This is a genomic window from Pseudomonas sp. PAMC 29040 (assembly GCF_003994535.1).
GTDB lineage: Bacteria > Pseudomonadota > Gammaproteobacteria > Pseudomonadales > Pseudomonadaceae > Aquipseudomonas > Aquipseudomonas paraversuta.
Genome location: NZ_RZAA01000001.1, coordinates 403,701 through 634,386 on the forward strand (window position 1 = coordinate 403,701; position 230,686 = coordinate 634,386).

The following is a 230,686-nucleotide window of genomic DNA, read 5'->3' on the forward strand; positions in this document are numbered from 1 at the left end:
CTGCACGCCGAGCATTTCTTCGATCTGTTTGATGTGCTGCGAGATGCCCGACTGAGTGGCGAACTCACGTGCCGCCGCCGCCGTGAACGATCGAGTCTCGTACACCGCCACGAACATTTGAATTTCCCGCAAACCGGGCAGCGAGTCATTCATGGCGCGATACCTCATTGAAGTCTGCGTTTGACGACTGCTCGCCATGGGCGATACGGATCGGTATCGCGTTGATGTCTTCGGTGGCCTTCTTCAAAAACTCGATGAAGTTCTGAGCAATCGTCGACAAGGGTTTGCGCGCCGGCTCTACCAGCAGCATTTCGTCCCAGAGAATTGGATCGGCCAGCGGGTTAAGCGTGAAGCGCTTGCGCCGCAGATCGTCGGCGATAAACAGGCCGGAAATAATCGCCGCCCAGTGGCTGGAGCGCACCAGATCCATGGCGCCCAACATGGACTCGAACCAGTTGAGGCGCTGCACGACTTGCACCTTGTGATCGATCAGGTACTGCTCCAGCAGCGGTCGTCGCCCGATCGGCAGCACCAGGTGCAAATCCTTGATGTCGCTCAGGCGCACCGGTTCGCAGTGCGGCAAGCCTGAATCAGGTGAGGACACCAGAAACGCCGGCGTTCTCGTGAACAACGATGTACTCAGCCCGACCGCCCCGCCACCGCCATCGTAAGACATGCGCTGGGTGATGGCGAAATCCAGCATGCCACGACGTACTGCGGTCGCAATCACGCTGCCTGCGCCTTCGGTAAGGTGCACTGAAACGTTGGGATAAGCGGCTTCAAAAGCCAGCAGTGCGCGGCTGAATACCGAACGCGTCATGGTCGGAATCATGCCGACGCGTAGCGAACCGTCCGATGGCTCTGCACGATGGCCGACCGCGTTGCAGGCGCTTTCGTGCTGACGCAGCAACTGCACACATTGCTGGTAATAGGCATGCCCGGCGGGCGTGGGAATAATCGTGCGGTCGCGGGCGAACAGGCGCACGCGCAATTGATTTTCCAACTGCCTAACATGGGCAGACACGCCGGACTGTCCCAGACTTTCGCGGCTGGCAGCGACAGTGAAGGAGCCTTCCTCGTACACGGCAACAAACATGCGGATGTGCATCAACTTGGGGAGCATCATGCGCGGAATCGTCTCTTATTATTGCTTGCTGAACACCGTCAGCAATTTATAGGTGGCTCGTACTCTATCCATATCGGGAATAGCTTGCCAGCCCTGATCCAACCTCGATTAACGGGCGCAAAATCACCGGTTGCGGACAGGCGAAAGAAGGGATTAACGAGGGTGACGCAGTTCAGCAGGTTTTCATCATGCCGCCATCGACAGCTAGCACCTGTCCCGTCACGAACTGTGCGTCCTCGCTGGTCAAAAACAGCATCGGCCCGACAATATCGTTGGGCACCGCCATTCTCTTGAAGGCCTGTAAATTGACAATGCTATCGCGGACGACGTCGGGTATATGACTGGTGCCCGGTGTCGCGGTCAGTGCGGGCGCGAGCGTATTGACGGTAATGAAGTCCTTGCCCAGATCATTCGCCAGTCCTCGGGTGAAGCCAATGATGCCCATCTTGCTTGCCATATAATGGCTTACGCCGACGGCGTTGGTGACGATCGATGTGGAAGAGACGTTGACGATGCGCCCCCAGCCATTAGTGCGCATCATCGGCACGAAGACTTTTGCGCTCAAAAACATACTGTCGAGATTGATCTCAAACGTGCGTCGCCAGGTTTTCAAGTCCAGCTCATCGAAGTGCACATTGGGGTAGATCCCGGCGTTGTTGACCAGAATGTCGCAGCGACCGTAGTGGTTTTTGACGACCTCGCCGGCAGCGATCCAGTCAGTTTCCTGGCTGACATCACAATGAATGGCAATGGCTTGCCCGCCCGCCTCCTCAGTCAGCTCGCAGGTTTGCGAAAGATCGGCGGTGTCCAGCAGTGCCAGCGCGGCGCCACGTTGTGCCAGTTGAATCGCCAGTTCCTGGCCAATGCCCTTGGCGGCACCGGAAACAACAGCGACGCGATTTTTATGGGTTTGCACGGCGTCTACCCCAATGGTTAAAGGTTGTCGGTGCCCCGCCGCGCGACACTGTCGAGTAGCGCGGCAAGATCAGGGTTAGCCGCCAAAGCGTGGCTCTGGCAGCCCTTGCACACCCAAACCACGAACGGCGAAAAGACTCCCGCGCATCACGTTGTCACCCGGATAGCGTGGCAACGGTGGCTTGGCCATCGAAGTGACAAACAACGTGTCCATGTCAGGCCCGCCAAAGTTGACGCTGGTGACCTTCTTCACCGGCATTTCGATAACCCGATCGAGACTGCCGTCCGGCGCAAAGCGGCACAGCTTGCCGGCGTAGACCTGAGCATTCCAAAGGTAGCCTTCGGCATCCACAGTCGAGCCGTCAGTGGTTGTTGTCTCGGTGAAGCCTGCTTTGGTGAAGGTGCGACGGTTGGCGATGGTGCCGGATTCGAGGTCGTAGTCATACGCCCAGATCTCACCGGAAAAGGTATCGGAGAAATAGAACGTCGAACCGTCTGGGCTCCAGCACGGCCCGTTGGAAATCGCAAAACCGGCGTCGAGCGTATGCACCGACAAATCCGGGTCGATGCGAAACAGCGTGCCGTCGGCAAAGCCCTCGCGGGTGTCCATGCTGCCGACGATGAAACGCCCGCGCGCGTCAACCTTGCCATCGTTCAAGCGGTTGTGCGGCTTGTCTGGTTCAGGATTGACGATCAGCTGTGTCTCGCCCGTGTCGAAGTCGAGGAAGTGAAACCCCGAGCCCAGTGCCACAATGGCGCCGCCATTACGACGCAGCGCCATCGAACCGATGGTGTCGGGCATTTCCCACGTACGCACCTCGCGTCCGTCAGCAGTACATCGATAAACGCGGCCGCCGACCACGTCGATCCAGTACAGGCGCTGCTCCTGCACATCCCATACAGGGCCCTCACCGATGGTGGTTTTTACGTCCACCAGAACATCGATCTGCATGTTACCTCCTGGATTTTCCTGAACTGGAATGAGGCGATCCGACCCAAGCTGAACCGCGATATTGAACGGAGCTGATTAGGCTTTTGGCGGTTCGGCAATAGTGATAAACACGCCGTAAGGATCTTTGAAGCTGAACCAGGTCATGGTTAGGTTTTGCCCAGGCTTGCGGATGATGATGTCTTTGGGCTCGCAAACCACTTCAACGCCTTCGTAGGCACTGATCTTTTCAAAGGCTTCGCGAGTGTTTTCAACCAGCAGTGCAAGACGGGTAATCCCGACCTGATTCATCAAGTCATACGGGCCATCGCCGATGATCGTTGCCGGTTTGGTGTACTCGATCAGGTTGATTTCGGTGGCGTGCTTGGCATCGGCGCCTGCGGTCAGAATGTGGTGCGCGTAAATGCTGATCTCATCTTCGGCGAAACCCAGCAGCGGGCCATCCGCTTCATCGGTTCTGGTTTCAAAGGTCGACACAAAACCCAGTACATCACGGTAGAACTTGAGGGCCTGATCAACGTCCGGGACGGTGATGCAAACGTGAAGCAGTTTCTTAACCAGTGCGTTCATGATTTTTACCGTCCGTTAATTAGCCATTCCAGGCGTTAGTGAGGTCGTAACGAGTTGCCCATTGGACGTCATACACCTTGTCGCCCCAGGTCTTGGTCTTGTCTTCACCGGCTTCGATGCGCGACGGGCTCTTCATCCAGTCTTCGAATTTTTCCTGGCTGTCGAATTCATAAATCGTCAGGTACGTAGGGCACGGCTGGGTGGTTACGCCGACGTGATAAGTCTCCTCGGCCAGTTTGAAACGGCTGACTTTTCTCACGCAGTCGCCCTGCATCAACATCGGTACATGCACGTCGTCGTACCAAACATTGAACTTGTCTTCGTCTTCCGCTGAGCAATTGATGCCCACTGTCCAGATAACGCTCTGGTCATTCATGGTTAAGTTTCCAATATAAAAAGTTGCTCTTCGCCAGAGCCCCACAATGGGATTTCTGGCAATAGAAACCCCAGACCACTTCCGTCAAAAAATCGGAAGTGGATCCGTCGTTGCTATTAACTGATTACTTTTTGGCGATGGCTTCGAAGAACCGAACCTTGCCTTCTTCGCGATGACTGCGCAGCGTGTGGGTGGTCATCACTGGATGCTGTTCATACGCGGGTTCAGGCACATTCGGGTTGCCTGTCCAGGAAATCAGCCGGCACACACGATTGCTGATGCGCCAGCCTTTATCGGTACGCACCAGAATATCGTCGTACCAGCCACGGCCAACCCAGTCAGGGCCACCCACTGCCGAATCACGGGACAGCAGCCAGTCGCCGTAGGTCAGCGCGTAGGCTGTGTCGCCCTCCACGTGCACGCAGGAACCGGTCATGGTGTGCATGTGATTGGTCAGCGTTTCGTGGAAGTCCTTGAAGGCGAACTTCAACGCACCGATTGACTTCCAGACCGCGCCGGCCGGCCCGAAATCAGCGTGGGCATCCTCGGTAAACACCTCGTCCAGCAAGTCCCAAGCGTGAGCATCCAACGCGACGCCATACAGGTTGATGACATCAATAATTTCGGATTTGTCTTGTGTGACACTCATTTAAATTCTCCGACTTTTTCGAGTAATAAATTCAACAATCACGGGTTACTTGCAGTACTCAATCACTTCCAGGACGTTATCGAACGGGTCTTTGAACGTCAGGATCTTGAATTTGCCGCCGGTAGGCGCGATCACCACTTGTGGCTCGCACAGGAAAACGATGTCGCCGCGCGCCTTGAGCTTCTCATGAATGGCATCGGTGTCGTCTACACCAAACGCCATACGGTTGATGCCGGCATGGTTCAGCGGCGCGGAAGCGTTTTTGTTGACCACGGTTTTTGGCTCGACGAACTCGATCAGGTCGATGACGGTGGCGTTGTCCTTGTCTTTGCCGACGAGGTGGTCGGCATGGATTTCAATGATCTGGTTCGGGAAACCAAGGATTTCACCGGGCGCCCTTTCGTGGCGCAATTTGCCGACGGACTCAAGGCCGAGCACGCCACAGTAGAACTCAAGTGCAGCATCGATATCAGCGACAGTGATGCACACGTGAAACAGGCGATTGATATAGCGATCCATGGTGTTTCCTTATTTTAGGTGGTGTGAAAAATCAGATTGATGGGTTACGGCAGGCATCTTTCGAACACCGGGTTCGCGGGTTTGCTTGCGGATAGGAGTGCAGATGTCGCTGGCGGCGGTGCTTGATCGGTGACCTCGACGACGGCGCCGACGCGTGCGCCGGGCAACAGAAACCGCGCCAGTGCCGGGATCAGTACCAGAGCGCCGAGCATATTCCACAAGAACATGAACGCCAGCAGTAGACCCATATCGGCCTGGAACTTGATGCTGGAGAAATGCCAGGTCGCGACCGCTGCCGCCAAAGTCACGCCGGTCAGCAACACCACGCGGCCAGTGAACTGCAGCGCCGTGGCGTAGGCTTGTTTCAACGTGGCGCCGACACGCATTTGCGCAAGCGTTACGCTCAATACGTACAGCGCGTAATCCACGCCGATGCCGACGCCAAGGGCGATCACCGGCAAGGTCGCCACCTTGACACCCATGCCCAGCGCGACCATCAACGCTTCCGCCAGTATCGAGGTGAGCATCAGCGGCAGCATCGCCACCAGCACCGCTCGCCATGAGCGGAACGTCACAAAGCACAGCAGCGCCACGGCCCCGTAAACCATGAACAACATCTGGTACCAGGCCTTGTGAACCACGATGTTGGTGGTCGCATCGATCCCGGCGGAACCGGCCGCCAACAGGAAGGTGGCGTCCTTGTCATTGTTTTTGGCGGCGAAGCTTTCGACCAGGTCGACCACTTGCTGCAGGGTCTCGGCGCGGTGATCACGCAGGTAGGCGTAAACCGTCAGCAGGTTGCATTCTTCGTTGTACAGCTCACGCGGTGCCCGGGCAGTGATGGTATTGAGCATGCTTTGATTGCTCGACAGGTCGTACCACAGTGGACTGCCCTCGTTCATGCCGACCATCAGGCGCCGTTGCAGACGTGCAATCGACTGCGTTGATTCGACGCCAGGCAGATCCATCAACGCCCATTCCAGTTGATCAACCCGACGCAACACGTCGTATTGGCTGCAATTGCCTTCGGATGTCTTGACCATGATCGCGAAGAGATCATTGCTCGCGCCGTAGTTGGTGGTCAGGTAGCTGACGTCGCGGTTGTAGCGAGAATCGGCTTGCAGCTCGGGAGCGCCAGGGTCGAGATCGCCCACCTTTAGTTGCGTGCCGACGGCAATACCGACCACCGCCAGCACTACCGCCGTGACGATCGCTGCCGTTGCACGTCGGCCTTCGGTAAAGCGCACCAGCCAGATAAAGAACGCACTGCTCTCCCCGGCGGCGGTTGCCGATTCCCGGCGCACGGCGCGCTCGGCGGCTTTACGGCTGACACCGACGTAGCTCAACAACACCGGCAACAGAATCAGGTTGGAAATCACCAGCACCAGCACGCCGAGGCTGGCGGCGATGGCTAGTTCGCGGATCACCGGAATGTCGATCATCAGCAGCACTGCGAAGCCAACGGCGTCCGCCAACAGAGCAGTCAGACCCGCGAGAAAAAGGCGTCGGAAGGTGAAACGTGCCGCGACATAACGATCCGTCCCGCGTCCGATGTCCTGCAGGATGCCGTTCATTTTCTGCGCTCCATGGCTGATGCCGATGGCGAAGATCAAAAACGGCACCAGCATTGAATACGGGTTCAGCGAATAACCCAGCAGCGGCAGTAGGCCCAGTTGCCACAGCACGCCGGTCAACGAGGTGATAACCACCAGCGCGGTACTGATCACGTCACGGTTGTACAGAAAAACCATTGCCGCACAGATGATCAGTGCGATGAAGAAGAAGCCGATCACCTCCTGCATGCCATCCATGAGGTCGCCGGAAAGCTTGGCAAATCCGGTGATGTGAATGGCCACCTCGTCACTGCTGTACTTGGCGCGCAACTGCTCAAGCTGCTTGGACAGCGCCGCGTAGTCCAGCGGTTTGCCGGCCGCGTCATGTTCCAGCAGCGGCACCTGAATCACCGTCGAGCCGCCGTTGACCGCGATCAACTGGCCGATTTCGCCCGAGCGCTGCACGTTCATGCGCAACTCTTCGATTTTGGCTGGCGAGCCGTCGTAGTGCGCAGGGATCACCTGACCACCGTCCAGACCGTCTTCGGTCACCGCGGTCCAGCGCACGTTCGGCGTCCAAAGCGATTTCATGAACGCGCGATCAACGCCCTGTAGAGTGAACACGTCATCGTTGATCTGACGCAGCGTCTCCAGATAGCGTGCGTTGTAGATATCGCCCTTGCGTGCCTCCACCGCGATGCGCACCGAGTTACCCAGGCCCGTCAGCTCTTTTTTGTGTTCCAGATAATTGGTGATGTACGGATGGCCGGTCGGAATGGTCTTTTCAAAGCTGGCATTGAGCTTCAGGCTCAGCGCGCTGAAGCCCAGCAGGACGCTGACCAGCACACACAAACACAGCACCAGGATGCGGTGGTTGAACACGGCGCGTTCGAGCGCATTGCCCGAGCGCGGATCAAAGTCTTCGAGCCGGCAAGCGCCGGTCTCAGCAGGTTTCACTATGGTCATGTTATTGGACTCTTATAGGGCGCGGCGAGTGAGCGTGCAGGTGGATGTCGTCAACCAAGCCGGGAGACGCCACCCATGCTGGTGGCCACCAGCCCACCGTCTGCAGCTTCAACCAGCGAGGTCAGCGGCACGCGTCGCGGTATTTGCTGTTCGGCGAAATGGACACCACCGTCGCGACTGGCAAGCACTCGCCCGCCCTGCGCCAACAGCATCACCCGACCATCGCGCAGCTCAACGCTGGACAGAATCGTCAACGGTGCCGCCAGTTCGATGGCGCTCACGGTTGTACTCCCCGAGTCGATACGGCACGCAGCCCCCAACAGCCCGGCAAAGACAAAACTCCCGCCGCGCGTGACCGTTGCGGTGAACAGAGTGCGTTCGGAAGGTGCCGCCAAGGCCGTAAAGCTCGCGCCATCGTCGTCGCTGCGCATCAGCACGCCCTGCTCGCCCGCCACCACCCAGGTCTTGGCATGATGGGCAACCGCATACAGATGCATGCTCATGGGATTGGCCAAACGCTCGCGGCAAGGTGTCCAGGTTTTACCGCCGTCATCGGTGCTGGCGGCGAGGCCGAAGGCGCCCACCACCATCCCGTGCAATGCGTCGGCAAAACAGATCGACAGCAGCGGTTTGTCTGCACCGTCATCCACCAGACGCTGAGCCTGTTGGACGCGGCTTTCGCGATCGGCATCGGTGTCGGGCAACGCCTGAGCCTGAACGAGACTGGCCTGTGCCAATGCGATTCCATCGGTCTGGATGGACCAATTCTCGCCACCGTCGGAGGTATGCAACACAACGCCACTGTGACCAGCGATCCAGCCCTGACGGGCATCGACAAAACTCGCGGATGTCAGCGTCACGCTGACGGGTACGCGGGCCTGGCGCCAATGCCGGCCGCCGTCGTCGGACAGCACGACCATGCCGCGTTCGCCCAACGCCACCAAGCGCTCACCGGCCACCACCACGCGGGTCAGCACAGTTTGTGCTGCCCGTGGGGTCATGGTCGCCGGTTGGCCCAGCAGCCCAGGCATGGCTGGCGCAGCGAACGCTACCGTGGTAGAGGCCAGAGTCGGGGCCAACAACACTTGCAAACCCAGGCCCAACCCTACCAGCAACAGCCCGCGACGGGATACGTCGACGCCTTCATTGTTATTGTTATTCATACCGGTCATCTCATCAGGTTCATCGTTCAAGCCAGATACAGTCTTTAGCGCACGCCTTCTCCAGACAGGGATTCAGGCGTGAAGATACGTTCTGGCAACGTGGCCTTCAGGTCGACTTGTTTGTCACGCGGAAAATAGGCCGAGGCGAAGTAGCCGCCGCCGATCAGGTCGTACGACATATAGCCAGCGACGATGGTGCCGGGACCTGCCGGGAACACGGTTGGCAAGTTGTACGTCACTTTCCACAGTTGCCCCTGGGCATCCCAACGTTCGCCGGCGACTGCGATCCAGGTATCTTCATCCAAATACACGCGCAGACGCGGAATTACATGGCGCTGACCAGCCTTGAGTGTGCCCTCCACGACCCATACCCGGTGCTTCTCGAAGCGCACGAAATCGGGGTTCAACGTCTGCGGAGTCATCAATTGATCAAGCGACGACGCCTGGTGGTAACTGTTGGTGTTGTAAGGCACGTACATCTCGCGCTTGCCTTCCAGCTTCCAGTCGTAACGACCAATGGAGGCCGAATACACCTCGGTCTCGTCAAAATTGAGGATGCCGCCCGCTACCGGGCTAGGCACGTCGCAGCAGGTCAGCGGCAGTCGGCGAACGCGCCGTTGACCTGTCAGATACACCCAGGTTTTTGACGCGATGTCATCGATGTTATTGCGCTGTAGCAGGATCTCACCGGCGCGGATCGGCGGCCCGAAGGTATCGACGCGACGCACGACGATGTTGGAGCCTGCTGCTTGCCATTTTTCCAGATTGCTGTTCGGGTCGTAGTACGGGAACGAGCTCTTGGCGACGTTCTGCGACACCGGAATCACTTTGCCCTCCGGGGTGACACGCGCCAGGCTTGGCGTCGTTTGATAGCTCGGAGTCGTCCACCTGAGCAAATGGTTCCAGATGGCTTCTTCACCGTTTTTCGGGATCGGGAACGGTATGCCTCCATAGGCGTCCTTGGGAAAAGGACCCAGTTCCCCCTTGGGATTCATCGTCGCGCGAGTGGCGTTCGCCAACGTGTTGTCGTAGACCCATTGCGGCGCGGCAGCAGTACGGCGGGTCTGGAATACCTCAACCTTGAAGCTGGGGAACCGCTTCAACAAGCCCATGGTGCCTTCGGTCAGTTTGTCTTTGTACTGATCGGCGTTCTGCCCCGTGATGGTCAGCAGCGCTTTGTCCTTGGAGAACAGGTCTGGAATCGCCGCCGAGGTGGCTGAGGCATCCACTGGATAACCGCCCTCCCATGGAGGAATCGAGCCGTCCTTGTTACCGGCACGTTCGGCGCCCAGCGGCGTCAGTGTGGTTTTCAGCTTGGCGGCTTCATCAGCCGACACAGCGGCCTGGACAACCGGCACCGTCAGCGCGGCGCAGGCTAAAGCCAGCAGAGTCATGCGAGTAATAATGGTCATTATTGTTTTCCCTTAGAAGGTGCGACGCAACGAGACTGAGACGAAATCACGATCTTTCAAGGTCTGCGCGAAGGTGTACGTGCCATTGACGCTCGGGTCGCTCGAGGCATATGTGGCGGTGTTTGCGCCGCCGTAGTAATGGGTGTACGCCATCGTGAAATCCCACACCGCCAGGTAGTTGCCCGCTAGCGTGAAGGTCATGTCGCCGCCATCGTCAGGCCCCATGATCGCCACCGGGGATTTGCCATTGTTGTAGCCAACGGTGAAGGAAGGCGTGAGGTCGAGACCGTCCATGACATTGCGCTGCGGTATCGCGTACAAGGCTCGCACCGCTGCGGCGCGTCGATCCAGGTCTGGGTCCATGGCCGCGCAGTTGCTGGTGCAACTGGTCATCTGGTTGTAGGCCACTTCCATGCTGAAGGACGGCTCGTCGGACATGAAGTTACGTGGCATGCTCCAGATCATCGAGACGTTGGTATGGGCCGAATTGCCGATGGCATAAAACGCATGGTTGTTGTTGTCCGCCTCTTGGGTTCCAACCTCCACCGGCAGGCTGGTCAACGGCGTGTCGCGACGTACGGAGATCTCTCCGGCGTAGTTGATCGTATCCACTGTCGTGGTGGCACTGATACCGAACGCCTTGATGTCCTCCGGATACACCCATTGGTACGTCCCTAACCCGGCGCCGGCAACCTCAGTGCGCCCTGCATGGGAATAAAGTACAGGCGTTTTAGCGTGGTAGCGGATCGCATAGGCGCCAAATTCCCAGTCGCCCAACTGCGTGCGCAAGCCAAGACCGTATTGGCCTTTGTCGCTGGCCTTGATGTCAGCACCTCGCGACAAACCAATGCCTGGCACACCTGGTGCGAATCGTATGCGCTCGCCGCCATCGCCGATAAAGTCGTTGTTCGAGAAGTAGCTGCCGGCGGCAGGCAGGCGAGTAGCTTCCCAGTCGTATTGGTAGTAACCCATCAGGGTCAGCGCTGGCGAAAACTGGATCTGTCCCGAGAACTGGCCCACCGGCCTGATGATTTCTTTGGTGGTCGATCCAGGTACCGAGGACGCCTTGACCGCATCCACCGGAGACTGGGTGCCGGCAATGGCGTTGGAGCCAAAGAACAGACTCTCGCCCCACAGCACGGTGTGTTGGCCCAACCGGCCACTGACTCGCGCGTCGCCGATATCGGTGCCACCGAAAACGAAGGCGTCGAGAATCTCGGCCTTACGACCGTGCAGGTTGCGGGTGTCGTGGGTGAAATGGTCACTCGGTACCGACAACGAGTTGTTGGTCGCTGGCGAGTTATTATCGTTTTTCTGGTTATAGACGTCGTCGTACCAAGCCGCGCCGCTCACGCGTAGGCCGTAATTGTCGTGAATCACCAGATCCATCTCGGACAGCACATCGAGACGGTTGGAAATCAGCCGGCCTTTCTTGAAGTTACGGTCGCCATCGTCAGCGTTGAGCGCCGCCGGTCCCTTGCCGCCACCCGGCGTGGCAGGAACGTTTTGGGTCAGCGTATCGTCCTGATCCTTGAGGCGCATACCGGCAGAGTATTTGAACGTGTTGTCCCAGCGCAGTTTGATGTCAGGGTTACCCACATCAATCGGTGCGGCCAACGTCGAGCCTGCCGCCATCAGGCTGGTGGCTACCAGCATGGAGCGAAGACTCTGGCGATAAAAAACGTCGTGCGGCACTGCAAGTCTTATTTTTATTATTTGCATTTTTGCTACCTAGAGGGATTGTGTGACGCATGAACTCCGGTTGCTGATCTGCCCGATTACATGAACGTTGGCCAGTCACAGCGACCCACAAGAAAAAACTCCCATGAAGTTGTGGTACCGGTTGAATTCATGCACGGACGAATCATGTGCAGGCAACACAGAGTCTTGGTTTGAGATGGTTTATTGTCCTCAACCCTGACTGTGTATCTGTGTTGGCCCGAGTATATGCGGGCCCTTTTCGGCCTGAACAATGATAAAACCCGCTACACCGCAGCCAGAAAACTGATGGTGCAATGAAGGCGCGGATTCTTTAGGGGTCGGTGCAAAGGGCACGGCTGCGAGCGCCGAAAAGATGTGCAGATATGGGGAAAGATGCAGGAAATCTGGACGGGGAAATGCAATGTGGCGAGGGAGCTTGCGCCCTCGCCACAGGGGGCGCTTCAGGTCTTATCGGTAGTCAGGTGCAGTGCAATCTTGTCGAACAGCAGCTTCACGCGCGTCAGTTCCAGTCGCGCCGTCGGCACCATGATTTTCACCCAGCGCTCCACCAGCGAGAATTGATCCAGCACCGGCACCAGCTCGCCCGCCTCCAATGCATCGGCAACGATCGGCAAGGCCAGTTGCACAATCCCCTGGCCATCGCGGGCGGCGGCGCACAAATAGCCTTCATCGTTGGTGATGAGTCCCGGACGCACGTCCACTTCTATCCGGCCTTCCGGCGAATTGAACGCCCAGATTGACCCGGCAAGGGAAAACGACAGACAGGGATGATCGACCAGGTCGCGAGGATGCAACAGCGCTTCACATCGCGCCAGGTACGCCGGCGCCGCACACATCACCCGGGGAAAGGGCCGGATGACCTGCTCGACAACATCCGAGTAGGCCATCTGATCCATGCCGACCGAGATATCGAAGCCCTCCTCCGCCGGATTTCCGCCTCGGTCGGACGCAACTATTTCAAGTTGCACCATCGGATGTTCAGCACGGTAACGGGTAAACAGATCGCCAAGGCCCTGACGGATCAGCACCGCCGGGGCTTTGATTCTAATCGGGCCTTCGATTGCGCCGGGGCTCAAGATCGCGCCACTGGCCATGTCGTTGTAAGAGCGCAGCAGCTGCCGGGCATGAGTCAGGTAGCTTTGCCCGGTGTCAGTCAGGGTCAAACGGCGGGTTGAGCGATCGAAGAAGGTGGTTTTGAAATCCCATTCGAGCTCGTCAACCCGCTTCATGATGACCGAGGGCGAGGTATACAGCGTGCGCGCAGCGGTTGAGAAGTTACCGGTGTCGGCGGTGACGACGAAAGCCTTCAGCTTCAACAGCATGTCCATGGTGGAGCGCTCAACATCAAGTAATGAGTTCGGACTCGATCGCGCGGCGGATTTCAACGTTCGCCCACAGACGATCGTGGTGCGCCTGACAGCTTTGCCCCAACTTTCCGATGCCGTTGACCACGCACCAATGCTCCAGATAGAAGAGCGCGAAATCGGCGATGGTCATTTTTTCGAAGAGCCAGTCTTTGCCGTTGATCTGTCGTTCTGCCCGGTCGAGCCCGGCCTGGAATATCTTCAGACCCTGCGCTTTCACCGCAGCATGATCTGCTTCACTCGGCGCAAACTTCTCTGGCCGACGAGCTCGAGTGTAGCCTTGCATGTGCACGGTAGATACCAAATATTCAGTCATTTCCAGCACACGAATCTCGCCTTCGATGTCCGTCGGGATCAGCTCTCGCTCGGGGTTCATCCGAGCGAGATAGAGTGCAATCACCGGGAACTCGGTGAGCAGCGAACCATCGTCGCGAATCAGCGCAGGGACTTTGCCCTTGGGGTTGATCTGCGTATACGCCTCGAACTCTGCCGTGCCCGCACGCGCTGCTTTTTCGATCTCGAACGGCTTGCCGATTTCAGCAAGCAAGGCATGGATGCCGATCTGGCAGGCACCGGGCAAAAAAAACAGTTTCATAGAATATTCCTTATTGTGAGGTCAGCATGGCAACGCGGTAATCAGACGATGAACGTTTCAAGGACGCCGATACCGTCGACGCCCGCCTCCACCCGGTCACCCGGTTTGAGGTACCACTCACGCGGATCGGGCTTGTGGTGCAAGGCCACGCCTTCAGGCGTACCGGTGCTGATCAAATCGCCGGGCACCAGACCGAAACGGGACCAGAACGCGACCATTTCGGCGAAACCGAAAATCAAATCGCGGCAGTCGGAGTGCTGGCGCAACTCGCCATTGACCTTCAGCCACAGCACCAGGGCTTTGGGATCCGGTACTTCGTCGGCGGTCAGAATGTAGGGGCCGATCGGGCCAAACCCCGGAAAGTTCTTGCCGAGCATGATCATGCCGTTCTGCATCTCGCGCAGTTGCCATTCCCGTGCCGACAGGTCATTGAAAATGGTGTAGCCGAAAATCGCGCTGGCCGGATCGATGTCGCGGCGCGCGTCGATCGCCTTGCCGATCACCAGCGCGATCTCGACTTCGTAGTCGAAATCGAGCACATCGTCGGGCCGTTTCACCTGACTCTTGTGCGGCACCAGCGTGCGTCCGAGTTTGATGAAACCGGTCGGAAAGTCGCTGTGCAGCTTGCTGGCATTGTCGACATTGCCCTTCATTGACTCGAGCTTGTGCCGGCCAAAATTGCGCCCGGCGCAGAAGATCGATTTTTCCGGCACGGGCGTTAGCCACTCGACGGTATTGGGGTCATCCATCCACAGCGGATCCTGACGATCCGCCGCCCACCGGAGCAACTCGCGGGTGGCGTTTATCGCCGCTGCGCCGCCCTCGATCAGGGCCATCACCGATGTTGGTGTGGCTGGCCCGCCTCGCACCGCCGCCGCTTTCGCGACATCTACAAGATATTCACGCCCCGACGCGGCAGTGACGATGCCGAGCCGTTCAGTCCCTGCGGCTGATTGGTAGCGTGCGATCTTCATGCGTCGAGCCTGGCCAGAAGGTGCTTGAGCAGTTGCACTTCACTCGGGTCGAGCTTGCCCTGCACATCGGCTTCGCTCGACTTGCGGATGGCGATCAGTTCCAGCACTGCGTGACGGCCATCGGCAGTCAACCTGACGGCAATACGGCCGTCACTGGCGTCAACCTCCTCCAACAGGCCTCGCGTGATGAGCTGTTGTACGATCGCAGCGGAAATGCCCTGACCGCGCACCTTCTCGCTGCGCGCAACGATTTCTGGCATGCACAAGCCGTCTTCACGACCGATGATGCTCAACACCGCATACTCCTCGGCCGTCCACTGCCGCGATTCGAGCTTTTCAATCACGCTTTGGCGCGTGCGCAAGTAAGCATTGGAAACCTGATACAGCAGATCATCAGACGATAGGTTGCTGAACTCGTCTGCCGATTCAACGGAGGCGACGGCTTGCTTTGGCAGCAACATGCCGTAGCGGCCGCCATGGAACACCAGCGGCTTGCGCGCCGAGTGGCCGAAATCGACAATCTCACCGACGAAAATGACGTGATCACCGCCCTCGTACTGATAAGCGAGTTTGCAGGTGAAGCGCGCCATGCAGTCGGGTAGCAACGGCACGCCGTCCGGGCCACGATCCAGCGTAAGCCCTTCGAAACGGTCAATGCCTTTGCTCGCAAAGCGCGACGACAACGCTTCCTGGTCCGCGGAGAGGATGTGCACGGCGAAATGCCCGTTGTTGCGGAAGGCATCCATGTTCAACGAGGTGCGCGCCAGGCTCCAAAGCACCATCGGCGGGTCCAGCGACACCGAAGAAAAACTGTTCGCGGTCAAACCGATGTCGACGCCGTCAGGCCCGGCCGTAGTGACAATCGTCACGCCTGTGGCAAACGAACCAAAAGCGTCACGCAGCGCACGGCTGTCGAAGCTCGGCCCGGCTTTGGAAGGATCTGTTTGAATTGCTGTCTGTGTCGTCATGGTGAATGCCTCCAGTCTTCTTATTATTAAAACCGCCACGCTGCGACGGGCCACCGAAGTGGCCCCTGCTGCGCTATTTGGCGGCTCTGACGCGGGCCTTGTCCGCCAGATAAGTTTCCAGGGTGACCAACGGGCCACGCTCGTGATCGAGCTGCTTGGTCGCAATGCCGCTGAACGCTGTGGTCTCGTTGAACCAGCACTCCTGCGGCGGCATGCCCCAGCGCAGCGCCAGGCCGGGCTTGCGCACGTCCCACGCAACAGGCTCGACTTCGATATCGATCAGCAGGTAGTGATCACAGAACAACTCGACCCGATGGCCATCGGGATCTCGCAAGTACACGAACAACACGCCGGCCGGGCCATGTCTACCTGGACCGCGCTCAACGACATCGCCCATGCCCAGATTGCCGGCGATATCGCAGGCGCGCAGGATGCTGTGGGAGTCAGATACGGTGTATGCAAAGTGGTGCAGACGCGGCCCCGGGTTCTCAAGAAACACGATGTCTTGGGTGCCCGGTTTGCGGAACATGAAGGTCGCAATCAACTTCTCGTCCAGCGCCATGTATTCGGAGATGCGGAAACCCATTTCTGCGTAGAAATCGGTCTGCTCCTGCACGTTCGGCACTTGAATCTGGTAGTGGTCGAAGCGCATCGCCGCGCCACCTTTGAAGTCTTGAAATTGCGTGTACACGCGCGGCGTTGTGGACATGGTGGCGCAGAGCTGCACGGGGGTGCCGGCCGGGTCGTTGACCAGCAGCGTGCGGCCCTGATGCGGCACTTCGATCCAGCGTGCCGGCAGGCCTTTGGATTTATAGAAATGCGCAGCCTTATCCAGCTCTTCTTCGGTGTAGACCCGGAAGCCGATGGCTTCGGCAGAGTGCTCGCCGTCGTGGCGCTTGATCACCAGACTGTGGTGGCAAACCTCTTCCAGACCGCGGAAATACAGGGTGTCGGCATCGCGTTCGGTCAGCACCAGGCCAATGACCTGTTCGTAAAAATCGCGACTGGCTTCCAGATCGCGCGAAGTGATGACGGCGTGACTCGAGCGGGTGATATTGAACGGCGGGTAATAGACCGGTGTTGGCAATGGCATGTTAACTCTCCTGATGTCTTTTCAGAGCCGAGTGAAATCGGCCTCGTTGTTCAACTCGAGGGGGCCAGTCAACCGACCGGTCATGTTGTACCAACCAATATTGAACAGCAGCGCCACGCCCTGCTTTTGCCCGAGGCCGTGGTAAACGTCTTCCCAGACCTTGTCGCTGACCTGCGCCGGCGCGCGAGTAGCGTCCCGGGCCAGGCGCAGCACGGCCTTCTCCAGATCGGAGAACAGCGTGCTCTTTTCAAAATCCCACAGCGCGAGCATTTGTTCCTTGGAGACGCCTTCTTTGAGGGCCCGATTCCAATGCGGATCGTGTTCGTAATGGGTGCCCATGGTCTGGCACGCCATGACGATGGCCATCTCACGCAATTTCGGATCGATGCCACAGCCGTTGCGCACCGCGTCGGCCATGGGAATGAAAACCTCGAGAATCTCCGGGCATGTCGCCAAGGTGCGAAAGATCTGCGCATTGGGTGCATGGCCACGCTTGTCGCGCAGCAGCGCGAAGGCTTCGGGTTCGTCGTCGGGGGTGGGCAGTTGGATACGAGGCATACAAAACTCCGCACATTATTTTTTTGGTGGCTTAGCGCAGCATCGTTATCGCGAGGCTACGGCAGGCTTCGCTTATTGGCCGTTGATGCGCTGATCCCATTCGCTATTGCGATCAAGGAACGCCCACACACGGTCTTGCGCCTCGCGAGCACCGGGATAGCGTTCGCCACGCATTTGCGCGTTGCGCCATGGATCACCCGAGAAAAACTTTTCGTACAGGTTCTGGCGTCCGGCAAACGACGAGCAGGACGCGTCCCAGGCCAGCCGCAACAGCTGCATTTTGCGTTCGGCGGGGATATCGGCCCCGGCGCAATAACGTTCGATGGCCGGGCCATTTTCGCTGTAGAGATCCTCGACCGTTGGCGCGACCACCACGTTTCCAGCACCCAACAATTGGAGGATTTCCAGCGCTCGCGCATGCATCGCCGGGTATTGCGCGCGCACCACATTCAGCGGTTGCTCGTACGGCACGACGGTGCCGCCGGGGCCCGGCACGCAGTCGATTTCAGCGACACGAATCATCGCGCGCAGGGTTTCGACATAAGCGACCAACTCCGACAGTTGCACCATGACGTTGGGGAAACGGCTGTGGTTCACTTCGGTCAAGTTGTAGGCGATACCCAGCAGGAACTCCATCTTCGCCAGTGACCGCGTGGCGGATTGGTGCGAACCGTGCGGGCCTGATGGCGACTTCATCGCCGATTCAACCGCTTTGATGCTGCGGTACATGAACACCCGTTCCCACGGAATAAACGCGTCTTCGAACCACAGCACGGCGTCCATTTCGTCCATGCGTCCGGTCAGCGGGTCATTGGCGAACCGGCCCTTCGCAGGCAGCGAAGGACGGCAAATCATCTTCATCCCGGGGGTGTCGATCGGCGCTGCAAAGCCCACCGCGTAGGCTTCGGCATCCGCCACCAACGGGAATTTCGCCGCCGCCGGCATGATCAAAACTTCGTTGGCCAACGGACCGAGGGTGGCCACCGAGCGAGCGCCGGACACGTAGATCCCAGCATCGGATTCTCGCACCACACGCATGACCATGTCGCCCGGCTGCTCGAACATTTGCAGGCGCTTGTCGATGTCTGGCGACACCAGCGAATGAGTCAGCGCGAGGTCGTTTTCGCGGATGAACTCATGGTATTTGAGGATGTTCTGGCCGAATTGCTCACCGCCGGCGGCGAACAGTTCATGCGCGGAGGCATGTGCGCTGACCATGACGTTGAGGAAGTCCGGCGTGCGGCCCATCATGCCGCCGACAGCGTCCATCCAGGTCTTCATCATTTCCCGGCGCAGACGCAGATCGTCAGCCGAGCGCGGTAACATGAACGAGCGACCGACGCGCGCGCCGGAAGTCGGCGATTCGAACGTCATCTTGTCCTGCAAGGCGGGATCGCACTGAATGTCATACAGATCTGCGATGGATTGAATCGCGCCACGAAAACGGCGATCCACCGTCACGTCCTTGATGCGCTCGCCATCAATCCACACGGAGCGACCGTCTTGCAGCGAGGCGATGTAATCAGCCCCGTTGCGTACTCCGTTGCGGGCTCCACTCATGGCCATCGGTTTTTTGTTTGCATTATTTTCCATGGGTCATGCTCCTGCATTTGAAACGTTTGGCCTGCGCCGGGACTGACCAGCGCAAGGCGAATTCGACTGCTGTTGCCACACCTCGATAGTAGTGAGATGGGTCGATTTTAAGAATTTGTGAATGGGCCGAAGAGTTGTTCCGAAATAGAAAAGAACAACGTTTCAGATCCCGAGACCAAACTCCGCCGCCAACGCAAGAATGTTCCGCGCCCGCGCCATCACCGGCGCGTCGATCATCCGGCCATCGAGTACCACCACCCCGCCGCCGGCAGCGTCACCCAACCGGCAAACGGCGTTCGCCCATTCGATGTCCATCGCCGAGGGCGTAAAGGCCGCTGCGGCTTCCGTGACCTGACTCGGATGAATCAACAACTGGCCGCTGAACCCGTGCCGACGTGCGCGCGCGGCGTACCGAGCCAGACCCGGTTGATCACCGATGGCGGTAAACACGCCATCGACCGGTGCCGGCAGTCTTGCCCGTTTACTCGCGAGTACGAGCATTGCGCGCCACGGCAGGAACACTAGTTCTTCAGGGTCTGATTCGTCGGGGATCAGATCGAGTTCAACGGCCAGATCCAGCTTGCCGAACATCAGGCGCGCGCAACCCGGCGCACCGGCGATAGGCGTCAAGGCATCAATGCCTTGCACGGTCTCGATGATGCATAACAACGGCTTTCCTGTGACGCTATGGGCGTGCTGCACCTGCGCAGCGTTGTCGGCTTTTGGCAGCATCACGGCAGCGATTCCGGTGTGGCGGCAGGCGGCCAAATCATGCTCATGCCACTGCGTGTCGGTGGCATTGATGCGCACCGATACACGCTCATCGGGATGCTCATCCAGCCAGGCCAGCAAGGCGAGGCGCGCCGCCGGTTTGTCAACCGGTGCCACCGCGTCTTCAAGATCGACCACAACGACGTCGGTGCCGCTGTTCAGCGCTTTACCAATGCGTTCCGGGCGGTTCGCCGGCACGAACAGAAAGGTGCGTGCCCGCGCCAGATTCAATTGTCGAATTGCCATCACACCACCTTCCTGTCGCGCAGTTCATCGGCACGGTCGGCGTAACCCAGTTCACGAAGAATCGCTGCGGTATGTTCCCCGAGTGCCGGCACCGGGCCCATGCGCGCGGGATGCTCACCGCCCATGCCCGGTGGTTGCAGCGCGGGTATCGGACCTGCTGGCGTGTTCACGGTGGTCCAGCGCTGACGCGCGGCGAGTTGCGGATGGTTCCAGATGTCGTTCATGGTGCTGACGTTGGCATTGGCAATGTCAGCGGCATCGAGGCGTGTAATCACTTCATCAGCGCTGAGACTGGCGAAGTTGTTCTCGATCAGTTTGCTCAAGACTTCGCGGTTGGCGGTGCGTAGCGCGTTGCTGGCAAACCGCGCATCCGTGGCGAGTGCCGCATCGCCCAGCAACTGGTCGCAGAACACCGCCCACTCGCGTTCGTTCTGCAGGCCGAGCATGACGGTACGGCCATCACCGGCACGGAACGGTCCGTACGGATAAATCGTCGCGTGGGAAGCACCGGTCCGGCGCGGCGGCTCCTGCCCTTCGTAGGCGTAGTACATCGGAAAGCCCATCCACTCGACCATCGCATCAATCATCGCGATCTCGATGCGCCGGCCACGGCCGGTTTTGCCGCGCTCGATCAGCGCCGCGAGGATATTGGTGTAGGCGTACATGCCCGCCGCAATGTCTGCGATGGAAATGCCGGCCTTGACCTGTTCTTCCGGTGTACCGGTGATCGACAGGAAGCCGGCCTCGCTCTGAATCAGCAAGTCGTAAGCCTTTTTCTCAGTGTACGGTCCGCCCTCGCCGTATCCCGAAATGTCACAGACGATCAACTTCGGGTTTTTCGCAGCCAGTGCTTCGTATGAAAGCCCCAATCGGGCTGCCGCGCCCGGCGCAAGGTTCTGCACCAATACATCGGCTTCGGACAGGAGCTGCAGCAAAATCTCCTGCGCTTCGGGTTGTTTCAGATCCAGGGTCAGGCTCTCTTTCGAGCGATTGACCCAGACAAAATGCGAGGCCAAACCATCGACGCGCGCGTCATAAGCGCGGGCAAAATCGCCGCTGCCCGGGCGCTCGACCTTGATCACCCGAGCGCCCTGATCAGCCAGGTGACGCGTGGCCAAAGGTGCGGCGATGGCGTGTTCGAGCGAGACCACCGTGATCCCTTCTAGCGCAAGTACCGGTTGGGTAGAAGCCATAACGGAGTCCTCAGAAAGAACGCGGCAGCCCGAGCAAGTGCTCGGCGACGTAGGAATAGATCAGGTTGGTGGAGATCGGCGCGACCTGGTACAGCCGGGTCTCGCGGAACTTGCGCTCAATATCGTATTCATTGGCGAAGCCGAAACCGCCGTGGGTTTGCAGGCAAACGTTGGCGGCTTCCCACGACGCTTTGGCGGCGAGGTACTTGGCCATGTTGGCCTGGGCGCCACAGGGTTGGTGCGCGTCGAATAGCTGGCAGGCCTTGAAGCGCATCAGGTTGGCGGCTTCGATCTCTATGAAAGAGTCGGCAATCGGGAATTGCACGCCTTGGTTCTGTCCGATCGGACGGTCGAACACCACACGTTCGTTGGCGTATTTTACCGCGCGTTCCATGAACCAGTAACCGTCGCCGATGCATTCGGCGGCGATCAACGTACGCTCGGCGTTAAGCCCGTCGAGGATGTATTTGAAGCCCTTGCCCTCCTCGCCAATCAGATTTTCCTCAGGGATCTCCAGGCTGTCGAAGAACAGCTCGTTGGTCTCGTGGTTCACCATGTTGGGGATTGGCTGCACGGTCAGGCCCTTGCCGATGGCGTCTTTGAGGTCGACGATAAAAATCGACATGCCTTCAGACTTTCGCTTTACCTCGGTCAGCGGCGTGGTGCGTGCAAGCAGGATCATCAAGTCAGAGTGCTGCACCCGCGAGATCCACACCTTTTGCCCATTCACCACGTAGCGGCCGTCCTTCTTCACCGCGTTGGTCTTAATCTTGGTGGTGTCGGTGCCAGTCGTAGGCTCAGTGACCGCCATTGACTGGATGCGCAACTCGCCAGCCGCAATCTTTGGCAGGTATTTTTCTTTCTGCGCGGTGCTGCCGTTACGCAGCAGCGTGCTCATGTTGTACATCTGGCCATGCACTGCGCCGGAGTTGCCGCCGGAACGGTTGATCTCTTCCATGATCACCGATGCCTCGGTCAACCCCAGCCCCGAGCCGCCGTATTCTTCCGGGATCATCGCCGAGAGCCAGCCCGCGCTGATCAATGCATCGACAAAGGCCTCAGGGTAGGCCCGCTGTTCGTCGATCTTGCGGTGGTATTCGTCTGGAAATTCACTGCACAAGGCACGGACGGCATCGCGGATTTCCTGGTGTTCATCGGGGGCGTAGAGCATGGTCATGTCGATTTCCTGTCTTGTCTGTGGTGATCGCTGTGCAGCAGTGCCCTTGGCGCTTCTGCACAGCGGCACCTTTTGTGAAAACGCTTGGGTGTTAGTCGAACGTGACTTCAGCTTTCATCGTCGAGCGCCTGTTGCAGTCGGTCCAAAGATCGGCGCTGCCCGGGCCGGTGAGCTGACCGCACACTGCAAAGTCCGCCGTGTCGAACAGCGGGCCAATCGCGCGGAAAGCGAAGCGTCGTATGCGCTTGTTCGGGTGCGCCGCGCGAAAGGCTTCGAGTAGCAATGTCGCGGCCAGCGGGCCCTGCACGACGAGGCCTGGATAGCCTTCTTCCCCGGTGGCGTAGGGCTTGTCGTAGTGAATGCGATGGCCGTTGAACGTCAGTGCGGAATAACGAAACAGCAACACCGGGCCGGGATGAATCAGTCGGCGGAATTCGCCTAGGCGCTCTGTCGCTTCGCCGGCAAGGGGCGCTCCTTGAGGCGCTGGCTGGCGGTAAACAATGTCCTGTTCCTCCACCACGCACACACCACGCTCACCGGAGATATTGTGTTCGACGGTGACAAACAGCAGCTCTCCATTGCGCCCGGATTTGCGTTCGCAGCGCAGGATGCGCGAAACCCGGGTGACGACTTCACCGACGCGCAGCGGCTGCTCGAAGCTCAAGCGCCCGCCGGCCCACATACGGTTGGGCAGGTTCACTGGCGGCAGGAAACCACCGCGTTGCGGATGCCCGTCGACGCCGATTTCGCTGTGTCGAGCATTTGGTGAGAAGTACACCCAGTGCCACAAGGGCGGTAACTCAGCGCCTTCCTGCAGGGTGTCGGAATCAAGGTCGAGCGTCGCTGCCAGCGCCTGCGCAGTACGTTGATCGATACGATCGCTTCGAAGTTCCTCGCGGCCCACCCAGTGGCTCAAGTCCGCGAGAGTCGCCTCATTACAGGCATTCATGGTCATCTCCTTCACGCCTCTTTACGCCGTGCTGCCGGCAAGTCGGTGCATCTGCCGTGGGCAACTTCTGCCGCCATCCCCACGGTTTCGCCCAATGTCGGATGCGGGTGGATGGTCTTGCCGATGTCCTCTGCGTTGGCGCCCATTTCGATGGCCAGGCAAACTTCACTGATCAAATCGCCCGCACCAGTGCCGACGATGCCGCCGCCGACCACGCGATGGGTGTGTGCGTCGAACAGCAGCTTGGTGAAGCCTTCATCGCGACCATTGGCAATTGCACGGCCAGATGCCGCCCAGGGGAAAATCGCCGTTTCGACCTTGATGCCTTGGTCTTTGGCTTCTTGCTGAGTCAGGCCCGCCCAAGCTACTTCCGGGTTGGTGTAGGCCACGCCGGGAATCTGCAACGCATCAAAACGGCTGCGAGCCAGTTCGGCGTTGTTCAAGGCCTCGCCTGCAGCGACTTCAGCGGCGACATGACCTTCGTGGACGGCTTTGTGAGCCAGCATCGGCTGGCCGATGATGTCGCCAATCGCGAAGATGTGCGGCACGTTGGTGCGCATTTGCTTATCGACCGGGATGAAACCGCGCTCACTGACGCTGACGCCAGCCTTGTCAGCATCGAGCTGGTCGCCATTGGGTTTACGGCCGACCGCGACCAGCACCAGGTCATAGCATTGCGGCTCTGCGGGCGCTTTTTCACCCTCGAAGGTCACCCAGATGCCCTGCTCGCTCGCCTCGGCTTTTACCGTGCGGGTGTCCAACATAAGGTGATCGAATCGATGGCTGTTGTGCTTTTCCCAGACCTTGACCAGATCGCGATCGGGGCCTTGCATCAAGCCGTCCAGCATCTCGACCACATCGATACGCGCACCCAGCGCCGAATAAACCGTGGCCATTTCCAGGCCGATAATCCCGCCGCCCACCACCAGCATGCGTTTCGGCACAGCCCTGAGTTCCAGCGCACCGGTGGAGTCAACGATGCGTGGATCCTGCGGCATAAACGGCAACTTGACGGCCTGACTGCCGGCGGCAATCACGCACTGTTTGAAGCGAATCACCTGTTTCTCTCCCGTCTGCTCCTGGCCGGAACCGGAACACAGAGCGACCTCGATACGGTTCGGATCAAGGAATCGGCCAACGCCGCGCACGACCTCGACTTTGCGCCCCTTGGCCATTCCGGCGAGGCCGCCCGTGAGCTTGTTGACCACCGACTCCTTGTGCGCGCGCAGCTTGTCGATATCGACCTGTCTGGCACCGAAGTCGATGCCCAGTGCCGCCAGATGCGGGACTTCCTCAATGACCGAAGCGATATGCAGCAGCGCTTTGGAAGGTATGCAACCGACGTTCAGGCACACGCCGCCTAACGAGGCGTAGCGCTCGACAATGATGGTTTTCCGTCCCAGATCCGCCGAGCGGAATGCAGTGGAGTAACCGCCGGGGCCGCCGCCGAGCACCAACACGTCGCACTGAAGCTCAGCGGCGCTGGCGGTTACAGCCACAGCTGGCGAAGGCTGAATTGCTGGCTCATTCGATTCCAGCGTCAACAACACCGCGCCTTCGCCGACCTTCTCGCCAACCTTGACCCTTATGTCCTTGACCACACCGGCGGCAGACGACGGCACATCCATCGTCGCCTTGTCGGATTCCAGTGTGCAGATCGCGTCATCGACTGCCACCACATCGCCAACCTTGACCAGTATTTCAATCACCGGCATGGCGGCGGCATCGCCGATACCGGGCATCTTCACTTCAATCACCTGACTCATGGGCATTCCCTCACAGCGTAATTCGACGGAAATCTGCCAACAGAGCCGCCAGATGCTGAAGGAAGCGTGCTGCCGCCGCGCCATCGACGACGCGGTGATCCCATGACAACGCCATGGGCAGAATCAGTCGCGGCGCGAAGGCTTTGCCATCCCACACCGGCCTGATTTGCGCGCGGGTCACACCGAGGATCGCCACTTCCGGGGCATTGATAATCGGTGTAAAACCGGTGCCGCCAATGCCGCCCAGGCTAGAAACGGTGAAGGTTCCGCCGCTCATGCCGGCGGGGCCCAACTTGCCGTCCCGGGCTTTGCGTGCCAGTTCGGCGCATTCCGTGGCGATTTGGCCAATGCCTTTTTGATCGGCATCGCGAATGACCGGCACCACCAATCCGTTGGGCGTGTCAGCGGCAAAACCGATGTGGAAGTACTGCTTGAGGATCAGGATCGGCTCGCCGTCTTCGTTGCCCAGTGAACTGTTGAACGACGGGAAGGCTTTCAAGGTGGCGACCGCGGCCTTGATCAAAAAAGCGAGCATGGTGTACTTGATCGCGTCCCTGCCGCCTTCCAGATTGAGCTGCACGCGAAATGCTTCCAGCTCAGTAATGTCGACTTCTTCGTTGTTGGTGACGTGGGGGATCATCACCCAGTTGCGGGCGAGATTTGCGCCGGAGATCTTTTTGATACGCGACATCGCGACCTTCTCGACCGTGCCGAATTTGGCAAAGTCGATGTCCGGCCACGGCAGCAGATTGAGCCCACCGATTTGATCGGCACGCGGCGCGGAACTGTCCAGACGCAGCAGAGCGTCCTTGACGAAACGCTCGATATCTTCACGAAGCAGTCGCCCGCCCTTGCCGGTGGCAATCGCGCGGCTGACATCCACGCCCAGTTTGCGCGCATAGCTGCGTACCGAAGGGCTGGCGTGGGGTTTCGGCCCAGAAATACTCACCACTGGCGCAGGAGCTTTGGCGACGGCTGGCTGCGGAGTAACGTTGACGATGGGTTCGGCCACGACCGGGCTAATGACGGGCGGTTGCGCAACAGGCGCTTCATCAATCGTCATCTGCAACGTGAGGATCGAACTGCCCTTGGAAACGCGATCGCCTTCCTTGATCGTCACCGCCACAACGGTGCCGGCGCCTGGGCTCGGCACGTCCATCGAGGCCTTGTCCGATTCCAGCGTCAGCAGTGGGTCATCGAACGCTACTTTATCGCCCGGTTTGACCAATACCTCGATCACCGGCAGGTCTTTGAAGTCCCCGATGTCAGGGACATGAATTTCTCTGATTTCACTCATGACGTACCGTCGCCCAGAATTAGATCCGTTGCGCGCTCACGCAACGGAGGGAGCGCTCATCGAGCGCATGCGAAAACAAAACCTGTCAGCGCGTCCACGGCGCCGGGCAATCGCCTTTCAGGCCATAGCGCTCGATGGCCTCGGCCAGCACTTGACGCGGCAAGCTGCCGTCACGGACCAAACCGTCCAGAGCAGCCAAAACCACCTGATGACGATCGACTTCAAAGAAGCTGCGCAAGGCGGCGCGGGTATCGCTGCGACCAAAACCGTCGGTGCCCAAAACAATAAAGCGAGCATCCACGTAGCTGGCGATGAGTTGCGGCCAGGCGCGAACATAGTCTGAGGCGACAATCACAGGCGCATCACCGGCAAGAGAGGCGCAAAGATGGCTGACTTGCTCAGGCTCAGAGGGGTTCAGTCGATTGCGTCGCTCCACTTCCCGCGCTTCACGAGCAAGTTCGCTGAAACTGGTGACGCTCCACACCTCGCTCGATACCTGCCAGTCAGCCGCCAGCAGCTCAGACGCCGCGATCACTTCTCGCAAAATAGTGCCGGAGCCCAACAGCCGAACAGAACCACACGATGCGGGGGCATCGGACACGGCGTAGCGATACATACCGCGAATGATTTGATCTTCAACGCCGGACGGCAAAGAGGGTTGGGCGTAGTTCTCGTTCATCACCGTGATGTAATAGAACTCATCGACATCGCGCTCCATCATCTGGCGCATGCCATGGTCGACAATCACCGCAAGCTCACCCGCGAAAGCCGGATCATAGGCTCGGCAGTTGGGCACGGTGGCAGCCACGACATGGCTACTGCCATCTTGGTGCTGCAGCCCTTCCCCACCCAAAGTCGTTCGCCCGGCAGTCGCGCCCAGCAAAAAACCGCGTGCGCGTTGGTCAGCCGCTGCCCAAATCAAATCCCCGACGCGCTGAAAACCGAACATCGAGTAGTAGATGTAGAACGGCAGCATCGGTTTGCCGTGCGCGCTGTAAGACGTCGCGGCAGCGACCCACGAAGACAATGCACCGGCTTCGGTGATGCCCTCCTCCAGCAACTGACCGTCACGGGCTTCACGGTAATAGAGCATCGAACCAGCATCTTCTGGTTCGTACAGTTGGCCGAGCGGTGAGTAGATACCGATCTGACGGAACAGGTTGGCCATGCCAAACGTACGTGCTTCATCGGCAACGATCGGCACGACGCGCGGCCCGAGTTCTTTGTCTTTAAGCAAACCGCCAAGCATGCGCACCACGGCCATGGTAGTGGACATTTCCTTGCCGTCAGCTTCAAAAGCGAAACGTGCGTAGTCAGCCAACGCCGGGATGGCGACGTGCTCGCTGCCCTTCTGCCGCGCCGGCATGTAGCCGCCCAGCGAAGTTCGGCGCTCACGCAGATAACGCATTTCCTGGCTGTCTTCGGCCGGGCGATAGAAGCGCAGTTGCGCGACGTCATCGTCCGAGAGTGGCAGCGCGAAACGGTCACGGAACGCCTTCAGCGCATCGATATCGAGTTTCTTGGCCTGGTGCGAGGTCATCCGAGATTCACCGGCACCGCCCATGCCGTAACCTTTTTTGGTTTTGGCCAGGATGACGGTCGGCCGGCCCTTGTGCGCTTTGGCCGCGGCGAACGCTGCATGCAGCTTGCGGAAATCGTGGCCGCCACGCTTCAGCGCATCGATTTCGGCATCGGACATGTGCGAGACCAATTCTTTGATCTCTGGATCCTGCTGGAAAAAGTGCAGCAAGTTGTAGGCGCCGTCCTTGGAACCAAGCGTCTGATATTGACCATCGACGGTTTGGGCAAAGCGTTGCAGCAAGGCGTTGTTGGTGTCCCGCGAAAACAACGGATCCCAGTCCGAGCCCCAAATGACTTTGACCACATTCCAGCCGGCACCGGTGAACAATGCTTCGAGTTCTTGAATGACTTGACCGTTGCCCCGCACCGGCCCGTCCAGACGCTGCAAGTTGCAGTTGACGATAAAGGTCAGGTTGTCGAGTTTTTCCCGCGCCGCGAGCGTGAGCCCGGCGATCGATTCGGGTTCGTCCATTTCACCGTCACCAAACACGCCCCAGACATGCCGGTCGTCGGTTTCGGCCAGGTTGCGGTGTTCGAGGTAGCGCATGTAGCGCGCTTGATAAACCGCACTGATCGGACCAATGCCCATCGAGCCGGTCGGGAACTGCCAGAAGTCCGGCATCAACCAAGGGTGAGGATAGGAACTCAATCCGTTGCCGCCGACTTCCTGGCGATAGTTGGCCAGTTGTTCCTCGGATAGCCTGCCCTCAAGGAACGCACGGGCGTAGACACCCGGTGCCGAGTGCGGCTGATAAAACACCAGATCGCCGCCGTGACTTTCATCGCGGGCTCGGAAGAAATGATTGAAACCGACCTCGAAGATTTCCGCGGCGGACGCATAACTTGCGATATGCCCGCCCAGATCCCCGTAAGCCTGATTGGCGCGCACCACCATGGCCAATGCATTCCAGCGAATGATCGATGTGATCCGTTCCTCGACAGCAAGGTCCCCTGGGTAGGGACCCTGCCGTTCAATCGGAATTGTGTTCCGATACGCCGAGTACGGGTGCACATGCGAGGTGATGCCAAGTGCTCTTGCGTGTTGCTCTAACTGTTTGAGCAGAAACTGGCCGCGCTCGGAGCCGCCATCGCGCACGACGGCTTCCAGCGACTCAAGCCATTCCTGCGTTTCATCCCGGTCGCTATCCAGTGAAGCCAACGACCCAGGGATCGAATTTTCATTTAGCGAACTCATATCTGCCTCCACTCTTATTGTTAGCTTAATTATGAATAGACAAAACTTTCTACCGAACTAAGCTTAATTTTCGCTACATCCCGGCATAACATTTCGATAAAAACAAATAGATCGATATAAGTGCCGCAACCAGAGATCAATTCAATATATTTGCCATTACGGTGCAACACCCGATCACGCTGGAGTGCCAGGTAGAGCGTGCATTAGAGATATTTGAAGAAGCGATACATGACCATAAGTCAGAGCTTACTTCGTATACGCGCAGCTCGGCTAATCGCCAATAATGATGGGATCCAGTTGAAATGTTAATAATCGGGGCCCCTCCTTATCAGGTACATTGAGCACAAAGTCAGTACGCGCCGAACCGGAAACCTTCTGCCGACAATCCGCCGGGCGAAGACGCCCATGACAAAGGCCACGTAGACAAAGCCCTGCCAAGTGCTGACGTAGATGAAATCCAATACCCAAAGCGCGTTTGGCCGTTCGGCACGAAACTGGAGGTTGACCTTATCCACCGCACTCTGCTCTTCGGCCGCTGCGGCGATCTGCTAACTCATCTGCTCCACTATCGACCACCGCCGCGGCGATTTCCTGCAGCGTTTGACGCCTGTGCCGCGAGCGCCACGCTCTTGCCGGTCAAAGCTTGACTATCCTGCAAGCGACTGGCCGCCTGCTCGGCTACGGTCCTGGGCAAAGAGAAACTGCGTTAAAAAGCCCCGCGAGCAAATGAGCAAACCAGCAGGCCACGAACGGCTGCGGTGGATTTCAGAACTTCCAAGTATAGGTGGTAATCAGTCGATTCTCCTGATAGTCCGCACCCGATGTACTGCCATTACCAAAGCGCGTCTTGACGTCTATTCGACGCCATTCGACCCCTACGTCCTTGAATGGACCGCTTTGCACCACGTAGCTGAAGTTGATATTGCGTTCACTCTCAACGTTCTGGTCCAGAGCGTTGTCGCCGCGGTCGATACCGCTGCCACGCAGGTAACGTGTCATCAATTTCAGCCCCGGCACACCGACGGCGGCGAAATCGTAGTCATAACGCAGTTGCCAGGACTTCTCGTTCGGCTTGAAGAACCCCACGGTCGACCAGTTGACCAAGTACGGTTGCGGAGCATAGCCATTCATCAACGGGAAGGCCAACTCACCAAGCATACGCTGGTAGCCGAGCCCGAAGGTATGCGCCCCCTTATTCAGAGAGCTCAGGATTCCGTAGGAGCGGTTGTCGACGTTACCATACAGCGCCTTGCCGTCTTCATTGTTATCGAAATAACGCAAGTCGGTCTTCAAGCGATAGCCAGCACCCAGATCATGATGGTAGGTCAAGCCCAGGTAGTGTTGTTTGTAGATATCCTCAAGTTGGCCGAAAAAATAGGTGATGGACAAGTTCGGAGTCAATACATAGGTAGCGCCACCGAAGTTCAAAGCATCACTGCGATGCTCAGGGTCACGGCCATTGCCTAAGTATATCTTCTCGGTATTGGAAGACTCCCGAGTACTGATTCTGGTAAACTGGCCACCGGTCAGGGTCAGGTTATTAACTTCCTTGGACTCCAGTTGCACGCCATGATAAGTGGTGATCAATTGACGCGAGTCATCTATGTACGCCACTGGCAATGTCGGGCGAAGTTCACCGACTTTGAGCTCGGTTTTGTTGTAACGCACCTTGCCGGTCAGCGCCGCACGTCCATAGTCGCGCACTTGTTCGCCCTTGCTAGCATCGTACGGAATGATGCTGTCTGGACCACGGCCACCACCGCCATCCAGGCGATAGGCGTACTGCGCCGACAGGTCCAAGCCAAACTGAAGCGTGCCTTCGGTGTAACCCGAGATGGCGCGAAAATCAAAACCCTGTGTCCAACTACCGACTCGCGACTGCGGCGCATCATGCTGCTTGTAGTCACGATCGATATATAAATTTCGCATCCCCAGACTGACTTGGCGGTCGTCTAAAAAACTGGCGTGCGCAACCCAAGGTGTAAAGATCCCCATCACGGCTGCGACAGCGACGCCACGGCTTATCCAGTTCTTCTGGAACATCAACGTTCCCTTCTCTTTTTTACATGCACATAAGCACGAATAGTGGAAGCAGATCAATTCAGCGAAAGTGTAAATATCGCAGTTAATCCACCGTATTATTTTTATAACTATTTACTGCAAAAAAAGTCGTAGCACAGCCACTCACCAAAACAGCGATAATTGCTTTATAATTATTTCAAAAACTTATCAATCATAGATTTCCATGATCGCTCACCATTACCAGCCTTCAGAACTTCGCAATAAAAAATCGTGTGCGAGCCCACTTCATGCGCTTGCGCAATCCGGCAATCCGGCAATCCGGCAATCCGGCAATCGAAACTTACCAGCGACTCATCCAGCATTGGAGCACCGCTTTTGAGAGTGCTCCAGGTGGCGCAGGAAAACGCTGTTCGGTATTCAGATTGCGGCTGGAGAACGCGCAAGCAAGGAGAAATGGAACACGCAAGCCAGTATTAACTCTGCAAAGCAGTTGCTGTTAGATACTCTGCAACGATATTTCTTTCACCAGCAGAAAAGCGACGAGGGCCACCAGACTAGGTGCTGCCATACAAACCAATACGATCGGCACACTGATTTCCGAGGCGAGCATAAAGCCGGCTACTGCAGAGCCAATAATCGGACCAATACGGCCAATGGCGTAAATCACGCCCATCGCGGATGAACGAAAGCTCATAGGATATAGCGACCCGACGTAGGGTAATAAAATGCTTACGGCGCCGGTTGTCGAGAATCCGGCAAAAAACATGCAGATCATGGCGACAACTGGATCCTGAACGACGCCAATCAGTGATATCGAAATAAATAGCAGGGGCATGTAAATCGCGAACACTTTCTTGTAGCCCATCCGGCCTGACATCCATCCGGCCAACGGCGTGGAGATGAAATTGCTGCTGGTGAATACGACAATGAAAGTGATACCCGTTGTTAGCGAATGCCCTCGCTGAACCATTAATTGCGCAATCCAAGTCGTCAGGGTGATTGCAATCATCGTGAGACAGAACATCCCTATGCCCAAAAGCACCGTATTGCGGGCATATTCACCTTGGAACAGGCGCTTCAGGGGCACCCTGGCAGTTGGCTTCTCTTGCAAACCGTACTCGTCGTTGATGTCGGGGACAAGCTGTGGATCTGCCTTTCTCAAGACCTTACGAATGCTTTCACTTTTGCCCTTTTTCACCAAAGTCGACATCGATTCAGGTACCCACACGAAAGCGATGGGAATCAGGAGGATGAAAACGATGGTTCCGAGCAATATCGCTCGCCATCCGACGGTGGGCAGAAAAGCAATCGATAGCAACGCAGCTAACAGAACGCCCCCCGACATGCCCGTATAGGAAACACTGGAAGCCATCGCTTTCCACTTGCCCGGCGTATATTCAAAGACCAGCGCCACAGCAATCGGAATGACGCCAGCCAGGCCGAAACCAGCGATGAAGCGGTAGATGGCGAAATCGACGACTCCCTGAGCCAGGCCGCAGGCTGCGGTGAATAGTATGAAGAGTGTCATGCCTATGAGCATTATCCGCTTGCGGCCAACTGCATCAGCCACCACGCCAAAGATGATCGCGCCGCCCACGGCCCCGACATGTCCAATGCTCGCCAGGATCCCGGCCTCGGCAGGGCCAATTTTCATATCGGCCATAATTGCGGGAAGCAACGCACCGAAGAGAGCGTTGTCGATACCGTCACACACAATTACAAGAAAACAGACTACTGCCACTCGCAAGTTGAACGAATTATATTTGCTACCGTCAATTACTTGCGTGACGTTGACTTTATTTCTACCAGATAGTGGCGCGCTTATTAAATTAGTCATGGTATGCATCTCTCGTATCCAGTTTGTCAGTATGACGGAGGGTGATGAAGGCTGATCCTTCAGTTTGGGCCGCGAGATGCAGGTTGACGACGCTGTACTGGATCATCGGATAATTACCTCCGCAACCACATAGGAACCCTCACGCACGCGACGGTAATGCCCGTTTCGGTGTCGCCGTGTTGGTCCCGCGTCTGCACGGGAAGTGCAAGATTGGTGTCGGAAAGGTCTTGAAGCTTGTCGATCTGCACAGAAGAAAACCGATTCATCCGACACACAGTGGAATTCGCCCCGCTCGTTGGTGACGTCATCCAGCGTTGGCGTGTGATAAATCAGACCGTAAATGGGTTCTGCGAGAACGCCAGGAGCGGCCTCGCTCGTTGCTGCCTTGCTAGCACCGACTGCTCGCATAGATACCTCAAAAATACTTTCTTATTATTGGAATGGAGCGTTTTCTATTGCTATCTAACGATCTGCCTCGCTTCACCTGCCACTAAGTTCAGGAGCTGACGAAGCAGAACTGACGTACTCGTCAGTTCTATTCAGCCTGACTTATAATCGATGCCCCGCGCTGCATAGGACCACCGGAATGCCGCTGAACAGGCGCGCAGGATGCCGTGGGAATCGGTAATGGTGTAGGCAAAGTGGAGCAAACCGAACCATATTTGCTGAAAAGGAATGGCAAAATTCCAAGCTTGATAATGTCAGATTATTGCCACTCTCTTGTCCCCCTTAGCCTGGCCGCTCGGGCATGCCCCCCGATAGCGATCAACACATGTGAAACTCTGTTGCCTGCACCATCCTCGACTCTCAAACGCCCAGCACCTGCTGCGTCGAAGTCTGGATTGTATTTAAGACAGATACGATTCGAGAATTCGTTAATTGAACAAGGACTTGTTCCGAAATAGAAAAGATCGCGCTGCCAGATGATGCCTGGAGTGATTGACGGTAAGCACGCGTGTCCTACGAAATTTCCATGCCTACCTTAGCCGGGTACTTGCGCGCATGACCGACCTGCCCTCTACTCCGTTTGCGAACCAGCGTCAGGTCGTCGTCCGAAAACCACCTACCACCGCGTTGAGTGCGCAGCCCACCTGTTCGAGCTCGCGCACCGACGTTTCCAGCAACCCGCTGGCAGCGGTACTTTGCTGTTCGGCCGCCGCAGCGATCTGCTGACTCATCTGCTCCACTGTCGACACAGCCGCGGCGATTTCCAGCAGCGCTTATGACGCCTGTGCAGCCAGCACCACGCTCTCGCCGGTCAGTATTTGACTGCCCTGCAAACGACTGGCGGCCTGCTCGGCCACCGTCCGCAGTTGCAGGATGATGGCGGCGATGTCATCGGTGGAGGTTTGTGTGCGCCGCGCCAGGTTGCGTACTTCGTCCGCCACCACCGCAAAGCCACGACCGTTTTCGCCGGCACGTGCTGCTTCAATTGCAGCATTCAGCGCCAGCAGATTGGTCTGTCCGGCCAGGGCACTGATCACATCGAGTACCTTACCGATGGCCGCACTCTCGTTGAGCAGCGAGCCCATCGCCTCGGAACATCCGCTCATTTCCTGCGCCAGGTGATCAATCTTGGTCGTCACCTGACATACTAACTCCTCACCGTTGCGCGCGTGACCATTGGCCTGTTCGACTGCGTTGCGGGACTGACTGGCGTTGCGCGCGACGTCTTGCGCAGTAGCGGCCATTTGTTGCATGGCGGTGGCCGCCAATTCAGTCTCCTCACGCTGCGAGTCAACGCCTTGGCGAGTCCGCTCGGTGACCTGCACCAGGCTGTCGGCAGCCTGATTCAACTGCCGACACCCTGGCCAATCCGGCCGATTAGCCCACGTAAGCTATCGAGCATGACCCCGACGCTACCGAGTAACTGGCCCACGCGCTGAGATCGCCCGAGGCCACGCGCCGGGTCAGTTCAACCGCCTGACGCAGCGGCTGCAGGATCAAGTGGCGAATCAACAGACTGGCACCGATACCAAAGGTGAGCGCCAACAACAGCATCCCCGAAAGCAACCGCGATACCCTCTGGCTCATCGCCTGTGAGGCCTGAGCCTGCGTCACGCGAACCGCGCCAAGCAGTTCACTGACCTTGTCGGCGGCGATATTCATCGCGGCCAGGCTATCGGTGGTTTGATCACGGCTCGCGGCGTAAGCGTTGAACGCGGCGCGGTATTCGTCCAGCGCTGCACGCGCCTGGGTCAGCGATTCGCGCTCCGATCCTTCGAGCTGCAACTCCAGGTTTTCCATGTAAGAGCGCAGTTCAATCACGCGCGCCTCCCAGGCGTTGCGGTCTTCCGTGCTGCCTTGCAGCGTGAAATAGAGTTCGCTGTCCCGCAGGTTCGCCAGCTTGTCGCGCAGCGTGGAGGCCTGTTCAAGCTGCAGCATGCGTGTCGCGCCAGCCGGCTGCGCACGCGAGGCCAAGAGGTTGACCGCGTCGAGTTGATCGAGCATCACCACCGTGAATCGCTCGCCAAGCACCTGAGCCAGTTGCTGCATGCTTAGGCGTGCCGCACGTGCATCGCGCTGGGCTTGCGCGTACCGCTCGAACTGAGCGAGATAATGTGTTGCTGCTTCTATGGATGCGCCCTGCCCGGTTTCCATCCGAGACTTCTCCAACAACGAGACAAGCTCAGCGGTGAGACCGGCGACCTTGTCGGCCTCATCCTCAGCCAAGTCCAGACCGAACGCCTTTACCGCGATCTGCGCTTGCAGGATCAGCGACTCAACGGAAGCGACGTCGCTCATTTTCTCGGCGCGTGTTTCGAGCACGTTGAAGGCGTAAAACGCTGTCGCCGCAACAGCTAAAGTCGACAACAGGACTAGGCCGAAACCCAGCCACCGTTTGCTGCCCACTGACAGGTTGCCCAGTACACGGGCAATCACTGGAAGGAACCTTTGCACAGTGGCGAGACAAATCTGAACCAGAGCGGATACGGCAGAGGGCAGCATGGCGAACTGAGCATATGAGAGCTTCTTGTTGTTTTTTGGTTTCAGAGACGCTGCATTTCTAACGTTTAGAGCCTATCTCGTAGGCGTGTTGCTCGGCCAATGGCCAATAAAGATGGGCGTCAGTTGAAACGCTAATAGCCTCAGGTTCCCGCCCCGAGCCGTCGCATTGCACGAGCAGCTCTCTGAGCAGGAATGCATTTACCGTCTCAATCTGAAAGTGTTTTCAGATCCTCCCTGACACTCGCGTATTCCCTGCGGACAAACTCATCGAAGGTGGTGGCGGGACGACCCAAGAGAAAGGACAACACGCTGGAGTTGCCGACAAAGTCGTGGTTGCTGTAATACGTGGCGATCGCGAGGTTCATCCGCAACATATGCTGGAGCGCCTCGGGGTCAAGATTGCCGAAGCGCTCACGGACGAACACTTCGACATCGAAGCGTTCGACTCTGATCTCGCGGCCTATCACTTTCGAAGCAACCGCCCCGATTTCGTACGCTGTGAAACGTCCGGGTCCGACCAACTCATAGGTGGCAGCGGCGTGACGCTCGCGGTCAGAGAGTACTAGCGCAACCACGTCGGTAAAGTCTTCCAGATCGACCATCGACTGCCGTCTGTCCAAAGACCATGCCAGCCGGAATACGCCCTCCTCGAAGACCGCCTTCATGCGTGAAGGCAACATGTAATTGCCTGGCTGCAGAATCGTGTACTCAAGCCCGGAGGACAGCAAATGTTCCTCAATGTCACGCTTGATCTCATGCTGGATCAAGTCGCTGGCGATGGCATGAAGCACTGAGCTGAAGACGAAGTGGCCCACGCCTTCCGCTCTGGCAGCGTCAATCATGGCGAAACCCATCGCGCGTTCGTTGTGATGCAGTGTTGGCCCGATGTGGTACACGCTTGCGACGCCCTTCATTGCCTGGGCAATAAACGCCGGATCGGCAAGATCGCCCACCAGTACCTGTTGCGCGCCGAGTGCTCGCAGCTGTTCGGCAGAGGCTTCGGTTCTTACGCAAGCCCGCACGTGATGGCCGGACGCGAGTAGCTTGGGTACGAGCCGTTTGCCCTGGTTACCATTGGCCGATGTGATAAGGATCAATGCATTTATCTCCCGAGAGGAAACCATGACTCTGTCGACGTGGGGTTTTCAGAGCCGAAGGTGACGTGCGTCTGCCCTTGAAGAGCCGGCGCACGCCAGAGGTCAGCTGATTTTGAGGGGAAGTTGCAGATAGGACGCGTGTTCACCACCGGTGTGGATCACATGTTCCCCACTGTTGGCACCGCGGTACTCTGCGATGCCAGGCATCATGTTGCCCATCAGGTTTCGCGCGCTGATGACGAAGCGCAGTTGCTCGCCGGGGTAGAACGCAATACCGAGCGGTAACAGATCGATCTCAATGTCGACGATCTCACCGGGTGCGAGCTTTTCCACACGGTCGAAGCTGTGGGCCGGCACGTCCTCGCTTGAAAGCGCTTTATCGAGGTGCCGCGCCGAGACTCGCAAACGCCCGTCAGAGCCTTTGTAGCGAAGAATGGTCGCACCATGATCGGTGAGGTCGTGAATCATCGCGCTGTGGTTAGGTGTGGTGAACTGCTGCAGTGGCGTGCCGTGGGCATCGAGTTTCTGCACCAGCACAAACACATCCATGTCGTCGGCGCCTTTCGCTTCGACCCACAGGTGTGCTTTCGGGTAACCGACCAGCTCGGTCTCCTTGTCGAAGCGGATAATGAACGAGACCGCATTGGGGTTGTTCTCGACGCCATAGGAGACCGCCACATCAGCAGCCGGTGCCTGGGTTGTCAGCGTGCGAGTACGGCCGTCGAGGTAGAACCTGGTGGATACCGCGCCTTGCGGGGGGAACTCTTGTGCAGCGACGTTAACCTGATGGCCGCCTTTGAAGTCATGCACGGCATAGCGCACACGCGGTGTGGCCTCCCAGTCATTGGCCTGACCTTTGAGATAGCGGTCGAAAAAACGACGCAGGTCGTCCACGTTCGCTTCGTCGTAGTAATCGGGCCACTCCTGGCTGTTATGAATACGCAACCATTTGTCTTGCGAGGCGATCCGCCGCCAGGCGCGGAATGTACCGGCGGTATGCAGCGTATTGGAATAGCTGGCGACGATGTACGCCGGCACATTGATGCGCTCAAACTCAGGGATTTTGTTCTCCCAGAGCTCATTCATCAGCGGATAACGCGCAGCTTCGGCAAGGATGTCTTCTTTTTTGTTCTTGCCGAAGAAACTGCCGTTCTGCAACAGTCCGGCGAAGGCGAGATCAGGCATGCCGCCACGCAGCACCAGGTCGCGGTACACGTCACTGACGCCTTCCCACGGGTTGATGGCTTTCAGCGCCGCAGGCTGCTCGGCGGCGGTAAACCACTGCGAAACGGCCAGGTACGAGGTGCCGCTCATGCCGACATTGCCGCTGCACCATGACTGCTCTGCGAGCCAGTTGATCAGGTCGTGGCAATCGCGACCGTCCTGACGATCCCAAAGCACGCTGTTGCCTTCGGAATCAACGCAGCCACGAATGTCCGGGTTGCAGATCGCGTAACCGTTGGCGCACCAATACGCAGGATCCGGCGCTTCGAACTTGGCCAGCCCGGACACGACGTTGTTGTTCAAACCGACCAGACCAAATACGCCCATCACACTGACAGAGGTGCCCTGCCCTTTGCCGTAAGGACTCCACGCAATAATCACCGGCACCTTTTCGCTGCCAGCCGGGCGGAACACGTCGACGTAAATGGTCACGCCATCGCGCAACTGCACCGCGACGTCCTTCTCGAACACGATGTCGACGGGGATCGGGCGGAACTGTGGGGCGATTTGAAAGCCTTTTTCCAGCGTCCGCGTGCCCGGCTCGAAAGCGGTCAACAAGCCGGTTCGGGCAGGTGGCAGTGGCGTGGACGGTGTGTAGATTTTTTGCGTATCGCTCATGGAGAGACTCCCTTGTCTGGCGCCCGTATTCACCGGGGGCAATTAATTCGTTGGTCAATCAAGGTTCAGAAAAACAGCGTGAAACTGGCTTGCAGGTTGAGGGCGTCTTTGACGTCCGGACTGAACGCCGGATGTTCGACGTAACTCAGCCCCGCGCGAACATAGGTGCCGGCGGCTACGCGCATGTTGTAAGCGAGCGTTGTCGATTTCGAGTCGTCGGCATTGGACACATGCAGCGTATCGAGCTTTTTGTTGGCGTCGTCGCTGTAGCTGGTGTAGCCGTACTCCAGCATCACCATGTCGAATGGACGCGAGTCCAACGGCCCTTTGGCAAACACGCGCAAGCCGTAATACAGGTCAAACAGGTTGCGATCTTCAGGTGCGGTCATCCAGGTAAACCCGGCGTACAAGCCACGGGAAGCGATGGCGCTGTCGAATTGGTAAAACTGGTAGTCGCCCAGCACATAGCCGGCGTAGTTGTCATCACTGCGTTCATTGCTGAGGAACTGCTTATATTCCGAGGTGTTATGGATGTAACCGGCTCGCAGCCACGCGTACGGTGTGCCCGGCGCAGAGGCGCGTTTGTAGCCGAGCTCATCGATGTACAGCGCGCCGGCGTGATCAACGTGCAAGTCGAGCTCACCGGCATGGCGGTCGATCTCCGGCCTCATGCCGTCAGGACTGATGGAGCGTTGAACGCCGAATTTGTTATAGAAGTTGCCGTAATTCAGCGTGACGTTGGCTGCAGGGCTGGACACCGGCGCGTGGCTCAACCCCACTTGATACGGGATCACCGCTTGTAAACCCTGAGTGCCACCCACCAACGTGCCGCCGGTAAACGGGCCAATAAATTCCAGATCGTTGGGCAGCACGCCGATTTTGAATTCGACGGTTTTATCCCACAGGCTCTGGTAGTAGGCGATGCGCGTGTAGCTGAATTTCGAGGACGGATTCACTTCATCCCAGCTGGAGTAGTAGCTGCCCACTCCGAAAATAAACTGCCCATTGTCGAGGCCGACCCGCCCCAGATCGTAAGTAAATCCGACCAGCAGATTTGACGAATACGTCGGGCGCTCACCGCCATAAGCCTGCGGTTTGTGGCGGTCGTGATCGAGATAGTTATTGGCGAAGGTGGTCATGTTCAACATGTTGAAACCAATGCCGTAATCAGCCAGATCACTGCGAAGTCCGCCGGCGTCCCCAAGGATGCTTTCCGACGGTGGCGGCAACTCGGTCAATTGTCCGTGTTCAACCAGTGCATCGATCTTCGCGAACTGCTTTTTACGTTCGATGATGTGGCCCAGCAGTTGGCTGTCGGGCAAGGCTTTTTTAGTAGCCGCCTGATCAAGGCTTTTAGCCGGTTGCTTCAATTCCGGGGCAACCTGACCCTCAACGTTCTGCGGCGTCGGCTTTGTTTCAGCACGAGCATTCAGCGAGTGAGCCGCCCAGATTGCCAACAGTGCCGCCAGCGTCACGCGGACAAATTCAGGCGCATGCTTACGGATTCGGTTCGTCCCGTTTTGATGGGGCCGCATACAATTTCCTTTTATTCTTATTTTCCGTAGTCATTAGCGTTATAGCCGGCCACGGCGCAGGCACGCACAGTGGCCGTATTGCTTGTTTTTACTAGGTGGCTTCAGGCGCGATCACACGCTGTGGTTGATCGGGTGACTTGGCAGACAGGCACAACAAACCAAACGCCGCGACCGGGAGTATCGGAAACAGCATCAGGGCCGTGCGGTATGAACCGCTTTTATCGAACACCATGCCCAACACGAACGGGCCGATAATGGCGCCCAGCAGGGTCACCGAAAAGGCGCTGCCAAGGATCCGCGCATACGCCAATTTGCCAAAGCGGCGGGAAATCAGATAACCGAGAATGTCGATCTCGGCACCCTGGGTCGCACCAATCAGGAAACTGGCCGCCAGCGCCCAGTGCAGCCCGTCCAGCAACATCAGAAAGCCAACCAACTGGCAGGTGAGGAAAATCCCCGCGACGGTTCGGGTGTGCAGATGATCAAGCAAGGCACCGCCAAACAGTCGCCCGAACAACGACCCGGCAGAACCCGCCGCAATAATGCCGGCGATCTGATTGGCGGATGCGCCCCAATCCGAGAGCATTGCCGGCAAGTGCACGCTGGCCCCCACGACGCCAAACAGCACCAGTACAAAGGCCAGCGAATACAGCCAGAAATCACGGGTGGCCATGGCCTCCCGCAACGTCATGCCGATCACCTCTAGCTGGCTTTTTTCAGCACGGCGCTCGGACTCCGGAATCGGCCCGTTGTTGTCACGGACAAACACCGCGAGATTGACCAGACCAATCGCCAGCGCAGTCGCCCCGGCCACCAGAAACGCCTCGCGCCAGCCATTCAATGCGATGTTTTGCGAAATCAGATAGGAGAATGCGCCAGTGCCGACCGCGAGGCCCGACGACGTGATTGCAAAGGCCAATCCCAAGTGTTTATCGAACCAGCGCTGGGTCAAAAACAGGAAAGCCGGATAACTCGCCAGATTGCCGAACGCCACACTCATCGCCGTGATTGCAACGAACGCAGGGAACGAGTGAATGAGCGACAGGCACATGTAGCTGCCGCATCCCAACACCGTACCGACCAGCGCGACACGGCGCGCGCCAAAGCGGTCAACGAGGAAGCCAGCCAGCGGCATTACTAGCGCGTTGCAGATCGACGCGACAGAAATGATGATCGCAAAATCGGTACGCGACCAAGCGAACTCAGCGGTCACCGCCTTCATGAACAGGCCCAGCGGAATCAGCAGAATGGCCGGCGACGCAATGCTCATTCCGAGAAAACACCCAACAAGTACTGACCAACGTTTCATCTCTTGTGTCCTTATTATTGTAATGGCACACGTGGTGGAGCTTTAGGTCGACGACGTTACGGATCCGGCTTTTCAGGAGCCTACGTCCAGTCGTGATTTATATCAACAGCAGTTGAGATAAATGGCAAGTGAAAGGATGGACGGAGTGTGGGGATGACCAGCACGCTGCATAATGCGTGTACTGATCATTCACCCGGAGGGTCGCTGCAAATGGCAATTGTTCATAAAGCTGCTCAGGCAGGTTTCTCAACAGAAGCCAAAACCTATACGCAGGGGCGTCCAGACTATCCCGGCGAAATACAGACATGGTTTAAAGACGCGCTGAACATCAACCCTGGATCGGCAGTTATCGATTTAGGCGCCGGAACCGGCAAGCTCACGCGTTTGCTGGATTCAACGGGTGCTGATGTGATTGCCGTTGAACCGGTCGAGGCCATGCGAGTCGAGTTTGCCAAGCATTTACCGAGCACCAGGATTGTGGACGGAATGGCCGAATCGATTCCCCTTGAGGACGGAACGGCGCAGGCGCTTATTTGCGCTCAGGCGTTTCACTGGTTCGCGAATGAAACGGCGCTCATTGAGATTCACCGAGTACTCACACCGGACGGCCGGCTCGGGCTGGTCTGGAACGTGCGCGATGAGTCAGTCGACTGGGTGGCCGCCATCACTGAAATCATCACGCCCTACGAAGGCGATACCCCACGCTTTCATACCGGCGACTGGCGCCGACCGTTCAACAACGGCCGTTTCTCGGAGCCCGAATTGAGCTGCTTTAATTACACCCATTCAGGCAGCGCCAAGTCTGTGATCCTTGATCGATTTCTCTCAGTCAGCTTTATCGCCGCGCTCCCTGCTGAAGAGAAAGAGACAGTGGCTGATCAACTGATGAATTTAATTCAGACCCACCCGGCGCTGCGCGGGCGCGAGACTATCGAGTTCCCCTATCAGACCCACGCTTATTCATGTCGCCGTCTGGATTGAATTGATCCGTTTAGATTTAAACCTCATCTATCCGGCCTTGTCATTTGCCAACGCTTGAGGCGGAGTCGATGCCACTGACATCTCTGCCAAAGGAATTACGCCATGTCGAAGCTCTATCCCAGTATCGATCCCTAGGGGTTGGTCGAGTACTCAGTGGTCTACACCGACCGCTCGCTGAACCACATGTCGCAGTCCTTTCAAGCGGTGATGAAGAGCATTTCCAAGACCCTGAAACAGGTCTACCACGCCGAGGCGGTTGCGGTGGTGCCGGGCAGCGGCACTTTCGGCATGGAAGCGGTGGCGCGCCAGTTGCGACCGGCCAGCAATGCCTAGTGATACCCAACGGCTGGTTCAGTTATCGCTGGAGCCAGATCCTTGAGATGGGCAACACCAGACGAAAGGGTAGCCGAGAACGTAAAGAGAAGGAGCCGTACGTCAATCTGATGATCGACCGTTTATTGACCTTAGCGAGAGGTAACAAACGGCTGATTGCAGCCAACCGTTGATCGGAAGCCACCATGCGCACTTCAGTCGAAAATACCGCCCCCCTTGGGCAGGTGCTGATCACTAGGCCGATGCCGAACCGACGTAGCACACGGACATCTTAAACACCAACTCAAGGACGCTATACGCCTATATTGATGTGATTGTCATTTCCAAGCAGTGGTAGCTGGTGGAGCAGCTGATTCGCCGTGGTGCAGAAGACGTTTAGGTAAGGTGTTTGGCGGCCGCTTAAATGCAATGCACCCGGTACGGGATGTCGGTGCACATCTCTGCAAGTTCAGACATGACCGTGGAGCCCAAGCTCAGGTCCGTGATGATATGACCCACTGCGAGCGGATACAATTGTCTGGCCAAGCGCAAACCCTGAGCAAAGAGTTCAACGCTTTCGCTACCAGCAAACGGTCCCGCGCCGACGGCGTTGATGTCCACCTCGATGGGGCCTTTCTAGGGTAGCCAGATGACCTTGTCGGGCGTATCCAGCTCGCGATGCAATTGCTTAACCTTGGCATGAAGCGCGGCCCGCACCGGCTCCATGCTCAATGAACCGTCAATGATCAACACCGGCAGGGGCTGAGCTTCTATTGGCGAAAAAGCGCTGAGAACAGCCGCCAGCGGCACTGCGAGGGACTGCCGCGTCTGTGGCCTGAACTCGCCGATCAGCATGTACGCGTGCTGGAAATCGACTTTGTCGTAATTGAGCAGTACCAACTCGCCGTCTGCGGCGACTGCATCGCCGTAGGATTCAGCCACACCATCGAAGTAGCGTTTCTTCAGCGTCTTCAACGATTCATCACCGGGCATCTTGTGCTGCTTGCATTCGATGATCGCCGCCACATCATCTGGCTGAATCAAGGCAGGTGTACCACGAACAACTACGATATCGGGGTGAACATTTTTGCCGGCGCGACGCTGATAGGACGGCTGGTAGATGATCTGGCCAATGGGAGCGCTCTTACGCTCGGCGATCACCACCTTTTGACCCAGTTCAAGTAACGACGCACCGGTCGGCGAGCGGGCCAACTCGAAGCCGCGTCGCTCAAAAAGCTGAAGTGTAGTCACCAAGTACCAGAGCTCGTAGATTTGCCAGCGGTGGCGCCTGAATGGCAAATCGAGAATGTCTTCTGGCTTGAGGCCGGGGCTGCATTGATTCAGCAGCGGATTTAGTTGTGAAAAGGAATGGATATCCCAGCGCGGAAGGTTGTGGATGGCCCATAGCGCGGGGATGGCATCGAACCGAGATAAGGCAAAAATTAGGACATTTGCTTCGCAAGCGGTTGTTCTATAAAAGGCTTGCGTGCAAACCACCTCAAGCCTTCCTAAATGGCTGGCCATCTCGGCCAATCTGCGGACGCCTATTGTGTTGTCTCCGGGAATTTTCAATCCTGACAAGTAGTTGCAGCCCAAATGAGTGAATTCCCCCCTTATCTCGGCATGACGGTAGCGGATTGCGTTGAACCCATAAGTGATGCCTTCAATCTATCGCTTGGAGAGGTAAGTCAAATACAACCCGGAATTACGACTCTCCGATCATATTTCACCACGGAGGTGTCGATATGATGACTGAACGAGCCCCATGAAAGAGCTCCCTCTGCCGTCGGTGCCCGCCGGCACGTCAGCCTGGAGACGGCTCACATGCGCGACCCGCTCAAGATCGATCAACCCACCTGTATCAGTTTCAGCGGCAGTCGCACCAGAGCCTACATGCTGTGGCGAGTGCTGCATGCCAATGCGGGCCTGCCTGCGGATACCATGGTCTGCTTCGCCAACACCGGCAAGGAAGTGGAGGCCACACTGCGTTTCGGGGCGCGAGTGCAGCGTACGGTGGTAGGTGCCAATCCAATGGCTCGAATACCGCGATGCGTTGCCCGGCTTCGCGGTGGTCGATTTCGCAAGCGCCAGCCGGCAAGGCGAACCCTTTGAGGCGCTATTCCGCAAGCGCCAGTACCTGCCCAACCCGGTAGCTCGGGGCTGCACCACCTTCCTGAAGATCCGCGCGATGCACAAGTTCGTACGCAGCCTGGGCTGGACCGATTGGGACCAGTTCATCGGCATCCGGGCTGACAAGCAGCGCCGCATGACGAAGATCAGGGCGCGAGGTGACTGCCTTTTGGCAGGCTCAGCTCTTCGACCTGGAATTGCTGACCGTGAATGGCCGCACGCTCGAAGGCAACTGCGACCTGTGCTTTCTCAAGCCACAGGGACAGCGGCTGGCACTGATCAAGGCCAAACCGGGGTCCGCCGTCTGGTGGATACGTATGGAGTCTTTGAATCTTGCCAGCAAACCCAGCGGCGCGCGCTTTCGCAACGATGGCCCGACCTATGCCGACCTGGCCCGATTCGCCGCCCACCAGCGCGACATGTTCGATTCCGACGAAGAGTCCATCGCCTGTTTTTGCTGCGACTGATCAATGGGGATGCGCGCCAGTACCGATTTCCGGTAGCAGGCACATCGCACGGGTGCCACGTTACAGCCATGTTCCGCTGACGTTGTCAGCAACATGCCCAGGTGGTCACGATCTTCAAGACTACGGCGCGGTTCCGTCCGCGTTGATCAATCCAGTTCGCACTCGGCATCCCAGATGCGAACGCCCATCGAGTCTTCGATGGTGATGCCAATCTAGTTGTACCGGATCCCAGGATCCATCAACCCACGCGGGGGTTACACACCTCCCGTCCGGGTCGGTGTGTCTCCGCACTCTTGTCCTTCAAGTCTGGAGATTCACCATGACCACTTCATCCGAAAAAACCTTTTTCGATCTTCACATCACCGGCCTCGGTTATCTCAATCGCGTTCGCGAAGTGAAACCGAAGAAAGGTGATCCGTTCCTGGCCTGCGATATCGCAGCGCTCAATGGTCCGAGCGACGACGTCTCGTACGTGCGTTTTGATACGCGCGTTTCGGGCTCGGAAGCACAACATCTGGTTCGTCGCTGCATCGAGGCTGTCGAGGCTGAGAAGAAAGTGATGATCGGGTTCCGACTCAGCGACCTGTGGGCCGACACGTTCACCTATTCCAAAGGTAAACGTGCAGGCGAACAGGGAGTGAGCCTCAAGGCCCGTCTGCTGTTCATCAGTTGGATCAAGGTCGACAGTGCTTTGGTTTACAAGGCCGAGCCGAAATCGACCAAGGCCGATGAAAGCGAATCGCAAGCCCCTGCGGCTTCCGAATCGCCTGTCAGCCAGGAAGCACCCGCTTCGGAAACCTCCGAGTCTGTTGCAGAACCTGTCGACGAAGCCACCGATGCACAAACACCGGCACTGGCCGAGTCGTTCTGATCCGTAACGCCGGGGTGGTCCTTCGATTCAACCCTCGTGCGGTTGATATCGGGCCAACATAAGCCCCGGCCTTCCTTCATTGCCTATTGGGTTATTACGCCATTGGCGTATCCATCCGCATCGGTACGACCGACATGCAGATGAGCTTCTTCCTGCCAAGTTTCGTCCAGCCCCTGCATCGCGGGGCTTTTTGTCCTATGCACTCGTGCTCGCCTGGCTCCTAGCCAGTCGTTGTCGGCTGCTCAATTTTCAAGGAGTTTGTCATGCAACTTGCCTCTCGTTTTGCATCACGTTCCCCCGTGCTACGTGCTGATCATCCGCTGTCCGATGACCAGATCCGCGCAGTCGCCCCTTCCATCTTCGCGGAAAACCCGCATGAAAGCCGTTCCGAGCGGTACAGCTACATACCGACCTGCGCTGTACTGGCGAAACTACGCGATGAAGGGTTCGAGCCCTTCATGGTGTGCCAGACCCGCGTGCGTCACGAAGACCGTCGTGAATTCACCAAGCACATGCTCCGGCTTCGTCATGCGAGCCAGATCAATGGCAAAGAGGCCAATGAAATTATCTTGCTCAATAGTCACGACGGTACGAGCAGCTATCAGATGCTGGCTGGCATGTTCCGCTTCGTCTGCCAAAACGGTCTGGTGTGCGGCAACATCGTCGGCGACGTCCGTGTGCCTCACAAGGGCAGCGTGACGGAACATGTCATCGAGGGCGCCTATGAAGTCCTGCGTGGCTTTGACCAGGTACATGACTCCCGTGAAGCCATGCGAGCTATCACGCTCGACGATGGCGAAGCAGAGGTCTTTGCACGCTCGGCACTGATGCTCAGGTACGACAGCCCGGACAAGGTGCTGCCGATCACTGAAAGCCAGGTGTTGGCGACACGCCGGTTCGATGACCAGCGCACGGATCTGTGGTCGGTGTTTAACCGAGTACAGGAAAATCTGGTCAAAGGAGGTCTGTCCGGCCGGACTGCCAACAGTCGTCATCAACGCACACGCCCGGTGCAAGGCATCGATCAAAACGTACGCCTCAATCGGGCATTGTGGTTGCTGGCAGAAGGTTTGCGACAGCTCAAAGCTTGACCGCTCGCTGACTTTGCCACTCCGGGCAGAGTCAGCGATTCTCACACATCGCTCCTGCTAGAGCGCTCTTCAATCCCCAAGGGGCTGTACTGGCCTCGCGGGCTGGTGCCGTCCCTGCTTCTTCGAAAGGACATCACCATGCCCCATGCATCCGCCATCCAACCGCTACTGCGCATCCACGGACCGATTTCTTTATCCCAAAGGAGCTTTACCATGAACCTTCGATACCTCCCACATCTGCGCTCCGCGCAGCCCTCCTCCGCCCCAGAAGCACCGTGCCATCAGTGGTGATTTAGCGTTGGTGGTTATCACTGACGAGCAACGCAGTCTCACGACCATTCAATTACTCGTCGAGGCAGTTGCACCCTGAAGGCCGAGATTGTCGGTTTATCCACCTGTTGGGGCCCATCACCCCAAGGGTGCTGTGGTTCTCAACAAGGAGACTTCCATGGCACATTCATCCAGATACCACCGCCGCCACTCCAAGCTGCTGTTTCCGGTTGGCGCGTTGATCTTCAGCAAGGGCGTCGATCGCCTGATGCGTGAAGGTCGCCTTGATCCAATGCCGTTCTTTCAACGTCATGCGCATGGGGACTGGGGCCAGGTTTCCGACGAGACCTGGTACGCCAACAACGCCGCGCTGAAGATCGACGGGCAGCTCAATTCATTCTACGTGGTCACCCGCGAAATCAGCCTTAGCATCATGTCCGAGGCCGACCGCAGTGCCACCATGATCCGGCTACCGTCGGAACGCTGAGGCCGCTCTTGCCATTATCTACCGACTTCCGCTCGCCAGTACCGGCCAGTCACTTTTTTCACCGCCCGGGGGCCTAACTCGGCCCCTGTCCCCCTTGGCCTAAGGCAGAGTTTCCGAGCGAGGCCAAAGGCATGATCAATCTGGTGACTCGGCGAATCCTATTGTTTGCTGATGCACCGGCCTTGTGAGGCGATGGTGTCGGTTCCACGCTCCAGAGAATCGACCGATGCCAGCATTCAGCCAAAATCACCCCAGCAGGGTCTTACTCTGCCTGCTGATGACAACCGCTCTGGCCGGTTGCACGACGGCATCCGCGCCTACCCCGCCCACTCCGGCAGAACCCGCAAAGAAAGGTCGCAGCGCGTCCGCGCGCGGGATGCCGGAGTTCATCCCGGTGGTGCGTTATGGCCGGTACACCCTGGTCGAGTTGGCCCCGGCATCAGCACAACAGGACCTGCTGCTTCAGGTCGTCGATGTGGCCGTTCCCGAGACACGCACAGCCACCGTTGGGGACGCCCTGCGTCATGTCCTGCTCCGTTCTGGCTACCAGTTGTGTTCCAGCAGTGATATCGCAGCGCTGAATGCGCTCCCGCTACCGGCTTCGCACTACCGACTGGGCCCGCTGTTGTTGCGTGATGCCCTGCTCACGCTGGCCGGTCCTGCCTGGGATCTGGAGGTCGACGACGGCGCACGCCGGATCTGCTTCACCCGCGCAGTGCAGCCCACCACCGGTGGTGCACTTCCCCAATCCGGACCGGTCTCCCCTGTCGACATAGCGCGGCCTCCATTGAAAACGGAGGCCAGGCCATGAGGGGATTTCAATCCACCCCAGGCGACTCCCGCAGCATGCTGTTGCGTGCGGCCGGCATCGCATGGCTGACCCTCATCAGCGCAGCCACGATCGTCAACCATGCCTCGCTGTCGAGTCTGGCCACCCAGGCCAGCGCCAACGTTCAGGCCAGCCAGGTTGTTGCCTTGGAAGCCGGACTGACTGAGCTGAACCAGAGCCTCGACACTCTGCAGAAACGGCCTGTTGCCTTAACCCAAGCCCGTTATGAGACTGATAGCAAAACACTTGAGCAACGAATGACCGCCATCGAAATCGGACTCAAGCAGCGTCTGACAGCAGCCAGCCTGTCTTCCCTGGAAACACGCATCGACCAGTTGACCACCCGTCTGGATAAACCCAACCAGACGACTCCAGTACCGGTGCGCACCCGTGTGACACACCCGACAAAGCCGACCCAAGCAGCGGGCCTACCTTTTACGGTTATGGGGATCGAGCTTCGCGGCGGCGAACGATTTCTGTCGATCCTGCCAACCGGCAATGCCGCCTTTTCCGAGATGCGCGTCCTGCGTCCCGGTGAGACCGACAGCGGCTGGCGCCTGCAAGCCATCGATGGCCAGACCGCCGTGTTCCAGCGCGAGAACGACGGTCAGACGCATCGATTGACGCTGCCATAGGGGCTCCGGATGAACAGCAATCTTGTTTTCCGCGCTTTAACGCTGAGCCTGATCGCCTTCTTTAACTCTCCGGTGATCGCACAGAACGCTCTCACGATTGCCTCCACCGTCGCGCCCAGCGAGGAACAAACAGCGACCTCACGCGTCAGCGATGAACAACAGGCTCGTGACTGGGGGTTGCGCACGGAGGAATGGGCTCGCTATCGCCAATTAATGCAGGGACCGCTGGGCATCTTTTCGCCCAACCTCGACCCATTGACCGCACTCGGCATCGAAGCGCGCTCCGAGGAAGAACGCGACCGCTATGCCGAGTTGCAGGTTCAGGTTGAAGCCCGCCGCGTCGAAAAGACGCTGGCATACCAGCGGGCCTACGACACCGCCTGGCAACGTCTACACCCGGGCATGCAACGTGTCACCCTGCCCAGCCATACTCCAGGCAATTCCTCCACCACCGCCAACAGCACCGACCGCATCGCCGTGTTCATCAAGGACGGCTGCGCGCCATGTGGCCTGGCGGTTCAGCAGTTGCAGGTATCCGATGTCGGCTTCGACCTCTACATGGTTGGCAGCCGCGCCAACGACACGCTCATTCGCGACTGGGCAAAACGCGCCAGTATCAATCCAGATCGCGTACGCAACGGTTCAATCACGCTCAACCACGATGCCGGTCGCTGGCTGTCTTTGGGCCTGCCGGGGGACCTGCCTGCCGTTGTGCGACAGGTCAGTGGCCAATGGCAACGGCAGTGACCCGCTGGCGTCATCGGCTCGTGGTACTGGGGTGGATGGCCATCATCGTCCCCGTCAGCGCGCAGGACGTACCGCCTCCGGCGTATCAGATCGCCGCTCACCGGGCTGGCATTCCCTCAACGGTGCTGTATGCAGTGGCGTTGCAGGAGAGCGGGCTGCAACGCGATGGCCGGCTGGTGCCGTGGCCCTGGACCCTGAATGTGGCGGGCGCGCCGCACCGTTTCAGTTCCCGCGCCAAAGCCTGTGCGGGTCTGCAAAAGGCGCTGCGGGAGGTTCCCCCCACACGGGTCGACGCCGGCCTCGGCCAGGTCAATCTGGGTTATCAGAAGCACCGCTACCCGCAGCCCTGCGATCTGCTCGACCCGTATCGCAACCTCGCTATCGCAGCGGAAATTCTGCGCGAACAGCACACCGACGGCGAGGACTGGCTGCTCGCCATTGGACGCTATCACCGTCCGGCAGGAGGGGTAGCGGCCGCCCGCTACCGCTCGAGTGTGCACAAGCACCTGCAGCGCGTGCTCGGCGGCGCCCTCGCTGAAAACTCCCTCAGGAGAAAACCACTATGAAGCTCCATTCTCCTCTGCGAATCGCCGCCCCATCGCTGTTCGGCCTGCTATGCCTGGCCACCGGGGGAGCGCTCGCAGACGCCGCCTCGTTGATCGTGGTCGAAGACCGTGGCGGTGTTTCGGCATGGCCCTACTACCAATCACTGAATCTACGACCACGCCAGGACCAGCCGTTAGCCCCTTCCCTCGCCGCACCTCATCCGTCACAGCAACGTTTCAGCGAAACAGACATGCTGCCGGTTCGTTCCGGACGCCTGTCGCCGGGGGAGGAGCCGCGCAGGGTCATCCAGGCCCCCGGGCTGCGGCCAATGTTTCTGGTCGGCGATGACGACCACTCGCGCCAATGGTTACGCGAGCGTGCAGCAATCCTGGGCGAATTGAAGGCGGTTGGCCTGGTCGTCAACGTGGCATCTGCCGACGCCCTTGCCACCTTGCGCGGGCTGGCCCCGGGCCTGACACTATCGCCGGTATCAGGCGACGATCTCGCAGAACGTCTGGGGTTGCGCCATTACCCCGTGCTGGTCACTGCCACCGGCATTGAGCAGTGAGCCGCTCGCCATGGCCCAGCCTCATGCGGTGGAAGTCCTGCTACGGCCAGCGGTGGAGTTGTACACGGTGGCCGTCTGCGCCGCCGCCGCGCTTCTGTGCTTGGTGGCGCCATGGTCACTCGCGTTAAATCCACTGCTGGGCCTGGGATCAGCCCTGGCGTTCCTGGTGTTTGGCATTATTCGACTCCGTGAGGCACGGTTCATCCTGCGCTATCGGCGCAACATCCGCCGTCTGCCGAAGTACGTGATGACAAGCCGCGCTGTGCCGGTCAGTCAGCAGCGCCTGTTCATCGGTCGGGGGTTTCGCTGGGATCAACGGCACACGCATCGGCTGATGCAAACGTACCGCCCCGAGTATCGTCGCTATGTGGAACCCACGGCTGCCTACCGCATCGCCCGCTGCCTGGAAGAGCGGCTGGAATTCGCACCCTTGCCACTCTCAAAGCTTGCCCGACTGACGGCCTGGGACAGCCCATTTAATCCGGCGCGGCCGCTACCTCCAGTCGGTGGCATGCCGCGCCTGCATGGCATTGAACCGCATGAGGTGGACGTCACGCTGCCGCTGGGGGAACGGGTTGGGCATTCACTCGTCCTGGGCACCACGCGGGTGGGCAAAACAAGACTCGCCGAGCTGTTCATCACCCAGGACATCCGGCGGCGTAACGCAGTTGGCGAGCACGAAGTGGTCATCGTCTTCGACCCCAAAGGCGATGCGGACCTGCTCAAGCGCATGTATGTCGAGGCCAAACGCGCCGGGCGCGAGGGCGAGTTCTATGTTTTTCATCTTGGCTGGCCGGATATCAGTGCGCGCTACAACGCCGTGGGCCGGTTTGGCCGCATCAGCGAGGTGGCCACGCGCATTGCCGGCCAACTCTCCGGCGAGGGCAACTCTGCGGCGTTTCGCGAGTTCGCCTGGCGTTTCGTCAACATCATCGCCCGTGCACTCGTCGAGCTGGGGCAGCGGCCCGACTACCTGCTGATCCAGCGGCATGTGGTGAACATCGATGCCTTGTTCATCGAGTACGCCCAGCACTACTTCGCGAGCAACGAACCGAAGGCGTGGGAAGTCATCGTGCAGATCGAGGCCAGGCTCAACGACAAGAACACTCCCCGCAACATGATCGGCCGCGAGAAGCGCGTCATTGCGCTCGAACAATACCTGTCACAGGTCAGGGTCTACGATCCGGTGCTGGACGGGCTCAGATCTGCGGTACGCTATGACCGCACCTACTTCGACAAGATCGTCGCCTCGTTGCTGCCCCTGCTGGAAAAACTCACGACCGGCAAGATTTCTCAGTTGCTGGCCCCGGACTATGCCGATCTGGCCGACCCCCGTCCCATTTTCGACTGGATGCAGATTATCCGGAAGAAGGCCGTGGTGTATGTGGGCCTTGATGCGCTCTCGGATGCCGAGGTTTCAGCCGCCGTGGGCAACAGCATGTTCAGCGACTTGGTGTCGGTCGCTGGACACATCTACAAGTTCGGTATTGACGATGGTCTACCCGGCACGGCGTCTGGGGTCAAAGTACCGATCAACGTGCACGCCGACGAGTTCAACGAACTGATGGGTGATGAGTTCATCCCCATGGTCAACAAAGGCGGCGGTGCCGGTCTCCAGGTCACCGCCTACACGCAAACGCTCAGTGACATTGAAGCGCGTATCGGCAACCGCGCCAAAGCCGGTCAGGTGGTCGGTAACTTCAACAATCTGTTTATGTTGAGGGTGCGGGAAACTGCGACCGCCGAGTTACTCACGAAACAATTGCCCAAGGTTGAGGTATACACCACCTCATTGATGAGCGGCGCCACCGACAGCTCCGACATTCACGGCAAGACCGATTTTACCAGCAACACCCAGGACCGCATCACGACGACTAGTGTGCCCCTGATCGAACCCGCCCATGTTGTCGGCCTGCCCAAGGGGCAGTGCTTTGCACTGATCGAAGGCGGCAACCTCTGGAAGATTCGCATGCCGCTACCGGCACCCGACCCTGACGAAGTGATGCCTAGGGACCTGCAGCAGCTTGCTGGGTACATGCGCCAACACTACGTCGAGGCGGGTGACTGGTGGGACAGCAAGGCATTGCCGGGCCTGCAGGATGAGCCCCTGCCTGATGACCTGCTTGACGGGTTCCGGCATATGACGACCGCCGAAATGGGTGCTGAAGAGGCGCAACCGTGAGTGACCCGGCCAACACAGCGCAGCGCCAGCAGACTCAACAGCAGGGTTTGATCACCGGCATCATCACGCTGCCATTCCGGTTTGTGGCCGTGCTGTTGGGGTCGTTGTTTCTGTCCATCGTGATCGAATGTGTGGGTATGCACCTGTTCTGGGCCGATCAAGGCTGGCGGCACGCGCAAGGCATGCTGGACTACGAACTGACGCAACTCTCACAACACTTCACACGCAGCGCCGTGGTGCAGGAACCGGGACAAACGGCGTCCTGGTTGGTAGAAACGGCTTACCAATGGGTGTTCGTCAAAAGCGGGCTCATCGACTGGATGCGCGACGCATCGGCCAAAGCCAGTTCACCCAGCCAGGGAACGGGTCGGGATTTCCGTTTTTATCTGAGTCAGGTTTATGTGTACCTGGAGAACTACCTGATCGCCAGTGCGTACACGCTACTGGTGTTCCTCGTCCGGCTGCTGGTGCTGGTACTGACCATCCCACTATTCCTGATGGCAGCTTTCGTCGGACTGGTCGATGGCCTGGTGCGGCGGGACATCAGGCGCTTTGGTGCGGGCCGTGAGTCAGGCTTTGTCTACCACCGGGCAAAGGCCAGTCTGATGCCTCTCGCCGTCATGCCTTGGGTCCTTTACCTGACCCTGCCCGTCAGCGCACACCCGCTTCTTATCTTGCTTCCCTGCGCAATTCTGTTAGGTGCCGCAACAGACCTCGCAGCAGGCAGCTTCAAAAAATACCTATAAGTACTGACCGGTATTTCAGGCCAGTAATGCCTGCGCCGCCTCCATTTGCTCGTGCTCAAACGCTGGAGCAAAATCGTCCAACTCGCTCGCTTGCAACCCCACCACTGCACTGAGCGCAATCTGCCGCCAGTCCAGCACGGCGTCATACACTTCTGCCAGCACGGCCAACGCATCTTCCCGACTCAACGAAAAATAGGTGCTCCGCGCCAGCAGCATCTCAAGATCGGTGATCGGTCCATCCTCCTCCGACAGCCAGGTCTTCGACTCTCGCTCTTTGTCCGGGAAGGGATTGACGTCGAATGCCGGTGCCAGCCGCCAGAGCCCCTTTTCCACATGAAGAAAGCCATGGTTCTGCAGGTGGTCATCCACATTGGTGATCAGTAGGTTAAAAACCAGTCGCCGCCACAGCTGCTGCACATCTGCGGTCGGTGCATGCCCCACGGAACGGATAGCATCGGCAATTTCGGTATAGCTTCGATCCTCTTCGCGCGACGCCTGCAGCAAAGACGCGGCGGACTGGTATGGAATACGCCCATCAGCACCATCGCGATCGAAACGGCGGATGATAGCGACCGGTACGCCATCCAGCTCTATGATACGGGCCGGCGCGGCATTGATACCTGCTTGTTTTGCCAAGCATAAGGCCAGTACTTCGCCGCGCGTCACGCTACGGGTGTCGCCCACGCTTGGGAATTTTCCAATGGCGAGTGCGCCATCCTCATCGACCACCGTGCTCTTGGGGCGCATCCCGCCGAGCGATGTGCCTTTGCCCTGAAGGTAACGCAAATCTTCAGTGCTTTCCTGACCTTTCTCAACTGCCCGGCTGGCCTGGTAGATGCGCTGCAATTCCAGCAGTGGCGGTGTAGCGCGCCGTCCATCTTCAATCGTCCGGCAATAATGTCCGTTCTGTTCGCGCAGTCTCAGCGCGCCGATCCGGCTGAAATCGTCAACCGCCAGCAGGTAGTCCATCTCTGTCAGCGACGCGAGCGATGGATTCCCCTTACGACGCTTGGCATGGTCACGTGCGATGACCCGGCGTCCCCAAGCGTCCGGTGTCGTATCGGCAATGGCGAAATGAAAGACCGAATCGTGAGCTGAGGGAGCTCTACGTGGCTGATAACCCGAGATCAAGCTGAGATCGGCAGAAACATTGAACCCATCCTGATTCCCCAACCATCCCTGCTCATAGGCAAAGGTGGTGTTCTCGCGGCGCCCCTGCTTGACGTAAATAAGAGTGCCAACAGGTATTCCCGCCTTACCAAGACAGACCTGGACTTGCTGGCGAACTGAAGTAACTGATTTCATAATGCCCCCGATGCCGGCGGTTTACTGCGTACACGTTTAGGCAATTGTTCATCCATCAGCGTCAGCCCGATGTCGTCGTGCGCCGTATCCAGCAGGTTGGCCAGCGCCTGTACTTCACCGAACACGTGCAAGGCGCGGGCGAAGAAATGAATAGGCACCCGCATATCCCCTTTCTCCATGCGCCGAACAGTGGATACAGAAGCCCCCATTCGCTCTGCAAGCGAGGCCTGTGAAATCCGTCGACGCCTGCGTGCAAGCTCAATGTCGCTGCCGAGCTTGCGGAGCGCCCGCTCGACGGGTAACGGCAGTGGTGTACTCATTTATCATCCTCATAGGAACGCTTAAGGCTATTATCAGTCCCCATGAGAACAATTACCTCACGCCTCGTTACTGTTGTCAATAAACATCCCATGGGAGCGCTAGTAAGCGATTAGCATTCCAATCAGAATGCTAAAGTGAAATCTGACAATATATCAGCCCTTAGCGTCCACGATTTCGATACGCAGAGACACAGATGAAGAGATAGCTGTTCTGCGATGAAACAGTCGCCCCTGCCACTCTCTTCAGGATGCACAACGCAACACCACCGAAAAAATGTATGTAAGGAAAGTGGTGAGGAGTAACTCCCCATTGTTTGCGGCTTTCCACCAGCCATCCCCGCAGCATCGAGCCATTCGAATCCATCGGAAATGGCACAATGGTAAGGTTTCACAATTCGGCTTACGCATGGCGACGTCCTGTCGTAGCGTTGCTGCTCACCAGTATCTTCATCACTCAGCTCGCCGCCGCAGCTAACGATGGGTATGAGCGTGAACACCTGGCGGCCGTCGCCCGCCAGCTCGACCTGCTTGACCGTCTGGCCAAACAATCCGCCAGCACCGCCCCCGAGTCTCGATCCCGCTATCACTTCGACTATCGGCGTCTGGACGCTGACCTGCAGCGCATGCGGTCGGGCATCAACGACTACCTGACGCCCCAGCGTGCACAGCCACGCGATCCCTCTGCACTGCTTGGCGATTACCGCCAGGACGCCGAACAGGAGGATGACCGATGAACGCCAACCAGCTTGCCGCCTTTCAGGCCAATGGAGGCTTCACCCCCTCTGCTGTCGCCGGCGTACTGCTCGGCACCGTGTTCGCAACTCTGCTGCTGTGGGGCGTATGGGCCCTGCGCACAGCCTATGTCGGCTGGTCGGAACAGCGGATTTCCCAGCGTCAGTTCGTCGGCGTTGCGGTGAGGTTTATCGCGATGTACGTGGTGCTGACTTTTTTCCTGCTCTCCTAACGCAAAGGCTCACATCATGAACCTGCTCTCGTATCGCTTGCATTCGGCACGTATGGCCGTCCTGGCTTCGGCATCCACACTCGCCATGCTGCCGACGTTTGCCCGGGCCGACCTCCCAACCCTGGAAGATCCGTCGAGGGGTACCGGCTCCGGCATCATGGAGACGCTGCGCAATTACGGTTACGACATCGTGATGCTCGTTGCCTTGCTGGTGGTCGCCTCGATGTTTGTCGGTGTCTGCTACCACGCCTACGGTACCTATGCGGAAATCCACACGGGCCGCAAAACCTGGGGGCAATTCGGCCTGACGGTGGCCGTGGGCGCCGTCCTGCTGGTCGTTGGTGTCTGGCTGCTCACTGAAGCCACCGGCGTGCTCTAGGAGTCATGCCATGAGCACGCATCTGGACATTCGGCCTGACGGGACGGTGGTGTTTCTTCCACACCGTCTCAACCGTCACCCCGTGGTCGTCCGCGGCCTTACCGCGGATGAGCTGTGGATCTGCGCCGGGCTGTCGGCGGCAGGCAGCCTGGTGGTTGGCGTGCCGCTGGCCTTCGTATTTTCGACGATCGCCATCGTGCCCACGGCCATCATGCTGGGCATCGCTGCCGGGGTGTTTGCAGGTGGAGGCATGCTACGTCGCCAGAAACGTGGCAGACCCGATACCTGGCTGTATCGCCAACTGCAGTGGCGTATTGCACAGCGTCATCCAGCCTTAGCGTCTTTTGTGGGCGCGCACGCGTTAGTGATCCGATCGGGTTACTGGAGCACGCGCAGGAGCAAGGCAGCGTGAGCCGGTTCAAGAACGAAATCACTCACCTCCAGTCGCACATCAAGACCTTGCGGCTGGGGCTTGGCGCACTACTTGTTATCGCCTTGGTGATGGGCGGCGGCTGGTGGAGCGCACCGCGTGACCTGACCGTGCACGTCCCGCCCGACCTGCGCTCCGGCAGTACGCGGAAATGGTGGGAAGTGCCACCCGAAAGCGTCTACGCCTTCTCGTTCTACATCTGGCAGCAACTCCAGCGCTGGCCCACCAACGGTGACGAAGACTATGCGCGCAACATTCATGTACTGGCGCCCTACTTCACCCCCGCCTGCCAGACCTTTCTGCGCAATGACTATGAATACCGCCGTACGGCAGGTGAGTTGCGTCAGCGAGTACGAGGCCTCTATGAGATCCCGGGGCGCGGCTACGGCGAGAACCCAACCCAGCGGGTGAAAGTCGTCTCCGACCGCGACTGGATCGTCACGCTTGATGTGACGGCGGATGAGTACTACGGCGCCGAGCAGGTCAAGCGAGCGCTGGTTCGTTACCCGCTCAAGGTCGTACGGGTGGACGTCGACCCCGAGCGCAACCCTTTCGGCCTGGTCCTGGACTGCTACAGCGGCGCACCGCAACGCATCATCAGCCCCGACCCTGTCACACCTGCCAGCACCACGCCGGGCGGGCTGGGTGGCGCTATGGGAGAGACGCCATGAAACACCTGCTCTGTGCCTTCAGCCTGCTGCTCACCGTTGTGTTGTCGCCGACAGTCCACGCCGTGGAGATCCTGCGCTGGGAGCGCCTGCCCCTGGCGGTTTCCCTGGTCGTGGATCAGGAGCGGATCGTGTTCATCGACCGCAACGTCCGCGTGGGGGTGCCTACCTCGCTCGCCGGACGCCTGCGGGTACAAAGTGCCGGTGGTGCACTCTATCTGCGCGCCAGTGAGCCCATCGAACCGACACGCCTGCAACTGCAGGATGCTGACAACGGGACACTGATCCTGCTGGACATCGCGGCCGAGCCCGCTGTGACAGGCCAGGCGGCGATGGAGCCAGTGCGTATTGTTGAGGCTGAGGGCCCTGCTCAACGCTACGGCCAGACGCAGACATCTCAGGGCAGTCATGGCAGTGTCGACACAACCGCCCCGCCTCGCGCCGCCCATGAAACGCCTGTGCCCGTGGTGCTGACCCGCTACGCCGCGCAGAACCTGTACGCCCCACTGCGCACGGTCGACTCCGTTCCTGGCGTGACGCGCGTGAACCTGCGCCGCCATCTGCCCCTAGATACGCTGCTGCCCACCCTGCCCGTTCAGGCCAGAGCCATCGCCGCCTGGCGGCTGGATGATCTGTGGGTGACCGCCGTCAGGTTGGCCAACAGGTCGACCCGCTGGCTCGCCCTGGATCCGCGCGAACTGCAGGGTAATTTCACGAACGCAACGTTTCAGCATTCAGCCCTGGGCCCTGTCGGTACCCCGGAAGACACCTCGGTGGTTTACCTGGTGACCCGAGGGCATGGCGTGGCCGAATCTCTGTTGCCGGCAGTCAGCCCGATCAATGCGGTGCTGAACCTGCCGTCCCCCTCAACGCCAACCCCGAAGGACGGAGCGCGTCATGAAAGGTAACGGTCTGCTGAAGTGGCTGATGGTGCCCATGGCGCTCTTGCTGGTGTTCGTCGGGATCAAGCTGTTTTCCGGCGGTAACGGCCAACCGGTCAATGACGGCACTCCCCGACTGACGTCACAAGAGGCAAAAGCATTGGGTATCGAAGGCGATACGCCTCGCGACACCGTGGCGACGCTGGTAGGTCAGGTCAAACAACTGCGTACCGAATTGCAGGGTGCGATGGCGGACAACAAAACGCAGAAGTCTGAAAACGAGCGGTTGCGTCAGCGTGAAGGCTCAATTGACCGGCGCATCCAAAGTGCGCTGGAGACTGAACGCAACCAGTTGCGCAACGACCGTGAACAGGTCTCCAGTGAGCGGCAGCAAGCTCAGGGCTTGCTGCAAGACCTGCAGCGTCAAATCGAAGGGCTGTCCAGTCAGCGTGGCGATGCCGACCTTCCCATCGGTCTGGGCCTGAAGCCCGGGGACGGCGATGGACTCGGCAGTGACGGTATTCACTGGATTGAACCGGACGATGCCAGGCGCGATGGCAAAAGTAGCGCCTCCGGCAAGCGCGACAGCTTCAGCTTCCCCACCCGTTTCGGGCCCGCGCAGAAGACGCTGGAAGCGACCCGGGAGACCGTCGTGGAAGCTGGCAGCAAGGCGGCGGGTGTATCCACCGCAACGCCAGTTTACACCGTACCAACCAACGCGACGCTGATGGGCTCGATTGCGATGACTGCGTTGATCGGGCGCGTGCCAGTGGACGGTACGGTGAATGACCCCTACCCGTTCAAGGTCCTCATTGGTCCCGACAACCTCACCGCCAACGGCATCGACCTCCCCGAGGTGTCCGGCGCGGTGGTCAGCGGTACCGCATCAGGCGACTGGACGCTGTCCTGCGTGCGCGGCCAGGTCCGCAGTGTGACGTTCGTGTTCCATGACGGCACCATCCGCACCGTGCCCGAAGAGGGCGAGCGCGGTGGCAACCAGCAGCAAGACAACAGGGGCAGCAACGCTACCCAGGAGGGCCTGGGCTGGATCAGCGATCCCTATGGCATCCCGTGCGTTTCAGGTGAACGCCGCAGCAACGCCCAGCAGTACCTCAGCAGTCAGGCGCTGATTACGGCGGCGGGTGCCGGGGCCGCATCGCTGATCAAATCGGACAATGACAGCGTCGCCGTGGTGGCCAACAACAACGGTTCGATGGGCACCGTGGGTATTACCGGCAACGAAGCGGTGGGCCGCATCCTCGCGGGCGGTGTGCAGGACATGTCGCAGTGGGTGAACAAGCTCTACGGGCAGGCCTTCGCAGCCGTCTACGTCAAGCCCGGCGCCCAAGTCGCCGTCCATCTCGAACAACCCCTCACCATCGACTACGACCCCAAAGGTCGTCGCGTCGATCACCGTCTCGGAGGAGCTCCCCATGCACAGGATCTGGACTAACGGCCTGACGGTCCTCATGGTGGCCGCGGTCCTGGCCGGCTGTTCGACCAGCAAGGAAAAGATGCTGCCACATGACGGCAACACCATGCTCGATATCTGGAACGAGGAGACCGGCGGTGCCGCGCGTAGCGGACAGAGCGCGCAGCAACTGCTGGACGCCCGGCAGTCGCTGCGCCGGCCACTCACGCAAGACGATATAAACGCGGCGCCGACTGTCAACGCAAGCTATACCCGCACCGCACAGAACGAGATCTACCGGCAGTTTCACCGCCTGCCCAATCCGGACCTTGTGATGTACGTCTTTCCCCATCTGGCAGGCACTGATCCCGCTCCCATTCCCGGATACACAACCGTCTTTCCCCTGTACCAGCGGGTCCAGTACGCCATGCCCAGTGAGCGGGTCGAGGATTACTGATGCGCTGGCCATTTTCCCGCGTACCTGAGACAACTCAGACGGACAGGCCAACCCCGGATGCCTGGGAGCGCCATGTTGCCGAACTGCAGGCTCACGGCATTCCGGCGCCGGGCAAGCCTGGTGCCGCGCGGCGGCGTCCTGCAACACAGGCCGACGAGCAGGCGCTTTATGACGTCGTACCCTCATTCGCTGATCTGTTGCCCTGGGTCGAATACCTGCCCGATTCAAAATGCATGCTGCTCGAAGACGGCGTCTCCGTCGCGGCATTTTTTGAATTGATGCCCGTGGGTACGGAGGGCCGTGAGGCGGCCTGGCTTGCGCAGGCGCGCGACGCCCTGGAAAACGCACTACAGGACAGTTTCGATGAACTGGATGAATCGCCCTGGGTGATGCAGCTCTACGCTCAGGACGAGACCGACTGGAACCCGTACCTTGCCTCCCTGCGCAGTTATCTCCAGCCACGGGCACAGGGCAGCGCCTTCAGCGAGTTCTACCTGCGCTTTTTCGGTCACCATCTGCGGGCCGTTGCCAAACAGGGTGGCCTGTTCGAGGACCGCACAGTCACCAAGCTACCCTGGCGCGGCCAAACGCGCCGCGTCCGCCTGGTGGTGTATCGGCGTGCAGGGAGTGCGCCCGCCCGACGCGGGCAATCCCCCGAGCAGGCATTGAATGTCATTTGCGACCGGCTGCTCGGCGGCCTGTCCAATGCGGGCATACGCGCCCGTCGCCTGCAGGCGGCAGATATTCATGCCTGGCTGGTGCTTTGGTTCAACCCGCGGCCAACGATGCTCGGCCCCACGTTAGAAGACCGCGAACGCTTCTACCGCCTCACGGCCTATCCGACGGAGTCCGAACCCGGCGAGCTGGAACTGGCCAGTGGTACGGATTTCGCACAGCGCCTGTTTTTCGGCCAGCCCCGCTCTGACGTCGAAAACGGCCTGTGGTACTTCGACGACCTGCCCCACCGAACCGTTGTTGTCGACCGGTTGCGCACGCCGCCCAACACCGGGCACATCACCGGGGAAACCCCCAAGGGCGGTGATGCGATCAATGCTCTGATGGATCAGATGCCCGAAGACACCGTGATGTGCCTGACGATGGTCGTCACGCCGCAGGACATCCTCGAGGCGCACCTGAATCACCTGGCGAAAAAGGCAGTTGGTGAAACCCTGGCCTCGGAACAGGCATTGAAGGACGTCCAGCAGGCGCGCGGCCTGATTGGCAGTGCACACAAGCTGTATCGCGCCTCGCTGGCGTTCTACCTGCGGGGTCAGGACATGGCAGACCTCAAGACCCGCGGTCTGCAACTGGGCAACGTCCTGCTCAACGCAGGCCTGCAACCGGTACGCGAAGAAAATGAAGTCGCGCCGCTCAACAGCTATCTGCGCTGGTTGCCCTGTGTCTATGACCCGGGCAAAGACAAACGTCAGTGGTACACCCAGCTGATATTCGTGCAGCATGTAGCCAACCTGGCACCGACCTGGGGCCGCAGTGCCGGCACCGGCCGCCCCGGGATCACCTTCTTCAACCGTGGCGGCGGCACCATCACCTTTGATCCGTTGAACCGACTCGACCGCCAGATGAATGCACACCTGTTCCTGTTCGGCCCCACCGGTTCAGGCAAGTCGGCCACGCTCAACAACATCCTCAACCAGATCACCGCCATCTACCGGCCACGCCTGTTCATCGTGGAAGCCGGTAACAGCTTTGGCCTCTACGGTGAGTTCGCCGCGCGCCTGGGGCTGACGGTGCATCGCGTCAGGCTTTCGCCCGGTGCAGGCGTGAGCCTTGCGCCCTTCGCCGACGCCTGGCGCCTGGTCGACACGCCCAGCCAGGTCCAGACACTCGATGCCGACGCGCTCGATGAAGAATCCGCCGAGGGCGATGCCAGTGCTGACGAGCAACGCGACGTGCTGGGTGAACTGGAAATCACCGCGCGATTGATGATCACCGGCGGGGAGGACAAAGAGGAAGCCAGGATGACCCGCGCCGATCGCAGCCTGATCCGCCAGTGCATCCTCGAGGCCGCCCATCGCTGCGTGACAGAAAAGCGCACGGTACTGACCCGTGATGTACGCAATGCGCTGCGCGAACGTGGTCGCGATTCGACGTTGCCCGAGACACGTCGTACCCGCCTGCTGGAAATGGCCGATGCGATGGACATGTTCTGCCAGGGCGTCGATGGCGAGATGTTCGACAGGCCGGGTACGCACTGGCCGGAGGCCGATATCACAATTGTCGACCTGGCGACGTTCGCGCGCGAGGGCTACAACGCGCAGCTGTCGATTGCCTATATCTCGCTGATCAACACCGTCAACAACATCGCCGAGCGCGACCAGTTCCTCGGCCGCCCGATCATCAATGTCACCGATGAAGGCCACATCATCACCAAGAACCCGCTGCTCGCGCCCTACGTGGTCAAGATCACCAAGATGTGGCGAAAACTGGGCGCCTGGTACTGGCTGGCAACGCAGAACCTGGACGATTTGCCGAAAGCCGCCGAACCCATGCTCAACATGATCGAGTGGTGGATTTGCCTGAGCATGCCCCCGGACGAGGTGGAGAAGATTGCCCGGTTCCGCGAACTGAACGCCTCGCAGAGGGCCCTGATGCTGTCTGCGCGCAAGGAAGCCGGAAAATTCACCGAGGGGGTGATTTTGTCAAAATCAATGGAATTGCTGTTCCGTGCGGTACCGCCCAGCCTGTACCTGGCGCTGGCAATGACGGAACCCGAAGAGAAAGCCGAACGTTTTCAGTTGATGCAGCAGCACGGCATCAGTGAACTGGAAGCCGCGCTACGGGTTGCCGACCAGATCGACCGGGCGCGGGGCATCGAGCCGCTGCGCTACGATCTGTTTGATTGACGTCGAGGATTCCGCCATGCCTTCGCCCACTTTCCTCCTCTACCGTCAGTGGCCGTGCGGAGTCTGGCTGCTGGGGTGGGTGATTGCTGGCCTGCTCGTGCTCTGGCTTTGGTCGTGGGCCGACGAGTCGCATGAGTCAACCCACACGTCGGACGCCACCGCTGCCCAGCACCCGGCCGGCCCACCTTGGCGCTATGGACGTATGAATGCGCGCTTCACCATTGTCGAATACGCCGACCTCGAATGCCCCTACTGCAAGGCCTATGATCCCATCCTGCGGCATTGGATCGACCAGCACCCTGAGGTGAATCTGCAATGGCACCACCTGCCGCTAGCCATGCACGAGCCGGCAGCGACTCGACAGGCGCGTCTGGCCGAATGCATCGGCGAGTCCCACGGCCATGATGCGTTCTGGCAAGCCATCACCTGGATCTACCAGCACACCCGCAGCGACGGCCAGGGCCTGCCGCCCGACACCGAGTACCCCGGCCAGGACCCAACCGTGCAAGCCTGCCTCGCCAGTGAGCGGCCCGACACCATCATCCAGGGGCAGGCCAACGAAGCACGCCATGGCGGCGTGAGCGCCACCCCGACCCTGCGTCTGATCGACCACCACAGCGGCCAGTCACTGACCCTGGCCGGCCCGGCCGAAGGCGACGCGTTGCTGTCGGCATTGGACCTACTGGTGTCCAACGGTACAGCGCCAAACGCAGCACAACTTCATCACCAAATGCCTGCCGACGTTGTCGGCGACATGCCCAGATAGCCCGCGGTCTTCAAGGCTATGCCGCGGTTTCGACCGCGTTGACTGCACGCCAGTTCGCCACGCATCCCCCGAGCGAACGGTCATCCGCGCAAGCGGTGGCGGATGCCTATCGTCACTGTCTCCGGAGGGTCCGCCCTCCAGGGACGGCTGCCTCCAATTCCTAAAGGAGGTTCCCATGTCCACATCCCTCGCCATGATCAGTGGTAATGCTTCACTCAATCCCGTCGGCACACCGGACGACGACCAAATCATCGAACAGGCGTTGCTCATCCTTGAGCAGCGAGTGTTCACTCGTGGCCCCTCGCTGCAAAGCCCGGAGGATGTGCGCAATTTCCTGCAGCTGAAAATCGCAGCACAGCCGCATGAAGTCTTTGGCGCCGTGTTCCTCGATTCGAAGCATCAGGTGCTGGCCTACGAGCCTTTGTTCCAAGGCACTATCGACAGCGCCAGCGTCTATCCACGGGTGGTGCTCAAGCGCTGCCTGGACCATAACGCCGCCGCTCTGGTGCTCTGCCACCATCACCCTTCCGGCTGTACTGAACCCAGTACGGCGGACGAAACGTTGACCCAGCGATTGAAGGAGATATTGGGACAGGTCGATATCCGTCTGCTGGATCACTTCATCATCGGGAAAGGCGATCCTTATTCGTTCGCCGAACACGGATTGATCTGATCCTCTTCGCGCCAGCTTGCTGACGCTCCAACACCCCATCGGAAGCGATGCTTTCGATGGGGTATCTGCTGTCCACGAAATACCGCGATTCATAGGCGCATGGAAACCGGGCACCTCCCATTTCCGATTGTTTGTTGTCGCGTTAAGCGCGATGCGTTGCACTACCGAGGTCATGAACCACTGGATGCTGCGCCATGTTGTGTTCTCTTTCCCCCGGCCCGATCAGGTGCCTGGCCTTGGCCATTGCGCTGTGTGCCTCTGCGGCTAGTGCAATGGATATCTGGGTCATCACCGACCGCCAACATCCCGTGCAAGGTACACCTGACCGACTGATCGAGCTGGATGCACCCGCGCGTATTGAAGCCGAACTGTCGACCGATCTTCCAAGTGATGTCCAGCAAGCGTCACTCTTGGTACAGCAGCGCCTCAAGCACGGCGGCCCCGCGCTGCAACAACGTCTGGCGAGGGCCTACCAGGGCGTGACCGATGCCTGGAGCCTGGGCATCACGACCCTTCCCGCCATCGTCGTGGATCAACGCTACGTAGTTTATGGCGAGCCGGGCGTCGCCAAAGTGATCGCACGCATCGAGGCCTACCGGAGGACTCAACCATGAAGTGTGCCCGTCTTCGGCGTACCGGCATCGCCACCATTTTGTTGACGGCCGCCTCGTCATCATTCGCGCTCAACACCGCGACCATCGTGTCTTCCACTTTGTCCCCATCGTGCCTGGAATACCGGATCGTAGGGATCTGCTACTGGCTGCTCTGCACGCCGTTTGGCTGCTCGGTGCGGACGTCCACCAAGGTGCGCCACTACATTCCGGATGCCGTGGTTTCGAATTACTCCAACACCGGTGAGAACCCGTGGATCGAAGTGCGGGCCATGAGCGCCCCCAACGTGACGGCCCAGGCAGGCGGCGACGGCACGACGAACCATGACAATGAAAGCAACATGGCGAAGTTCAAGAACGCCGACGTGATCGGCCATCCCGGCGGCCATGTGTTCGGCCAATTCGCCAGCACCTCAGGTTACGCCTGCAAAGGTGCCGGCACCGCGTTTATGCCATACCTGCTGAGCACGCTCGACACTATCGCGTGGCGCTACAACATCCCCGAAATGGTGTACCCCGAAGCACTGACGCCCGGCGAGCGCGAGATCGGCACACGCAGCACGTTCAACCTGTGGGGCGCCGTCTATCCGCGCGGCGGATTTCTGCATCAGGTCGACGATTACAAGGCCGGCGCCGTGGTCGCCCAACGCGCCGGGGACATCGTCACCCGGCGGGGGCAATTGCATGTCTATCAGCCATTGCTCGCGAACTCGCAGCCCGGTTACTGGCCGGCCGGAGCGCTGGAGGAAAGCAATGCCTCGACCGGCAAGTGGCAGGAGCTGACGCCGCGTCTTTCCAACCGCTGCGTGGTGTTCCCCCACAGCGAACCGCTGGCCCAGGCCCAGCAAGGTGATTATGCCTGGGCGCTTTGGCGCCCATACAGCTGTTGCGAACGCCGCGGGCAGACGTTCCTCGGCAGTACAGACTTCAACTGAGGGGAAAACAATGAAGCGTCCTGTCACCCTCTTCCAATTGCCGTTGCGGTGGCAGGTAACCCTTCTGGCCAGCGCGCTGGTGCTGGTCAGCAACCTGGTATCGGCCCAACCCGACGGTTTCCAGAACAGCGGCAGCGTGATTGGCGACGACCTCATGTATTCGATTGGTGGCGGCAGCGCGGTGTCCATGAGCCGCGCGGCCGGCATGCATTCTCTCGGTGTGGGCGCGGGCTGGAACAGCAACCTGATGTGCGGTGACATGAACATCAGCACCACAATCCAGAACCAGCTCAACGGCCTCACCAATGGTTTTCAGAACATCATGAGCAGCGTGATCCAGAACGCGACGAGCGCGGTCGCATCGTTGCCGGCGCTGATCATTCAGCGGGCAGACCCCGGCCTCTACAACCTGTTGACCAACGGTATTCTTCAGGCCAGGCTCGATTTCGATCGTTCCAAACTGACCTGCCGCGCGATGGCCGAGAATATGGCCGACACAGCAGGCGGCCAGATGGGCTGGAATCAACTCGCCGAGGGCATGGCGTTGCGCCAGGCGGTGGCGAGCACTGACGCGGTGTTGGCCATCGAACAGGCGGAGACCAGCCGGGGCAAGGATGGCGTGCCTTGGGTGGGCGGCGGCAATGCTGGCGGTGCCGGCCAGCCGTCGATCAAAGTGATCAGCGACGTAACGCGTGCCGGCTACAACCTGGTCAATGGCCGCAGTGCAACCGACCCAACATCCATCGACCCGGCGAGCTGCAATAGCCTGGCCTGCCAGACCTGGTCGTCGCCGCAAGCGGCCACCGACTGGGCCACACGCGTGCTCGGCGAACAAGAGCAGCGCACCTGCGAGACCTGTACCAAGACCCAAACCGTGCCAGGCGTCGGGTTGACGCCGCTGATTCAGGAAGAGTACGAGACCAAGCTGGAAACGCTGCAGGAATTGATCAGCGGCGCCCGCCATACCACCTCTGAGAACTTGCGTGCAGCCGGCAGTACATCCTTGCCGGTTACCCGCGGCGTTATCGAAGCCCTACGTGACGAGCCCGACCAAGATGTCCTCGCCCACCGCCTAGCGTCCGAGGTAGCGCTGGCGTCGGTACTGGAAAAGGCTCTGCTGCTGCAGCGCACACTATTGACCGGCAAGAAAGAACCCAACGTAGCGGCTAACCAATTGGCCGTCGAAGCGGTCAATCATGAAAACGACACACTCGACCGCGAGATCCTTAACCTCAAAACCGAACTGGAGATCAGGCGCGAGCTGGCAAACAACTCGCCGATGACGATCATTCAGCGCCATGGCACGCGCGCGTCAGGCTCGCGTGGTATCTACGAGGGCGACCCGGTGCCGGATCGCCTCGACCAGTTACAGCGCTCCCATCCAGGAGGCACGCCATGAACGAAGCATGGCTACGGCCGCGCTGGCTCCTCAACAGCCGTGTCGCCAGGGCATTGCTATGGACGCTGCTGCTCGTTGCGCTGGCAGTGGCGGCCAACATCGCCGGCCTCTATCTGGTCGGCAGCATTGTCGGCTGGGAACGCTGGCTGGCGGACTCGGCTGGCTACTTCCTGTTGTGGCGGCTCTGTCTCTACGGGGCAACCGTCTATGGCTGGGTGTGGATGCGCCGTCGGCTGCTGACACGCGAGTCGGATGCCTCGGCACGGCGCCGGCTGCTACGTACCGAGATCGCCGGCCTCATCGCGATCGTCGCACTGGAGGCCGGCCTGCTGATGCAGGCGGTCTAACGGGAGACCTCGAACATGACGCTTTTCACCACTGACTATCTGGAGTATTACCTGACCCTCGTGGGCTGGATCGTCCACAACGGCATCTGGTCGGTGCTGGTCTCCAGCGGCGTGTTTGCCATTCCCTTCATAGCCATTATTATCCAGGAATGGCTCAAAGCACGTACTGAAGGGGCCGACGAAGGCAACAAGGGCGTACTGTCCTCGATGCGCATCGAGAACCGCATCTGGGTGGCCATCGTCGTGCTGATGTTCGCCGGCATCCCGTTTATCGATATTGACCTCGGCACGATCAAGTACGACCAGGCGCGATCGGCACAGTGCCAGGTTAATGCTCCGCAACCTACGGATACCGGCTGGTCGCAGTCATTCAGCACGCTCAACAACCAGAGCGCCAAGGTGCCGGTGTGGTGGGCCTTCATGCATGCACTCTCGCGTGCGGTAACGGGGGCCTCGGTGGCAGCGATCCCGTGCGGAACAGATCTGCGGCAAATGAGGATGGAGATCAACGCCACGCGCATTGACGACCCCCTCCTCGCACAGGACGTGGCGGACTTCACCCACGACTGCTATGGACCCGCCAGGGCGAAATTGTTCATGAGCCGGCCGGAGCTGGATGAAGCGCAGATGCATGACGTGACCTGGATCGGCTCGGCCTACTTCGTCAACACTGGTGGCTACTATGACACCTACCACTCACGCACGCCGCGCGATGCCTGGCCCTATGATACCGACCGCGACGCGGGCCTTGCGCAGGTGCCCGGCGGGGGCGGCTACCCGACCTGCCAGCAATGGTGGAGCGACAATAGCAATGGTCTGCGGGCACGTCTGCTGGGCCAGGTCGATCCCAGCTTGCTTACACGCCTGGCCGGCTGGGCAGGCTTTCTGAGCCGCAGCGAGGTCGACGGCTCGGTCATCCGCGCAATCGCCTCCCCGCGCCAACAGAAGCTCAACCAGGGAACGGTTTACACCGATTATGGTGGCCAGATCGACAAGACCTTGCCGAACATCGTTACCCGCACGGCGGGCGACGTAGGTCTTGCGGTGGGAGCCATTCCTGCATTTCCGGCGATGGACGTGGTGCGCCAGGCCCTGCCGATGGTCTTGTCGCTGCTGAAAATGGCCTTGGTGATCTGCATCCCGCTGGTGCTGTTGATGGGCACCTACGAGCTGAAGACCGTGGTCACCATCAGCGTGGTCCAGTTCGCGCTGTTCTTCGTCGACTTCTGGTTCCAGCTCGCTCGCTGGATCGACAGCACCATCCTCGACGCGCTCTACGGCTCGGGCTGGGGTTGGAACCGGCCCGTCACTAATTTCGATCCAGTGATGGGGTTGAACAACTCCTTTGGCGATCTGTTGCTGAACTTCGTCATGGGGACGATGTTCATTGTGCTGCCAACCTTCTGGGTGATGGCGCTATCTTGGGCGGGTATCCAAGCAGGGAACATTCTTCAGGGGCTTGTTGGCGCTACAGGAGATGCAAAAGCCGCCGGTGGAAAGGGACCCGATGCATTGATGAAGGCCGTTTCAAAGAAATGAGCGGGTAGTCAATTGTCATCATGAACGTGCGGATCAATGCGATAGCCATCATACGTGTAAAGTCCGAAGCCGGCTGGTCCGTTTTTCCACTCAGGCTCAGACGTTTCATCTACTTCTGCGTTATTTGCTACCCGGGAGATGACCACGCCGAATATCAGCAGCAGGACCAGCCAGAACGCGGTATAGAGCAGCACAGCCAGTACCGCGAGCTTGACGCCCCAGATCAACACAGCCGCCGCTGGCGTAGGCACGCCTTGCCCAATCAGCCATCCCGATACCCGCCGCTCTCTGCACACATAAGCACGCCATCTGCGGCCGAGCCAGCGGCCAAAGCGTTCTGCATTGCTGATGCGAGTTCTTGTGCTCATAGTCATCACCTGCTAAGCGCGTTGAACAATTACTCCAGTTTGCTCCAATTCTGCCGGCTGGCTGTCACCAACGCGTTCCAGTCGTCTGGCGGATTTCCACGACCCAGCATCTTCTCAAACACCGCATACGGATCGGATTTGCTCCCCGAGGCACGCAGCGTTTGCTCATCGTTGACCCAAGCGTAGACAATCACTTTCGCCCTCGAGTCATAACGGAAGAACAGCCGAAACCGTCTCCCAATCTTGGCCCTTCGCCAGTGGCGGTATTCCGGCCCCAGTGTATTTCCTTGACGGTACTCATCGCGCGCCGGCTCACCGGGAACGATTTCAAGCACCAGTTGGCTCAGGGCTCGGAACAGCTTGACGTTGGCATTGGATGCAAATCCTATCGGGTCATTCTGCTCCGCACGCTGCGCGGCGGTATACAACCTCTGCAACTGCTCGATCACACAGTCGTGGAAGAGTAGCGTCCATCCGTGCCGCTGCATCAGAGCGCCACTTCGCCGTCAATCTCGTTGGTCAGATTCACGTCATGCCCAGCCTGCATCAGCATGGCGTGAGCCAGTTCGTCCGGCAACCCGCGAACATGCCGGCCAGCCTCGATATCGCGGGCCAACAGACTCAGAAACGCGCCGATGGCCGGATCTTCGTGCTCGGCATTCGCGCGGGTGACGACAATCTGCCCATCCTCGCCCAGGTCGAAGGCTACCTTGCCGCCGGTATCGACGCCCAACGCCTGACGGATCGGCTTGGGCAGCGTGATCTGGCCCTTCGATGTGAGCGTGGCTAGTTCATGAATGGCTGGCATGGCGTGGCGTGCTCCTTGGATGACAGTTTTTCCGATGGTAAGGAATATTCCTTTCCTCGTCAAGGCAGATTGGCGAGATCTTCAGACGCCGGTAGGCGGATCGCGCTCACCTCAAAAAAGGAGTGACCCCGTGTCGGATAGCTTGTAGAGCGACTCCCCGAGCCGAGCTACATGTAAAGGCTTCGATAAAGGTCAAAGGGCTGGGAAGGGTCAATGGAATGGGGGCAAGGGGAAAGGCTCTAACCGGAAAAGGAAAAGGCTCTCCCATCCACCGCAACTTCAGGTGACATCATGTTCGCGTTGTTCCAACGAAAACGCTCGGGGTCGGTACCGATGGCTCCCACGGAAGCGGCTGTAAAAGGTAAGGGGCTGACGCGGCCTGAGTCGGCCGCATCGCTGCTGGCCACGCCACGCCGGCAGAAGCTGCTGGAACACATCTGGCAACGTACTTCGCTCTCACGCAAGCAGTTCGCAACCCTGTACCTCTCGCCCCTGGAACGTTACGCCGAGTTGGTCCAGCAATTCCCCGCGTCGGAAAGCCATCATCATGCCTATCCAGGCGGCATGCTCGATCACGGGCTGGAAATCGTCGCCTACGCGCTCAAGCTGCGGCAATCGCACCTTCTTCCAGCAGGCACAACACCAGAGGACCAAGTGGCACAAGCCGAAGCCTGGACAGCCGCCGTTGCCTACGCAGCGCTCCTGCACGATATTGGCAAGATCGCCGTCGACCTTCATGTCGAATACGCCGACGGCAACACCTGGCACCCCTGGCACGGACCATTATTGCATCCGTACCGCTTCCGCTATCGCAAGGAGCGTGAGTACCGGCTGCACAGTGCTGCGACTGGGCTACTCTACAACCGCCTGCTTGATTGTCACATCCTGGACTGGCTCAGCGACTATCCCGCTCTGTGGTCGTCGTTACTGTATGTACTGGCAGGCCAATATGAACATGCCGGCGTGCTCGGTGAGCTCGTAACCCAGGCCGACCGTGCCTCTGTCGCTCAGGAGTTGGGGGGCGATCCGGCCAGGGCGATGGCGGCGCCGAAACATGCACTGCAACGTAAACTGCTGGAAGGCCTGCGCTTCCTGATCAAGGAAGAATTGAAGCTGAACCAGCCCCAAGCATCAGATGGCTGGCTGACACAGGACGCCTTGTGGCTCGTCAGTAAGACAGTCTCAGACAAGCTGCGCGCACACCTGCTTTCGCAAGGCATCGAAGGGATCCCGTCGAGTAACACCGCAGTATTCAACGTTCTGCAAGATCACGGCATGCTTCAGCCAACAGCCGATGACAAGGCCATCTGGAAGGCAGTCATCACGAGCGAGGGAGGATGGTCGCACACATTCACCTTGCTGCGATTGGCCCCAGCCTTGATCTGGGACACTGGGGAGCGGCCCCCGCCGTTTAGCGGCACCGTGAAGGTCGTACCGGAAGAGGCTGCGTCAATAGAGTCTGCCACCCGCATACCGCCCAATGGCGAAGCCGCTACGATGACGGTGAACGGAAGGCCTTCATCCGCACCAGTGATACCAGCCGCAACCGCGGCCCCTGCGGATGGCTTAGACGACCTACTGGAATTGTTCGTCACACCGAATACCGCGCCAACTCTGTCGCCACCACCAGACGCCTTCCCTGAACAAGAGCCAACTCAACAAAAAACTGATGCGCCTGCTACTTCATCAACATCTGTTATACAGGAGCAAACCCCATGGACGCGGCCCTCAGGCGAACACTTCATGATTTGGCTGCGCCAGCACATTGATACCCGCAAACTGATCATCAATGACGCGAGGGCTCTGGTGCATACCGTGGCCAATACCGTGTACCTGGTGAGTCCTGGGCTGTTTCAACGTTACGCACAGGAACACCCACAGGCAGCTGTCTTCGCCAAAGAAGAAAAGACGACAGACTGGCAGTGGGTGCAAAAACGCTTTGAGAAGCTGGACTTGCACCGAAAGCAGGAGAACGGCCTGAACATCTGGACCTGTGAAGTCATTGGCCCGCGTAAAACACGCAGACTGCATGGTTACCTTCTGAATGACCCTCTTCGGCTGTTCAATGACGTTCCTTTGAACAACCCCTACCTCACTGTGTTGCCGACGATAAACTCTGCAGCGCAGCACACGAGCTGAATATGAAAAGTTGGTTCTCGCAGGCTACACAGAGACCGCGCGACAGGCATACAAGGATGGGTGGAGGTTTGCGCCCATCCTTCAGTGAAACCTAAGTGGTTTACGCGGAAACCTTTATAGATAAACAGCTTGCGACGCAAATATCTTAGTTTTCTCCTTATCTCGGCATGACCCCATTTACGAGTGGTTGCTCAATCAGGCCGAAATTGAAGTCAAGCAGATTCCAACGACCGTCGAATCATTGATCCGACCTCTGGTCGAGAGAACGTCAAAACTAGCCTAATAATGCGTGCTTGAGCACCGAATCGGTAGTGGTCTGATAGTGGCATGAGAGCAATTCGCACGCCATGTCGATGTCCTTGGCAAGTGCCGCCTCCATCAGCTGTCGATGTTCATTTTGGACATCACGTCCATGGCTTTGCGGGTAGTGCATTGACAGAAAACGGTATCGCGCCGTCTGGTCACGCAACGATACGCAGAGACGCAGCAATGTCGCCGAATTGCAGCTTGATATCAGCGCTTGATGGAACACGTCGTGTGCGTTTTCCCATTCGAGTTTCAGCAGTCGCTCCGGGCCTTCGACTATGGTCAGGCGATCCATTCGGTGGTGGGCGGCCAGGACTCGGCTCTCCCACTCCACATCGCCCTGACGAATCGAATCCGCCAACACCTTGCATTCGATGTGCAAGCGCGCGGCGGTGATGTCTGCGATTTCTGCGGCCGAGATCCGGCCGACACTAAAGCCTTTCTGATCGGCCGCTGAGACGAAACCGCTGCTGGCCAGGCGCGACAACGCCTCGCGTAAAGGAATGACTCCCACGTCGTAGGCATCCGCCAGCTCTTTGAGGCGCAGGCGACTACCCGGTGCTAGATGTCCGTTGATGATGTCCTGGCGAATTCTGGCTTCAAGCTGTGAGGCCATGGTGCGTTTTTCCGCAGGGTCCGTGGGTTGCCAGTGGAGCAGTGGAGCAGTGGAGCAGTGGAGAATTCACGTCCGACTCCTTTAAGTGTCATGCAGATGAATCATACACAGTCAGGAAAATTTCTCACATTAGATGAAATATATATTTATCTTGACGATATATTTTATCGGATCTAGTTTATTGAGCACGCGGTCGGCTACCCATTTCACCGGCCCTTTTCAATTCAGCAAGAGAAACCGTCATGCGCTACGTTCGCTTCCTCAATCAAGGTCAACCTGTCCTGGGTGTCGTCACTACCGAAGGTGTTCGCGTTTTGGGCGCCGAATCCCTCGAGTCCCTCTTGGCCCGCGGCGTGGATCTGACCTCCCATGGTCAGGATGCCAATGGCGCGTTGGTCGAGGTGGCAGAAGATGCCTACCTGCCATTGATGCAGCGTCCGACCAAAATTATTTGCGTCGGTTTGAACTACGCCGACCACACCAAAGAATCCCCTTACGCCCAGCCGACCTACCCGACTCTGTTCCCGCGCTGGAACTCCAGTCTGACTGCTCACAACAAGCCCTTGGTGCGTCCGCGCGTCTCGGACACCCTCGACTACGAAGGTGAAATGGCTGTTGTGTTGAAAAGCGGCGGCCGCCATATCCGCAAGGAAGATGCCCTCGACCACGTTGCCGGCTACGCGCTGTTCAATGAGGGATCGGTCCGTGACTACCAGTTCATTTCGCCACAATGGACGGTCGGCAAAAACTTCGATAACACCGGTGCGTTTGGACCGACCCTGGTGACAGCCGACGAGTTGCCGGCAGGTGGCAAGGGCTTGCTGCTGGAAACCCGAGTCAACGGCAAGGTCGTGCAATCAGCCAACACCAACGACATGCTATTCGACGTGGCCACCATCATCTCGACCCTCAGCGAAGCGGTGACGTTAGAAGCCGGCGACGTGATTGTCAGCGGTACCCCGGCCGGCGTTGGTTTTGGCATGAATCCCAAGGTCTATCTGAAAGCCGGTGATGTGGTCGAAGTATCGATCGAAGGCATTGGCAAGCTGGTCAACCCGGTTGTAGACGAAGCCTGATTACCAATACGGCATCGAATTCAGCGCAGGGCCGCCCTCGCCCCTGCGCTCCACAACAAGAATAATTAAACGGAGGCAATCATGAGCGTGTCCCATGGTGTGCATTCAATCGATCATTACGCGCTGCACGTTCCGTCCCTGAACGAAGCCTGCCAATTCTTTGAAAGCTTCGGTCTAGATGTAGAACGCCAGCCGGACCAACTCCTGCTTCGCGCCGCCGACGGCCATGTTTGGGCGAAAATCCTGCCTTCCTCATCCAAATCTCTGGCCTACCTGAGTTTCAATTGCTATGAACAGGACTTCGTTGTCCTGCGTCAGCAGATCGAAGCTGCTGGCGGGCGCTTAGAGGATCGCCCCGAAGACGGCATCTGGTTCCGTGATCCCGACGGCAACCTATTGCAGGTGAAGGTCGGCGACAAAACCATGCCTGATCAGAAAACCGCCCGCCCTATCTGCAGCACACCTGCCGACAATCGTGGCGCAACGACGCGTGATGGTATGGCAAAGGTTCGTCCTCGCCGCTTGTCCCACGTCCTGTTGTTCACACCGGATGTCCTCGGTGCCCTTCACTTCTATGAACAAGCTCTGGGTCTGAAACTCTCCGATAAGTCGATGGACATCATCGCCTTCAGTCACGCCCCGTACGGCTGTGATCATCACCTAGTGGCGTTCGCCAAGAGCAGCGCCAAGGGCTGGCACCACGCGGCTTGGGAAGTCGACAATATCGATGAAGTCGGCGCCGGCGCTTCACAGATGGCCGCCGCCGGACATGCAAAAGGCTGGGGTACCGGCCGGCATTGCCTGGGCTCGAACTATTTCCATTACGTGCAGGATCCATGGGGTTCGTTCTGCGAGTACTCGGCAGACATGGATTACATCTCCCAAGGAAGCGTATGGCCAGCCGGTGATTACCCACCGGAAAACTCCCTCTACCTGTGGGGGCCGGACGTACCGGACAACTTCATTTTCAATACTGAAGCGGACACCTCGGCCTCGGCCTGAGTCTCCCTGCCCCTCTCCAAAAATCTGACAGGCCTGAATGGTGCGAGTCCTCCCGATCGCGCGCCGGGCCCGGGCGTATCCGGAATTCATGCGCAGTACATGAGGCACAGTTATGAATCAGCACACCACAGTCGACGTCGCCATTGCCGGCTACGGACCCGTAGGCCAGACCCTCGCCATTCTGTTGGGTCAGATGGGTTACTCGGTCGCCGTATTCGAACGCTGGCCAGCGCTTTATCCTTTGCCGCGCGCGGTGTTTTACGACCATGAAATCCGCCGTATTTTCCTGTCCATGGGCCTGGGTGAAGAGCTTGAAAAAATCTCTCAACCCTCGGCACGCTACCAGTGGTTCAACGCGGAATGGAAAGTCCTGGTGGAGATAGACTGGTCAGCCGAATCCATCAGTGACGGGCCGTTCGGTTATCTGTTCAACCAGCCATCGCTGGAAGCCGCGCTGGACCGCAAAGCCAAAAGCATCAGCAATGTGCAGGTCCACCAAGGATGGGAAGCAACGGCGTTGAAGCAGGATGCCAATGGCTGCGACATGCTGCTGACTCGGGTCATTCGCGAAGACGGCAAATTTACCCTCGGTGAGGAGCAGCAACGGGTTCGTGCCCGCTACGTGATTGGCGCCGACGGGGCCAACAGTTTTGTGCGCCAGTCGCTCGGTATCGAGTGGCAGGACCTAGGTTTCGAGGAAGACTGGCTGGTCGTCGATCTAAAGCCCAAACCTGGCGTGCAGCTGGATGTACCAGACATCGGCCAGTGGTGCAATCCCGAGCGTCCAACGACCATGGTGCCCGGCGGACCCGGTTATCGCCGCTGGGAATTCATGCGCCTGCCGCACGAATCCATCGAAGACCTGCAAGATACCGACAAGGTCTGGTCGCTGCTGTCGCGCTGGGTGACGCCGGACACTGCAGACCTGGTGCGCCACGCGGTCTATCAGTTCCGCTCACGCATTGCCTCGAACTGGCACAGCGGTCGGGTGCTGCTGGCCGGCGATGCTGCCCACGTGATGCCGCCGTTCATGGGCCAGGGCATGTGCTCTGGCATTCGCGATGCGTGGAACCTGTCTTGGCGCCTGGATCTGCTGCTACGCGGTCTGGCTGACAACGCCCTGCTGGACAGCTACACCCTGGAGCGCAAACCGCAGATCCGTGCAGTGATCGAAGCGTCGATGGCCATGGGCAAAGTCGTGTGCGTATCGGATCCGGTGAAAGCCGCAGAGCGCGACGCGGCGTATCTAAGCGGCAACGTCGCACCACTGCCGCCATTCCCGGGTTTAACCGAGGGTCTACTGCAGAAGGATGGCCCATTACGCGGCATTCTTGGGGTACACGGTTCGATCGAAATCGGTGGCAAGGTCAGCCGCTACGACGATGTCATCGGACGCAGCTTCCACTTGCTGGTGAGAGGTGACGAGAATCCTTTGGCGGTGCTCGACCCGGAACAGTCGAGATTCATTAGTGACTACAACGTAAAAGTCATTCGGCTCGCGGAAACGGCTGACAGTAGCAAAGGCATCTATCGCGATGTCTCTGGAAAATACCTGCAATTCATGGCCGAGGCCGGACTCAAAGCCCTCATCGTGCGCCCGGACTATTACTGCTACGGCGGTGTCGGGGATCTAAGCGAATTGCCCAAATTACTCAATTCTCTATACGTAACCATACCGAAGGTGCCGCATGATTGATCGTCGAACTCTGTTGGGTGCGGCCATTGCTGCAATTCCTGTGGTGGCGGCCGTCGCTGCGGCCAAGCCTGGCCGCTCGACTTATCGCAAGATCGCGACCGAAGAAGCATTCGCCGTACCGGAGTGGTTTGCCGCGATGGCCGCGATTCCTGCATCCAGCCCTGACAAGTTCGAGGCCGAACTACTGGGAGGCATCCATGCCATTCCCGCGATTCACCAGGGGCTCGCGGATATCGATTACCGGTTGAAAGGAATGGACCAAGCGGGCGTTGACATGCACCTGCTAAGTCTCACCTCTCCTGGTGTTCAATCATTCGACTCAGCCAACGCGGCAAGCATGGCTCGGCTGACTAACGACTACATGGCGGCCGTCATCGCGCGCCACCCCAAACGTTTCGCGGGACTTGCGACAGTTGCACCGCAGGATGTGCCGTCAGCTGTCGCCGAGATCCATCGATCACTTGGAGAGCTCAAGCTCAACGGAATTCTACTCAACAGCTATACCAACGGCGCGTATTTGGACGAACCACAGTTTGAACCTTTGCTGGCTGCAATTGCAGAGCGCGGTGCGCCTCTTTATCTTCATCCCCGAATCCCCGCGCCTGCGATGGTTCAACCCTACAAGGCGCATGGTATGACCAATGCGATTTGGGGGTTTGCCGCCGATACCGGACTGCATGCAATGCGGATGATCATGGGTGGTGTATTCGACCGGCATCCTAATCTGACTGTGGTTCTCGGTCATATGGGAGAGGCCATTCCCTATTGGTTCTGGCGGATCGACAATATGTATAAAAAGGCACGGTCGGCCCCGGGCTCACCCAAGCTTAAAAAACTGCCAAGCGAGTATTTCCGGGACAATTTTTACATCACGACCAGCGGCGTCAACTCTCATGCAAACTTAAAGTTCGCGATTGAGCTTCTAGGCGCAGACAGGATTATGTTCGCCATCGATTATCCTTTCGAATCGTCACTGGAGTCGGTGGATTTTCTGGACACTGCACCTATCACGGACTCGGATCGAGAAAAAATTGCCTACCGTAATGCCGAACGCGTTTTCGGGATAACTCAACGTTAGGCTCGCTTCACGATTTATTGAGACTGCGACTCGTGAATTAAAAGATCGAGTAAAAAAGCCGGGCTAATCACCCGGCTTTGTTTTACGCGGAGATGTATGACGGCACGGGGAATGGCTTAGATCTGAAACCGATTCACCAAATGATTAAGGTTGACCGCCAATCTTGACATGTCACTACACGCACTGGCCGTCTGGCTGACGCCCCCAGAACTCTGTACTGCGAGCTCTCGAATACTGAAGAGATTACGATCCACCTCACGGGCAACGTGTGATTGTTCATCAGAGGCTGTAGCAATCAGAAGATTGCGCTCATTGATCTGAGTAATAGCGGTAGCGAGTGTGTCGGATGCCCGCCATCCATTTAGTTTCGACATTCCTTTCGGCGTCCCGCGGCGTACCCATCTGCAACACCGCGACAATGCCGTTTACAAAAACCAGGAAAATAATCAACGAAAAAAAACAAGCTTGCACGAGGAGCTAAATTGATATTTCTGCTGCGCATACAGTTTTTCCTAGCTTCCAATGTGGATTCAGGTGTCCAGAGCATTCCACTCGAAACAGGCAAGGTTGAGTCATTGCATCCGTCAACCCGGCTGTCGACCAACAGACGAGTTCAATCGACCAGTTGCTGCCACATCAGTGGCAGCACAGGGCGTGATGAACAAAGCGTATGACCGAGCGGCGCTACCCCCTTTAAGTCCTGGGAATGGCACACGACTCTATTTAAAGGGCATCCAACCCTTCTTCATGCGTCGCCTTAAGTTTGATTCTTCTTGGGGCCGTTTCCTTTAGCATTGATGCGACTGACAAACCTGCAATGACTCCCCCCATCGCCAGATACAGCGTGTTCTGAATGCCGTAGTTCTGGGCGATGAAACCTGCCAGCGCCGGGGCGATTCCTCCACCGAATACCTCGCCGATCCCCACGACCAATCCCGTCGCCGTCGACACCAAATGGGCAGGTACAGCCTCACTGGTAATCGGTCCAATGTTCATGCAGATCAGGCTGAAGTTAAAAAAGGTAATGGCGAACAACAGTAAGAACAGCTTTAACGGCTCAGGGCCGGTGTGTATCAACAACCACAACGCGACACCGGTGGCGATGAAGGATCCGATAACCGCAGGTTTTCGCCCAATGTGATCAGATATAGCGGGCACGATTAACTGACCAAAGAACCCGCCTAAACCAATGGCCGACATGATAAAGCCCATCTGTTGCGTGCTTAGCTGAAGATAGTCAATCAAGTAGTTAGGCATCATTACGCTGAGAACAAGCAGACTTGTCAGCATGCAAAACATACCGATGATGCTCAAAACCAGATTTCGATAGCGCAGCGCTTCCACCCAACTGCCCTTAGCCTTGATTGACTCTGCTGCCTCCACTTTTGCCGCATCACCCGGCTCACGCAGGTAACGGTACATCACAAAAGCCATGAGAAAGCCTGGAATTGAGACAATCACAAACACCCAACGCCAGGACGGCACTACGAGCAACAACTGAGTTGCGATGATGGGTGCCAGGCCTAATCCGAGGATTGAAAACAGCGCCTGTTGAATGCCGCAGTTAAGCCCCCGGCGTGTTGGGTGCGAAGCATCCATCGTTGCGGCAATGGAGATTGGCGAGAACGCCCCTTCGGAGATCCCCATTACCCCACGGATGATCAGCAGCGAGACGACTCCCGTTGCCAGACCAGAAAGCCCGGCGAGTAACGAAAACATCAATAGTGAGCCAATCAATACGCCACGGTGCCCGATACGGATAGCCAATGCACCGATAAATACCGAGGTGACTCCCCACGCTATGGACAGGACCGCGGATATATTCCCCTGGTCTTGGTAGTTGAGATTCAGGTCATGCATGATCGTGGGGAAAAGCGGCAAAATAATAAAGCGATCCAACCCCAGCAGTCCAAACCCTAACGCTAGCATTGCAACAGCACAATATTCGTAACGAGCGTCCCAGTTTTTATTATTGATACTCATCGTATGGCTCCTGTTTTTCGCGTGAGTTAGAAGTAGACGAGCGTTTCGACCATGACGCCGAGACGGTCGCGGTCACGACCATTGCCGTAAGGACGATCATGTTCTTTGGGGTCGAACCAGTCGTAACGAAGCTCCGGCCGCAATGACACGTTCTTGTTCACGTCATAACGAAACCCGGTGGTAAGCGCGTTGAAATTGCCCCGTGCTGCGGTCGTTGGAAAAAGGATGAAACCATCTGGATCGCTGAAGTGCTCTCCACGCAGTGACCATGAAATATCCGGCCGGAACTGATAGGTCACGACTGCGTTGGCCCCCCACCAGGTTGCGCCATCAAAACCCGGACCATTGACGACATCGACAGTGGAGGCCTTGCCGTCACCACTCTGATGGCCATAAACAACTTCGGCCCCCATCGACCAGCGCTGATCAAACTGGTGCCAACCGTTCAGCGAGTGCTGCTGTTTGAACTGTCCCGACGGAGAAACAATTCGCGAAGGTGGTGCCTGTACGTCTGAGAAGCTGTCGTTTTGCTCATTGCCGACAATGAACTCGTAGTCGATCCACGTGTTCATGTCAGGCGTACGCCAGCGCAAAGCGCCCATGACCGACTTGTCGTCGTTGTTGTCACGCAAGTTGTTCCAGCCTTGCACCACGCCTGCTTCCACTCCAAAAATGCCAGCATCACCGTTGTACAACCGACTGCTCACGAGCACGCCGGCAACGTCTCCGGGCTCGCTGACAAATGCATAGGTTTTGCTTGCAAAAGGGTTGCGTGCGGCGCGGATATTGGGTGGGATTTCATAACCGAGCGCGGGTCCTAAGACTCCAGCCATAACGCTGAAACCGGGACCGTAAGGAACATAGGCAGTGGCAGCAAAGTTAGGGAATGACAGGAAATAATCCTTGTCGCGCTGCGCCTTGGCGCCATCCAGTTCGTTGACCCCGAGCGTTCGGTCCCAACCATACGTTGCGGCGAACTGGGCGTTGCGCCCGTAGTTGACTTCCGCTGTGAAACCGAATGAGAAATCGTCCGCTTTCGGACCGGGTAATGGAGTAATACGTGAAATGAACGGGCCCTTGATTTGTTTGTCGACGAACAGATGAAGGCTGCCCAACTCCAATCCCTCGTCCGACATACCCGTGATCGGGAAGTTACTGAGGCCATCTTGGCGCTCGCTGTGGTTGGAGCGGTTGTTTCGTGAGTAAGCAATATCCAACAGACTGGATACCGTGATGCCATAGTCCCGCTCCAGTGTTTCACCAAACACACTGCGAAACAGGGTGCCCTCGCCCGGGGCAATATTTTCTTCGGCGTGACAGTCCACAATCGCCAGGGCGGCCAAAACCGCACCAAGCGCTTTCACCTTGACGTTATTCATTTTTCTGTCTCTTGTTCTTATTGTCAGAAACCCACCTTAAAAGGTGGGCTGGAATGCGCTCGCGTTAAAGGTTGGTTGCCTGAAAACTGATCTGGCGCCACACGTCTGCCTGGCGCAACCAAATCTGGGTCGTGATGACGTCCATCTCCCGTCGCTCTCCGGTGGCGCGAAGCTTGATGCTCTGCAAGAGCCGGCCTGTGGCAATTGCAACATCCGCATAAACGCGAACGTCGAGGTTCTTTCTGTCAACGCGAAGAAATTCGATGGCGTCCTGAACCAGCTGCAAGTAGCCAGCCTTATCGTCAATCGTTCCAGTGGCGTGAATGTGCACCAGCCCCTCATCAACCAGTTCGGCCAAAGCCTTCAGGTCGCCAGTTTCCAACGCACGGCAGCGAGCAGTTTCCAGCTCGGTAATGGTATTTATGATGATTTGCTCATCCATGGTTCTCTCCTTATTGGAAATCCGGCGGGCCACCCATCGAATGTGGACGGCCCTGATCGGCGAACATTAGACTTCGGTGCGTACCACGTTTTCGATAAAGCCGAGACCGTCGATTTCGACCCGTACCCGATCCCCTTCGCGCAGCCAGCGGGGCGGTTTGAAGCCCCCGCCGATACCACCGGGCGTGCCGGTAAAAATCACGTCGCCCGGCTCCAGGGTCATGACCTTCGATAGGTACTCGATTTGTTGATAGCAGTCGAAGATGAGCTGATCAGTACCCGAATCCTGGCGTTTTTCATCGTTGACGAAGCAGCGAATACCCAGTTGATGAGGATCATCGATCTCATCGGCGGTTACGATCCAGGGCCCGAATGGCGCATGGGTATCGAATGACTTGCCGAGGATGAATTGCGATGTACGCAACTGCCAGTCACGCACACTCACATCATTGCCAACGCAATAACCGAAGATGGCGTTTTTTGCAGTCTGCGGGGAAAGGTGGCGAGAGCGCTTGCCAACGATGAAGACCATTTCGGCTTCGTAATCGAGGGTTTCTGACACCTTCGGCAAATCCACAGGCGCGTAGGGTCCGTTTGCCGCGGTGTTCATCATGGCGAACCACAACTGATCTGCCGGCATGTCCATACCGGACTCCTCGACGTGATCGGCATAGTTGAGGCCAATGCCCAGAATCTTGCCGGGACGCGGCACGGGTGCCAGCAGCGTAACCGCCTCTATCGGCGTACCGCTAACGGCGCTCGCAGCCAATTCGCCCAGAGGTTTTTGCCAGTTATCCCAATCGGCGATCAAGTCGATCATGGTGCCGGGCGCGGCTTCAAAATGGTCTGCGATAGCGACCACCTGATCTCTGATAACCAGGCCGACAGTAGCGGTGCCAGCCTGGGTCTTGAAGGTACATAATTTCATGGGGCTTACCTGAATTGAGGGCCAAGGCTTTCGCCGGTCGCGCATGTTCCCAGTGCGCACAGTTCGTCATCACTGGCACCTGTATGCCATTTCGCAACCAGCGCGTCGGCATCGAATTCGACGCCGATCGGGTTCTGTTTGAAAATTTCGGACTTGAAGACCGCTGCGGCGTCTGCGGGGTCGGCAAAATTGTCGACCTGCAGTTCGATGTCGTTACCTTCGGGGTCGCGGTAGTAAAGGGACGTGGTGGGGCCGTGGTTGATCGCCCAGGATGGCAGGATGTCGACGCCCTTCAGCCGCTCGTAAGTGCCCAGCAGCTCGGCAATGGTTTGATAGCTGTAGGCAATGTGGTGCACACCCACCATGTTGTCGTTTTTCTTCGGTAATTCCGGCATGTTGAAAAACGCGAGGCGGTGGTGCTCGTCGTCATAGGTGATAAAAGCCAGGACGTCGTCTTCAAACACCAATCGGGCCTGGAACATTTTGCAGTACCACTCGACCATGGACTTGCGGTCGGCACAGCGATAGACCACGTGAGCCATCTTGAACGGCGCGATGCGTTGGGTGTTTGCGTCAAGAGTGGTTGATTGCAGAGCAGTCATGTTCGTTCTCCTTTTTATTGTTGGTCGAGTCAGATCGAAACACGGCGGAAGTCCGCCAACAGCGATACCAGATAAGCGAGAAAACGCCCCGCTTCTGCACCGTCAACGGCACGGTGATCCCACGACAGCGACAAGGGCAGTTGCAGACGCGGTAGAAACGCAGAGCCGTCCCACGACGGCTCGATTGCAGCCTTGCCGACGCCCAGGATCGCCACCTCCGGTGCATTGATGATCGGGGTGAAATGCCCACCGCCAATGCCTCCCAATGACGAGACGGAAAAACACCCGCCGCGCATCTGCTCCGCCCCAAGCTTGCCGCTGCGCGCCAGTTGCGACAGTTCGGCCATCTCGGCGGCGATCGCCGCGATGCCCTTGCGATCGGCATCACGGATCACTGGTACGACGAGACCATTGGGCGTGTCGACGGCGAAACCAATATGGAAATACTGTTTCTGCACGATCTCTTCGCCTTGCAGGCTGACGTTGAACTGCGGGAAGCGTTGCAATGCCGCGACGCTCGCCTTGATCAGAAACGCCAATAAGGTGATCTTCGCGTCACCTTCGCGGGCTTCACGATTGAGCTGAACGCGCAACGCTTCCAGATCGGTGATGTCCGCCTGACTGTGGTTGGTGACGTGGGGGATGGTTACCCAGTTGCGATGCAGATTGGCGCCAGACAGACGCTTGATGCGCGACATCGAGCGACGCTCTGTCGGGCCGAACTTGGAGAAGTCGATCTCCGGCCACGGCAGTACATCAAGCAGGCCACCCTTGCCGGCCGACGACGCCATTTGCTCGCGCTGGGCCTTGACGAACGCCTTGACGTCCTCGCGTTGAATCCGCCCGCGTGGGTCACTGGACTTGACCTGGCTAAGGTCGACACCCAGTTCACGTGCCAGCTTGCGCACCGTGGGACCTGCCAGGGCCATCGAAGCTGGTGATGGCGCAGCAACGGATGGTGCCTCGGCCCGAGCAGGTGCGGATGCAGCAACGGTGATCGTGGACGCGACAACCGCTTCAACGATAGGCACCTCGATAGCGACCGGAGCAGCAGTTACCACGCCTACCGACGCAGATGTTGCGCTTATCGCTGCCTCGGCGTATTCCACGTGAGCAATCAGGCTGCCCTTGGAAACGATGTCGCCTGGCTTGATCAGTACCTCGCGAATCGTGCACTCGATGGTGCTGGGTACATCCATTACCGCCTTGTCGGACTCCAGAGTGATCAGCGATTGCTCGACGGATACGGTATCGCCCGCCTTGATAAATACTTCTATGACCGGCAAATCCTGGAAGTCGCCGATATCAGGAACCATGAGTTGTTGCATTGATCAGTCTCCTTGTTCTCGGATCAGCGATTCCACGGGGCGTCGAGTGCGACGTCGATGGCGTAACGCTCACGGGCTTGCACAGCTTTCTGTGGATCGATGGCTACCAGGGCTGCGACCACAATGTGCTGGCGATCCATTTCGAAGAACCGACGCAGCGCATGACGGGTATCGCTGCGGCCAAACCCATCGGTACCCAAAGCGATGTAAGGGGCCTGTATGTACGGAGCGATCAGGTCGGCGTAGCTGCGCACATAGTCGGTGGCGGCCACGATCGGGCGGTCGCCAGCCAAGCACTGTTGCACATAGCTCTGCTCCTGGTTTTCGCCACCAAACAGCGCTGTGCGCTGCACCTCGCGGGCGTTACGAGCCAACTCAGAGAAACTGGTGACACTCCAGATTTCGCTAGCGATACCCCAGTCCTCGGCAAGCAGATCGGCAGCGGCGATGACCTCGCGCAGGATCGAGCCCGAACCAAGCAGGCGCACTGCAGGTGCAGTGCCCTCTTCACCCCGCTTACCGAAAAGACGCATGCCTTTAATCACTGCGTCGTGGTCGGCGTCGTCCAGTGGGGCTTGGGCGTAGTTTTCGTTGGTCACTGTCAGGTAGTAAAACTCGTCGTGCTGTTCTTCGAGCATGCGCCGGCTGCCGTGGTCGATAATGACGGCCACTTCGCTGGCAAACGCGGGGTCATAGGAGCGACAGTTCGGAACAGTCGAGGCAATCAATTGGCTGGTGCCGTCTTGATGCTGTAGCCCTTCACCGGCCAAGGTAGTGCGGCCTGCCGTGGCGCCGATTAGAAAGCCACGTGCGCGCTGGTCGGCAGCTGCCCAGATAAGATCGCCGATACGCTGAAAACCGAACATCGAGTAATAGATATAGAACGGAAGCATGGCTACGCCGCTGACGCTGTACGAAGTTGCCGCAGCGACCCAGGAAGAAATAGCCCCGGCTTCCGTAATACCTTCCTCAAGAAGCTGGCCGTCGCGGGACTCCTTGTAATAAAGCATCGCGCCCGCATCTTCCGGCTCGTATAACTGGCCCACGGGCGAGTAGATACCGATCTGGCGAAACAGGTTCGCCATGCCAAAGGTCCGGGCTTCGTCTGCCACGATCGGCACGATACGCGGCCCCAGTTCTTTATCCTTGAGCAGGTTGGTAAACAACCTCACCACGGCCGTCGTGGTGGACGTCTCGCGGTCATCAGGCTTGAGCGCGAACTGTGCATAGCTGTCCAGCGCTGGAACCGGCAACGACTCGGCTCGGGTTTGCCGGCGTGGCAAGTAGCCGCCAAGCGCGTTGCGACGTTCATGCAGGTAACGCATTTCCGCGCTGTCATCAGCGGGCTTGTAGAAGCGCATTTCTTCAAGCGCTGCGTCGTCCAGTGGAATCGCGAAACGATCGCGGAACGCTTTCAATGCGTCGATATCAAGTTTCTTTTGCAGATGCGTGGTGTTGCGTGACTCACCCGCAAGGCCCATTCCGTAACCCTTTTTGGTCTTGGCAAGGATGACGGTGGGCTGACCGTTATGCTGCCGGGCTGCGGCAAAAGCGGCATAAAGCTTGCGGAAGTCATGACCGCCGCGGCGTAGGCCATCGATCTCCTGAGGTGTCATGTGCGATACAAGCGCCTGAAGCTCAGGATCCTGATCGAAAAAGTGCTCGAGGTTGTAGGCGCCGTCATTGGCTCCCAGCGTCTGATACTGACCGTCGACGGTAAATGCGAAGCGGCGCAGCAACACATGGTTGTGATCGCGGGCGAACAGGGCATCCCAGTCCGAACCCCAGACCACCTTAATTACGTTCCAGCCTGCCCCACTGAATAGTGATTCGAGTTCCTGAATAATCTGGCCGTTACCCCGCACCGGTCCATCGAGACGCTGCAAATTGCAGTTGACGATGAATGTCAGGTTATCGAGGTTTTCACGTGCAGCGAGCGACAGCGCGGCGATGGATTCCGGCTCATCCATCTCGCCATCGCCGAACACGCCCCAGACATGGCGTTTGGAGGTATCGGAGATACCGCGGTGCTCCAGATATCGCAGGAAACGCGCTTGGTAAATAGAACTGATGGGGCCAATGCCCATGGAGCCCGTCGGGAATTGCCAGAAGTCAGGCATTAGCCATGGATGCGGATAAGAGCACAATCCGCCGCCATCCACTTCCTGACGGTAACGCGCCAACTGTGCTTCATCCAGATGCCCTTCGAGATACGCACGGGCGTAAACACCCGGAGCAGAATGCGGCTGGAAATAAACCAGATCGCCCTTGGACTCCTCATTATCCGCGCGGAAAAAATGGTTGAATCCTATCTCGAAAATCTCCGCTGCCGAGGCATAGCTGGAGATGTGCCCACCCAATTCGCCATACGCTTTATTGGCCCTGGCAACCATCGCCAGGGCGTTCCAGCGAATGATCGACGTCAGACGTTCTTCCATGGCCAGATCGCCTGGGAACGCTGGCTGTTTTTCCAATGCGATGGTGTTCTGGTATTGCGAGTAAGGATGTGCGTTGCGGCGCACCCCCAAATGGCTGGCATGTTCTTCCAGACGGCGGAGCAGGAATTCAACCCGCGAACTACCATCGCTGCGAACCACGCTTTCCAGCGCTTCAAGCCAGTCTTGGGTTTCCTGTTTATCGATATCGCTGTCTGCTGTCACAGACACATCGCGGATATTGGCGGTCATGGCAAAACACTCGATTCACATTCATTAGGCATGAGCGTTCCCGAACACTCCTGATCGAGGAGTAACTCCGTGAGCGATACATGCGCCAGTTTCAGTCTTGGATGGGTTGTTACCAACCGTCGATGCAACCGCTCCATTCCATGCCCGGAGAACGGGCGTGCATCTGGTGGTAGCGGCCGCTGAAGAACAGCAATGGCTTGCGCTGGGCGCCGATGCGCATGTGCTCGATTTCACCGATGTACAACAGGTGATCACCGGCCGGATGTACGTCGACGGTACGCGCAACGAGCTGCACAAGGCTGCCGTCCAGCAGCGGCGTTTCTCCGTGATACATGAATGGCAATTCAGCGCCCTCTTCCGGCCGACCACCGAAGTGACCACTGAGCCAACGCTGGCTCTCGGCAAGGAAGTTGACCCCGTAACGATTACCCTCTTTAACGAACTGGTTGAAGCTGGAGGCATTACGGATTGAGATCAGAATCAACGGCGGGTCCAGCGATACGGACATGAAAGCATTAGCGGTCATGCCGGCCGGTTTGCCATCGGCGGAGAACGTCACCACGGTGACACCGGTGGCGAACTGTCCCATCACTGAGCGCAGGAGTTTGGCGTCCATTGGACAATCCTCAGTAGTGTTCGCGGTTACACCAGCGGGGTGACGGTGTTTTCGACACCGAGCAGTGCCTTGCCGTACAACTCATTACCGACCGCCGGCAGCGCGACGGCGTGGCGAGCAGCGGTATTTGCGTCGCGCCACCAGCGCTGCATCGGGCTGGTTTCGGCGAAACTGCCAGCACCGTGGGCCGACAGCAGGATGTTCAGCGCATCGGTGATCAGTGTGTTGACCAGCCCAACATCTGCCCGTACCCGCGCTCTTGTAACGGCGTCCAACTTGATGCCTAAACGCGAGGCTTCATCTATCTCGTCGGCCGAGCGAAATGCCCGCAAATGCGCGGTATCGATTTTTAGCGCCGCCTCGGCAATCTGCAGCTGGAAGGCGACGGAGTCGGTTTGTTTCTCGTAAGAGGTGTACGTAACCGCTCGCCGCGGTGCATTTTCGATCACGTATTTCAGAGCAGCACGCCCCATACCCAGCATCGGACCATTTAGAATCAGTGATGCGAAAGGAACGAACTGAGCCCGATAAGCCGTTTCATCCTTGAATTCGGTTGCGTATTCGCCTTCGATCGCCGCCCCCATATCGAGCAATCGGTGATTTGGAATAAACACATCATTGGCGACGATGCAGTTACTGCCCGAGGCGCGCATGCCTGCAGTAAACCAAGTGTCTTCAATGGTGAATTCGCTTCTAGGCATTAGCCCAAGAAACTTACCGATGACCACACCGTGAGCGTCACGCTCCTCTACTCCCACCGATGCCCAATCTGCATGCAGGCTGCCCGAAGACGAATACCACTTGCCCGAAATTCGCAGCCCGCCTTCTACACGCTGCGAAGTTGGAGAGGTGGTAAAGACACCGGCTACGCGGGCATCCGGGTTAGCACCAAAAACATCGTTCTGCGCTTGTTCAGTACCCAAGCTCGTGAACCAGGCGCAGACATTGCTCAGGGCCATGACCCAAGCCGTCCCGCCGCATCCTTCGGCAAGCATGGCGGACACTTCCAGATGAGAACGCAACGTGCCCTCATGACCACCCAGACGTTTGGGAACCATCAACCGGAACAGCCCTGCTTCGCGCATGGCCTCAATGTTTTCCTCGGCGGCGCGACGGTTCTGTTCGCTCGCCACGGCATTCTTGCGCAGTAGCGGCTGCAACTCCTCGGCGCGTTTGACCAGCGCTTCCAGGGTAGGTCCTTGAGTATCAATTCTGGCTACGGTTGCTTCTTTCATGACGTTTACCTGCTTTTGTTAATAATGACACTTGTGTCATTAATTTTTTATTGGCGAACGGATTCCCGGCACGAGCTACTTAAGACGCGTTTAAGGAATCTATGGAATGGAGATCAAGCCTGCGCTAGCCGCCCTGGTGCGCTCACGGAGTAGTGGGTGAACGCCGACGGAGAAAAGATAGGGGGGGAAATGGCGCTGCCAATTTGGGGGCGTACGCATAAAGCGGAAACGGGCGAGGCAATTCGGTAGGGAGGATCATAGTCGTCTCCTAATTATTTTTATTGTTCTTGTCATCTGACATTCAATTTACAGACTGAACATGAATGTCATTTCGACAATGGAGTGCAATCTAGATCACTTTGCCCAGCATATGCAAGGGCTACTGAAATATTTTATCTCTCGACAACCGCCAATAAGCGCTGTTAATAATGACACTTTGACACTCTAATGCAGGCGCAATGATGCAACTTACTGACACGCCAGAAAAAATTGATCACCGGATGAAAACAGCGGAGAAGAAACGGCTGCTGATGCGCATGAAATTGCTGGACGCCGCGATGCGCGTATTTGGCCAGACGCCTCGAGTATCACCGGTGATTGATGACGTCATACGGGAGGCGGGCGTTTCGCGCGGTACGTTTTATCGCTACTTCGATACGTTGGATCAGGTGTTGGTTGCTCTCGGCCAAGAGCTCAATAACCAGATGCTCACGGACATCCTCCCGGTCTACGACGTGCTCACGGTGCCGTGGCAGCGATTCGTCGTCGGATTTCGGGTGTATCTGCTTCGCGCTCTGCTGGACCGAAAATGGGCGGGATTCGTATCCCGAGCCGACGCCTGGCCGCATCACGCGATGGTCGCGGACGGCATGACTCGTGACATGGAGAACGGTAAATTGGCCTGCCAGTTCGAATACGGCCGCGCAGATGCGACGACTGATTTTCTGATGGGGGCTTCAGCTCACGGCATTCACGCGCTGATGATGGGCGTCGATCGGCCGCATGAATACATGGACAACCTGGTGAGAATGGCGATCTCCAGCGTGGGTTACGACCATCAAAAAGTTGAAGAAGCGGTCGAGTTTTCGGTGACTTACCTGCAGTCCTGGATGACTGGGAAGCTTGGAATCGCCAGGCCGGTTTGGGCTCTCAATGTCAATTCGAAGGAAGCAAAGGAGTTTTTGGCGCACAGTCGTACGCCGTTCTGAGTGTTTATACGCCCTCTGCCGTGATCCAGACAGCAGAGCTCTGGATCAGTCAATTCGAGAGAGAAAACCTGCCTGACCGCCAACGGATTAATCTCTGAAAACGATTAATTCGTCACATTAATTCATTGGATATTGTCCTGAGGATATTAGAGGCTGATTTCACACCAACAAGAACCACCTCAGGAAACAACATGCAGAACTATCTGGAAGACCGCCTCCAAATCACCGACTTGATGACTGCCTGGATTCATCGCGACCTTGGCCAGTGGGATCAGTTACTCAACGTGGCGCACCCGGACGGAACCATCGAGATCACTTGGTTCAAGGGGTTGTTCAGCGATTTCGTCAAAGGCTCCCAACGCATGGGTACCTCTGATTTCCGAACCAAGCACCTGATCGGCAATCCGGTCGTGACCTTCAACGGCGACAGGGCAATCGTTGAAACTAACGCCGTCATCATCGGCGAAAATCAAAAACTGGATTTGGGATGCGCAGTCCACAACCGTTTCTACGACATGGTCGAGAAGCGCGACGGCAAGTGGAAGATTTTCAAGCGTCAGACCATCTATGACATGGGCACTTTCACCTTCCCTCAAGGGCCGGTAGACGTCGACCGCGATGCAGTTGCGAGCTACCCGAGAGAATATGCGCCATTGGCTTATATGTTGGAAAAAAGTGGTTTCCCTCTGCAAGGGAAGTTCGCCACACGCGGCGACGCGCTTGAACAAAAAATGCGCGCTGATGCCGCTACCTGGCTAGCGCAATAACGGCTGAGTAAAGCGCTATTAGTTTGCTGTAGAGAGGAAACGTTTACCCCCTATTCGCGTGACGAACACCAGTATTACCTAAAAAAAATATAATAAAGGTATCAAAAGTGAACATTAAAATTGACATCTCTGCGATTGTCGAAGGAACGCCCTTGGGTGTTTTTCAGGCCCTCGTATTAGCTCAGTGTTTTCTTTGTATGGTCGTAGATGGCTTTGACATTCAAGCAATGTCATATGCCGCCCCAAGTATCATCGCGCAATGGGGGATCACAGGCGCCAGCCTCGGCCCGGTATTCAGTGCCAGCCTGCTGGGCATGTTGATCGGCTCACTGGCCTTCGGCTCGGTCGCAGATCGAATCGGTCGCAGACCGGTACTGCTAATGGCAACAACGGCGCTGTCGATCCTGATGTTCTTCACCGCAAGGAGCACCGGCGTAACGGAACTGCTCGTACTTCGGCTCCTGACCGGTATCGCGATGGGCGCAATTGTGCCGAACGTCACAGCTTTATCCACCGAATACGCCCCCCGCTACAATCGTGTCATGCTGTTGATGCTTGTTGCCTCGGGGATGCTCGTGGGCGGAATCGCAGGCGGCGCCATCGCCGCCGCCCTGATCCCGCATTACGGTTGGCAGGCCGTGTTCTATGTGGGAAGCATTGCGCCTCTTTGCCTGACCATCCTGATGTACTTCGCGCTGCCGGAATCGTTGCAATGGTGTGTATTGCGTAACCGTCACCTTGATCGGGTACGCCGCACCCTGACTCAAATTCTGCCTGGCTTCAACCCGGACATTCCGAGCACTCTGGTCGTTGCCGAGCCAGCTCGGACAGGGCGTCGTCTGCCACAGTTGTTTACCGAAGGCAAGCTTATCGGCACGCTGCTGCTGTGGCTGATCAACTTCATGAACATGCTCTGCGTATATTTCCTGGCGTCATGGACTCCCGTTCTCATGAGCGGCGCGGGACATAGCCCTGCCCAGTCGGTGCTCGCGGGTACCTCGATGTGGGTAGGTGGCCTGGCAGGCAGTTGGTTGCTCGGTTGGTTCGTAGACCGACGCGGATTCGCTGCTGTGCTGGTCCCGTCATTTACTTTGGCTGCGTTGGCCATTGTCTTGTTTAGCCGATGCTACGGCTCGATCGATCTGGCTTACCTTGCGCTCGCGTTGATTGGCTTTGGGATACTCGGTGGTCAATCCGCCGTCAATGCCATGGCCGCGACGTTCTATCCAACCACGTTGCGCGGAACCGGTACGGGATGGGCGATGGGACTTGGCCGACTGGGAGGGATTTGCGGCCCTTTCATAGGCGCGACACTGATGCAGCTGCAATGGTCGACAACCGACCTGCTGGTTATCACCGTCGTACCAGCAAGCATCACCGTATTTGCACTTTTGGGGTTCTGGAAGTTGCACAAAATGCCGGCGCAGCCAGCAATCATCTGACCAGCGTTATCAACTCACTTACCAAGTGTTATCGCCGCGCTGCAGCCGCCGCACGGCTGCCTCCCCACAAAAATAAGAGAAACGATTCATGCCCTCCATCAACGTCAAAGCGTCTGGTGCGCTGATTGCTGCATTGATTTCGAGTAACTGCGTGGCCGCGGGCACAACCGAGCCCCTTGCCGAAGGTACGGCATTCCGAAGCGTCTTTGGAGACTCGCTTGAACGCGACTATGGAATTACCATCTCCGGCTTGTTGGACGTCGGACTTTCACTGAATAACAATTCATCCAGCAAGGATCGTGAATCTGGGCTGACGAACTCGCCGTTGACGGGAATTTCCGATGAAGGATTCGAGCTCGAAGGCTTGCACCTGTTTGTCGACAAGTCCATCAAGACCACTGAGTTTCTCCGGGTTACACCGTTGCCAGGCCCGGCTCCCACCGAGGCGTCTTTCGGTTTCACCATGGAAACCTTTTATGGTCGAAACGCACAGAATAGCCGTCTCTATGGCTGGGACACGCATTGGGGCATCAACTCCCCTGGGGACGACGATGCAGATAAGGCTCGTCGAGATAAACAAAACTTCCTGTCTACCCCGAACCTCGCTGCCACGGCTTATCTCCCGTATGCGGGTGGGTTCACCTTGATGGCGGGTATTTTTGGTTCAGGGATAGGGTACGAAATTCCGGCGAACGTCAAAGTGGCTCGTAATCCATTCGCCACTCATTCCTATGCCATGATTGCAGAAGCAGGGTCTATGGCAGGGGTCATGGCCGGTACGCGGCTGATCGCCAATAAAGACATGCTGCTAGGGGTCGAGTTCGGCGTGGTCCAGGGACAAGGTAACCTGCGTGACAACAACGACGAAAAATCAGTGATCGGTGCCGTACGCTGGCGCACGGCCGACATGAATACCTGGATTGATTACGAGTTCATGCTCGGTGACTCACAAAATGACAGTTTCAAGGATGTGCAAACGCCAAAGGGGCGCATCACCTCCCCAGATGGTCAGTTCAAGCAATTCCATTCGTTGAATGGCTGGCACAAATTCGATCAAAACTGGTCCATGGGTGCGGAGGTACTTTACGGGCGTCAAGATGGCGACGGCAAACCAACGACCATCGACGTGATTACAGGACCAGGCTTCAACGGCGCAAGTTGGTGGGGTGCTAACGCAGTGGTGACCTATCAGATCCGCAAAGACTTGTCGTTTTCGAACCGCGTGGAGCACTTTGACGATAAAGACGGCTACATCCAGTTTCCCGCCTCTACCGCTCGAGGCTCCTACAATGCAGTCACCACAGGATTTCGCTATGACGTCAATAAATACCTGGTGCTGCGTCCTGAGTTACGCTACGACTGGTTCGATGCCCGCGAGCATGATCGTCCATACGGCTCGGGTGATTCACGTAACCAATTGACAGGAACCGTTGAGGCGCTGTTTTACTTCTAGGTACTGAAAACAAAGGGGCCGGCTTGATCAACCCCACGACCGTTTGCAAATGATGAGGTTCTGCTATGGAGTTGCGCCACCTTCGTTACTTTCTTGCCGTTGCGCAAGAAGGCCACTTCGGTCGCGCCGCCGAACGCCTGAATATCGTCCAGTCCGCATTGAGCGTACAAATCAAAGCGTTGGAAGACGAACTTGGCGGACCTTTGTTTATCCGGACTACGCGCAAAGTCACCCTAACCCAGGCGGGTGAGGTACTCAAGCGCGAGGCTCAGCACACTGTCGATCAGGCCGAACACGCGCGCCGGGCGGTAAAGCGCTCACTCAGTGGAGGCTCCGGCATTGTTCGGGTTGGATTCGCCGGCAACGCGGTGTTCAGCGGAAGATTGATGGAGGATGTCCGCGCCTTCCATGCCGAGCACAGCGACGTCGAAATTCAATTGCAGGAAATGGCACCGCTGCTGCAGGGAGAGGCAATCCTCTCGGGCCGCCTGGATGTGGGGTATACATCGGGACACAGCATCAATAATACCAATGACTCGATTTTACAAAAGACATGCGTCGGAGAGTACCCGGTGATCGCAGCGATGAGCAGCGACCACATGCTTGTTCCTCACGGGCATCTGACCCCCACCTTGCTGATCAACCACCCCTTGATTCTCTACACCGCCGATGATCGCTATAAAACCCTTGAGCCTGCCTTGGAAAGGGCAATGGGGTGTGAGCCGTTCATTGCTTATCGAGTGGCCAGCACCCTAACGGTATTGGCGCTCGCGGCCTCAGGTCTTGGCGTGGCGTTAGTTCCTGCCCCGCTGATGCAGGTGCAAATTCCCGGACTCGTTTATAGACCCTTCGTTTCCAATGAGCTGAATGCCAATTTGTTTGTGCTGAGCCGCAATGCAGAAACTACCGGGGCAGTAAAAGCCTTTCTGGATATCACTCTGCGCGCAAAAATCTGATTTCCAGGCCTTCCGAGAGGCAGGCTAAGGCTCGATCACTTCCAGCCGCTCGTAGATATCTATCAATATCTCCTTGAGCATGTCCCGCTTCTCTTGGGACAAATGCGCGATCGCCACATCTTCGAAATGCTTGGCCATCGGCATGAGCTCCTCAATCATCGTCTCGCCCCTGCTCGTCAGTTTGATCTCAACGCTGCGCGCGTTATTTTCCATGCGACTGCGCGATAGCAATTCCAGCTTTTCCATTGAGCCAACCAGACGCGACAGCGTCGAAATTTCGATGCTCGTCATACCCGCCAAATCATTGAGACGTTGATTCCCCGCCTCTCTCAAAGCCGTCATGACACGGTACATCGGCACCGTAACGCCATAACTCGCGATGCGTCGGGCGAACAAATCACCGAGTCGTACGCCGACACGGTTGAGCAAAAAGGGATACGAATCGGTGAGTTTGAACACTGCATAGGCCTCATGGTAGACCCGTCGCACTATACCAAAAATCCCACAAATATTTCTTTGACAACATTTGCGTTTGCAAATATTGTTGTTGCAACAGAGCTCTCCAAAAAGAATAAAGGAGTCATCATGGAAGCCACCGTTGCCCCAAGCCCCGTCGAACTATCGTTCCGTAGCGCAATGCGTCGCTACGCCTCCAGCGTAACCATCGTGACCGCCTCCGATCATGACCGTCGACACGGCATGACGATGACCGCCGTCAGCTCGCTGTCGATGTCCCCTCCTTCGATGATCATTTGCGTCAACCAGTCGACGCTCCTGAACGACATCCTGCACGCTGGCCGAGAATTCTGCGTCAACGTGCTACGCCACGATCAGGCTGATCTGTGCAGCGCCTTCAGTGGTGGCGTCCCGGCTCACGAACGTTTCACCGATCAGCATTGGCAGAACTGCAAGGACGGGCTCCCCTACTTGCGCGATGCCCAGTCCGTCATCGTCTGCAAAAAAGCAGCGGCCATTCCTTACGCCACTCACACGATTTTCATTGGCACTGTCGTGGACGTTTTCCTCGAAAACGACGTAAAGCCTCTGCTTTACCGCAATGCCGCGTTCTGTTGAGCCCTAATTCAAAGCAGCCAGACGAGACGGTTTGAAAAACCGACGACGCGTTGTTTCTCCAGCCCACCCCGGGAGCCGCCCATGGACACTATCGAATATCCAACTCAACCCACATCCCTTTGTCACCCGCACCGTCCCAAGCTCAGCGAGCTGCAGGCTCGCGTCGCCGAATTGTCCCCCGTCTTCGCTGCGAGAGCAGGCCAGATCGAAACTGATCGACGCGTCTCGATGGACAATATCGAAGCCTTGCGTGCTATCGGCTACTTCGATGTCGTAAAGCCAAAAGCCTTTGGCGGTTACGAGTTCGACTTTTCCGCACTGGTCGAGTTGAACATCGGTTTGGCGAAAAGCTGTGCATCCACGGCTTGGGTTGCAGGACTACTCGCCGCGCACCAGTGGCTGCTGGCAACCTTTCCTGAACAAGCACAAAAGGATGTTTGGGACGACAATCCGGACGCCCTCGTTTGCGGTTCCTATGCGCCGGTTTGCAAGGCAGAGGCCGCTGAAGGTGGCTATCGAATCAGCGGGCGCTGGAGTTTCGCCAGTGGCAGCGACTGCGCCCAATGGGCCATTTGCGCGGCCATTCTGCCGGAGGAGGAAAGCCGCCCTGCAGGGCCCGCGTTTTTGCTGGTACCGGCCCATGAATACATCATCGAAGACACGTGGAATGTAGTAGGACTCGGCGGTACCGGCAGTAAGACGCTAGTCATGGAAAACGTCCTGGTACCGGCCCATCGTGTGCTGACCTTTGCCGATATGAGCAACGGACAAGGGCCTGGCGCCAGCCTGTATGCGGCAAATCACACCTTCAAGATGCCCATGCTTTGCAACATTCCTTCCTGCCTCGCTTCCGTCGCGATCGGGGCTGCCAAAGGCGCCCTCGAGGATTATCTGGAACGCACCGCCACTCGCGTTACGCGGGGGGCTGTCGCCGGTGGTCAAAACCGCATGGCGGAATTCCCCACCGTTCAGTTGCGGGTAGCCGACGCCCAGGCAAGTTGCACCGCAGCACACCGCACATTGATCGCCGACCTCAAAGCACGCGAAGCAACGATCAAAAGCGGTGAAACCATTTCCACCAAGGAACGCATCGAGAGCCGGCTCGGACAGGCATTTTCCGTAGCGCTGGCAGTCCGTGCCACTGAAGCCCTGAATGCTTCCACAGGTGGCCAGGGGCTGGATATCTCACATCCTGTTCAACGCGCATGGCGCGACGTAAACGCAGTGTCTCGTCACATCAGCATGAACTGGGACGCGGTCGGAACCATGTATGGACAACTGGCGCTGGGCCTGGAGCCCAAAGGTCAATATTGATTGCTTGCACGCTTGCGCTCACACATCGAACAACAACCAAGAGAGCCCACCATGTTTAAAGTCACCGGTAAAATCGCCCTCGAAGAGCATTTCGCAACTGAAGAAACGTTGCAGGACTCGTTGGGGCAGATGCCAGATTCCGTCGGGCCTGAACTCAAAGCCCGGCTGCTGGATATTCAGAAACGCCGCATCGAAGAAATGGATCGTCACGGCATCGACCTGATGATTCTCTCCCTCAACGCCCCCGCTGTTCAGGCCGTTCCGAATATCAAAGAAGCCAACGAGTTGGCGCGGCGCTCCAACGATTATCTCGCCGAGCAAATTGCGCTGAACCCTAAGCGCTTTAAGGGCTTCGCTGCGCTTCCGATGCAAGACCCGGAGCTGGCCACTTTAGAACTGCAGCGTTGCGTCAATGAGCTGGGCTTTGTCGGCGCGCTGGTCAACGGCTTCTCGCAGGTGGGCGACGCCAACACCGTGCGTTACTACGACCTTCCCCAATACCGTTCTTTCTGGGAACAGGTACAAGCGTTGGATGTGCCGTTCTACCTGCACCCGCGCAACCCCCTGCCTGCCCACGCTCCAATCTACGACGGTCATCCCTGGTTGCTGGGACCGACCTGGGCGTTTGGCCAGGAAACAGCTGTCCACGCACTGCGCCTGATGGGATCGGGGCTGTTCGATGATTTCCCGAAACTGAAAATCATCCTGGGCCACATGGGCGAAGGCCTTCCGTACAGCATGTGGCGCGTCGACAACCGTAATGGCTGGATGAATATCCCCGCTAACTATCCAGCCAAACGCAAGATCGCCGAATATTTCCACGAGAACTTCTACCTGACCACGTCTGGCAACTTCAACGACCAGACGCTGATCGACGCAATGCTGGAAATCGGTTCTGACCGTTTGCTCTTTTCCGCCGACTGGCCTTTCGAAAATATCGATCACGCATCCGATTGGCTGGATAGCGCCTCCATCAGCGACAACGACCGCGTAAAAATCGGTCGAACCAACGCTGCCCGCCTTTTCAAACTGGATAACTGAAACGGTACAGGCCTCTCGCTGCCGGGAGGCCCGCAATGCCCGTACTCAAGGTAACGCACCTACCCAAGCTCTAAACGCTATCGCCAAAACCAGGAGAACAATAATGACCGTGCAACTGGCAAGACACTGGATCAACGGTGAGTGGGTCGAATCGCAGACCATCGGCGAGTCGATCGATCCAGCGACCGGTAATGTCATCGGGCGTTTCGCAGATGGCGGCGCCGCTGAAGCAGACATGTCCATTCAAGCCGCAAGGACAGCGTTCACCAACAGCCGGTGGCGCGAGGATAAAAACTTTCGCGCCGATGTGATCGAGAAGCTGGCCGCCTGTTTCGAGCGTCATACCGAGGAACTGGTCGCAGCCCTTTGCCTTGAAAATGGCAAGATTCGCGGCGAAGCGCTGTTCGAAATCACCATGCTGGCTCCCAAGCTGCGTTACAACGGCGCACTGGCTCGATCGCACAAAGGTGAAAGCGGCAGCGCACGTCCGGGTTCTGTGTCGATGATCGTTCATGAGCCGGTGGGTGTCGTCGGCGTCATCGTGCCGTGGAACTCACCGGTAGTATTGATGATTCGCTCGGTCGCACCTGCGCTGGCAGCGGGCAATGCCGTTGTAGTGAAAATGCCCGCCCAGACGGCAATCCTCAACGCCTTGGTGGCGAGCATCTTTGCACAGGTCCCCGAGCTGCCAACCGGGATCGTCAACTTCTTCACCGAGTCCGGTGGCGAGGGAGCGAAACGACTGGTGTCATCCCCTGACGTACCCGTCATCAGCTACACCGGTTCGACTCAGGTCGGCGCGGTGATCGCCGCCGAAGCCGGGCGTCATCTCAAACGCTGCAGCCTGGAACTGGGCGGCAAGACGCCACACCTGATTTTCGCCGACGCTGATCTGGATCAGATGGTGCCGACCCTGGCGGCATCTGTCACCGTGTTCGCCGGTCAATTCTGCATGGCCGGTTCTCGCGTCCTTGTGCACAAAGACATCGCCGACAAAGTCATCGACGGGATCAAGCAACGCTTCAACAGCCTGCGCCTGGGTGCCGCCGCCGACACCCAGAGTCAGATGGGTCCGATGATCGACAAGGGCAACGTCTCACGCGTCGACCAGGTGGTCGAACAAGCCATTCGAGACGGTGCTGAAGTGCTGGTTCGCGGAGGCCCGGTAACCGAAGGATCTTTGGTCAATGGAGCGTTCTATCGCCCCACTCTGCTGAAAGTCAGTGATCCAGACATGAGTATCGTTCAGCAGGAAACCTTCGGCCCGGTCATGACGGTGCAGACTTTCGAAACCGAAGAGGAAGGTATTGCGTTAGCCAACGACAGCCAGTTCGGCCTGGCGGCCGCCATTTGGACACGTGACATGGCAAGGGCTTTCAGAGTGGCCGGGCGCCTGGAGGCAGGAACCGTCTGGCTGAATGACTGGGCGCAGGTTCACGATGAATTTGAAGAAGGTGGCTACAAGAAATCGGGCATGGGTCGCCTCAATGGCACCTCCGGTATCGACGACTTCCTCGAAATCAAACACATCACGTTCAGTACCTCGAGCGGCCACTCAGCCCATTGATGAACCCAGCCTTAGAACACATGAGTACAAGGAGAACAACAATGACTCAAGATCGCCAAGTAGCAGTCGTAACGGGAGCGGCCCAGGGCTTCGGTCAGGCCATCAGCATCGGCCTCGCCAAGCGCGGGATTGATGTGGTGGCTGTTGATCTTTCTGACTGCACAGAAACTCTGACTCAGGTTCAGGCACTGGGCGTGCGCGGCGTCGGGATTGTGGCTGATGTCTCGGATCCGGGTGTCAGTGAACGCATTGAGAAACTGCTGAACGATGAGTTCGGTCGCTGTGACATCCTGGTGAATAACGCTGGCATTTTCCCGACCAAATCGATCACCGAACTGGATTACGCACTGTGGCAGAAGGTCCACCGGATCAACCTTGATTCGCAGTTCCTGATGGTCAAGGGCGTGCTGCCGTTCATGACCAAAAGCGGCTACGGGCGAATCGTCAACCTGACTTCGAATTCGCTGGGGCTTACGGCAACAGGCTTGTCGCATTACATGTCGAGCAAGGCCGGTGTCATCGGTTTCACCCGTGGTCTGGCGACTGACTTGGCCGAATTTGGCATCACGGTCAACGCGGTCGGCCCAACCGCCTCGCTGACTGCCGGCGGCAAATCCCACATTGATATCAAGCTGATTGAAGAAGTGGCGAAAATGCAGGCCATCAAACGTCCCGGAACGTCTGAAGACATCGTAGGTACGGTGATGTTTTTGTCCAGTGAGCAATGCGCCTGGGTCACAGGACAAACCATCATGGCGGACGGCGGTCTGGTTCGTTTGTAAGACCTGCGAGGCAGCGGTGTTTCCTCACCGCTGCTGCGCCTCATTAATACTGAGTGCGGCCTCCCCGCGCTCACGCTGCACCCGGTTTGTGTTGCTCGATAATAAACCTAATAAAAAGAGACGATACCCATGACCACTCAGATCGATGTCACGCAAGTGGTAGCAAATAGTCGCTTGGGCCCCTACCAGATCATGGTTCTACTCATGTGCTTCGCGTGCATGATGATCGACGGTTTCGATATCCAGTCCATGGCGTACGTCGCGCCTGAAATCATCCGCCAGTGGGGGATCGCCAAAGCCAGTCTTGGGCCGGTTTTTGGTATCAGCCTCGTGGGCATGCTGCTGGGTTCGTTTATTTTTGGTTCAGTCGCAGATGCAATCGGGCGGCGTCCGGTGCTGATCGGCGCTCATATCGTTCTTGCGTTGACTATGTTTGCGGCCTCATACTCCGAGTCGATTACCAGTCTGATGATCATGCGGTTGCTCAGCGGCCTGGCCATGGGTGCGATCGTGCCAAACGCCATAGCGATGTCGACCGAGTACACCCCGAATCACAACAAAGTCACCTTGCTGATGCTAGTGTCTTCTGGAATGGTGTGCGGCGGAATTACCGGTGGCGTGATCGCCGCCTGGCTCATTCCCCTGTTTGGCTGGCACAGCGTTTTTTACGCCGGCGCAATCGCGCCATTGATCCTCGCCATAATCATGCTGGCGCTCATGCCAGAGTCCATGCAGTGGCTGACCGTGCGGGGAAAATCCGCTTCGCGGGTCGCCAGGACATTATCGCGGATAAACCCCGATCTGATCATCAATGACGCTAGCGCGATCACCACCACTGCACCCAAAAAATCCGGACTTTCGGTGAGGGGACTGCTCGGTGCCGAGCACGGCCGTGGGACGATTCTTCTGTGGCTCATGAATTTTATGAACATGCTGTGCGTGTACTTCCTCGCTTCCTGGATTCCGGTACTGATGAGTGACGCCGGGCATTCCGCCTCACAGTCCGTTCTGGCGGGCGCCGCGTTGTGGCTGGGCGGACTGGGCGGCACGTGGCTGCTCGGATGGTGCGTTGATCGTCGGGGTTATGTCGCCGTGCTGATGCCCACCTTTATCCTTGCCGGGGCAGCCATCGTGTTTTTCAGCTGGTACTACATCGCAATTCACTGGGCGTACCTGTTTATCGCCGCAGCAGGTTTTGGTGTGATGGGTGGTCAAGCCATTCTGAATGCGATGGCATCAACCTATTACCCGACGGCATTGCGCTCCACCGGCCTGGGCTGGGCACTTGGATTCGGTCGTTTGGGTGGAATCATGGGGCCGATTCTCGGTGGCGGCTTGCTGACGCTGCATTGGAGCACCGCGAACCTTCTGCTGCTTTCAGCACTGCCTATCGGCGTCACGGTTTTGGCAATCGTTGTATTTTCCAGAGCACAAAACAACAGCTGGTCTGCCGCGACCTGATCGTCACACCGAGAATCAAGGGACTATCCAATAAGTACCCTCTTCACTTTCTACCAACCCAACGCGGGGACGACGCGCACTCTGCCTGACGATCAGTCTGCCCGGCAGCACTTCCTGTATCGAAGGCTTTCGCGTTTCTTCCAGTTGAGCGGCGATGATCTGCACGGCCTTTTCTATCATCAGCGCCAATGGTTGCTCGTAGGTAGTGAGGGCAATCAATGGCCAGCGGGCAGGCGCGATGTCATCGAAACCGACAATCGAGATTGTGCTGGCGGGCACCAGTCCAAATTCTGTGGTGGCAACGTTAAGCGCGGCAATTGCCATCAGATCGTTCGCGCAGAAAATGGCATCGGGTGGCTGTGCGCGGGATAAGAGGCGGCGCGCAGCTTCCATTGCACCTTGAAAGGTGTAGTGCCCGGCATCCCGCAGGGGCGCAGGCAAACCAAGACTACCCAGGGTTGCAGAAAAACTCAGCTCCCGGTCCCTGCTAGTGGAAGAACTTTCACTGCCAGCGATAAATGCCATGCGCGTATGTCCGCCGGCCTGCAGGAAGGAAGCAATGAGTTCACCGCCTCGAAGGTTGTCACTGGTAACGCTGGAAATGGTGTCGTTATCGTTTTTGCGATTGAGCAGTACGACGGGCAAACCCGTTTGCTGGCACTCCTCGGCAAAGCGCGATGACAGGCTCGAGGAAACCATGACAACTGCGTCCACTCGATGACGCAGCACCTCATCAAGAACCGGGTCCGAATTTTCGTTAGTGACCGTCGAAAACAGTAGGACTCGATAACTGATTGCCTCGAAAGCCTTGGAAAGCGCTTCGACGGCGGCACCATAAAAAGGATTCTCCAGGCTGGGAACGACCACCGCGATTTGACCCGTACGGTTGGTAATCAAAGAACGTGCAACAAAGTTCGGACGATAGCCCAGTACTGCTGCGGCAGCCTCTACCTTCTCGCGGGTTTTCTGCGAAACGCTGGCGCCCTTGGTGAACGTCCGCGAAACCGCAGACTGGGACACCTCTGCGAGCTTGGCAACATCATGCGCAGTCACCGGTCGTCGAAAGTTATCAACCATGGCGCAGGGGGTCCTGTTTAAAAGTGAACATCCTATCATCTGCCTCTTTTCAAACCATCAAAGGCTCATTTACAATCAAAATGCATACGTATGCAAACCACTAAATACAAGTATAGGTAATTGCACATGGCTCACTGGCTGAAACACAGCATCACGGCGCAAGCAATCAAATCCGCCGACCTCAAAGTTCGCGATACAGTCGAATCGACACTCGCTGACATCGAAGCACGAGGCGACGCCGCAATTCGCGATCTGGCGATCAAGTTCGACAAGATGGATCGCGACAGCTATCGCCTTTCCTCAGCCGAGATCGATGCGTGCTACTCGCAGTTGACCAAGCGGGACATTGCAGATATCGAGTTCGCCCAGACCCAAGTGCGCAACTTTGCCAAGCACCAGCGAGCCAGCATCCAGGATATCGAAGTCGAGACCCTTCCAGGTGTCATCCTTGGCCATAAGAACGTTCCGATGAACGCGGCCGGTTGCTACGTGCCAGGTGGTAAGTATCCTCTCCTGGCCTCGGCTCACATGTCGGTGATCACCGCCAAAGTGGCGGGTGTGCCAAGAATCATCACCTGCGCACCGCCGTTCAACGGCAAGCCCGCGCATGCGATCGTCGCAGCGCAACACATGGCAGGCGCCGACGAAATCTACTGCTTGGGGGGCATTCAGGCGATTGGTGCAATGGCTATTGGTACCGAGACCATCACACCGGTCGATATCATTGTTGGGCCAGGCAACGCCTTCGTTGCCGAAGCCAAACGACAACTATACGGGCGTGTGGGTATCGACCTTTTCGCGGGTCCGACCGAGACGCTCGTCATTGCAGACGAGAGCGTCGATGGCGAACTTTGTGCTACCGACCTTCTTGGCCAGGCAGAACACGGTCCTGACTCCCCGGCAATCCTGCTAACCACGTCCGAGAGTCTTGCTCGCGACACCATGGCGCAGATCGAGCGACTTTTAAAAATTCTTCCTACCGCCGATATCGCGCGCCAAGCCTGGGAGAACTATGGTCAGGTCATCGTTGCCGACAGCGATGAAGAAATGCTGCAGATCGCTAACGACCTCGCCTACGAACACGTACAGGTCATGACCAAAGATCCGGACTGGTTCCTGCAGCACATGCGCAATTACGGCGCGCTGTTTTTGGGTCCTCGAACCAACGTTGCTTTCGGCGACAAAGCGATTGGCACCAACCATACCCTCCCTACCAAAAAAGCTGCTCGATACACCGGCGGGCTGTGGGTCGGCAAGTTCCTGAAGACCTGCACCTACCAGAAAGTCACAACCGACGAAGCATCGGCGCTGATCGGATCCTACTGCTCCAGACTCTGTGCCCTTGAAGGGTTTGCGGGCCATGGTGAACAGGCGAATATCCGTGTTCGTCGCTATGGCAAAAAGCACGTGCCCTACGCTGGCATTGTCGAATAACTCTCTGCCCGCTGCCGTTTGAACAGTGAGCCAATTGCACTACGAGGGAAGTTGTATGAGTCACGAACTTGAGTCCATGACGCTGCCGTCATTTCGTATGGACAGTAAAGTCGCACTGATCACCGGCGCCGGTGGCGGTATCGGGGCAGGCATTGCGCTGGCATTGGCTTCGGCCGGAGCGCATGTGGTCCTGCTTGCAAGGTCGGAAAACAGCTTGAGCGAAGTTGCCCAGATAATTCGTAAGCGCGGCGGCGTCGCAGACGTACAAGTGTGCGATGTGACAGACAGTGCTGCGATCAGAGCCGCGATTCAGAAACTGCCGAAGCTGGATATTCTGGTGAACAACGCAGGCACCAATTTTCCTGAACCCATGCTTGAAGTCAGCGACGAGCACCTGGACGCAATGCTTGATTTGAACGTCAGGGCATCGTTCATCACGGCGCAAGCGGCTGCAGCCAAAATGCTGAAAAACGGCTCGGCATCCGGAGGAGTGATCATCAATATTTCCTCGCAGATGGGCCATGTAGGATCACCTAACCGCACTGTGTACTGCATGACCAAACACGCTATTGAAGGCCTGACCAAAGCCATGGCCATTGAGTTCGCTAGCGAGGGCATCCGGGTCAACACGCTCTCACCAACGTTCGTCGATACGCCCCTGGTTCGCAAAATTGTCGATACACCAGAGAAGGAGTCATTCCTGGTATCGAAAATACCTCTTGGCCGGATGGCAAAAATTGAAGACATCGTCGGGGCCGCCCTTTATCTCGCCAGCCCCGCGGCACGAATGGTTACGGGTACGTCTCTCAAGGTCGACGGCGGCTGGACCGCACAGTGACCTGATTGATCGAACGCCTGTGTCTGTTTTCGCAGTTCCATTTGAAGGAAAACGTTATGTTCCAACAAGGAAAACCTATTTTTAACCTTGGATTGAGCGTGCTTATGAGCATTACCCTAGGGTCTGGAATGAGTGCTACTGCCAATGCCGCATCGACGGATACCGCCGATGTCTCGCTGAGTCCACAGCTGACGTTATCGCAAGGCACGCTGCGCGGGACGCCCGCAGATGCTGGCGGCGTACTCAGTTTCAAAGGCATACCGTATGCCCAGCCTCCCGTTGGCAATTTGCGTTGGAAAGAGCCGCAGCCAGCACCGCCGTGGAATGGCGAACTGGATGCTACTCAATATCGCGCTTCCTGCTGGTCTGCCAGCGGTTTCGGCTTGCCCGACACTTCTGCTGTGGCGAGCGAAGACTGCCTGTATCTGAACGTCTGGAGCGGCGCTAAATCGGCTAAAGCCAAACTACCGGTCATGGTGTGGATTCACGGCGGTGGATTTCAGTTCGGTTCGGGTGGCAGTCCGGACACCCGTGGCGAAGTATTGGCAAAGAAAGGCGTGATCGTGGTCACGCTGAACTACCGTTTGGGCGTCTTTGGTTACCTGTCGCGCCCCGATCTTGATGCCGAGTCCAACGGGCACAAGTCAGGTATGTACGGCATCCTCGACCAGATCGAGGCACTTAAATGGGTCAAAACAAACATTGCAGCCTTCGGTGGTGACCCGGATAACGTCACAATTTTCGGCGAATCCGCAGGTGCGCATGCCGTCGGCTTCCTGATGGCCTCTGCGCAAGCCAAAGGCCTGTTTCACAAGGCGATCGGTGAAAGTGGTGCGTTCTGGGAAAGTGAGATGAAATCGCGCAAGGACGCTTTAGCGTTCGGCGCCGAGCTGGGTGACAAGCTGTCTGCTCCGACAATCGAAAAGCTGCGGGCAATCTCTGCACGGGACCTCCATGACGCGACCAACTGGAACCTGACACTGCCGACCAAGTTCTCTCCTCTGGTCGACGGCTATGTGTTAACAGAACTGCCGTATGCCACGTTCGCACACGGACGTCAGAATGATGTTCCATTGCTGGTGGGCTGGAACTTGAACGAAGGCGGGCCCTTCATGAGTTACAGCTTCCCCCACGCGACAGCAGAGGAGTTCACACAGGCCGCCGCCAAGGCTTTTGGTGCGAAACACATGGCTGAATTCAACAAGCTGTACCCATCCTCGACAGCAGAGCAGCTCAAGCAATCGGCACAGACCCTCGTTGGCGATCTGACCATCAAGAACGAAACCTGGACTTGGGCCAAACTGCAACAGAAAACCGGCCATGCGCCTGTGTTCGTTTATAACTTTACCTTCACCTCGGCGTTTACTCCGTCACCGATCCATACCGCTGAAATCGCCTACGTATTCAAACAATGGGTACCGGGCCCCTTCCATAAGCCAGTGCAACCATCGGAAGAGGACTTGAAGTTGGCAGACACTGTTCAATCGTATTGGGCCAACTTCGCCATCAAGGGTGACCCGAACGGAGAAGGTTTGCCGCAATGGCCAAAATACAAAGGACCGGGTAGCTCTGTCATTGATTTAGGGGCAAACATCCAGGCAGCTCCGGAAGAAGGAACGGCACGCTTCAAGTTCTTGGAGCAGTTCCGTGGAAAGGATGGGTTGATCACGGTAGGCCAACACTAGTCACAGGACCGGCGCGCCAACAGTTTCATACGAGCCAATCCAACCTGTCCGCAATGATTGAAGGTCGCGAACAGGTTGGAGTGGTTTGGTTTGGTTTGGTTTGGTTTGGTTTGGTTTGGTTTGGCAAAACTGACGCCCAAAACACCTAAGGCTCCAGGTACGACCGAAATATAGGAGAATAAAAATAATGAAACCTGATGTTCAATGCCGTAATTCATCAGGCAATGTGCATGGCCTCAATTGCCCCGCACTCGATCACATTGTCAGAGGGAGAGTCGGTGCCGTTGAAATAACGAGGCTGTTTGACACATCCTTGTTGGGAGAAACGGCGCAGACCTGGCTGCCTGATTTTGATCGTCAACGCGTAGAAGCACATGAGCATTGGTTAGCCCCCAATCACTACGATCCGGAAAGCGGACGTATCTTCATGCCCGTGCACAGTTGGATCGTTCGAACCTACAAACACACGATCCTGATAGACAGCTGCGTCGGCAATCACAAGGAACGCCCAGGCATTCCAGAGATGCATCAACTGAACACGCACTATCTCAAGCGAATGAAATCACTTGGCGTTGATCCCGAGGACATAGACTTTGTGATGTGTTCGCATCTGCATGCAGACCATACAGGCTGGAATACCCGGTTGGTTAACGGTACGTGGGTACCGACGTTTCCTAACGCCAAATATGTGATGTCGCAGATTGAGCATGATCACGCCGAGCGGCTGGCGCACGGTAATGTCCCAGGTGTTCCGGCCTGGTTTACTCACATGTACAACGACAGTGTGTTACCCATCATCGAGGCGGGGCAGGCAGTATTGTTCGATGACACCTTCGAACTGGATGACACCTTCATCATCAGGCATGCGCCGGGCCATTCTGCAGGCCATGTTCGTATCGAATTATCTTCTAACGATGAGCATGGAGTTTTTTGCGGAGATATTTTGCATTCACCGATCCAAATTCCCTTTTGGCAATGGAGCAGTAGAGTCTGCGAGAACCCGGCACAAGCTGCCCAGAGTCGACACGACTTGCTGTCCTTCTGCGTTGAGAACAATGCGCTTCTATTGCCAGGTCACTTTGAAGATCCGTATATCGGGCGGATTGTCGATGAAGCTGGCACGTTTGGCATACGCTTCGGCTGGTAACTACTGATCAGTCGTACTTTGCATCAAATATCCGCGGGACATCCAACTAAACAACACTCAGGAACTTGCTCATGAAAGCTGCCGTAGTCCACGATTTCAATGCACCGCCACGTTACGACGACTTCACCGCTCCGTCGGCTGAATTTGGCGAAACGACGGTCCAGGTTCGAGCCGCAGCACTCAGTCAATTGGTCAAGGCCCAAGCGTCGGGGCGCCATTACAGCAGCGGCAAAACGCTACCCTTGATTCCAGGCGTGGATGGCGTGGGCCTGCTCCCCGATGGCCGTCGGGTGTACTTCGCCTTCCCGCGAAAATTGTTTGGTTCGATGGCTGAGACCAGTGTTGTGCAACTGCATAACTGCGTAGACATCCCCGACGATGTGGACGATGTGACTGCAGCGGCGATCGGCAACCCCGGCATGTCGTCATGGACCGCCCTGCTGGACCGGGCAAAATTTCTCCCGGGTGAAAATGTATTGATTAACGGCGCCACCGGCGCTTCGGGACGCCTGGCCATTCAGATTGCCAAACACCTTGGCGCGGCAAAGGTAATCGTCACCGGCCGCAATGCTCAAAGCGTAAAAGGACTGGCGGCACTGGGCGCCGACATATTGATCCCGCTCGACGTCCCCGCAGACGAGCTCAAAGCCTCGTTTCGCGAAGCATTGCAGACCCATAAAGTAAACGTCGTCCTCGATTACCTGTGGGGGCCTTCGGCCGAATGTTTGCTGAGTGCGGCTGCCGGACAAGGCAGTCAGTCAGGCGAGCCGCGGATTCGATTCGTGCAAATAGGCTCGCTGACCGGCAATGACATCAGCCTGCCCGGCTCGCTGCTGCGCAGCTCTGGTCTGGAGCTGATGGGAAGCGGCCTGGGTAGCGTTTCCAACGCAGGTCTGGTCCAGGCGGTAGGCAGCGTTTTACGTGCAATCAGCACGGCAGGGCTTTCGATTGCCGCTGAAGCGGTGGCATTGCAGGACGTGGAAAGTGCCTGGCTGAATGAAAGTTCTTCGCGACTGGTTTTCACCGTGTAACGACCACACTTACTGATCCGGCCGGTCGCTGACGTTGTGATTTAGACGTTGAGTATTCGCAGATCAAGACAATTGGTCCCCGACCTGTCACACCACAAACGCACGCTTTCAAGTGCGATCCAGGAGAGACACATCATGGCCCATTTTCGCAACAGCACGTTGGCGAGCGCTGTTCTCGTCGCCATAGCGGCTATGCCGCACGTGACGCAGGCGCAGGACCAACCATCCGCACAACTTACGCCAAGCACCATGAAGCGCATCGGCACGATTGACGAACGTTATCAGTCGTACAACGTCGAGATGCTTGAGGTCACCGGCGGCAAATTCTGGAAGTCGTACGAAGGCATTAAAAAGGCCGCCGCCTCCGGGGGTTCAGAGGGTGAAGCCCAAAGCGGGGATGCACCCGTTGGAATGGACCCCGGCCTTTACCAGTATCGCGCCCCGCTCGACCTTGCCAACAAGCGGCTGCGCGCCATGGCCCAGGCGCTTGCTCCAGCGTACATGCGGATTAGCGGCACTTGGGCGAACACCACCTATTTCGCCGACACGGACTCATCGCCGAAAGAACCGCCCCAGGGCTATGGTGGTGTGCTTACGCACCAGCAGTGGCTGGCGGGGATCGACTTCTCGCGTGCCGTCAACGCGCCCATTGTGACGTCAATGCCGACCAGCGAAGGCACCCGTGGGCCGGATGGCCTCTGGCAGCCTGACCAGGCCCGCCGCTGGCTCGCTTTTACCAAGGCACATGGCGGAACAGTTGCGGCGGTCGAATACATGAATGAGCCCACGCTGGCGGCCATGGGCGGCGCCCCCAAAGGTTACGACGCGGCGGCGTTCGGCCGTGACTACCGGGTGTTCAACGCGTTCATGCGCAAGGAATTTCCGGACACCAAGCTGCTCGCTCCGGGTTCGGTCGGCGAATCGTATGCCGATTGGGCCGTCGCGGTGGGCGGATACGGCGACCAGGCAACGCTGCCAGCCGCTGACCTGGCAGCCTCGACTACAGACGCCGATGCGTTTTCCTACCACCATTACGGGGGTGTATCGCAGCGCTGCAAGGATCAAGGCTTTCAGACCACTCCCGAGCAGGCACTTTCCGAGGAATGGCTGGGCCGCACTGACCAGACGCTCGCCTACTACCGCGATGTGCGCGACAAGAGCATGCCCGGCAAGCCGTTCTGGAACACAGAGACGGCGGACACGGCCTGCGGCGGCAACCCGTGGGCCAGCACGTTCCTGGACACCTTCCGCTACCTCGATCAGCTCGGCCGTCTTGCTCGTCAAGAGGTTGACGTAGTTTTCCATAACACACTGGTTGCCAGCGACTACGGGCTTCTGGACGAAAACACCTTCGAGCCCAAGCCCAACTATTGGGGCGCGTTGCTGTGGCGTCGCCTGATGGGGACAACGGTCCTTGACACAGGGGTTGCCAACCGCGCCGGCCTGCACGTTTATGCACATTGCCTGCGCGGCGTGCCCGGCGGTGTGGCGATGCTGGCTCTCAATACCGATCAGAAAAAGAGCACTTCGCTGATCCTCCCGGCCGCAGCAACCCGTTACACGCTGGCGTCTGCGAGCCCTACGGATAAGACCGTCTCGCTGAATGGTACGCCACTGCAACTGGGCGCCAACGATGCCCTTCCAGCCATGGAAGGCGTAGCAGCCGCCAGCGGGGAATTCACCCTGCATCCTGCCAGCATTACGTTTCTCAGCATCCCCACTGCCAACAACGCCGCCTGCCAGTGAGCGCGACTGCCAAGCGAAGATGAGCTGAGCCCAGTGCATTCAACTAGGCCACCCCGCGCCATCGGCTGAAAAAACCGGTCATTTCGTCAGCGACGATGACCGGCCCCGATGCGCGACACACGCACTGCAATTTAACGCTCGTGCGAGTAACCACTTTCCCACTTCCAAGGTACTCAACATGACTCCACGTACATTTTTGATTACGGGCGCCAGCAAGGGTATCGGTCGCGCGCTCGCGCAGATGTTGGCCACCGCTGGACATAAGGTGGTGGGTATTGCCCGTCACGCCGATGACCCAAGCTTTCCAGGCGTACTGGTCCCTGTGGATCTGGGAGACCGGGTACAGACAGAGCATGCGCTGAAAGAGCTGATACAAAAATATGCATTCGATGGCTTGGTCAACAACGTTGGATTGGCGCGCGTGCAACCTCTCGGCGAGGTTGACCTGGACGATTTCGACGCAGTAATACGGGTGAATCTGCACTCGGCCTTGCAAGCGACCCAAGCCGTTTTTCCCGGGATGCGCGAGCGGGGTTGGGGCAGAATCATCAACATCTCTAGCCTGACGGTATTGGGGATCGCCCACCGTAGCTCTTATGCCGCAGCCAAGGCAGCTTTAATCAGTTTCACTCGAACATGGGCGTTAGAACTGGCCTCTACGGGCATTACCGTCAACGCGGTCGCGCCGGGCCCGACAGAGACCGAACTCTTTCGCGAAAACAATGCGCCCGGCAGCGAAGGCGAGCAGCGTTATATGTCTGGGGTGCCAATGGGCCGCTTCGGTCAGCCGGAAGAAATTGCTTCGGCGATTGCATTCCTGATGTCCGAGCAAAGCAGCTACATCACCGGCCAGACACTCTTCGTTGACGGCGGTGCATCGATCGGCAAGGCAGCGTTCTAGGTCATGAACCCCGTTTGCGGATGGGCGGGACTGCAATCAAAAAAGCTACACAAGAAGAGGTAGACCATGCTCCAGTTCAGCAAGAACGTTCTGACCAGTGCTGCCCCTGATGACCCAGGCGCAGGAGGGTACGGCTGAACGACTGGCCCCGAGCACCATGAAAGCGGTCGGTACGGTCGATGAGCGCTATCAGTCGTACAACGTCGAGATGTTCGAGGTCACAGGCGGCAAATTCTGGAAACCGTATAACGAAATCGCCGCGGCTTCCGAAGGCGGCGCAGCACCGGCCGGCGATACGCCGGCTGGAATGGATCCTGGCCTCTAGCGATATCGTGCGCCGCTCGACCTTGCCAATAAACACTTGCGCGCGATGGCTCAAGCGCTCGCGCCCGCCTACATGCGGATCAGCGGCACTTGGGCCAACACGACCTATTTCGCCGACACCGACACACCGCCCAAGGATCCGCCCGAGGGCTACGGTGGTGTGCTGACGCGCCAGCAGTGGCTGGCCAGGATTGAGTTCTCGCAAGCGGTCAACGCGCCTATCGTCACGTCGATGCCGATCGGCATGGGCACGCACTTTCATGCAGACCTGCAAACCCACCTGATCAACGCCTGAAAAAAACTCGTGGGCGATGGTGTGACAAGAGATCAGATGATGAAATCAGACGGACGAGCCCGTCGCTTTGGGCTCGTCACTTTTTAGTCTTTTAGTTTTTGACTGAAGAGCTCTCCAGCGCCGACTGCTCCCAACCTCCTCCCAAGGCCTTGTACAGCTGCACTTGGCTATCGAGTTGCAACAGACGATCGCTGAGCAGTTTTTGCCGCGAAGACAGCAGCTGACGCTGCGCATCCAGCAGTGTCAGGTAGTTATCCACCCCTTCGTCATAACGCTGCTGCGCCATGTCGAAGTATTCCTGGCTGGCTTGTACCAGATCGCTCTGGGCTTGCAGCTGTTCGCCGTAAGTGCCTTTTGCGGCCAGGCCATCGGCGACTTCCTGGAAGGCGGTCTGAATGCTTTTCTCGTACTGCGCTACACCAATGTCCTTCTGGATAGTTGCGTAGTCCAGATTGGCCCGCAGGCGTCCGCCGTTGAAGATCGGGACGTTGATTTGCGGGACAAAGCTCCAGCTACCTTGGCCACCTTTTAGCAAGTCGCCTAACTGACTGCTCGCCGAGCCTGCAGTCGCGGTCAGGCTGATGCTCGGGAAGAACGCAGCCCGGGCGGCACCAATGTTGGCATTGGCCGCCAACAAGCGATGCTCGGCCTCCTGAATATCCGGACGCTTTTGCAACAGGTCAGAAGGCAAGCCCGCGGGAATATCCCTCAACAAGTCCGCGTTAAGCGCCAAGCCATTGACCTGATCGCTCGGAATATTCGCACCCAGCAGCAGCTGCAAGGCGTTGGCATCCTGGGCGACCTGGCGGGTGTAGAGGATCTTCTGCGCTCGCGCACTGTCGACCAGGGTTCTCGCCTGACGTACATCCAGTGCCGAAGAGGTGCCTTCGCGCTGGGACGATTCAATCATTCCCAAGCTTTTGGTGTAACTGGCCAGGGTATTCGCAGTGACCTCAAGCAGCCCCTGATCGGTCCGCCAGGTCAGATAGGCACTGGCCACATCGGCAATCAAGCCAATGCGGATGCTGTTCTGTGCCTGCTCGGTGGCCAGGTAGGTTTCCAACGCTGCGCTGCTCAAGCTGCGCACGCGGCCGAAGACGTCCAGCTCGTAAGAACTGATGCCGACGTCCAGACCATACTGGCTCTGAATGCCGGACTGGCCGGTGGTCGCTAAATCAGCCGGCAGCCGCTGGCGGCTCCCACTGGCATTCGCATCAATGCTGGGAAACAGCTCCGAACGCTGGATGCGGTACTGCGCCCGGTACGCTTGAACGTTCAAGGCGGCCACCCGCAGATCGCGATTGTTATCCAAAGCCAGACCAATCAACTGCTGCATCTTGGGATCACGGAAGAAGTCCTTCCAAAGCAACGATGTCGCCGCAGTATCTGTTTCTGCGCGATACGCCGGGCCTTGCGGCCAGGCGCTGTCAATCGGCGCCTGAGGCTGGCTGAACTCAGGAATCAGCGAGCAGCCTTGCAGCCCCAGAGCCAAGGCTACAGCCAGCGCGAGGTGGTTAAGCTTCATGCCTCTTCTCCTGCCTGCACGGGGGCAGCTTTTACTTTCTTGGTGAACAGACCCGTAACAACCACATAGAACAATGGCACGAAGAAGATCGCCAGGAAGGTCGCGGCCAATGTACCGCCAACCACACCAGTGCCTATGGAGTGTTGACTGCCACTGCTAGCTCCTACAGCCATTGCCAGCGGCAGCACACCCATGACGAACGCGATGGAGGTCATGATGATCGGACGCAAGCGCAAGCGAGCGGCTTCGGCAGCGGCCTGGACCAAGGTTCGGCCCTGATGTTGATACAGGTCCTTGGCGAACTCGACGATGAGAATGGCGTTCTTCGCCGCCAGGCCCATGGTGGTCAACATCCCCACCTGGAAAAACACGTCGTTGGAAAGCCCACGCATCAAGGTCGCCAGGACCGCACCTAGGACACCCAGAGGGATCACCAAGAGGACGGCAACTGGAATGGACCAGCTTTCATACAGAGCTGCGAGGCACAGGAAGACCATCATCAGCGACAGGATGTACAGCGCAGGTCCTTGCGAGCCTGCTTGTTTTTCCTCGTAGGACAAGCCAGTCACCGCCATGCCGATGCCGCTGGGCAGTTGTGCCGTAATACGCTCCACTGCAGCCATGGCGTCGCCCGTACTGTAACCAGGCGCTGGGGTACCGAGTAATTCAATTGCCGGGATACCGTTGAAACGCTCCAGCTTCGGCGAACCGAAGATCCACTTGCCGGTGGCGAATGCCGAGAACGGCACCATGGCGCCAGCAGCGTTGCGTACATACCACTTGTCAAAGTCTTCGGGCGAAATCCGTGAATCCTGATTGCCCTGCACATACACCTTTTTGACCCGACCCTGGTCGATGAAGTCATTGATGTAGGCCGAGCCCCACGCCACTGACATGGTCTGGTTGATGTCAGCGATGGACACCCGCAAAGCGCGCGCCTTCTCATCATTGATGCTGACCTGGTATTGCGCCTCGTCATTCATGCCGTTCGGGCGTGTCAGCGCTAGCACCGGCTCTTGGGCTGCCAGCGCCAGGAACTGATCGCGGGCCGCCACCAAACCATCGTGGCCAACACCCGCGTTATCCTGCAGGAAAATATCGAAACCGGTGGCATTACCCATTTCCATAATGGCCGGCGGCACAATCGCGATGACGGTCGCATCCTTGATCGTGGCAAATTTAGCGTTAAGCCGATCAGCCACTTTAAACACCGTACTCTCTGCTGACTCACGGTTTTCAAATGGCTTCAAACTGACGAAGACCAGCGCGGAGCTCTGGCCACGGCCGGCAAAGTTAAAACCGTTAACCGTAAAGGCCGTAGCGACGCTTTCGTCCTCGCCTTCGAGGATAAAGTCACGTACTTGGGTCAGAACCGCTTCAGTGCGCTCGGCACTGGCGTTTTGCGGCAGTTGAATCTGCACAAACATGGTGCCCTGGTCTTCATCCGGCAGAAACGCCGTCGGGATACGCAAAAACAGCACAGCCACTACTGCGATCAGTGCCAGATAGATGAACATGAACCTCCAGCGACGGGCCAGAATGCCTTTTACGCCTCGCTCATAACGCAGGGTGTTCTTGTCAAAGCTGCGGTTGAACCAGCCGAAGAAACCCTTCTTCTCATGCTGCCCCGGCTTGTGCGGCTTGAGCATCGTGGCGCACAGGGCCGGCGTGAAGACCAGGGCGATCAACACCGAGAAACTCATGGCCGAAATGATGGTAATCGCGAACTGGCGGTAAATGATTCCCGCCGAACCACTGAAAAACGCCATCGGCAGAAACACCGCGGAAATGACCAGGCCGATGCCAACCAGCGCACCAGAGATCTGGTCCATTGACTTGCGTGTCGCCTCCTTGGGAGACAAGCCTTCCTCGGCCATCAGCCGCTCGACGTTCTCCACCACCACAATGGCATCGTCCACCAGCAACCCGATGGCCAATACCATGGCAAACATGGTCATCACGTTGATGGTAAAACCACAGGCCAACAGCACGCCAAATGTGGCTAACAACACCACTGGAACAGCCATTGCCGGGATCAGCGTCGCCCGTATGTTCTGCATGAACAAGAACATTACCAGAAACACCAGCACAATCGCTTCAATCAAGGTATGGACGACCGACTCGATCGAAGCGGAGACCACGGGTGAAGTGTCGTAAGGGAAATATACTTCGACCCCTTCGGGCAGGTAAGGCTTGAGCGCTTCAATCGTCTCCTTGACCTGGGCGACGGTATCGAGCAAGTTGGCTCCCGAGGCCAAGCGCAGAGCCAGGCCCGCCGCTGGTTTGCCGTTGAACTCGCTGGAGATCGAGAAGTTTTCGCTGCCGATGGCCACCTCGGCAACATCCTTGAGCCGGACCTGCGAGCCGTCCGGGTTTACTTTGACGAGGATATCGTTGAACTCTTCGACACTGCGCATCCGCGTCTTGCCGATGACGGTGGCGTTGAGCTGAACCCCTTTACGCGCGGGTAAGCCGCCGAGCATGCCAGCTGAGACCTGGACGTTTTCGGCCGCAACAACGTCCATGACATCCTGGGGAACCAACTGGTAGCTGTTCAGCTTGCCGGGGTCCAGCCAGATGCGCATGGCGTTCTGTGCGCCCAGCACCATGAAGTCGCCAACGCCTTTGGTTCGGGAGATGGGATCCTGCAACTGGGAAACGATCAGGTTGCCCATGTCGAAGTTGGACATGCGGCCATCAGTGGATACCAACGCCACGATCAACATGAAGTTGATCTGGTATTTCACCACGCGAATACCTTGGCGCTGAACTTCTTCCGGCAGCATAGGCGTGGCCAACTGCAGCTTGTTTTGTACTTGGACCTGGGCAATGTCCACGTCTGTGCCCTGATCGAAGGTCACGATGATTTGCATACTGCCGTCGGTGTTGCTGTTTGACGATATGTATCGCAAGCCATCCAATCCGTTGAGCTGTTGCTCAATAACCTGCACCACGGTGTCTTGCACCGTCTGTGCAGAGGCACCCGGGTAGGTCACGCTGATTTGTACCGCGGGCGGCGCAATGTTGGGGTATTGGTTTATGGGCAGCGCAAAAATGGCTAACGCACCGCCGAGCATGATCACCAAGGCGATCACCCAGGCGAAAATGGGCCGATCAATAAAAAAACGTGACATGGTAAATAGGCTTCCTTAATGGGCGTCGGCGGTGAAATCAGTCACCAAATCAACATTGCTGGCTTTAGTCGGCTTTACCTGAGTCCCTGGCTTCAACCGCTGCAAGCCCTCGGTAACAACTTGTTCGCCAGCCTCAATCCCTTTACCGACCAGCCATGCATTACCCACCGTCCGCAACGTTTGCAAGTCACGGAGTTCAACGGTGTCATCGGCCTTGAGCACCCATGCCGTGGCGACGCCTCGGCTGTCGCGAATGATGGCTTGCTGCGGTACCAGCTTGGCGCCTTCTTTCACGCCTTCCTTGAGTTCCGCATGAACGAACATGCCTGGGAGCAATTTGTGATCCGGGTTGGGGAACACTGCTCGCAAGGTCACCGAACCGGTGCCCTGGTCGACACTCACCTCGGAGAATTTCAGGACACCGGGCAGCGGATAGGTGCTGCCATCGTCGAGACTCAAATTGACTTGAGCCTGATTTTCGCCGGCACTTTGCAAGCCGCCCGATGCCAATGCCCGTTGCAGCCCCAAAATGCGGGTGATGGGCTGGGTCACGTCGACAAAAATCGGATCAAGTTGGGTGACGGTGGCCAACTCCGTAGCCTGCCCATTGGTGACCAACGCACCTTCAGTAACCGCGGAGCGGCCAATCCGGCCGGACACCGGCGCCAGTACGCGGGTATACCGCACGTTGATCTCAGCCATCTGAACTTCAGCCTGCGCCTGCTTCCATGTCGCATAGGCGTCGTCGTATTGCTGACGGCTGACGGCGTTGGTCTTGAGCAATCGCTCGTAACGTTGAGCCAGTTTCTCGGCGGTCCCGAGGTTAGCCCTGGCCTTGGCCAGCTCAGCTTGATAGGAAGCAGGATCTATCTGGTAAAGCTGTTGACCCTGCTTGACCTCAGCCCCCTCTTCAAACAGCCGCTTCTGCACGATCCCGCTGACTTGCGGGCGCACTTGCGCGACTCGGAAGGCGGATGTACGGCCAGGGAGATCGGAGGTCAAGGTCAAGACCTCAGCCTTGACCGTATAAACACCCACGTCGACCGCAGGGTTCTCAACCGCTAGCGGTTGAGATTTACCGCATCCCGTCAACAAAACGGCGGTAAAGGGAAGGATATGTAAGGCACGCAAAGGCCATGAGCGGTTCACCGGGGATCTCCTAAAAGCTGAAAAAACATAATTTGATGTATCGCAATTCAGTCCAGTGTACCATTATGCAATCCAGAAGCGACAAGTGCTTTTCCCAGTTCAGTTATTCGTTAGAGTTCTTGATTCGACTAGAATCGGACACCTGCTCCCCCGCAATGCTGCGGTGACAGGTCACGTCCAGCATCTCGATTCGGTGGGCTGTTTAATTGAAGAACACCGCGGGCAAGACGATAGAGAGAGAAATAATGAGTAGGGATTCAAATCCGGGCAGTAAGAACAGCGGCATTCAGGTGATTGCCAGAGCCGCGGCAGTGATGCGGTCGCTGGGTGACAATCCCAAGGGGCTTAGCCTTGCGGCGATAGCCCATATTGTCGAATTACCGCGCTCTACCGTTCAGAGGATCATCGCTGCGCTGGAAGACGAATACTTGGTCGAGTCGCTCGGTGTGCGAGGAGGCTTTCGTTTAGGGCCTGCGTTCGGCCAACTGATCAATCAAACGCAATCGGATATCATCTCGATGGTCCACCCCTTTATCTGCGAGCTTTCGCTGCTTGTGGGAGAGTCGGTCACTCTGGCGTCATTGATCGGCGACAAAATCTATGTCGTCGAACGGGTTGTTTCCGAACGAGAATTGCGAGTCGTCTTTCCAATCGGCATCCAACCGCCGTCGTATGCCACTAGCAGCGGTAAAGTACTGCTCGCCAGTCTTAACTTAGAAACAGCGGCAGCTTTACTACCGGAATCGCTAGAGAAGTTCACGCCCCAGACCCTGGATAAAGCCGCCTTGCTTGCGCAACTGGACACTATTCGTCTTAGCGGTATTGCCAAGGACCAAGAGGAGTACATCGAAGGTATCTGCTCAGTAGCGATATCAATCAATACCTATTTGGGGAACTATGCCATTTCCGTCGTCGCCCCAGCGTCTCGCACCCATCTGCGAGCTGATCGTTTTGAAACAGCCCTCGTTGAATGCAAACAAAACATAGAACGAATGATAGGCTCTCCTTCGTTGACAAGACCGGGAAACCCAAATGGCTAGGAAAACTGCTGAGGAGGCAGAGCGTACACGTCAGAAAATTTTGGCGTCGGGCGCGCAAGTATTCGCATTAAGCGGCTTTTCTTGCGCGACGTTAGAGATCATTGCGAAACAGGCTGGGCTGTCGCGAGGCGCTGTATATTGGCACTTCAAGGGCAAGGAAGAGTTGCTGCTGGCCGTATTGCAAGACATTACGCTACCTGTAGAACGTTTTTTTTCTGCTGGGATGAACCTGCAGCGCAATATTCAGCGTTTGTTCGTCGCCATCGAACAAACCTTAATAAAGGTTGAGTCACGTCTACTCTGCGAAATCCTGTTGAAAAGAAGTGAGAACATCGCAGGTGAAGCACCTATCACCGAAAGGCTGCATAAGGTCCAAGGAAATTTCACTTCTCAGATGCAATGTATGCTGGAAAGCGCGATAAACAAAGGCGAAGTGGACCCGTCACTGGATATCAACGTCACCTGCCGGCTGTTTCAGATGTGTTTAAGCGGTCTTTTCTTTGAATGTGTACAGGGTGTCCTCGACGTTCCGCGTCACATCAAGATGACACTCGATGTGATAAGCGATGTCCTTTTCAAACCACCGCTGCATCTTCTTAGCGTTTCGAACCGACGCACGGGATCACTACTGTCGTAACAAACGACAGAAACCACTCAACCCAGTTCGGGCGTAAACTCAAAGCCACCCAGAGCCATACTGGATTTCGTCAGGAATCGCCATTCGTGATCGCTCGCCTACGGTACGTGAGTGGGGGCAAAATTGGGGGCCTATTAAGATTTTTTCAAACTGAAACTACCGCCCTAGAGCCCAGTCAAAATGTTCTTTGGCTTGCCCGAGAGTCGTTAGTCGCCGTTTGGCAGGCCATTCATCTCATCACTATGAGCTGGAATACAAAGGTGAACCCGCTTCTCCTCAACATCGACAGGACGCCTAGAACCGCAACAGATCATACTCTTGTGCCTCCAGAGTCCTGCTGCGCCAGCCCCCTAGAATAGGCGTGAGCAAAAATACGTGCCTCGACTGATCCGTTCGGCAGGCACTTGATGAGAGCGGAAAAAACGTCAGTTCCCAGACCCAGCGTAACGTGTTCTAGGCGAACACACTCGCCCCCCAACGCCTGTATTGCCAACTCTATTTTAGTGTCATCGAGATGCCCGTGATGCCACTCGACAATCAGAAGATAGACTCCCCAAAGTCGCTTCCCCGCGCGCCCCTCTAAGGACCTGATGCTCGCCACAAAGGTTACGAGTCGAGTAATCGTTCGCAGGGCTTGATCTGGAGCATCTTTACTCATTCCAGCCTTCACAAACCACTGAATCATAACTGCTGCGATAGCAGTGTTGGATATCGGCTCCAGGGTGAGCATCAAACCAAGCAGCGCAGCAGCATGTCCCATGGTTTTCTGGAAGGGAAGCCGATAATCCCACACAGCAGAGACCAGCATTTTGAACTCAGGATCGCGGTCAAGAACCTGAACGCCTTGACTCACATGGCCATAATCGATGACGGGGACTCCGCTATCGCAGAAATCACTCATTTTTATTGGCGTCTTATCAGACAAAATCTTGAGATGACGCGTGCTCGCGCTCCGTTCTATGTCGAGGAAGCTTATTGGGCAAGCACAGGACGCGCCCTTCCCCCCGGCACTGTGGATTGATGGCATATGCGCTCTAGACGAACCATCAGAGAGCATTGTCGGCCGCCTCTCCATCAGCGGTATCCCAACTTACTCTGATGATGTGCTGGTATTGTGCCCCGAATGGCTGCACTACCTGGAATGGCGGCATGATCAGGGCAATTGGATGCACTACCTCGACAGGAACGGTGTCTGCGTCGCAGGACTTATCTGGTGGCGTGATGGTGCCCCTCAGGACGTAAACCAAGATCAGTTCTGGGGCGAAGGTGTCGCCCTCGTAGCAACACGAGTGGGACGGAGCGCGTTGGAGGGTGTTGCCGGCCCTCTGAACATTGGCGTCCACTCACGTAGATCTGCAGATGGTACGAGCCCCTCTGAGTCGCATGAGCCGAGTTGAGCAATAATGTTCGAACATCAGTTAGCGTAATCACCCGCAAGGCGCCCTAATCAGGTGCCTTTTGACGAGGGGGTCTATCAACAATGATTGGCGCCCAGTGAATTGCCCCCTGGTTTCGTAGAAGCCTCCAAGCCCAGTAAACCAATTACGCGGATGCAAATATTTGGTCGAACACAGCCGATCGGAGTCGCTGCTCTCGAGCGAGAGCGGATTAGCTTGTCCTTGATGAGCCATGCACCCACCCTCCAGATCCAATGAGGAGTTACACCGAAAGCCAGCAACTGCCATGCTGGAGTTCGTGAGAAATCGCCGCTCGCGAGCGCTCTCGCACCCTGTGTAACTGGGGGCAAAACTGGGGGCATCATTATTTTTTTATGACCTGAAACTACCGCCCTAGAGCCAAGTCAAAATGTTCTTTGGCGACCCTGAGAGTCTGTAGGTGTCGTCGGACAGGCTGTTATCTGATCATTTCTGCCTTTCCACCAACCATGGAGCTCCATTCACTTCCAGTTGTTGGGTCGGCCTCTTCAATTGCTTGATAACCGACCCAACCGGCGTTGTTAATCAAGATATCGGTTTGCTCTTGGGTGCTGCCTCAGCCTGACAATGCATATGCACATTGTTTAATACTAACGGCGACGCAAGTTGATACATGCGGCCTATCAAGCTGATGTTCAATCCAAATGATCCCTTGACGATTATTTATTCCAAGGCCCATCCGCAAACGTCCCCGCGGCATTCAGGCCTGCTCGACAGCGCTTGCACGTTTTTGGATCAAACCTACAACTTGGCGATGTTTATGCCTTAGTCGAGCGCCTGTTTACCGCTACCATTGCCGCACCCAGCCCACAGATCAGTTCAATGAAGGAACAGAAGAAATGATCGAAACCCGCCTGCTACGCCAATTCATCGCCGTGGCTGAAGAGCTGAATTTCAACAAGGCGGCCATTCGCCTGCATATGGCCCAGCCCCCGTTGAGCCAGGCCATCAACCGGCTGGAAGACAAACTGGGGTTCAGTCTGTTCACGCGCAATAAACGCGGGGTCAAGCTGACCCCGGCTGGCGATGCATTCCTGAACACTGCCTACAGCACGTTGAAGGAGCTGGAGCTGGGCATCGAACACGCCCGCCAGGTGTCCCAGGGCATTGCCGGCAAACTCACGGTGACTGCGTTGTCGATCGCCTACTACGAGTCACTGCTCAGTACCTTGCGCCAGTTCCGCGAGTCCTACCCCAAAGTCCAGTTGATCATCAAGGAGATGCCTTCTTCCAGCCAGGCCAGGGCCATTGTGTCGGGAGAAGCGGATATTGCCTTCATGCGCAAGTTGCCGATCTCGGCGCAAAACGTCGAGTCACGCCTGCTGCTGGACGAAGAGATCGTGATGGCGCTGCCCGCCGATCACCCGAAGGCGAAGGAAGGTCGGATCGACTTGAGGGATTTCGCCGGGGAAGACTTCGTATTCACCCCCCAAGCCCTGGGCATCGGCTATCACAGTCAGTTGATCGCCTTGTGTGAAGCCGCCGGTTTTTACCCCAGGGTGGTGCAGGAGGCTGCGCAGATCCAGACCTTGATCGGCTTGGTGGCCTGCGGTTTCGGCGTTGCCCTGGTGCCTGAGTCGATTGCCGGCTCAATCATGCGCGACAAGGTCCTGTTCCGCCGGATCAACCCCGTGACCGCCTCCCCCAACCCGGCCATCGGCCTGTATATGAGCTGGAACACCGACAACCAATCACCGTTGATGGACAGCTTCATTTCCATGCTCGACTTCAACGCCGGTCCCCGGGTCGAGGGGATGCTGGCCGCCCGGGTCAGTTAGAGTGCCAGCCGGCTGGTCAAGCTCGCGACGCCAGTGCGCGGGATCAATAACCTGGCGGCCCGGCCGTCATCAACGGTGCAGATAATGGTTATGAACCGAGATTCACTTGCCCCCGTTAAAAAGCTCAAACAAACATTGCCGAGCCGACCGATAAAGCAAATTACTTTCACGTCTATTGGCAAGCGCCTGCAGCTGTCAGCGAGAAAAATCGATACTTGAGTAATCGACCTGTTATTCAGGATCGTGCCGCCCCGTGATACGCCAACCCGCCGAACATCACAACTAAACCAGCCATTCACCGCGGATCAATACTCGCGCCATCAAAAAGCAACCAAGTCCCGCCAATAGTATTAAACAGAGACTTTTAAAGTATTTCTCATCTCACTCTTGGCGCCGCACTATCCCCTCCACCTTTGCATTAACGGGTTGCGCCCCTCCCCCACAACCGAGTCTTTATGCCAGCCGTCATCTACATTTTTTCGCTCTGTACTTTTACCTTCGGCCTGTCCGAATTCGTTGTTGCCGGCCTGGTGTCGGCGATCTCGATGGACTTGCATGAGTCCATCTCCCAAGTTGGCTCAGCCATCGCCGCCTATGCCTTGGGCGCAGCCATCGGCGCCCCGATCATCACGGCCCTGTTGGCCAACTGGCGCGACAAAACCGTCTTGTTGCTGACCCTCGGCGTGCTTGCCGCCGGCAGCGTTGCCATCAGTCTGGCGCCCGATGTACTGACCTTGCATGGCGTACGTTTCATCATCGGCCTCGCGCATGGGGTATTCATGGCCGTGGCCTCCAACGCGGCGGTCAAACTGGTCGACCCGGTGCGCGCAGGGCGAGCGCTATCGCTGGTATGGATGGGCCTGACCCTTTCAATCGCCTTTGGCGTGCCTCTGGGCACCTTCTTCGGCAGCTACTGGTCATGGCGCATGGTGTTCCTGGCCATCAGCGGCCTGGGCCTGATCAGCACCCTGGGCCTGGTGCTGCTGATGCGCCAGCAACCCCATTCCTCGAGTCACCGCGCCACAGACCTGAAACAAAGCATAGCGGCCCTGTGGCACCGTGAACTGTTGGGGGCTGCCACGATCGCGATGCTGGTGAGCGTGGCGACTTTTTCATTCTTTACCTTCGTATCGCCGTTCCTGCTGAACATCACCCGTGTCCCGCCGCAGGTTCTGAGCCTGGCGATGCTGGTGTTCGGTATCTGCTCCATTCTCGGCAATTTGCTGGGAGGCTATCTCGTGGATGCCTTCGACGCCGATCGATGTTTGCTCGGCGGGTTGACGGCATTGATGCTTAATCTGTCGGGGTTGCACCTCTGGGGCGATTCGATGATCGCCACGTTAACGCTGGTGGGGCTATTGGGAGTGGTGTTCTTTGCCATAGTGACCCTGTCGACCCTGCGCATGCTGCGCCTGGCACACCACTACACTCCGCAGTCCAGTGCAGTGGCTTCAGGGCTTAATATTGCGTCGTTCAACCTCGGAACGGCGTTGGGAGGCATAGGTGCAGGCTGGGTGATTACCCATTTCGGGCTCGCCTATATCCCCATAGCAGGCGCCGCTGCAGCAGGTGTGGCCATCGGCGCACTTGCCCTGCAAATGAAAAGCAGGCCTCCAACTGCCGATGGACACGCGGTCTGACCTGACCTGCAGTTAATAGCCGAACAGCGACTTGCTCTCCAGGTATTCGTCAAACCCCGACTCGCCCCACTCACGGCCGTTACCCGACTGTTTGTAGCCGCCAAAAGGCGCGGCCTGGTCGGCCCGTGCGCCGTTGAGGTGGACCATGCCGGTGCGCAGTTGGCGGGCAACCTTGCGACTGCGCTCCAGGCTTGCCGAAGTGACGTAACCCGACAATCCATAGGGGCTGTCGTTTGCGATGGCGATGGCCTCGGCTTCGCTGTCGTACGGCATGATCGCCAGCACCGGGCCGAAGATTTCTTCACGGGCCACCAGCATGTCCGGGGTGACGTCGGCAAATATCGTCGGTTGCACGTAGTAGCCACGCTCAATCCCTGGCGGTCGCCCCGGCCCCCCGGCAATTAACCGCGACCCCTCGGCAATGGCCTGCGCGATCATGGCCTGTACCCGTTCGTATTGCATGGCGTTAGCCACCGGGCCTATGGCCGTGGCCGGGTTACTGTCGTCAAAGCACACCTGCGCCAGCACTTGCCGGGCGATCTCAATCACCGCCTGTTGTTGCACCCGAGGCACCAGCAAGCGCGTCGGCGCATTGCACGACTGGCCACTGTTGCGCATACAGCCCAACACCGCATGGCGCACCGCGCCTGGCAGGTCGGCATCGTCGAGCAGGATATTCGCGGATTTGCCGCCCAGCTCCTGGGACACACGTTTGACCGTATCGGCGGCCATTTTGGCCACAGCGATACCGGCGCGGGTCGAGCCGGTAAAGGACACCATATCCACGTCAACATGGCGGGCCAGTGCGGCTCCCACCCCAGGGCCGTCGCCGTGGACCAGGTTGAATACGCCTTTGGGCACGCCAGCCTCATGCAGTACCTGAGCGAGGATATGCGCCGACAACGGCGCGCGCTCACTCGGTTTGAGTACCAAGGTGCAGCCCACCGCCAGAGCGGGCGCGAGCTTGCAGGTGAGCTGGTTGAGCGGCCAGTTCCAGGGCGTGATCAGTGCACACACGCCGATTGGCTCTCGCACCACCAGTGAAGTGCCCAGGCGACGTTCGAAACGGTATCCGCGCAACACCTCCAGCGCCTGCACCAGATGGCCCAGGCCCGCCGGCACATGGGCATTGCGCGCCAGGGACAGCGGCGCGCCCATCTCCAGGTGCACCGCTTCGATTAAAGCCTCGCTGTGGCGCTTGTAGGCTTCGATGATGCTGTGCAGCAGTTCCATGCGCGCTTCAAGGGAACTGCCGGCGAATCCAGGAAACGCCTGGCGGGCCGCGCGGACTGCACGGTCCACATCCTGCCCGTTACCCAGGATGATGCGCGCGATCACCTGTTCGGTGGACGGGTTCACCACCGCTTCCACGCTTTCGCCGTGGGGTTTGACCCAGGCGCCGTCAATATAGAACTCAAACAGATCGGACATGTTGTCGACGCCCCTCAGGCCACCTGATTCAAAGCACCCGCCAAGGTGTCAAACACCTGGGCAATCTCCTGCGGGCTGATCACCAGCGGCGGCGAGATCACGATGGTGTCGCCCGAGCCGCGTACCAGCACGCCCTGTTCAAAGCACCACTGCGCAACCTCGCTGCCGCGTGCGCCGGCGGCACCGGGGCGTGGCTCAAGTTCGACGGCGCAGAGCAAGCCGATGGCGCGTACATCCAGTACCGGGCCAACGCCCTGCAGCGCCAGCGCAGCAGACTGCCAGAGGCCGCTGACCGCGTTAACGTGCTCGTTGATGCCCAATTCGCGGTGCACCTCGATGGTCGCCAGCCCGGCCGCACACGCCAGCGGATGCGCCGAATAGGTGTAGCCGTGCATCAGCTCGATGACGTTCGCCGGCCCGGCCATGAATGCTTCGTACACCGCACCGCTGACCAGCACGCCCCCCATAGGTACGGCGCCGTTGGTCAGACCTTTGGCCGTGGTGATCAGGTCCGGCGTCACGCCGAAGGCCTGGGCGGCAAAGCTGGCACCTACGCGGCCAAAGCCGGTAATCACTTCATCGAATATCAGCAGCACACCGTGGCGGGTGCAGATCTCGCGCAAGCGCTGCAAATAGCCCTGGGGCGGTGGATAGACGCCGCCCGAGCCTGTAACCGGTTCGACGATGACAGCGGCCACGGTGCTCGGGTCCTGGATATCCAGCAACTGAGTCAGTGCATCAGCGTAACTCTCGCCCTGTTGCGCGAGCCCCGCGCTGAAACGCATGCCCGCGTCGTAGGGCAGCGGCAGGTGTGACACCTCCCCCAGCAAAGGCCCAAAGTCACGCTTCTGGCGGCCGATACCCGACACCGAAAGGCCACCGAAACCCATACCGTGGTAGCCCTTGGCACGCCCGATAAACTTGGTGCGGCGGCTTTCGCCCCGGGCCTGGTGATAGCCCCGGGCGATCTTCAACGCGGTGTCTACGGCTTCGGAACCCGAGTTGGTGAAGAACACGTGCTCCATGCCTGCCGGGCTGATTTCGATCAGGCGCTCGGCCATCTCCAGGGCGTGGGGGTGACTCATCTTGAATGACGAGACAAAGTCCAGGCGCCCCGCGGCCTCGCGAATGGCTTCGACAATTTTTGCCTGGCCATGCCCGGCATTCACACACCACAGCCCGGCCATTGCATCCAGCACACGGCGGCCATCGCTGGTGGTGTAGTACATACCCTCGGCGCTGGTGAACATCATCGGTTGTTGCTGGAACTGGCGCATCGGGGTAAACGGCGCCCAGAACGCGCCGCTGGCAGTCTCTGGCTGTTTGCAAAAATCGTTCATGGTGACTCCTGAAATACTGTTGCGGGATGGCCAGTCAGCGTCGGGCGCTGTAACGGACCTGCGTTAACATTGACGCTGCGGTCCACAGACAAGGTGCCGTGCTCAAGCCGGCAGGTGACGCGGTCACAAAATGCCGTTTCGACAAATTGCCAGCTCATGCTCAGCGCCCCGTCTGCGGTCCAGACCGCTTGCGCCACTACCGGGGTCATGTCCGGCTGGTATTGGTGATGCAGATAGTGGCCGGTCATGCTGGTCCGGCTTTCGATGGCTTCGGTAAACCCGGCGCGGATGCAGTGGCTGCCGCGGGGGTCGGTGAGGTAGAAGTCGCAGTAGCCGTCACCGAACACCAGGCGCACCTGGCTGACCTGATCTTCATTGGCCTGCATCTCGAATGTGCCGCTGAACCCGGCCTGGCGCGACGAAGTCGATGCACCGGACAGAGACGGCCGCTGCTGGCGGGCCAAGAGTGCCGCCAGCTGCGGGTCAGCCGCGCTGTCGGCCGGCCCGTCCAGCGCAGGCAACAGATGCTCCCAGAGCAGGCTGTGCAAGCGCCGTTCGCCCAATGGCAGCCCGGCAGTAAATGCAATCACCGCGTTCTGCTGTGGCAACACAATGCACTGCTGGCCAAATACCCCGGAGGCGTAATAGCCACCGTGCAGGGTCATCCACCACTGATAGCCGTACCCCTCGCGACGAGTGATACCGGCGGCGCCGGACTCGTCGCGGCCCAGGTAGCGCTTGCCATCGAAGGCGCCCATCCACACATCCTCGACATGCCCGCGCGTGGCCTCGGCCACCCACTCGCGGGACAGCAGTTGCTGCCCTTCCCAGCTTCCTTGCTGCAAATGCAGTACACCGAACTTGAGCAAATCTTCGGTACTGCAACTCAAGCCATTACCGCCGGTGTTGTAACCGCCAGGCGCCAGATCCCACTCGATACGGCCCATGCCCATGGGCTCGAAGATACGTGCGTTGCACAGTTCAAAGGCGGTCTGGCCGCTGACGACACTGACAATGGCCGAGAGCATGAAACTCGACGCGCTGCTGTAGATGAAGCGCTGTCCTGGCGGCTCTTCGACCGGCTCGTTGAGGAACAGTTTGACCCAGCTTTCACTGCGCCCGCGCCAGGCCCCGCCGGAAATTCCCTGACGATGGCCGGTGCGCATGGTCAGCAAATCGCGCACGGTCATGGCCGCCAGGTGTTGGCTGATGGGGGTCGGGCATTGGCCGGGGAAAAAATCCACTACTTTGGCGTCCAGCGACAGCACGCCGTCATCCACCAACAGCCCGATGGCCATGGACACCCAGCTCTTGGTTGCCGAATGTTGAACGTGCAGCCGGTCTGCACGGTAAGGCGCCCAAAATGCTTCGGCCACCACCGCGCCGTCGCGATACAGCATGAAACTGTGCAACTCCAGGCCCGCAGCGTTCACCGCATCGATGAAATCACTCACGCCACGCGCCGACACGCGTTGTTGGCCGGGCAATGCCCGCCGCAACGGCAAACTCGTCATCTGATCTATCCCCTCATTCCACTGCTTGGGCGTGCGCCAGGCTCACCCTGTCGCACGCCGATACCGCTACCAGAGCGCCAGGCTGTAACCCAGGATCACTCGATTCTCATTGGTGTCGCGGGCAAAGTTGCTGGTGGCGCTGGCGTTCTGCCAACGCAGCGACACGTTCTTGAAGGTGCCGCTCTGCACCACATAGCCCAGGCTTAAATCACGCTCCCATTCGCGCCCTTCGCCGTTGAAGCCGATGACCTTGGCGTCAAAGCCCTTGGCATAACGTGTGGAGAACAACAGGCCCGGTACGCCCAGTACGGCAAAGTCATAGTCATAGCGGGCATGCCACACCCGTTCGTTGGTCTGGGAGAAGTTGGCCAGTTGGTACTCGGTGAACAGGTAGGTGTTGCTGCCGTCAACATAGGTGAAGGGTGTCGCACCGTACTGCTGCTGGTAGCCGCCGCTGAGGTTGTGGCCATTGAGGCCGTAGCCCACCCGGGTACTCAACGCACGGTTATCCACTTTGCCGGCAAGCGCCGAGCCGTCTTCGCTGGCACTGAAGTAACGGATGTCGGTCTTGAAGGTACCGGGGCCCCACTTGAAGCTGTTTTTCAAACCCAGGTAATGCTGGCGGTACAGGCTCTCCAGTTGCGCAAACTGGTAGGTGACCAGGGTGGTCGGCGTCAGCTTGTAGTCGCCGCCGGCGTAGCGAAACTCGTCGCTCCTGGCGCTGCTTTTGTAGGCGCCGTACTGGCTGGTAAGCCCCATGTCCTCGTAGTGAGTCGAGTCCCGTTGCTTGACCTGATCCAGCTGGCCCACGCTCAACGTCAGGTTGTCGATGTCTTTGGAGGTCAGCGCCGTACCACTGAAACTCTGCGGGAACAGACGGCTGAGGTTCGGCTGCAGGGTCGGCAGGTCGGGCACCATGTAGCCCACCCGCAGCTCGCTTTGGGCCAGGCGCGCCTTACCGGTGATACCGAGCTTGGAGTAGTTGTCATGGGCGCGGCGGGCATAGCTGGGGGAGCCCGGCTCGGCCACGCTCGAGCGCGCCAGCAGCCCTGTGCCTGAATTGTCCGGGCTGGAATCGAGCTTTACACCCAGCATGCCGACTGCATCCAGACCAAAACCGACGGTGCCCTCGGTGAAGCCCGACTCAAGGTTCAGGATAAAGCCCTGTGCCCACTCCTCGCGCTTGTTCTGCCCGCTGGATTCGCGGTAGTCGCGGTTGAAGTAATAGTTCTTCAGTTCAAGTGCAGCTTTGCTGTCGGAGACGAAGTCGGCCTGGGCAAACACGGGCATGAAACTGGCGCCCACGACCCCGGCACTGGTAACGACTTGGTTGATGCGGTTCTTCATGTGTAGGTTCCTGGCAGACAGGTTGAGTAAGGTTATTTTTGTTTTCTTCGGCCATGGCTTCGCCCGCTTCGCAAATCATCGATTTGCGAAGGGTTGGGGTTCTACGCCATGGCCTGGGGTGCTGCAGTCGCTAAATCACACTGGCGCGAAGGCGATAACTGCCATCCGCACGTTTCTCCAGGGGGCTGGCCGCCGCGAGGAGCCGACGGGTATAGGGGTGTTGCGGGGTGTCGAAAATACTGTCCCGCGAGCCAATTTCAACCACCTCGCCCTGGTTCATCACCGCCACGCGATGGGCGATGCGCTCCACCGCCGAGAGGTCGTGGGAGATAAACAGGCAGGCAAATCCATATTGGCGCTGCAAGCGCTCGAACAGTTCGAGGATCTGCTTCTGGATGGTCATGTCCAGCGCCGAAATCGGCTCGTCGGCAATGACCAGTTTTGGCCGACTGACCAGCGCCCGGCCAATCGCCACGCGCTGACGTTGACCACCGGAGAGTTGATGGGCAAAGCGCTCACGAAACTGCTCGGGCAAGCCCACGTCCACCAGGGTATCGGTGACCCGCTGACGCTTTTGCGCAGGGTTCAGCCCCGGCTCATGGCGCAGCGGCTCGGCGATGATCTGGCCGACGGTCATGCGCGGGTCAAGGGATGAATACGGGTCCTGGAAAATCATCTGGCATTGCAGACGATGCGCGCGGTTGGCGGCCTTGAGGATATCCACGCCTTGAAACATGATCGCCCCGGCGCAGGGCGTGACCAGCCCGACCACCGCACGTCCCAGGGTGGTCTTGCCCGAACCGCTGCCACCGACCAGCGCCAGGGTCTCCCCCGGGGCGATGCTCAGGTTCACCGAATGCACCACGCGCTTTGGCACGCTACGGCCCCAGAAACTGCGGGGGCCGGGATGTTCGATACACACATCGCGAACCTGCAACAGCGCGCTGTCTGAGGCCGGTAGTGGTACCAGCTTGCCACGGCGCGGCAACGCCTCCAGTAACTGGCGGGTGTAGTCGGCCCGGGGCGCAAACAGGATGTCTTCGATACGGCCCTGCTCCACGGCTTTGCCCGAGCGCATCACCACCACCTTGTGGGCATAACGCGCCACCAGGGACAGGTCGTGGCTGATAAACAGAATCGCGGTGCCTTGCTCGCGGGTCAATTCCAGCATCAGCTCGATCACGTCCAGCTGTGCCAGGCAATCCAGCGCGGTGGTGGGCTCGTCGGCGATCAGCAGTGCCGGGCGCAACAACATCACCGACGCGAGCATGATGCGTTGGCGCATGCCGCCGGAGAACTGGTGCGGGTAGGACGCCAGGCATTTCTCGGCGTCCTTGATGCCGATACGTTGCAGCATCGCGATACAGCGCTCGCGGATCGCGGCTGCGTCCAGGGTGGTGTGCAACTTGAGCGCCTCACTCATCTGCCGGCCTATGGTCAGAGCCGGGTTGAGCGACACCATGGGTTCCTGGAATACCATGCCGATCCGTGCCCCCCGTACCTGGCGCATGCCCTTGGGATCAGCGGTATTGAGCGCTTCGCCCTGAAAGGTGATGCGCCCGCCGCACACCTGCATCGGCGTCGGCAGCAAGCCAATGACCGCGCGGGCGGCCATGGTCTTGCCGCTGCCCGACTCGCCCACCAGCGCAACGATCTCGCCGGGAGCCATGTTGAAGCTGAAGTCATCGACGGCCAGCGGACCGTCTGCACCGACCCGAATCTGTAGATTTTCAACAGCCAGTAACGTAACTGGAGCGCTCATGCTCATGTCCTCATGCGCGGGTCGAGACGATCACGCAAGGCATCGCCGAACAGATTGATAGCCAACAAGGTCAGGCTGATAAAGATGCCCGGGAAGATCCCCAGCCATGGCGCACTGGAAATATAGGTGCGGCTTGCCGACAGCATGCTGCCCCAGGTGGCAGCGGGTGGTGGCACCCCGAGGCCAAGGAAGCTCAGCGCACTCTCCGAGAGCAAGGCCCAGCCGAACATGCTGGTGGCCAGCACACACAATGGCGCCAGACAATTGGGGGTGATGTGCCGGAACATGGTGTACAGCTCCGAGTTGCCGATCACCCGCGAGGCCTCGATAAATTCCAGTTCACGTAACGACAGCACGCTGCCACGCACCACGCGCACCACTGAGGGGGTGTAGGCGATGCCCAAGGCAAGCACGATGCCGTACTGGCTGGCACCGACGATCGCCATGATGCCCAGGGCCATGAGAATGCCGGGAAATGCCAGCAACGCATCGTTGAGCATCATCAGCACGCGGTCTGTCCAGCCCCGCAGGTAACCGGCGAGCATGCCGATCAGCGTGCCGCAGATAACCGCTACAGCTACCGAAAGCAGACTGATCCACAGGCTGGTACGCGCACCAATGATCAAACGGCTGAACACATCACGGCCGAATTCGTCGGTGCCCAGCCAATGCGCTGCGCTCGGCGGCTGCAGGCGCGACAACAGATCCAGTTTCAGCGGGTCGTACGGGGTCCACACCACACCCAGCAGAGCCAGCGCCACCAATGCCGCGAGCAAGGTGCCACCGATCAATGCATTCAGCGGCGGGTAACGCCAGGGCCGCCGAGGCTGGCAAGCCGGTTCAGCCGGCAAGGAAAGAGTCTTGAGGTTCATAGCTTCACCCTTGGATCGAACAACGGATACAGCAGATCCACCAACAGGTTGACCAACACGTAGATGCAAGTGATCAGCAGCAGGCAGCCCTGCAGCACCGGATAGTCGCGGGAGAAGATCGCATCCACCATCAGCCGGCCGATCCCCGGCAAGGTGAACACCGTCTCCAGTACCGCAATGCCGCCCAGCAGATTGCCGAGAATCAGACCGATCAGCGTCCAGGTCGGCGCAAAGGCATTACGCAAGGCGTGCCTCCACAACACCGCACTCTCGGACAAGCCCTTGGCCCGGGCATGGGCGATGTACTCCAGGCGTAGCACTTCAATGGTGCTGGCCCGTGCCATCCGCGCAATGGCACCGAACTCCACCAGGGTCAGGGTGATGATCGGCAGCACCACATAGGTCACAGCCCTCAGCGGGTCGCTGGCGAAGCCGACGTATCCGATCACCGGCAGCCAGCCCAACTGAATGCCGAAGACATACAGCAGCAGCAATCCCAGCCAGAAACTGGGCACCGACAGCAGCAGGGTCGCAGTTGCCACCAGGCCCAGGTCCATCACGCTGTTTTGCTTCCAGGCCGCGAGCAAACCCACCGGCACCGCGAGCAAGGTCGCCAGTAACACCGAAACCAGCACCACCGTGGCGCTGACACTGAAACGCTCGACCAGCAATTCCAGCACTGGCTGGCGGCTGCTGATGGACACCCCGAGATCACCACTGAGCACCGACTTGATCCAGATCAGGTACTGGCTCACCACCGAGTGATCCAGACCCAGGCTGCTGCGCATGTCGGCCAGGCTTTGCGGGTCGGCCATGTCGCCGAGCATCAGCAATGCCGGGTCGCCGGGAATCAGGCGGATCAAGGCAAATACAATCACCGAGATCAGCAACAGGGTCGGCACTGCCATGCCGAGCCTGTGCAATATGAATCGAAACATAGCTCTACGCCTTACTTGGAAGTGTCGGCCAGCTTCACGCCCCACAGGCGCGGCTTGGCAACGGGCCAGGAGCGGTAACCTTCAACGCGCTTGCCCATGGCGCCGATGGCTGTACCGTTGTAGATGACCACCAGCGGCACATCCGTGAGCATCATGCTGTGCAGCTTGTCGAACAGTGGCTGGCGTTTGGCGGGGTCGACCTCACGCTGGGCGTCGCGCAATATCGCCAGGGCCTGGGGGTTGTCCCACACTTTGCGCGGCTCCTTTTGCTTGTCGCCGATGACAGACTCATAGCTTTGCGCAGCATCAAAGCGCCCGGAATATGAAAACGACATCATCTGGTAGCTGCCGGTCTGGTAGCGCTCCAGTTGCGTGCCCCACTCCAGCGTCTCCATCTCGATATTCAGCCCCGCCGCCTGGGCCATGGCCTGGCTGAGCAAGCCCATGTCGAACATCTGCGGGTAGCGTTTATTGACCAGCATGCGGATTTTTTCACCGCCATAACCCGCCTCTTTCAACAGGCGCCGGGCCTCGTCGAGGTTGTAGGTGTAACCCTGGTGGGCGGTGGCGTCGTAATAGGGACTGGCGGTGGGGATTACCGAGTTGTTGACCACCGACAAACCATCGGACAACGCCGCAACCATCTGCGCGTAATCCAGGGACAGCGCCACCGCTCGACGAATACGCACGTCCTTGAGCAGCGGGTCATTGGTCTGGAACAGCAGGCCGCTGATGGTCATGATCGGGCTGACCTGTATCTGCAGGTTCTTGACCTGTTTGAGCTGTGCTGCGTCCATCGCCGTTACATCCGGCAGCAGGTCCACGCCACCAGACAGTAACGCGGCCTTGGCCGACGCCGAATCGGGGATCACCTCGAAACGCACCTTGTCGACAAACGCCTGCTTGTTGCCGGTGTAACCGTCCGCCTCGGCCTCGGCACGGGGGCTGTAGTCCTTGAAGCGATCCAGCTCGACGTACTGGCCTTTCTGCCATTTGCCCAGGCTGAACGGCCCGGTGCCAATCGGTGCGCGCCAACTGCCATCGGCGGCCAGGGAATCCGGGTGCACAATGCCGCTGCCGGCGCAATCCGGGCGGGCCATTGCCGCCAGGAACAAGCCGTTGGCCTGGTCCAGCTGGAACACCACGGTTTTCGGGTCGGGAGTGGCCACATCGACAATTTTCGCCGCCCCGCGGCCATCGAACTCCGCCAGGCAGCGCCACTGGGTCTTGGGGTCCAGATAGCGTTGCCAGGTCCATTGCACATCCCGGGCCGTCAACAACTGACCATTTTGAAAGTGCACCCCGTCACGCAGGGTAAAGGTGTAGCGCAGGCCGTCCGGCGATATGTCCACCGCACTGGCAAGCAGTGGCGCGATGCTGGTGTCTTCGCGATACGCCACCAGCCCTTCGACGATATGCATCATCACCGCGTCGGTATTGTCGTCGCGGTTGACGCCCGGGTCGGTGCTGCGGATATCACCATTGAGGCCAACACTGATGACCTTGTCTTGCGCGACGGCCATGGACACTGTGCACGCCGACATTGCGACGGCCAGCGCCGTCTTTACGTAACTGTTCACGGGAGAAAGACTCCTTGAAGAAATATTCCGGTCGGTGGCGAGGGCCAAGGCAGGACCGGCATCAGAATGAGTGAATCCTTGATTATTGTTATACGGTCTGTTCTGAGTGCAGCTACCAGCGTTGTATCAGCCAAGGCTGCGCTTGTGGCGCAAGACCCTGGCGAAAAAATCCTGGGCAGCCGGCATGGCCTTGATGCCCTGGTGGGCCACATTGGGTAGCAGGTCGAAATGCACCTGCACCCCGGCGGCTTCAAAACTTTGCTTCAAGGCCGCCAGGCGTTCCGGACGAGTACGTCCGGCGGAGTTGGCGCCGGCCATGTAGTGTTTGCCGCCTTCGCGGTGGGTGATTTCCCAGGTTTCAAGGTCGGAATCGCCCACCACCATGTGCACCGGCAGTTGCTGCAAGGCTTGCAGGTTCAGCGGTTTACCGAAGCGCGCGGCGAAGTCCCGCACCCCGACCCACCAGTCCTGGTCGGCATCCAGCAAGGTGACAGAACCCGGCGCGCCAATAGATGCCGCCCAGAGTTTTTCGGGGTGCAGATAGCAGAAGCGATGGCTGAATTGCCCGCCGCCGGAATAACCGAACAGGGCGAAGGTCTCAAAGCGGCGACCGTAACGTTTGCCGACGCTGGCGATCATGTCGAGCAAGACCTTGTCGTAGCGAATATCGCCTTCGACCATCTGCTTGTAACCGTCCCCATTGTCGTCACCCAGCACGCCGACCGGGAACAGCGGCGACAGAATCACGCAATCGTTCCAGCGACCAAATTCCGCGAAGCCATTGCGGTAGATTTCCATCGCCCGGGTAGAACCGTGCAGCGAGACCACGAGGTCAACCGGCCGGGTGCTGTCTTCGATGGCCTCGGGCACATACAGGGTGTAGGCAAAACGGCTGTCCTGCTGGTGCGAGTAAACCGTGGTTGCACCGAGGTGATAGACGTTTTTGGCAGCGCGCAAGGCCGCGTCGAGGGTGTTGTTATCAGGATTGCTCATGGGGAAAGTTCGCCGAATCAGTTCGGACTTGAGTATTGTTCGGCGGCTATAAAAAGAAAAACTAATTTAACTTTATCAATAGTAAACATTATCTTTACTATTAATCCCCTGCCCTCGCTACAGGTCTGCCCATGAGCAACATGCGTTTTTTCAAGACGTTTATCGCCGTCGCCGAGTACGGCAGCTTCGCTGCCGCCGCCGACCGCGTGGCCCTTACCAACGCCGCCGTTGGCCAGCAAATGCGTGCCCTTGAAGAAGAGATGCGTCGGCCGTTGTTCGACCGCAGCCAGCGACAGATCAAGTTGAGCCGCGATGGCGTGTTGCTGCTGCCCAAAGCCAAGCGCTTGCTGGAGGACTACGAGCAGATGATCGCCGAAGCCCCTGACGGTCTGGCCATGGAGGGCGAAGTGTCCATTGGCGGCATTACCTCCGGTATGGGCCTGCTCGCCAATTGCTTGGTGCAACTGAAAAAGCTGCACCCGCGGATATCGGTCAACCTGATGACCGCCCGCTCCGATGAAGTGGTCAACCTGGTGCATGCCGCCAAGCTCGACGCCGCCTTGCTGATCGAAACCGCGCGGCAGAATTTCGATGGCTTGAGCTGGACCCTGCTCTACAACGAACCCATCGTCATGCTTGCCAACGCTACACAAACCGCCGGCATCAACGACGCCGTGGAACTGCTCAGAACCCAGCCGTTTATTCGCTACGACAGGTCCACGGCAGTGGGCCGCAAAGTGCAGTCGATCATCAAGAGCGAATCCATCGAGCCGTTGGAGATTCTGGAACTCAACTCGATCATTGGCATCGCTGACCTGGTTCGCCAGCAAGTCGGTGTGGCAATCGTGCCGTTGCTGAAGAACTTTGACTGGGACAAAGACCCTTGCCTGCGGGTGCTGCCGTTGCCGGGCGACCTGGCGGTACGCCGGGTGGGGATATTGGAGCAAGGCACCAAAAGTGCGATTACCGGGGAGATTCGCAAGTTGCTGATGCAGGCGGTGGCGAAGTGAGCTTTTTGCAGCTTTGCCGGTAGCGTCAGGCGTATCGGGCTCGAGTCCGATCGCTGTTGAAGCGGACTCTGGCGGCGGACACCGCCAGAGGTTTTACTCCGCCTGTCAGTTAGAAGTCCACCGACGCGGAGAGCTCAAAGGTACGTGGCGCCCCCAGGCCCAGGCTGGACAACAACGGCGTGCCCCAGTAGGCCTTGTCGGTCAGGTTGGTGACACTGGCGCGCAACGTCACCGGGCGACTGGCTACGCGGGTGGCATAGCGTGTGCCCAGGTCAAAGATCGTATAGCCAGGTATCGATTGCGTGTTGTCGTCGCTGATGTACTGCTTTGACACTGATGTCGCATTGGCGGTCAGGGTTAAACCGTCGAGTACCGGTGTGTCCCATTCCACGCCCAGCTTTCCTTGCAGCTTGGGCAAGCCGGTGGCCGTCTTGCCCTGGTTGACGCCGCCCTCGGTCTTGGTGATTTTCGGGTCCACATGAGCCACGCCCCCCATCAGGCGCACATTGTCCAGCGGTGAGCCGAAGAATCCCCACTCGACACCCCGGTTACGCTGTTCGCCACCAAACGAAAAGATATTGCTGTTCGGGTCCAGATAGCTGCTGGGACGCTTGATTTCATACAGGCTGAGGGTGTGGGTGAAGTCACCAAGATCGACCTTGAGCCCGACCTCTTTTTGCTTGGACTTGTAGGGCGCGAATACATCTCCCGCATTCGCGGCCGTCATCGGTGCGGTCGCCCCCTGGCTCAGGCCTTCGATGTAGTTGGCATACAAAGACACATGCTCGCTGAGTTTGACCAGCAACGCCGCCGCAGGCGTGGTGGCCTCTTCGTCATAACGGTCTGTGCGCGCCCCGGTAGTCACACTGAAACTGTCGGTGAGCACTTGCTGACGGCGCACGCCAAGGGTCAGTTGCACCTGTTCCTCCAGAACCGACAGCGTATCCGCCACGCCGTAGCTGGTCAGACGGCTTTCGTTATGGGCAATGTAGGGAAAATCGGTGGGCGCAGCCGGGCCCCAGACCGGGTTGTAGATATTGGTCACCCAGTCTGCACCCGGCACCGAGCGGCGCCCGAAGTCCTTTTGGGTATCGCCGTAGTGCGTGGCATTCAAGGACCATTGATGCTTGATGGCCGCCGTCTGGAAGTGGCCCTTCAAGCCAACCTCCCCCGAGGTCTTCTCGAGTTCCATTTTCAACTGGCCCATGCTGGTCCTGAAGTCGCCCGCATCGTTAAACACAGTGGCCAGCATCGTGCCGCTGTAGGTGTAGCGGGTCCTGCTGGCGCCGTAGGCCGCATAAGCCATCAGGCTGTCAGTCAGGTCGTACTCACCGCGCACTATCGCCCCCCGGTCTTTAGTCTGCACATACGCCCAGTCGGGGTTCAGCAGAGTGTCGGCCTTGGGCGGTTTGGGCACTGCCACGCCGGAGGCCAGGTTGATCCCCCGGTTCTGCCCGCGAATACGGTCTTCACTTTCATACAGGTCGGCGGAGAGGCGAGCACGCTCGCCGCGCCAGTCCAGACCCAGCGACGTCAGTTCGGCCTTCTGCTCCTGGTGATTGATCGCTCCGTCGCCATCACGGTAAACACCGTTGAAACGGATGCCGAACTGCTGGTCCTCGCCAAACCGCCGGCCCACATCCAGATGCCCGCCAAACTGGGCATCCGACATGTAGGTGCCGGTCAGCCGCGTCAACGGTTCATCGCCAGCACGCTTGGGTACCAGGTTGACGCTGCCGCCTACCGAGCCGCCGGGCGGCATGCCATTAAGCAGTGCAGACGGGCCTTTGAGCACCTCGATGCGCTCGTACATTTCCGGCGAAATCCGGTAGTACGGCGCGACGCCATACAAACCACCGATGGTCACGTCGCTGATGTCACTGGCGAAGCCACGGATGGAGTAGTTCTCACTGAAGGTGCCGGTCAGGCCGTTGCTGAACACTGAAGGATCAGTGGCAGCAATCACCTGAGTGATGTTTTGCGCCTGACGGTCGGCGATGTACTTCTCCGTGTAGCTGACGGTGCTGAACGGCGTTTCCATGAAGTCCTTGTTACCCAGCAGGCCGACACGGCTGCCGTACGCCACCTGCCCGCCGGCATAGGTGGGCGGCAGCCCGGAAGGCAATAGCATTTCGCCCTCCACCAGGGTGGCGGGCAGCGTGGAGACACCCTCTTCTTCACTGGTCGTGCTCTGGGCATAAGCCGGCAAGCCGGTTGCGGCCAGGGTCAGGCCCAGTAGTACACCCTGTACGGCGGCGGCAGTGCGATTCAAGGCAAAGACTGCGCGTGGTGGCGCAATGCGGGTTTGAAAGTGGCGTTTACGCACGCTATGACTCCGTTCAATTGAGAAGGTATTTGTTGTGTTGAATCTGAATCTAAAGAATGGTTTTAATGAGAATCGATAACCATCAAAGGCGTAAGCGGCTACGGCCTGGCCCCCTTTAGCGCTGATAGCCCTTTTCGACGTCGTCGATGATCAATTTCAGTGAGGTCGGACTGGCCCCGGTCACGTACCAGGCCTGGGCATCGACAAAGATCACCCGCCCGTTTTTCCAGGCCTTGGTCTGGCGCAGCAGCGGGTTATCCATGCTTCGGGCATCCATCACCGGTCGACGCTCCATCACTGCCGTGCGGTCGACGACGAAGATGATGTCGGGGTTGGCCTGCAGGATGAATTCGCTGGAAATCGGCTGGCCATGCAGGCCGGTTTCGGCATTCGGGCCTGCCGGCTTCACCCCCAGGGCACTGAAGATGAAGCCGTAGCGCGACTGCACGCCGAAGGAGTTGAAGGCGCCATTGTTGTGCAAAACCACCAATGCTTTGTCGGGGCGCCCCGCAGTGATACGCCTGACCTCCTCGACCCGGGTGTCCAGTTCGTTGACCTTCTGGCGGGCGAGCGTCTGCCGGGCGAAGACGTCTCCCAACGTCATCAGGTGCTCCCTGATGACGTCGATGTGGCGCGCCTGGCTATCGCGATAGTCGACATCAAAATGAAGGGTCGGGGCCATCTCGCTCAATTCCTCAAAGCGATTGGCCTGCAGCGATGTAATCAGTATCAGATCAGGCCGGGCGCCATGAACGCGTTCCAGATTGGGCTGCACGATCGAGCCCACGTCCTCGACGCTCGCTGCATCCTTGTAGCGGGCAAGAAAATGCGGGACGAAATCCTTTGGCATCGCCGCCACAGGTACCCCCAACTGGTCGAGAAAATCGACCTCGTTCATGTCCAGGGCGACCACCCGTTGTGGCGAATGGTCGATCCGGGTCGTGCCCAGTTGGTGTTGCACTGTGACAGGGGTGTAAGCCGCTGCTGATGATTGTGGGGATGGTGCTTGGGCGGACTTTTCGTTACATGCACAGAGTGCGGCAGTCACGGCGATCAGCAAGGCCGACGCCCACCTGCGGTGTGTGTGATGGCTGGACATGGGGGATCTCTTTATGGGTTGAAGTAGTTGCACAGGCGCCCGCGCTGACCCTGTGTGATATCGAAAGCCAGACCGTAGAGTTCACCCAGGCGCGCCTCGGTAATCACCTCGGCAACGCTGCCGGCGCAATACACCGCACCCTCCTTCATCGCAACGATGTGGTCGGAATAGCTGGCGGCAAAATTGATGTCATGCACCACCAGGATGACGGTGCGCCCTTGCTCATCGCACAGGCGGCGCAGCGCACGCATGATCTGCACGGCGTGCTTGATATCGAGGTTGTTCAGCGGCTCATCCAGCAACAGATAGTCCGTCTGCTGGGCGATGGTCATCGCCAGAAAGGCCATTTGCCGTTGCCCGCCGCTGAGTTCGTCGAGGTAGGCATGGCGCAGGGGTTCCAGGGACAGGAACGCAATGGCTTCGTCGATCACCCGCTGGTCTTCGCGGGTCAACGCACCACGGCTGTAGGGAAAGCGCCCGAACGCGACCAGCTCCTCCACCGTCAGGCGCAGATTGAAGTCCGGCGCCTGACGCAGGGTCGCAACCCGCCTGGCGTATTCACCTATATCAATGCCTGCAACCGGGCGGCCCTCGATACGCACTTCACCACGGCCAGGCGCCGTCAGCCGCGCGATCATCAGCAGCAGCGTGGTCTTGCCCGCGCCATTCGGGCCAATAAGCGAAGTCAGGCTCCGGGCCGGAAAACAGGCATCTACGCCCTTCAGTACGGCCTTGGCGCCATAGGCCTTGTGGATGTCGTGGACAGTGATCATGGGGCTCCTCGGGTACGAACCATCAGCACCAGGAAATAGCCGCCGCAGACCAGATTGACCAGAATGCCGACGGTGGTTTTGTAGTTGAAAACATGCTCGACCAGCAGTTGCGCGGTGATGAACATGCCGGTGGCTATCGCGCCCCCCAGTGGCAGCGTGACGCGGTGCCTGAAGGTGCGTGCCAGGGCGTAGGTGATGTTTGCCACGAACACCCCCATAAAAGCCGTGGGCCCGAGCAGGCTGGTGGACACAGCGACCAGGATCGCGATCAGCGCGAGATGCAGGCGTACATTGCGCCGATAGTCGACCCCCAGAGAAACGGCCTGGTCGCGTCCCAGAGAAAGCACATCGAGGGTCGGCAAGGTCTTGCGTCCCAGCAGGCAAACCGCCCCCACCAGCAGTCCCGAAAAGAGCAACTGCAAGGGTTGGGCCCGGTTGAAAGAGGCTTGGCTGAAGCCCTGCAGGATCGAGAACTCGCCAGGGCTGACCTTGAGCTGGACAAACTGGGTAAAGGTGCTGATCAACAGGGTCAGTACAAACCCCACCAGCAGCAGGAAATACACGTTGCTCTTGCCATCGCGGAACAACCAGCGATGGATGCCCCACGAATAGCCGAGCATCAGCAGCACCGAGAGCACAAAGTTGCCGTTGACCCCGAGCAGCACCAGACTGGCGCTGCCCATAAATAGAATCAGCAAGGCCTGCCACAGCAAGTAGACAGCCTCATAGCCCATGATCGCCGGCGTCAGTATCCGGTTGCCGGTAAGGGTCTGGAATGTGATCGACGACCAGGCAATAGCTGCTCCGCCGATCAGCATGGCCGTCAGCCGCGCGATCCGCTTGGGGATCACATAGTCAAAGTCCAGGCCCGAGTGCAGGAACACGAAGATGAGCGCCAGCGTCACCACCACAATCCATACCGCGTGCCGGGGTTGCAGGCGCATCATCTGTACCTCCGGATGATCAACGCGAGGAACAGCACCCCGCCCACGCTGCCCGCGGTCAGGCCGATAGGCACCTCGAACGGGTAGATCAGCAGCCGCCCGAGGATGTCGCAGACCAGCAGCAGGCACGCGCCGCCCAGCGCAACGATGGGCAGCGTGCGCCTGAGGTTGTCGCCATAACGCAGCGCCACCAGATTGGGAATGACCAGCCCGACAAAGGGGATCGAACCGACAGTGATGACAGTGGCCGATACGGTGACGGCCACCAGCAGCAAGCCCAGCGCCACCCAGGCCAGATAGTTGAGACCCAGACTCGTGGCCATGCCCTCCCCCATGCCCAACAGGGTGAAACGCCGGGCATACAGGTAGGTCAACCCGACAATCGGCAAGATCAGGTAGATGATTTCGTAACTGCCCTGCACGACCCGGGAAAAGTCCCCCAGCAGCCAGCCCTGCATGCTTTGCATGATGTTGTTGCGATAGGCGTAGAACTCGGCAATGGCGCTCAGCACGCCGCCATACATCAGGCCGATGACCGGAACCAGTACCGAGCCCTTGAACTGGATGCGCCGTATGATCAGGACAAAAATCAGACCCGCGGCGAAGCTCAACAGCAACGCGAACAGCATTCGGGCCGGGGCACCCGCGCCAGGGGCGAGCACCAGCGACATCAGGATACCGAGCCTGGCCGCGTCCAGCCCGCCCGTGGTACCGGGTTCGACGAACTTGTTACGCACAATGTGCTGCAGGATCACCCCGCACACAGCCAGGCCAACCCCCGTCAGCACCAGCGCCGCCAGGCGTGGCAGGCGGCTGGCCGTCAGTGTCAGCCAGGCATCGCCCGACAACGACAACAACTGCCCCCACTCCAGCTGTCGAGCCCCGACCAGCAGGGACGCCCCGCACAAGATGGCAAACCACCATAGCCAGCGTGCGGTCATCAGGCTTGCTCGCTGTTGGACGGCACGGCGATCCGCCAGCCTCTGGCAGCCCGACGCTGTTCCAGAAAATGCGCATAACGCCCGCCACTGGCGCGCAATGCCGCAGGCGTGCCCTGCTCAACCAGTTGGCCTTTGTCGAGCACCACAATCTGGTCTGCCATCGACACCGTAGATAGCTGGTGGGCAATCACCACCACCGTGTGTCGACCGCGCAGACTGGAGAGCGTCCGGGCAATTACTGACTGATTCTGCGCATCCAGGGCGGCGGTGGCCTCGTCCACCAGCAGAATGGGCGCATTCTTGATCAGCGCACGGGCAATGGTGATGCGCTGGCGTTCGCCACCCGACAGCCTTGCACCGCCCTCGCCGACCGGTGTGTCGATGCCCAGGGGCAAACGTTCGATAAGGTCACCCAGACCGGCCTGCTGTGCAGCGTCGAGGATTTCACCAAAACTGGCAGCCGGACTGCCGATGCGGATGTTGTCGGCAATGCTGCCCTGAAACAGATAGGTGTCCTGGAAAATCTGACTGATTCGGGCGGACAGTTGTGAACTGGACATCTGTCGCACGTCCACGCCGCCGATCAGTACGCTGCCCTGGGTTGCATCGAAGAACCGCGCGATCAAACGCACCAGGGTGGTCTTGCCAGAGCCCGAAGCGCCCACCAATGCGGTCATGCTGCCGGGCTCGATGCGCAGGCTGATGCCACTCAGCACATCCGGCTGATCATGGGCATAACGCAGGCTCACCTGGCGAAACTCGACAGAATTGTCCGCCGGGGCCAATGGCTGATCCGGCTCCGGCAAGGGCTCGACCGCGAAAATGCTCTGCACCTCTGCAAGCTGGCCGTACGCCCCCCGCAGGATCTCGGCATAGCTGGCCACCTCCAGCAGCGGATCGATGAAGCGGCTGGTCAATAACAACGCGACAACCACCGCAATCACCGTACCGCTTTGCTGTGCGATGTCCTGATTCGCGTTGAGCCACAGGGCTGCGGCGATCAGCAGGGCCGCGAAAACGGCCTGCACCACCCAGGCGTTGAGCACTACCGAAAGAGTGGACTGATAGATCAGGCGCATGCCGGAGCGGCGCTGCTGGTCAAGGGCCTGTTCCAGAAGTTGCGTACTGGCGCCCTCGCCATTGAAGGCGCGCAGTACCGACTGGGCCTGGGCAAACTCGACCATGCGCTGGCTGGCGTCGGCAAAATGGTGCTGGTACGTACGGTCGGCGCGTTGTCCCAGGCGAGCGGTCAACCACAATGCCACGCACAGAACGGGCAGGCCGAGCAACGCAATCAGGCCCAGCGACCAGTGCAGTAAAAATAGTGCGACCACAACCACCAGCGGCGTCACGGCGCCGCTGATCACTGGGGTTAATACATGCGCCGGCAACTGAGCTACCGCCATCATGCCCTGGGTAATCACATGCCCGAGGCGACTGGTGTTTTGCGCGGTAAACCAGCCCACGGGCAGACGCGCGACATGCTCGCCGATGCGCTGCCGCGCCCCCTGCAGTATGGCCACGCCGACTGCCACCCCCGCCCTGTCCAGCTGAAGCCGCCACGCCCAGCAAATGGCCACGCCGGCCAGCATCAGGCCGAGCCACAGCGCAGCCCCTCGCACATCGCCGGCCAGCAAGTGATCCAGCACCGGCACCAGCGTGGTGAGGGTCAAGCCGCTTAGCAGGCCATATAACACTGCCATCCAGACGTAGCGGTGCAAGACCGGCGCATCTTTATCCAGTAGTTGAACAAGGGGATTCAGCATGACGACACCGCCAGATCTGCAGATTGTGAATAGCCACCCTGCGCCCACAAGTGGGCATAGAGCCCCTTGCCTGCGAGCAGTTCTTCATGGCGGCCCTGTTCATGAACAATGCCGTTGTCGAGCACGATGATCTGGTCGGCAAGCATGATGCTGTCGAGCCGGTGGGCAATGACCAGCAGGGTTCGGCCGCGGGCAAAGCGCGACAACGCTTCCTGGATTGCGACTTCGCTTTCAGCGTCGGCTGCTGCCGTGGGTTCGTCGAGCACCAGAACGGGGGGATCGAGCAGCACGGCGCGGGCGATGCTCACACGCTGCTGCTCGCCGCCGGAAAACTGCGCATCTTCACCGATCACCGAGTCATAGCCGCGGGGTAAATCCAGAATGCGCTGGTGGATGTTGGCGATGCGCGCGGCGTCCTCGATCTGTTGCTGGCTGGCCGATGGTCTGCCCAGCGCAATGTTGTCGCGCACGCTGGCATGGATCAGGCGCACCTCCTGCAAGACAAAACCGATATGCCGGTAGAGGTTGCAGGTTTCAATCTCGCGCAGATCCACGCCGCCCAGAGTGATGCGCCCTTGCGTGGGGTCGAAGAAGCGCAGCAGCAGCCGCGCCAGGGTCGACTTGCCGGAGCCCGAGCGCCCGACGATGGCTGTGGTGGTGCCGGGCTTGAGCGTGAAGCTGACATCCGCGAGGACCTGGCGTGCGCTGTCATAGCCGTAGCTGACACCTTCGAAGCGGATCTCGTTTCCCTTTGGCGACTGCTGCAGGCCGGGGGCCGGTTGCTCCAGCACGGGGGTATCCAGCAGGGCCTCAACACGCCGGGCAGCACCGGCTGCGTGGTTAAGGTCATGGGTGATGTAGTGCAGCAACAGCAGCGGCCCGCACAACCCCGGCGTCACCAGGGCAAACGGCAGCACATCCGGCGCCGCGATCCAGCCCAGGCCCACGAACACCGTACCGGACACCAGCACTACGCCGAGAACCGTAACCGGGGCAATCATTGCGTTGGCATTGGCCATCGGAGCCACCAGAGGCCGGGTGAATCCGATAAAGGCCAGGGCGAAGGCATCAATTGCTTCGCGGTAGCTGCTGTGTGCCCTGGTACCGGTACTGAATGACTTGACCACCGCGATGCCGTTGACGAACTCGACCACCGAGTTATCGATGCGCCCCATACCGGCGGTGAACGCCTGCATGTTGGTCTGGCTGGCCTTCATCGCCCGGGCAAAAAACAGGAAGAATCCGGGGAACGGCAGGATCGAGACAATGGCCATGCGCCAGTCCATGGTGAACAGGTAGATCAGCGAGATCAGAACCGCGCCGGCCGCACGCCCCGATGTCGTGAAGAAATGCGCGGTAAGGCTGTGCAATGTGTTGATGTCGTCCTGCATCGCCTGCTTGACCTCGCCCGACGCCCGACTGGTGAACCAGCCCAGGGGCACGCTGCTGAGTCGCTGCACAAGCGCCCGGCGCAGGTGATGGGTAATGCGGTTGTCCGCCAGGTGGGCGAGCAGTTCTGCGCCGGATATCAGCAACATCCCGGCGCACAGGCTGGCCACTCCTGCGATCAGCGCCCTCCACACCTGTGCCGGGTCAAGCCCGTTATCAGCCAACGCCATTTTGCCGATATGGGCGATACCGGCCAGCGGCACCAGCGTGAGCATCGCGCCCGCTGCCGCGAGCAGGCCGGCAACGATCAGGCGTCCACGCACAGGATGCAGTATCTGGCTGATCGGGCCGCGCACCCTGGTTTTGGCCGGGGCCGTGTCATGAGTGTCCATAGAGTTCAAATGTCCGGAAATTCAGAAGAGAGGGATGGTTCACGCCTGCCTTGGGGGGAATGTAAGGAGCGCTTGATCACATGAAACGGCCTCCTGAATCAGAAACTTAATTAGTTGCATGACTATAAACTAATTTGCGAAATGCTGGCAAGACAGCTACAAGACTGTCACCACCGTTCAAGGATCCGTCATGACAGCGCCACAACCACCTGCTACCCGCGGGCGTCCCCGCACCATCACCCGGGAACGTATTGTCGAAGCAGGCATTGAGATCGGCTTGCCGAGCATTACCTTTGTCGGCGTTGCTGCCGCATTGGGGATCAGCCATATGGCGCTCTACAAGCACGTTGCCAACCTGGATGCACTCAAAAGCATGGTCGCCGAGGAGATCTTCACCCGCTGGCAGATCCCCCGGGCCGACGCTGAGCGGCGTAGCGGCTTGAAGGAATACATGATTGTGTTTGCCACCTCGGTGCGGGTGTTCGTCAAGGCCCACCCCGGGCTGACGCCTTACGTCATCCGCAGGCTGGCCGCGACACAACCGATGCTCGCCAAGATCGAAGAGCATCAGAGCCATATCGCCCAGGTCTATGGCATTTCAAAGCAACACGCGCGCTGGTTGCTGGCGACGGTGGCCTTCCACGGTATTGCCGTGGCCGACACCGTGTACTCGGTTACCGGCCGGGGGGCCGAAGAGGCTGAACGTGCAGCGGAAGAAGCCGAGATGGAGGCCGAGCTGGCCCAGGGCATGCACGCACTCATCGTCGGAGCGCTGGTTTTGCTTGAGCAAGACGCTCACGGTGATTGCCTGATCGCCCAGCCCCGGTCATAGGCCGGGTTCCGGGGCTTGCACGGTTTCTTGACCTGCTAGCCTGATGCGCAACACTACACAGCGCCCCGCCACTTCAACCCACAGGGATATCGGTATGAGCGGACATGACACCGGTGTAAGCAGAGCCGACATCGCCGATATGCACGGCATTCTCGAACTTCAGGCTGCCAATCAGACAGCACGGGGCGGAGCACTGGCGGCAAGTCTGTCAGCGGAGCGCCTGGCAAAAATGATGCAGGACATGCCACTGATCGTTGCCCGCCGTGACGGGCGCGTCACCGGCTTCCTGTTAACCTCCTCCCGGGAAGTGAACGCGGACATCCCCGTTGTAAAGGCTATGTTCAACGCCTATCACGGCACGCCCGATGCCTATGTATATGGTCCGGTCTGTGTCGGGGAAGAGGAACGCGGCAAGGGCCTGGCGCAAATAATGTTCGCTGAACTGCGGCGTCTTGAACCCGGGCGCGAGGGGATACTTTTCATCCGCAATGACAACCAGCCGTCGCTGCGGGCGCATTTGAAAATGGGCATGAAAAAAGTCGCCTCATTCGAGTTCAACGGTTTTGAGTACGCGGTTTTTTCTTATATCGGCTAGGGCCTGTTGACGTTTCACATGCCAGCCTGATAGCTCGCAGCGTCTGCCGTTGAAATAGCATCACCATGATGGTGACGCGCTCCTTGGTACTCAGGTGGTTGTATTGGGTCGAAATGGCAACCCTTACATCAAGTGCTGCACTTGCTCCTTAAGACCGCCGATTACTCAGTCTGAAATGTTGGTCACTTGGATGGTCCGGTCGTCAGCAGTCTGCGGGCTGCTTTTCTTTTCTCGACGATCGTTTATCCATCTGCCTACCTGGGCCGGGAAGTCAGGTGGAGATTTTCGTCCGACCTTTCTTGCAAGATCAAGAATAGTTTGTTGGGCGAGGGCTTCTTCCATGCGTTTCTGTGCCGTCATCATCGCCGCGTGAACCGAGCAATGGCCGTCTAGCGCCCAGGCAGGCGCAGAGCCTTCGAACAGGGCACAACGGCCGCGAATCTCTCGGCAATCAAAAATGAGCTTCTGACCGTCGATGGCGTTGACGATATCAAGAATACTGATTTCGTCAGAAGGCCTCGACAGCTTGAACCCTCCGCGCACACCTTCCGTTGCAACGACCAGTTTGGACTTAGCCAGCTTGGTGAAAATCTTCGCCAGGTAATCCAGAGGTACGCCTTGCAATTCTGCAAGATCACGCACGCTCGCCTCCCGGCTTTCGCCGCCATCGCCCACCAAAAAAATCAGGCAATGAATGCCGTACTCAACGCCCGCGCTGTAAAGAGACATTTAGATCTCCGACCTAATTAGTCGCATATATTAGCAGCGATCAGTGAGGGGGGGCAACGATCCTCGCACGCTGTGCCATGGGCCTTTCTACCTTTAAAATCACTTACACGCCTGATTTTCTGATGAAAATATTGTATTGAGTCGCCATTGCTCAAAAGTTTTCTTCATAAAATAGCTCGGATGGCTTACGGAAAACATATTGCCATTCAAAACTACGACCGATATAGTCGTAGTTATTCGTGCTTCTACGGTGGCTGTTTGCCAAGATCACCTTGTTCCGGCTTCACGTCCGCTACCGATAAGCGAGACTCTTTAACGCATTCATGACTTCCCACCAGGGGTTAAAAATGAAACAGCAGATTCTGATTATTGGCGCAGGTTTCGGTGGTATGTGGACGGCTTTGAGTGCCACGCGCCTGTTCGACATTCATGGTCATGACGACGTGGAAGTGACCGTGCTGGCCCCTCAGGCCGAGTTGCGCGTCCGTCCGCGTTTTTACGAGCCTGATGCGCACCGACTGGTCGCGCCGATTGGCGAGCTGTTCGATGCGGTAGGTGTCAAGTTCATCAAGGGAAGCGCAGAGACCATCGACGTTCAGCAAAAATGTGTCGGTTACATCGATACCTCTGGCACCAAGCAAGTGCGAAGCTACGACAAACTAGTTCTAGCCACAGGCAGCCGGCTCGCGACGCCCAACACTCAAGGTGTGGCGGAGTACGCCTTCGATGTTGACCAGATTGAGCAAGCCGTACGTTTGGAGAACCACCTCAAGTCCCTGGCAGGCCTTCCGGAAAACAAAGGCCGCAATACTGTAGTGGTTGCTGGCGGCGGCTTCACCGGCATTGAAACGGCGACCGAAATGCCGGCTCGTCTGCGGGCCATACTAGGTGATCATGCGGACATAGAAGTGATCATCGTGGATCGTAGTGAAAAAGTCGGGGTGTCGATGGGGGCCGAAATCAGTAGGTCGATCGCCGAAGCCAGCGATGAGCTAGGGGTGAAATGGCGCTTGAAATCGTCTGTGGTAGCAGTCGATGAAAATGGGCTAACCCTTGACGATGGCCAGCGTATTGAAGCGAAGACCGTGGTCTGGACCACTGGTGTGCGGGCCAGTTCGCTGACCGAGCAGATCCCAGGTGAACGCGATTTCCTAGGTCGTCTTCATGTGGATTCCCACCTGAAAGTCATTGGCCAGCAAGACATATTTGCCACCGGGGATGTTGCTTACGCCGCCACCGATGACCTTGGCAACCATGCACTGATGACTTGCCAGCACGCCATCGTCCTGGGACGCCACGCAGGCAACAACGTTGCCGCGCAGATTTTAGGTGTGGATCCGACCTCGTACAGTCAGCCCAAGTACGTTACCTGCCTGGATTTGGGGGGCTGGGGTGCGGTCTATACCGAAGGATGGGATCGCCAGGTCAAGTTGACCCGGCAGGAAGGCAAATCGCTCAAGACGCAAATCAACACTGTGTGGATCTACCCTCCGGCCGCCAACCGTGATGCAGCGTGGGCGGCGGCGGATCCATTGATCCCCATTGCCTGAGATGCCAGCCCTGGGAGGCGTTATCTTGATAACGCTTCCTTCTGAAAAATCCTGCGGGTTTGCAATGCCCCGATTGATGCTCAGTGACGAGCTTTGGCCGAAGCTGGAAAAATCTGCTTCAACAAGCGATTTATCACAAGCCACATCTGCGGATGACACGAGACACAGGGCGCCCGACCGGTGATCCCCAAAAAGCGCAACTCGATCAGGGCAATGTCGACTTGGACAGGGGGGCTGTATCGCTACCGGCATCTGCTGGAAAACGCCTTTGCGCGGCTGAAACACTACCGGGCCGTGGCGTTTCGATATGACAAGCTGAAGCGCACTTAGGGGAGCATGGTAGCCATGGCCTGCGGGTTCCTATGGTTGCCAATGTTAAACGTCAACGGGCCCCAGGCGCGGTGCCGGTCACCCGCTAGCCGCCATGACTCACACAACTTTATTGACCCGGGTTTGTTCAGGCGCGATCGCCCGTCCATCGGCTGCCACGGGCTGCATCAAAGGCAAGGGCTGCCCGGTGGCCGTGTCCTCCAGTTGCGAGTGCGCTTCGTGCGGCCCGAACAGGTAGCGCTCGCCCCATTGTCTTAACGCCACCACCACCGGGAACAGGCTTTGACCTTGCGGGGTAAGCACGTATTCCTGATACGAGGTGCCGTCAGAAGCCGGTTGCACTTGAAAAATACCGGCCTCGACCAGGCTCTTGAGGCGGTTGGCCAAGACGCTGCGGGCCACCCCCAGACCCTGCTGAAAATCGCCAAAGCGCCTTACGCCGTCAAAGGCGTCACGCACAATCAACAACGCCCAGCGATCTGCGATTACCTCCACAGAGCGGGCAACCGGGCACGTGGTGGCCTGGCTCATTTGATGCTTGGTCATACAGGCTGCTCCGTACAGTTTCGGGTTTTCTCCGTGCAACAAGTTTCATTTTAAGACTCGTTACCCTAGAATCAAACCAGTCTTGATTTGAAACTACATTCAGCGGAGATCCGTCCATGGCCATTGATCAAGTTTCCCGGCCCGATCCAGCAGCGCCAGCAACCACCGGCAGGCGCATGCCGCGGGCGCTGGTCGGGTTATTCGCCTGTGCCAGCGGGCTGAGCGTGGCCAATGTTTATTATGCCCAACCGCTGCTGGATCAACTGGCCACAGACTTTGCGATCAGTCATGCCAGGGTCGGTGCCGTGATCACTGCGACGCAGATCGGCAGCGTGCTGGCATTGCTGCTGATCGTGCCACTGGGCGATCAACTGGATCGCCGCCGCTTGATGCTCGCCCAACTGGCGGTACTGATCGCCGGTCTGGTCTGCGTCGGCCTCACCCGCTCCCCGGCAATGATGCTCTCCGGCATGCTGGCCATCGGTCTGCTGGGTACCGCCATGACCCAGGGCCTGATCGCCTATGCCGCCACCGCCTGTTTGCCGCAAGAGCGTGGCCGGGTGGTGGGTACCGTGCAGGGCGGGGTTGTCATCGGCCTGTTGCTGTCACGTCTGGCCGCCGGACTGATCTCCGACCTGGGTGGCTGGCGCTGGGTGTACCTGGGCTCGTCGTTGGTGATGCTGGCCCTGGGGTTGATTCTGTGGCGCGTCCTTCCACCACAGCAACCGGCTGCGGCGCCCATACCCTATCCAAGGCTGGTGCTGTCGATGTTTACCCTGCTCAGGCAGGACCGGGTGCTGCAAGTGCGCGGCATGCTCGCCTTGCTGATGTTTGCCGTGCTGAGCATTTTCTGGAGTGCGCTGGTGTTTCTCCTGATCAGCCCGCCTTATTCCTTTTCGCACACCACTATCGGCACCTTCGGCCTGGTCGGCGTGGTGGGCGCACTCGCTGCCGCGAGGGCCGGGGCCTGGGCCGATAAAGGGCTGGGCCAGTGGACCACCGGCCTGGCACTGGGGCTGTTAATCATGGCCTGGCTGGCACTGTGGTTCACCAGCAGTTCGATGCTGTGGCTGATACTCGGCGTCGTGCTTCTGGATCTTGGCGCCCAGGCCATTCATGTCACCAATCAAAGCATGATCTTCAGTGCGCACCCCGACTCCCATAGTCGGGTGGTGGGCTGCTACATGCTGTTTTACGCAACAGGCAGCGGCCTGGGGGCGCTCGCATCAACCTGGGTTTATGCCACGTCCGGCTGGTCGGGCGTGTGCCTGCTGGGCGCCGCCGTCAGTGTGCTGGCCCTGGGGTTCTGGGCCGGCACACTGCAACAAATGCCTGGTTCGCGGGCATGTGCTGAGGGTACATCGGCCGCGCCCTCCAACTGATCGCAGCGATCAGGCGCTGCTGACAGACTCAGAATATCCATGGCTAAAAGGCGCCTGTGCTGGTCCAGGGGTTACCAGCGGTTAAACATGCCACTGTTGTTTCTTGAAATATTCTTGCCGGATTGCGCTCGACCAATCCGCGTATCTTCGGTTCGCTGCCTGTCACTTACCAACCAGTGAGCCCTGGGTATATGGATAATCAACAAACCGTGCAATACCTCAATACCGATCTGGAACTCATTGCCCCGATCGACCTGACTTTACTCGCACAAGCCCTGGCCCCTGCGCACATTACGACTGCGCCAATCTGCTGTTTACATGTGGGCTACATGGATCCGCTTGGCTATCACGCCAGGTTTGAAGCCTTTGCCCCTGAGGGGAGCTACCGAACTCCGGAACAAAGTATCGATGCCTTGCTCAGCGCCATCGAGCAGCTTGACCCGCAATGCCACGCCCTGTGGCAGGCATGTTCCAGAAAGACCCTGGATATCGGTTATCGCAGCGCGATTGCACGCGGCAGTCTTTCTCATCAGCTATCCCTGCAGACCCTGGCCCGAATGCAGGTTTGGGGGATTGACCTGTCCATCACCCTGTACCCGGTGGACGAATGAAAGGCAGCAAGGTTGCACCATCGGGCGCCCTGCCCGGCTGGCACCCGTGCCGCAGAGCTCCCTGCAATCGGCTAAAAGCTCCTGAGCCGACCATCGGCACAGCGAGTGCTCAGGCAAATTCGTATACCATATCTGCTTCTCCAGAAAACGATGACCACCGTGGCCCACCCTAAACTCAATGTCCCCGACCTGGGCAATTCGCCTTCCACTTCGGAAATCATCACCCTGCATCTGCGTGACGCTATTGTCGCCGGGCATTTCGCTGAAGATGAACCGATTCGCCAGGACGATATTGCCCGCCAGTTCAACGTCAGCAAAATCCCGGTACGCGAAGCCCTCAAGCGTCTCGAAGCCGAAGGCCTGGTGATGTTCCAGCGCAATCGCGGGGCCATGGTCACGCGTATTTCCGATGCAGAACTGGCACAGATGTTCGAGGTGCGCATGCTTCTGGAAGACAAGTTGCTGCGCCTGGCCATCCCCAACATGACCGAAGCCACCTTCGCCCGCGCCGAGCTGATTTGTCAGGAGTTTGTAGGCGAGGACGATGTTGGCCGCTGGGCCGAGCTCAACTGGGAGTTGCATGCCTGCCTCTACGAACCGGCGCAACGGCCCTTCCTGATCAGCATGGTGCGCTCGGTCAACGACAAGCTGGAGCGCTACCTGCGCATGCAGATGAGCCTGTCGGCGGGCAAGGACCGCGCCGATCATGAGCACCGGGAAATCATCGAGGCCTGCCGCGGCGGCGACGTGGAACTGGCGGTCAAACTGCTGGACGAGCACATTGCCGGGGTCTGCAAGACCCTGTTCGAGCACCTGCCGCAAAGCCACTGACCGGCAACAGCCCTGTACCGATCTGGTCATTGGCGCAGGGTTCCCCGCTTAAGACCTCCCCCGGATTCACCCGGCTGAACCGGCCTGGCCCCTCCATGATCGGCAATTGCGCGCCCTGCGCAATCTGCGCCCCGGCAAGCATCACGACTGCATGACCCAACGGCACGCCTGACTGGCGTAAAGCCGGGTGCAGCAACCTGTTTCATACAAGTCATCGTCGCTATCGGTGATTTCGGCAGTCTCTGCCCAACCGTCCACTTCAACTCTTGTTATCAAGAGCGCACGTACCGAGTGCGAACAAGGTGTGGGGGGGTACAGGCAACTCGCCATTCCAGTGACTTTATTGTAAAGCCCCGACTTACATCCCCCGCAGATTGTTCCATCGAACAATAGCGCTTATTTTTTAGACCGCATCTAACAGCAATAGATGACGAGGCTTACTGGTTTGTTTTAACGCCGTTTACCCCCCTTGCTTATCTCCAGTTAAAGAGGGGTTTTAATGGCTGGCACCGTCTGTCAAACGCCCGGACTACTCACTGTAAACACTGTCCGTACAGCGTTCTGACGGTTCTACCCATTTACAAACACACAGGCTTTAACCGCCATAACTTGCCCCCTGGAGCGCGCCCTCTTTCGAGGACGCTGCTTTATTCAATAGCGCCTGCGCGTCAGGTGCACTTATCAGGAATATAAAGCATGACTACTTATATGGACCCGTACTGGTATATCAATGATATGGAGGTGCACACCGACACCACGCCACATATCTACGCCAATGGCCTGCAACAGGTAAAGGTAACTTTGGGCGTCAAGGCACTGGATGGTCGTGGTGCTGAAGTTGGCCTGACCCAGAGTGAAAAAGACAATCTGCGGATTGTTATGTACCGCAATGCCAACCAGGTACTTCCCTTTGATGAATTCGATTCCCTGGGCTGGTCTGCCTCCTCTAGGTACAAAGGTTATGAGTACTTTCCCAACACCCAGATCAAGGCTTCGATCGGGCCAAAGGCCGGCTTTGAATACTTTGAGTTTTATGTGTCGTGTCAGTCTTTGGCCGCTGCCGGGCAGACCATCGGACTGGCCTTTATGGTGACGGGCGATAATGGTCGGCGTTTCTGCTCCAATGGCTCGAGCTGGTACGAGGACGGCACACCGGATCGTGGGACCAGCCACGATAAACCGGATGCCAATATCACGGTTCATCGTCCGCCCCGCTATTCACAGGATAACTTCATCCTCTCCGAGTTTTTTGACCTGCCCTCCATGCATTTGAAAGCCGGGATTTTCAATCGCCGTTGCACATTGACCCTGCAAACGGCCCCGAGCCAGACCATTGCACTCAAGAGTATGAGCATGCTGCCCAAGGGCATGATCATGTGGGAGAGCAATCTGCCCGATGACCAGATGAGCAGCTTTGTCGGCTATGTCGAGCCAGGCAAGACCCAGGTTCAGTGGAACTCCGCGCTCCCGCAAAGTGTGATCCCGTTGCCGACCCTACCGGCTGCCGTTCGGGACAAGGGCAGCCTGGTGCTCTGTGGCCGGGTTGACATCAAACAATCCCAGGGCGGCTTTCGCGGCCCGTGCGATATGAGTCTGGTGGATGTTTATGGCAATGAGCACCACTTGACCCTGCGTTTCGACCCCAAGGACCGTGAGCGTCTGGAATTGACGCTGGCCTGATAAGCACTGAAAAGGCCCCACCTTTCTGGATGGGGCTTTTTCAGCTCCTTCTTGTAAGTTGCCAATAACAAGAGATAGCCATAGTGATCGACCCTTCTAACAAAATTTCCACCCCCCAGATCAAATCCGCCGTCAGCCTGCTTAGCAGCGGCGACGTATATTCCGGCGCCTACAACTTTATGAGCAGCATCAGCGCCGGGGTCGATCCGCGCACCGGTGCGTTCTCGGCCTCGATAACCCTGCCCACCGGCGCCGCCAATGATTTGCGCGGGCCCATCAGCCAGTTGCGCCTGAGCCATAGCCCGTTGATGACTGCCGATCAGGGCTTCGGTCTGGGCTGGATGCTCGGCACCACTTCCTGGGATGGAGCCAGCCAGCAACTGCAACTCAATTCCGGCGAGCGCTTTCGCGGTGAAATTGTCGGCCAGAGCATGCGTTTCCCGGATGTGCGCTTGCCTGTGGTGACGGTCACAGTGCAGCGTCAGGAAATGTGGGTCACGCATAACGATGGCAGCTGTGAGCGCCTGATCCCTTTGCCGGGGCATGCCAGCCTGTGGGTGGTCAGCACTCTGGTGGGCGCCGACGGTAGCGCCTTGACCTTTGACTGGCGTTCGGTCGGCAACGCGGCGTACCTGCAAAAAGTCAGTGATGCCCAAGGCCGCACGGTGCTGGCACTGGCCTACGAGGGCGTGCTGACCCATCTGACCTTACAGCCGGATACTCCCGCACAGGTGGTGATGTCTTTTCACCGGGTCTCCGGGCAGTTGCGCCGGGTAACGGTGGACGGCCTTCCCGACAGCGGCTGGCAGTTTGAGTACAGCACTGCGACTTCCGGATTACTGCTGCTGAGCAAATGCACCCAGCCCACCGGCAGCACCGAGGAAGTGACTTACAGCGAGGCCAACGGCCTCAACCTGCCTGCAGGGGCGCCGTTTGCGCGGATGCCGGTGGTCAGTCAGACCCGCAAGGATCCGGGAGATGGCCAGCCGGTGCAGCTGGTTCGCTATGACTACGGCCTGTATGGCAGCAATAACTATTTTGGCTGGCCGGCGGTACGTCAGTGGCGTAATCGCGAAGACAACCTCTACCACCTGACCGGTGCCGGGGATTTCCTCTATGGCTCCACCGAAACCCTGATGGATGCCCGGGGTACTGTTTTGCAAACAGTGTCACGCACCTTTAACCGCTTCCACCTGCTGACCCGTGAACGCACGCAACGGGGCCAGACCCTGCAGGAAACCGAAACCACCTATTACGACGAGCCCTGGCTGCCCATTGCCCGGCAACTGCCTTACTTCCAGTTCCCGCACAAGGTCATTACCCGCAAGGCGCAGCTGGATGGCCAACGGGTGTTGCGAGAGCTTGTTACCGAGGAAGAAACCCGCTACGACGAGCTGGGCAACCCGGTGTGGCATCGCAATGCCCTGGGTGGAATAGAAGAGTCGGAGTACTACCCGGTAACCGGTGAGACCGGCAACTGCCCTGCCGACCCACTGGGCCGCATCACTCGTCTGAAAAGTCGTACGGTCAGCCCCCCACCCGGCACCGAAGGCCCGGTCAAGCAGACCCGATATCGCTATCAATCCCTGCCCGTGCGTGGGGATGCTCCAGGGTTTGCATTGCCGACTTTTGTCCAGAGCAGTGAAGAACGTTTGTTGCTGGTTGAGGGCAATCAGTCCACCGAACTGGGCCGCTCGACGCAAAATTTCATTAACGATCCGACCTCGCCCCATCACGCTCGCATGCTCAGCGAAACCCAGACGGTAGAGGGTAAAAGCACTACCCGGGTTTACAGCTACAGCCTGACCCAAGCCCCAAACGCCCGCGCACTTGAGCGCGCAGTCCTGCAGGAAAAGGTCACCATTACAGGTCACGATGGCCAGTCAACTGTTGCGCAATCGTCGCAGGATCTGTACTCCGGCCTGATGGTCACCGAGCAGACCGATGAGCTGACGCGCCTGGCCTTTGCCCACGATCCCCTGGGCCGTGTAACTCAGGAAGTCGCGGCTCCGGATTCAGCCTTCGAGGCCAAGGTCAACTGGGTCTATTCGTTGTCAGCGAACCAGCGCTGCCAGACCCGAGTCGGCGCTTCCGGACGTAAGGAAACTGTCTGGCTCGATGGCATGGCCCGGGAAATCCGTCGGGAAAAACAGACCGACAGCGGTGAGACCTATACCGCCTGGACCGCCGAATATGACCTGCTGGGTCGAGTATTCCGTGAAACGGCTTACGATCCCGGTAACGAAGACGTTCCTGCCCTGAGCCTGACCACTGAACGCACCTTTGATGACTGGGGCAATGTGCTGACTGAAACCGGCGCAGACGGTATCACCCAGCACACCCTTGCCGACCCGGTAGCCCTGACCGGAACCCGCTGGCAGACCGACGCCAAGGGCGTGGCCGGGGCCAAAACCGTGACCAGCCATAGCCTCGATGGACGCCCCCTTAAAGAACAACTCTATTGCGCCGATGGCGTACTTCAGCACGAACTGAGCTGGACCTATGACGGCCTTGGCCGCTGCATCAGCCAGTCCGATGCCATGGGCCGGGAGACCCGGCAGGAGTGGGATGTACTGGACCGACTGGTATCCACCACCCTGCCCGACGGCAGTGTCATCAAGCGCACCTATGCCGAAGGCCATGACAGTGAATTGCCGGCTACGGTATCGATTAGCCACCCTTCATTGGGCAGTAATGAAGTCCTGCTGGGCGAGCGCAAATATGACGGCCTGGGCCGACTGGTATGGGAAAAGGTCGGGCAGAGTGTCTCTGAATGGGAATATGCCGAAGGAGAAATCCACGCCCATACCCAGGTTCTGCCCGACGGTACCCGGGTGCAGAGTGAACACCAACCGGAACTGGGCGGCGCGTTGCTGTCGCTGCAAGCGCCCGGGATCAGCGTATTCAATAAATACGATCCGTTAAGTGGCCGTTTGCTGGAAGCCCAAGGCAATCTGGGTCTGCAAAAAGATCACTGGTCACCGTCCGGCCAACTGAACAAAGCCGACTACGCCTGGCAAGGCGATCAGCCGCGCTCGCAACAACAAAGCACCACACCGGCGGGCAAAGTCACGCGCCTGACCGATGCCGACGGTGCCGAGCAGCGCTGCCAGTACGACGAATTGGGTCGCTTGACTCAACAGCAAGGCCCTGACGTCACGGTCAGCGTGACCTACGATGCGGCCTCGCGGATTCACCAGCAGCGAACCCAATCAAACGATGGCTCGCGGGACATGAGCGTAACCCTGGGCTACGACAGCCTGGGCCGTCCGGCCCGTCGAGAAACCTCTACCCGAACGCCGAATGCACAGCATGTAGAAGTGCAAACCCAGCAATGGCGCAAAGACGGCAAGCTGACCCGGCGCGAACTGACCCGTGACGGCACACTGGTGCGCGGTGAAAGCTTCGACTACGACAACCGCGCACGGATGATTACCCATCGTCTGAGCGGTCATGACTTACCGAAGGATGCCCACGGCCACCCTTACCGCGAGCAGCATTTCCAGTACGACGCCCTCGACAACGTCCTGCGTCTGGAAACGGTGTTTGCCGACGCCAGCGCCAGCAATATCAGTACATTTACCTATAACCCCGCCGACCTTACCCAGTTGCTCAGCGTCAGCCACAGCCGCGCCGATTACCCGGCACCGGTAACCCTGGAGTACGACGCCCTCGGCAATCTCAAACGCGACGAGCGCGGTAATCCGCTGCACTACGATGCCCTGGGCCGACTGATCGGGGTAACTCTGCCTACCGGCGAACGCCGCTGGCACTACGGCCCGGCGGGCAACATCATCAAGACCGAGGATCTGCGCGGCCCGCGCTGGCGCTACCACACCGGCGGCCAGCTCAGCTGCGAGCTGGGTGAAGACACTCAAACCCGCTGGGTACGGGCCGGCGCTGTTCCCGTGGCAGAAAGTCGACTGGCATCGGCAGTGCGCGAAGTCATGCTGCTGGGCACCGACGCCCAAGGTTCAGTGACCACAGAAGCCCAGGACGCTATCCACACCCCCGTCTACAGTGCCTACGGCGCGAGCGCACCGGGCATTGGCAGCCTCGGCTACGCCGGCGCCTTGCGCGAACAGGACAGCGGCTGGTACTTCCTGGGTGATTACCGCATCTATAACCCGGTGCTGATGCGCTTCCACAGCCGTGACAGCCTCAGCCCCTTCGGCGAAGGCGGCCTCAATGGCTATGCCTACTGCGCCGGGGATCCGGTCAACCGCATCGACCCGTCGGGCCATTCGTGGCTGGACTGGCTGTTGCCGGCGGCCGGCATCGCCCTGGCCGTGATCGGTACCGTGGCCTCCCTGGGTGCGTTGGCGGCGCCCACTGCGGCGCTGACCGCCAGCTATGTAACGGCGGTCACCACCGCGACCCTGAGCGTGGTATCGCTGGCAGCGGACGTGGCCTCGATAGCCTTGCTGGCCACCGGCAATGAAAACGCCGGGCGGATTCTGGGCTGGGTGGGCATGGCAACCGGGCTGGCTTCGGCGGCCCCGTCCATGGCCGGGGCTGCGGCCAAGGGGGTTAAAAGTGCCGGCAAGTTCGTGGGCAGCTGGCAGCATAAATTGCAGCATGCAGGGGGCGTTCCCGGGGGGAACCGAGCACTTCAAGGAGGAGCCAGTGCAAGTCCACGACTGGGTCAAGAGGCTCGTCATGCGTTAACTGCGGATGACTTGCGATATGTCCGACAGCACTTTGATATGCCCCAGGAGTTGACAGGCGTACGTCTGAACGAAATGCCGGACCTGGTGATGCAAAATATTATCGGCCGCTTGCCTGGCTCGGACCTGGTCTCGTTGTCACAGACATCCAGCACTATGCGCGCATCGGTGCAAAGCAATACGCAAGCCATCCAGCGCCAGCTACCCACTCTCCACAGTACCCCCCAGGAAGCCAATCGAGCCTACGTCAACTACGTACAAGAGACATGGCTGGGCAGGACTAATGGCGTGTTGCCGGAGCAAATCCCCCAGGCAGGTATTTCACCTTTCGCAACCACTCATATCAGTCATATCTCAAATAATGGATACGCCGCAGTTCCTGACATCCAGAGCAGCATTCAATACAAGAATCTGCTGCGGATCAGAAATGCCCAGGCACAACAACGGGAAGGGAGGGCGGCGCTACGCTCGATCCGACGGGAATAACCCCATGTGCAGTGCACATTGAACAGGTCAGATACAAGCAATCGCTGGCTAGCCAGCTCCCACAGAAAAAGCCCGAGCGAAACCTTGCCGGCTAACCAGGCTCCCACAGATGGTTTGCAGCACTTCGTCTGACGGACATCCACGGGCTTTTGCCGGATACAAGGCAAAAGCCCGTGCCATCGGGCGGCAGGTGTTCCTTTATGGGGCAATCCCCCCACTGTTGCTCCCTTCTGTAACACCCCTCCCACCCCACACACCCTGCACCACTGCCCAGTGCAATCACGCACGCCATCAAAAACCGGACGCGGCACTTAATTGTGGCACCCAGGAAAAATCGGCACACGAATTGCTAAATAAATATCGTATACGAAATCCATAATCCATTATTCAACAGCATTCCTACACTTGCGAGGCGTCCATGAAAAACCCCGTATTTGCCGTAGCTCTCAGCGCTGTTATCAGTAGTTCCTTCATCGCCACCGCCCAGGCCGACAAACTCGACGACATTATTGGCTCGGGCAAACTGCGCTGCGCCGTAACCCTGGACTTCCCGCCCATGGGCTCCCGGGATGAAGCCAACAAGCCGGTGGGCTTTGACGTGGACTACTGCAACGATCTGGCGAAAGTGCTGGGCGTGGATGCCGAAATTGTCGAAACCCCGTTTCCGGACCGGATTCCGGCGCTGGTCTCCGGGCGCGCCGACATCATCGTGGCCTCCACCTCCGACACCCTGGAGCGGGCTAAAACCGTCGGCCTGAGCATTCCTTACTTTGCCTTCCAGATGGTGGTGCTGACCCGCGACGACACCGGGATCAACAGTTTCGCCGACCTCAAGGGCAAGGCCCTGGGCAATACCAGTGGCACCTATGAAGCCATTGCCCTGGAAAAAGACGTGAAAAGCTGGGGCAGCGGCTCGTTCCGGGCCTACCAGTCGCAGAACGACACCCTGCTGGCCGTTGCCCAGGGCCATATCGAAGCCACTGTGGTCACTAACACTGTGGCCGCCGCCACCCTCAAGTCAGGCAAATACAAAAATCTGAAAGTCGCGGGTAACGCGCCCTACGTGGTCGATTACGTGTCCCTGGGGGCCAAGCGCAACGAGTACGGCCTGCTCAACTACCTCAACCTGTTCGTCAACCAGCAAGTGCGCACCGGGCGTTACAAGGAGCTGTGGGTGAAATGGGTCGGCACCGAGATCCCGCCGGCGAACCTGACCGTACCTGACGTGTACTACTGAGGTCGGCCAGCATGTCGAGGATCACTTCTCTCAACGGCCGCAGTCTGATCAGCGGCGCGGCCCAGGGCCCATTGTTGTTCGCTGATGTGGGGCTGAGCTTCTGGGGCGGGGTCGAGCCGTTCACCGGGGAGGTGATTGACCGTCACCACCCCCTCAGCGGCGAGCACCTGGGCGGGCAGATACTGGCGATTCCCAGTGGTCGCGGCTCCTGTACCGGCAGCAGTGTGCTGATGGAGCTGATCAGCAATGGCCACGCCCCCGCGGCTCTGGTGCTGGCCGAGGCCGATGAGATTCTGACCCTTGGCGTGCTGGTGGCGCAGACCCTGTTCGAACGCTCCCTGCCGGTGCTGTGCATCGGCAACGAGGCCTTCGCCCGCTTGCGCGCCGGGGCATTTGCCCGGGTCGAGGGAGACCGGGTCAGCCTGTTCGATGCTCCGCCGGACGATGGCTGGGCGCCAGCGCTCAACGAGGCACAACACCAGGAACCGGTCTGCTCGATCGAGCTGACCCGACACGACCGCGCCCTGCTCGACGGTGAGCATGGCAAGGCCGCTCAGGTGGCCATGCAGATAGTGCTGCGCATGGCACAGCTACAGGGCGCTGAACAGCTGCTGGACATTAGCCAGGCGCATATCGACGGCTGCATTTATACCGGGCCTGCCAGTCTGCGCTTTGCCCGACAACTGGTGGAATGGGGCGCCAAAGTACGGGTGCCCACTACCCTCAACTCAATCTCTGTCGACCAGCGCCGCTGGCGCGAACTGGGGGTCGACCCGGCTCTGGGTGTGCCCGCCAGTGCCCTGGGCGATGCCTATATGGCCATGGGCGCACAATTGAGTTTTACCTGCGCCCCCTATCTGCTGGACAGCGCACCCAAGGTCGGCGAACAGATCGTCTGGGCCGAATCCAACGCAGTGGTCTACGCCAACAGCGTGCTAGGCGCGCGCACCCTTAAATACCCCGATTATCTGGACATTTGCATCGCCCTCACCGGCCGCGCGCCCTTGATTGGCTGCCACCTGGAGGATCAGCGCAAAGCCCGGCTGCAAGTCGAGCTGCCCGCCCTGGGCGAGCTGGACGATGCCTTCTACCCGCTGCTGGGCTACCACATCGGCGCCCTGGCCGGCAGCCGTATTCCCTTGATCCTCGGGCTGGAAGACAGGCAGCCGGATCTGGACGATCTCAAGGCGTTCGGTGCGGCCTTTGCCACCACCAGCGCCGCCCCGCTGTTCCATATCGCCGGGGTCACACCCGAGGCCCTCGACCCGGCACAGGTACTGGATGGCCCGGTGCCGGTGGTCACCATCAGCCTGACGGACCTGTTGCACAGCTGGCACGAACTCAACAGTGCCAGTGACCCCGGGGTGGACGTGGTGTCCCTGGGCAATCCGCACTTCTCCCTCAGCGAGTTCGCGCGTCTGGCCGGCCTGTGCCAGGGGCGGCACAAACACCCCGAGGTAGCCGTGGTCATCACCTGTGGCCGCGCGGTGCTGGAGCAGGCCCGCGCAGCCGGGCATATCGCGGTGATCGAAGGCTTCGGCGCGACCCTGATCAGCGATACCTGCTGGTGCATGCTGGGTGAACCGGTGATTCCCTGCGCGGCCACCACCCTGATGACCAATTCAGCCAAGTACGCCCACTACGCACCGGGACTGGTGGGGCGCAAGGTGCACTTCGCCAGCCTCGCCGAATGCGTGAATGCCGCCTGCAGCGCCAGGGCCGACGGCGGTCTGCCGCAATGGCTGCCAGCGGCGGCCTCACAGGAGATACCCGCCCATGTTTGATTACACCTTTCAATGGCGCTCAGCCCTGCGGGCCTTGCCGGACATGCTGGCCGGGGCCCTGGTGACCTTTGAGACCGCAGCACTGTCGATGATCTTCGGGGTGTTGATCGCCCTCGCGCTGACGGTCATGCGCGAAACCAAAAACCCGCTGTTGCGCGGCATCGGCAACGGCTGGGTCTCCATCGCCCGCAACACTCCGTCGCTGTTCCAGATCTATGTCCTGTACTTCGGGCTCGGCTCCCTCGGCCTGCATGTCAGCTCATGGATCGCGCTGCTGGCCGGGATCACTTTCAACAATGCCGGTTACCTGGCCGAAAACTTTCGCGGCGGTCTCAAGGCCGTGCCCGAAACCCAGGTGCGGGCTGCGCGCTCGCTGGGCATGAGTGCCTTCCAGACCTACCGCATGATCGTGGTCCCGCAGCTGTTGCGCATCGTGTTCTACCCGCTGACCAACCAGATGGTGTGGGCGGTGCTGATGACCTCGCTGGGGGTCATCGTCGGATTGAACAACGACCTCACCGGCGTCACCCAGGACTACAACGTCAAAACCTTTCGCACCTTCGAATACTTCGCCATTGCTGCGGTGCTGTATTACCTGATTGCCAAGGCGATCGTTGCGGTAGCCCGGCTGATGGCCTGGCGTCTGTTCCGTTACTGAGGACGTGAGCATGTTTTCCACCAGTTTTACCTGGAATGACTTTTTATTTTTGCTGGAGGGCGCCTGGGTCACCTTGCAACTGACCGCCTGGGCGATCCTGCTGGGCACCCTCGCCGGGCTGCTCTTCGGCCTGTTGCGGGCCCTGTTGCCAAGGGCCAGCCTGCCGCTGGCCTGGGTCCTGGACGTGTTTCGCAGCGTGCCATTGCTGATCCAGTTCGTATTGTTCAACTCGCTCAAGAGCATCATCGGCCTGAACATCAGTGCCTTCAGCGTCGGCTGCATTGTGCTGGGGGTATACGCCGCCGCGTACTTCACCGAGATCGTGCGCAGCGGCGTCCTGGCGGTGCCCTTCACCACGCGCCGGGCCAGCCGCTCGCTGGGGCTGAGTTACCTGCAGGACCTGCGCTACATCGTGCTGCCGATCGCCATGCGGGTAGCGTTTCCCGGCTGGCTCAATCTGGTACTCAGCGTGATGAAAGACACCGCGCTGGTGATGTGGATCGGCATCGTTGAACTGCTGCGCGCCTCGCAAACCATCGTTACCCGTATCCAGGAACCGATGCTGGTGTTGTGCATCGCGGGGCTTATCTATTACGTCATGAGCCTGGTGGTCGCCCGCCTTGGCGCTCGTGTGGAAAGAAGGTGGCAAGAAAATGATTGAGATCGACAACGTCTACAAATCCTTCGGCGATCTGGAAGTGGTCAAGGGCGTCAGCCTGACGGTCAACAAGGGCGAAGTGGTTTCGATAATCGGCGGCTCCGGCTCCGGCAAGTCGACCCTGTTGATGTGCATCAACGGCCTGGAGCCGATCCAGAAAGGCCATATTCGCGTAGACGGGATCGAGGTGCACGACAAGGCCACCGACCTCAACCGGCTGCGGCAAAAAATCGGCATCGTGTTCCAGCAATGGAACGCCTTCCCGCATCTGACCGTGCTGGAGAATGTGATGCTGGCCCCGCGCAAGGTACTGGGTAAAAGCAAGGCTGAAGCCGAAGCCCTGGCGGTGCAACAACTGACCCATGTCGGCCTTGGCGACAAGCTCAAGACCTTCCCCGGCAAACTGTCCGGCGGCCAGCAGCAGCGCATGGCCATCGCCCGCGCCCTGGCCATGTCTCCGGACTATATGTTGTTCGACGAAGCGACCTCGGCCCTCGATCCGCAACTGGTGGGCGAGGTGCTGGACACCATGCGCATGCTGGCCGAAGACGGCATGACCATGGTCCTGGTGACTCACGAAATCCGCTTTGCCCGTGATGTCTCCGACCGGGTGGCGTTCTTTCGCAATGGCCTGGTGCACGAGATCGGCTCCCCCGATCAAGTCATCGGCAACCCCCTGCATCCTGAAACTGCAGCATTCCTCAAATCTGTGAAATAGGAGAAAACCATGCGCTCATCCAAAGTCATTCATGTGGTCAGCTGTCACGCCGAGGGCGAGGTCGGGGACGTGATTGTCGGCGGCGTCGCGCCGCCACCCGGTGCCACGGTGTGGGAACAGTCACGCTGGATCGCCCAGGATCAGACACTGCGCAATTTTGTCCTCAATGAGCCCCGCGGCGGGGTGTTCCGCCACGTCAATCTGCTGGTCCCGGCCAAGGACCCGCGGGCGCAAATGGCCTGGATTATCATGGAGCCTGCCGACACCCCGCCGATGTCGGGCTCCAACTCGATCTGCGTGTCCACGGTGTTGCTCGACAGCGGCATTTTGCCCATGACCGAACCCCAGACCAGGCTGATCCTCGAAGCCCCGGGCGGGCTGATCGAAGCCGTGGCCGATTGCCGCGACGGCAAGGTTGAGCGGGTCGAAATCAAAAACGTGCCCTCCTTCGCCGACCGGCTGGATGCCTGGATCGAAGTTCCGGGGCTGGGCTCGATCAAGGTCGACACCGCCTATGGTGGCGACAGTTTTGTCATCGCCGATGCCCGGGAGCTGGGCTTCTCCATCACCCCGGACGAAGCGGCAGAGCTGGTGGCGGTGGGGCTGAAAATCACCCATGCGGCCAATGAGCAATTGGGCTTCGTGCACCCGCTGAACCCTGACTGGTCGCATATTTCTTTTTGCCAGATCGCCGCACCTGTGGTGTACGAGCAAGGCATCGCCACTGGCGCCAACGCCGTGGTCATCCGTCCCGGCAAGATCGACCGTTCGCCCTGCGGCACCGGGTGCTCTGCACGCATGGCGGTATTGCAGGCCAAAGGGCTGTTGCAGGTCGGGGAGCGTTTTATCGGGCGCTCGCTCATAGGTTCCGAATTTCATTGCCGTATCGACTCCATGACCGAAGTCGCCGGGCGTGCAGCGATCTATCCGTGCATTTCCGGGCGGGCCTGGATTACCGGCACCCACCAGCATCTGCTGGACCCGAGCGACCCTTGGCCACAGGGCTATCGTCTGTCCGATACCTGGCCAGGCGCCTGACCCTCCCCCGGTAACCCTTCTGTAGGCGCAAGCTTTTCACAGCACAGCTCGCGAGCAAGCTCGCTCCTGCAGAGAGCAAAAAGTACCGACGCTTTAAATCGTATACGAAATACAATTACAACAGCAGAGGCAACAGACAATGAGCAAACCCATAAACTGGAGTGGTGTCTTTCCAGCGGTAACCACTCAATTCAACGATGACTTCACAATCAACCTGGACAAGACCCACCAGGTGATTTCCAACGTCATCCGTGACGGCGTATCTGGTCTGGTGGTGTGCGGCTCGGTGGGGGAAAACACCTCGCTGAGCGCCGAAGAAAAAATCGCCGTGACCGAGGTTGCAGTGGCCGCCTCCGGCGGTCGGGTGCCGGTTATCTGTGGCGTTGCCGAGTTCACAAGCGTGCAAGCCGCCAAAGTGGCCAACGCAGTGCGCAAGGTCGGCGTTGACGGTGTGATGTTGATGCCTGCCCTGGTCTACGGTTCCAAGCCGTTCGAAACCGCCGAGCATTATCGCTACGTGGCCAAAAACGCCGACATCCCGCTGATGGTGTACAACAACCCGCCCATCTACAAAAACGACGTGACCCCGGAAATTCTTATCTCCCTGTCCGACTGCGACAACGTGGTGTGCTTCAAGGACTCGTCCGGCGACACCCGTCGTTTTATCGACATCCGCAATCAGGTGGGCGACCGCTTTGTGTTGTTCGCCGGTCTTGATGACGTGGTACTGGAAAGCCTGGCCGTGGGGGCTGAAGGCTGGGTCTCGGGGATGTCCAACGTGTTCCCCAAGGAAGGCGAGACGATTTTCCGCCTGGCCAAGGCCGGACGCTTTGCCGAAGCCATGCCGATCTATGAGTGGCTGATGCCGATTCTGCACCTGGATGCCCGTGCCGATCTGGTGCAGTGCATCAAGTTGTGCGAAGCGATTGCCGGGCGCGGCAGTGCGCTGACCCGCCCGCCGCGTCTGGCCCTGCCACAGGCTGATCGCGAGTATGTGGAACAGATCATGGCCAAGGCCCTGGCCAACCGTCCGCATCTGCCGGACGTCGGTCTTTAAGTGATTGCCGGGGGGCTCTGACTGCCCGCCCGGCTGCCCGTTTTAGCGCACCTACAGGAAGTGCCAGCATGTCCACTCAATCCTCTCACGCAACCACCAGCCCTGCGGGACTCAAACGTGTCGTGGCCGCAGCCATGGCCGGTACCGTCGCCGAATGGTATGAATTTTTTCTGTATGGCACCGCCTCGGCACTGGTCTTCGGCCAGTTGTTTTTCCGCCAGACCGACAGCCCGATCGACGGCATCATTGCGGCCTTTGCCCTGTATGCAGTGGGCTTTCTCGCCCGGCCGATCGGCGGCCTGGTATTCGGTCACTATGGTGACAAGTTCGGCCGCAAACGCCTGTTGCAACTGAGCCTGGTGGTGGTCGGCATTACCACCTTCCTGATGGGCTGCCTGCCCGGCTTCGATACCATTGGCTACGCCGCACCGGTGCTGCTGGTGTTGCTGCGGCTGATCCAGGGCTTCGCCTTTGGCGGGGAATGGGGCGGCGCCATTCTGCTGGTTTCAGAGCACTGCCCGGATAACCGCCGGGGCTTTTGGGCCAGTTGGCCGCAAGCCGGAGTTCCCGCCGGCAACCTGGTGGCTACCGTGGCGTTGCTGCTGTTGTCGACCACGCTTTCGGAGGAGCAATTCCTCTCCTGGGGCTGGCGTGTAGCCTTCTGGTTCTCGGCGGTGGTGGTGCTGATCGGCTACTGGATTCGTACCAGCGTCGACGATGCGCCCATCTTCAAGGAAGCCCAGGCCCGTCAGGCCCAAAACAAACAGCAGGAACTCGGGGTGATTGAAGTGCTGCGTCACCACTGGCGCTCCGTGCTGGTGGGTATCGGTGCGCGGTTTGCAGAAAACATTCTGTACTACACCGTCGTGACCTTCTCGATCACCTACCTCAAGCTGGTGGTGCACAAGGACACCTCCGAGATTCTGTTTTTGATGTTCGGCGCGCACCTGCTGCACTTTTTCATGATCCCGCTGATGGGTTACCTGTCTGACCTGGTGGGACGTAAACCGGTGTATCTGGTCGGGGCGGTGCTCACCGGGTTCTGGGGCTTTGTCGGATTTCCGATGATGGACACCGGCAATAACTGGCTGATCATGGCGGCCATCACATTGGGCCTGGCGATAGAGTCGATGACCTATGCCCCCTATTCGGCGTTGATGGCCGAGATGTTCCCGACCCATGTGCGCTACACCGCGCTTTCGCTGTGCTATCAGGTAGCGCCGATTTTCGCCGGTTCACTGGCACCGCTGATCGCGATTACCCTGCTCAACAAGTACCACAGCTCGACGCCGATCGCCTGGTATCTGGTGGGAGCGGCGCTGATCTCGATTGTGGCTGTGGGCCTGACCCGTGAAACCCGGGGCAAGTCGCTGCATCAAGTGGATGCGGAATCGGCGGCGCGCATATCCGCGCTGGATGGCAATGCACAGACCACAGCCCGTCGTGGAGACTCAATGGCCTGAAGTACTGCGGTGAAACCTTTGAAATCCTGAAACATTTGAAACCTTGAACTGTAGGAGCGAGCTTGTCTCGCGAGCTTTTCATCGCAATGACCAAAAGCTCGCGAGACAAGCTCGCTCCTACAGACAAGCTCGCTCCTGCAGAAGACGAGCTCGTTTGGGTTGATTGGGCAAGTCGCTGCATCAGGTGGATGCGGAGTCGGCGGCGCGCATATCCGCGCTGGATGGCAATGCACAGACCGCAGCCCGTCGTGGAAACTCACTGGCCTGAAGTACTGCGGTGAAACCTTTGTACCGTTGAACCGTTGTACCGTTGATCTGTAGGAGCGAGCTTGTCTCGCGAGCTTTTTATCGAAATGACCAAAAGCTCGCGAGGCAAGCTCGCTCCTACAGGCAAGCTCGCTCCTACAGACAGGCTCGCTCCTGCAGACAGGCTCGCTCCTGCAGACAGGCTCGCTCCTGCAGAAGACGAGCTCGTTTGGAGTGATGGCTCAGGATTTCAGCGCCAGCAGGTCGTGGTACAGGGCTTCGGGAATCTGTACCCCTTCCACCAGGCTGCGCGCCCGGGCTTCATAACGACGCTGCGACGGCAATCGTGCTCCCTGCCCTTCGATACTTTCGAACAACACCTCGGCCCGGGCCAGATGCTGCTCGGTGGCGGCCCCCAGAAAACGCTGCGGATCCAATGCGATGATCAATTCACCATGGTACGGCGACGACTTGCTCCCCGCGTCCCAGGCCAGTGACTCGGCACTGGTCAGGTCACCGATCAAGGGCCCGGCGATCAGTTCCACCATCGCCGCCAGCGCCGAGCCCTTGTGCCCGCCAAACGTGAGCATCGCTCCCGAGTCCAGTACCACATTGGCATCAGTGCTGGACTGGCCATGGGCATCAACCCCCCAGCCCTCGGGAATTGCCTTGCCTGCCCGCCGGTGCAACTCGATATCGCCACGGGCGATGGCGCTGGTGGCGAAGTCGAATACAAACGGATCCTTGCCCGCACGTGGCCAGCCGAAGGCAATCGGGTTGGTGCCGAATACCGGCTGGCTCCCGCCCGCCGGCGCAACCCAGGCATGGCTCGGGTTACAGGCCAGCGCCACCAGACCGGCAGCGGTCAATTGTTCGATCTCCACCCACAATGCGGAAAAATGCACACAACGATTGATCGCCAGTGCGGCAATCCCGTTGGCCCGGGTCTTCTCTTGCAGTAACGGCAAACCCGCCTGAAACGCCAGCTGGGAAAAACCGCCCGCTGCATCCACCCGAACAATGGAAGGTGCCTGGTCGATCACCCGGGGTTCGGCATCGGCCGAGACCTTGCCCGCACGCAGTGAATTGACACAGCCCAGCACCCGATACAGGCCGTGGGAAGCGCAACCATCGCGCTCCCCGGCAAGTACCGTGTCACTCACTGCGCGGGCATGGGCCGGATTGAAACCGTTATGCAACAGGATGGATTCGGCCAGCTCTTTGGCTTGGACCAGGGACAGTCGGATCATGATCATCTCCTTGAACAGACCCACCAGACTGGCCCATTCAAGGCGTTGCGCGCTTGATTGCTTTAGGCCCGGGCCATGACGAATTCAGCACAGTCCGGTTCCATGGCCGCCAGGCTCCGGAAATGCCCGGAGATGGCCTCGATCAATTCAGCGTCCTTGACCGGATCCAGCCCCGGATACGGTCGGCCGTTGTAATTTGCACTGTAGGTCAGCACCGTCTCGACACTGCCGCTGTCTTGATACAGGGTGCGCATCAACTGGCTTTCCTGATCCTTGCTGTCTGTGGAACGCAGCGCGTAATGAAGCGCCAGGGCGCTGCCAAACTCCAGGGCGCTGCAGTCGATGCCATGTTTCTTGGCCAGATCGATGCTGCGGAAAATCCGCTCGTTGCGCTGCAGTTTACGCAGCGGATCACGGCCGACGCGGGTACAGGGGTCCTTGAACGAGGTGTTGCAGCGCGCGAGAAATGTGTTCGAGAAACTCTCGACAGCTTGCGCCATGTGCGGGTATTCGGCCACCAGGGCCGGGCCTACTTCCTGACGAATCAAGCGCTCGGCCAGAGCACTGACCCGCGGGTCGCCCATGGCCTGCCCCAACCACGAATAGCCCAGGCGGCTGGCGTACCAGGCAATGATGGCGTGGGGGCCGTTCCACAACAGGTTTTTCATCACCTGGGTCTGGGTGATGTCGTCGACTGTCCTGACCTGGCGCAGACGCTCCAGCAGGTTACTGCAGCGTTCGGCATACAACGGCATGTCCGACTCGCTGTTGAACAGGATCAAATGCAACTGGCTCAGTGCATTGCTGGACTGGGCAAATGGCCGAAAGCGGCTGATCAGGCGTTCGTATTCCGGCACCGGGGTTTTCGGGCTTGCCGTGGGTACGACGGTGTCGTCAGTCAGGCTGTTCTGGAAGATTTTCGACTTGATACGCAACTGGCGCACCAGCGACTCGTTGGACAGCTTGGAGACAATGCGACTGACCACGGTTTCTGCAAAGTGGGTGTTATCCAGAATTTTCTGGCACAGGTGCGGTGCAACCAACAGTTCGAGCTGGGCTCGCACATGGCGGCGGACAAAGTCCGCGCCGCCGACCTTGTTCAACACAATCAGAATCGTCAACTCACGCCCGCGTCGCTCAAAGCGCCGGATCAAACCCCTGGCAATGACGTCCGCCTGTTTGCGGATCGCGGTTTCCGGCAGGCTCAGCCCGACTATTTCAGCTTCGTCGTACATGCGGATCACCTCTTGGGCGTCATCCATGTCGATCATTCTGAGGTTTTCAATGGTCTGGTCGAACGAGGTCGCACCATAGCGCACGCTGAAGCGGCCAAAGGCCTGGATGGTGTCGCGCAGCATCCGCGAACGGGTGGCCGCGATAATCTCGCAAGGTCGGGTGTAGCCATCCCAGTGGGAGAAAATCTGCGTTAGGTAGCCACCGCCCATGGCCCCGAAACCGTGGATGCCGACACTGAATTGATTGAGGGCCTGGGGGAAACTCTCGTTCAGTTCGGGGGTGCCCAGATCCGGCATGCATTGGTTGAGATCGCCCAGAAACCCGTGCATGTTCTGGTACGCCTTCAGCGCACCGGCCTTCACTTCGGCTGCCGGAGGCTTGATGTCTTCGATCAGGATCGGCTGCCCTTCGGCACGAATCGCCGACAACAGGCCGTTCTCGGAGTCTTCGAGCATCAGGCAGTGGCCCGGCAGGCAATTGAGCGCACTGGCGGCCTTGAGGAAAATCTCGGGGTGGGGCTTGCCCTGCTCCACTTCATCGCCGCAAACGGTGACGTCGAAGTACTTCAGTACGTTGGCATTGATCAGGTATTCCTCGGCGATGGCGCGGCGGCTCGAGGTGGCCACTGCCATGGTCAGGCCATACTTGCGCAAGCGCTCGAGCACTTCGAGCAAACCGTCCTTGATCGGCACGCCATGGTTACGCACATGGGCCAGTTCAAGTTCATCGGCGCGCTGGCGGACCGCAGCGTAAGGGAAATCTTCACCATGATTGGCCTTGGCCAGCGCTTCGGCCTTGCGGGCACTCAGGCCCAGAGAACCGATCAGGGTTTCTTCGCTCAATGGCGTGCCGTAAATCTCGAGCGCGGCCTGTTTGAGGGTCTTGAAGCGCAGGCGTTCGGTGTCAAACATGGTGCCGTCCATATCGAAGATGGCACTGAAAATTCTTTTACCCTGGAAATAAATCATGGCTCGTGAGTCCTTGTAGCGCGGCGCCTGGTCATGGGTAACCAAACGCTGTCGTGACCTGCAGCTGGCTGGTGCCAGGGATGTCGGGTCAGAAAGTGAGGGGATCAGATAAAAATGCCGGGCAACAGCGCATACCGTTAAAAACGGATGCAAACACGCCGGGTCGGCTGGCGATCAGAAAAAATCTGGAGGGGGGACGTAGCAGTGGCGCCAGTCAGCACAGCTGGCGGGCAAACAACGGGGTGGAATCAAGAGTGCATAGAGGCGGGAGACAAACCCTGTCGCTGCAAGAGTGCAGCCTTTGACGTGAGGCCCACACTGCGCAATCAGGGATGCGTAATGTGAGCCGGACTGGCGATTGATACGTGTGATTCCATCCATAGGGAGCTGTAATTTCCTGTAATACGATTGGATACCCTTTTAGCTATAACGCACTTGGAGGCTCTAAATCAAGGAGTGATCCTGGATTGATCACTCGCTTGATCCTGATTTGATCCTCGTTTGATCATGGGCAGTCGCTAACCAGGCACGAAGGCTGCGAGCCTTTGGCACAGCGCCGGGTTTGGGGTCAACCCTGGAGGTTCAACTGCTCCACCAGCACCTTGTTGAAGGCCGCCGGGTCTTCCATTTGCGGGGCGTGGCCCATGCCCGGGAATTCAATCAGCCTGGCCCCGGGAATCAGTTTGGCCGCCTGTTTGCCCAGCACTTTGTAGTCACCGATTCTGGCCTTCACTTGCGCTGAAGCAATATCACTGCCGATGGCGGTGGTGTCAGCATCGCCGATCAATAACAGGGTTGGCACCTTGAGTTCCGGCAGTTCGTAAAACACCGGCTGGGTGAAAATCATGTCGTAGATCAACGCCGAGTTCCACGCCACCCGTTTGTGCCCCGGCCCCTTGTTCAGACCCGCCAGCATGTCCACCCAACGATCGTACTCGGGCTTCCAGTGCCCGGCGTAATAGGTACTTTGCTCGTACTGGCGAATACCTTCGGCACTGAGTTTCAGTTCCCGTGCGTACCACTGGTCAACGCTGCGCCATGGCACGCCGAGGGCTTTCCAGTCCTCCAGACCGATCGGATTGACCAGCACCAGCTGCTCGGTTTGCGGGGCGTACTGCAGTGCATAGCGGGTACCCAGCATGCCGCCGGTGGAGTGACCGATGATGCTGGCCTTGTCCACCCCGAGGCTGTCGAGCAAGGCATGGGTATTAGCCGACAATTGCTGAAAGCTGTATTGATAACTGGCCGGTTTGCTCGAGGTGCAAAAACCGATCTGGTCCGGCGCCACGACCCGGTAACCCGCAGCGCTCAGGGCCTTGATGCTGTCGCCCCAGGTGGCTGCGCAGAAGTTTTTGCCGTGCAGCAGCACCGCCGTATGGCCATTGGCAGGCCCCGTGGGGGCAACGTCCATGTAGCCCATCTGCAGGGTCTGGCCCTGGGAATCAAAGTTGAAGTGATGCAGCGGGTACGGGTACTCGAAGCCTTGCAGTTGCTCGCCATAGACCGGGGCGGAAGCGGAAGGCGCCGCCAGCGCCTGCAAGGGCAAGCTGCAGGCCAGTACCAGGCATGAGCGTAGAAAAAATGGCATGCGCAATTCCTCAAAAAGACCGGAGCGTCACATTGCACCATTAACCCAAGGTTAAGTAGCGTCTGTATGATGGCGCGCCTGTGAACAGGCCCTGCACTCAAGGCCGCCCATCATTCAGGAGTTTTGCATGAACAGGCTTCACCGGACTTTCAACCAGGGAGAGTCCGCCCCGCGGTTCACGCTCAACCTGCTGACCCTTGGCCTGTTACTGTCCAGCGCAGTGCCGGTGGCCCACGGCGCCAATACCGAGTTGCCGGCGACCGCCGTGACCGCTGAAGACAACGCCGGCTATCAGGCCGACAGCGCCTGGGTCGGCGGTTTCGAAGCGGCACCCCTGCTGGATACCCCGGCGGCGATTTCAGTCTTTACCGACGCGCTGATCAAGGATCAACAAGCCCGCCTGCTCAGCGATGTATTGAGCAACGACGCTTCGGTGGGTGAAAGCTATGCGCCCATTGGTTATTACCAGAATTTCGTGGTCCGCGGCTTCTCGTTGAATTCGGCCAGCAGCTACAAGATCAATGGCCGCACCATCACCGGCGAGCAAAACGTCGGCCTGGAAAACAAGCAGCAGGTGGAATTGCTCAAGGGTCTGTCCGGCCTGCAAAGCGGCGTGTCCGAGCCAGGTGGCGTAGTCAATTACGTGACCAAGCGTGCCGCGGATGTACGCTCCGTCACGGTCTCCACCGATGATCGCGGCAGTGGTTATCTGGCCACCGATGTGGGGGGCTGGTTCGGCAGCGAGCAGCAGTTCGGACTGCGTGCCAACTTCGCCCATGAGGACATCCACTCCTACGTCGAACATGCCAATGGCCAGCGTGATTTCGCCGCTGTGGCTTTCGACTGGAACATCAGCCCCGACGCCCTGCTGCAACTGGATGTGGAGTACCAAAACAAGGAGCAGCGTTCGGTGCCGGGCTATCAATTGCTCGGCGGCACCGAACTGCCGCACCACGCTTCACCGAAAAAACTGCTGGCTCACCAGAGCGGCTCCAAACCTGTAACCATTGATTCGCTGAACATCAACGGCAATTTTGAGTACCGCTTCACCGATAACTGGAAAGGCAGCCTGAGCGCCTCGCGCAGCAAAGTGGTGATCGATGATTACAGTTCGTTTGCCTGGGGTTGTTATGGCGCCGCCAGTTGTGCCGGCAGCGCAGTACCCAACTACTTCAGCCCCGAAGGCAATTACGATATCTATGACTTCCGCAGCCCCGACGACACCCGGCGCAATGATGAAGTGCAGGCAGCACTCAGTGGTGTGTTTGATACCGGCGGCATCGGCCATGAACTGACAGTGGGCAGCAGCGCGTTCCGCCGTGTGGTGGATCAGCGCGAGCTGATCAACGAGATGATCGGCAGCGGCAATATCGACAGTGAACCCGAGAACTTTGCGCGCTATGACGGGCCGGTCGAGGACAGCTATCGACGTCTGGACAGCCGCCAGTACGGGCTGTTCTTCAACGACCGGATCAGCTTTAACCAACAATGGCAGACCGTGCTCGGTGGCCGTGAAGTGCTGCTGGACGAACGCACCTTCGACGACCAGGGCGACACCAGCCGCCATACCCGGCGCTATGAATTCCTGCCCCAGGCCGCACTGATCTACAAACCCGTGCCGAACCTGTCGTTGTATACCCGTTACAGCAAGGGCCTGGCCCTGGGTGGCACGGCGCCCTGGTTTGCCAGCAATGCTTTTGACACCCTCGCCCCCACCCTGTCACGGCAAATTGAAGCAGGGGTCAAGTACGACTGGAGGCGCATCAGCCTGAGCGCGACGCTGTTCCAGATCCGTCAGGACTACCAATATGCCCGCCCCGACGCCACTGCGGGTGCATTCACCTATGTGCAGCAGGGCGAACAGAAAAATACCGGCCTGGAGCTGGCGGCCAACGGTTGGGCCAGTGAGCGCTTGCAGGTATCGGCCAGTGTGACGGCGATCCGCGCCCGGGTGACAGGCAGCGGTACGCCCGAGTATGAAGGCCATCAAACCATCAACGTGCCGACCCTGCGCGCCAGTCTTTATGGTGATTACGCCCTGCCCTGGGTCGATGGCCTGGCCCTGCTCGGCGGGATGCAATACAGCGGCAAAAAATACGCCAGCCAACAGGGCGGTGTGCAGGCTGGCAGTTACGCCATCTTCAATATCGGCAGCCGCTACAGCACCCGTATCGAGGGTTATGACACCGTGTTCCGGCTCACCGTCGACAACCTGTTCGACAAGCGCTACTGGCGCGATGTGGGTGAGTACATGGGCGACAACTATGTATTCCAGGGCGCGCCGCTGACCGCCCGCCTGAGTGCTTCGATCAACTTCTGAAGCATTGACCGCACCTGTAGGAGCGAGCTTGCTCGCGAGCTCTTCGCTGGCATTTTTGAGAGCTCGCTCCTACAGATGGTTCAGGCCCATGACGAAGAATTTAATTGATAGCTCCCTAACAAAAGGCGCAAGCTAGAGGGCTTGGCCGGGCTTTGTATCATTCTGAATGATATTGATCTTCGCTGGGTTCGATTCGTTCCCCGGCCCTCGCGCCAGCATTATCCGCCCATCTCAATAGATTGGCGGACTCCCCCCATGGAACAGTCACTTAAACATTTGCGCTTCCCACTCGCGGCCCTGGCCATCGTGGTGATGAGCGCATGCGGCAAAACTCCACAAGCGACTGCTCCTGCTCCCGCTGCCAAAGTCAGTGTGGCCAAAGTGCTGGAACAGCCGGTCAATGAATGGGACGAGTTCACCGGGCGCCTTGAAGCTCCGGAGACCGTTGAAATTCGTCCACGGGTGTCGGGCCAGATTGATCAGGTCGCCTTCACTGAGGGCGCCCTGGTGAAAAAGGGCGACCTGTTGTTCCAGATCGATCCGCGTCCGTTCCAGGCCGAAGTGCGTCGTCTTGAAGCCGAGGTGCAACAGGCCCGCGCCAACGCCACCCGTACCGACAACGAAGCCCAGCGCGGCGAACGCCTGCGCCAGAGCAATGCGATTTCCGCAGAACTGGCCGACTCGCGCACCACCGCCTCCCAGGCCGCCCGCGCCGGGGTCTCGGCCATTCAGGCACAACTGGACCTGGCCAAACTCAACCTCAGCTTCACCCGTGTGACTTCGCCAATCAGTGGCCGGGTCAGCCGTGCCGAAATCACTGCGGGCAACATCGTCACCGCTGATGTCACGCCGCTGACCAGCGTGGTCTCCACCGACAAGGTGTATGCCTACTTCGACGCTGACGAACGGGTATTCCTCAAATACGCGCAACTTGCCCGCCAGGGCCAGCGCGGTCAGAGCACCCCGGTTTACCTGGGCCTGTCCAACGAAGACGGCAACCCGCACCTGGGCCAGATGAACTTCGTCGACAACCAGGTCAACCCGAAGACCGGCACCATCCGCGGCCGTGCCGTGTTCGATAACGCCGACGGCAGCTTCACCCCGGGCCTGTATGCGCGCCTCAAACTGGTGGGCAGCGGCACCTACGAAGCGGTGTTGATCAATGACGAAGCCGTCGGTACCGACCTGGGCAAGAAATTCGTGCTGGTCATGGACGGCGCCAATAACACTACCTACCGCTCCGTTGACCTGGGACCGAAAATCGAAGGCCTGCGCATTGTTCGCAGCGGCCTGAACAAGGGCGACACCATCATCGTCAAGGGCCTGCAACGGGTGCGCCCGGGTTCACCGGTCACCCCTGAAGTGATTCCGATGGCCAGCGAACAGACCCTCGCAGCACTGGCACAACAACGACAAGCCCTGGAAGCCAGCAACCTGTCCCCAGCCAAGCCCGCCAATGGCGCGCCGAAGCTGGCCAGCGTCGCGACTCCTCGCGGTTAAGGGACGATAACTCCGATGAATTTTTCCCAGTTCTTCATTCAGCGGCCGATTTTCGCCGCCGTGCTTTCCTTGCTGATCCTGATTGCGGGCAGCATTTCGCTGTTCCAGTTGCCCATCAGTGAATACCCCGAAGTGGTGCCGCCGACCGTTGTGGTACGGGCCAACTTCCCCGGGGCCAACCCCAAAGTGATAGGTGAAACCGTCGCCGCGCCGCTGGAACAGGCGATTACCGGTGTCGAGAACATGCTCTACATGTCGTCTCAGTCCACCGCTGACGGCAAGATCACCCTGACCATCACCTTTGCCCTGGGTACCGACCTGGACAACGCTCAGGTACAGGTGCAGAACCGTGTGACCCGTACCGAGCCCAAGCTTCCCGAAGAAGTGACACGCATCGGGATCACGGTGGACAAGGCTTCGCCCGACCTGACCATGGTTGTGCACTTGACCTCGCCGGACCAGCGCTACGACATGCTGTACCTGTCCAACTACGCCATCCTCAACATCAAGGATGAACTGGCCCGCCTCGGCGGGGTTGGCGACGTGCAGTTGTTCGGCATGGGCGATTACTCGTTGCGGGTGTGGCTCGATCCGAACAAGACCGCTTCGCGCAATCTGACGGCCACCGATGTGGTCAACGCGATCCGCGAGCAAAACCGTCAGGTGGCTGCCGGCGCCCTGGGTGCACCCCCTGCCCCGAATGCCACCAGCTTCCAGCTGTCGGTCAATACCCAGGGCCGTCTGGTGTCCGAAGAAGAGTTCGAGAACATCATCATTCGCGCTGGCGATGACGGTGAAATCACTCGTCTCAAGGACATTGCCCGGGTTGAACTGGGCTCAAGCCAATACGCCCTGCGCTCCCTGCTGAACAATCAACCGGCGGTGGCGATCCCGATTTTCCAGCGTCCGGGTTCCAACGCCATCGATATTTCCAATGAAGTTCGGGCCAAGATGGCCGAGCTGAAGAAGAACTTCCCGCAAGGCATGGACTTCAGCATCGTTTATGACCCGACGATCTTTGTTCGCGGCTCCATCGAGGCGGTGGTTCACACCCTGTTCGAAGCGCTGATTCTGGTGGTGCTGGTGGTGATCCTGTTCCTGCAGACCTGGCGGGCGTCGATCATTCCGCTGGTGGCGGTGCCGGTATCGCTGATCGGTACCTTTGCCGTGATGCACATGTTCGGCTTCTCACTCAACGCCCTGTCGCTGTTCGGACTGGTACTGGCGATCGGGATCGTGGTCGACGATGCGATTGTGGTGGTGGAGAACGTCGAGCGAAATATCGGCCTGGGGCTGACCCCGGTGGAAGCCACCAAGCGCGCCATGCGTGAAGTGACCGGGCCCATCATCGCCACTGCGCTGGTGCTGTGTGCGGTGTTTATCCCGGCCGCCTTTATCTCCGGGCTGACCGGGCAGTTCTACAAGCAGTTCGCCCTGACCATCGCGATTTCGACGGTGATCTCGGCCTTCAACTCGTTGACCCTGTCGCCAGCCCTTGCCGCGGTATTGCTCAAGAGCCACGACGCGCCGAAAGACCGCTTCTCCAGAGTGCTCGACACGCTGTTCGGCGGCTGGCTGTTCCGCCCGTTCAACCGCTTCTTTGACCGTGCCAGCCATACCTATGTCGGTACCGTGGCACGGGTGATCCGCAGCAGTGGCATTGCCCTGATCCTGTACGCCGGGCTGATGGTGCTGACCTTCTTCGGTTTCTCCAACACCCCGACCGGGTTCGTCCCCGGCCAGGACAAGCAATACCTGGTGGCCTTCGCCCAACTGCCGGATGCGGCGAGCCTGGACCGCACCGAAGACGTGATCAAACGCATGTCCGACCTGGCCCTGAAACAGCCCGGGGTAGAAAGTGCAGTGGCGTTCCCGGGGCTGTCGATCAACGGTTTCACCAACAGCCCCAATGCCGGCATCGTCTTCGTAACCCTTAAACCGTTCAACGAACGCAAAGACCCGAGCATGTCTGCCGGTGCCATTGCCGGTGCACTGAACGGCAAGTTCAGCGGCATTGAAGAAGCCTATATGGCGATCTTCCCGCCGCCGCCGGTACAGGGCCTGGGCACCATCGGTGGTTTCCGTCTGCAAATCGAAGACCGGGGCAACCTGGGCTATGACGAGCTGTACAAAGAAACCATGAACATCATCAACAAAAGCCACAACGTGCCGGAACTGGCCGGGCTGTTCACCAGCTACACGGTGAACGTGCCACAGGTCGATGCCGCCATCGACCGGGAAAAAGCCAAGACCCACGGCGTGGCCGTCAGCGACATCTTCGATACCCTGCAGATCTACCTGGGCTCGCTGTATGCCAACGACTTCAACCGCTTCGGCCGTACTTATCAGGTCAACGTTCAGGCCGAGCAGCAGTTCCGCCTGGAGCCGGATCAGATCGGTCAGTTGAAAGTGCGTAACAACAAGGGCGAGATGATCCCGCTGGCCACCTTTATCAAGGTCAGCGACACCTCGGGCCCGGATCGGGTGATGCACTACAACGGCTTTATCACCGCTGAAATCAACGGTGCCGCGGCACCCGGCTACAGCTCCGGCCAGGCCGAAAAAGCCATCGAGAAACTGCTCAAGGAAGAACTGCCCAACGGCATGACCTACGAATGGACCGACCTGACCTACCAGCAGATTCTGTCCGGCAACACAGCGCTGTTCGTGTTCCCGCTCTGCGTATTGCTGGCGTTCCTGGTACTCGCGGCCCAGTACGAAAGCTGGAGCCTGCCGCTGGCGGTGATCCTGATCGTGCCCATGACCCTGTTGTCGGCCATTACCGGGGTGATTGCTTCGGGGGGTGACAACAACATCTTCACCCAGATCGGATTGATCGTACTGGTGGGGCTGGCGTGCAAAAACGCGATTCTGATTGTCGAGTTTGCCAAGGACAAGCAGGAAGAAGGCATGAGCCCGCTGGATGCGGTACTGGAAGCCTGCCGTCTGCGGTTGCGGCCGATCCTGATGACCTCCTTCGCCTTCATCATGGGTGTGGTGCCACTGGTGTTCTCCAGCGGTGCCGGTGCTGAAATGCGCCACGCCATGGGTGTCGCGGTGTTCTCCGGGATGTTGGGTGTGACCTTCTTCGGCCTGCTGCTGACGCCGGTGTTTTATGTATTGATCCGCCGCTATGTGGAGCGCAGTGAAGCGCGCAAGGCGGCCAGGCACCTCAAGCTGGAGTCGCAACAATGAGCCTGAAAGTCTTTATGCCAAGTCTGCTGGTGCTGGCCTTGAGTGCCTGCGCCGTAGGCCCGGACTACAAAACCCCGGTCACCGAGCCGGCACAGATCAGTGCCGACAACCTCAAGGGGTTTGACCGGGCCCATTATGAAGGCATCTGGTGGCAGCAATTCGACGATCCGACCCTCAACCAGTTGGTGACGCAGTCGCTCAACGGTAACCGCGAGCTGCGCGTGGCTTTTGCCCGCCTGCGCGCGGCCCGGGCCATTCGCGATGACGTCAGCAATGACGCCATGCCGACCATTACCAGCCGCGCCAGCAGCGATGTGGGCAAAGGCCAGATACCTGGCCAGACCGAAAAACGGGTCAACAGTGAGCGGTATGACCTGGGGCTGGACATGGCCTGGGAGATCGACCTGTTTGGCCGTATCCAGCGCGAACTGGAAGCCAGTGACGCCGACGAACAGGCCGCAGCGGCGGACTTGTATCAACTGCAAGTGACCATGATTGCCGAGCTGGTGGATGCCTACGGTGAACTGCGCGGCGCGCAACTGCGTGAGCGGATCGCCCTGGACAACCTGAAAAACCAGCAAGACTCCAAAGCCATCACCCAAAGCCTGCGTGATGCCGGGGTCGGTGATGAACTGGACGTGATGCGGGCTGATGCGCGTCTGGCCGCAGTTGAGGCCAGCGTGCCGCAACTGCAGGCCGAGCAGGTGCGCGAGCGCAACCGTATCGCCACCTTGCTGGGCCAGCGGCCTGAGCAATTGAGTGTGGACCTGGGGCCCAAGCAGCTGCCGGCCATTGCCAAGGCGCTGAATATCGGCAACCCCGGCGACCTGCTGCAGCGTCGGCCCGACATCATGAGTGCCGAGCGCAAGCTGGCGGCGGCCACTGCCCGGATCGGCGTGGCCAAGGCTGATTTGTTCCCTCGGGTCAGCCTCAGCGGTTTCCTCGGTTTCACCGCCGGGCGTGGTTCGCAGATCGGTTCGGCGGCGGCCAATGCCTGGGCACTGGGCCCGCGCATCACCTGGCCGGCGTTTGATCTGGGCAGCGTGCGGGCACGTCTGCGCGGGGCCGATGCAGAGGCCGATGGCGCACTGGCCAGTTACGAGCAGCAAGTGCTGCTGGCGCTGGAAGAGTCAGAGAATGCCTTCAGCGACTATGGCAAACGTCAGCAGCGCCTGGTTTCGCTGATTCGCCAAACCGAGTCCAGCCGCGCGGCGGCCGACCTGGCGGCAATACGTTATCGCGAAGGGACGGTGGACTTTCTGGTGTTGCTCGATGCCCAGCGCGAGCGTCTGGCGGCCGAAGACAGCCAGGCCCAGGCCGAGGTTGAGTTGTATCGCGGTGTAGTGGCCATTTACAAAGCCCTGGGCGGCGGCTGGCAAGCAGAGACCGTCGCCAGCGCCCATTGATTTAACAGCAGTTTCAAGAGCTCCTTTGGTTGGTCGCATCCAGCCATTTTTAGCCCCGTGGTCATTCGGTCACGGGGCTTTTTTTGGTTCTGGTTTTTACTGTTCGCAACCTCGTAGGCACTTACCGGGGCTGCGATCTGCAGCGTAGCGCCAGCGCGGCTTGCCGGATCAGGGTTTGACTCCAACCGGCTACTGTCCCAATCTTGTCCCTCAACCGCACGCCTGTTTCTGGATATTGCATGACCCAGCCTCGCCGTTACCTCGCTATCAGTCTTCTGTCAGCGCTTATCGCAGCCGGTCTCTGGTATTGGATGCGCCCCGCGCCAGCCACAAAAGCGCCTTCTACAAGCAGCAGTTATTCGGTTGCCCTTGCCCAGGCGCACAACGGTCAACCCGGTGCGGCCCGGGTGCTCTATCAGCAATTGGCCCGCACCGACCTGCCGGACATCCGCCGTGCCAGCCTGCATGCAGAATTGCCCAACTACCCCAGCCCCCAGGCACTGAAACTGGCGGACGCCGACTTGCTGCACCCTTCACCGCTGGTCCGTCAGGCGGCGATCCAGAGCATTGCCGGGCTGGTGCCCAACGCCCAGCGCACGCTATTGCTGGGGCCGTTGCTGGATGATCCCGAACAAAGCGTACGCTTTACCGCCGCCAGTGCACTGCTGGGCTTGTCTCCTGATGAGCAAGGCCTGTATTTCGCCCCCTTGCAGCAGGTAATCGACGAATACGAACGCGATCTCAAAACCCGCCCCGACGATCCCCAGGCCCAGGGCCAGCTCGCCCGTCTGTATCTGCATGAAGGTCAGCTGGATGAAGCCCAGGCCGCTCTGGAAAAAGTCACCGCCCTGGACCCGGAAAATCTCAAGGCCGTGGTTGCTCAGGTGGAGTTGCTGGATAAGCGCGGGCAAACCGACCGGGCGCGTGAATTGCTGGCCAGGCAGCTGGAGGAGCATCCCGAGTCTGCTTATTTGCAGCATGCGCTGGGTATCTGGCTGCTTAACCACGGGCAGACTGAATACGCCCTGCTGGGTCTGGCCAAAGCCGTAGAGCTGGAGCCTGATAACAGTGATTACCGTTACAAACTGGCGATTGCCCTGCACGATCTTGATCAACTGGAAGCCGCGCAACGCCAGCTTGAGGAGCTGTTGCAACGCCAGCCGGCCAATCGCAAGGCGCGCGTGCTGTTGATTCGCTACTGGAAAGAGTCCGGGCAAATACAGAACGTTCAGGTACTGCTGGCGCAGATGGAACAGCTGAACCCGGATGACCCGGCGCTGCAGCAGGGGCTATGACCCCTTTTGCCTGTCTGTACCTGTAGGAACGAGCTAGCTCGCGAGCTTTTAACCGCTCGCGAGGCAAGCTCGCTCCTACAGTCAGGCCAGCAGTTTCTGGATCTGTTCCTGCAGGGTGTCGAGGTCGAACGGCTTGGCCAGGATCGGCGCCGTCAGGGTAATCGGGCTACCGGTGTCGCGGATTTCTGCCGGGTAACCACTGATAAAAATGACCTTGAGGTCCGGCCGCAGCTTGAGGGCTGGCTCGGCAATCTGAACCCCCGATATACCACCGGGCAGACGAAAATCAGTCACCATCAGGTCCAGATGCGGTTTGCTCGCCAGAATCTCGAACGCCTGCTCGCCGTTTTCAGCCTGCAGCACTCTATAACCTTCACCGGACAGGTAGGCGCTGAGAACCATCAGGATCGAGGGATCGTCTTCGACAATCAGAACTACATCTTGCGCATCTTCACTCATGGGAAACCTTATTCCGGGCAATTGCTGCAATTTCGACCGCAGGCCACGCCATAGGTTGCGGCTAATTCAAGTCTTTTGTTACAGAGGCAGACAAACCCTGAACGTGGCACCTTCACCCAATGCACTGTGAACCGAGATTTGCCCGTCGTGGGCGGCAACGATCTGCTCCGAGATGTACAGCCCCAAGCCAAGGCCGGTAACCACGTGACTGCCGGCTATGCGCTCAAACTGGTGGAAAATCCGCTGCTGGTTTTCTTCGCTGATGCCAATGCCATGGTCACTGACTTCGATCACGGCCCAGGCACTGCGGGTATACACAGATACATCAATCGGTTTTTTGGCCCCATAACGCAGGGCATTGGTCAGTAAATTGGAGACCACCTGTTCAATTCTGAACTCGTCCCACTGCCCGACCACCGGCTGCTCTGAGCTGTAGTTGACGCTCGAACCCGCCGCGCTGATTTGCGCAGCAAAGCTTTCCAGCAAATTGCCCACCGCGGCTGACAAATCAAATTCTGACGGCCGGATCGACAGTTTTCCGGTGCGGATGCGCGACACGTCAAGCATGTCCTCGATGAGACGGATCAGGCTCTGGATCTGACGCTCATCGCGCTCGACCATGGCCTTCATCTTGTCCAGCGTAAAGGCTGACGCGTTGTCGCGGGCCAGGTGCATCTTGCGCAGCTGGGTTTCCAGGATCAGCCCGTTAAGCGGCGTGCGTACCTCATGGGAGACAATCGACATGAAGTCGTCGCGCATGCGCACTGCATGTTCGAGCTCGACCTGGGTCAGTTGCAACTGTGCCAGCAATACTTCCTGCTCGCGGCGGCTTTGCTCAAGGGCTTCGACCTGCTGCTTGACCGCCTTGCGCTGGCGATAAAGGTCGACAAACACATTGACCTTGCTCTTCACCGCATGGATATCCAGCGGTTTGTGCAAAAAGTCCACGGCCCCGCTTTCATAGCCCTTGAAGGCGTAGTTCATCTCGCGCCCGGCGGCACTGACAAAGACGATCGGGATACTTTTGGTTTTCTCCGTACCGCGCATCAACTCGGCCAGTTCAAAACCGTTCATGCCGGGCATTTGCACATCCAGAATGGCGATGGCGAATTCATGCTGCAGCAACAATGACAATGCTTCGTCCGCAGACAACGCTTTGTAGACGGTGCGATCCTCGCCTTTGATCAACGCTTCCAGCGCCAGCAAATTTTCCGGCAGATCATCAACGATCAGCAACTTGGCTTGAATATCACTTTTCAGCATTCGATTCGTTCCAGCTCGCATAGCAAACGGCCGATGCCGCGCAAAGGGAGGATGTAGTCAGGTTTTATCCGGTCCAGTGCCGCTTGGGGCATGGTCGCAACCAGGGCCTCTTGCGGGTCCTGGACAATGGTCACGCCGCCGCGCTGTTTGACGGTGTACAGCCCCTGAGCGCCGTCCTGATTGGCACCCGTCAGTAAGATGGCGGCCAGCCGGTGTTGATACGCATCGGCCGCCGACTCAAACAGGTAATCGATCGCCGGCCGCGAGTAATGCACCCGCGCCTCCTGGCTGAACGAGAAGCTATAGTCGCCCTCCACCGACAGGTGATAGCCGGGAGCCGCGAAATACACGGTTCCCGGGCTTATCGGTTCCTTGTCGGTCGCTTCCTTGACCCTGAGCGCCAGACGCCGGGCAAACACCTCGGCCAGCTGGCTACGGTGAACATCGGGCAAGTGCAGGACCACAATGATGGGCAGGCCGAAGTCGGGGCCCAGGCCTTCAAAAATAGCCAACAAGGCTTCAACACCCCCGGCCGATGCCCCGACTACCACGGCATCCACAGGTCTCAAGGGCGAAGACGCTACGGTTATGTCATTCATAGCTTGCGGTAGATCCGTTCTTGTTTGAGCAGGGGCGCAAACTGTTTACTGTAGTCCGAAAAATCCAGGGTTTCCTTGCTGCCCAACATCAGGAAACCACGGTGGCACAGCGACTCATGAAACAATCCGAATGCTCTGTTTTGAAGATTCTTATTAAAGTAGATCAGTACGTTGCGACACGAAATCAAATGGGTTTCGGAAAATACGCTGTCGGTCGCCAGGCTGTGATCGGCAAAGGTCACGTTTTCACGCAGTGTCTTGTCAAAAATCGCATAGTCGTAGGCGGCAGTGTAGTACTCGGCAAACGAACGCTGCCCCCCGGATTTTTGGTAATTCTGGGTATAGGCGCGAACGTTCTCCAACGAGAAAATCCCTTGCCGGGCCTTTTCCAGGGAGCGCGGATTGATATCGGTGGCGTAGATGATGGTGCGATCCAGCAGGCCCTCTTCACGCAGCAAGATGGCCATCGAGTAAACCTCTTCTCCGGTACTGCAACCTGCAATCCAGATTTTCAGTGAGGGATAGGTCTTGAGCACCGGCACCACTTCCTGGCGGATGGCCAGAAAGTGCTCCGGGTCGCGAAACATCTCGCTCACCGGAATGGTCAGGAACTGCAGCAATTGCATAAAGGCCGTCGGGTCATGCAGTACCCGTTCCTGAAGGGCCGATATGGTATTGCATTCGAACTGACGCAACGCATGATGCACCCGGCGCTTGATGGACGCGCCGGAGTAGTCGCGGAAGTCATAGCTGTATTTGAGATAGATCGCTTCGATCAGAAGGCGTAACTCTATGTCGTCGTTTCGTTGCGTTTGTGGCACTTAGAGTCTTTCCATTTTCGGTAGCCAGACACGGATCAACGAAAAGAGTCGGTCCAGATCAATAGGTTTGGCCAGGTAATCATTGGAGCCTGCCTGCAGGCACCGATCCTGATCGTCTTTCATTGCCTTGGCCGTCACTGCAATGATCGGCAGCTTGCGCCAGCGCGGGTCCTTGCGAATTTCTACGGTGGCTTCGTAGCCGTCCATCTCCGGCATCATCACGTCCATCAATACCAGATCGATATCATCGGTCTCGTTCAGACGCTCGATGGCTTCACGGCCATTACGGCCAATGACCACGATAGCGCCCTTATGCTCAAGGGCACTGGTCAGGGCGAAGATGTTGCGCACATCGTCATCCACCAGCAAAATCTTGCGCCCTTCGAACACCCTGTCGCGGCTACGGGCGGTCTTGAGCATGCTTTGCCGCTCATGGGACAACTGCGATTCAACTTTGTGCAAAAACAATGTCACTTCATCGAGCAAACGCTCCGGCGAACGCGCGCCCTTGATGATGATCGAGCGGGAATACTTGCGCAGCTCTGCCTCTTCATCCCGGGTCAGGTTGCGCCCGGTATAGACGATGACCGGCGGGAACGAGCAGATGTCCTCGGTAGACATGCGCTTGAGCAGGTCGTTGCCCAGCATGTCCGGTAATTTGAGGTCGATGATCATGCAGTCATAGATGTTGCTGCGCAGCAGTTCAAGCGCCTCATGGGCGAAGCCTACGGCGGTGATTTCGATGTCATCGTCGCCGATCAGGCGGGCAATGCTGTGGCGCTGCAAATCATCATCTTCCACCAGCAGAACCTTTTTCACCTTCTGCGTAAGCTTGGCTTCCAGGCGCGCGAATACGTTTTTGAGCTCTTCGCGGCTGGTCGGCTTGACCGCATAGCCCACGGCGCCCATGTGCATCGCAGCTTCGACCCGATCTTCCACGGATATGACGTGAACCGGGATATGCCGGGTCGGCGCCAGCGCCTTCAGGCGCTGCAGCACCGTCAGCCCGGAATGATCAGGCAGGCGCATATCCAGCAGAATCGCATCAGGGATAAATTGTGTCGCCAGACTGAAGCCTTCATCTGCGCCGTGGGCCACCAGGCAGTGATACCCCAATTCATGCGCCAGATCGAAGAGGATACCGGCAAAGTTAGGCTCATCTTCGATCACCAGGATGCAACGTCCGGTAAAGGGACCTTTTTCCCGGTCATCCATGAACCGCGGGATGTGCAGGGGCGCAACAATTGCCGCGGGCGCTGCTGGCTTGGGTACGACAGCAACCACTGGCACCACAGCGCTGACAGGCACCCGGGCTGGTGGCTCGGCGTTTTCCACAAACTGTTCGGGCATGACCAGGGTAAATACGCTGCCCTGCCCCGGCACGCTACTGACACTGATGGAGCCACCGAGCAATGTCGCCAGATCCCGGGAAATCGACAGGCCCAGCCCCGTCCCGCCATAACTACGGTTGGTGGTGCCATCGGCCTGGCGGAAGGCTTCGAAAATGCTTTCCAGCTCTTCGGCGGCGATCCCGATCCCGGAATCCGCGACGCTGAACGCTATGGCGGCATCCGGCAGAGCCGACACGGTCAGGCTGACCTGGCCCTTGCCGGTGAACTTGATCGCGTTGGACAACAGGTTTTTGAGCACTTGCTCCAGACGCTGGCTGTCGGTGTAGATCATGGCCGGCGTGCCGGGCTGTACCTCAACCCGGAACTGCAGGGACTTGTCCCCCGCCAGCGGCTCGAACATACCGCGCAAACCTTCGACTACACGGCTGACACTGGTGTTTTCGGGACGCACTTCGAGCTTGCCGGCCTCAACTTTGGAGATATCCAGAATGTCGTTGATCAGGTTGAGCAAGTCATTGCCCGCCGAGTAGATAGACTCGGCGAACTTGACCTGTTCGGCGCTCAGGTTCTCCTGGGGGTTTTCCGCGAGCAGCTTGGCCAGAATCAACGAGCTGTTGAGCGGGGTCCGCAGTTCATGGGACATGTTGGCGAGGAACTCGGACTTGTACTTGCTGGAGCGCTGCAGCTCCAGAGCGCGCTCTTCAAGCTGCACCTGGGCCTGATTCAGTTCGGTATTCTTGAGGTCCATCGCGTCTCGCTGACCGGCCAGGGCCAGTGCCTGTTCCGCCAGCTGTTCGTTGGTTTGCTCAAGCTCCGCCTGCTGGGTTTCAAGATGCGTCTGGGATTCCTTGAGAATCTGCGATTGCTCTTCGAGCTCTTCGTTCGCGGTCTTCAGCTCTTCCTGCTGCACTTGCAGCTCTTCGTTGAGCTGCTGGGTTTCGGCCAGCACTTCCTGCAGGCGCTGACGGTAACGGGCGGCTTCAATCGACATGCCGATATTGTCGGCAATCAACTCAAACAGTTCGACATCACGCTCGGTCAGTGGCCGCAGGAAGCCCAGTTCAATGACGCCATTGACCCGGTCATCGTCGCTGGTAGGCACCACCAGCACGCTGCGCGGGGTGCCTTGCCCAAGACCTGAGCTGACTTTCAGGAAGTAGTCCTCGGGCACATCGTCCAGGCGTATCAGCTGGTCTTGCCGGGCCGCCTGCCCGACCAGGCCTTCGTCATTGTGTATCAACTGATCCCGGGCTTCTTCCTCTCGGGAAAAACCATAACTGGCCACCCGTTTGAGGCCGCCGTGGTCTTCCCGCACATACACGGCGGCAACCACTGTGCCGAGATACTGGGCGCAAAATTGCAGAATGTTGCGCCCCAGCATATTCAGGGTCAGCCGGCCCAATACCTGCTCCGCCAGTTCGGTTTGACCGTTACGCAACCAGGCCTGCTGTTCCAGGCGCTGCGCAGTCTTAATTTGTAGCTCGAGGTTGTCGCTGTAACTCTTTGAAAGATCGAGCAAATCACGACGACCTCTGTAGGCCAGAAAACCACTCAGGCCGAGTACAAACACCAGATAAAGGCCAATACTGACGAGGGTGGTTTTACTCACATCTTCATTGCGGGCAACTCGCAGTTGCTGCTCCATGGCAACGAAGTCTTCGAATTCCTTGCGGATTTCATCGCTCAGGCGCTTGCCACGTCCGGCCTGCACTGCCGCCCTGTAGTCGCCGCTCTGGCGGCGCATATCGATCATCGACTGGGCATAGTTACTCCAGTCGGATTGCAGGGCTTCGAGACGCTTGAGGCGATCAATTTGCTGCGGGTTGTCGCCGACCAGCTCTTTCAGCCCGTTGAGTTGGGCCATGATTTGCGGCTTTGCCACTTCATAGGGGTCAAGAAAATGCTCATCACCGGTAATCAGGAAGCCACGCATGCCGGTTTCAAGATCCACTGACAGCTTCACCGCCTCGTTGGCGTTGTTAATCACCCGGTCGGTGTGCTCGACCCACTGAATGACCGACAGCAGGTAGCTGATCATGGCTACAAACAACACGGCGCTGAGCACACCCACACCCAAGGGCAAACCGACGTTGCGGCTCAGGAGCTTGCGAAAGCTCTGCTCATCTACCGAAGCTGGTGCATTCATATTTCAGTCCCGTGTACGGTGGTCAAAATTGAGAGTTTGACGGATTCTCGAGTAAAAATTCTATTTTTCTTATGAAGTGGTAGCCAATTCCTACAGTGAAAAAGGATTTAGCTGCTTGCAACAGCTATCCTAACAAAACTTGTACAGGCATTTTTTTTGTACAACGGCGGAACTAGGTTGGGGTTCCAGCTTACTGATAGAGCAAGCAAATTCAGGTTTGCCCCCACCCGCGCTCAATTTCATTCGGGATAACCATTATGTCTGCAACACCCTCTACCATTCTGGTGGTCGAAGACGACGCCATTGTTCGTATGTTGATCGTTGACGTACTGGAAGAGTTGAAATTCAACGTGCTCGAAGCCGAGGATGGCGAGAGCGCCATGGAACTGCTCGAAGACCGGGGCAACAGGATCGATTTGCTGATGAGCGATGTGGGGATGCCGGGGATGGATGGCAAGACCCTTGCCAATAAAGCCCGCGAGCTGCGACCACAGTTACCCGTGCTGTTTGCCAGCGGCTATGCCGAGAACATCGATGTACCAGCCGGCATGTTTGTGATCGGCAAACCCTTTTCCATCGACCAACTGCGCAACAAGGTCAAAAGCATCCTCGCCGTCTGAAGTTGACTCTGCAGGCAATCCATTGCATGGGCAGCTGATTTGACGGCTCCCGCGTAGCTGTGCTCTCCTACACATCTTGTATCAGGTGCCCTTCACAGGGTGAAACGGGAAACCGGTGCGTCAGGCGTTAATTGTCCGACCAGTCCGGTGCTGCCCCCGCAACGGTAAGCGAGAGAAACATCACAACCACTGTGCACCCTGCATGGGAAGGAGATGTTTGCAGGCCCACACCACGTGAGCCCCTCGCAAGCCCGGAGACCGGCCTGGTCATTACCAATAACAAACCCGCGGTGGGCGGGCGCTGTTAAACCCTGCGAGCTTCGTTCGCGGGGTTTTCTTGCGCTCTTGTGCCCGCTGTCTGACCAGAGGGAAGCGCCATGTCCATCAGCACCAGCCGTACTCACTCCGCTGCCACCAGCGCCACACGAAGCCAACGTATCGTTGCTGCCGTCGGCGCTGCGGTGCTGGGGGCTTTGCTCGTCTACTTCGCCGGTTTCTCGCATATTGCAGCCGTACACAATGCAGCCCATGACACCCGTCATAGCTCAGCCTTTCCGTGCCATTGAGGTTGCCTGCCATGATTAAGCGTATAGCTCAGACCGCAGGCTTCACCGGCTTGCTGGGCGCTTTGCTGCTCACCCTGCTGCAAAGCTTTTGGGTCGCCCCGCTGATTCTGCAGGCGGAAACCTACGAAAAACCCGCCGCCAGTGAAGTGCACGAGCACGACGCAGGCAGCATGGCCGGCCATAGCCACGACGACGAAGCCTGGGAGCCTGAAGACGGTTGGCAGCGGGTGCTGTCGACCACGGGCGGTAATCTTGTGGTGGCGGTCGGTTTTGCCCTGATGCTGGCGGGCCTGTATACCCTGCGCGCACCGACCCGCACCTCCCAGGGCCTGCTGTGGGGGCTGGCCGGCTATGCGGTGTTCTGCCTGGCGCCAACCCTTGGCCTGCCGCCCGAGTTGCCGGGCACCGCCGCCGCCGATTTGCTGCAACGCCAGCTCTGGTGGGTCACCACTGCCGCATCCACTGCAGTGGCCATCGCGCTGTTAGTGTTTGGCAAGCACTGGGCCCTGAAAGTGCTGGGGGTTGCGATTGTGCTGGTACCGCATATTTTTGGTGCGCCCCAGCCCCTGGTGCATTCCAGCCTGGCTCCGCAAGAGCTGGAAGCGCAGTTCAAGATCGCTTCGCAACTGACCAACTTCGCCTTCTGGCTGGCATTGGGCGTGATCAGCGCCTGGTTGTTCCGCCGCAAGCCTGAAGCTCAGTACTCGGCATGATTGCTGCCGGCACCGCGCCAATCCTGGTGATTGGCCTGGGCTGCCGTCAGGGTTGCAGTGTCGATGACCTGCTGGCCCTGATTGAACAATCCCTGAGCCAGGCGGGAATCGCTCTGCAGGCGGTTCACGCCCTGGCCAGTATTGATCTCAAGCGTGATGAGGCGGGACTCATCCGGTTGGCGGCGCAGTTGAATCTTGCGTATGAGGTTCTAAGCGCGCAGCAACTGGCCCCGTTTGCGCCGCAATTGAGTCAGCGGTCAGCCCGGGCGTTTGCCCTTACCGGCTGCTTTGGCGTGGCCGAAAGTGCTGCACTGGCCCTGGCCGAACAGCTGGGTGGTGCGCCGGCCAGACTGCTGATTACACGCCAGAACTCGTCTGTGGCCACCTTTGCATTGGCCTGTGCCGGGTAAAACCCGCGATAATCCCCTGCTTCACTATGAGCGTTGTTCACGAACAGCTCTATCCAGACCCTTTCAAGAGACTGCCATGACTGTTTATTTCATCGGTGCCGGGCCCGGCGATCCAGAGTTGATTACCGTCAAGGGCCAGCGCTTGATCCGCAGCTGCCCGGTGATTATTTACGCCGGTTCACTGGTGCCGGAGGCAGTCCTTGAAGGCCATCAGGCTGAGCAAGTGATCAACAGTGCAGAGCTGCACCTTGAGCAAATTATCAGCCTGATCAAGACCGCCGATGCCAAAGGCCAGGATGTGGCCCGCGTGCACTCGGGTGATCCGAGCCTGTATGGCGCCATTGGCGAGCAAATCCGCTGTTTGCGCGAGCTGGGCATTGCATTTGAAATCATTCCGGGGGTGACCGCCACAGCCGCCTGCGCTGCCATTTTAGGCGCAGAACTGACCCTGCCGGACATCTCGCAAACCGTGATCCTGACCCGTTACGCGGACAAGACCCGGATGCCTGCAGGCGAAGAGCTGGAGAGCCTGGCGCAACACAAGGCGACCATGGCGATTCATTTGGGGGTCAAGAACCTTGAGCGAATCATCGAGGAGCTACGCCCCCATTACGGCAGTGACTGCCCTGTTGCAGTCATTCACCGGGCCAGCTGGCCGGACCAGGACTGGGTGCAAGGCACCCTGGATGACATTCTGGACAAGGTCCGGGCCAAGGGCTTCAAGCGTACGGCACTGATTCTGGTGGGCCGGGTACTGGCCAGTGACAGTTTTTCCGATTCATCGCTGTACCGTGCCGGGCATGCGCATCTATATCGCCCATAAATACCTGGCTGCCAGAGATTCCGGACATAAAAAAACGGTGCTCACGGGGCACCGTTTTTTCATCAGCTACGCAGCGTACACCCTGTTACCGATGACTCAGTAGTAGGCGTTTTCTTTCTGCGAGTGGTCGGTCACATCACGTACGCCTTTGAGCTCGGGCACTCGCTCCAGCAGCGTGCGCTCGATGCCTTCACGCAGGGTGACGTCTGCCTGGCCGCAGCCCTGGCAACCGCCACCGAACTTGAGGACCGCAATACCGTCTTCAACCACTTCAATCAGGCTGACCTGACCGCCGTGGCTGGCCAGACCGGGATTGATCTCGGTCTGCAGGTAGTAGTTGATACGCTCGTTGATCGGGCTATCGGCGTTAACTGTTGGCACCTTGGCGTTTGGCGCCTTGATGGTCAGCTGGCCGCCCATGCGATCGGTGGCGTAGTCCACCACGGCATCGTCAAGAAACGGTTCGCTGACCGAGTCAATCCAGGCCGTGAAGGTTTTCAGGCCCAGTGCGGTATCTTCGGGTTTCACTTCATTGGGCTTGCAGTAGGCAATGCAGGTTTCAGCGTACTGGGTGCCGGGCTGGGTGATGAAGACGCGGATGCCGATACCCGGGGTGTTCTGCTTGGATAGCAGATCAGCCAGGTAATCGTGGGCGGCGTCGGTAATCGTTATGGCGCTCATGGAATCTCCTCGCAGACATGTGGGGCAGTTTACGCCAATCGGCGCGCCTGACAAAGTCCTAGTATTTTTGTCAGGAAAGCAGCCCCGTCCAGTTCAAAATAATCGGTACGACTACAGGTTCTCGTAACGGTTCATATCCAGCACGCCCGCCTCTACCGGGTCGGTTTCATTGATGTACTGGCCAATATCGTGGAAGTAATGCCAGAACTGCGGATTGCTGCGACGTATCCCCCAGCGCTCGACAATGGTGTCGAAGGTCGACTGATCCTTGCATTGCTCCATCGCCTTGACAAAGGCTGGCACCTCATCCGCCGGGATGTTGAACATAAAGTTCGGATAGCTGCTGAGTACCCCGGGGTAAATGGTCAGGGTATCCAGGCCCGGTTGCAGCCGGTATTCCTCACCGAGCATGAACGCCACGTTGGTGTGCGCGCGGTTGCGCAGCATGCTGTACATCTCGCGCTTGCCGTCGGCGCCCTCGATACGCAGCATGGTGGCTTCAGGCAACTGGTTGATCACCGCCAGCCCCGCTGCAGGACGTGAGGTCAAACTGCTCAGGGATTGCTCTGCGTACTGGAACTCCCGGGCGATGCCGGGCCGTGAGCAGTACGCCCCGGTGCAGCGGTTGATCGGGTCTGGCCGCGCATTGAGGGTGCCTGTGCGCTCGATCAATTTGAGCGCGAAATCGCGCTTGGGGTCGACCGGGTCCAGCTTGATGCCCGTCGGGGTGTCGGCATCGATTTTTTGATAGTCGAGCCACATCTTCAGCTTGCCGCTGTTCTGGTACCAGTCACTCAAGATGCCCGCCCGGGAATCGGCCGGCATCAAACGCAGGAAGTTGACCTCGGCACCATTGCGGATGAGGTCGAAGTACAAACGCGTCTGCGCCTGATGGGAGACGTTGCCGAACACATCGAAGTTGACTGCCAGCTGGTAGTAGGTGCGCTCCAGCAACGGGTAGTCGAACAACCACAGGGTTTGCGGCACGTCACCGATCAGGCCCTTGCTCACGCTGGCGCTGTCAAAGTGCCGGAAAATGGTCAGCAACGCGTTGTCGTTGCCCGCCCACAGGGTCGACCAGCTGGGCGGCGTCATTTCGGCATAGGCTTGTTGGCGCAACTTCTCATAGTCGTTGCGCTTGTCGCGATAGTTGTGCCACAGCGAAATCACACTGCCCACATCATCGATTTGCCCCGGCATCGCCAGCAACGGCGTGGCCTTGCCCCGATAAGCGGCATCGGTGACATAGCGATCGTGGGCAGGCTCCTGGAACACGGTCCAGAAGTTGTCGCGAATCACGTCCGTGGCAATTTGCCCACGGCACACCGGGCCGCGGATAAAGGTGCGCACGAAATATTCCGAGTTATCGAGCATGAACTGGTAACGCGCAACTGCCGGAATGGCCTCGAAGGTTTCAAATGGATTGGCCCGGCCGCGCGGCCCGTAACCCGGCAATGAGGTGGCGTGCCAGTCACCGCTGTAGAACAGCTGTTTGACCCGTGCCAGCTTGTGCGCGCCCATCGGGTAGGTGATGTGGGTCTTGTGCACGATCACGCCCTGGACCGGCATCAAGCGATAGAAAAACTCAGTGCCCGGATCGTCATTCGGCCGGCGTGTGGCAATCAGGTCAACCGGCACGCCGCTGGGCGTACGCGAGCGCACCCATTGAAAGTAATGCCCCGGCACACCGTTATCGAAATAGGCGTGGGCCAAAAACAAATGCTCATACAACCAGCGCGCGACCAGGGCTTCGGTTGAACCCGGGCGATTGAGCAACTCTTCCCATTCGGCGATCTGTTGCGCTTCCTCGACGCTCGGCCGGATTGCGTTTTGATCCACCGGCGCACCCTGGGCTAGCCAGGTTTGCACGGTTTGATATTGCTGATCGGTAAGCCCGGTCACGGCCAACGGCATCCCTTCCCTGGGGTGCTTTTGCGCATAGGCATTGAACTCCCCCGGGGCCGGGCAGGCGTTTTGACGGTTCAGGCCCAGCACAATCTCTTCAGGCAACTTGGCATTGGGGGTCAGCGGTGCGCTGTGGCCCAGTTCCAGCATCCGCGCCATTAATGCTGCTTGCGCGCCCTGGGCATCGAGAACCGAGTAAAAGCCCTTGTTGCGCCATTCAATAGGGCCACTGGCATCGTAGAAGATCCGGGTCGGGGCTACGGCGGTGGTTCTGTCGCCCTGGTACACCGGGACTTTGCTTGCTCCGCGGGTCGAGCCTTCGGCGCTGCCAAGGTTCAGCTGGCAGGCGGCATCGTTGCAGGCGTGACAGGCAACGCATTTCTCAGTGAGGATCGGCTGTATGTCCCGGGTATAGGAAATAGCCGGACTTACCAGCGGGGTTTGTCCCAGCGCTGTACTGCACACCACCAGCGTCACGGCGCCGGCGAGTAGGCGAAAAAACATGTGCCATTGTCCTGATATCAATAGATGTCGCAATTCTACCCATGGAACACCCGCACCAACATGAATCAAATTCATGTAAATTAGCGAACGCTCAAATCCCACGCAGGTTTGTTATGATTTCGCATCTTTTGCATGGCTCTTACAGGTAGTCCTATGTCTGACCGCAGCGCTCGTCTCCAAGCACTTCAGCAAGCCCTCAAAGAGCGCATTCTGATTCTCGATGGCGGCATGGGCACTATGATCCAAAGCTACCGCCTAGAGGAACACGACTATCGTGGCACACGCTTCGCCGACTGGCCGAGTGATGTCAAAGGCAACAACGACCTTTTGATCCTCAGCCGCCCCGATGTGATCGGGGCCATTGAGAAGGCGTATCTGGATGCCGGTGCCGATATTCTCGAAACCAACACCTTCAACGCAACCCAGGTATCCCAGGCCGACTACGGCATGCAGGCCCTGGCCTACGAGCTGAACGTAGAAGGCGCACGCCTGGCGCGCAAAGTGGCCGACGCCAAAACCCTGGAAACCCCGGACAAACCACGTTTTGTCGCGGGCGTGCTCGGCCCTACCAGCCGTACCTGTTCCCTGTCGCCGGACGTGAACAACCCCGGCTATCGCAACGTGACCTTCGATGAACTGGTGGAAAACTACACCGAGGCCACCAAAGGCCTGATCGAAGGCGGTGCCGACCTGATCCTGATCGAGACCATTTTCGACACCCTCAACGCCAAAGCCGCGATCTTTGCCGTACAGGGCGTATTTGAAGAGCTGGGTGTCGAACTGCCGATCATGATTTCCGGCACCATCACCGATGCTTCCGGGCGTACCCTGTCCGGCCAGACCACCGAGGCATTCTGGAACTCCATCAGCCATGCCAAGCCGATTTCGGTCGGTTTGAACTGCGCCCTGGGTGCCCGCGAGTTGCGCCCGTATCTCGAAGAGCTGTCGAACAAGGCCGACACCTATGTTTCCGCTCACCCCAACGCAGGCCTGCCCAACGAGTTCGGTGAATACGACGAACTGCCGGCCGAAACCGCCAAGGTCATTGAAGAGTTTGCCCAGAGCGGCTTCCTGAACATTGTCGGTGGCTGCTGCGGTACCACCCCGGGCCATATCGAAGCCATCGCCAAAGCCGTGGCCGGTTACGCCCCGCGCCAGATCCCGGACATTCCCAAAGCCTGCCGCCTTTCGGGTCTTGAGCCCTTCACCATCGATCGCAGCTCGCTGTTCGTCAACGTCGGCGAACGTACCAACATCACCGGCTCTGCGCGCTTCGCCCGACTGATCCGTGAAGACAACTACACCGAAGCCCTGGAAGTGGCGCTGCAGCAGGTTGAAGCCGGTGCGCAAATCATCGACATCAACATGGACGAGGGCATGCTGGACTCGAAGAAGGCGATGGTGACCTTCCTCAACCTGATTGCCGGTGAACCGGACATCTCCCGGGTGCCGATCATGATCGACTCCTCCAAGTGGGAAGTCATCGAAGCGGGCCTCAAGTGCATTCAGGGCAAGGGCATCGTCAACTCCATCAGCATGAAAGAAGGCGTGGAGCAGTTCATCCATCACGCCAAACTGTGCAAACGCTACGGCGCCGCCGTGGTGGTGATGGCGTTTGACGAAGCCGGCCAGGCCGACACCGAAGCGCGCAAAAAAGAAATCTGCAAACGCTCCTACGACATCCTGGTCAATGAAGTCGGCTTCCCGCCACAAGACATCATTTTCGACCCGAACATCTTTGCCGTGGCCACCGGTATCGAAGAACACAACAACTACGCTGTGGACTTTATCAACGCCTGTGCCTACATCCGCGACGAGCTGCCGTATGCACTGACTTCCGGCGGTGTGTCCAACGTGTCCTTCTCGTTCCGCGGCAACAACCCGGTGCGTGAAGCCATCCACTCGGTGTTTTTGCTGTATGCGATCCGCAACGGCCTGACCATGGGTATCGTCAACGCCGGACAGCTGGAGATCTACGACCAGATCCCGGCTGAATTGCGCGACGCCGTGGAAGACGTGGTGCTCAACCGCACCCCGGACGGCACCGACAACCTGCTGGCCATTGCCGACAAGTACAAGGGCGACGGCAGCGTCAAAGAGGCCGAAACCGAAGAGTGGCGTGGCTGGGAAGTCAACAAGCGTCTTGAGCACGCGCTGGTCAAGGGCATCACCACCCATATCGTCGAAGACACCGAGGAATCGCGCCAGTCGTTCAAGCGTCCGATCGAAGTCATCGAAGGGCCGCTGATGTCCGGCATGAATATCGTTGGCGATCTGTTTGGCGCCGGCAAAATGTTCCTGCCCCAGGTGGTGAAATCCGCCCGCGTGATGAAACAGGCGGTGGCGCACCTGATTCCCTTTATTGAACTGGAAAAGGGCGACAAACCGGAAGCCAAGGGCAAGATCCTGATGGCCACGGTTAAAGGCGACGTGCACGACATCGGCAAGAATATCGTCGGCGTGGTCCTGGGCTGTAATGGCTACGACATCGTTGACCTCGGGGTGATGGTGCCGGCAGAGAAAATCCTGCAGGTGGCCAAGGAGCAGAAATGCGACATCATCGGCCTCTCGGGCCTGATTACACCGTCGCTGGATGAAATGGTCCACGTGGCCCGTGAGATGCAGCGCCAGGACTTCCATCTGCCGCTGATGATTGGCGGCGCGACCACCTCCAAGGCTCACACGGCGGTCAAGATCGAGCCCAAGTATCAGAATGATGCGGTGATTTACGTCACCGACGCCTCCCGCGCCGTAGGTGTCGCGACACAGTTGCTGTCCAAGGAACTGAAGCCCGGTTTCGTTGAGAAAACCCGCCTCGAATACATTGAAGTGCGTGAACGCACCGCGAACCGCAGCGCCCGTACCGAGCGCCTGAGCTACCCCGCTGCAATTGCCAAGAAGCCACAGTTCGACTGGAGCGACTACCAGCCGGTCAAGCCGACGTTTACCGGGGCCAAGGTGCTGGACAACATCGACCTCAAAGTGCTGGCCGAATACATCGACTGGACGCCGTTCTTTATTTCCTGGGATCTGGCAGGCAAGTTCCCGCGCATCCTGACCGACGAAGTGGTCGGTGAAGCGGCCACCGCGCTGTATGCCGACGCTCAGGAAATGCTGGCCAAGCTGATCGATGAAAAGCTGATCAGCGCCCGTGCAGTGTTTGGTTTCTGGCCGGCCAACCAGGTCAACGATGATGATCTGGAGCTCTACGGCGACGATGGCCAGCCATTGGCAAAACTGCATCACCTGCGCCAGCAAATCATCAAGACCGACGGCAAGCCGAACTTCTCGCTGGCCGACTTTGTCGCGCCCAAAGACAGCGGCGTTACCGATTACGTGGGGGGGTTCATCACCACCGCCGGTATTGGTGCCGAAGAAGTGGCCAAGGCCTATCAGGATGCGGGCGACGATTACAACTCGATCATGGTCAAGGCCCTGGCTGACCGTCTGGCCGAAGCCTGCGCCGAATGGCTGCACCAGCAGGTACGGACCAAATACTGGGGGTACGCCAAGGACGAACAACTGGCCAATGACGAACTGATCAAGGAGCAGTACAGCGGTATCCGCCCTGCCCCGGGCTATCCGGCCTGCCCTGATCACACAGAAAAAGGCACCCTGTTTGCCCTGCTGGACCCTGAAGCACAAGAGATGCGCGCAGGTCAGAGCGGTGTATTCCTGACCGAGCACTACGCCATGTTCCCGGCGGCGGCGGTCAGCGGCTGGTACTTTGCTCACCCGCAGGCGCAGTACTTTGCCGTGGGCAAGGTCGACAAGGACCAGATTGAAAGCTATACGGCGCGTAAAGGTCAGGACCTGAGCGTGACGGAGCGCTGGCTGGCGCCGAACCTGGGCTACGACAACTAAACAACCTCTGCCTCTACAGGAGCGAGCCGTTAAAGCTCGCTCCTGCAGTCAAGTGGTATGCATCCCTTGAACTATGCTGTGTTCACAGCAACTCAATAGTGGGGGGATATATGGACGATCCAGCCAACAACAAGCCGCCTACCTTATGGCAAGTGTTGCACAGCGTATTGGCTGCAGCCTTTGGCGTGCAAAGCGCAAAAAACCGCTCTCGCGATTTCACCCACGGCAAACCCGCTCAGTTTCTGATCCTGGGCCTGCTGTTTACCCTGTGTTTTGCGCTCACCCTGTTCGGCATCGTCAAGCTGGTGCTGTATCTGGCCGGGGTTTGATTACTGGTGACTCACCCAGAAGACGGCCGTTGAGACCACCAGGATGACAAGAAAGAAAATGGCCCATGCATCGACCTTGCTGTCGCTTTTACGCACTTTGACTGGAGTACTCATCGCATCGCCTTTTTTCGGTTTTATGGGTGAATGCTTGAAGACTTGCGCTCAGTTAAGTTCAGTAATGCCCTTCCCACAAGTAAGGCATTGAGAATCAGACTCTTATAGTCGTTTTGGTTCTTTGCATATGCTTAAACATCACTTTTGCGCATAACTACAAGCTGGTATCGTGCCTTGCTCCTTGGGGAGTGCGCGGCCGTGCGCGCAGATAAGCTGTTAGCAGCCTGAGAACAGGACCTATATGTACGTATATGACGAGTACGATCAGCGGATCATCGAGGACCGCGTCAAGCAGTTCCGGGATCAGACCCGACGCTATCTGGCAGGTGAGCTGAGCGAAGAAGAGTTCCGCCCCCTGCGCCTGCAAAATGGCCTTTATGTCCAGCGTTTTGCCCCGATGTTGCGGGTCGCCGTGCCCTATGGCCAGCTGACTTCGCGTCAAGCGCGAATGATGGCCAAGATTGCCCGCGACTATGACAAGGGCTATGCCCACATCAGTACCCGCCAGAACGTGCAATTCAACTGGCCGGCGCTGGAAGACGTGCCGGACATTCTGCAAGAACTGGCGACAGTGCAAATGCACGCCATTCAAACCAGCGGCAACTGCCTGCGCAACGTCACCACCGACCAGTTTGCCGGTGTGGCTGCCGATGAACTGATCGATTCGCGCCCTTGGTGCGAGATCGTTCGTCAATGGACCACGTTCCACCCGGAATTCGCTTACCTGCCGCGCAAATTCAAAATCGCCATCAATGGTTCGGCCTCTGACCGTGCCGCCATTGAAGTCCACGATATCGGCCTCGAGCCGGTGTTCAACGACGCCGGTGAACTGGGCTTCCGCGTGCTGGTGGGCGGCGGTCTGGGCCGTACTCCGGTGATCGGCGCCTTCATCAATGAATTCTTGCCGTGGCAAGACTTGCTGAGCTACCTCGAAGCCATCCTGCGGGTTTACAACCGCTACGGCCGTCGTGACAACAAGTACAAGGCCCGGATCAAGATCCTGGTCAAAGCCCTGACCCCGGAAGTGTTCGCCGAACGCGTTGAAGCCGAGATGGTTCACCTGCGCGGTGGTTCCAATACCCTGACCGAGGCTGAAGTCCAGCGCATCGCCAGGCACTTCGTCGACCCTGACTACAAAGTACTGCCCGACTTCAGCGCCGAACTGGCTGAACTCGACCAGCAGCACCCGGGTTTCGCCCGCTGGCGTACCCGCAACACCCTGGCCCACAAGAAGCCGGGCTATGTCGCCGTTACCCTGTCGCTCAAGCCTACAGGCGTAGCGCCGGGCGACGTGACGGACAAGCAGTGGGATGGCATCGCCGACATGGCTGATCGCTACAGCTTCGGTCAACTGCGTACTTCCCACGAACAGAACATCATCCTGGCCGACGTCGAAGAAAACCAGTTGTTCGCCATGTGGGGCGAGCTGCGTGAACAAGGCTTCGCCACCCCTAATATTGGCTTGCTGACCGACATGATCTGCTGCCCGGGCGGCGACTTCTGCTCCCTGGCCAACGCCAAGTCGATCCCGATTGCAGAATCGATCCAGCGTCGCTTTGACAACCTGGATTACCTGTTCGACATCGGCGAGCTTGACCTCAACATCTCCGGTTGCATGAACGCCTGTGGTCACCACCACGTCGGTCACATCGGGATTCTGGGCGTCGACAAAAAAGGCGCCGAGTTCTACCAGGTCTCCCTGGGTGGCAGCGCCAGCCGCGATGCCAGCCTGGGCAAGATTCTCGGCCCCTCGTTCGCCCAGGACGCCATGCCGGACGTGATCGAAAAGCTGATCGATGTGTACGTTGAAAGACGTACCGAAGATGAGCGCTTCATCGACACCTACCAACGTATCGGCATCGACCCTTTCAAGGAGCGCGTCTATGCAGCGAATAATTAAAAACAACGAAGTGATCGACGAAACCTGGCACTTGCTGCCAAAGGACGTCAGCTTTGATGACATCTCCAACTGCGACGACCTGATCGTGCCGCTGGCGCTGTGGCGCGAACATGGCCCGGCACTCAAGGCCCGTGATGGCGGCCTGGGTGTGTGGCTGGACAGCGATGAGGAAGCCGAGGAACTGGGCGATGACGCGGCGAATTTCCAGGTCATTGCCCTGAACTTCCCCGCTTTCACCGATGGTCGCAGCTATTCCAACGCCCGCTTGCTGCGTGACCGTTATGGTTACAAAGGCGAATTGCGCGCGATTGGCGATGTTCTGCGCGACCAGCTGTTTTACCTGCACCGCTGTGGCTTCGATGCATTTGCCATCCGTGCCGACAAAGACCCCTATGAAGCACTGCAGGGCCTGAAAGACTTTTCAGTCACCTATCAGTCTTCTACAGATGAACCGATGCCGCTGTTCCGACGTCGTTAATCATCTGAGGAACCCGTGTCACATGGCATGCCTGTGACACGGGCCACTCCTGAGCCCTTGCGTGGCTCAAAGAGTGCCCAAAGACAGCAGCTTTACCAGAAACGCTGCTGCGTCAAACGGCTCCACAGAGAGTCAACCACCCGCTCTGCCGAACTGCTGGCCGCCAGGCCAACGCGCTCCTGCAAGCTTTTACGCTGTGCATAGTGCAAGTGGTAAAGATGAGCGTCCCTGGCACGCTCCGACAAATACTCGTCGCTGGTTTTAAGTTCATCCACCAGCAGCTTGTCGACTGCAGCAACCCCCAGCCAGACTTCACCGGTGGCCACTTCATCGATCGCCAGCTGCGGGCGATACTTGGCGACAAAGTTCTTGAACAGCTGATGGGTGATGTCCAGATCCTGCTGGAACTTCTCCCGGCCCTTTTCAGTGTTTTCGCCAAACACGGTCAGAGTGCGTTTGTACTCGCCGGCGGTCAGCACTTCGTAATCGATGTCGTGCTTTTTCAGCAGGCGATTGACGTTGGGCAACTGCGCCACAACCCCGATCGAACCCAAAATCGCAAAGGGCGCGCTGATAATTTTCTGACCGATACACGCCATCATATAGCCGCCGCTTGCCGCGACCTTGTCGATACAGATGGTCAACGGAATCCCCGCCTGACGAATACGCGCCAGTTGCGACGACGCCAGGCCGTAGCTGTGAACCATGCCGCCACCACTTTCCAGACGCAGTACCACCTCATCGGCAGGGGTAGCCAGGGCCAGCAGAGCAGTGATTTCGTGACGCAGGCTTTCAGTGGCCGATGCCTTGATATCGCCGTCGAAATCCAGCACGAACACCCGAGGTTTTTCTTCAGGCTGCTTTTTCAACTTCTTGTCGGTTTTGGCCTGCTGTTTACGCAGCGACTTGAGCTGATCCTTGGGCAACAACGACTGCTCCAGCGTGTCCCGCAGTCCTTTATAAAACTCGTTCATCTTGTTGACCTGCAACTGCCCTGCAGAGCGGCGGCGACCTTTGCCGCGCAATGCCGCAATCACCACCAGCACTACCACAATGGCAATCACCAGGGTCACGGTCTTGGCCAGAAAACTGGCGTAATCGGCAAAAAATTCCACAGACTCTCCTTAATTAGCATGCGACCCTCGGGTCAGGGCCGCGTAATGCCCCCAGCATACCGGCGTGACCCTCGCCCTGCCAGCCGCGATACAGCCTTGTCGGCAGGCCCATACAGGCGATTCAAACGAGCGTATGTTTTTTCATTGACAGGTTCCTGCCTTCCTCCTAACCTCGCCAGACTTTCAACCGAGCGGGATGACGCGAAAGTGGGCAGCATCTACTTGATAAGACATGGCCAGGCCTCGTTTGGCGCCGACGACTACGACATGCTGTCGTCCCTGGGTGTGCGCCAGGCAGAGATCGTGGGCCAGCATCTGGTTGATCTGGATCTGCGCTTTGATCGCTGCATCTCCGGCGACCTGCTGCGCCAGCAAGACACCGCTCGCCATGCACTGGCACAGTTCACGGCTGCCGGGTTGCCCGTTCCCGCCCATGACATTGACTCTGCCTTCAACGAATTTGATGCTTTCGCCGTGCTCGGTGCCCTGCTTCCTGGCCTGTTGCCAGATGAACCTGACGCCATAACAGCCATGAACAATGCCGCCCACAACCCGGCAGAGTTCCAGCGTATCTTTGAACTGATCATCGCGCGCTGGCTCAGCGGTACCTATGACACTCCCGGGCTGGAAACCTGGCTGGGCTTCGTTGAACGGGTTCAGGCAGGCCTGAACCGGATTCTCGACCTGGCCCGCAACGACCAGAGCATCGCCGTGTTCACCTCCGGCGGCACCATCACTGCCTTGCTGCACATACTGACCCAGATTCCGGCCAGCGACGCCTTCAAGCTGACCTGGCAAATTGCTAACACCTCGCTCAGCCAGCTCAAGTTCCATGGCCGCGAGGTCATTCTGGCTTCCTTCAACAGCCAGGTGCATCTGCAACTGTTGAAGACGCCGTCACTCATCACCTATCGTTGAGCGTCGGCAACCGCGACCTGAGGGTCGCAGTAACCCAACCTAAAAGGATCGAACCATGACTTCTGTAGCTGATGCCGTTCAAGCAATGAAAGCCAAATTCAACCCAGCCGCTGCTGCCGGTCTGGACCTGGTATTCGGTTTTCGCATTGATGACACCAAAAACTTCTCGCTGATCATTAAAGACAGCACTTGCGAACTCCAGGAAGGCGAGAACCCGGACGCACAGGTAACGCTGGTCATGGACGGCGAAACCCTGGAAGGCATCGTCAGCGGCGAAACCGATGGCATGCAGGCGTTCATGGGCGGCAAACTGCGCGCTGAAGGCGACATGATGCTGGCCATGAAGCTGAGCGAACTGTTCCCTTCGTAAGCCACACGCAACACCGAAAAACCGAAGACCACGCGCTTCGGTTTTTTTTCGCCTGTGCTTCACTCAACGCTTATCCATCACGCTGATCGCTCACTAACACCCGCACCTATTAAGGCCATCCCCGCCTTGTCCCGGGCCCGGGCGCCCATTAGATTAGCGAATGTTGCCCAGCCACAAATATAAGCAGAAGAGATAAACATGGCGCTTACCGACTCGTCGACCCGCATCCGCGCGGGTGAAGAACTCGACATCAGCCGCATCGATCCTTACCTCAAGGCTCATGTCCCCGGGCTTGCGGGGCACCCCGTGGTCAGCCAGTTCCCGGGCGGCGCGTCCAACCTCACCTATTTGATTGAATACCCCGACCGGGAGCTGGTACTGCGCCGCCCGCCCTTTGGCCACAAAGCCAAATCAGCCCACGACATGGGCCGCGAGTTCCGCATTCTCAATCAGCTCAAGGACGCCTTTGCTTACTGCCCCAAAGCCTATGCCCACTGCACCGACCAAAGCCTGATCGGCTCGGAGTTCTACGTGATGGAGCGGGTCAAGGGCATCATCCTGCGCTCGGACATACCCGATGAACTGGGGCTGACTGCCGCCACCACACAAACCCTGTGCCACAGCTTTATCGACAAGCTGGTGCAACTGCATCAGGTCGACTACAACGCCTGCGGGCTGGGCGACCTGGGCAAGCCCCAAGGCTATGTGCAACGCCAGATCAGCGGCTGGAGTGAACGTTACGAAAAGGCCCTGACCCCGGATGCCCCGCGCTGGGAAGCAGTAAAACAGTGGCTGCAGAACAAAATGCCGGCTGACCACCCGACCCCGGCCATCGTGCATAACGACTACCGCTTCGACAATGTGATCCTCGCCCCCTCCAACCCGATGCAAATCATCGGCGTCCTGGACTGGGAACTGACCACCCTCGGTGACCCCCTGATGGATCTGGGCAACACCCTGGCCTACTGGATTGAAGCCAACGACCCGGCACCGGTACAACTGATGCGGCGCCAGCCCAGCAACGCCCCGGGCATGTTGACCCGCCGCCAATTCGTCGATTACTACGCCGAGCGTTCGGGCATTCAGATAGACAATTACGATTTTTACTACGCCTACGGACTGTTCCGTCTGGCGGGTATTGTCCAGCAGATCTATTACCGCTATTACCACGGCCAGACGCAGGACAAGCGCTTCGCATCCTTTGTGCAGATGAATGCGCTGCTCGAGCAGATGAGCCTCAAGCTCATCCGCACATCCAGCCTCTAAACCCGCGACAACCAGGGAATCAACATGTCCAGGACTCAACTGTTCAACCTTGATGGAAAAATTGCCTTTGTTTCCGGTGCCAGTCGCGGCATTGGTGAAGCCATCGCCAGGCTGCTGGCCCAACAGGGCGCCCATGTAATTGTGTCCAGCCGCAGGCTTGAAGGCTGCCAGCCGGTGGTTGACGGGATCATCGCCGAAGGCGGCAAGGCCACTGCCATCGCCTGTCATATCGGCGAAATGGAGCAGATCACCCGGACTTTTGCCCGCATTCGCGAAGAATTTGGCCACATCGATATCCTGGTCAACAACGCGGCGACCAACCCGCAGTTCTGCAACGTCCTGGACACGGACCTGAGTGCGTTCCAGAAAACCGTGGACGTGAACATTCGCGGTTACTTCTTCATGTCGGTAGAAGCCGGCAAACTGATGCGCGACCACGGCGGCGGCAGCATCATCAACGTGGCTTCGATCAACGGCGTATCGCCCGGCGTGTTCCAGGGGGTCTACTCGATGACCAAGGCCGCGGTGATCAACATGACCAAGGTATTTGCCAAGGAGTGCGCCGAGTACGGGATACGCTGCAACGCCCTGCTCCCGGGCCTGACCGATACCAAATTTGCATCGGCGCTGGTCAGCAACGACGCCATCCTCAAGACCGCACTGCAACAGATCCCGTTGAAACGCGTGGCCCGGCCCGAAGAAATGGCCGGTGCAGTGCTGTATTTGGCCAGCGACGCCTCGACCTACACCACTGGCGTTTCGTTAAACGTCGACGGCGGATACCTCTCATAACCCAGACCAAAGCCCAGCCCCCCTGTAGGAGCGAGCTCGTCTCGCGAGCTGTTGGCGGTTTTAAAAAGCTCGCTCCTACAGAACCTGGCTCACAGACCAATAAGTTAATTCCAATAGTTGATATTTCGGAATATTTATTCCATTAATAGCCCTCCCTGAAAATAACAATTCAAAGGATCCAGGCTATGCGTGCACTTGGTATTGGTTTGATCGGCACCGGATTCATGGGCCGGGCCCATGCGCTGGCGTTTCGTAATGTCAGTTCTGCGTTTGAACTGCCGGTGCACTTGCACCTTGCAGCACTGGCTGATGCCGACGTCGAGCGCGCGCAGCACTGTGCAAACGCCTGGGGCTTTGCCCGCGCCCATGGCGACTGGCAACAGCTGATCAGCGACCCGGCAGTGGATGTGGTCGCCATTACCACCCCCAACCACTTGCACTTCCCCATGGCCATGGCCGCCATCGCAGCGGGTAAAGCGGTGTATTGCGAAAAACCCCTGGCCGTCAGCCTGCAACAGGCCGAGCAAATGCATCTCGCTGCCAGGGTCGCCGGCGTGGTCACGCGGGTGGGTTACAACTATCAACACAACCCGATGCTGGTGTTGGCCAAACAGATGATTGAGCGTGGTGACCTGGGACGCATCATCAGTTTCCAGGGCGAGTTCAGCGAGGACTTCATGGCCGATCCGGCGCTGCCCTGGTCATGGCGCTGCGAACCCGGGCATGCCGGCGGTGCCCTGGCCGATCTGGGCAGCCATCTGCTGGCCATGGCGCGCTATCTGGTGGGGGATGTCCAAGCCGTGTGCGCCGACAGCCAGACCGTTCACCCGCAACGCCCGGCCAGCCGCAACAGCAGCGAACTGCGCGACATCCTGATCGACGACCAGACCCACGCCCTGGTGCGTTTCAGCAATGGCGCCCGGGGCACCCTGAGCAGCAGCTGGCTCAAGCACGGTTATAAAAACCACCTCAGCTTCGAGATCAGCGGTACCGGCGGCACCCTTAAATTCGATCAGGAGCGGCTGAATGAACTGCACCTGTGCAAAGCCGGCCAGGCCGGCTTCGAACGTCTTCTGGCGGGCCCGGAACTACCCGGCTACGCCGCGTTCAGCCCTGCGGGCGGGCATCAGCTGGGGTACAACGAACTGAAAACCCTGGAGGTACACGGGCTGATCCAGGCCTGCGCCGGCAACCCTGCGCCGGGCCCCGACTTCGAAGAAGCCTGGCAGGTAGAACGTCTGGCTGCGGCCATTCGAGAAGCCGCAGAACAACAGCGCTGGATAACCCTCTGACCCCCCCATACCTGTAGGAGCGAGCTTGCTCGCGAGCTCTTTCAACCGCCAACAGCTCGCGAGACAAGCTCGCTCCTACACAGTTCTATGCAATCGGCCCAAACACCGCTCTGCCTCGAGCACCATCTCCTGAATCAGCTCCTCGCAACTTTTCAGCTCGCTGATCGCTGCTGCCACTTGCCCGCTGGGTAAAATCCCTTCATCCGGAATGCCGTCCACCATGGAGCGCTGCAGCAGCACCGGCTGGTTGGCTGCCATTACGGTTTGCGACAAGGCACCCGGGTCTTCCTTCACCGACTGGGCGAACACACTGAACATATGCCCCAGGCTCATGCCGGTCTGTTGCTTCCACTGCCAGGCACTGCCCAGGGCAATGCGCAAGCGGCCAAAGGCACCGGCCTTTTCCAGACGATTGATAAAGGCATTTTCGATCATCCGGTGGCGCATCCCGTCCACCGCCAGGGTCACGCGAATCTGCTGCGGATCTTTGACTTTCACATAGCGTTCCAGGGTCGCCAAAGGGGTGGGCGATTCCCGGGTCATCAAAAACCGCGTGCCCATGGCAATCCCGGCCGCCCCGCTGGCCAATGCCCCGGCCAGACCGCGACCGGTGGAATAGCCACCGGCGGCAATCACCGGGACCTGTACCGCATCCAGCACCTGGGGCAGCAAAATGGTGCTCGGCACCCCGCCGGTATGCCCGCCGCCTTCACCACCCTGTACCGTCACCATGTCAGCGCCCAGCTCCACCGCCTTGAGCGCATGCTTGAGTGCGCCCACCGTGGGTATACACAGCACCCCGGCCCGCTTGAAGCGCTCGATGGTCTGGCGATCCGGCCCGCGACCATAACTGACGGCACGCAAGCGGTACTCGATCGCCAGGTCCACGCACTGCGCAGCGTTCTCCTGGAACATATGAAAGTTGAGGCCGAAATTACTGCCGCCGGTGGCCTCGATCACCCGCTGGATTTCAGCCTCAAGCTGGTCCGCGGCGATGGTCGCCCCGGCGAGAAATCCGAACGCCCCGGCCCGGGTGCTGGCAATCACCAGATTGGCATCCGCCACCCAGCCCATCGCGGTCTGCACTATGGGGTAACGACAGCCCAATGCATCGGTCAGCGCCGTTTGCAGATAGCCACTCATCCACGCTCTCCCGCAGCCGTCTTGTTTGCCTGAATCATGGCCTTGGCGTCATAACCACCGAGCTTGTCGCCCGACAGCAGTTCGTTATGACTATGGGCGAAGTGATGCCAGGCAAACACCGCGTCCATGGCTGTGCGCTTACCCTGCAAATCTTCAACGTGATTGATCGCCTGCTTGGTCAGCGCCAGCCCCATGCGCGGCTGTTTGGCAATGGCCGCTGCCAGCGCATAAGTACCGCCCTCCAGTTCTTCGCGACTGAACAGGCGATTGACCATGCCCATCTGATAGGCGCGTTCGGCACTCATACGGTCGCCGGTGAACAGAAATTCCTTGGCAATGCGCGGGTTCAATTCGTAAGGGTGGGCAAAGTACTCCACCCCCGGAATGCCCATGCGCACCACCGGGTCCTGGAAAAACGCATCATCACTGGCCACGATCAAGTCACACACCCAGGCCAGCATCAGCCCGCCGGCAATGCACGCGCCCTGCACCATCGCGATGGTCGGCTTGGGCAGCTCGCGCCAGCGCCGGCACATGCCCAGATACACCTCCTGTTCCCGGGCATACAGATATTCGCCGCCAGGCTTGTTGGTGTGATCCCACCACAGGTGCGCACGCTCAAACGACTTGTTGATGTCGCGCCCGGGGGTGCCAATGTCATGCCCGGCCGAGAAATGCTTGCCGTTAGCGCGCAACACTATGACTTTCACCAGGTCATCATTCACCGCCCGGCGAAACGCATCGTCCAGGGCATAGGTCATCTGCGAGTTTTGCGCGTTGTTCACTGTCGGCCGATTCAGGGTCAGGGTGGCAATCCCGTCCGCCACCCCGTACAGCACCGGTTCTTCGGTTTCATACACAGCGGTATCAGCCCGCTGCACAAATTCGCTGTCGCTGTTCATCTGGATTCCTTGCCTTCAGGCCTGGCGAATGCCGGGTGGATTGCCCTTCAGCGCGGCTGCGCGATAGTCATGCGGGTCCAGACGACGGATCAGCTCCAATTGCTGCGCAGTAGGCGCCACGGTCTGCTTGATATCGGCTGCCTTGAGCAGCGGAAAGCCGGTATTGTCCTGCACCTGTTCAAAGCTCACACCCGGGTGCAGCGAGCGCACCTGAACCGCGCGGTCCGGGCCGCCGAAGTCCATCACACACAGATCGGTGACGATCAGGCGGATGTCCATCAGGTCGCGGCGCATGCCTTCTTCCCAACGCTCTGGCTTGAACCCGACACCTGAAACCATGTCCACTTCACCGGACACAAATGCCCGGGTGTTATGGCTCGGCACAAAGAACGAGTTGATATGGTTGATGCTGTTGCCCGGCAAACCGCGCACCCCCAGCATTGCCACCTTGGGCTTGTGATAGTCGCCAATGCACGACAGATTGGTCTGGCCCCAGCGGTCGATCTGGGTCGGGCCGATCATCGCGTGACGACGGCCGCCCCACACGCACTCAAACACCCGTTCAAACGACAGGTAACCCGAGTAACGCGGCTCATAGTCACCGCGCGGCCCCAAAGGAATCGGCTCTTCCACCAGAAAGGCCTCGCTGTCGGTCATCAACAGTTCCGGGCTGTGGCTCAGTTTGGCCAGGCTCGCGCCCAGGCGCGGGATCACCCCCAGGCCGGAAGCAATCACTTCGCCGTTATCGCGCCAGGCTTCGCAAGCAGCCACGATCAACAGTTCGGCCAGGGTAAATTCGCAAGTCGCAGTCATGTCCATACTCCTCAAAACACTGGCAGCGGCAAAGCGCCCAGCCGGTCGGCACCGCCATTGCTGGCCTGGTAGGCTGATTCGCCCGGTGTCACAAACTCTGCTACATAGCCTTGCCAGCCGTCGGCTTCGCCGGCACTGGCGCTATAACGCTTGAGATGGCTCATGTCCCAGCCGTAATCGGACGGGCACGAGGTCGGGTGCGCACCAAAGGGGGCGTGCACCACGCCACTGACCAGATAGCGCTCAAAGGTATTGAAGCGGGCCTGGGCGGCATCCAGGCTCAGGCGCTCTTCGATCCGTTCGCAGGACACAAAGCACTGCTTGGCGGCACGGGCGAACAGATGATCAAAATACGGATCGGGACCGGTGATCAGGGTGTTACCCAGGCGGTCAGCGACGTTGACATGCAAAAAGGCCATATCCAGGTTCAGCGCAGGCATCGCCAGCAACACTTCACCGTCGTCATAGGGCGACTGCACCTGCTTGATGTCCGGGTTCAGACGGCTGACATCGGTTGCCAGGCCGCAGCGGGTCGGCAAAAACGGCAACCGCATACCGGCGGCGCGCAGGCCCCATTGCAACATGCCCTCATCCAGCTCCATCAATTCCAGCTCACCGGCCTCCCGCGCCTTGCGAAAGTAGGCTTCCAGCGGGATCGCATCGAGGGTGGCAAAACCGAACACCAGTTTCTTGACCTTGCCGGCCGCACAAAGCATGCCGACTTCAGGGCCGCCATATGCCACCACGGTCAGGTCCTTGACCTCCGAGCGCAGGATCTCGCGCACGATCGCCATCGGCTTGCGCCGTGGCCCCCAGCCGCCAAAACCTATGGTCATGCCGTCACGCAATTGGCCGACCACGTCTGCCGCTGTCATTTGCTTGTTCATGGGTTACTCCTTTACCGGTCTGTTACTGCTGGCCGACTGAAAAATCGTGGCCCCACAGGCTGACCCGGGTGAATTCAAAAGCGCTGTGGTCTTGCCAATCCACCAGCAAGCCGCCATAGCCGTACTCCAGGTCAAAGCCCGAAGGGGTTTTCATATAGAAAGAGGTCATCTGGTCGTTCAGGTGCTGGCCCAAAGTGGCCGACAACGGCACGTTATGCGCTAGGCGCCGGTCATGGGCGCGGCCCACTTCGGTCATCGTTTCGACCTCGACCATCACATGCACGCAGCCGGACGGCACCGGGTACTCGGCCAGGGCCAGGCTGTGGTGACGGCTGTTTTTGCAATGCAGGAAGTGAATGCGGATCGGTGCGGCCGACGGGTCGGGCCGGAAATTGAATATGTCCGACAACTCGAAGCCCAGTACATCCTTGGCAAAGGCCAGGGTGGCATCGAAGTTGGGAGCGGGCAGAACGGTGTGCCCCAGGCCCATCTCACCGGTGACGAACCCCGGAACACCTTGCGGCGAAACAAAGGGCTGGCAATCGGAGCGATGGCCCCAGCTCAGTTCATGGCGGTTGCCCGAAGGATCGGTGACGTGCAGCAACGCCTGTACACCGCGCTGATCGCATTGCTCGGGAGTACCCGGGCGCCAGCTGACATCGGCCTGATCCAGGGTTTCGATGGCGGCATTGAACGCCTTCTCACTGGCCAGCTCCCAGCCCGATGCCAGATAGCGTGACTCACCGCCAGGCACGATCAACATCCGGAACGGGCGTTGGTCCATCTTCACATACAACCCCCCGGCGGGTGCCGCAGTGACCATCATCCCGAGTACATCTTCGGCATAACGCTGCCACTGCACCGGGTCGGCGGACTCTGCAACGAAGTAGCTCAAACCACGAATGTCGATCATGTGCCTGCTCCTCAATGCCTGTATTTATTGGCTTGGGGCAGTATGGGAAGGAAGGTTGCCGGGCTCATCGTCCGTTGAGACTAAAGCCCTTGAGGACACTGAATAACCTCAACGCTTGTGCACCTCATACCTGCAGGAGCGAGCCTCTGTAGGAGCGAGCTTGCCTCGCGAGCTTTTCTACCGCTAACAGCTCGCGAGGCAAGCTCGCTCCTACAGATGACAGGTCACAGGTCACAGGTCACAGGTAACGCGAGGATTACATATAGAGAATCACCAGCTCATTGATCACTGAAGGCCGCTCGCTGCCCAGCACGTGGATGTTGAGCTCCAGGGTCAGCTGGGTACCGCTTTTAACCCGTTCCACGCGCTTTACCCGGGCCCGCGAATGGATGGTCGAACCGGCCGGTACCGGCGCCGGAAAGCGCAAACGGTCCGAACCGTAATTGACCATATTGCTGAAACCGGTGATCTCGTAATCCAGGTTCAACTGCATGCGCGACTGCAGGATCTGCACCAGCGCACCATGGGCAATGGTGCCGCCAAAGGGGCTTTGTTTACGGGCCCGTTCCGGATCGGTGTGAATCCAGTAATCATCCCCCGACAACGCGGCAAAAGCGTCGATCAGGCCCTGATCAACCACAATCCGGTTGCTCCAGGGGCTGAACGTGTCGCTGACCAGCGACTGCAACGCGGCCTCGTCATCCAGTGCAATCTGGCGTACCCGGGGCGCTGCAACCGCCGGCTGCTGCACTGCTGCCGGCAAGCTCTTCAAAGCCTGCGGGTCCTTGTCCATCCCGGTAAAACGCAACAGCCGCGTACCCTTTGCGTCCACCTCGGCAAACACCGGCTGCAGGCGCATCCCGACCTTGACCTCGGACTCGTCCAGGCCCACCAGATTGCTGTTGATCCGTACCCCTTGATCCAGCTCGATCACCGCCAGCATCTGCGGCATTTCATCGGCAAAATCCGGCATGGTGGCAATCCGGGTCACAGTGAAGCTGTACAAGCTCGCCCCGCCGCTGACTTCACGCCAGGCAAGCTCGTGGGCCAGGCAGCCGGGGCAATGCCGACGCGGGTAAAACACCCAGTGACTGCATTGATTGCACTGCTGGATCAGCAGGCGCTCGGCCTTCAGGCCTTCCCAGAACGGTGCAGAAATCTCGGTCGGGACCGGCATTGGTTTGTTGTTCGACATCGGATTCATGCTCCCTGAAGTATCAATGCGCCCTGCTCACTCATCACCCCACCGGTGCCTGAGACATACACCGTGTCGCACTGCGCAAGCTGACGCTCGCCCGCCTCGCCGGCGATCTGGGTTACTGCCTCGATCACCTGCGACATGCCGCCGGCGGAACCGGCCTGGCCAAAGCTGAGCTGGCCGCCATGGGTGTTCATCGGGAAATCGCCACGCCAGGTCAGGTCGTGTTCACGGACAAAACTCATGCCTTCACCCTTGGCGCAGAAGCCTGCGTCTTCCAGGGTCAGCAAGGCAGTAATGGTGTAGCAATCGTAGATTTGTGCAGCATCCACATCCCCGGGCTTGAGCCCGGCCATGTCGAACGCCCGGCGCGAAGCAGGACCAATCGGGGTTTGCACCATGTCGGCGGCATAGGACGGCGACTTGAACGCCAGATGCTCACCGAAACCGGTGATATACGACGGCCGCTTGCGGGCACGGGCAGCCACTTCCTTCGAAGCAATAATCAGCGCCGCACCGCCGGCCACCGGCATCACGATCTCCAGTACATGCAACGGATCGGCAACTTTCTTGCTCGCCAGCACTTGCTCGATGGTCAACGGCTGGCCGTAAAACATCGCTTGGGGGTTGTACTGCGCGTTAGTGCGCTGATCCACAGCGATTTTTGCCAGTGCCCGCGGGTCATAGCCATATTGTGCAGCGTAACGCTGGGCAATCATGGCGTAGCCGGTGTTCTGGCCCATGTGGCCGTAGGGCAAATCGAATTCGGCTTCGGGTGCCCCGAAGGCGGTGCTGTGGCCGCCGAAGCGCATGGCCCGGGCCATCCAGCTCGGGTCTTCGTCCGGCCCCAGCGGCGCCATGCGTGCAGGCAATACGCAGAGCACCGCCTGGCACAGACCCAGCTCGATGGCTGCCGCCGCGCGCCAGACCATGCCCACCGAGGTACAGCCGCCAAGGTCGACCACTTCGGCAAAGTTCAGGCGCAAGCCCAGGTATTCGGCGGCCATGGCAGGCACGAACACCGAAGCTTCATGAAATTGCGGGCCGTTGATTACCAGCCCGTCCAGGTCCGAGGCTTGCAAACCGGCATCGCGCAAAGCTTGCGCGGCCAGATCTGCAACCTGCTCCAGATGGAACATGCGCGGCGCCGTTGCGTATTTTTCCGGTTTGTACTGAGCGCTGCCGACAATGGCCGCGTGACCTTTAAGACCCATAGGTTTCTCTCTTTTATCGGTTCACATTTGCCCCGTTGGGGGAGCCGGCTTGCCAGCGATGCAGACCCTGCGCCCTGCCATACATGCTGCAGCGATCCAATCGCGGGCAAGCCCGCTCCCACAAGGGCATACCTTGATTAGAACGTGTACTTCATCGAGAACGTGGCGTAGTCACGGTCTGCCAGCGGACGGTAGATCGGGTCCGGCGAGCCCAGGTACGCGATGTACTTGAACGACATTTCCAGGTTGCTCAGGTACTTGAACGTAGTGCCCGCACTCAGACGGCGGTCACCGGCCACCCCGGCGATGGTCCCGGACATCGGTGCAGCACCGCTGAACACGTTGGAGAAGGTAAACGGCACCTCAAGGTCCCAGCCCTGAAACACACCCGGGTAACTGAACGATGCACCCACGGTATAAGCGCTTGAAGAACGGGTTCTCCAGGCCGAGGAGGTTTTGTAGGTGTAATCATTGGACGGCTGAATCGCCCCTGCATACGGAGGAGCAACAGGCAGGCCCAACAGATTCGGCGCACCTGACACATCGTCCACATCATCCACGCGTACGGTGACGATCTCACCGGTCAGCGTGGTCTGGCTGGCCCATGGCCGGTCACCCAGGATTCGCATGGCCGAGAGCTGCAATTGCTGGCCTTTGCCGCGGGTCGGCACCGGACCCAGACCGGTATTGACCATCACCGGGGCTCCGTCGCGGTAGGACCATTCAGCCCCCAGCTGGTATTCACCCAACTTGGTGGCGGCACTGATACCGGTCAGCTTGATATCTTCGAAATACTCAACCTTGTAGCCGTTGGTGGTGTAGGCATACTGCCCATTGCCCAGGGCCAGGGGTTGATAGCCAACCAGCGCTGTGGCCGGGTTTTTATCGTGGTACACCACATGGAACAGCGACAGTTCCAGGTCGGTAGTCGGGCGGTAGCGGATTTGCGCACCCCACTGGCCGCTGTCACGGGGTTCGTCGGTGCCCATGTAATTGATCCGCGAGCCGTTGGCCCCGAGAATGAATTCGCGTCCAGGGCCGATCACGTCAGAGGTCGACAGATAGCTGCCCACTGGCGGCAGCTCGGTGCCCTTCCACTCGTACTGCACGTAGCCGCCCAGGGTAATTTCCGGGTTGATCCGGTAAGACGCCGAGAACTGGCCCACCGGCAACAGCACTTCCTTGACCTCAACCCCGGGCTGCGCAGCCTTGACCGCATCGGACGGGTTCTGTACCCCGTTCACGCCCGGGTAGTAAAGGCTTTCGCCCCAGGACTCGATATGCCGACCGGCCTTGACGTCGAGCATGGTGTCATTGTCAAAGCGCCAGCCGCCAAACACATAGGCGTCGAGCAAGCGGGTGCGGCCACCGCTGTAATACTTGGTGTCGCTGGTGAACTCATCGTTGCTCCCGGTCTTGTTGACCGTCGACGGCGAGTTGTTGTCGTTTGAGCGGTGGTATACATCGTCATAGAAGGTACTGGCACGGACCACAGCGCCGTAGTTGTCCTTGCGCAAAATCATTTCGCCCAGGGCACCCACGCGGTTGGTGGTGAGACTGTGCTGATCGAAGTTGCGGTTCGGATCATCGACGTTGATGCCCATCAACCTGTTACTGGGGTCACCCAGGCGCATACCGATGCCGTAACTGGTGGTCACCGACCAATCGATGGTGGTGCCGTCATCAAACTCAATAGTGTCCCCCGCCCACACCGGGCTGGTTACCAGCGCAACGGCGACTGCCAGGCCCGTGACCTGAAAGTTGTGCCCAAGACATTTATTGTTGTTTTTATTGATCACTCTGCCTCTCCTGATTAGCGACCCTCTGGCCGCCTCGATGGGTTCAAGCGTCATTGCGTTCTGCAGCGCATATACCCTGCTCATGACAACTGAAGCGGGTCGAACTTCACGACTCCTGTCCCGGCCTGCGAATAGCGATGCAGCCCTCCCTGAACCTCACGAACGAGCGCCCCCTCGGCCATGAGGTAATTGGCGTGAGCCAACGTCTCCCCAACCGCCATCAGCTCGTCAAAACGACCTGACAGTTTTTTAAACAACACCGCCATCATTTCCAGCGCCGTGAGCGGTTGCGCACAGGCCTGGTGCAGTTGCTGCAAATGGTTCAGATGGTGGTCACGCAACTGGTCCAGGCGCAGATGCAAATTGCAGAACGGCCGTTCATGGGCCGGCAGCACCAACACGCTGTCGGGAATGACCCGCAGCCGCTCGATGGATGCCAGCCAGTCGCGCAATGGATTGGCCTCGGGCTCCGTGACGTAGACGGCGATGGTTGAAGTGATGCGCGGCAACACTTGATCGCCAGAAATCAGCAAGCCGTCATCAGCGGCATACAGACATGCATGCTCCGGTGAATGACCATTGCCCATCACCACCTGCCAGCGCCTGCCGCCAATGGTCAGCTCGCTGCCATGCTGCAACCGGATAAACCCGGCCACCAACTGCGGCCGAAAATGCTCACCCTGGATCAGCGGCAACAAGGCTGCCGTGCGCTCGGGACTGAAACCGGCTTTCTGATAAAAATCGACAAAAGCCCAATCAGGTGTCTTCGCCATCGGCGGGCCATGGTGCAGAGCTTCAAACTCACCATGGGTCATCAGCACCGGACACCGAAAACGCTCGGCCAGCCACCCCACCACACCGGTGTGATCGCTGTGAAAATGGGTACAGATCACCGCTTTGAGCGCCAGGCCCTGGAACACGTCGACAAATACCTGCTCCCATACCTCACGACACTGGTCACTGTTGAGGCCCGTATCCACCGCCACCCAGCCGTCGCCATCGCGCAGCAGGTACAGGTTGATATGGTCCAGGCCAAAGGGCAGCGGCATGCGCAGCCACAACACACCCTCGGCCACCTCTTGCACCTGCCCGCTGGCCGGCGCCTGAGGCCACGGGTAGCGCAGGCCGTCACGCCATTCATGGCCCCGGGCGTCGATTTCACTCATGACTGCTGCCCACAAAAGGTGCCAGCCCGGCCCGGGCCAGTACTTGCAGCGAGTACGGCTGATAGGTACGGGTGCTTTCGTCACGCACGAACAGCGGATCGGCAAACAGGCCCGGGGCGTAGCCCTGACGCTGCAAATCGACCTTGCGCAACTTGAAGGTGCTGGTCATGTCAGCCGTCGCCGACACCCGCACAAACATCGGCGCCGCATAACGTGGCAAGCGCGCTTCGGTCAGGTCATAGAACGCCTGGGGATCAAAGGTGTGGCCGGCCTGCATCAGGATCGCCGCCATGCCCGCCCGGCCTTCGTGTTCCGGCACTTGCACGCCATACACATTGATCAGTTCCAGTCCCGGCAAGTCACTGAGGGTATCGGCGACTTCCAGGGTGGAAACGTTTTCGCTTTTCCAGCGAAAGGTATCGCCGATACGGTCGACGAAATAGAAATAACCGTCGTCGTCATAGCGCAACAGATCGCCGGAACTCCAGTACGCATCTCCAGCCTGGAACACGTTGCGGCGGATCTTGCTTTCGCTGGCAGCGGCGCTGGTATAGCCCTCGAAACGCCCCCCGCCGATCTGCGGATGATTGACAATGAAACCCATCGCTTCACCCACTTCACCCGGCTGACAGAGCTGATAGAAACCCTGTTCGTCCCGTGGATGGGTGTCACTTTCAACGTCGTAGCGCACCAGCCGCAGATTGGTCCGGCTCCAGTCCGGTACCCGGCCGCACGAGCCCACATAGTTGTCGACGTTGATCAGATTCGCGTTGGCCTCGGTGGCGCCCCAGCCTTCAAACACCTGGATCGGGCCGAAGCGCTCAAGCCAGCGCTGCCACGACTCGGACGTCAGGCCGGCGCCGAGCATGTAACGCAAACTGTGCTCCCGCTCCCCGGCCACTAAGGGCTGGTTGAGCAAGTAGCGGCAAATTTCACCGATGTACTGGAACACCGTGATGTTATTGCGGCGTACGTCCTGCCAGAACTCACGCACACTGAACTTGCGCCGCACCACAATGCTGGCACCGACACGCAATGCGGTAGAGGTCACCGAAGTCGCCGCAGCTCCGTGGTACAGCGGCAGGCAGCAATAAAACACGTCCTGGGCAGTGGCCCCCATGGTGACTTCCATCACGTCACCCGAAGACATCCAGCGCATATGGCTGTAGCGCGCAGCCTTGGGCAAACCGGTGGTGCCCGAGGTGAAAATCAGCAAAGTGGTACTTTCAGCCGTAATGGCTGCGCGCACTTCACGGGCAAAAGCTGTGTCCGCAGCGCGGGCAATCTGCTCGCTAAAGCGCTGGTCGACACAGGCCGGCAACACGCGGTCGTGGGGGTTTTCCGGATCTTCAATCAACCACCACGGCACATCCGGCAAGCCTTCGGTGGACAACAGGTTGTCCAGGCATTCCTCACCGACCACCACGGCCTTGGCCTCAGTGGTCTGCAGTGCGTGCACCAGCGGCTTGCCATTGACCTGGGTATTGATAAACGCCACCACGGCGCCAAGCTTGACCAGGCCAAACCAGCAGAAAAAGAACTGCGGGCGGTTTTCCATGGCAATCGCGCACACATCACCGGGGCGCAGACCCTTGTCGTAAAACACCCGGGCCATGCGATTGGCCTGGGCGTCGACCTGGGCATAGCTGTATACATCAGTGCCGTAGATCAAAAATGGTCGTTGGGGAAAGCTGCGGGCCTGCGCCTCAAGACGATCGGCCAGGGTGTACAGGTCCGCCGGCTTGATCTGCGCGCTGGCTGCCGAACGCAGGTCCAGCAGCTCCTGAGTCTGCTCGCGGGGCACTGGCTGTTGCCGGGGTGCCACGGGCGTGCTGAAACGCGACATATCGTTCATGGCGTCACCGTCTCGCTCTGCGGGTAATCGCTGTAGCCTTCAGGACCTGGCGAATACAGGGTTTTGCGATCGAAGCGGGCCAGCGGCAAGCCCCGGCGCAGGCGCTCCACCAGATCCGGGTTGGCAATAAAATGCCGGGCGAACGACACTGCCTCGCCCTGACCGGCCTGCAAGGCAACCTCGGCCGATGCGCCGTCAAAACCGTCGTTCAAAATAAGTCCGCTGCTGCAATGGCGCTGCGCCAGGGCGAAGGCATCCAGCTCGGCCAGGGGCGAGCGCATGATATGCACGTAGGCCAGACCCAACGGCTCGGCGGCCCGGCACAGGGCTTCGGCGGTGGCCAGCGGATCTTCGTCGCTGATGTCATTGAACGGGTTGCCCGGGCACAGGCGCAACGCCACACGCCCGGCACCGATGGCCGCAGCCATGGCGGCCAGTACTTCAGCAGGGAAACGCACGCGGTTTTCGACACTGCCGCCATAGCGGTCTTCACGCAGATTGCTGCCCGAAGCCATGAACTGCATGGGCAGGTAACCGCTGGTGCAGTGCAACTCAACCCCGTCAAAACCCGCTTCACGGGCATTCAGGGCCGCCTGGCGATACTCATCGATCACCCCGGCAATGTCTTGCAGCGACAAAGCCTGTGGCTCGTCGCTGTCCACCAGCCCGGCCTGATCGGTAAACAACTGGGTGCGCGCGCGCAACGCCGAAGGAGCAACGGTTGCAGCGCCTGCAGGTTTGTTCTGGGCACAGGAAGCACGGCCTACGTGCATCAACTGCAGCACGATCAGGCCGCCTTCGGCGTGCACCGCATCGGTCACGGCCTTCCAGGCGCGAATCTGTTCGGCGTTGTAGATGGCCGGGGTCCGGCAATAGCCCAGACCATTGGCCGAAGGTGAAGTGCCTTCGGCCACAATCAGACCGGCCGAGGCCCGCTGACGGTAGTACTCGACCATTTCCGCGGTAGGTACCCCGTGCTGATCGGCACGGCTGCGGGTCATGGGCGCCATGACGATCCGGTTGGCCAGTTCAAGGTCACCCAGGCGTACGGGTTCAAACAAAATGCTCATAACGGGCTCCTTAGCGCACGCGTATTTTCGGTGCGCCAGCCCCACGGCGCAGGGTGGCAAGAAAGTGTTCCACCGGAGCGGCGCTGGCCACTTGCGGCAACTGATCCTTGTCCGGGCGTCTGGCCCAGAATTCGGTCCAGGACGGGAACAGGTCGTGGAAGGTCCCGGCATAGGGTTCGCGCCCCGGCCAACGCATTTTTTGCGTGCCGATCGGCGGCTTGTTGAGGTCGCTGGCGTACCAGTAGCACGGCAAGCGACGACGGAAATACCAGCGCCCCTGCATGCGCTCGTAGTCATCCCAATAGAGCATTTGCATGGTCACCCACTCGGGACCGGTCTCGTGCTCGTTCTTGGAATACACCACGCCCACCGCATGGTCCGGATCGGTGAACTCGATCAGGTGCTGACCCAGGTGGTGCGAGGTGCCATGGAACTGGTCGCGCAGGGTGTCATCGACCCAGGCTTTAAGGTGCGCGCGTCCGGTTTTTTCGCGACCGACGCGGATGTCTTCGGCAAACAGATTGACGTGGGCATCGAGGTCGCGCATGTCCAGCGACAACGAATATTTACCGGCCAGCTGACGGATTTCTTCAATCGATTCCAGGCGGTCAAGCCGGGCAAGCAAGGCGTTCTGTTCCATAAAAAGTCCTTATTCCAGTACCGTGTACAACTCGCTGCTACGCCCGCCATCTACCGGCAAGCTGGCACCGGTGATGTACGAGGCTTCGTCGCTGGCCAGAAACAGAATGGCGTTGGCCACTTCCAGGGGCTGGCCGACGCGCTTGAGCGGGATCAGTTTTTCGGTATTGAGCCGGGTCTTGTCGTCGGTCAGCATGCCGGCGGTGGCCGGGGTCTCGACGATGCCGGGGATCACCACGTTGCAGCGGATGTTGTGGCTGGCACCTTCACTGGCGGCCGCGCGGCTGAAGTTGATCACCGCCGCCTTGGCAGCGGAATATCCGGCCATCCACGGCGTGCCGAACAGCCCGCAGATCGAGGCAATATTGATGATCGAACCGCTGCCCTGGACCCGCATCAGGCCCATTGCCGTGCGGGTGCCCCAGAACGTGCCGTCGACCGTGGTTGAAAAGTTGGAATGCCAGTCGGCGGTGCTAGTGCTGTCAATTGCGCCCCAGCTGTAGGCCATGGCGTTATTCACCAGAATGTCGAGGCGGCCATTGCGCTCAGCGGCAGCGCCGATGGCACCGACATAGGCGGCTTCATTGCTGACATCGGCCACCGCACATTCAGCACGGCCACCGGCATCGCGAATCTGTGCCGCTACGGCTTCCAGCGGCTCGATGCGGCGACCGCAGAGCACCACCAATGCACCCTCCTGGGCAAACCGCAGGGCGGTAGCCGCGCCAATGCCCGAGCCTGCGCCGGTGATAAATGCAACCTTGCCTTGTAAACGAGTACCCATGCTCTGCTCTCTCCTGTCGGTGCCCCGGGGTCAGATAAACGCCATGCCGCCGTTGACCGCGAGGTTTTGCCCGGTGATGAAGCCGGCGTCTTCGCTGGCCAGAAAGGCAGCGACGCGGGCGATTTCTTCGGTTTCACCCATGCGTCCCAGAGGGATGGCCTTGAGCATGCTTTGCATCCAGTCATCCGGGATGTCGGCCATCATCGGAGTGTTGGTCGGGCCCGGAACAATGGTGTTGACGCGAATGCCGTTGGCGGCCAGCTCACGGGCCATGCTGCGGGTCAGCCCCATTACGCCGGCCTTGGCCGCGCAGTAGTGGCTTGGACCTTCGCCGGTCAGGGCCGAGGTGCTGGAAATATTGATCACCACACCCGGGGTGGCGGCCTTGAGCATCAATTTCACGGCTTCACGGCTGCAGAAAAAAGTGCCGGTGAGATTCACCCCGATCACCCGCTGCCAGTTCTCGTCCGGTGTCTCGGCGAATGCATCAATGGAGCCGATGCCGGCGTTGTTGACCAGAATGTCGAGGCTGCCGAAGCGCGCCTGTACAGCGGCCATGGCGGTCGCCACCGAATCACTGTCGGCGACGTTGCAGATCACGGCCAGCGCCTTGTCGCCCAGCCCTTCAATGGTCTGGTTGGCCGCATCGAGGTTGATATCGGCCGCCACTACCACTGCGCCCTGCTCGGCGAAATGGCGCACAATCGCCCGGCCCATGCCTTGCCCTGCACCGGTCACAAACGCAACTTTATTCAGCAACTTCATGGTGTTTCTCCCACCTGCCAGATGTCGGCCGCCCGTAAGCCGTGGGCGGTGCATGGGGACAATCATTGACTGGAGGAAAAAGCTGAACATCGTCCGATGGGACTAAGCACCGAACCGCAGGCAGCAAGCTTGTCCGGGATGGCAGCAATGGACTGCAACAAATACCGCTTCAGTGATCAGGCCCCCTGAGCCACAGCTGGTCTGAATGGACGATGTCCATGGCGCAGGGTTCGTGGAATAAATCGCTCACTAGAACAAAACCGGGAGAACCCGTCGTGTCGATAACTTTACGTCCCACCTGGCGAACTCACTACGCGTTAGGCGTACTGGCTGCCATCTATGTTTTCAACTATATCGATCGGTTGCTGATGGCGATTCTGATCGAGCCGGTAAAGGCTGAATTCGGTATTTCCGATACCGGTATCGGCCTGCTTTCAGGCGTGACTTTTGCGGTTTTCTACACCCTGTTCGGCTTTCCTTTGGGGCGATTGTCTGACCGTATCGGACGCAAGAAAGTCATCGCATTCAGTTGTATTGCCTGGAGCGTGATGACCATTTTCTGCGGTTTCGCGGCCAGCTTTGCGATGCTGGTGGTGGCCCGGATCGGCGTGGCCATCGGCGAAGCCGGCGGCACTGCCCCGTCGATGGCCATGGTCTCGGATCTGTACCCGCCGGAACGCCGCTCCACCGCACTCTCGGTGCTGATGCTGGGCTCAAGCCTGGGGGCGATTTTCGGCCTCGGCCTGGGCGGCTGGATCGCCCAGCATTACGGCTGGCGTTTTGCATTCGTGGTGATCGGTGCGCCGGGGATTTTTCTCGGTCTGCTATTACTGCTCACCGTACGGGCACCGAAACCTGCAATGCTGGTCAGCCCCAATCAAGTGGCGCAAGCCCACTGGGCGGTGACGGTACGCGAACTGTTCCAGACCCCGTCCTTCCTCTGGATCGTGCTCACCGGCGGTTCCGCGGCCATTGCCGGCTACGCCATCGGCACCTGGAGCCCCAGCTTTCTGATCCGCTCCCACGGCCTCAGCCTGCAGGACGCCGGGTTGCTGGCGGGCGTCGCCGGCGGTGTCGGGGCTACCTTGGGCACCCTGACCTGCGGCATCCTGTGCGACCGCCTGGCGCGTCGTGACAAAGGCTGGCAAATCGGAGTACCGCTGCTCGGCACCCTGATCAGTATCCCCTTTGGCCTGGCCTATTTTCTCTGGCCAACCGGCACGGCATTCCATGTCGGCAGCACCCCGGTACCCAGCGCATTCCTGTTCTATTGCGTGTTCAGCTTCTTCGGCACCTGGTGGGCAACACCCTGCCTGGGCGCCATCTCACACCTGTTCCCGGCCACCCGCCTGGCCCAGGCCACGGCGATTTTCGTGATGGCCATGACCCTGCTCGGGGTGGGTGTCGGCCCGCTGCTGATCGGCATGCTCAGCGACGGCTTTGCCCACACCCTGGGTAACGAAGGCCTGCGCTACGCACTGGCGTCCTGTATCTCGCTGCTGGTGCTGGCCTCGGTATTTTTGGCCATGGCCTTGCCGCGCTATCGCAACCATTTGAACAACACCCCTGCCCCAGCGCCCCTGGCTGAAGCGGTCAGTGCCTGATATTCCGGAGATTGAGTGATGACTGAACAAGACCTTCCGCTGCCCGTCGGCCATTTCGTGACACTGGACTGCGGCCTGCGCCTGCACTTTCTCGATGAAGGCAGCGGCCCGGTAGTCCTGTGGCTGCACGGCAGCGGCCCGGGTGCCAGCGGCTACAGCAACTTCAAAGGCAACTACCCGCAGTTCGTCGCCGCCGGCTTTCGCAATCTGGTGGTGGATCTGCCGGGCTTCGGTCGCTCCGACAAGCCCGAAGACGCGCAGTACAACCTGGACTTCTTCGTTAACGCCATGTCCGGGTTTCTCAAGGCCGTGGGGGTCAAGCGCGCCACACTGCTGGGCAACTCCCTGGGCGGCGCCATTGCCCTGGGGCTGGCACTGGCCGAGCCCGAGCGTGTGGAGAAGCTGATTCTGATGGCCCCCGGCGGCGTTGAAGATCGCGAAACCTACTTCAAGATGGTTGGCATTCAGCGCATGGTCGAGCTGTACAACGCCGGGCCCCTGGGCATCGAGCAGATGCGCCGGATCATGAGCCTGCAACTGTTCGACAGCTCCCAGCTCGAAGACAGCCTGCTGGCCGAGCGAGTGGCGGTGGCCGTGCACCAACCGCGCAATCTGTTCACCACCATGATGGTGCCGAACATGACCGAGCGCCTTGAAGAGCTGCAAGTACCGATCCTCGGTTTCTGGGGCACCGACGACAACTTCAACCCGGCCAGCGGCGCCCTCAAAGTGCTCAAGCATGCACCGGATGCGCGTTTTATCATGCTCAACCGCTGCGGCCACTGGGTCCAGGTTGAACACCGGGAGCTGTTCAACAAGGCGTGCCTGGACTTCCTCAAAAACTGAACAGGCAACATTGACGGCGGCCTGCGAGTCGCCCTCAGCCCTTCTTATCCTGCTCGGACTGAAAAACAACAATGACAAAATTCTCTCAGTTGCTGGCACCCGGTCGCATTGGCTCAATCGAGCTGCGCAACCGCATCATCATGGCGCCCATGGGCTCCAACTTTGCCGAAGCCGATGGCCACTGTGGCGAACGGATTCAAGCCTATTACGAAGCCCGCGCCCGTGGCGGCGCCGGGCTGCTGATCATGGGGGTCTGTTCAGTGGCGTTCCCGGCGGGCACCGCCGAGCCGTTCCAGGTCGGCGTGTCCAGCGATGACTTTATCCCGGGCCTGAGCCAGCTCGCCGAGCGCGTTCACCGCCACGGTGCAAAAATTGCCATGCAGCTGCAACACGCGGGCAAGACCTCGGTACGGGATATGGCTGAAGGACGGCAACTGTGGGTACCGTCAGTGCCCCCGGTACTGCAAAGCGACATGATGGCGGCCCTGACCCCTGAGGAACTGGCCAACTTCGTCAGTTCCATGAAGCGCCGCGCCGAAGGCTCGCCCATCCGCGTGATGGACAGTGCCGACATAGGGCAAATGATCGACTGGTTTGCCTGCGCCGCCGAGCGTGCCCAGCGCGCCGGTTTCGACGGTGTCGAACTGCACGCCGCCCACGGCTATATCATTGCCGGTTTTCTGTCCGGCTATTACAACCAGCG

General features: G+C 58.8%; 196 protein-coding genes, 5 pseudogenes and 1 riboswitch (2 of these 202 only partly in view). Of the genes and pseudogenes, 98 read left to right on the plus strand and 103 right to left on the minus strand.

Translation table 11 applies throughout. From position 1 onward, the window contains the following. The 37 genes and pseudogenes from WG29040_RS01730 to WG29040_RS01900 all read right to left on the minus strand — a co-directional run. A protein-coding gene (locus WG29040_RS01730) for a LysR family transcriptional regulator (RefSeq protein ID WP_127195492.1) crosses the window boundary here: on the minus strand, nt 1-153 show its 5' end (the start). 822 nt of this gene lie to the left of the window's left edge; 153 of the gene's 975 nt are visible here — the first part of the coding sequence; its start codon is at nt 151-153; its stop codon lies off the left edge, out of view. Next, nucleotides 146-1,126: a LysR family transcriptional regulator gene (locus tag WG29040_RS01735; RefSeq protein ID WP_127195493.1), complete on the minus strand. Its 981-nt coding sequence runs from the start codon at nt 1,124-1,126 to the stop codon at nt 146-148. The genes WG29040_RS01730 and WG29040_RS01735 overlap by 8 nt, the downstream gene beginning before the upstream one ends. A 172-nt stretch (nt 1,127-1,298) precedes the next feature. Further along, nucleotides 1,299-2,042, minus strand: coding sequence for an SDR family NAD(P)-dependent oxidoreductase (locus tag WG29040_RS01740; RefSeq protein WP_127195494.1), 744 nt, complete (start codon nt 2,040-2,042; stop codon nt 1,299-1,301). 75 nt (nt 2,043-2,117) lie between these two features. Then, nucleotides 2,118-2,993 carry an SMP-30/gluconolactonase/LRE family protein gene (locus WG29040_RS01745; protein WP_127195495.1) on the minus strand — a complete coding sequence of 292 codons (876 nt, stop codon included), beginning with the start codon at nt 2,991-2,993 and terminating at the stop codon, nt 2,118-2,120. Nucleotides 2,994-3,068: 75 nt separating this feature from the next. After that, on the minus strand, nt 3,069-3,560 hold the full coding sequence (locus WG29040_RS01750; protein ID WP_017337778.1) for a VOC family protein: 492 nt from the start codon (nt 3,558-3,560) through the stop codon (nt 3,069-3,071). A gap of 19 nt (nt 3,561-3,579) precedes the next feature. Then, the gene (locus WG29040_RS01755) at nt 3,580-3,936 is read right to left on the minus strand and encodes a DUF4286 family protein (protein ID WP_127195496.1); all 357 of its coding nucleotides are present in this window, start codon (nt 3,934-3,936) and stop codon (nt 3,580-3,582) included. Nucleotides 3,937-4,060: 124 nt separating this feature from the next. Then, a complete protein-coding gene (locus WG29040_RS01760) occupies nt 4,061-4,585 on the minus strand; it encodes a nuclear transport factor 2 family protein (protein ID WP_127195497.1) in 525 nt (174 codons plus the stop codon). Between the two features lie 45 nt (nt 4,586-4,630). After that, nucleotides 4,631-5,104 (minus strand): VOC family protein, encoded by a 474-nt coding sequence (locus WG29040_RS01765; protein ID WP_127195498.1) that lies wholly within the window; start codon nt 5,102-5,104, stop codon nt 4,631-4,633. A gap of 44 nt (nt 5,105-5,148) precedes the next feature. Next, complete coding sequence (locus WG29040_RS01770; protein WP_127195499.1) at nt 5,149-7,623, minus strand: RND family transporter; 2,475 nt, start codon at nt 7,621-7,623, stop codon at nt 5,149-5,151. A gap of 50 nt (nt 7,624-7,673) precedes the next feature. Further along, complete coding sequence (locus WG29040_RS01775; RefSeq protein WP_127195500.1) at nt 7,674-8,786, minus strand: YCF48-related protein; 1,113 nt, start codon at nt 8,784-8,786, stop codon at nt 7,674-7,676. A gap of 44 nt (nt 8,787-8,830) precedes the next feature. Then, complete coding sequence (locus WG29040_RS01780) at nt 8,831-10,198, minus strand: DUF1329 domain-containing protein (RefSeq protein ID WP_127195501.1); 1,368 nt, start codon at nt 10,196-10,198, stop codon at nt 8,831-8,833. Nucleotides 10,199-10,210: 12 nt separating this feature from the next. After that, nucleotides 10,211-11,854: a DUF1302 domain-containing protein gene (locus WG29040_RS01785; protein ID WP_127195502.1), complete on the minus strand. Its 1,644-nt coding sequence runs from the start codon at nt 11,852-11,854 to the stop codon at nt 10,211-10,213. Nucleotides 11,855-12,360: 506 nt separating this feature from the next. After that, nucleotides 12,361-13,248, minus strand: a complete 888-nt coding sequence (locus WG29040_RS01790; protein WP_127195503.1) for a LysR family transcriptional regulator — start codon at nt 13,246-13,248, stop codon at nt 12,361-12,363. A 16-nt stretch (nt 13,249-13,264) separates the two neighbouring features. Further along, entirely contained in the window at nt 13,265-13,879 is a 615-nt protein-coding gene (locus WG29040_RS01795) for a glutathione S-transferase family protein (RefSeq protein ID WP_127195504.1), read from the minus strand. Between the two features lie 41 nt (nt 13,880-13,920). Beyond that, nucleotides 13,921-14,853, minus strand: a complete 933-nt coding sequence (locus WG29040_RS01800; RefSeq protein ID WP_256681503.1) for a fumarylacetoacetate hydrolase family protein — start codon at nt 14,851-14,853, stop codon at nt 13,921-13,923. Next, nucleotides 14,850-15,821 (minus strand): flavin reductase, encoded by a 972-nt coding sequence (locus WG29040_RS01805; RefSeq protein ID WP_127195505.1) that lies wholly within the window; start codon nt 15,819-15,821, stop codon nt 14,850-14,852. Before WG29040_RS01805 ends, WG29040_RS01800 begins: the two co-directional genes overlap by 4 nt. A 73-nt stretch (nt 15,822-15,894) precedes the next feature. Further along, nucleotides 15,895-16,914: a VOC family protein gene (locus WG29040_RS01810; protein ID WP_127195506.1), complete on the minus strand. Its 1,020-nt coding sequence runs from the start codon at nt 16,912-16,914 to the stop codon at nt 15,895-15,897. A 21-nt stretch (nt 16,915-16,935) separates the two neighbouring features. Further along, nucleotides 16,936-17,472, minus strand: a complete 537-nt coding sequence (locus tag WG29040_RS01815) for a carboxymuconolactone decarboxylase family protein (protein WP_127195507.1) — start codon at nt 17,470-17,472, stop codon at nt 16,936-16,938. 72 nt (nt 17,473-17,544) lie between these two features. Further along, nucleotides 17,545-19,065, minus strand: a complete 1,521-nt coding sequence (locus WG29040_RS01820) for a 4-hydroxyphenylacetate 3-hydroxylase family protein (protein WP_127195508.1) — start codon at nt 19,063-19,065, stop codon at nt 17,545-17,547. Between the two features lie 162 nt (nt 19,066-19,227). Continuing rightward, nucleotides 19,228-20,082 (minus strand): CoA ester lyase, encoded by an 855-nt coding sequence (locus tag WG29040_RS01825; RefSeq protein ID WP_127195509.1) that lies wholly within the window; start codon nt 20,080-20,082, stop codon nt 19,228-19,230. After that, nucleotides 20,082-21,275, minus strand: a complete 1,194-nt coding sequence (locus WG29040_RS01830) for a CaiB/BaiF CoA-transferase family protein (RefSeq protein WP_127195510.1) — start codon at nt 21,273-21,275, stop codon at nt 20,082-20,084. The genes WG29040_RS01825 and WG29040_RS01830 overlap by 1 nt, the downstream gene beginning before the upstream one ends. A gap of 10 nt (nt 21,276-21,285) precedes the next feature. Then, complete coding sequence (locus WG29040_RS01835) at nt 21,286-22,446, minus strand: acyl-CoA dehydrogenase family protein (RefSeq protein ID WP_127195642.1); 1,161 nt, start codon at nt 22,444-22,446, stop codon at nt 21,286-21,288. A 97-nt stretch (nt 22,447-22,543) separates the two neighbouring features. Next, complete coding sequence (locus WG29040_RS01840; RefSeq protein ID WP_127195511.1) at nt 22,544-23,401, minus strand: MaoC family dehydratase N-terminal domain-containing protein; 858 nt, start codon at nt 23,399-23,401, stop codon at nt 22,544-22,546. Between the two features lie 11 nt (nt 23,402-23,412). After that, nucleotides 23,413-25,167 (minus strand): dihydrolipoyl dehydrogenase, encoded by a 1,755-nt coding sequence (lpdA, locus tag WG29040_RS01845; protein ID WP_127195512.1) that lies wholly within the window; start codon nt 25,165-25,167, stop codon nt 23,413-23,415. A 10-nt stretch (nt 25,168-25,177) separates the two neighbouring features. After that, a complete protein-coding gene (locus tag WG29040_RS01850) occupies nt 25,178-26,464 on the minus strand; it encodes a dihydrolipoyllysine-residue acetyltransferase (RefSeq protein WP_127195513.1) in 1,287 nt (428 codons plus the stop codon). Nucleotides 26,465-26,549: 85 nt separating this feature from the next. After that, nucleotides 26,550-29,240, minus strand: coding sequence for an alpha-ketoglutarate dehydrogenase (mdeB, locus tag WG29040_RS01855; RefSeq protein ID WP_127195514.1), 2,691 nt, complete (start codon nt 29,238-29,240; stop codon nt 26,550-26,552). Between the two features lie 336 nt (nt 29,241-29,576). Next, a pseudogene (locus WG29040_RS01860) lies at nt 29,577-29,752 on the minus strand (DDE-type integrase/transposase/recombinase); the annotation flags it as partial. 253 nt (nt 29,753-30,005) lie between these two features. Then, on the minus strand, nt 30,006-31,283 hold the full coding sequence (locus WG29040_RS01865) for an OprD family porin (RefSeq protein WP_127195515.1): 1,278 nt from the start codon (nt 31,281-31,283) through the stop codon (nt 30,006-30,008). A 170-nt stretch (nt 31,284-31,453) separates the two neighbouring features. Further along, complete coding sequence (locus tag WG29040_RS24475; RefSeq protein WP_256681504.1) at nt 31,454-31,624, minus strand: flavin reductase family protein; 171 nt, start codon at nt 31,622-31,624, stop codon at nt 31,454-31,456. A gap of 134 nt (nt 31,625-31,758) precedes the next feature. Next, nucleotides 31,759-33,108 (minus strand): MFS transporter, encoded by a 1,350-nt coding sequence (locus WG29040_RS01875; protein ID WP_127195516.1) that lies wholly within the window; start codon nt 33,106-33,108, stop codon nt 31,759-31,761. Between the two features lie 1,031 nt (nt 33,109-34,139). Next, a complete protein-coding gene (locus WG29040_RS24480) occupies nt 34,140-34,277 on the minus strand; it encodes a hypothetical protein (protein ID WP_256681505.1) in 138 nt (45 codons plus the stop codon). Between the two features lie 42 nt (nt 34,278-34,319). Further along, nucleotides 34,320-34,799, minus strand: coding sequence for a methyl-accepting chemotaxis protein (locus tag WG29040_RS24280; RefSeq protein WP_305955219.1), 480 nt, complete (start codon nt 34,797-34,799; stop codon nt 34,320-34,322). A 124-nt stretch (nt 34,800-34,923) separates the two neighbouring features. Next, a complete protein-coding gene (locus WG29040_RS24285; RefSeq protein ID WP_165878339.1) occupies nt 34,924-35,982 on the minus strand; it encodes a methyl-accepting chemotaxis protein in 1,059 nt (352 codons plus the stop codon). Nucleotides 35,983-36,254: 272 nt separating this feature from the next. Next, the gene (locus WG29040_RS01885; protein ID WP_256681506.1) at nt 36,255-37,145 is read right to left on the minus strand and encodes an SDR family oxidoreductase; all 891 of its coding nucleotides are present in this window, start codon (nt 37,143-37,145) and stop codon (nt 36,255-36,257) included. Nucleotides 37,146-37,247: 102 nt separating this feature from the next. Continuing rightward, nucleotides 37,248-38,987, minus strand: a complete 1,740-nt coding sequence (locus tag WG29040_RS01890) for a CocE/NonD family hydrolase (RefSeq protein ID WP_127195518.1) — start codon at nt 38,985-38,987, stop codon at nt 37,248-37,250. Between the two features lie 65 nt (nt 38,988-39,052). Then, the gene (locus WG29040_RS01895) at nt 39,053-40,522 is read right to left on the minus strand and encodes a carbohydrate porin (protein WP_127195519.1); all 1,470 of its coding nucleotides are present in this window, start codon (nt 40,520-40,522) and stop codon (nt 39,053-39,055) included. 91 nt (nt 40,523-40,613) lie between these two features. Further along, complete coding sequence (locus WG29040_RS01900) at nt 40,614-41,831, minus strand: MFS transporter (RefSeq protein WP_127195520.1); 1,218 nt, start codon at nt 41,829-41,831, stop codon at nt 40,614-40,616. A gap of 210 nt (nt 41,832-42,041) precedes the next feature. Here WG29040_RS01900 and WG29040_RS01905 point away from each other — a divergent pair, with 210 nt between their 5' ends. Together WG29040_RS01905 and WG29040_RS01910 are read left to right on the plus strand one after the other, a co-directional pair. Continuing rightward, nucleotides 42,042-42,812 (plus strand): class I SAM-dependent methyltransferase, encoded by a 771-nt coding sequence (locus tag WG29040_RS01905; protein ID WP_127195643.1) that lies wholly within the window; start codon nt 42,042-42,044, stop codon nt 42,810-42,812. Nucleotides 42,813-42,950: 138 nt separating this feature from the next. Next, nucleotides 42,951-43,201: pseudogene (locus WG29040_RS01910) on the plus strand (alanine--glyoxylate aminotransferase family protein); the annotation flags it as partial. Nucleotides 43,202-43,760: 559 nt separating this feature from the next. Here WG29040_RS01910 and WG29040_RS01915 read toward each other — a convergent pair. Next, a complete protein-coding gene (locus WG29040_RS01915) occupies nt 43,761-44,657 on the minus strand; it encodes a hypothetical protein (RefSeq protein WP_127195521.1) in 897 nt (298 codons plus the stop codon). A 291-nt stretch (nt 44,658-44,948) separates the two neighbouring features. On the opposite strand from WG29040_RS01915, the pseudogene WG29040_RS01920 reads away from it, so the two are divergent. The 11 genes and pseudogenes from WG29040_RS01920 (at nt 44,949) to WG29040_RS01970 (ending at nt 54,693) form a co-directional block, all read left to right on the plus strand. Then, nucleotides 44,949-45,721: pseudogene (locus WG29040_RS01920) on the plus strand (Nin-like protein). Nucleotides 45,722-46,040: 319 nt separating this feature from the next. Further along, the gene (locus WG29040_RS01925) at nt 46,041-46,592 is read left to right on the plus strand and encodes an STY4534 family ICE replication protein (RefSeq protein ID WP_127195522.1); all 552 of its coding nucleotides are present in this window, start codon (nt 46,041-46,043) and stop codon (nt 46,590-46,592) included. Nucleotides 46,593-46,855: 263 nt separating this feature from the next. Continuing rightward, complete coding sequence (locus WG29040_RS01930) at nt 46,856-47,683, plus strand: DUF932 domain-containing protein (RefSeq protein WP_127195523.1); 828 nt, start codon at nt 46,856-46,858, stop codon at nt 47,681-47,683. Nucleotides 47,684-48,131: 448 nt separating this feature from the next. Then, nucleotides 48,132-48,440 carry a hypothetical protein gene (locus WG29040_RS01935; RefSeq protein WP_046482971.1) on the plus strand — a complete coding sequence of 103 codons (309 nt, stop codon included), beginning with the start codon at nt 48,132-48,134 and terminating at the stop codon, nt 48,438-48,440. 226 nt (nt 48,441-48,666) lie between these two features. Continuing rightward, nucleotides 48,667-49,251 carry a hypothetical protein gene (locus WG29040_RS01940; RefSeq protein ID WP_127195524.1) on the plus strand — a complete coding sequence of 195 codons (585 nt, stop codon included), beginning with the start codon at nt 48,667-48,669 and terminating at the stop codon, nt 49,249-49,251. Then, complete coding sequence (locus tag WG29040_RS01945; protein ID WP_127195525.1) at nt 49,248-49,904, plus strand: hypothetical protein; 657 nt, start codon at nt 49,248-49,250, stop codon at nt 49,902-49,904. Before WG29040_RS01940 ends, WG29040_RS01945 begins: the two co-directional genes overlap by 4 nt. A gap of 9 nt (nt 49,905-49,913) precedes the next feature. Continuing rightward, nucleotides 49,914-50,651, plus strand: coding sequence for a TIGR03759 family integrating conjugative element protein (locus WG29040_RS01950; RefSeq protein ID WP_127195526.1), 738 nt, complete (start codon nt 49,914-49,916; stop codon nt 50,649-50,651). 35 nt (nt 50,652-50,686) lie between these two features. Beyond that, nucleotides 50,687-51,217: a transglycosylase SLT domain-containing protein gene (locus tag WG29040_RS01955; RefSeq protein WP_241495100.1), complete on the plus strand. Its 531-nt coding sequence runs from the start codon at nt 50,687-50,689 to the stop codon at nt 51,215-51,217. Further along, the gene (locus tag WG29040_RS01960) at nt 51,214-51,765 is read left to right on the plus strand and encodes an integrating conjugative element protein (RefSeq protein ID WP_127195527.1); all 552 of its coding nucleotides are present in this window, start codon (nt 51,214-51,216) and stop codon (nt 51,763-51,765) included. Before WG29040_RS01955 ends, WG29040_RS01960 begins: the two co-directional genes overlap by 4 nt. A 10-nt stretch (nt 51,766-51,775) precedes the next feature. Continuing rightward, nucleotides 51,776-53,947: a type IV conjugative transfer system coupling protein TraD gene (gene traD, locus WG29040_RS01965; RefSeq protein ID WP_127195528.1), complete on the plus strand. Its 2,172-nt coding sequence runs from the start codon at nt 51,776-51,778 to the stop codon at nt 53,945-53,947. Further along, nucleotides 53,944-54,693 carry a TIGR03747 family integrating conjugative element membrane protein gene (locus WG29040_RS01970; protein ID WP_127195529.1) on the plus strand — a complete coding sequence of 250 codons (750 nt, stop codon included), beginning with the start codon at nt 53,944-53,946 and terminating at the stop codon, nt 54,691-54,693. The genes traD and WG29040_RS01970 overlap by 4 nt, the downstream gene beginning before the upstream one ends. A 15-nt stretch (nt 54,694-54,708) precedes the next feature. On the opposite strand, the gene WG29040_RS01975 is transcribed toward WG29040_RS01970, so the two are convergent. After that, a complete protein-coding gene (locus WG29040_RS01975; protein ID WP_165878340.1) occupies nt 54,709-55,998 on the minus strand; it encodes a type II toxin-antitoxin system HipA family toxin in 1,290 nt (429 codons plus the stop codon). Beyond that, on the minus strand, nt 55,995-56,318 hold the full coding sequence (locus WG29040_RS01980; RefSeq protein WP_024718120.1) for a helix-turn-helix transcriptional regulator: 324 nt from the start codon (nt 56,316-56,318) through the stop codon (nt 55,995-55,997). The genes WG29040_RS01975 and WG29040_RS01980 overlap by 4 nt, the downstream gene beginning before the upstream one ends. Before the next feature lie 377 nt (nt 56,319-56,695). On the opposite strand from WG29040_RS01980, the gene WG29040_RS01985 reads away from it, so the two are divergent. From WG29040_RS01985 to WG29040_RS02060, 16 genes are all read left to right on the plus strand, one after another. Beyond that, the gene (locus WG29040_RS01985; RefSeq protein ID WP_127195531.1) at nt 56,696-57,052 is read left to right on the plus strand and encodes an RAQPRD family integrative conjugative element protein; all 357 of its coding nucleotides are present in this window, start codon (nt 56,696-56,698) and stop codon (nt 57,050-57,052) included. Then, complete coding sequence (locus tag WG29040_RS01990; protein WP_127195532.1) at nt 57,049-57,282, plus strand: TIGR03758 family integrating conjugative element protein; 234 nt, start codon at nt 57,049-57,051, stop codon at nt 57,280-57,282. Before WG29040_RS01985 ends, WG29040_RS01990 begins: the two co-directional genes overlap by 4 nt. A 52-nt stretch (nt 57,283-57,334) precedes the next feature. Further along, nucleotides 57,335-57,661 (plus strand): TIGR03745 family integrating conjugative element membrane protein, encoded by a 327-nt coding sequence (locus WG29040_RS01995; RefSeq protein WP_228392642.1) that lies wholly within the window; start codon nt 57,335-57,337, stop codon nt 57,659-57,661. Nucleotides 57,662-57,671: 10 nt separating this feature from the next. Continuing rightward, nucleotides 57,672-58,073, plus strand: a complete 402-nt coding sequence (locus tag WG29040_RS02000) for a TIGR03750 family conjugal transfer protein (protein WP_127195533.1) — start codon at nt 57,672-57,674, stop codon at nt 58,071-58,073. After that, complete coding sequence (locus WG29040_RS02005) at nt 58,070-58,762, plus strand: PFL_4703 family integrating conjugative element protein (protein WP_127195534.1); 693 nt, start codon at nt 58,070-58,072, stop codon at nt 58,760-58,762. The genes WG29040_RS02000 and WG29040_RS02005 overlap by 4 nt, the downstream gene beginning before the upstream one ends. Further along, entirely contained in the window at nt 58,759-59,667 is a 909-nt protein-coding gene (locus WG29040_RS02010; protein ID WP_127195535.1) for a TIGR03749 family integrating conjugative element protein, read from the plus strand. Before WG29040_RS02005 ends, WG29040_RS02010 begins: the two co-directional genes overlap by 4 nt. Next, complete coding sequence (locus WG29040_RS02015; protein ID WP_127195536.1) at nt 59,657-61,093, plus strand: TIGR03752 family integrating conjugative element protein; 1,437 nt, start codon at nt 59,657-59,659, stop codon at nt 61,091-61,093. Before WG29040_RS02010 ends, WG29040_RS02015 begins: the two co-directional genes overlap by 11 nt. Next, nucleotides 61,074-61,508, plus strand: coding sequence for a TIGR03751 family conjugal transfer lipoprotein (locus WG29040_RS02020; protein WP_127195537.1), 435 nt, complete (start codon nt 61,074-61,076; stop codon nt 61,506-61,508). Before WG29040_RS02015 ends, WG29040_RS02020 begins: the two co-directional genes overlap by 20 nt. Further along, nucleotides 61,508-64,372 (plus strand): conjugative transfer ATPase, encoded by a 2,865-nt coding sequence (locus tag WG29040_RS02025; protein WP_127195538.1) that lies wholly within the window; start codon nt 61,508-61,510, stop codon nt 64,370-64,372. Before WG29040_RS02020 ends, WG29040_RS02025 begins: the two co-directional genes overlap by 1 nt. Before the next feature lie 16 nt (nt 64,373-64,388). Further along, nucleotides 64,389-65,138: a thioredoxin domain-containing protein gene (locus WG29040_RS02030; RefSeq protein WP_127195539.1), complete on the plus strand. Its 750-nt coding sequence runs from the start codon at nt 64,389-64,391 to the stop codon at nt 65,136-65,138. A gap of 193 nt (nt 65,139-65,331) precedes the next feature. Then, the gene (gene radC, locus WG29040_RS02035) at nt 65,332-65,811 is read left to right on the plus strand and encodes a DNA repair protein RadC (RefSeq protein ID WP_256681511.1); all 480 of its coding nucleotides are present in this window, start codon (nt 65,332-65,334) and stop codon (nt 65,809-65,811) included. A gap of 194 nt (nt 65,812-66,005) precedes the next feature. Continuing rightward, nucleotides 66,006-66,425 (plus strand): TIGR03757 family integrating conjugative element protein, encoded by a 420-nt coding sequence (locus tag WG29040_RS02040; protein ID WP_127195541.1) that lies wholly within the window; start codon nt 66,006-66,008, stop codon nt 66,423-66,425. After that, on the plus strand, nt 66,422-67,357 hold the full coding sequence (locus tag WG29040_RS02045; protein WP_127195542.1) for a TIGR03756 family integrating conjugative element protein: 936 nt from the start codon (nt 66,422-66,424) through the stop codon (nt 67,355-67,357). Before WG29040_RS02040 ends, WG29040_RS02045 begins: the two co-directional genes overlap by 4 nt. A 10-nt stretch (nt 67,358-67,367) precedes the next feature. Beyond that, nucleotides 67,368-68,756: an integrating conjugative element protein gene (locus WG29040_RS02050; RefSeq protein WP_127195543.1), complete on the plus strand. Its 1,389-nt coding sequence runs from the start codon at nt 67,368-67,370 to the stop codon at nt 68,754-68,756. After that, a complete protein-coding gene (locus WG29040_RS02055) occupies nt 68,753-69,103 on the plus strand; it encodes a hypothetical protein (RefSeq protein ID WP_127195544.1) in 351 nt (116 codons plus the stop codon). Before WG29040_RS02050 ends, WG29040_RS02055 begins: the two co-directional genes overlap by 4 nt. 15 nt (nt 69,104-69,118) lie before the next feature. Then, on the plus strand, nt 69,119-70,642 hold the full coding sequence (locus WG29040_RS02060; protein ID WP_127195545.1) for a conjugal transfer protein TraG N-terminal domain-containing protein: 1,524 nt from the start codon (nt 69,119-69,121) through the stop codon (nt 70,640-70,642). Between the two features lie 8 nt (nt 70,643-70,650). Here the strand turns inward: WG29040_RS02060 and WG29040_RS02065 are convergent, their stop codons facing one another. Genes WG29040_RS02065 through WG29040_RS02075 form a run of 3 tightly spaced genes read right to left on the minus strand, consistent with a single transcriptional unit; the run spans nt 70,651 to nt 71,818 of the window. Beyond that, entirely contained in the window at nt 70,651-71,010 is a 360-nt protein-coding gene (locus tag WG29040_RS02065; RefSeq protein ID WP_127195546.1) for a DUF3742 family protein, read from the minus strand. 29 nt (nt 71,011-71,039) lie between these two features. Then, a complete protein-coding gene (locus WG29040_RS02070; protein ID WP_127195547.1) occupies nt 71,040-71,498 on the minus strand; it encodes a type II toxin-antitoxin system YhaV family toxin in 459 nt (152 codons plus the stop codon). Next, nucleotides 71,498-71,818: a type II toxin-antitoxin system PrlF family antitoxin gene (locus WG29040_RS02075; RefSeq protein ID WP_028622332.1), complete on the minus strand. Its 321-nt coding sequence runs from the start codon at nt 71,816-71,818 to the stop codon at nt 71,498-71,500. Before WG29040_RS02075 ends, WG29040_RS02070 begins: the two co-directional genes overlap by 1 nt. 291 nt (nt 71,819-72,109) lie before the next feature. Between WG29040_RS02075 and mobH the strand changes: the two genes are divergently transcribed. Further along, nucleotides 72,110-73,957 (plus strand): MobH family relaxase, encoded by a 1,848-nt coding sequence (gene mobH / locus WG29040_RS02080; protein WP_127195548.1) that lies wholly within the window; start codon nt 72,110-72,112, stop codon nt 73,955-73,957. Between the two features lie 274 nt (nt 73,958-74,231). On the opposite strand, the gene WG29040_RS02085 is transcribed toward mobH, so the two are convergent. Next, nucleotides 74,232-74,879, minus strand: a complete 648-nt coding sequence (locus WG29040_RS02085; RefSeq protein ID WP_127195549.1) for a GntR family transcriptional regulator — start codon at nt 74,877-74,879, stop codon at nt 74,232-74,234. Between the two features lie 242 nt (nt 74,880-75,121). Between WG29040_RS02085 and WG29040_RS02090 the strand changes: the two genes are divergently transcribed. From WG29040_RS02090 to WG29040_RS02105, 4 genes are all read left to right on the plus strand, one after another. Continuing rightward, nucleotides 75,122-75,955, plus strand: coding sequence for a fumarylacetoacetate hydrolase family protein (locus WG29040_RS02090; protein WP_127195550.1), 834 nt, complete (start codon nt 75,122-75,124; stop codon nt 75,953-75,955). A gap of 81 nt (nt 75,956-76,036) precedes the next feature. Further along, nucleotides 76,037-76,957: a VOC family protein gene (locus tag WG29040_RS02095; RefSeq protein WP_127195551.1), complete on the plus strand. Its 921-nt coding sequence runs from the start codon at nt 76,037-76,039 to the stop codon at nt 76,955-76,957. Between the two features lie 112 nt (nt 76,958-77,069). Further along, the gene (locus tag WG29040_RS02100) at nt 77,070-78,653 is read left to right on the plus strand and encodes a bifunctional 3-(3-hydroxy-phenyl)propionate/3-hydroxycinnamic acid hydroxylase (protein WP_127195552.1); all 1,584 of its coding nucleotides are present in this window, start codon (nt 77,070-77,072) and stop codon (nt 78,651-78,653) included. Beyond that, nucleotides 78,646-79,731 (plus strand): amidohydrolase family protein, encoded by a 1,086-nt coding sequence (locus tag WG29040_RS02105; protein ID WP_127195553.1) that lies wholly within the window; start codon nt 78,646-78,648, stop codon nt 79,729-79,731. The genes WG29040_RS02100 and WG29040_RS02105 overlap by 8 nt, the downstream gene beginning before the upstream one ends. 116 nt (nt 79,732-79,847) lie before the next feature. Here the strand turns inward: WG29040_RS02105 and WG29040_RS24485 are convergent. The 10 genes and pseudogenes from WG29040_RS24485 to WG29040_RS02155 form a co-directional block, all read right to left on the minus strand. After that, nucleotides 79,848-80,075: pseudogene (locus WG29040_RS24485) on the minus strand (methyl-accepting chemotaxis protein); the annotation flags it as partial. A 379-nt stretch (nt 80,076-80,454) separates the two neighbouring features. Then, nucleotides 80,455-81,714: an MFS transporter gene (locus WG29040_RS02115; protein ID WP_127195554.1), complete on the minus strand. Its 1,260-nt coding sequence runs from the start codon at nt 81,712-81,714 to the stop codon at nt 80,455-80,457. 26 nt (nt 81,715-81,740) lie between these two features. Further along, nucleotides 81,741-83,093 carry an outer membrane beta-barrel protein gene (locus WG29040_RS02120; protein ID WP_127195555.1) on the minus strand — a complete coding sequence of 451 codons (1,353 nt, stop codon included), beginning with the start codon at nt 83,091-83,093 and terminating at the stop codon, nt 81,741-81,743. Nucleotides 83,094-83,157: 64 nt separating this feature from the next. Continuing rightward, complete coding sequence (locus tag WG29040_RS02125) at nt 83,158-83,535, minus strand: nuclear transport factor 2 family protein (protein ID WP_127195556.1); 378 nt, start codon at nt 83,533-83,535, stop codon at nt 83,158-83,160. 66 nt (nt 83,536-83,601) lie between these two features. Then, nucleotides 83,602-84,462 (minus strand): fumarylacetoacetate hydrolase family protein, encoded by an 861-nt coding sequence (locus tag WG29040_RS02130; protein ID WP_127195557.1) that lies wholly within the window; start codon nt 84,460-84,462, stop codon nt 83,602-83,604. A gap of 5 nt (nt 84,463-84,467) precedes the next feature. Continuing rightward, the gene (locus tag WG29040_RS02135) at nt 84,468-85,064 is read right to left on the minus strand and encodes a VOC family protein (RefSeq protein ID WP_127195558.1); all 597 of its coding nucleotides are present in this window, start codon (nt 85,062-85,064) and stop codon (nt 84,468-84,470) included. A gap of 29 nt (nt 85,065-85,093) precedes the next feature. After that, entirely contained in the window at nt 85,094-86,392 is a 1,299-nt protein-coding gene (locus WG29040_RS02140) for a 2-oxo acid dehydrogenase subunit E2 (RefSeq protein WP_127195559.1), read from the minus strand. A 23-nt stretch (nt 86,393-86,415) separates the two neighbouring features. Further along, nucleotides 86,416-89,079: an alpha-ketoglutarate dehydrogenase gene (gene mdeB / locus WG29040_RS02145; protein WP_127195560.1), complete on the minus strand. Its 2,664-nt coding sequence runs from the start codon at nt 89,077-89,079 to the stop codon at nt 86,416-86,418. Between the two features lie 109 nt (nt 89,080-89,188). Then, on the minus strand, nt 89,189-89,695 hold the full coding sequence (locus WG29040_RS02150) for a flavin reductase family protein (RefSeq protein WP_127195561.1): 507 nt from the start codon (nt 89,693-89,695) through the stop codon (nt 89,189-89,191). Between the two features lie 26 nt (nt 89,696-89,721). Further along, the gene (locus WG29040_RS02155; RefSeq protein WP_127195562.1) at nt 89,722-90,930 is read right to left on the minus strand and encodes an acyl-CoA dehydrogenase family protein; all 1,209 of its coding nucleotides are present in this window, start codon (nt 90,928-90,930) and stop codon (nt 89,722-89,724) included. A 461-nt stretch (nt 90,931-91,391) separates the two neighbouring features. Here WG29040_RS02155 and WG29040_RS02160 point away from each other — a divergent pair, with 461 nt between their 5' ends. The 5 genes from WG29040_RS02160 to WG29040_RS02180 all read left to right on the plus strand — a co-directional run bounded on the left by WG29040_RS02160 (nt 91,392) and on the right by WG29040_RS02180 (nt 96,756). Further along, complete coding sequence (locus WG29040_RS02160; protein WP_256681507.1) at nt 91,392-92,138, plus strand: TetR/AcrR family transcriptional regulator; 747 nt, start codon at nt 91,392-91,394, stop codon at nt 92,136-92,138. A 191-nt stretch (nt 92,139-92,329) separates the two neighbouring features. Further along, complete coding sequence (locus WG29040_RS02165; protein ID WP_127195564.1) at nt 92,330-92,905, plus strand: nuclear transport factor 2 family protein; 576 nt, start codon at nt 92,330-92,332, stop codon at nt 92,903-92,905. 107 nt (nt 92,906-93,012) lie between these two features. Then, on the plus strand, nt 93,013-94,347 hold the full coding sequence (locus tag WG29040_RS02170; RefSeq protein WP_127195565.1) for an MFS transporter: 1,335 nt from the start codon (nt 93,013-93,015) through the stop codon (nt 94,345-94,347). 88 nt (nt 94,348-94,435) lie between these two features. Continuing rightward, entirely contained in the window at nt 94,436-95,800 is a 1,365-nt protein-coding gene (locus WG29040_RS02175; RefSeq protein ID WP_127195566.1) for an outer membrane beta-barrel protein, read from the plus strand. A gap of 65 nt (nt 95,801-95,865) precedes the next feature. After that, nucleotides 95,866-96,756: a LysR substrate-binding domain-containing protein gene (locus tag WG29040_RS02180; protein WP_127195567.1), complete on the plus strand. Its 891-nt coding sequence runs from the start codon at nt 95,866-95,868 to the stop codon at nt 96,754-96,756. Nucleotides 96,757-96,780: 24 nt separating this feature from the next. On the opposite strand, the gene WG29040_RS02185 is transcribed toward WG29040_RS02180, so the two are convergent. Continuing rightward, nucleotides 96,781-97,215: a MarR family winged helix-turn-helix transcriptional regulator gene (locus tag WG29040_RS02185; RefSeq protein WP_127195568.1), complete on the minus strand. Its 435-nt coding sequence runs from the start codon at nt 97,213-97,215 to the stop codon at nt 96,781-96,783. Between the two features lie 126 nt (nt 97,216-97,341). On the opposite strand from WG29040_RS02185, the gene WG29040_RS02190 reads away from it, so the two are divergent. The 6 genes from WG29040_RS02190 (at nt 97,342) to WG29040_RS02215 (ending at nt 103,995) form a co-directional block, all read left to right on the plus strand. Further along, the gene (locus WG29040_RS02190; protein WP_218565501.1) at nt 97,342-97,830 is read left to right on the plus strand and encodes a flavin reductase family protein; all 489 of its coding nucleotides are present in this window, start codon (nt 97,342-97,344) and stop codon (nt 97,828-97,830) included. An 81-nt stretch (nt 97,831-97,911) separates the two neighbouring features. Beyond that, a complete protein-coding gene (locus WG29040_RS02195) occupies nt 97,912-99,144 on the plus strand; it encodes an acyl-CoA dehydrogenase family protein (protein WP_127195569.1) in 1,233 nt (410 codons plus the stop codon). 51 nt (nt 99,145-99,195) lie between these two features. Then, the gene (locus tag WG29040_RS02200; RefSeq protein WP_127195570.1) at nt 99,196-100,185 is read left to right on the plus strand and encodes an amidohydrolase family protein; all 990 of its coding nucleotides are present in this window, start codon (nt 99,196-99,198) and stop codon (nt 100,183-100,185) included. A 103-nt stretch (nt 100,186-100,288) separates the two neighbouring features. Continuing rightward, entirely contained in the window at nt 100,289-101,752 is a 1,464-nt protein-coding gene (locus WG29040_RS02205; protein ID WP_127195571.1) for an aldehyde dehydrogenase family protein, read from the plus strand. A gap of 41 nt (nt 101,753-101,793) precedes the next feature. Then, nucleotides 101,794-102,534 (plus strand): SDR family NAD(P)-dependent oxidoreductase, encoded by a 741-nt coding sequence (locus WG29040_RS02210; protein ID WP_127195572.1) that lies wholly within the window; start codon nt 101,794-101,796, stop codon nt 102,532-102,534. Nucleotides 102,535-102,663: 129 nt separating this feature from the next. Next, on the plus strand, nt 102,664-103,995 hold the full coding sequence (locus WG29040_RS02215; protein ID WP_127195573.1) for an MFS transporter: 1,332 nt from the start codon (nt 102,664-102,666) through the stop codon (nt 103,993-103,995). 15 nt (nt 103,996-104,010) lie between these two features. On the opposite strand, the gene WG29040_RS02220 is transcribed toward WG29040_RS02215, so the two are convergent. Continuing rightward, nucleotides 104,011-105,072, minus strand: coding sequence for a LacI family DNA-binding transcriptional regulator (locus WG29040_RS02220; protein WP_127195574.1), 1,062 nt, complete (start codon nt 105,070-105,072; stop codon nt 104,011-104,013). A 126-nt stretch (nt 105,073-105,198) separates the two neighbouring features. On the opposite strand from WG29040_RS02220, the gene hisD reads away from it, so the two are divergent. The 9 genes from hisD to WG29040_RS02265 all read left to right on the plus strand — a co-directional run bounded on the left by hisD (nt 105,199) and on the right by WG29040_RS02265 (nt 114,473). Beyond that, nucleotides 105,199-106,506: a histidinol dehydrogenase gene (hisD, locus tag WG29040_RS02225; protein WP_127195575.1), complete on the plus strand. Its 1,308-nt coding sequence runs from the start codon at nt 105,199-105,201 to the stop codon at nt 106,504-106,506. A gap of 76 nt (nt 106,507-106,582) precedes the next feature. Next, complete coding sequence (locus WG29040_RS02230; protein WP_165878343.1) at nt 106,583-107,344, plus strand: SDR family NAD(P)-dependent oxidoreductase; 762 nt, start codon at nt 106,583-106,585, stop codon at nt 107,342-107,344. A 56-nt stretch (nt 107,345-107,400) separates the two neighbouring features. Then, nucleotides 107,401-109,029, plus strand: coding sequence for a carboxylesterase/lipase family protein (locus WG29040_RS02235; RefSeq protein ID WP_218565502.1), 1,629 nt, complete (start codon nt 107,401-107,403; stop codon nt 109,027-109,029). Between the two features lie 187 nt (nt 109,030-109,216). Then, nucleotides 109,217-110,176 (plus strand): MBL fold metallo-hydrolase, encoded by a 960-nt coding sequence (locus tag WG29040_RS02240; protein WP_127195576.1) that lies wholly within the window; start codon nt 109,217-109,219, stop codon nt 110,174-110,176. Nucleotides 110,177-110,247: 71 nt separating this feature from the next. Then, nucleotides 110,248-111,207 carry a zinc-binding alcohol dehydrogenase family protein gene (locus WG29040_RS02245; protein ID WP_127195577.1) on the plus strand — a complete coding sequence of 320 codons (960 nt, stop codon included), beginning with the start codon at nt 110,248-110,250 and terminating at the stop codon, nt 111,205-111,207. A gap of 135 nt (nt 111,208-111,342) precedes the next feature. Beyond that, nucleotides 111,343-112,953, plus strand: a complete 1,611-nt coding sequence (locus WG29040_RS02250) for a hypothetical protein (RefSeq protein WP_218565503.1) — start codon at nt 111,343-111,345, stop codon at nt 112,951-112,953. A 178-nt stretch (nt 112,954-113,131) separates the two neighbouring features. Beyond that, nucleotides 113,132-113,854, plus strand: a complete 723-nt coding sequence (locus WG29040_RS02255; RefSeq protein ID WP_127195578.1) for an SDR family oxidoreductase — start codon at nt 113,132-113,134, stop codon at nt 113,852-113,854. 109 nt (nt 113,855-113,963) lie between these two features. Then, nucleotides 113,964-114,179: a hypothetical protein gene (locus WG29040_RS02260; RefSeq protein ID WP_127195579.1), complete on the plus strand. Its 216-nt coding sequence runs from the start codon at nt 113,964-113,966 to the stop codon at nt 114,177-114,179. A 45-nt stretch (nt 114,180-114,224) separates the two neighbouring features. Continuing rightward, entirely contained in the window at nt 114,225-114,473 is a 249-nt protein-coding gene (locus WG29040_RS02265; protein WP_127195580.1) for a hypothetical protein, read from the plus strand. Between the two features lie 91 nt (nt 114,474-114,564). Here WG29040_RS02265 and WG29040_RS02270 read toward each other — a convergent pair whose 3' ends face one another. The 3 genes from WG29040_RS02270 to WG29040_RS02280 are packed head-to-tail and all read right to left on the minus strand — an operon-like array spanning nt 114,565 to nt 120,281. Then, on the minus strand, nt 114,565-115,998 hold the full coding sequence (locus tag WG29040_RS02270; RefSeq protein WP_127195581.1) for an efflux transporter outer membrane subunit: 1,434 nt from the start codon (nt 115,996-115,998) through the stop codon (nt 114,565-114,567). Beyond that, nucleotides 115,995-119,132 carry an efflux RND transporter permease subunit gene (locus tag WG29040_RS02275; protein ID WP_127195582.1) on the minus strand — a complete coding sequence of 1,046 codons (3,138 nt, stop codon included), beginning with the start codon at nt 119,130-119,132 and terminating at the stop codon, nt 115,995-115,997. Before WG29040_RS02275 ends, WG29040_RS02270 begins: the two co-directional genes overlap by 4 nt. A gap of 15 nt (nt 119,133-119,147) precedes the next feature. Beyond that, nucleotides 119,148-120,281: an efflux RND transporter periplasmic adaptor subunit gene (locus tag WG29040_RS02280; RefSeq protein ID WP_133309070.1), complete on the minus strand. Its 1,134-nt coding sequence runs from the start codon at nt 120,279-120,281 to the stop codon at nt 119,148-119,150. Nucleotides 120,282-120,526: 245 nt separating this feature from the next. Here WG29040_RS02280 and WG29040_RS02285 point away from each other — a divergent pair, with 245 nt between their 5' ends. Then, on the plus strand, nt 120,527-121,321 hold the full coding sequence (locus tag WG29040_RS02285) for an IclR family transcriptional regulator (RefSeq protein WP_127195583.1): 795 nt from the start codon (nt 120,527-120,529) through the stop codon (nt 121,319-121,321). After that, a complete protein-coding gene (locus WG29040_RS02290; protein WP_127195584.1) occupies nt 121,314-121,958 on the plus strand; it encodes a TetR family transcriptional regulator in 645 nt (214 codons plus the stop codon). Before WG29040_RS02285 ends, WG29040_RS02290 begins: the two co-directional genes overlap by 8 nt. A 310-nt stretch (nt 121,959-122,268) precedes the next feature. Here the strand turns inward: WG29040_RS02290 and WG29040_RS02295 are convergent, their stop codons facing one another. After that, the gene (locus WG29040_RS02295) at nt 122,269-122,859 is read right to left on the minus strand and encodes a hypothetical protein (protein WP_127195585.1); all 591 of its coding nucleotides are present in this window, start codon (nt 122,857-122,859) and stop codon (nt 122,269-122,271) included. A gap of 1,374 nt (nt 122,860-124,233) precedes the next feature. Here WG29040_RS02295 and WG29040_RS02300 point away from each other — a divergent pair. Continuing rightward, nucleotides 124,234-125,172, plus strand: a complete 939-nt coding sequence (locus WG29040_RS02300) for a LysR family transcriptional regulator (protein ID WP_003445310.1) — start codon at nt 124,234-124,236, stop codon at nt 125,170-125,172. Between the two features lie 455 nt (nt 125,173-125,627). Beyond that, nucleotides 125,628-126,812: an MFS transporter gene (locus tag WG29040_RS02305; protein WP_127195586.1), complete on the plus strand. Its 1,185-nt coding sequence runs from the start codon at nt 125,628-125,630 to the stop codon at nt 126,810-126,812. Nucleotides 126,813-126,824: 12 nt separating this feature from the next. On the opposite strand, the gene WG29040_RS02310 is transcribed toward WG29040_RS02305, so the two are convergent. The 9 genes from WG29040_RS02310 to WG29040_RS02350 form a co-directional block, all read right to left on the minus strand. Further along, the gene (locus tag WG29040_RS02310; protein ID WP_127195587.1) at nt 126,825-128,243 is read right to left on the minus strand and encodes an aldehyde dehydrogenase family protein; all 1,419 of its coding nucleotides are present in this window, start codon (nt 128,241-128,243) and stop codon (nt 126,825-126,827) included. Nucleotides 128,244-128,257: 14 nt separating this feature from the next. After that, nucleotides 128,258-129,583, minus strand: a complete 1,326-nt coding sequence (locus tag WG29040_RS02315) for an aminotransferase class III-fold pyridoxal phosphate-dependent enzyme (RefSeq protein ID WP_010656585.1) — start codon at nt 129,581-129,583, stop codon at nt 128,258-128,260. Further along, nucleotides 129,580-131,097: a serine hydrolase gene (locus WG29040_RS02320; RefSeq protein WP_127195588.1), complete on the minus strand. Its 1,518-nt coding sequence runs from the start codon at nt 131,095-131,097 to the stop codon at nt 129,580-129,582. Before WG29040_RS02320 ends, WG29040_RS02315 begins: the two co-directional genes overlap by 4 nt. A gap of 66 nt (nt 131,098-131,163) precedes the next feature. Beyond that, the gene (locus WG29040_RS02325; RefSeq protein WP_010656587.1) at nt 131,164-132,444 is read right to left on the minus strand and encodes an OprD family porin; all 1,281 of its coding nucleotides are present in this window, start codon (nt 132,442-132,444) and stop codon (nt 131,164-131,166) included. A gap of 130 nt (nt 132,445-132,574) precedes the next feature. Next, a complete protein-coding gene (locus WG29040_RS02330; RefSeq protein ID WP_127195589.1) occupies nt 132,575-134,206 on the minus strand; it encodes an ABC transporter ATP-binding protein in 1,632 nt (543 codons plus the stop codon). 2 nt (nt 134,207-134,208) lie between these two features. Further along, nucleotides 134,209-135,078 (minus strand): ABC transporter permease, encoded by an 870-nt coding sequence (locus WG29040_RS02335; protein ID WP_003445257.1) that lies wholly within the window; start codon nt 135,076-135,078, stop codon nt 134,209-134,211. After that, nucleotides 135,075-136,016, minus strand: a complete 942-nt coding sequence (locus WG29040_RS02340; RefSeq protein ID WP_127195590.1) for an ABC transporter permease — start codon at nt 136,014-136,016, stop codon at nt 135,075-135,077. The genes WG29040_RS02335 and WG29040_RS02340 overlap by 4 nt, the downstream gene beginning before the upstream one ends. Before the next feature lie 11 nt (nt 136,017-136,027). Then, nucleotides 136,028-137,596 carry an ABC transporter substrate-binding protein gene (locus WG29040_RS02345; protein WP_003445254.1) on the minus strand — a complete coding sequence of 523 codons (1,569 nt, stop codon included), beginning with the start codon at nt 137,594-137,596 and terminating at the stop codon, nt 136,028-136,030. Nucleotides 137,597-137,722: 126 nt separating this feature from the next. Next, entirely contained in the window at nt 137,723-138,589 is an 867-nt protein-coding gene (locus WG29040_RS02350) for a hypothetical protein (RefSeq protein ID WP_003445253.1), read from the minus strand. Nucleotides 138,590-138,720: 131 nt separating this feature from the next. Between WG29040_RS02350 and WG29040_RS02355 the strand changes: the two genes are divergently transcribed. Further along, the gene (locus WG29040_RS02355) at nt 138,721-139,599 is read left to right on the plus strand and encodes a LysR family transcriptional regulator (RefSeq protein ID WP_003445252.1); all 879 of its coding nucleotides are present in this window, start codon (nt 138,721-138,723) and stop codon (nt 139,597-139,599) included. A gap of 109 nt (nt 139,600-139,708) precedes the next feature. Here WG29040_RS02355 and WG29040_RS02360 read toward each other — a convergent pair whose 3' ends face one another. The 7 genes from WG29040_RS02360 to WG29040_RS02390 all read right to left on the minus strand — a co-directional run bounded on the left by WG29040_RS02360 (nt 139,709) and on the right by WG29040_RS02390 (nt 149,229). Next, complete coding sequence (locus tag WG29040_RS02360) at nt 139,709-141,925, minus strand: TonB-dependent siderophore receptor (protein WP_003445251.1); 2,217 nt, start codon at nt 141,923-141,925, stop codon at nt 139,709-139,711. 115 nt (nt 141,926-142,040) lie between these two features. Next, on the minus strand, nt 142,041-143,024 hold the full coding sequence (locus WG29040_RS02365; RefSeq protein ID WP_127195591.1) for a siderophore ABC transporter substrate-binding protein: 984 nt from the start codon (nt 143,022-143,024) through the stop codon (nt 142,041-142,043). A gap of 11 nt (nt 143,025-143,035) precedes the next feature. Further along, nucleotides 143,036-143,797, minus strand: coding sequence for an ABC transporter ATP-binding protein (locus tag WG29040_RS02370; protein ID WP_010656592.1), 762 nt, complete (start codon nt 143,795-143,797; stop codon nt 143,036-143,038). Further along, nucleotides 143,794-144,741: an iron chelate uptake ABC transporter family permease subunit gene (locus WG29040_RS02375; RefSeq protein WP_003445246.1), complete on the minus strand. Its 948-nt coding sequence runs from the start codon at nt 144,739-144,741 to the stop codon at nt 143,794-143,796. Before WG29040_RS02375 ends, WG29040_RS02370 begins: the two co-directional genes overlap by 4 nt. After that, nucleotides 144,741-145,682 carry an ABC transporter permease gene (locus WG29040_RS02380; RefSeq protein WP_003445243.1) on the minus strand — a complete coding sequence of 314 codons (942 nt, stop codon included), beginning with the start codon at nt 145,680-145,682 and terminating at the stop codon, nt 144,741-144,743. The genes WG29040_RS02375 and WG29040_RS02380 overlap by 1 nt, the downstream gene beginning before the upstream one ends. Next, complete coding sequence (locus WG29040_RS02385) at nt 145,682-147,448, minus strand: ABC transporter ATP-binding protein (RefSeq protein ID WP_127195592.1); 1,767 nt, start codon at nt 147,446-147,448, stop codon at nt 145,682-145,684. Before WG29040_RS02385 ends, WG29040_RS02380 begins: the two co-directional genes overlap by 1 nt. Next, nucleotides 147,442-149,229: an ABC transporter ATP-binding protein gene (locus WG29040_RS02390; RefSeq protein ID WP_127195593.1), complete on the minus strand. Its 1,788-nt coding sequence runs from the start codon at nt 149,227-149,229 to the stop codon at nt 147,442-147,444. The genes WG29040_RS02385 and WG29040_RS02390 overlap by 7 nt, the downstream gene beginning before the upstream one ends. Nucleotides 149,230-149,419: 190 nt before the next feature. Here WG29040_RS02390 and WG29040_RS02395 point away from each other — a divergent pair, with 190 nt between their 5' ends. Both WG29040_RS02395 and WG29040_RS02400 read left to right on the plus strand, forming a co-directional pair. After that, complete coding sequence (locus WG29040_RS02395; protein WP_127195594.1) at nt 149,420-150,061, plus strand: TetR/AcrR family transcriptional regulator; 642 nt, start codon at nt 149,420-149,422, stop codon at nt 150,059-150,061. A gap of 94 nt (nt 150,062-150,155) precedes the next feature. Continuing rightward, nucleotides 150,156-150,656 carry a GNAT family N-acetyltransferase gene (locus WG29040_RS02400; protein WP_010656597.1) on the plus strand — a complete coding sequence of 167 codons (501 nt, stop codon included), beginning with the start codon at nt 150,156-150,158 and terminating at the stop codon, nt 150,654-150,656. A 165-nt stretch (nt 150,657-150,821) separates the two neighbouring features. Here the strand turns inward: WG29040_RS02400 and WG29040_RS02405 are convergent, their stop codons facing one another. Continuing rightward, nucleotides 150,822-151,385: an Rrf2 family transcriptional regulator gene (locus tag WG29040_RS02405; RefSeq protein WP_127195595.1), complete on the minus strand. Its 564-nt coding sequence runs from the start codon at nt 151,383-151,385 to the stop codon at nt 150,822-150,824. A gap of 347 nt (nt 151,386-151,732) precedes the next feature. Here WG29040_RS02405 and WG29040_RS02410 point away from each other — a divergent pair, with 347 nt between their 5' ends. Together WG29040_RS02410 and WG29040_RS24665 are read left to right on the plus strand one after the other, a co-directional pair. Further along, nucleotides 151,733-152,935 carry an NAD(P)/FAD-dependent oxidoreductase gene (locus WG29040_RS02410; protein ID WP_127195596.1) on the plus strand — a complete coding sequence of 401 codons (1,203 nt, stop codon included), beginning with the start codon at nt 151,733-151,735 and terminating at the stop codon, nt 152,933-152,935. Nucleotides 152,936-153,094: 159 nt separating this feature from the next. Continuing rightward, nucleotides 153,095-153,265 (plus strand): annotated as a pseudogene (locus WG29040_RS24665) (IS5/IS1182 family transposase); the annotation flags it as partial. Between the two features lie 99 nt (nt 153,266-153,364). On the opposite strand, the gene WG29040_RS02420 reads toward WG29040_RS24665, so the two are convergent. Continuing rightward, a complete protein-coding gene (locus WG29040_RS02420; protein ID WP_127195597.1) occupies nt 153,365-153,811 on the minus strand; it encodes a helix-turn-helix domain-containing protein in 447 nt (148 codons plus the stop codon). A gap of 116 nt (nt 153,812-153,927) precedes the next feature. On the opposite strand from WG29040_RS02420, the gene WG29040_RS02425 reads away from it, so the two are divergent. The 13 genes from WG29040_RS02425 (at nt 153,928) to abaF (ending at nt 172,081) form a co-directional block, all read left to right on the plus strand. Then, nucleotides 153,928-155,193, plus strand: coding sequence for an MFS transporter (locus WG29040_RS02425; protein WP_127195598.1), 1,266 nt, complete (start codon nt 153,928-153,930; stop codon nt 155,191-155,193). Nucleotides 155,194-155,384: 191 nt separating this feature from the next. After that, nucleotides 155,385-155,804: a hypothetical protein gene (locus WG29040_RS02430; RefSeq protein WP_127195599.1), complete on the plus strand. Its 420-nt coding sequence runs from the start codon at nt 155,385-155,387 to the stop codon at nt 155,802-155,804. Nucleotides 155,805-155,954: 150 nt separating this feature from the next. Then, nucleotides 155,955-156,635 (plus strand): GntR family transcriptional regulator, encoded by a 681-nt coding sequence (locus tag WG29040_RS02435; RefSeq protein WP_003445228.1) that lies wholly within the window; start codon nt 155,955-155,957, stop codon nt 156,633-156,635. A 696-nt stretch (nt 156,636-157,331) separates the two neighbouring features. After that, nucleotides 157,332-158,315, plus strand: a complete 984-nt coding sequence (locus WG29040_RS02440; RefSeq protein ID WP_127195600.1) for a hypothetical protein — start codon at nt 157,332-157,334, stop codon at nt 158,313-158,315. A gap of 83 nt (nt 158,316-158,398) precedes the next feature. Further along, nucleotides 158,399-163,468 carry an RHS repeat-associated core domain-containing protein gene (locus WG29040_RS02445; RefSeq protein ID WP_127195601.1) on the plus strand — a complete coding sequence of 1,690 codons (5,070 nt, stop codon included), beginning with the start codon at nt 158,399-158,401 and terminating at the stop codon, nt 163,466-163,468. Nucleotides 163,469-163,886: 418 nt separating this feature from the next. After that, nucleotides 163,887-164,705: a transporter substrate-binding domain-containing protein gene (locus WG29040_RS02450; protein ID WP_003445213.1), complete on the plus strand. Its 819-nt coding sequence runs from the start codon at nt 163,887-163,889 to the stop codon at nt 164,703-164,705. 11 nt (nt 164,706-164,716) lie between these two features. After that, nucleotides 164,717-166,489, plus strand: a complete 1,773-nt coding sequence (locus tag WG29040_RS02455) for an aconitase X (RefSeq protein ID WP_127195602.1) — start codon at nt 164,717-164,719, stop codon at nt 166,487-166,489. Further along, nucleotides 166,482-167,147 carry an amino acid ABC transporter permease gene (locus WG29040_RS02460; RefSeq protein ID WP_003445208.1) on the plus strand — a complete coding sequence of 222 codons (666 nt, stop codon included), beginning with the start codon at nt 166,482-166,484 and terminating at the stop codon, nt 167,145-167,147. The genes WG29040_RS02455 and WG29040_RS02460 overlap by 8 nt, the downstream gene beginning before the upstream one ends. A 10-nt stretch (nt 167,148-167,157) precedes the next feature. Further along, the gene (locus tag WG29040_RS02465; RefSeq protein WP_003445205.1) at nt 167,158-167,808 is read left to right on the plus strand and encodes an amino acid ABC transporter permease; all 651 of its coding nucleotides are present in this window, start codon (nt 167,158-167,160) and stop codon (nt 167,806-167,808) included. After that, nucleotides 167,801-168,523, plus strand: a complete 723-nt coding sequence (locus WG29040_RS02470; protein ID WP_003445202.1) for an amino acid ABC transporter ATP-binding protein — start codon at nt 167,801-167,803, stop codon at nt 168,521-168,523. Before WG29040_RS02465 ends, WG29040_RS02470 begins: the two co-directional genes overlap by 8 nt. A gap of 9 nt (nt 168,524-168,532) precedes the next feature. Beyond that, a complete protein-coding gene (locus WG29040_RS02475) occupies nt 168,533-169,561 on the plus strand; it encodes a proline racemase family protein (RefSeq protein WP_010656606.1) in 1,029 nt (342 codons plus the stop codon). A gap of 139 nt (nt 169,562-169,700) precedes the next feature. Next, nucleotides 169,701-170,618, plus strand: a complete 918-nt coding sequence (locus WG29040_RS02480; RefSeq protein WP_003445196.1) for a dihydrodipicolinate synthase family protein — start codon at nt 169,701-169,703, stop codon at nt 170,616-170,618. Nucleotides 170,619-170,686: 68 nt separating this feature from the next. Next, on the plus strand, nt 170,687-172,081 hold the full coding sequence (gene abaF / locus WG29040_RS02485) for a fosfomycin efflux MFS transporter AbaF (RefSeq protein WP_127195603.1): 1,395 nt from the start codon (nt 170,687-170,689) through the stop codon (nt 172,079-172,081). Nucleotides 172,082-172,569: 488 nt separating this feature from the next. On the opposite strand, the gene WG29040_RS02490 is transcribed toward abaF, so the two are convergent. The 3 genes from WG29040_RS02490 to WG29040_RS02500 form a co-directional block, all read right to left on the minus strand. Beyond that, the gene (locus WG29040_RS02490) at nt 172,570-173,577 is read right to left on the minus strand and encodes an Ldh family oxidoreductase (RefSeq protein ID WP_003445189.1); all 1,008 of its coding nucleotides are present in this window, start codon (nt 173,575-173,577) and stop codon (nt 172,570-172,572) included. 62 nt (nt 173,578-173,639) lie between these two features. Next, a complete protein-coding gene (mtlD, locus tag WG29040_RS02495; protein ID WP_127195604.1) occupies nt 173,640-175,781 on the minus strand; it encodes a bifunctional mannitol-1-phosphate dehydrogenase/phosphatase in 2,142 nt (713 codons plus the stop codon). A gap of 568 nt (nt 175,782-176,349) precedes the next feature. Continuing rightward, nucleotides 176,350-177,369 (minus strand): alpha/beta fold hydrolase, encoded by a 1,020-nt coding sequence (locus tag WG29040_RS02500; RefSeq protein WP_003445185.1) that lies wholly within the window; start codon nt 177,367-177,369, stop codon nt 176,350-176,352. A 127-nt stretch (nt 177,370-177,496) separates the two neighbouring features. On the opposite strand from WG29040_RS02500, the gene WG29040_RS02505 reads away from it, so the two are divergent. From WG29040_RS02505 to WG29040_RS02525, 5 genes are all read left to right on the plus strand, one after another. Next, a complete protein-coding gene (locus WG29040_RS02505; protein ID WP_010656611.1) occupies nt 177,497-179,689 on the plus strand; it encodes a TonB-dependent siderophore receptor in 2,193 nt (730 codons plus the stop codon). 255 nt (nt 179,690-179,944) lie between these two features. After that, nucleotides 179,945-181,189, plus strand: a complete 1,245-nt coding sequence (mexE, locus tag WG29040_RS02510) for a multidrug efflux RND transporter periplasmic adaptor subunit MexE (RefSeq protein ID WP_010656612.1) — start codon at nt 179,945-179,947, stop codon at nt 181,187-181,189. A gap of 15 nt (nt 181,190-181,204) precedes the next feature. Continuing rightward, nucleotides 181,205-184,384 (plus strand): efflux RND transporter permease subunit, encoded by a 3,180-nt coding sequence (locus WG29040_RS02515; RefSeq protein ID WP_003445180.1) that lies wholly within the window; start codon nt 181,205-181,207, stop codon nt 184,382-184,384. After that, on the plus strand, nt 184,381-185,790 hold the full coding sequence (locus WG29040_RS02520; protein ID WP_127195605.1) for an efflux transporter outer membrane subunit: 1,410 nt from the start codon (nt 184,381-184,383) through the stop codon (nt 185,788-185,790). The genes WG29040_RS02515 and WG29040_RS02520 overlap by 4 nt, the downstream gene beginning before the upstream one ends. A 239-nt stretch (nt 185,791-186,029) precedes the next feature. Beyond that, on the plus strand, nt 186,030-187,085 hold the full coding sequence (locus tag WG29040_RS02525; RefSeq protein ID WP_127195606.1) for a lipopolysaccharide assembly protein LapB: 1,056 nt from the start codon (nt 186,030-186,032) through the stop codon (nt 187,083-187,085). Between the two features lie 81 nt (nt 187,086-187,166). Here the strand turns inward: WG29040_RS02525 and WG29040_RS02530 are convergent, their stop codons facing one another. From WG29040_RS02530 to WG29040_RS02550, 5 genes are all read right to left on the minus strand, one after another. Beyond that, complete coding sequence (locus tag WG29040_RS02530; RefSeq protein ID WP_003445176.1) at nt 187,167-187,544, minus strand: response regulator; 378 nt, start codon at nt 187,542-187,544, stop codon at nt 187,167-187,169. A 78-nt stretch (nt 187,545-187,622) separates the two neighbouring features. After that, complete coding sequence (locus tag WG29040_RS02535) at nt 187,623-188,804, minus strand: hybrid sensor histidine kinase/response regulator (protein ID WP_177412915.1); 1,182 nt, start codon at nt 188,802-188,804, stop codon at nt 187,623-187,625. Beyond that, nucleotides 188,801-189,406, minus strand: a complete 606-nt coding sequence (locus WG29040_RS02540) for a chemotaxis protein CheB (protein WP_165878341.1) — start codon at nt 189,404-189,406, stop codon at nt 188,801-188,803. Before WG29040_RS02540 ends, WG29040_RS02535 begins: the two co-directional genes overlap by 4 nt. After that, entirely contained in the window at nt 189,403-190,227 is an 825-nt protein-coding gene (locus tag WG29040_RS02545) for a protein-glutamate O-methyltransferase CheR (protein ID WP_127195608.1), read from the minus strand. The genes WG29040_RS02540 and WG29040_RS02545 overlap by 4 nt, the downstream gene beginning before the upstream one ends. Continuing rightward, nucleotides 190,228-193,725: a response regulator gene (locus WG29040_RS02550; protein WP_127195609.1), complete on the minus strand. Its 3,498-nt coding sequence runs from the start codon at nt 193,723-193,725 to the stop codon at nt 190,228-190,230. Between the two features lie 257 nt (nt 193,726-193,982). Between WG29040_RS02550 and WG29040_RS02555 the strand changes: the two genes are divergently transcribed. The 5 genes from WG29040_RS02555 to cobM all read left to right on the plus strand — a co-directional run bounded on the left by WG29040_RS02555 (nt 193,983) and on the right by cobM (nt 196,857). Next, entirely contained in the window at nt 193,983-194,345 is a 363-nt protein-coding gene (locus WG29040_RS02555; protein WP_003445165.1) for a response regulator, read from the plus strand. Nucleotides 194,346-194,411: 66 nt separating this feature from the next. Beyond that, nucleotides 194,412-194,627, plus strand: a riboswitch (cobalamin riboswitch). 95 nt (nt 194,628-194,722) lie between these two features. Then, a complete protein-coding gene (locus WG29040_RS02560) occupies nt 194,723-194,911 on the plus strand; it encodes a CbtB domain-containing protein (protein WP_003445163.1) in 189 nt (62 codons plus the stop codon). 11 nt (nt 194,912-194,922) lie between these two features. Next, nucleotides 194,923-195,624 carry a CbtA family protein gene (locus tag WG29040_RS02565; RefSeq protein ID WP_003445160.1) on the plus strand — a complete coding sequence of 234 codons (702 nt, stop codon included), beginning with the start codon at nt 194,923-194,925 and terminating at the stop codon, nt 195,622-195,624. Next, entirely contained in the window at nt 195,621-196,034 is a 414-nt protein-coding gene (locus WG29040_RS02570) for a cobalamin biosynthesis protein (RefSeq protein WP_127195610.1), read from the plus strand. Before WG29040_RS02565 ends, WG29040_RS02570 begins: the two co-directional genes overlap by 4 nt. A gap of 76 nt (nt 196,035-196,110) precedes the next feature. Next, nucleotides 196,111-196,857, plus strand: coding sequence for a precorrin-4 C(11)-methyltransferase (gene cobM / locus WG29040_RS02575; RefSeq protein WP_003445156.1), 747 nt, complete (start codon nt 196,111-196,113; stop codon nt 196,855-196,857). 96 nt (nt 196,858-196,953) lie between these two features. Here the strand turns inward: cobM and nfuA are convergent, their stop codons facing one another. Together nfuA and WG29040_RS02585 are read right to left on the minus strand one after the other, a co-directional pair. Further along, complete coding sequence (gene nfuA / locus WG29040_RS02580; RefSeq protein WP_003445154.1) at nt 196,954-197,538, minus strand: Fe-S biogenesis protein NfuA; 585 nt, start codon at nt 197,536-197,538, stop codon at nt 196,954-196,956. Nucleotides 197,539-197,649: 111 nt separating this feature from the next. Further along, on the minus strand, nt 197,650-199,947 hold the full coding sequence (locus tag WG29040_RS02585; protein WP_127195611.1) for a fatty acid cis/trans isomerase: 2,298 nt from the start codon (nt 199,945-199,947) through the stop codon (nt 197,650-197,652). Nucleotides 199,948-200,100: 153 nt separating this feature from the next. On the opposite strand from WG29040_RS02585, the gene metH reads away from it, so the two are divergent. The 4 genes from metH (at nt 200,101) to WG29040_RS02605 (ending at nt 206,632) form a co-directional block, all read left to right on the plus strand. Beyond that, a complete protein-coding gene (metH, locus tag WG29040_RS02590) occupies nt 200,101-203,811 on the plus strand; it encodes a methionine synthase (protein WP_060781776.1) in 3,711 nt (1,236 codons plus the stop codon). A gap of 110 nt (nt 203,812-203,921) precedes the next feature. Continuing rightward, a complete protein-coding gene (locus tag WG29040_RS02595; protein WP_003445148.1) occupies nt 203,922-204,140 on the plus strand; it encodes a DUF2970 domain-containing protein in 219 nt (72 codons plus the stop codon). Between the two features lie 355 nt (nt 204,141-204,495). Continuing rightward, nucleotides 204,496-206,154 carry a nitrite/sulfite reductase gene (locus tag WG29040_RS02600; RefSeq protein ID WP_003445145.1) on the plus strand — a complete coding sequence of 553 codons (1,659 nt, stop codon included), beginning with the start codon at nt 204,496-204,498 and terminating at the stop codon, nt 206,152-206,154. Beyond that, complete coding sequence (locus WG29040_RS02605) at nt 206,138-206,632, plus strand: DUF934 domain-containing protein (RefSeq protein WP_003445144.1); 495 nt, start codon at nt 206,138-206,140, stop codon at nt 206,630-206,632. The genes WG29040_RS02600 and WG29040_RS02605 overlap by 17 nt, the downstream gene beginning before the upstream one ends. A 92-nt stretch (nt 206,633-206,724) precedes the next feature. Here the strand turns inward: WG29040_RS02605 and sohB are convergent, their stop codons facing one another. Further along, nucleotides 206,725-207,747, minus strand: a complete 1,023-nt coding sequence (gene sohB, locus WG29040_RS02610; RefSeq protein ID WP_003445142.1) for a protease SohB — start codon at nt 207,745-207,747, stop codon at nt 206,725-206,727. A 207-nt stretch (nt 207,748-207,954) separates the two neighbouring features. On the opposite strand from sohB, the gene WG29040_RS02615 reads away from it, so the two are divergent. The 5 genes from WG29040_RS02615 to WG29040_RS02635 all read left to right on the plus strand — a co-directional run bounded on the left by WG29040_RS02615 (nt 207,955) and on the right by WG29040_RS02635 (nt 212,385). Continuing rightward, complete coding sequence (locus WG29040_RS02615; protein ID WP_127195612.1) at nt 207,955-208,665, plus strand: histidine phosphatase family protein; 711 nt, start codon at nt 207,955-207,957, stop codon at nt 208,663-208,665. A 55-nt stretch (nt 208,666-208,720) separates the two neighbouring features. Then, nucleotides 208,721-209,035 carry an SCP2 sterol-binding domain-containing protein gene (locus WG29040_RS02620; protein ID WP_003445138.1) on the plus strand — a complete coding sequence of 105 codons (315 nt, stop codon included), beginning with the start codon at nt 208,721-208,723 and terminating at the stop codon, nt 209,033-209,035. Nucleotides 209,036-209,233: 198 nt separating this feature from the next. Beyond that, entirely contained in the window at nt 209,234-210,301 is a 1,068-nt protein-coding gene (locus WG29040_RS02625; protein WP_127195613.1) for a phosphotransferase family protein, read from the plus strand. A gap of 24 nt (nt 210,302-210,325) precedes the next feature. Beyond that, nucleotides 210,326-211,093, plus strand: a complete 768-nt coding sequence (locus WG29040_RS02630) for an SDR family oxidoreductase (RefSeq protein ID WP_010656621.1) — start codon at nt 210,326-210,328, stop codon at nt 211,091-211,093. A gap of 185 nt (nt 211,094-211,278) precedes the next feature. After that, nucleotides 211,279-212,385: a Gfo/Idh/MocA family protein gene (locus tag WG29040_RS02635; protein ID WP_127195614.1), complete on the plus strand. Its 1,107-nt coding sequence runs from the start codon at nt 211,279-211,281 to the stop codon at nt 212,383-212,385. A 75-nt stretch (nt 212,386-212,460) separates the two neighbouring features. Here the strand turns inward: WG29040_RS02635 and WG29040_RS02640 are convergent, their stop codons facing one another. The 14 genes from WG29040_RS02640 to WG29040_RS02705 all read right to left on the minus strand — a co-directional run bounded on the left by WG29040_RS02640 (nt 212,461) and on the right by WG29040_RS02705 (nt 227,533). Continuing rightward, entirely contained in the window at nt 212,461-213,528 is a 1,068-nt protein-coding gene (locus tag WG29040_RS02640; RefSeq protein WP_003445134.1) for a nitronate monooxygenase family protein, read from the minus strand. Next, the gene (locus WG29040_RS02645) at nt 213,525-214,430 is read right to left on the minus strand and encodes an enoyl-CoA hydratase (protein ID WP_127195615.1); all 906 of its coding nucleotides are present in this window, start codon (nt 214,428-214,430) and stop codon (nt 213,525-213,527) included. The genes WG29040_RS02640 and WG29040_RS02645 overlap by 4 nt, the downstream gene beginning before the upstream one ends. Before the next feature lie 15 nt (nt 214,431-214,445). Further along, nucleotides 214,446-215,243 (minus strand): CoA-transferase subunit beta, encoded by a 798-nt coding sequence (locus WG29040_RS02650; RefSeq protein ID WP_003445132.1) that lies wholly within the window; start codon nt 215,241-215,243, stop codon nt 214,446-214,448. Between the two features lie 11 nt (nt 215,244-215,254). Next, nucleotides 215,255-216,130, minus strand: coding sequence for a CoA transferase subunit A (locus WG29040_RS02655; protein ID WP_003445131.1), 876 nt, complete (start codon nt 216,128-216,130; stop codon nt 215,255-215,257). A 22-nt stretch (nt 216,131-216,152) separates the two neighbouring features. Then, nucleotides 216,153-217,043, minus strand: a complete 891-nt coding sequence (locus tag WG29040_RS02660; protein ID WP_003445129.1) for a VOC family protein — start codon at nt 217,041-217,043, stop codon at nt 216,153-216,155. Between the two features lie 256 nt (nt 217,044-217,299). Further along, the gene (locus WG29040_RS02665; RefSeq protein ID WP_003445128.1) at nt 217,300-218,238 is read right to left on the minus strand and encodes an OB-fold domain-containing protein; all 939 of its coding nucleotides are present in this window, start codon (nt 218,236-218,238) and stop codon (nt 217,300-217,302) included. 5 nt (nt 218,239-218,243) lie between these two features. Beyond that, on the minus strand, nt 218,244-219,455 hold the full coding sequence (locus tag WG29040_RS02670; protein WP_010656624.1) for a thiolase family protein: 1,212 nt from the start codon (nt 219,453-219,455) through the stop codon (nt 218,244-218,246). A 137-nt stretch (nt 219,456-219,592) separates the two neighbouring features. After that, complete coding sequence (locus tag WG29040_RS02675) at nt 219,593-221,254, minus strand: DUF1302 domain-containing protein (RefSeq protein ID WP_010656625.1); 1,662 nt, start codon at nt 221,252-221,254, stop codon at nt 219,593-219,595. 80 nt (nt 221,255-221,334) lie between these two features. Next, the gene (locus WG29040_RS02680) at nt 221,335-222,420 is read right to left on the minus strand and encodes an MBL fold metallo-hydrolase (RefSeq protein WP_127195616.1); all 1,086 of its coding nucleotides are present in this window, start codon (nt 222,418-222,420) and stop codon (nt 221,335-221,337) included. Beyond that, the gene (locus tag WG29040_RS02685) at nt 222,413-224,275 is read right to left on the minus strand and encodes a long-chain-acyl-CoA synthetase (RefSeq protein ID WP_127195617.1); all 1,863 of its coding nucleotides are present in this window, start codon (nt 224,273-224,275) and stop codon (nt 222,413-222,415) included. Before WG29040_RS02685 ends, WG29040_RS02680 begins: the two co-directional genes overlap by 8 nt. Further along, nucleotides 224,272-225,345 carry an alkene reductase gene (locus tag WG29040_RS02690; protein WP_127195618.1) on the minus strand — a complete coding sequence of 358 codons (1,074 nt, stop codon included), beginning with the start codon at nt 225,343-225,345 and terminating at the stop codon, nt 224,272-224,274. Before WG29040_RS02690 ends, WG29040_RS02685 begins: the two co-directional genes overlap by 4 nt. A gap of 10 nt (nt 225,346-225,355) precedes the next feature. Next, nucleotides 225,356-225,985: a nuclear transport factor 2 family protein gene (locus WG29040_RS02695; protein ID WP_003445116.1), complete on the minus strand. Its 630-nt coding sequence runs from the start codon at nt 225,983-225,985 to the stop codon at nt 225,356-225,358. A gap of 9 nt (nt 225,986-225,994) precedes the next feature. After that, the gene (locus tag WG29040_RS02700) at nt 225,995-226,768 is read right to left on the minus strand and encodes an SDR family NAD(P)-dependent oxidoreductase (RefSeq protein WP_003445115.1); all 774 of its coding nucleotides are present in this window, start codon (nt 226,766-226,768) and stop codon (nt 225,995-225,997) included. Nucleotides 226,769-226,798: 30 nt separating this feature from the next. Next, entirely contained in the window at nt 226,799-227,533 is a 735-nt protein-coding gene (locus WG29040_RS02705; RefSeq protein ID WP_003445112.1) for an SDR family NAD(P)-dependent oxidoreductase, read from the minus strand. Nucleotides 227,534-227,808: 275 nt separating this feature from the next. Between WG29040_RS02705 and WG29040_RS02710 the strand changes: the two genes are divergently transcribed. The 3 genes from WG29040_RS02710 to WG29040_RS02720 form a co-directional block, all read left to right on the plus strand. Continuing rightward, on the plus strand, nt 227,809-229,137 hold the full coding sequence (locus tag WG29040_RS02710) for an MFS transporter (RefSeq protein WP_003445109.1): 1,329 nt from the start codon (nt 227,809-227,811) through the stop codon (nt 229,135-229,137). Between the two features lie 18 nt (nt 229,138-229,155). Beyond that, a complete protein-coding gene (locus tag WG29040_RS02715; protein WP_003445107.1) occupies nt 229,156-229,983 on the plus strand; it encodes an alpha/beta fold hydrolase in 828 nt (275 codons plus the stop codon). A gap of 71 nt (nt 229,984-230,054) precedes the next feature. After that, a protein-coding gene (locus tag WG29040_RS02720; RefSeq protein WP_127195619.1) for an FAD-dependent oxidoreductase crosses the window boundary here: on the plus strand, nt 230,055-230,686 show its beginning. The gene runs 1,498 nt beyond the window's last position; only the first 632 of its 2,130 coding nucleotides appear in the window; the start codon lies at nt 230,055-230,057; the stop codon falls past the right edge of the window.

Bases quoted from the DNA above. Each gene is read 5' to 3' on its own strand.
- WG29040_RS01735 (WP_127195493.1), bottom strand. From the start codon at position 1,126: ATGATGCTCCCCAAGTTGATGCACATCCGCATGTTTGTTGCCGTGTAC.
- WG29040_RS01745 (WP_127195495.1), bottom strand. From the start codon at position 2,993: ATGCAGATCGATGTTCTGGTGGACGTAAAAACCACCATCGGTGAGGGC.
- WG29040_RS01750 (WP_017337778.1), bottom strand. From the start codon at position 3,560: ATGAACGCACTGGTTAAGAAACTGCTTCACGTTTGCATCACCGTCCCG.
- WG29040_RS01755 (WP_127195496.1), bottom strand. From the start codon at position 3,936: ATGAATGACCAGAGCGTTATCTGGACAGTGGGCATCAATTGCTCAGCG.
- WG29040_RS01760 (WP_127195497.1), bottom strand. From the start codon at position 4,585: ATGAGTGTCACACAAGACAAATCCGAAATTATTGATGTCATCAACCTG.
- WG29040_RS01765 (WP_127195498.1), bottom strand. From the start codon at position 5,104: ATGGATCGCTATATCAATCGCCTGTTTCACGTGTGCATCACTGTCGCT.
- WG29040_RS01770 (WP_127195499.1), bottom strand. From the start codon at position 7,623: ATGACCATAGTGAAACCTGCTGAGACCGGCGCTTGCCGGCTCGAAGAC.
- WG29040_RS01775 (WP_127195500.1), bottom strand. From the start codon at position 8,786: ATGAATAACAATAACAATGAAGGCGTCGACGTATCCCGTCGCGGGCTG.
- WG29040_RS01780 (WP_127195501.1), bottom strand. From the start codon at position 10,198: ATGACCATTATTACTCGCATGACTCTGCTGGCTTTAGCCTGCGCCGCG.
- WG29040_RS01785 (WP_127195502.1), bottom strand. From the start codon at position 11,854: ATGCTGGTAGCCACCAGCCTGATGGCGGCAGGCTCGACGTTGGCCGCA.
- WG29040_RS01790 (WP_127195503.1), bottom strand. From the start codon at position 13,248: ATGGACATGCTGTTGAAGCTGAAGGCTTTCGTCGTCACCGCCGACACC.
- WG29040_RS01795 (WP_127195504.1), bottom strand. From the start codon at position 13,879: ATGAAACTGTTTTTTTTGCCCGGTGCCTGCCAGATCGGCATCCATGCC.
- WG29040_RS01800 (WP_256681503.1), bottom strand. From the start codon at position 14,853: ATGAAGATCGCACGCTACCAATCAGCCGCAGGGACTGAACGGCTCGGC.
- WG29040_RS01805 (WP_127195505.1), bottom strand. From the start codon at position 15,821: ATGACGACACAGACAGCAATTCAAACAGATCCTTCCAAAGCCGGGCCG.
- WG29040_RS01810 (WP_127195506.1), bottom strand. From the start codon at position 16,914: ATGCCATTGCCAACACCGGTCTATTACCCGCCGTTCAATATCACCCGC.
- WG29040_RS01815 (WP_127195507.1), bottom strand. From the start codon at position 17,472: ATGCCTCGTATCCAACTGCCCACCCCCGACGACGAACCCGAAGCCTTC.
- WG29040_RS01820 (WP_127195508.1), bottom strand. From the start codon at position 19,065: ATGGAAAATAATGCAAACAAAAAACCGATGGCCATGAGTGGAGCCCGC.
- WG29040_RS01825 (WP_127195509.1), bottom strand. From the start codon at position 20,082: ATGGCAATTCGACAATTGAATCTGGCGCGGGCACGCACCTTTCTGTTC.
- WG29040_RS01830 (WP_127195510.1), bottom strand. From the start codon at position 21,275: ATGGCTTCTACCCAACCGGTACTTGCGCTAGAAGGGATCACGGTGGTC.
- WG29040_RS01835 (WP_127195642.1), bottom strand. From the start codon at position 22,446: ATGCTCTACGCCCCCGATGAACACCAGGAAATCCGCGATGCCGTCCGT.
- WG29040_RS01840 (WP_127195511.1), bottom strand. From the start codon at position 23,401: ATGAATGCCTGTAATGAGGCGACTCTCGCGGACTTGAGCCACTGGGTG.
- lpdA (WP_127195512.1), bottom strand. From the start codon at position 25,167: ATGAGTCAGGTGATTGAAGTGAAGATGCCCGGTATCGGCGATGCCGCC.
- WG29040_RS01850 (WP_127195513.1), bottom strand. From the start codon at position 26,464: ATGAGTGAAATCAGAGAAATTCATGTCCCTGACATCGGGGACTTCAAA.
- mdeB (WP_127195514.1), bottom strand. From the start codon at position 29,240: ATGAGTTCGCTAAATGAAAATTCGATCCCTGGGTCGTTGGCTTCACTG.
- WG29040_RS01865 (WP_127195515.1), bottom strand. From the start codon at position 31,283: ATGTTCCAGAAGAACTGGATAAGCCGTGGCGTCGCTGTCGCAGCCGTG.
- WG29040_RS24475 (WP_256681504.1), bottom strand. From the start codon at position 31,624: ATGCTGGATGAGTCGCTGGTAAGTTTCGATTGCCGGATTGCCGGATTG.
- WG29040_RS01875 (WP_127195516.1), bottom strand. From the start codon at position 33,108: ATGCATACCATGACTAATTTAATAAGCGCGCCACTATCTGGTAGAAAT.
- WG29040_RS24480 (WP_256681505.1), bottom strand. From the start codon at position 34,277: ATGAGTCAGCAGATCGCTGCGGCGGCCGAACAGCAAAGTACCGCTGCC.
- WG29040_RS24280 (WP_305955219.1), bottom strand. From the start codon at position 34,799: ATGCAACAAATGGCCGCTACTGCGCAAGACGTCGCGCGCAACGCCAGT.
- WG29040_RS01890 (WP_127195518.1), bottom strand. From the start codon at position 38,987: ATGAGCGATACGCAAAAAATCTACACACCGTCCACGCCACTGCCACCT.
- WG29040_RS01895 (WP_127195519.1), bottom strand. From the start codon at position 40,522: ATGCGGCCCCATCAAAACGGGACGAACCGAATCCGTAAGCATGCGCCT.
- WG29040_RS01900 (WP_127195520.1), bottom strand. From the start codon at position 41,831: ATGAAACGTTGGTCAGTACTTGTTGGGTGTTTTCTCGGAATGAGCATT.
- WG29040_RS01905 (WP_127195643.1), top strand. From the start codon at position 42,042: ATGGCAATTGTTCATAAAGCTGCTCAGGCAGGTTTCTCAACAGAAGCC.
- WG29040_RS01925 (WP_127195522.1), top strand. From the start codon at position 46,041: ATGACCACTTCATCCGAAAAAACCTTTTTCGATCTTCACATCACCGGC.
- WG29040_RS01930 (WP_127195523.1), top strand. From the start codon at position 46,856: ATGCAACTTGCCTCTCGTTTTGCATCACGTTCCCCCGTGCTACGTGCT.
- WG29040_RS01935 (WP_046482971.1), top strand. From the start codon at position 48,132: ATGGCACATTCATCCAGATACCACCGCCGCCACTCCAAGCTGCTGTTT.
- WG29040_RS01940 (WP_127195524.1), top strand. From the start codon at position 48,667: ATGCCAGCATTCAGCCAAAATCACCCCAGCAGGGTCTTACTCTGCCTG.
- WG29040_RS01945 (WP_127195525.1), top strand. From the start codon at position 49,248: ATGAGGGGATTTCAATCCACCCCAGGCGACTCCCGCAGCATGCTGTTG.
- WG29040_RS01950 (WP_127195526.1), top strand. From the start codon at position 49,914: ATGAACAGCAATCTTGTTTTCCGCGCTTTAACGCTGAGCCTGATCGCC.
- WG29040_RS01955 (WP_241495100.1), top strand. From the start codon at position 50,687: ATGGCCATCATCGTCCCCGTCAGCGCGCAGGACGTACCGCCTCCGGCG.
- WG29040_RS01960 (WP_127195527.1), top strand. From the start codon at position 51,214: ATGAAGCTCCATTCTCCTCTGCGAATCGCCGCCCCATCGCTGTTCGGC.
- traD (WP_127195528.1), top strand. From the start codon at position 51,776: ATGGCCCAGCCTCATGCGGTGGAAGTCCTGCTACGGCCAGCGGTGGAG.
- WG29040_RS01975 (WP_165878340.1), bottom strand. From the start codon at position 55,998: ATGAAATCAGTTACTTCAGTTCGCCAGCAAGTCCAGGTCTGTCTTGGT.
- WG29040_RS01980 (WP_024718120.1), bottom strand. From the start codon at position 56,318: ATGAGTACACCACTGCCGTTACCCGTCGAGCGGGCGCTCCGCAAGCTC.
- WG29040_RS01985 (WP_127195531.1), top strand. From the start codon at position 56,696: ATGGTAAGGTTTCACAATTCGGCTTACGCATGGCGACGTCCTGTCGTA.
- WG29040_RS01990 (WP_127195532.1), top strand. From the start codon at position 57,049: ATGAACGCCAACCAGCTTGCCGCCTTTCAGGCCAATGGAGGCTTCACC.
- WG29040_RS01995 (WP_228392642.1), top strand. From the start codon at position 57,335: ATGGCCGTCCTGGCTTCGGCATCCACACTCGCCATGCTGCCGACGTTT.
- WG29040_RS02000 (WP_127195533.1), top strand. From the start codon at position 57,672: ATGAGCACGCATCTGGACATTCGGCCTGACGGGACGGTGGTGTTTCTT.
- WG29040_RS02010 (WP_127195535.1), top strand. From the start codon at position 58,759: ATGAAACACCTGCTCTGTGCCTTCAGCCTGCTGCTCACCGTTGTGTTG.
- WG29040_RS02015 (WP_127195536.1), top strand. From the start codon at position 59,657: ATGAAAGGTAACGGTCTGCTGAAGTGGCTGATGGTGCCCATGGCGCTC.
- WG29040_RS02020 (WP_127195537.1), top strand. From the start codon at position 61,074: ATGCACAGGATCTGGACTAACGGCCTGACGGTCCTCATGGTGGCCGCG.
- WG29040_RS02025 (WP_127195538.1), top strand. From the start codon at position 61,508: ATGCGCTGGCCATTTTCCCGCGTACCTGAGACAACTCAGACGGACAGG.
- WG29040_RS02030 (WP_127195539.1), top strand. From the start codon at position 64,389: ATGCCTTCGCCCACTTTCCTCCTCTACCGTCAGTGGCCGTGCGGAGTC.
- radC (WP_256681511.1), top strand. From the start codon at position 65,332: ATGATCAGTGGTAATGCTTCACTCAATCCCGTCGGCACACCGGACGAC.
- WG29040_RS02040 (WP_127195541.1), top strand. From the start codon at position 66,006: ATGTTGTGTTCTCTTTCCCCCGGCCCGATCAGGTGCCTGGCCTTGGCC.
- WG29040_RS02045 (WP_127195542.1), top strand. From the start codon at position 66,422: ATGAAGTGTGCCCGTCTTCGGCGTACCGGCATCGCCACCATTTTGTTG.
- WG29040_RS02050 (WP_127195543.1), top strand. From the start codon at position 67,368: ATGAAGCGTCCTGTCACCCTCTTCCAATTGCCGTTGCGGTGGCAGGTA.
- WG29040_RS02055 (WP_127195544.1), top strand. From the start codon at position 68,753: ATGAACGAAGCATGGCTACGGCCGCGCTGGCTCCTCAACAGCCGTGTC.
- WG29040_RS02060 (WP_127195545.1), top strand. From the start codon at position 69,119: ATGACGCTTTTCACCACTGACTATCTGGAGTATTACCTGACCCTCGTG.
- WG29040_RS02065 (WP_127195546.1), bottom strand. From the start codon at position 71,010: ATGAGCACAAGAACTCGCATCAGCAATGCAGAACGCTTTGGCCGCTGG.
- WG29040_RS02070 (WP_127195547.1), bottom strand. From the start codon at position 71,498: ATGCAGCGGCACGGATGGACGCTACTCTTCCACGACTGTGTGATCGAG.
- WG29040_RS02075 (WP_028622332.1), bottom strand. From the start codon at position 71,818: ATGCCAGCCATTCATGAACTAGCCACGCTCACATCGAAGGGCCAGATC.
- mobH (WP_127195548.1), top strand. From the start codon at position 72,110: ATGTTCGCGTTGTTCCAACGAAAACGCTCGGGGTCGGTACCGATGGCT.
- WG29040_RS02085 (WP_127195549.1), bottom strand. From the start codon at position 74,879: ATGGCCTCACAGCTTGAAGCCAGAATTCGCCAGGACATCATCAACGGA.
- WG29040_RS02090 (WP_127195550.1), top strand. From the start codon at position 75,122: ATGCGCTACGTTCGCTTCCTCAATCAAGGTCAACCTGTCCTGGGTGTC.
- WG29040_RS02095 (WP_127195551.1), top strand. From the start codon at position 76,037: ATGAGCGTGTCCCATGGTGTGCATTCAATCGATCATTACGCGCTGCAC.
- WG29040_RS02100 (WP_127195552.1), top strand. From the start codon at position 77,070: ATGAATCAGCACACCACAGTCGACGTCGCCATTGCCGGCTACGGACCC.
- WG29040_RS02105 (WP_127195553.1), top strand. From the start codon at position 78,646: ATGATTGATCGTCGAACTCTGTTGGGTGCGGCCATTGCTGCAATTCCT.
- WG29040_RS02115 (WP_127195554.1), bottom strand. From the start codon at position 81,714: ATGAGTATCAATAATAAAAACTGGGACGCTCGTTACGAATATTGTGCT.
- WG29040_RS02120 (WP_127195555.1), bottom strand. From the start codon at position 83,093: ATGAATAACGTCAAGGTGAAAGCGCTTGGTGCGGTTTTGGCCGCCCTG.
- WG29040_RS02125 (WP_127195556.1), bottom strand. From the start codon at position 83,535: ATGGATGAGCAAATCATCATAAATACCATTACCGAGCTGGAAACTGCT.
- WG29040_RS02130 (WP_127195557.1), bottom strand. From the start codon at position 84,462: ATGAAATTATGTACCTTCAAGACCCAGGCTGGCACCGCTACTGTCGGC.
- WG29040_RS02135 (WP_127195558.1), bottom strand. From the start codon at position 85,064: ATGACTGCTCTGCAATCAACCACTCTTGACGCAAACACCCAACGCATC.
- WG29040_RS02140 (WP_127195559.1), bottom strand. From the start codon at position 86,392: ATGCAACAACTCATGGTTCCTGATATCGGCGACTTCCAGGATTTGCCG.
- mdeB (WP_127195560.1), bottom strand. From the start codon at position 89,079: ATGACCGCCAATATCCGCGATGTGTCTGTGACAGCAGACAGCGATATC.
- WG29040_RS02150 (WP_127195561.1), bottom strand. From the start codon at position 89,695: ATGGACGCCAAACTCCTGCGCTCAGTGATGGGACAGTTCGCCACCGGT.
- WG29040_RS02155 (WP_127195562.1), bottom strand. From the start codon at position 90,930: ATGAAAGAAGCAACCGTAGCCAGAATTGATACTCAAGGACCTACCCTG.
- WG29040_RS02160 (WP_256681507.1), top strand. From the start codon at position 91,392: ATGCAACTTACTGACACGCCAGAAAAAATTGATCACCGGATGAAAACA.
- WG29040_RS02165 (WP_127195564.1), top strand. From the start codon at position 92,330: ATGCAGAACTATCTGGAAGACCGCCTCCAAATCACCGACTTGATGACT.
- WG29040_RS02175 (WP_127195566.1), top strand. From the start codon at position 94,436: ATGCCCTCCATCAACGTCAAAGCGTCTGGTGCGCTGATTGCTGCATTG.
- WG29040_RS02180 (WP_127195567.1), top strand. From the start codon at position 95,866: ATGGAGTTGCGCCACCTTCGTTACTTTCTTGCCGTTGCGCAAGAAGGC.
- WG29040_RS02190 (WP_218565501.1), top strand. From the start codon at position 97,342: ATGGAAGCCACCGTTGCCCCAAGCCCCGTCGAACTATCGTTCCGTAGC.
- WG29040_RS02195 (WP_127195569.1), top strand. From the start codon at position 97,912: ATGGACACTATCGAATATCCAACTCAACCCACATCCCTTTGTCACCCG.
- WG29040_RS02200 (WP_127195570.1), top strand. From the start codon at position 99,196: ATGTTTAAAGTCACCGGTAAAATCGCCCTCGAAGAGCATTTCGCAACT.
- WG29040_RS02205 (WP_127195571.1), top strand. From the start codon at position 100,289: ATGACCGTGCAACTGGCAAGACACTGGATCAACGGTGAGTGGGTCGAA.
- WG29040_RS02210 (WP_127195572.1), top strand. From the start codon at position 101,794: ATGACTCAAGATCGCCAAGTAGCAGTCGTAACGGGAGCGGCCCAGGGC.
- WG29040_RS02215 (WP_127195573.1), top strand. From the start codon at position 102,664: ATGACCACTCAGATCGATGTCACGCAAGTGGTAGCAAATAGTCGCTTG.
- WG29040_RS02220 (WP_127195574.1), bottom strand. From the start codon at position 105,072: ATGGTTGATAACTTTCGACGACCGGTGACTGCGCATGATGTTGCCAAG.
- hisD (WP_127195575.1), top strand. From the start codon at position 105,199: ATGGCTCACTGGCTGAAACACAGCATCACGGCGCAAGCAATCAAATCC.
- WG29040_RS02230 (WP_165878343.1), top strand. From the start codon at position 106,583: ATGACGCTGCCGTCATTTCGTATGGACAGTAAAGTCGCACTGATCACC.
- WG29040_RS02235 (WP_218565502.1), top strand. From the start codon at position 107,401: ATGTTCCAACAAGGAAAACCTATTTTTAACCTTGGATTGAGCGTGCTT.
- WG29040_RS02240 (WP_127195576.1), top strand. From the start codon at position 109,217: ATGAAACCTGATGTTCAATGCCGTAATTCATCAGGCAATGTGCATGGC.
- WG29040_RS02245 (WP_127195577.1), top strand. From the start codon at position 110,248: ATGAAAGCTGCCGTAGTCCACGATTTCAATGCACCGCCACGTTACGAC.
- WG29040_RS02250 (WP_218565503.1), top strand. From the start codon at position 111,343: ATGGCCCATTTTCGCAACAGCACGTTGGCGAGCGCTGTTCTCGTCGCC.
- WG29040_RS02255 (WP_127195578.1), top strand. From the start codon at position 113,132: ATGACTCCACGTACATTTTTGATTACGGGCGCCAGCAAGGGTATCGGT.
- WG29040_RS02260 (WP_127195579.1), top strand. From the start codon at position 113,964: ATGACCCAGGCGCAGGAGGGTACGGCTGAACGACTGGCCCCGAGCACC.
- WG29040_RS02265 (WP_127195580.1), top strand. From the start codon at position 114,225: ATGGCTCAAGCGCTCGCGCCCGCCTACATGCGGATCAGCGGCACTTGG.
- WG29040_RS02270 (WP_127195581.1), bottom strand. From the start codon at position 115,998: ATGAAGCTTAACCACCTCGCGCTGGCTGTAGCCTTGGCTCTGGGGCTG.
- WG29040_RS02275 (WP_127195582.1), bottom strand. From the start codon at position 119,132: ATGTCACGTTTTTTTATTGATCGGCCCATTTTCGCCTGGGTGATCGCC.
- WG29040_RS02285 (WP_127195583.1), top strand. From the start codon at position 120,527: ATGAGTAGGGATTCAAATCCGGGCAGTAAGAACAGCGGCATTCAGGTG.
- WG29040_RS02290 (WP_127195584.1), top strand. From the start codon at position 121,314: ATGGCTAGGAAAACTGCTGAGGAGGCAGAGCGTACACGTCAGAAAATT.
- WG29040_RS02295 (WP_127195585.1), bottom strand. From the start codon at position 122,859: ATGAGTGATTTCTGCGATAGCGGAGTCCCCGTCATCGATTATGGCCAT.
- WG29040_RS02300 (WP_003445310.1), top strand. From the start codon at position 124,234: ATGATCGAAACCCGCCTGCTACGCCAATTCATCGCCGTGGCTGAAGAG.
- WG29040_RS02305 (WP_127195586.1), top strand. From the start codon at position 125,628: ATGCCAGCCGTCATCTACATTTTTTCGCTCTGTACTTTTACCTTCGGC.
- WG29040_RS02310 (WP_127195587.1), bottom strand. From the start codon at position 128,243: ATGTCCGATCTGTTTGAGTTCTATATTGACGGCGCCTGGGTCAAACCC.
- WG29040_RS02315 (WP_010656585.1), bottom strand. From the start codon at position 129,583: ATGAACGATTTTTGCAAACAGCCAGAGACTGCCAGCGGCGCGTTCTGG.
- WG29040_RS02320 (WP_127195588.1), bottom strand. From the start codon at position 131,097: ATGACGAGTTTGCCGTTGCGGCGGGCATTGCCCGGCCAACAACGCGTG.
- WG29040_RS02325 (WP_010656587.1), bottom strand. From the start codon at position 132,444: ATGAAGAACCGCATCAACCAAGTCGTTACCAGTGCCGGGGTCGTGGGC.
- WG29040_RS02330 (WP_127195589.1), bottom strand. From the start codon at position 134,206: ATGAGCGCTCCAGTTACGTTACTGGCTGTTGAAAATCTACAGATTCGG.
- WG29040_RS02335 (WP_003445257.1), bottom strand. From the start codon at position 135,078: ATGAACCTCAAGACTCTTTCCTTGCCGGCTGAACCGGCTTGCCAGCCT.
- WG29040_RS02340 (WP_127195590.1), bottom strand. From the start codon at position 136,016: ATGTTTCGATTCATATTGCACAGGCTCGGCATGGCAGTGCCGACCCTG.
- WG29040_RS02350 (WP_003445253.1), bottom strand. From the start codon at position 138,589: ATGAGCAATCCTGATAACAACACCCTCGACGCGGCCTTGCGCGCTGCC.
- WG29040_RS02355 (WP_003445252.1), top strand. From the start codon at position 138,721: ATGAGCAACATGCGTTTTTTCAAGACGTTTATCGCCGTCGCCGAGTAC.
- WG29040_RS02365 (WP_127195591.1), bottom strand. From the start codon at position 143,024: ATGTCCAGCCATCACACACACCGCAGGTGGGCGTCGGCCTTGCTGATC.
- WG29040_RS02370 (WP_010656592.1), bottom strand. From the start codon at position 143,797: ATGATCACTGTCCACGACATCCACAAGGCCTATGGCGCCAAGGCCGTA.
- WG29040_RS02375 (WP_003445246.1), bottom strand. From the start codon at position 144,741: ATGCGCCTGCAACCCCGGCACGCGGTATGGATTGTGGTGGTGACGCTG.
- WG29040_RS02380 (WP_003445243.1), bottom strand. From the start codon at position 145,682: ATGACCGCACGCTGGCTATGGTGGTTTGCCATCTTGTGCGGGGCGTCC.
- WG29040_RS02385 (WP_127195592.1), bottom strand. From the start codon at position 147,448: ATGCTGAATCCCCTTGTTCAACTACTGGATAAAGATGCGCCGGTCTTG.
- WG29040_RS02390 (WP_127195593.1), bottom strand. From the start codon at position 149,229: ATGGACACTCATGACACGGCCCCGGCCAAAACCAGGGTGCGCGGCCCG.
- WG29040_RS02395 (WP_127195594.1), top strand. From the start codon at position 149,420: ATGACAGCGCCACAACCACCTGCTACCCGCGGGCGTCCCCGCACCATC.
- WG29040_RS02400 (WP_010656597.1), top strand. From the start codon at position 150,156: ATGAGCGGACATGACACCGGTGTAAGCAGAGCCGACATCGCCGATATG.
- WG29040_RS02405 (WP_127195595.1), bottom strand. From the start codon at position 151,385: ATGTCTCTTTACAGCGCGGGCGTTGAGTACGGCATTCATTGCCTGATT.
- WG29040_RS02410 (WP_127195596.1), top strand. From the start codon at position 151,733: ATGAAACAGCAGATTCTGATTATTGGCGCAGGTTTCGGTGGTATGTGG.
- WG29040_RS02420 (WP_127195597.1), bottom strand. From the start codon at position 153,811: ATGACCAAGCATCAAATGAGCCAGGCCACCACGTGCCCGGTTGCCCGC.
- WG29040_RS02425 (WP_127195598.1), top strand. From the start codon at position 153,928: ATGGCCATTGATCAAGTTTCCCGGCCCGATCCAGCAGCGCCAGCAACC.
- WG29040_RS02430 (WP_127195599.1), top strand. From the start codon at position 155,385: ATGGATAATCAACAAACCGTGCAATACCTCAATACCGATCTGGAACTC.
- WG29040_RS02435 (WP_003445228.1), top strand. From the start codon at position 155,955: ATGACCACCGTGGCCCACCCTAAACTCAATGTCCCCGACCTGGGCAAT.
- WG29040_RS02440 (WP_127195600.1), top strand. From the start codon at position 157,332: ATGACTACTTATATGGACCCGTACTGGTATATCAATGATATGGAGGTG.
- WG29040_RS02450 (WP_003445213.1), top strand. From the start codon at position 163,887: ATGAAAAACCCCGTATTTGCCGTAGCTCTCAGCGCTGTTATCAGTAGT.
- WG29040_RS02455 (WP_127195602.1), top strand. From the start codon at position 164,717: ATGTCGAGGATCACTTCTCTCAACGGCCGCAGTCTGATCAGCGGCGCG.
- WG29040_RS02460 (WP_003445208.1), top strand. From the start codon at position 166,482: ATGTTTGATTACACCTTTCAATGGCGCTCAGCCCTGCGGGCCTTGCCG.
- WG29040_RS02465 (WP_003445205.1), top strand. From the start codon at position 167,158: ATGTTTTCCACCAGTTTTACCTGGAATGACTTTTTATTTTTGCTGGAG.
- WG29040_RS02470 (WP_003445202.1), top strand. From the start codon at position 167,801: ATGATTGAGATCGACAACGTCTACAAATCCTTCGGCGATCTGGAAGTG.
- WG29040_RS02475 (WP_010656606.1), top strand. From the start codon at position 168,533: ATGCGCTCATCCAAAGTCATTCATGTGGTCAGCTGTCACGCCGAGGGC.
- WG29040_RS02480 (WP_003445196.1), top strand. From the start codon at position 169,701: ATGAGCAAACCCATAAACTGGAGTGGTGTCTTTCCAGCGGTAACCACT.
- abaF (WP_127195603.1), top strand. From the start codon at position 170,687: ATGTCCACTCAATCCTCTCACGCAACCACCAGCCCTGCGGGACTCAAA.
- WG29040_RS02490 (WP_003445189.1), bottom strand. From the start codon at position 173,577: ATGATCCGACTGTCCCTGGTCCAAGCCAAAGAGCTGGCCGAATCCATC.
- mtlD (WP_127195604.1), bottom strand. From the start codon at position 175,781: ATGATTTATTTCCAGGGTAAAAGAATTTTCAGTGCCATCTTCGATATG.
- WG29040_RS02500 (WP_003445185.1), bottom strand. From the start codon at position 177,369: ATGCCATTTTTTCTACGCTCATGCCTGGTACTGGCCTGCAGCTTGCCC.
- WG29040_RS02505 (WP_010656611.1), top strand. From the start codon at position 177,497: ATGAACAGGCTTCACCGGACTTTCAACCAGGGAGAGTCCGCCCCGCGG.
- mexE (WP_010656612.1), top strand. From the start codon at position 179,945: ATGGAACAGTCACTTAAACATTTGCGCTTCCCACTCGCGGCCCTGGCC.
- WG29040_RS02515 (WP_003445180.1), top strand. From the start codon at position 181,205: ATGAATTTTTCCCAGTTCTTCATTCAGCGGCCGATTTTCGCCGCCGTG.
- WG29040_RS02520 (WP_127195605.1), top strand. From the start codon at position 184,381: ATGAGCCTGAAAGTCTTTATGCCAAGTCTGCTGGTGCTGGCCTTGAGT.
- WG29040_RS02525 (WP_127195606.1), top strand. From the start codon at position 186,030: ATGACCCAGCCTCGCCGTTACCTCGCTATCAGTCTTCTGTCAGCGCTT.
- WG29040_RS02530 (WP_003445176.1), bottom strand. From the start codon at position 187,544: ATGAGTGAAGATGCGCAAGATGTAGTTCTGATTGTCGAAGACGATCCC.
- WG29040_RS02540 (WP_165878341.1), bottom strand. From the start codon at position 189,406: ATGAATGACATAACCGTAGCGTCTTCGCCCTTGAGACCTGTGGATGCC.
- WG29040_RS02550 (WP_127195609.1), bottom strand. From the start codon at position 193,725: ATGAATGCACCAGCTTCGGTAGATGAGCAGAGCTTTCGCAAGCTCCTG.
- WG29040_RS02555 (WP_003445165.1), top strand. From the start codon at position 193,983: ATGTCTGCAACACCCTCTACCATTCTGGTGGTCGAAGACGACGCCATT.
- WG29040_RS02560 (WP_003445163.1), top strand. From the start codon at position 194,723: ATGTCCATCAGCACCAGCCGTACTCACTCCGCTGCCACCAGCGCCACA.
- WG29040_RS02565 (WP_003445160.1), top strand. From the start codon at position 194,923: ATGATTAAGCGTATAGCTCAGACCGCAGGCTTCACCGGCTTGCTGGGC.
- WG29040_RS02570 (WP_127195610.1), top strand. From the start codon at position 195,621: ATGATTGCTGCCGGCACCGCGCCAATCCTGGTGATTGGCCTGGGCTGC.
- cobM (WP_003445156.1), top strand. From the start codon at position 196,111: ATGACTGTTTATTTCATCGGTGCCGGGCCCGGCGATCCAGAGTTGATT.
- nfuA (WP_003445154.1), bottom strand. From the start codon at position 197,538: ATGAGCGCCATAACGATTACCGACGCCGCCCACGATTACCTGGCTGAT.
- WG29040_RS02585 (WP_127195611.1), bottom strand. From the start codon at position 199,947: ATGTTTTTTCGCCTACTCGCCGGCGCCGTGACGCTGGTGGTGTGCAGT.
- metH (WP_060781776.1), top strand. From the start codon at position 200,101: ATGTCTGACCGCAGCGCTCGTCTCCAAGCACTTCAGCAAGCCCTCAAA.
- WG29040_RS02595 (WP_003445148.1), top strand. From the start codon at position 203,922: ATGGACGATCCAGCCAACAACAAGCCGCCTACCTTATGGCAAGTGTTG.
- WG29040_RS02600 (WP_003445145.1), top strand. From the start codon at position 204,496: ATGTACGTATATGACGAGTACGATCAGCGGATCATCGAGGACCGCGTC.
- WG29040_RS02605 (WP_003445144.1), top strand. From the start codon at position 206,138: ATGCAGCGAATAATTAAAAACAACGAAGTGATCGACGAAACCTGGCAC.
- WG29040_RS02620 (WP_003445138.1), top strand. From the start codon at position 208,721: ATGACTTCTGTAGCTGATGCCGTTCAAGCAATGAAAGCCAAATTCAAC.
- WG29040_RS02625 (WP_127195613.1), top strand. From the start codon at position 209,234: ATGGCGCTTACCGACTCGTCGACCCGCATCCGCGCGGGTGAAGAACTC.
- WG29040_RS02630 (WP_010656621.1), top strand. From the start codon at position 210,326: ATGTCCAGGACTCAACTGTTCAACCTTGATGGAAAAATTGCCTTTGTT.
- WG29040_RS02635 (WP_127195614.1), top strand. From the start codon at position 211,279: ATGCGTGCACTTGGTATTGGTTTGATCGGCACCGGATTCATGGGCCGG.
- WG29040_RS02640 (WP_003445134.1), bottom strand. From the start codon at position 213,528: ATGAGTGGCTATCTGCAAACGGCGCTGACCGATGCATTGGGCTGTCGT.
- WG29040_RS02645 (WP_127195615.1), bottom strand. From the start codon at position 214,430: ATGAACAGCGACAGCGAATTTGTGCAGCGGGCTGATACCGCTGTGTAT.
- WG29040_RS02650 (WP_003445132.1), bottom strand. From the start codon at position 215,243: ATGACTGCGACTTGCGAATTTACCCTGGCCGAACTGTTGATCGTGGCT.
- WG29040_RS02655 (WP_003445131.1), bottom strand. From the start codon at position 216,130: ATGAACAAGCAAATGACAGCGGCAGACGTGGTCGGCCAATTGCGTGAC.
- WG29040_RS02660 (WP_003445129.1), bottom strand. From the start codon at position 217,043: ATGATCGACATTCGTGGTTTGAGCTACTTCGTTGCAGAGTCCGCCGAC.
- WG29040_RS02665 (WP_003445128.1), bottom strand. From the start codon at position 218,238: ATGTCGAACAACAAACCAATGCCGGTCCCGACCGAGATTTCTGCACCG.
- WG29040_RS02670 (WP_010656624.1), bottom strand. From the start codon at position 219,455: ATGGGTCTTAAAGGTCACGCGGCCATTGTCGGCAGCGCTCAGTACAAA.
- WG29040_RS02680 (WP_127195616.1), bottom strand. From the start codon at position 222,420: ATGAGTGAAATCGACGCCCGGGGCCATGAATGGCGTGACGGCCTGCGC.
- WG29040_RS02685 (WP_127195617.1), bottom strand. From the start codon at position 224,275: ATGAACGATATGTCGCGTTTCAGCACGCCCGTGGCACCCCGGCAACAG.
- WG29040_RS02690 (WP_127195618.1), bottom strand. From the start codon at position 225,345: ATGAGCATTTTGTTTGAACCCGTACGCCTGGGTGACCTTGAACTGGCC.
- WG29040_RS02695 (WP_003445116.1), bottom strand. From the start codon at position 225,985: ATGGAACAGAACGCCTTGCTTGCCCGGCTTGACCGCCTGGAATCGATT.
- WG29040_RS02700 (WP_003445115.1), bottom strand. From the start codon at position 226,768: ATGGGTACTCGTTTACAAGGCAAGGTTGCATTTATCACCGGCGCAGGC.
- WG29040_RS02705 (WP_003445112.1), bottom strand. From the start codon at position 227,533: ATGAAGTTGCTGAATAAAGTTGCGTTTGTGACCGGTGCAGGGCAAGGC.
- WG29040_RS02715 (WP_003445107.1), top strand. From the start codon at position 229,156: ATGACTGAACAAGACCTTCCGCTGCCCGTCGGCCATTTCGTGACACTG.